We start from the raw sequence: 228,932 nt of genomic DNA on the forward strand, positions 1-228,932 counted from the left end.
GGGCGCTTTCGGAAGTGCAGCTCGAAATCCTGCGTATGGAAAACCAGGAAGCGATCATCGATGGTTTCGGCGTGCTATCAGGCCGCGTGAAGGGGGCCGCCGTCAGCCACGGCTAGCCCGCGACACCGTGAGGCTACGCTCTTGCCGAATAATCTGGGCGCTCTAATCTACGCCGGCGCGAATGAGGAGGAGATGGATGGCGATGCATATTTCGGGGAGCTGCCATTGCGGCGAACTTGCTTTCGAGGCGGAGGGCGAGTTCGACAAGGCATTGGAATGCAACTGTTCCATCTGTCGCCGCAAAGGCTCGCTGCTGGCTTTCGTGCCGCGAAGCCAGTTCGAATTGACGACACCTCGCGAAAACCTTTCGACCTACCAGTTCAACAAGCATGTGATTGCCCATTATTTCTGTGCCAATTGCGGCATTGCACCTTTCAGCGAGGCGACTATGCCGGATGGAACAGAAATGACGGCAATCAATTTAAGATGCGTCCCGGAGATCGACCTCAGGGCACTCACGATAACTCAGTATGACGGCGCTTCCCATTAAGTGATGCGGCGGGACTGAGGCTGCGTCCTTTGTGCAAGTGCAAACCCTTGTCTTTGAGGGCGTGCCGCCTACATATCGGGTAAATCTGGTGAGCGTCCCCCTATTAGGCCTGTCTTGGGCGGGTTTTTCCACTTTTCCTGGGCATGGGCTCTGGAAAGGCTTGACGGAACGTTAATTTGTGGGAATCACCATTTCAAGGCAGAACAGGCGGAGTGGGTCAATAGCACCGAACATGACCGGTGATCTTCTGACAGGACGGTCCTGCGTCAAAAGCGACCGCCGAATGGTAATCGGGAATTAAAGGTCATTCCGTTACGTGTTGAACAGTGATTCGCGGTGAAGGCGGTCAATTCCGTCTTGAGCCGATGGCCACGAAGCGCGGCAAAAGTGGCGTTCAGGGAAAGCGACGAAATACATGGCAACAAAAGTCAAAGAAACCGAAGAAGCAGATAACGAACGCGAAGGTACGCAAGATGGTCCGCTTCTCGACCTTTCTGACGACGCGGTCAAAAAGATGATCAAAGCCGCCAAGAAGCGCGGCTATGTCACCATGGACGAGTTGAATTCGGTCCTGCCTTCGGAGGAAGTCACCTCCGAGCAGATCGAGGATACGATGTCGATGCTCTCCGACATGGGCATCAACGTCGTCGAGGACGAGGAGGCGGAAGACGCCGCCGCCGGTGACGACGACGAAGGCGACAGCGACGGCGAGGAGAGCGAAGGCGGCGAACTCGCCACCACCTCCAGTACCGCGCTTGCGACCGCCAAGAAGAAGGAACCGACCGACCGCACCGACGATCCGGTGCGCATGTACCTGCGCGAGATGGGTTCCGTCGAGCTTCTGTCGCGCGAAGGCGAAATTGCGATCGCCAAGCGCATCGAAGCCGGCCGCGAGACGATGATCGCCGGTCTCTGCGAGAGCCCGCTGACCTTCCAGGCGTTGATCATCTGGCGCGACGAGCTCAATGAGGGCACGACGCTGCTGCGCGAAATCATCGACCTCGAAACGACCTATTCCGGTCCCGAGGCGAAGGCTGCGCCGCAGTTCCAGAGCCCGGAGAAGATCGAGGCCGACCGGAAGGCTGCGGAAGAGAAGGAAAAGAGCCGCAAGGCTCGCTTCTCCGCCGCCAATGACGACGACATCACCGCCGTCGGCGGAGAAGGCATGGCCCTCGAGGAAGAGGAAGAGGACGACGACGAGTCCAACCTGTCGCTTGCGGCGATGGAAGCGGAACTGCGTCCGCAGGTCATGGAAACCCTCGACCTGATCGCCGACACATACAAGAAGCTGCGCAAGCTGCAGGACCAGCAGGTCGAGCAGCGGCTTGCCGCTACCGGTACGCTGTCGTCCGCCCAGGAGCGCCGCTACAAGGAGCTCAAGGACGAGCTGATCACGGCGGTCAAGTCGCTGTCGCTCAACCAGAACCGCATCGACGCCCTCGTCGAGCAGCTCTACGACATCAACAAGCGCCTTGTGCAGAACGAAGGCCGCCTGTTGCGTCTTGCCGAGTCCTACGGTGTCAAGCGCGACTCGTTCCTGGAACAGTACCAGGGTGCCGAACTCGATCCCAACTGGATGAAGTCGATCGCCAATCTGGCGGCGCGCGGCTGGAAGGAATTCGCGCGCGCGGAGAACACGACGATCCGCGACATCCGCCAGGAGATCCAGAATCTGGCGACCGAAACCGGCATTTCGATCTCGGAATTCCGCCGCATCGTGCACATGGTGCAGAAGGGCGAGCGCGAAGCGCGCATCGCCAAGAAGGAGATGGTCGAAGCGAACCTTCGCCTCGTCATCTCCATCGCCAAGAAGTATACGAACCGCGGTTTGCAGTTCCTTGACCTCATCCAGGAAGGCAATATCGGCCTGATGAAGGCGGTCGACAAGTTCGAGTATCGCCGTGGCTACAAGTTCTCGACCTACGCCACCTGGTGGATCCGGCAGGCGATCACCCGTTCGATCGCCGACCAGGCCCGCACGATCCGCATTCCGGTGCACATGATCGAGACGATCAACAAGATCGTCCGCACCTCGCGCCAGATGCTGCATGAGATCGGCCGCGAGCCGACGCCGGAGGAACTGGCCGAAAAGCTCGCCATGCCGCTCGAAAAGGTCCGCAAGGTCCTGAAGATCGCCAAGGAACCGATCTCGCTCGAAACCCCGGTGGGTGACGAGGAGGATAGCCACCTCGGCGACTTCATCGAGGACAAGAACGCGCTTCTGCCGATTGATGCGGCGATCCAGGCGAACCTGCGCGAGACGACGACCCGCGTCCTCGCCTCGCTCACCCCGCGTGAAGAGCGCGTGCTGCGCATGCGTTTCGGCATCGGCATGAATACGGACCACACGCTCGAAGAGGTCGGTCAGCAGTTCTCGGTCACCCGCGAACGTATCCGTCAGATCGAGGCGAAGGCGCTCAGGAAGCTCAAGCATCCGAGCCGCTCCAGAAAGCTCCGCAGCTTCCTCGATAGCTGAGCGGGCTTTACGAGATGAAGATTGGAAACCCGGTTTGCGAAGGCAGGCCGGGTTTTTTGTTGCCGGTTTGCGCGCTTCTCCTTGGAGGAGTACCATCCTCACAGATGCGGAACTGGGGCGGCGCCCCGCAAGGAGGTGCCGCATGGGAGAATTTCAATGACCTACATCGTGATGCTGAATTGGACCGAGCAGGGCATCAAGAACGTGCGCGAGTCACCCAAACGGCTGGATGCCGCCAAGAAAGCGCTGGAAGCAATGGGAGGTTCTTTCAAGGATTTCTATCTGACCATGGGCGAATACGACATGGTTGCAGTGTGCGAGGCGCCCGACGATGCGGTCCTGGCCCATTTCATTCTGGCCCTCGGGATGGGTGGAAATGTCAGGACGCGCACCATGAAGGCGTTTCCCGAGAATGCGTATCGCGAGCTGATCGCCGGCCTCAGCTAAGGCGTGGTGAAGGTTCGATGTCCGGGAGGTTGGCTGGATCCAATACGGAGGCCTCATTGAAAAGACCTCCGTATGCCATGCGGGCTGCGACTGATCTCTCGAGTGACTGTCCATAGGCTGCGGGCAACATGGAATTTGTTCTGTTTTGATGGATCGGGACTCGATCCGGTCGACTTTCCATCTTACATCGGGTTCCATGACGGACGAACTCAGGAAGCGGCGCGGCGATATGGGATGGGGCATTCCGGCCTCCATCCTGCTGCATGCCGTTTTCGCGGCCGTGCTTTTCTTTCACCTGCCGCTCGATTTTTCGGAGCCGCAGGAAGAGGAGAGTGTGAACGTGGAGATCGTTCCTCCACCGGAAGAGCCCGAGCCGAAGGCGGAAGAGCAGCCCGTTCCGGAAGAACCGAAGCCGGAAGAGGCGAAGAAGGAAGAAGCTCCCCCGCCGCCCGAACCGCCGAAGCAGGAAGAGGCCAAGCAGGAGGAGCCGCCGCCTCCACCTGAGCCGCCGAAGCCGGAAGAGACCAAACAAGAAGAGCCGCCGCCGCCTTCCGAGCCGCCGCAGCAACAAGAGGCGAAGCCGGACGAGCAGCCTCCTGCGAACGAGCAGGCTGGGGGACAGCCTATCCCGGTACTGCGTCCGGTCTTCGAGTTTGGCGAAAAGGATAGCGGGCCGAAGAAATCCGAAACCGGAAATGCCTCCGAGGAGGCGGAGATACCCCCGGCCGAAACCCCACTGGATGCCGAAACCGCCGAGCCGGCGAAACCTTCGGAGGAGGAGCCGGTCGTCGCCGAAAAGCCTCCGGCAAATCCCGTGCCTGATGATGTCACTGTGCCTGAGGTCGATATTGCGGCTGCCGATCGGCGACAAAACGGTCCGGCTTCGGAGACTTCCCCGGACGCGACCAAAGCGGATATCGTCGCTCCCCCTCCCGCAGCGCAGCCCGAAGGCGAGCCGACTAAAACGCCACCGGCGGAAAAGCCCACCGAACTGACGGAGGCGAAAACACTGTTCTCGCAAAGAGAGACCAACGATCCCGTGGCCACGACGGCGATGGGCAATGTGCCGCGCGGCGTGCGGGCCGGCCAGCTTTGCGCTACGGAAATGCAGGAGCAGTTACGCCATGCCTCTCCGCAATATCGGCCCGAAATCGTACAGGTCTACCGTTTGCCGCGAGGAAACGTCCTGGAGGTCAGGAGCGGTGCTTTCCGGGCAAGCGCGCGTTGGTACAATCTCAGTTTCCGTTGCGAAATCGATGAAGATGCGACCAAGGTTGTCTCCTTCGCATTCGATGTCGGCGCACCGGTGCCGCAAAGCGAGTGGCGCAAGCGGGGCTTTCCGGAATTCTGATCGGCGCGTCGCCGGTGTCATAGTGCCGGCATTCATGTAAAAGCGATTCCATGCAGCAAACCGAAAATACGACCGATCTCCTGTTCGATCGCGACGGTGCGGGGAACCCGCTTGCCGTCCTGAAGCATGTCTATGGTTATTCCGCTTTCCGCGGCAAACAGGCCGCCGTCGTCGATCGGGTCGTGTCGGGCGGCGATGCAGTCGTGCTTTTTCCGACCGGGGCGGGTAAGTCGCTGTGTTTTCAAATCCCCGCGCTCTGCCGGGACGGCGTCGGCATCGTAATTTCGCCGCTGATCGCACTGATGCGGGACCAGGTGGAGGCGCTGAAGCAGCTCGGCATACGTGCCGCAGCACTCAATTCGTCGTTGACGCGCGAAGAGTTTATCGATGTCCGCCGTGCGATCGCCGCCGGCGATCTGAAGCTTCTCTATGTGACGCCCGAGCGTGTCGTCACGCCCGGCTTCCGGGAAATGATCGGCAACGTGCGGATCGCGCTGTTCGCAATCGACGAGGCGCATTGCGTCTCCCAGTGGGGACATGATTTCCGGCCGGAATATCGCGAACTCGGCCGGCTCGCCGAACAATATCCGGGCGTTCCGCGCATCGCGCTGACGGCGACCGCCGATCCGCATACCCGCGACGATATCGTCGACAAGCTTGCACTCCGTTCGGCGGAAGTCTTCACGACCTCGTTCGACCGCCCGAACATTTCCTATGAGATCGTCGAACGAGACCAGCCGCGCCAGCAGCTCTTGCGCTTCCTGTCGCGCCACAAGGGTTCGAGCGGCATCGTTTATTGCCTCTCGCGCGCCAAGGTCGAGGATACGGCCGAATGGCTGAACGGGCAGGGCATTCGTGCACTTTCCTATCATGCTGGGATGGAGCGGCAGGTCCGCGACGCCCACCAGGATGCATTTCTGAAGGAGGAGGACCTCTGCCTTGTCGCCACCGTCGCCTTCGGCATGGGAATCGACAAACCGAACGTGCGATATGTGGCGCATCTCGATCTGCCGGGTTCGGTCGAGGCCTATTATCAGGAAACCGGGCGCGCCGGCCGCGACGGCTTGCCGTCCGAGGTCTGGATGGCCTATGGCATGGCGGACGTCATCCAGCGCCGGCGGATGATCGACGAGGGCACGTCGGGTGACGACATCAAGCGCGTCGAGCGTGCCAAGCTCAATGCGCTTCTTGCGATATGCGAGACGCCGGGCTGCCGCCGGCAGGCGATCCTGGCGCATTTCGGCGAGATGCATCAAGGCGGATGTGGCAATTGCGATACATGCCTCAAGCCGGTCGAAACCTGGGACGGCACGGAGGCCGCGATCAAGGCGCTGGCTGCGGTCTATCGAACCGGGGAGCGCTTCGGAACCGGCCACCTCATCGATGTGCTGCTTGGAACAGTCAACGAAAAGACCATCCGTTTCGGCCATGTGGACATGCCGGTTTTCGGTGTCGGCAAGGATATCCCTTCGAAGACCTGGCAATCGGTCTACCGCCAGCTTCTTGCCGCGGGCTTCGTCAGCGTCGATCACAACGCCTTCGGCGCTCTGAGGTTGGAGCCGGAGGCCCGGGCCGTATTCAAGCGAGAGCGCGAAGTGCGCTTCCGCAAGGACCGTCCGACAACGGGCAAGGCAGCGAGAAGCGCTTCGCCCGGTTCGGCGAATGCCAAGTTGCAGCTGCAAGGCCACGATTTGGAACTCTTCGAGGCTCTCCGTGCCGCCCGCACCGCGATCGCCAGGGAACTGTCCGTGCCGCCCTATGTCGTCTTTCCGGACACGACGCTGGTCGCGTTCGCAACCGAACGCCCCAAGAGCCGCGATGCATTGCTCAGCATTTCCGGCGTCGGTCAGTCCAAGCTGGAACGCTACGGCGATGCTTTTCTTGAGGTCATCAGGGCGCATCAGCCGTCCGGGCGAACACCCGGTTGATCACACGGCGAAGCGGGTTATGTTGCCGCCACCAAAACAAGGAATGCCATCATGAAAGCCATGTTCTACGATGCCTTCGAAAAGGCGCCGGAAATCCGCAATCTTCCGGATCCTGAGCCGACGTTCGGCGGCGTGGTGATCAAGGTCGGCGCGACCGGGCTCTGCCGCAGCGACTGGCATGGCTGGATGGGGCACGACCCGGATATTCGCCTGCCGCATGTGCCAGGTCACGAGCTTGCCGGCAAGATCGTCGCGACGGGCAAGGGTGTGATGCGCTTCAATGTCGGCGACCGGGTGACGGTGCCTTTCGTTTCCGGCTGTGGCCACTGCTCCGAATGCCATTCCGGCAATCAGCAGGTCTGCCCAAACCAGTTCCAGCCGGGGTTCACCCACTGGGGCTCGTTCGCGGAATACGTGGCGATTGACTATGCCGATACGAACCTCGTGCATCTGCCGGACGAGATCGACGATGCGACGGCGGCAAGCCTCGGCTGCCGGTTTGCGACCTCCTTCCGCGCGGTCGCCGACCAGGCCCGCACCGGACCGGGCGACTGGGTGGCCGTGCATGGCTGCGGCGGGGTAGGGCTGTCGGCGATCATGATCGCCACGGCACTCGGGGCGAATGCGATCGGTATCGACCTTGCCGAGGACAAGCTGGCGCTTGCCCGTCAATGCGGCGCGGTGGCGACGATCAACGCGGGTTCGGTGGCGGATGTGGTCGAGGCTGTGCGCGAGATCACCAAGGGCGGCGCGCACGTTTCGATCGACGCGCTCGGCCATCCGGTCACCTGCTTCAATTCGATCAAGAACCTGCGCCGGCGCGGCCGCCATGTGCAGGTCGGCCTGATGCTCGGCGAAGATGCCACGCCAAAAATTCCGATGGCGCAGGTGATCGGCCACGAATTGGAGATCTACGGCAGCCACGGCATGCAGGCTTGGCGTTACGACGCCATGCTCGCCATGCTGACGACCGGCAGGATGAAGCCGCAGCAGCTCATCGCCAGGCGGATCAGCCTGGAAGATGCCGTGCCGGCGCTGATGACGCTCGACACATCCGAAACTCCCGGAATCAGCGTGATCACGACATTCTAGGCAGGCGATTGTCTGCCCCCGGCGACGGCACTGTTCCGCCATGGCCGCTTGGTGACGGCCCTCTGCGCCCTATATCCCGGTCTTGTGAGACCAAGCCGAAAGGGCGAAGCCATGAACACAAGAGCGCAGAAGATACCGGGGCCTGATCATCCAATCACCGTCAAGCCCAACCCGGCCCGAGTGAGAGTGACGCTCGGCGGCAAGGTGATCGCCGACAGCGTCAACTCGCTGACATTGCAGGAAGCATCCTATCCGGCGGTGCACTACATTCCCCGCACGGATGTCGACATGTCGCTTCTTCAGCGGACGGACCACGAGAGCTATTGCCCCTACAAGGGCGAGGCTTCCTATTTCAGCATCCGAATTGGCGGCGAGCGATCGAAAAATGCTGTCTGGTCTTACGAGAACCCCTATGAGGCGGTGGCAGGCATCAAGGAGCATGTCGCTTTCTACCCGGATCGCGTGGATTCGATCGAGGAACTTTCGTCTCCTGAACCCGGAAAGTTCTGAAGCGGAGAGGGCAACGGAGAAAAATCTCGGTATCATGTCGGATTTGCCGTTGTTTGAACGTCCTTGGATTGCTCAGCTCCAAAGGAGGACGACCATGCCCTATGTCGATGGATTCATTGTTGCCGTGCCCAAGGCCAATCTCGAACGTTACAAGAAGATAGCGCGCGTTGCCGGCGACGTCTGGAAGGAACATGGCGCGCTGACCTATGTGGAATGCGTGGGCGATGACGTGCCTTATGGCGAACTCACGTCATTTCCGCGCGCGGTGCAGGCGAAGGAGGACGAGATCGTCATCTTTTCCTGGATCACCTACGAAAGCCGCGCCCGTCGTGACGAGATCAACAAGAAGGTGATGGCCGATCCACGGCTTTCCGGCGATGAGTGGAAAGACGTTTTCGACGGTAAGCGGATGATCTACGGCGGCTTTGAGGGCTTTCTATCGCTCTAGCCCGCCTGGTGCTAAAGGTGCCGGCATCCGTCGGTACCGGATAAGGAAGCTCCATGCCCCAAACCGTGATCTCGATTTCCACCAGGGGCCAAGGGCTCTATGAATTCACCCGGCCAGTACAGGATTTCGTGCGCGGCCAGGGGGTGGGCGAGGGGCTGCTGACGGTCTTCGTGCGCCACACGTCCTGCTCCCTGATCATCCAGGAAAATGCCGATCCGGACGTGCGCCGCGATCTCAAGGCATTCTTCACGCGCCTCGTGCCACCGGCGAACGATCCGGAAATGCGGTGGGTGACGCACACGACCGAAGGCCCGGATGACATGCCCGCGCACATCAAGGCGGCGCTGACTACCGTTTCGCTCGGTATTCCCGTTCATGACGGGCAGCTGATGCTCGGCACCTGGCAGGGCATCTATCTCTTCGAGCATCGCGACCATCCGCATACCCGCCAAGTGGTACTGCATCTTTCCGCATGAAAAGCAGGTGAATGATGTCTGAATGACGGATTCGGACCTCGTTCAGGTGCGACGATCTAGGGTTGCGTCAATCGCCCGCAACGGCGAGAGAAACAACCTCGGGCCAGGGTCCACCGCCCGGATTTCGGAGAGAAACACCCATGACCAGCATGATCGTCAAAGCCGGTATAGCCGCTCTCGTCGCGCTCACTGGCCTTTCCGCAACCGTATCGACTGCCGCTGCCGGCGGCCCGGAATTCGGCATCCACGTGCAGTATCACGACCGCGACCGCGATCGTCATTGGCGTCCGGACCACCGGCCGCGTGGCTGCGCACCCTGGCTTGCCGAGCGGAAGGCCGATCGCATGGGCCTGCGCCGCACCCGTGTCGTCGACGTCTCGCGCCGCACCGTCTCCGTCATCGGTTTCGGACGACGCGGCCCGGATCGCGTGGTTTTCGCCAACGTGCGCGGCTGCCCCCTGATCCGCCGTTAGGAAGTAACGGATCCTTCCGTCTCCATCGCCCGCTGACGGAGGAAGCGCCCCCGCCGGTCCATCGACCGGCGGGGGCGTCTTTTTTGATCTCACTGCTCGAGGGCGAAGGTGACGTTGACGGTCACGGTGTAGGTGTTTTCGCCGGTTGCGACCGGTACGGCTTCGGCTGCCATATCCTTCGCCATCGCCATACGCATCATCGGCTGCGGCATCGGGCGGGCAGCATTCTCGCTGATTTCCAGGACACGTCCAAGCTTGACGCCTGCTGCTTCCGTCAGCGTCCTCGCCTTGGCGAGCGCCTTTGCGACGGCTGCCTTGCGTGCTTCGGTCATGGCCTCTTCAGGATCGTCGTTCGTGAAGACGATCTGGCCGCCCTGATTTACGCCGAGCTTAACCGAGCGGTCGATGAGGGCGCCGAGCTTATCGAGGTCGCGGACCTTCAGCGTCAGCGTGTTGGCGACCTCGTAGCCGACGACCTCCGGTGGATCAACGACGCCGTTCTTCGGCTCGGAATGGCGGTATTGGGGGTAGATTGAAAAGTTGCTCGTCTGGATATCGCGATCGGCGACGCCATCGGCCTTGATTGCAGTGAGCACTTCTTTCATGGCCGCGCTGTTGGCCGAAAGTGCGGCTTCGGCCGTTTGCCCGTTGCGCACGACGGAAAGTGTCAGGACCGCCATGTCAGGCGCGATCGAAGCTTCGCCTTCGCCCGAGATGCTGATAACCGGGTCGCGGGGGCGGAACTCCTGCGCCGATGCCGGGCACGCTGCGGCGGTAAGTGCGCCTGCCAAAAGGGTTGCCAGGACGAGACGCGACGACGAAAGCGCAAAGCGCATGGTATTCTCCCCGATCTGTTTGAGCGGCAAGGGATGTCGGTCCGCAAGCCTGCTACGATGATATCCTACCTTTAGCGCGCCTTGTCGAACCGGAATCGATTCCGCACATTCGCGCCTCGGCAGGTCTACGTGCCGGTTGATTGTGAAGCTATTGCGGCAACGACTTGTGGCCGTTGGTGATTTGCGGTAGAGCGACCCCTGAGGAGAGGCGAGCCATTGCGCCTCCCCTTTGCCTTACGGCGGGCCTGTAGCTCAATGGTTAGAGCCGGCGGCTCATAACCGCTTGGTTGGGGGTTCGAGTCCCTCCGGGCCCACCATCACAGTTTCCGGCGGTGTAGCCGGACGCCGATTTCCGGAATTTTGACACTTAATTCCGGAATTTTCATTTTCCCACCTCTCTGCGCTTAACCGATCGATCCGATGTCGAATCAGGGGCGACAATTTGGCGTGGACACCCTCGGACAATCCTCTCATAGATTTTCCCCTCACCGGAGGGAACTATGATGAAGATTATCATGACGCAAACGCTGAACGACAATGGAAGGCTGGGCGCGTGGCTGTTTATCGTTAGCCCAGTTGTCGGAGGGGCTTGCTACGCTTGGCTGGTTTCTGAATTGCAGCACCGGTTATCGAGCAATTTGTGGCTCGCGGCTGGCCTCGTATTTCTATCAGGTCTCGCGTTTTTGGTGGGCGCAGTGCTCGTGCTAATCGGGCGATCCTATACTGCAGCGGTCGTTCCCTCGGAACCTGCTGAAGAGACCAAGGGGCTCTGGAGCTGATAACATCATAAGCTATTGCGAAGGCGCCCCTTGGGGCGCTGTAAGCTGCCTCGACAATTGGCATACAAGATTGGGTTTTGTTGACGGTTCTGCGGCGGTCGAATTCATGCGGGCCTGTTCCAGGAAGGGCCGCCGCTTAACTCCCATTCACTTGGGTTTGGTACCTCGCCATTTAGAACAATCTCCTGGATCGCCAAAAGGCATAGTCGCAGGCCCTCACTTGCCACCGCGCAATCCTTGGCTGAATTTTTTTCTGTACCACCGTGGACCACTGCGCTCCGAAGCTCGTAGAATTTCTTTATACTCTTCACAATATTCCGTCGTTCATCCAACGTTTTGCCGAGCAATAGAGCTGTTCTCAAGGATACTCTATGCGTTAGGTCACCTCGTCCGTCTCCAGAAAGCAAGCTTTCGAGACAAATGCACCCGTCAAGTGCCTTGTCTCCGGCCGAGTGCCTGCGCCTCGCCATGTTTAGACGTGTTAGCGGGACCTCGCAGGGGGCGGACACTGATGTGGGAAGGGAAACAAAACGATTGACCCAAGCTACAGCCTCCTCCGTGAGATTTTTTCCGAAATCTGGAATTAGTCCCTCTGTTAGATTCTGATGCCAAATGCGCCCGATTTCCGAAGCTTGAAGATCTGGGTCAGCAAATTCTTGCCAGGTTTCTGTCACTATCGGCGAAGCGTTGTCGTCCGATAGGGTGACCGCAATAGCAAGTCGCCGCATTTCCCTGGCCACAGCCAAAAATTTCGCGTGCCCTTCCGCATGGGGCTCATCACAAACATCACTATGCTCCATCATAAGCGCCGAAGGAAATGCCATACCTGGTCCGAGGACGACCCCTTGCTTCAGAGATTCTGAATTGGGGCTGTCTGGGAGGTCGGATACGTTCAGCAAAGTCATTCCATTGCTGAACCGAACAGGCTCCCTTAGAAATAGTCCATATACCTTCCCAATGACCCTAATGTCTGTCTTTGTAACCCGCAGGATACGCCGAAGCCAGTCCACGGCTTTCAATGCGCCTTCGCGTACTGCGAACCGGAGTAAGTTGGGTGCTTGCTGTCGCGGCGAGTAGCACAACTGCTTTCCCATGAAGAAGCGATCAAACTGCTCCGAAAATTCGGGGTGTGCTTCAAGTGCGGTCACTAGAGGCTGAGCAAGCATCCAAATGTCCTTGATACCATCAGCCGCCTCGAGGCGACCGAGAATCGGAAGTCCAAGCGTCCGTGCCGCCTGAGGCAGAAGCTCCTCTATAACTTCAATGAGGCCTTTGTCGTCCATACGAAACTCCAATTCTATCGGCGACCATATAATCAACTCCTTCGGATGCTGGCTATGTCTGCTCTCAAGCGGCTAATCGCAAGAGAAGCATGGTACCTTCATTAGAGCCAACGTGATGCTTGACTCGATCCGAGGCGTGCTCCATTTGTTCTCGAGTTCGTCAGAGGCGGCGAATAAAAGAATATCAACACAAGACCGATGCGGCCGGTCTCGAACACGAGAGCGATTCCGCATGCCCGAAGACCTGCAAAAGAGACTAACCTCGGCGATCAAGGTCCAGATCGACTGCCTCAGCCAGCCCACCTTGAACGGCTTCGCCGGCACAGGCCGATCTCGCGAGCGCGAAAAAGGGTCGCTGCACGCGATCGCCACCAGGATCATGAACGAGGGATTGAGGCCTTACGCTTTCGAGTGCGGTGGCGAACCGGTCAACAGGCATGATGTCTACCTCACCGTCCTCACGGCTCTCTTTGATATCGATGATGAAGACGCAAGGCGGTGGACGTCCAAGAGCGAATGGGACGCCGCTCGTTTCGAGGCCGCCAAGGACATTGCCAGAGCCGTGAGGCGGAAGTTTACTGTCGTGGATCGTCCCCGGATCTATCGGGACATTCCAACGGACGGCCAGATGGGCGGAGCTCATAGCCATAGCAATTGGCGCTTTGAGGGAGAGTGATCATGTGCGGCAGGATCTTCATCGAGACGAACCTGAAGGAGATGATGTCCGGATTCGGCTTTGCGAAGCCGCTCGACGTCGGCGGGCTCGACAACCAGTTCCCGCGCTATGACGGACGGCCGAGCGAATATTATCCGATCATCATCCGCGACGCCGTGCGCGAAAGCGGGCAGATGGCACCTGTTTTCGTCGTCGGCCGCTGGGGTTTCATTGCGGGCTGGGACCGGGAGGCGAAGAAGCCGATGATCAACGCGCGAAGCGAAGGCATCGCCACCAACAATTCCTTTAAGAGTGCCTATGAGCGTCGGCGCTGTCTTGTGCCGATCGACGGCTTTTTCGAGTAGAAGGACATTCACGGCACGGGCAAGAACAAGCAGCCTTACGCGATCGCCATGAAGGACCGCAGCAAGTTCGCGCTGGCCGGCATCTATTCGTCACGCCGAACCGACAGCGCCCATGAAGAGCGGAGCTTCGCCATCCTCACCTGCGCGGCAAACGAAATGATGGAGACAATTCATAACCGAATGCCGGTCATCCTGCACCCGGCCGACTATGAGCGCTGGCTTTCCGAGGAGCCGGACCCGGCCGATCTCCTCGAGCCGTTCCCTTCGGAACTCATGACCATGTGGCCGATCAATCCGATCCGCAGCAAGGGGCCGGAGGTGCTGGATCCGCTCGCGGCGGAAGAGAATGAGGAGCCGCCGCTGTTCTAGGTCGCCACTCACAATTTCCGTATGATTGATATCGGCTTTGGAGGGGACTACGCATGCCGATCGACCTGCACGAAAAATTTCGCCTGAGCTTGCTCAACAAGCTCAGGCCATTGGCTGAGGCAATTCGATACAACAGCGGCACCTATATTGACCGCGTAACGATATATCCGCTCCACAATTTGGATCGTGACATCAAACGGCGCAAAGAGCTGGCGGAGCCTTTGAGTGAGTTTATTGGAGACACGCCGCTCTATCATTTTGTGAGCGAGCACTTAAGTCAGCTCCTGCGGGACAACTATGACTATTCGAATCAGAGCGGATTGGTCTCAGAGTTGCCGCTGTTCAGCGGTCTTGACCCTGCAGAATATCTTGTAACCGCCTTTGAAAGTCTCCCGTGGCATTACACGGTATCTTTCGTGCTTCCGGCCGCTTTTGACGTGCTGTTGCCCCAAAACACAGACGAGCGCGTCCTTTCCAATTCAATCAGATTGCTCCGTGTCACTGATAAAGTTCAGGACCTCTATCCTCTGGAATCGGGAATAGAGCGGCGCGACAAAAGCACGCCGTTGAGCCTCATGGGTCTCATGGGGCTCATGGATGCCCCAAAAGAATCGCTTCCATTGGGTCGCATTCTGTTTCAGACGCAGGTTAAAGGCTTCATTGGTGTTTTCGACAGAAGCACTCCTCTGCGTTTGGCGGAAGCAAGGCTCAAAGCTTTCCTTGGCTTCTTACTGGCGGACTATACCCTTGAGGTTAGCTTTCTCTATGTGCCCACTGTCCCGAAAAGCGAATTAGTAATCCACCAGGGGATCGATGCTGATTGGCAGTACCTGCGGCGTCACGAGCTTGATGAGGACTTCAAGCAATTGCTACCAAAGCTCGGCATCAATAAGACTATCACCAGAGAAGATAAGTCTTCGGAAGGCCTACTTGAGGAATGGGTCAACCTTGGATGTCAGAGGGCCTGCGCCGGTTTTCAGGATAATAAGGCAGCGCGGCGTCTCCAACTTGCGGCCACATGGTTGTTCGACAGCTACGCAAACAATCGCGATCTGCTCGCATTTGTACAGGCGATGGTAAGCATGGAGATACTCCTTGGCGAGAAGGAAGACGAGGAGGTCGGGATAGGTTCAATGCTCAGAAACCGCTGTGCATTCCTAATTGGACGCTCCCACAATGAGCGCGAGGAAATCATCGACCAGCTGAAGCAAATTTATCAAGTCCGGTCGAAGATTGTCCACACTGGAAAGGATCGGCTCACGCGAGATGAGGTGGGCATGTTGTTTCAATTGCGTCACTACTGCGGTCGCGTGATCGAACGAGAGCTGGAAATCGCTACCGAGACAAAATGATCAGCTCTTTAACCTCCTTGCTATGACCTCTGCCGGCAACGGAATAGGTGCAGTCGACCTCCTCAATAGCAAATTCAGAGAATGTCTCACGAACGCCCGAAACTGCATTTAGAGAGAGGATGAAACGCCCCCTCAGCCGGCCGAGCACGTCTGCCATTTCCGCGAACTCGTCCCGGCTGAAGGCCTCTTTGCCATAGTCGTCCTCGCTGCCCCAATAGGGTGGATCGAGGTAGAAGAGCATGCCCGGCCGATCGTAGCGCTCGATGAATGCCCGCGATGGCAGGTTCTCGATAACGACGCCGGCCATGCGTTCATGAATATCTTCGAGCTGTGGCGCCAGCTTGAGGAGATTGAATCGGCCGCCATTCATCGACACACCGAAATTCTGCCCTCGCACCTTGCCGCCGAAGGCGAGGCGCTGGAGATAGAGGAATCGAGCTGCCCGCTCCAGGTCGGTCAGCGTTGACGGATCGGTGCGGGACAGCCGATCGAACTCGTGCCTGGACGTGATCTGGAAACGCAGCGTTTCCATGAACTGCGGATAGTGCCGTTGCAGGATCCGGAAGAGGTTCGCGACATCGCCATTGATGTCGTTGATCACCTCCATCTTCGGTGCCTGATTGCGACGCAGGAAAACGCCGCCCATACCGACGAAGGGCTCCGCATAAGCATCATGGGGTGTGCGGTTGATCCTGTGGATAATTTCCTTGGAAAGAATGCGTTTGCCGCCAATGTAAGGGGCAGCGGGATTGGTGGGCTCGATCGGCCGCATATTCACCATTTCAAACAACTCACGACTCGGTCACACCTTATCTGCCCTGCAGGGCACGGGTGCGACGGTTGTGCATACTTGCTGTCGGACGGGTTCCTGTCCCAAACTAGAATCCCGTCGCTCGGGGCATCCCCATGCCCCGGCCGCCCGGTTTTCCCGAGCAGCGGTCAGTCCATAGGTACGCGCACGCGCGACATGCAAGAACCGTCTGATTTCGGACGAGTAGAGGGCGTGATATACAGCTCAGAGTCGGAACCTGGCTTCAAGGGAGGTGTCTCAATGGGTGAGGCAAAGCGACGTGCGGCGAGCGAGCCTTTCTTCGGCAGGGTTCCAAAGAAAGGGATGGGCCTGGTTATTTCGAACCCGATTGTCCTCTCGAAAGAGGGGGTGACCGCTACCGGTCGCCTCGATCCGGCCGAACTGCGTTTTTCCCTTTTATTCTGGGATCGCCTTATCTGGCCCACTAATCCCTTTATTGGCTTTGGGGATCCCCAAGCTGACGAACTCATCTCAGCGGGAGTGCTCACGAGACCGCGTTACCAACTTAGGAAGGCCGGTCCAGTTAGGGACGTGGACGCGATCGCCGACAGCCAGCTGGGTGCCTACCGAGAGATTTCGGATAGGGAGCCTGGGCTATGGTCGCTAGCGCAAGGTGAACGCTCTTTTCTCGATCTTCGTCGCGCATTCGATATGACGTCTGGTGCGGCTTATACGCTAATGCAGGCAATTCCGGTGCCAGATGAGGCTGTTCCACTCGCAGATATCCTTGAGTTTAAAGCCAAGCGGCGGGATGAACTTCTCGCTTTACGGATCGAACTTGAGCAGTTCTTTGCGACAGTCGAGAAAGCCGGAGACGATGAAACGACTATCCGCGCTGCGGTTGCGGCTATCGAGAAAGCTTGTCTCAATGCGATTGTCGTCAGTCGCGAGACAAAATTTCCGTTCCGCCTCGCTAGCCTGAAGACGTCATATAGCATCGATTGGAATAAGCTCATCGGACCGGTCCTTACAGCGATCGCCGCCAATGGACTTGGTATGCCGACGCTACACTCGGCATTGCTCGGAATTGGAGCCGCACTGACCAACGGTGATCTACTGCTCAAAACCGAGGGGGATGTAGGTCTCCGCGGCGACAGCACGAAGACCCACCCTTACCGCTATGTAAGTTCTTTCACCAATGAACTGTTCAACAAGGTGACTTAAGAGGCCTCGGGCCACCCGATTGGCGCTATCCCTGCGATGAACTCCTCGATCGATGGCGGCGCAGTTTCGCCGGCCTCGACGGCCGCGAGCTGGCCAATCATGTAGGAGAGCGCTGCATCCCGCCACGCAATATAGGCCTTGGCCTCCATTGCCCACTGGGGATTGGCGCTGGCGGTATAAAGCGGAACAGTCAGGCGGCTGTCGTACTGGCGCTCTCGGGCAACAGCATCGAGAAGAGCGTCAAACGCTGCCTTGTAGGCCGCGAGCTGCGCCGCTTTGGCTTCAGCTGCCTTCTGTTCGGCCGTGACGATCTTGGCAGGATCAACCGTCCACATTGGCGGGCTCCTCGTCTTGCATTTCGGGCATAGGCGCCGGCGGAGGATCGAAGGGGATCGCCAGTGGCCCGTCAGGCGGGTTGATCAGCGGCGCCGGAAAGGCGACGGCGGCGGAAGGATCAGCACCATGCGGCAGGATGAGCGTCAGGCGCAGATCGCCGCCGATCCGCTCCACCGGCCCGGTGATCCAGTCGCACGGTACGTCGCCGGCCGGGATCGTCGCCCCGACCGGCAGGCCGGAGAAATCGAAGGCCTCGCCGTTGACGGTGAGGACATCGCCGGCTTTGGTGACTGCAAGCGCGCCGTCGCGACGCTGGGGTGAAATGGAAATGTGCATCAGAACCACCTTCCGAATGCCAAGAGGCTACAGCCCGTTACCTGTGAGTTGGATGCGAAATTGGTGGCGCCAGCGTTGTTGATGCCGATTTGAGCCGAGTTCGAACCCCGACTGGACCAGCTGGCACCGCAGTTCTGAATGGCCACATTCTGAAAACTCGCACCGGACGCAGGCAGCATCACGCCGGCCCAAATGGTGGAGCCTGGAAAGCTCGCGGGAAAGGTCCATGGGAAAGCGAGACGGGATGTCGAGGAATATGTCAGCGTCGCGTCGGTCAACGTGCAAAACTGCGCTCCATCGGCAAACCGTACGTACTCGCCGTTGGCATTGCTGCCGCGCTCGATGATTGCGCCGGTCGGAGCTCCTGACGATTGGGAGACAGTGCCTAAAAGCTGATCAACGGTCATTACCCAAGACTGCCAGGTACCGGAGGCTTTGCGCCTCACATATCGTTGAGCCGTGGCGCCTCGAAAGTAGACCTGCACAGCGGTGTTGGCGTCGTAAGTGATGTGCTGGAGAAAGCCATATTGCGCGACCGGAATGCCAGGCGTCGAACTTGCTGCCCGGTACCATCCCGAATCGGTGATCGCATCGAGGTCGCTTGCAAATGGGGCGTTAGCCTTCAAAGATGCAGGGAGTTGAGCATCAGGAATAGTGCCGAGCGTACCATAAGCGGCGACGCCATTGGCGTCATCGAGAAGTGTCCGCATGAAGGCAGTCACCGTGTCCAGTGTCATCGTGCCAGCGCCAGTGAACCGCGGCACCTTGTCAGCTGCGCCGTTAAGCCCGGCAAACGCCTGAAAATTCCCCGTGCCGCCGAGCAGCTCGATCAGCTGCCGCGCCTGTGCCGTCAGCCGCGAGCCGTCGCCCTGGTAGCGCAGCCGGTAAGCCGCGCCAGCAAGTGCCGCGCCGCGAATGCCGGTCGGGTAAAGCGTGAGAGACGTGTTGGAATTGACGCTCTGGACGATGCCGTGCCAGCCGGGCGCGAAGAACTCGTCGCCCTCGGCAAACCCGGCCGTCAGCCAGGCCGTGCCGACGCCGGTCACAGCCGTGCCGCCGGCCGCGACGCTCACGGTACCGGCGGTATAATCACTCAGCAGAGCCATGGCGCTCCCCGTCGACATTGCGTTCCATCAGCAGCTCGTCGCGTTCAGCGCGGATCGCGTCGCGATCGGCGAGCGCCTGGTCGCGTTCGTTGGTCACGTCGGCGAGCTGCTGGGCAAGCTGCAGGCATCTGGTTTCAAGCAGCGAGCGCACGATCCGCTGCTCGGTGAGGGCGATTTCAGGCCTGATCTGCATGGGGTTCCTCATTGTGGGATGCCAAGGATGAAGTAACGGATGCCGGTGATGTTGAAGGAGCTGTAATCGAACTTCCAGCCGTCGCCCGAGACCCATCGTTCGGCAACAGGATTGCCGTTGTAGGTGTAGAAAGTCGCCTGATTGCCGGTGAGGATGCAGAAACTCGAACCGCCGGCATTGTACCGGGTTGAGTTGTTGTAGTTCTCGATCAGGCGCGCCGACGGCGCCTTTGCACCAGAACCCGCCATACTGTCATTCCCGACCGTCATGTACTTGACGAAGGGAAAGAACCCGGCCCCGTCGAAATTGACCGTGAAGCTTTGTCCCGGGTTATACGAGGCCGGAGGCGTATAATTGGGCTGAGAGGCGACGGCTTGATATCCTTCAGCAAGGATCTGGATTGCGGGCCATCGGCTGTCCAGCACGATATCTGCAAAGTTCGGTGGGTCGGCCGCACCCGGTCGAAGGAACTGGACGACGTCCAGCCCACCCTCCGAGAACTGCCGGAACACATCGTTGCTTCCGGTCGTCGGCCCCAGCTGATTGTTCGAGAGGACCAGATATCTGACGCGGCAGGCGGCGGTCAGATTGTTGATGTAGAGCTTCGTCCCGGCGAACCAGTATTCGCATCGGGTATCGGTAAAGTAGCCGCTGACGGGATATGAGATGACATTGTTCTCATACTGCAGCAGATCGCAGATCGTCGAATTATCGACAGGATAGCCGACCTCGATCTCGGTGATCCCGCTCGGGAGAGCGATATCGCCGGCCTTGATGACCGCGAGCGGTCGGCCGGATGAATCGAACGCCAACTGTGTCGGCGTGGCTGTCCGTACGTCATAGCCTGGCTTTGCCACACGGCAATGCTCCGACGTTATCTCAACCGTGCGAAGGCCAGGGACAAGCGACGGCGTGACGCTGTAGATCAGGGGCACATTGTTCGCGGGAAGACGCCAAACCACCAGATTGATGTCATAGGACGCACCATCGGTCGCATTGAAGGTGCTGTTATAGTAACGGATGCCTTTGCCGAGTGGCGGATTGCCATAGAAGGTTTGCTGGTCGTTGAGCCACCAGCCGTTATTCAGCCAGCCGATCATGGTTCGATAGCCCGCCTCACGGCCGGCGTTGTCTTCACCGCCTTGGGTGAAGACGCGGAAGTTCTCGACATATCGCCCGTCCGACAACCGCTTGTATTTGAGGTCATAGAGCGGCAGGTCATAGGGCAACGCCTCTCCAAAATAGGAGTTGCGGATCATGACGTAGTTGAAGCCGCCAGGCGGATAGGCCTGCTTCTTCTTCTGGTAACTCGAGTTGCCCGCCCCGGCCGGCCAATAGGTATCGGCGTTCGGCGAATACGGGGTCGTGTCGATCGCGGTGATCTTAACATCGGCCGCGAACTTCGAATTATAGAAGAACGAGCTTTTGTTGGCGTCCGGCTCGGTCCTTGGATCAATCGTTCCCTTGGTGATCTTGACGCAAGGGACGCCGACGCTATCGATGCCAATGAAGGTCTTGGTCATGACGACACCACGATCCCGTTCTCGTCAATGATCACCTTGCCGTTGCCGAAATCGATATCGCCTGCCTCGATATGACCGACGTCCAGAACGTTCAGCCGCCAGCGGCCACTGTCGTAAACCAGCGGGTTGATCGGCGCGGCACCAGAGGAAAGGTCACCGAAGAAGAGCTGCTGTGCATCGAGCAGAATGCGCGACGGAAGCGTTGCATGGGTTTCGAGATAAAGCCCGGCCTGCGCCGACCAATCTCCGGTGGAGGTTCTTACCAGCACGGCCCATCGGGAAAACCCGCCGGAGCCGCCGGCCACTGCCGTCGCCCGGACGTTCACCGACGACGACACGTCACCGACCTGAGTTTCAAGGCTGGCGATCTGATCGGCCATAGCTTCGATGTCGTCGCCCTGGCCGTTGACCTGCACCTGCAGGGCAGAGACGGCCGATGCGATCGAGGGCAGGCCGGATGCTGGATCGAAGAGTTCGGCTTCCAGTTCCTCAACACTCAGGGCCAGGGCCTGATCGGCGGACGACAGAGATGCCAGCGACTGCGTGACGCTCGACTGAAAACCGCCGAAGCTTGTCGTCAGGCTGGTGATCGAGCTGGCGAGCGCCGTATCGGCACCCACCAGGACCTGCACCTCACGCGTATATTCCGCAGTGATGTTGTCCCGCGTTGCCGTCAACTGCTCGCGGAGCTTCTGGCGCTCGGCCGCGTTTCCGAGGTCCTGATCGGCGACGATGAGGCCGATCTCCTCCAGCTTTTCGAGGATTTCCCGACGGCCGGAACCGAGCCAGTCCTGGTAATCCTTCAGATCGTCGGCGAGGTTGTCGAAGCCGATCGTGCCGTCATACGGATCGAAATCCAGCCCGGACGTCAGACGGACGTTCGGCGTCATCACGTCGATCCAGTCCGACCACTCAGTCTCCCGTCGGCTGTACGGCACGAACTTGCCGCGCGCCTGGTAGAGCGTCGCCGGCAGGAAGGTGCCGTTGAGGACCCATTCATGCGGGGCGGCATAGGGCGTGGAGTCGCTGTCGAATACCCCGGCGGCCGTCGATTTCAGGCGGACCTGCACCCAGACCTTGGCGACATCGTCCTGGTCCGGCGCGCAGATCACCTTGATCGAGGGACGGCGGGCGTTGCCGTCGGTGTCATAGATTGTCGCCGGGAGCGCCTGCCAGCCATAGAGTGGCTGCGCGGGGGGCGCGATCGGGCCGGTCGGGCCGACGACAGGCGGCAAGAGGATCTCCGGCGGATCGTAGTCGGTCGGGTCGATCTCCTTCAGGAGCAGGCGCTGCAGCAGGCCGGACAGCGAGATCGCCCGTACAACAAGGAATTTCTTGTTGGAATAGGCGTTGCGGTCGCTCGACCAGGAGACGACGTCATTGGGCTCCAGTGCTGACGCATCCGGCGGCAGCACGAATTCGTGGATACGCCAGCGTTGCTCCTCGTCGATCATCGTCGACATCAGGCACTGCACCTGGTCGACGATCGAGACGGCGTCGAAGCGCTCGGCCACAGGAAGCCGCTCGCCGCCGTCTCGGGCAATCAGCGCCTCTGAACTGCGCTCGGGCGCATCTTTGTCGGCCCAGCGCTGTTCCGGCTCCGGATAGACGGCGGTAATCGTGTTGTGGGTGGCGGAGACGGTCGGGAACGGCTCAAAATCCTGATCGCTGGTGACGACGATCTGGGCGTCGGTGAAGCTGTAGACAGCCGCGGCCGGCGCACCGACGAGGATCTTGAGAATGCCGCCCACTTCCGCCAGCCGGGCGGCGCAGCCGAGCCTCAGATCCTCGATCACCTCAAGCGGATCCTGGTCGACAAAGACTTCGAGACCGCCGCGGTATTGCTTACGGCCGGAGAGCAACCGATCGGCTTCATTGAGCGCGGCGATCCAAGATGATGCCGGCAGACGGTGCTGCGCAAAATTCCGCCCGCCATGCACCCAGCGACCGCCATAATAGATGCCGCGGCCGATATTGTAGATCTGCAGCGGCAGATTGTCGGAAGGTTCCCAGGTGGACGGGTCCGTCCAGCGATGTGTGCCGGTGCCGCCATTCGTGGAGTCCTTGCGGAGGTCATAAAGCCGCATCGGCTTTGGCTGGTAGATGCCCTGCGGAAGGCCGGACTTGAAAAGATCCTGGTTGATCCGCGCCGTCAGGATGACCGCCTGGCAACCGCGCCCGATCATCGTCGACTTGAACGGCCGCTCCGCGAGGTTCCCGAACTTGGCGACGAGGAACGGATCGGCGACAGTCTGCGATCCGTCCAGGAACTTGAGCCAGAGATAGTCCGTCCCGCCGGCCCGGTATTCCTGGACCGGATAGCCACGGCCGTCCGCGGCGGGCTGATCCCAAAGGATCGTCACCTCCTTGTCGCCGATCCACGCGCGATCGAGCCCTTGCGGGCCGGCATGGTTCGGCAGGCAGGACAGCTCGATCACGTCGGTGAGGTAGGCGTTCGGCGTCTTGTCGACCTCTCCCCAGGTGCCGGCATAGACACGCCTTCCGGCCGTGGCACGGGTGCCGATCAGGTAGGAGCGTGGCACGGTATCGCCCATCTGGACCGAGAGGGTCACTCCCGATGGACGCAGGTTCTTGCGCGCCTGGCGACGGGCCTGCGCCTGCTGGATCAGGCTCATCCCGAAATTTGCCGCCGCGACGATCGCGATCTTGACGATGCCGGCGACAATGCCGCCGCTCGACAGGAAGGCGCTGAAGGCCGCGATCGCGCCCGAGATCGGATCGGCGCTGGCGCCGGTAGCCGTCAAGAGCAGGAGTGAAAGAGCGACGAAGGCGGCCTTCAACATGGCTTCAACCCACCTTGAAGCACATGGCGGCATCGAGCAGGTCGACGGTGCCGATGCCGGTTTCCGTCAGCACGAATATCCGCTCGCCGTTGACGACGCCAAGCGCATGGCCGACCGGACTGTCGACGGCGATCGCGGCGATGTCGCCGATCTCGGCACGGCTCGGATGGATGACCGGCAGCAGCGTGGCAACCATCTCCCCGAGACTTTGGAACCCATAGGCGCGGAGGACGCGGGCGGCCCCCCGGGCGTCGTCATAACGATCGGGATAATGCCCGCCGAGATCGACGCCCGTCAGCGCGAAGACCAGGCGCACGGCAAGGCCGCGGCCGCAATCGTGGTCGTACCACTTGAACGGCTGCGACTTGATCTCGTCGATCGCCGCTTCATAGCGCCGGCGCCAGTCTGGAAGTCGGGTCAGCATGGCCCATCTAGGGCCGATCGCGCGCGCGTATCAGCCGTCCAGTTTCGGACGGTCAGTCAGTCGCATCGATGTGAAGGATGGCGGCAAGTTAGCGATCGGAACCTGCCGAGGCAAGGCCGCCGCTCAGGCTATTGTCCCCACGACAGCTCCCAGGTCTCCACCACGCCGGCATAGAGGTTCCACTCGTCGCCGTCGCGCAACAGCTGAGCCTCGTAGGATGCCTTTTCCGGATTGGTCCGCCGCAGCATCATCATCATTTCCGAGACGCATTTGAGCGTGGCGCGGCCCTGCTCGCCCACCCGCGGCGTCTTGATCGGCGCGCCATCGACCATGCCGAGGAAGACCGGAAGATCCGGAGCAACGGGCTGCCCGGTTTCCGGCGACAGCACGATTTCGTGGATCTCGACCTGCGCCCGGTGGACGTCATAGGTGCGCAGGAGCAGTTGCACCGCGTCTGCGATCTGCGACAGGTCGATTGTCACGGTCTGTGCCGTCAGATCCGAGACGCGCGGGATATCGCTGACCTTCAGCAGGTTCCCGCCGCCGAGATAGGGTCGCGTCACAGTGACATTGTCGGCGCCGCGGATGACGGTGAGGTTGGCATCGTCGTCGCCGGTCCACAGGCCGACTTCCTCCGGTGCGCCGGTTTCCCGGTTCTTGGCGACGATCCATACGGCCTTGCGGCTCGAAACTCCGGTTGCAGGTACGTTGGCAAGAGCGGCCGTCAGGGCAGAAGGCTGGTTGCGCATCAGCTCGTCCTCTTTTTTTGGAGCACTTTAAAGGCTGCGCCCTCGGTGACCGAGCTGCGGCCGGTGCCCGGATCGTGGCTGCCGGGGGCGACGATGACCGGGCATGCCGGCTTGATCAGCGTGACGACGGCGTTGACTGCAAGCGTCAGCGGCAGCCGCGGGAAAACTGACAGATCGAGATTGCCGAGCGCATTAGCAGCGGCATCGGCGCCGACCTCATGGAAGCGGATCATCGTGCCTTGCGTGATCTGCAGTTTATCGCCGGTGGTCAGCGCGTAATCGGCCGGCAGGCCGGAGACCTGCAGGATGCGGCGGTCGGGATTGACGAGGCGCACCTGGACGATCGACGCGCCGAGGATAGAGCCGTCCGGATCGGCCTGCGGATAGAGCGACAGCGGATCGCAGCACATGAAGGCCTGTCTTGAGCCATCCAGGGAACGGATCAATGCCGCCGCCTGCTTCAGCTCGTCGTGCAGGCCGCGGTCGAGCGTCACGTCGCCGGTCCAGAGCGGATCTGCCAGTTCGGCCGACCAAACGTCGCCGTCGCCATTGCCGGCAAGCTCGTCATTGCGCTGGATCGACCACCTGACCGACGAGATTGGCAGCTTGTCAAAGAGCGCGGCAAGCGAGAGCGGTGCGGCCATCAGCGCCTCCAGGGCTCGGACTGGATCGCGGCGACGCGATCGGGGAGCGCCTGGTCGTAATCGTCAAAAGCAAGCTGGACATATTCCGGCACGTTGTCGGCGATTGCCTTGCGGATGGCCGGCATAATCGTACCGTTCTCGTCGGCCGAGAGACCGAGCAACAGCTTGAGCGTACCCATCCCGCGATCGGCGGCCGCCGCCGACTGGCGCTCTGCCATTCGGGATGACATCAGCGGCGCAACGTCAACGACACCGCCGTCGGCATAGCCGCGGCGTCCGAGACGCATAGCCTCGACAGTTGCCACGCCGCCGGCACGGGCAACGTCACGCTGCGACCAGACGACCTCGCCGGCATGCACGACACCGCGCGGCTCATGGATGCCGCCAGGGCCGGTATAGCCGCCGCGCGCGAACTGCCAGTCATCAAGGCCGAGCGACCACGCGCTCGATGAGGCTGAACCTGACGAGCCGCCGAACAGACTGCTGATCCCGCCGGTAATAAGCCCCAACAATCCGCCACTCGAGCTGCCGCCGGCAGCCGCACTGTTGACCTGGAAAAGGCTGTTCAGCAGATCGTTCACTAGCGTGTCGGAGATCCGCTTCAGGGCGCTCACTCCTGCGTCGCCAAGTGCATCCCAGAAGTCCTTGCCCTGCTGAAGACTACTGGTGAGGGTGCTGGCGAAGTCGCCCGTCAGGTCACGAGCATATTGCAGCTGCAGGTTCGTCCGGATCAGCCCGGCCTCATAGCTGTCGAAATCGACCGGCAGGCCTGCGCCTTTCAGCCGGGCGGCAATCTGCTGGTCCATCGCCGATCGGCCGAGCTGCTCGCGCTCGAACAGCAGATCGGAGGCGAGCTGAGCCTTGGCTGCCTCTTCGGCATACTTCTTGAAGGCCTCGACGCGTGCATTGATCGCCTCAACCTGTTTCGGCGTCAGCGACCGGCCCTTATCCTCGGACTGCTGCAGAAGATCGAGCTTGAAGCGCAGCGCATCAGCAGCAACGCCGGTCTGCCCGGCGAGCTGCGCCTCAAGCTTCATCTGGCCGATGCGGTCGTCGGCCGACTTCAGCAGATCGCGGTAGGCGTTCGAGGCAGCTCGGATAGACTTGTCGGGAGTTTCTCCGAGAATACTCGGCTTGTTACCCGGTATCGGTACGTTCGTCAGATCGCCGTCCGAGTTGATGATGGTTTGGCCTTCGAGACGTGCAAGGGCATTGCGCCTGGCATCTTCGATTTGCCGAATGGCGGCCTCAGTGTTGATGCGAGGGTCATTGAGCGCGTTGTTGAAAGTCCGCTCGATAATCTCGCGATCGCTGAGGGCAGGGGCCGCAATGCCGTTCAGCGTATTGAGGGCATCGGAAAGAGCTTTGACTTGTCCGGCCTGCCTGGCAGCCGCGTTGCCGATCCCGTCGATCGCCCCTACGAGCGGCGTAAGTGCCTGTTGCGCCTCGATGCCGGACGCTGCCGAATTGCGGAGCTCCTTTATGATTTCACGGATGTTTTCAGGCGTGCCGGATTGGTTCTCTATCTGGATAAGCCGTTCCACAAATGCCTGGAGGTCCGGCTTGCCGCTCTTTAGTCCCTGATCGAGCAGGGCGAGAGCGCCGCGCATCTGATCGATCGTATAGGTCGCACCGCCGAAGTCGCGCGGATCGAGGCTCGCAAGATCTTCGCGAGCATCCTTGCCGACGCTCAGGATCGTCTCACGGTATGCCTTGATCCTGTCGAGCGTGTCCTGGCGGACGATCTGGTTGCTTTCGCGGGCATATTCCTGGAGACCTTCGGCAGCCTCACCATAGGCACCTTTGATGCGTCGGATCAGTTCCGCGTGGCCCTCGAGAACCGATTTAGCCTTTTCGGTGCTGCTGCTGAGATCCGCAAAATATTGAACCGCGAACGCTGTCGCACCGACTGCCGCGATCGATAGTAGAGACCAGGGAGAGACCAGCGACATAAAGGCGGCCGCAAGACCGGCAGACTTGTTTTCCAGGCTGTCCAAAACGGCCGCAACCTGCGGGCCTTGCTGCAAGGCGACCGTGTACCACGGCATGAATGGTGCGGTCGTGATCGTGTCCTGAAGCTGGAATGCAAGATTGGCCGACTGGAAACGCTGGTTGTTGCTGTTTGCCGCCGGTGTTTCCAGTAGCGCGCGGCTTCGGCCCTTGATCGCGTCGATCGAGGCAAGCGCTGCCTGGCGCTCGCGCGTCATGGCCGCCGAAAACTCCTCTGTCGAAAGAGCACCCATGGCATGCGCCGTGCGGATCTCGATCTGCGCCTGCTTGTACTGCTGGATGGTCGCGAACAGCGGATTGTATTTGGCCCGAAGCCGGTCGACCGACAAAGCCTCGTCTGCCAGGACGCCGGTCCATCGGCGCGCATTCTCATTGGCCGGTCCATCGTGGATCCCGAGGCTGGCATTGATCAGCTGCTGGATCTTGGTGCGGGTGCGTTCGGCTTCGCTGCCGATCGCGGCAATCCCGGTGACCGCCTTGTTCGAACCGCCCGCGTTGACAGTCTTCTCGACCGAAGTGGCGACGTTGTCGATCTTCGGCACGCCCTTTTCGGCTTCCGCGCCGATCGCCGCGACGGCCTGCCGGGCATCGGCGCTGCCGCTCTTGGCCCCGGAGGAATCGATGTTGACGCCGATCGAGATGCGATAGGGAGAGGCTGCCATCAGTCGGCCTCATTCAGGACCGGAAGCGCTGCGGCCTCCATGACGCGGAGGTCGGCGAAGACCTCTGTATCAGCGTCGATCGAATCGAGGACGAGCTTGCAGGCGACGTAATCAAGCCCGAACCACACCAGCCCTGCCATGCCGGCCGCGACGCGCCACTGGGTCTGGCATTCGAGGAAAGCCATCAGTGAATCCCAGTTTGCCGGCATGATCTCCATCTCATCGTCTTGCTTCGGGCGGGCGGCAAATTGAACGCCCATCCTTTGAAACTGCTCCCGAACCTTGTCGGGCACCCCCACGGGCTTCGTTCGATCGCGACGGCCGGAGCGGATCCGCGCCCAGCGCTCCGCCGCCGCTTTCAGTTTTTTAGGCGCGCCCGGTCCTGGCTGATCGCTTCTTCGTAGGCGTTCAGCAGCCCCATCTTCACTCGTTCGATCGCGTAGAGTGCTCGAAACGTGGCGTCCGTGAACGGGATCGGCTTGTCCCCGTCATCGGCGTCGACGATCTTGCTCCAGCCGCGGACCACATCCTGGACGGCGGCCTTGTCATGCTCCTCCAGTTCCGCCTGGATCAGCTTCAGCTCGTCGAGGCCGAGCGGCTCCTCGACACCATCTTCACCGACAGTCTTGCGGTCCATCTTCTTCAGTATGGCGAGGCGGGCATCGCGGGACGCCTGGATGCGTTCCGGCGGAAGGATTGCGAAGGTCACCTCGAATTCGCGCAGAATGTGCTTGCCGGGCTTTGCGGGGTCGGGCTCCATGACCTTGACGGGCCACGGAAAGGTCAGTTCGGAAAACAGCTTGAAGGTCATTTCACCGGGCTTTCAAAGAGGTTTGGAAATCAGCGGAAGGTGATGACGAATTCGTCGTTGCCGGCGTCGGGTCTGTACATCAGCGGCAAGGTGTTGTTTCGGATCCGCTGAGTGGCGCCGTATGTGAGCCGCCCGATCTGCACCTTCGGCGCATCGAACTCGACGATGTTGCCGGCCACGGTACCGTGCTGGGCGGCCATCACGCCGACTGTGTGCGACTGCATCGTCTGCAGCCAGTTCTTCTCAGTCAGCAGCGCCGCCTCGAAGATCGCCTGGCCGACCATCTGACGACCGGTCTGACGGATCGAGCGCTGGTTGATCAAGAGCCGCGGTTCGATCGCGTTGGCGAGGTCGAAGCTCCAGCCCTCGCAGGCGCCGGCAAACCCATGCAGCGAGACCGTCGTGTTCTCAAAATTGACCGGCACAGGATCGATGAACTTCGAATCGTCGATCGTCGGCAGGGCCGTGTCGGAAAAGGTACCGAGCAGGCCGGTCATGGTGAAGACGAAGCGCGGCATCTGGCCGGGGGTGAGCTGGCCGGTCACCGTGCCGCGGCAACCGGCCATGATGTGGTTCACGCCGTCGTCGTTGAAATAGATCGTGCAGCTCTCGAAGAGCTTCGAGACCGGGTGATACTGGACGTCGGTGTCGGCCGTGATGACCTCGGCAAGGCCGGAAGAACGCAGGAGCGGCGAGCAGCCCGGCGGCGTGCCGGGATCGCCGGAGCCGGCAATCTCGATTTCCATCGACAGGCGGCAATAGTTCCCGTCGAAGATCACGCCCTGGTGACCCATGTAGGGCTTGATCAGGTCGCGAGTGAGATCGTTGCCAACGAACGGTTCGTAGCTGACGTTGGTCCCGATCATCGCGTTGGCGGCGCCTGTTGGCGTCGGGTCCTCCGCGTAGACGGTTTCCGTTTTCGCCAGAATGGCGAGATTGTCGACGTAGCGCTCAGTCACCCTGGCTCTCCTTCTTCGATTTGCCTGCAGGCTTTGCTTCCGCAGCCGGCTCCACGGATGCGGCCGCTTCAATCTTCGGTTTCGCCTGTTCGGTGCGGCTGACCAGCTTGAGGGAACCGTCTGCCTGCCGGATGTAGGATCCGCCTTGACCCTTCATGTCAGTTTCCTTTTCTGATGAACCGGCTTGTCTGCCAGGTCTGGACGTAAACGGTGGCGCCGTTGCCGCGGCCGAGCGGCGCGGACTTGCCGGCCGCCAGCCAGAAGAGTTCGTTTCCGGGCTCGATTGCCCAGCCGGCAAGTGCGGCCTCGATCTCGCCGCTATAGGTGTCAAACTGCGAGACGCGCTTGGCGCCCTTGGAATCGTCGTGCCGGCGGACGACGAAGGCGACCAGGATCTGCACGCCGACCTCCTGGCGAAAGCCGCCGGAGGCCCGGCTGTTCGGGCTGCCGAGCTCGCGGTACGGAATGACGAAGGTCGCGCCGCTCTTCGGCGCGATGCCCTCCGCCAATGCGGCCAGGTCCTCGGCGGCCGAAACGTCCGAGAGCGATGGCGCCATGGCTTTCAGGCGGTCGATGACGTCCTGGATCATCAAAGCCACCCTTTGAGCTTGTCAGCGGTGAACATAGGTTCCGGCCCGACGATGCTGACGCGGCCGCTGTCGGATGGTGCCGGCTGCGGATCGTCGACGCCGATCGGCAAGTCCAGAACGCCGCGAGCCAGATCCTTCAAAGCCGTGAGCGCATCCTTGTAATCGCGCACGACGTAGTCCGGAGCGCCGTCGCGATGCAGCTGGTAGCGGGCGATCGAGACGCACCAGGTGCGCAGCAAATCGGGCACGGCTGTCAGCGGCAGCGCATAGCGAACGGCGACATAGCCGTTGGCGATATTGTCTGCGTGCACCAACGCAGCCTCGACGACGTCGGGATCGGGAATACCGTCTTCGTCTCGATCGGCGACCTGAAGGATTTCATCCTCGCCGGCACGCTCGATCAGATCTTCGAGGCTCGCGTAGGGCATGGGTCAGTCCACCACCTTGCCGGTTTCCCACGAGGTGACCAAGCGCATCTCGCGTAGCGGAGCGTGTTCTGCTTCGGTGAGGACAATGGGCTTGCCCAGCTTGAACTTGACGTTGTTGTGCCGGATCGGGCCGCCGATAACATGGACCTCGCGCCGTTCCACCCGGGCACCTTCGCCGAAGAGCAGGTTAACGAGGTGGCTGCGGTCCTCGGCCGACAGATCGGCCGGCTCTATGATTCCGCTTGCGGCCATGATGGTGGCCAGGTCGAATTTCTCACCCGTGGCGTCCCCGGAAGCCGATGCTTCCGCTTCCGGGGCCGGCTGTGCCTTTTCCGCCTCCGCCAGGATGGCTTCGGTCGGAGTAGCGTTCACCTGCGGTTTCACAAGCTCGGCCGAAGCTTCGCCAGCAGCATCGCCGCTATCGCTGGGGGTATTACTCCCGTCAGGCCCGTTCTCGCCTGACGGGGTGGATGCCGGATCACGCGGCTCCTCGGGCTTGACCCGAGGATCGGTGGCGGCATCCTGCCCCGGAGTGACCGTGGTCTCAGTGACCTCCTCGGCCGGGGCGTTGGATTTCATGGGCTTCTTGGCCATCTGGCCCTCCTTTCGGATCTTGCGAAAAGGATCGCGGTCGATCCCCTTCGAAAAATCCGCCCGGCATTCGCGCCGGGCGTAGTTCACACGGCAGTGGATCAGGTGATGTCGGAGATGAGGTAGCCCAGCTCGGGAGCGGAGATGACTTCCTTGACGCTCTCGCCCGAGCGGACGCGATCGGAGCCGCGCAGTCCGATCTTCGGTTCAGGAATGGAGCCGGAAACGCGGGTGCCAAACTGCGCCGTCCAGCCGAAGGTGGGTGTCGCCGAGACGCTGTCGGCGAGCTGCGCCTTATGGAAGAGCAGGCAGTTATCGCCCCAGGCGCGCTGGCGAGCGACTGGCTGGCCTGGCTTTGCGCTGTTGACCCAGCCTTCGCCGATATAGATGTCGTCCAGCTCCAGGAGGTCGGCGACCGCTCGCTTGTTGGCATAACCGTCGCCGGCGCCCGAAGGCGTCAGAGCACGCAGCACGCTCGGGTTGGTGCGCAGCGTCGTCCAGGCTGAGCGCCCCATGGCGGCATGGTTCGGACGCATGACCATGCTGTCGGCAGCTTCGGCGACCGCAACGATGGGTTTGCTGTCGGCGTCACTCCATTTCGAGGCACCGACCAGCGTCTCCTTGTTGTCCGCACCATAGGTGGCGGGATCGAACACGCGACTGGAGACGCGGACCTCGCGATCGAGCAGCACCAGATCGATGAGCTTCTGCGCCGCGAATGCACGCGGGTCGTAACCGGCCGGAGCATTTTGGCTGTCGGCGACGGGGACAACATCGTCGAGACCGTAATCGTCGGTGCGATCCTCGATCTCTTCGGCATTGAACTCGACAGTGTTCGGCTCGGATTTACGGCCGACCTTGGTGTCATGACGGGTGATGAACTGCCCGAAATCAAAGCGCCACCACTTGAACTGCTCGCGTGGCAGAAGCGGGTTGAGGCGCGGCAACACGAGATCGGCGATCAATGCGTTGTTGCGGTAGGCCTGGACGATGCCGACAAGCACCGGATCGACGGGAAAAGGCTGACCTGCCATGGAGGGCTCCTAAGGGGTTACGGGCGCGCTTTACGCGGCGCCCTGGATGCTGCCGCGCTGAATGAAGGCGCGCACGAAATCTCCGGCCACGGCGCCGGCAAGCACGAAACCGGCCGTGACGTTGTTAATGCCGGCCGCAGGCGCTGCCGCGACGGCAACACCAGCCGCGCCCGCCGTGATGGCCGCACCCGGCGCGATCGTGCCGCCGGCGACCACTTCGGCGGGACCGAAGAGAATGACGTCGATGCGCTCGCCGTCGGTCGCGCCGGAGGGGAAGTCGGTCACGCCGGCAATGATGTCCGTTGGGGCAGTTGCCAGTGCGACTTCACCGTCATTGGCAGTGAACTTCACAAGGCGACGGTGGCCGATGGCGCCCGACGCGACGAGGGTCTTGGTGAAGGGGTTCATGGGCGTTCCTTTACCGGCGGGACTGGAGGCGCATGGCGGCCTGGGCGGGCGAGATCGTCTCGCCTTTGTCCTTGGCCGTGCGGATTTCGGTTTCGATGGCGGCCTGGACATAGGCCGGGTCGGAGAAGTCATGACCATCGCCAGTGCCAAGCTCACCCTCGGTTACCGGCTTCGGCAGCTTGGAGAGGAGATCGCGGAGGGCAGCGCGGCCGGTGGTCTTCACGACCTGGTCGCCTTCGGAGAACTCCAGTGCGCCATCGTCGATTTCGGAGAAGAGCGCGGTGGCGGTCGCCTGAAGGCCGATCGGCAGGCGGCCGTCCTCGATGATCGCGGCAACGAAATCTGCATCTTCCTTGGCGCGTGCCTTCTTCTCATTTTCGGAGAAGGTGGTTTCCCGACCGGTGATCGCGGTCTCGCGGGAGTTAAGAGCGGCTTCGCGAGCTTCAAGCTCCGCCAGCCGCTCCTCGGCGGTCTTGGTCATGTCTGGTTCCTTCGGTGAGGTTTCGGAGAAAAGAGTGCGGTTATCTTCAGCGCGCGCTTCGATGCGGCTCTCGATCGCAGCCTGGGTGAGTTGCTCCAGGTCATAGACCGGGATCAGCCGGTCGGCCGTTTCAAGGTCATTTTCCTCGATCAGCCAGTCGCGCAGGCGACGGAACATCCGGGAGACGTTTTCAAAGGCCCAGGAATTTCGCCACTCGGAGAATTCGATCTCGACCAGCTCATCCCCATCCGAGAACTCGACCGGCTTTAAACCCTTCACCGCCGGCGGCTCGGCTCCGAGAAAACCAACGTGGCGGAGGTAATACTGGCCTGGGGTGGGATTGCCCTTATCGTTCGGTCCATAGAGCGCGGCGGACCGCTTCTTGAACCGGCCTTCGCGGACCAGCTCGGAGAAGGTCGGCTCGACCTGGTCGGCTTCGGCGATCAGATGGCCGTCCTTTACAGAAAGGCTCTTTACCCAGCCGTAGGCCGGCAGGTTCTGTTTGGGATGCCCTACAACGACTGGCGCCTCGTGCAGCGTCGGATCATAGGCCGAGGCGATTGCAGCAACGTCAGCCTCCGAAAAGCTGAGCGTCGCCCCCTTGGCGGTCGTGTGGGTTCCGGTGCGGAAAATCTCGAACGGTTTCATGCCCGCATCTAAGGCGGATGCGGCAGATTAATCCGCCGTCCGAAATCGGACGGTCACAGAACCAATTTGAGGGGGAGGGGCTGGTTGTGACCATAAACGCGGACGTGAGCGGGAGCAACCATGTCCGTCTTCAATTTTGAAGGGGTTTTGAAGCCCGCGGGCGCGCATTCCGGGTCTCGCCCGTGGGTCGGGGCGTCGGAACGTTTCCACAGCGCTCCTGAGGCGAATTTCATGGGGTTGGCTTTTGATGCTCCACCGCGTCGGCGAAATGGTCGAGGACGATGCCGAGGATCTCCTCGATGTCGTGTCCATTCGTACCGAGGAACTGGCGCCTCGGGATGGTGACGGATTTCACATGAAAGGTTTGGCCGCCCATCGAGAAGACGAGGGCGGCCGCGTTCTTCGGAACGATCGTGCCGCCCTCGTTGTGTATCCGCGCATAGACCTCGTTGGAGCCCCACTCGACGCCGCTATCCTCGACGAGCTGCCAGACGATCTGCGAGAGCGCACGCGTTTCGCCGCGAAGTTTGCCGGGGCCTTTCTTCGTCTTGGCATAGAGCGGGTTGAGGTCTGGCCAGGGATTGCCCTCAGGATCTGTCTCTGAAAGGAAACGGGCTCGGGTAGACTTGGCGCCGTATTCGCCGATGTTCTTTAGTGCCGGCGTCACATCGCCGGCGGCGTCATAAAGGCGGGCAAGCGCGGCGTCGACGTCTATGCTGTCGAGTGTGATGGATGCTGCCACAATGGTCTCTCCGTTGCCGCGTCAAGTGCGCGGTGTTATATTGCGTCTGTCACCGGTCGAGGCCCGTTCGCCCTCCGTAGGCCAGTGACATGGGCGCGTCGAACGGAGACGCGCCTTTGTCATTTTCGGAGTGAACTCTAGGCTCATTCGGCATTCTGCGATGTTTGATGCCGCTTGGGCCGAACTCGGCCGAACTCATCGCGCACCGTGACGCGTCTACCCGGTGTGCCAAGATATTCATCGGTCGAACTACGCCCATTGTGATCTACGACCGTCACAACAAAGCGGCAGCCGTGCCTGTCGACTGAGTAGCGTGCGGTCAATACGCGGAACGCGTCAGCTCTCACTCCATGTCGTTGACAGAGGTCATCCAACGCCTGCGCGTAAAGATCGATGGCTCGGGCCAGTGAAGCCGAGGGCTGCGCACCAGATGAAGTCCCAGCGATGAAGTCGACCAATATGTAATCTTCAGGGCTTTTTGCTGACTCGCCAAACACATCGGTCTCATAGACGCCGATCATCAACCCGATCCCGCTCGCGAGCGAGTCGGCGATGTTATGCCCGATAGATTTCAATTTGCCGAACTTCATTTTACCAACTTAACCGCATCAGGCTCGCAGGCAAAGGGCACTCCGATCCGGTGTGAACGGCACTGCGCTCGAACCAGGTGGTTTGAATTTCCCCTCAATTCGCATCACGTTGATAGAGCAATGCCCCGCGCCGAAACTTCTCCAGGTAGTTTTCCGTCGTGTCGAAGCCGGTGATCGCCGTCCAGCCTTTCGATGTCCATTCGAAGCGGATGAACAGACTGCGGCCGCCGGCAAGCGTGACGCGCTTCAGATAGGCCCTGCGCAATACCACGCCGCTCTTCACCTGCGCCCAGTCCGCCCAGATCTCGTCGGGCGCAATGATCGTGTTCGCCAGCAGTCGTGCATATTGGCCGCGGCCACGCTTGCCGCTCTTTAGGCCGATCACAGTGCCCTCGGCCGTGCGCTGCTCGAACAGCGCCTGGCTGACAGAGATGATCCCGCCGGAAACGTCGCGGAAATAGCCGTAGCCGCCGGGCTTGACGTCGAATGGCTTGAGGAAGGCCTCGACATATTGCTCCGACCTCAGCTCTTCTGAGAGAAGGTCGCTCGCCCTGGCGCGCGTCGCCGGCGGCATGGGCGGCAGATCCGCAACGGCCGGCATGTCGCCGAAGGCCGGCAATGGCTTGCGCAGCTCGGCCGGCACGATGCCGTGCATCCATTCGTGTCCGACGTTGTACTCCCACCCGCGATCGATCCCCGGAATGCGGATCTCGGCCTGACCAGTGCGAGGGTCAGTGTCCTCATAGGGCTTGAGGTCGGGCGTCGGATCGGGACCGGACTTGCCAAGCGCCCGCATCTCGCGTTCGGAAAGGGCTTCGACGTCGCAGCCGCAGCCCCAGCCGTTCGGCGGATAGATGCGCAGCCATACCGGATCGTCGGCCCGCCAAACCCTGCCGTTCCAGGACAGGTGCAGAAGCCGCGGGTGCTCCGCGCCGGAATGGATATATTGCCAGTACGGGCGATATTTCAGGACGTCGGGATCGGTCAGCTGCGCGTAGCGGCCGGCCATGTAGCTGGTCCGCATGTTGGTCGTGTAGACGATCCTGGCCCGCCAGGCGCGCCGCTCTTCCTCGGTCTTGCCGTGCGAAAAATGCTTCCAGCCCGTGCGCTCGACGATGGCGTTAAAGTCGCTTTGAAACTCCTTGAAACCGGTTCCGTCACGGCGGGCCTTCTCGATCGCGGCCCGGAAATCGGCAAGCATGTCCTCGCGGGTAACACCGGCAACCGAGAAGGCGCGCACATGCGCGGCATGCTTCAGATCGTCCCAGCGCCTGGTCGGCAGGTTCACCTTGCCGGCAAGGAAATCGATCGCCTCCTGGAATGGCAGTCCGTCAGCCATTGGCGCCCACGCTGTCATGGCCTTCGAGGCGGGCAAGGGTGATGCCCTGCTCGAAGATGCCGGCGAGGTCGTCGATCGCCAACTTCGCCGACAGGCCCGTGAGCCGGCGGATCAGATCGTCATAGTCGCGCGCCTCGGTGAATTCGGTGCGGATCTGCTCGATCATGGCGTCGATCGCCGGCTGCGCGAAACCTTCAAGCTGGTCGGAGAGATGCTTGACCGTCTCGGCATTCTTGTCGGCGGCCGTCGCAGGCGGATCGGCAAAGTCGAGATTGGCGGTCGCGGCCGGAGCGCCTGGCTGCGTTTCTTCCTCGGGCGCCTCAGGCTCCTTTTCCACCCAATCGCCGCCATAGGTCTCGTTGATGTAGTCGACGCTCTTCGGCTTGTAGCCCATGCCGTGGATCGTCTCGTCGCGCTTAACTTTCTGGTCGAGATCCTCGGCCTCGGAGAAGTCACGCCAGACGTCCGGCAGACCAGCGCCCGGATAATTCAGCTCGACGATCCAGCGGACCAGCGTGTTCTTGATCGTGGAACTGATCAGGTCCGAGGCCGCTTTTGCGATCGCGATGCGGATCTCGTTATGGATTTCGCCAAGCGATCGGGCGCCGCGTTCGCCGGAATTGGTGGTCAGCGTTTCGCCGGACACAGCCTCGCTCATCAGTTCGTCCAGGTAGCGGGCAAGCTTCTCGTAGATCTCGCCACCACCACCGTTCGCCGCTTCGAGCAGATCAGCCTCAACGCTTTTGGGGATGACGAGGCCGGTGTCATTGGCCATTTGCCGCAGCACACCGACCAGTTCCTCCTGGCGCTTCTTGTCGTAGGCACCATCATAGGAAAGGACGGTCGTCGGCGTGGCGTGCTTTTCCGAGCCACGCAGCCAATGCGCCAGCACCTGGCGCTTGAACCAGGCGGGCCAGAACAGGACCGAGCCAAGACCGACGCCATAGGGATCGTCGTCGTCATCGTCGATCGAATGACGGTGAACGATGAATTTTCGATCGGGAACCGGCTCGCCGTCGATCGTGTTCGAGCGGGTGAGAAGCCGCAGCTCGCCCTCGACGGTGAAGCGGAAGCGACGCTGCTTCTTGACCTTGACGGCCACGGCCTCCCAGCCAAGGGCCGTTGATGACCACAACACCTCGGCGACCGCGAAGCCCTTCAGGACGGCCCCGAGCAAGCCCTTGGTGAGCCGATCGAAGTTGATCGCCTTCAACTGGCGCTCGACTTCGGCGGCGGCCTTCTTGTCGAGACGGCTTTCAGATGCCGGCTGCACCAACCATTCGCGCGAGACGACCTCCAGCTTGAGCTTCTGCAGGATCGCGAAGGCATGCGGATCACGGCGAATCTCATCGTAGATTTTGATCGCCGAGGCACCTCCACGAGAAGCAAGCACGTCGTCGGTTGGCTGAAGCAAGCCGGTGAAGTTTGGGACGTAAGGGTCGCTGGAGGTGGTTGCGATTTCGGGAAGGGGCGGGGTGGCCATCTTACATCCTCAGAAAGCTGGAAAGATCAGAGCGGGCTTCGACCCCGCCGAAGTTGCCGCCGAACTCTTCCGCGACGCGGCTGCTCGATCGCGGCGTGCCTGTCGTGCCGGCGCCGACTTCGCCTGTGTCCTGTTCGCTGGCAAAAACTGCCAAGGCGCCGGCTATCGCCGAGTCACCGTGGCGCTCGAAACCATCCGCACCCATGGAGCGGGCATCGTCGGGCACTTTGGCGATGCCTTTGACCATCTTGAGCGCCCGATAGTCGGTAAGGACATCGTCATCGAGCGGAAGCTCGAATGAGCCGTCTTCAAAGCCGGCTTTAAGCTTCGGCATATTGAGCAGGTACCAGGTCGGGTTGAGTTTGATCTCGCTGATCAGCGAAACACCGAATTCCTGTCGGCAGACCTCCGCCAGGAAGGCACCGTTGCCGGTCGCGTCGAATGCGCCGTGACAGAAACGTGGTAGATGTTTGATGATGAAGAAGACGATCTGCTTCTGGCTCTCGAAGGGTACGTCTCGCAGCTCCAGCAGGAAAGGCGTGGCAAGGGACAGGTCGGAGCGGATTTGTAGTGGGTGGATGACCGAAAGGTCGCCCGAGCGGCCGAAATCCTGGCCGAGGCAAGACCGCAACGTCGGATCGAGCGCCTTCAGGAGGGGAAGGAGCTTTTCCTGACAGAACTCTTCTATCTCCGCGTCCCGCAGTTCGGCAGGCCAATCAACGAAACCGGGCGGCGCTATCCAGCGGATGACGGGAATATCCTTATGCATGCGCGCGACGATCAATGTCCGCGGCAGATACGCGCCGCCGCCCTGGGAGGGTATGCAGCGCAGCTCCTCGTCGGCGCCGGCGCCATAGGACTTGTAGATATCGGCGCGCCATGCGGCTTCGCCTTCCGGCGTCCAGGTCTCACCGGTTTTCAGGCAGACGCGCTGATAAAGACCGTACTCCAGTGCATCGTCGAAGGTGACGCGAACAACCTTGCCCGGCCGTTTGCCGCCCCGGATCTCCTGGATCAGCTCGTTGAACGGATTATCGACGCCGTTATGGGTGGAGATGACCAGCACCTTGCCGCCCCAGATCAGCAGCGCCATGGCCGCCTTCAGCAGTTCGGCCGGATCGTCATGGAAAGCGTACTCGTCGATGATTACATAGCCCTGGCGGCCGCGTAGCGAACGCGGCTTCGAGGATAGCGCGACGACTTCGAAGCCGCTGGCAAACGTGATGCGGAACGCCTTGATGGCCTTTTCCGCACCTTTCTCGCCTTCCTCGATGAACAGGAACTCGGCAACTTCAGAGCATGCCGGCATGAATGCCTTGGCCCACATCGCGCAGCAGTCGATGAACTCCCGCGCCATATCGAAATTGTAGCCGATATAAAGGACGTCCATGCCGCCTTCGGTGCGGGCGGATCCAGCCGTCAGGACCGCGTCGGCGCCGACGCCCCAGGTGGCACCGACGCGCCGGCTCTTGTCGGTGACGACCAGGCGATACATCGCGGTCGCCGCGAGCAGTTCCTTCTGATGCTCCAGGAGGACGTCCGGCAGTTCCTTGCCTTCCAGCTCCGGCGGGAGTGAAAGCTGCATCACACGACGGTGGCGCGCCCAATCCTCCTCGGTGACGAGCTGGCTGGTGTCGATCTCGGCAGGATTGACGTGCAGGCTCATCAGCTACGCACTCCGAGGATCTGCGCTTTGATCTCGGCGACGGTCTGCCGGGTGAGGCCTTTTGCTGTGGCGACAGTCTCGACCGCGCTTTCGACCTTTTCGGCGAATTCCTTCTCGACCTTCTGGCGGCGCGATGTAGAGACGCCTTGGGCCTGTGTCGCAGCCCGCAGCGCGTTTGCAAGGGACATCGCATCTTTGGGCACGAAGCCCGCTTCGCCGGCATTCGTGACTAGCTCGAACACCAATGTCTTAATGGCTTCGGCGGCGATCAGTGTGAGGTTGTCGGAATCACCGGCATCGAATTTCGCGGCAAGGGTCGAGGCGATCTCGCGGGTCTGGTTGAGCCGCTGGGTGAGCGTGGCAAGCTTGATCGAATAACGATTGAAGGCGGAAAAAGACGGTATCGCGAATTCCAGCTCGCCGCGATATTCTCGCTGAAGCGCTTCAAGCTTCGCATAAAACTCCTCGTATATTTCCGTCTGGGTTCGCTCGCGCTTCTGCAACTCAGCCGCAGCCCAATCGACGACATGGGCGCAGGCTTCCGGAAGAAGTTCGATGCCATTCAGGCGTCCGCGACCCTTCGCCATTCTAGTTCTCCGGCTCGGAGGGGCGCGTCACGCCTTCAATGGCGATGTCGCGGTCAAGATGCCGGCGCCCGACTTTGGTCAGGGTGGCAATCTTCACAGAGCCGGCGCTGGTGAGGTTCACGGCCTCACGGCGTTCCAGATATTCCATCTGCTCGTGGATCCAGACGCGCTCCTCGCGGATCGTGAAGATGGCAAGGATTTCCTCGATCATGCTGCTGTCGAGCGTACCGTTCGTCTGTTCGGCAAGCGCCTTTAGGATGATGAGGCGGGCGCGTTCGCGGCGGACCTTGGCCCAATCGATACCGAGATTGCTCATGACTTCCTCACCTGTTCGCGCAAAAGGTCGGCCAACAGTTCGCCATTCGCTCGGATCGGCTTAAGGCTCTCCGTCAGAACGGCGATCTCCTTTGACAGCTCGGCCATGTTCATCTCGATCCGGTGCTGGGATTCCTGTGTCGGCAGATGTTCCATTTCGCCTTCGATCCCGCCGATCCGCTTTTCATGGTCGGCGATCGAGGTCTCGGCCTTGTCGATCCGGGCAACGAGAGACTTTTCCCCGGACGAGAAGAAATTCTTGCCGTGCCCGAGCAGTGCAATGATCGAGAGGGCAAGCGTCAGGTACTGCAAGATTTCTGCAAGGCTCATCGGTGAAACTTTTCCTGCTCCAAGAAGGTCTGGCATTCGATGCAGCGGCGGGCGAACGGCGCTGCCGCCCGGCGCTCTTCCGGAATCGGAAAGCCGCAGCTGGTGCAATTCGCCGCGCCTTCCGTCGCGACGGCCGCTATCGCCTGGGCAATCATCGCATCGCGCTCCTGGCTTTCGCGCAGTGCGGCCAGATCGAGGCTGGCATTGCTCCCGAAATTCATGGGGCACCGCCAATCGCCTTGACGGCCGCGGCTCGGCGTTGCTCGCATACGCGCAGCGCACTCCGATCGGCGCCCCAAAGGGTGGTCGCCTCAGCGGCCGAGATCGCTCGGTCCGGCAACGCGGTGGGGTCGGCACAAGGCTTTTCGGCCTCCGCCGGAACCGTCTTTTTCGCATCGATCAACATCACGGTCGGCTTCTCCTCAACGACGGTTGAGGAGGCGCACCCGGCCAATGTCGAGGCCATTGCGATCGCCATCAGGCAAAGCCGCATTTGCTTTCTCCAGATCCTCTTGGGCTTGACGGGCATCCTCGCGTGCTGCCGCCAATTCGTTGTTGAGCCGCATCGCGGTATTGGCTTGGGCAGCTTCGGCCAGCGCCACTTTGACGTTCGCTTCGGCGATCTGGCCTTTCCAGTAGGTGTCCCGCTCGGTGACTGCTGCCTTGACCCGATCGACGATGATCTCGCCGAGCTTGTCGGCGGCACGGTATGCGAAATACGCAGCACCGAGAGCGAGTAGGGCGGCGACCGCAAAGACGATCCCGATCTTGATCAGCGGCGTGGCCGCCTTCGATAACCACCCCGAAATCATGGCGAGCCTTCCTCCGGCTGGTCGCGCGGCAGGTAAGGAGGAGGGGAAGGTGGGTCGAAGCTGCGATCGGTCATCGCCCTGAAATCCATCGCGCCGGAGAACCGATGGATGCCGAGCAACGCGGCAATCAGGACGATCATCGACGGGACGACGATATTGGCGAGCGCCACCGCCTGCTCGGAACCACGTACGCCGTGATAGACGATGGCGCCGATCGAACACCAGGCGAACAGAAAGGACAGCCAAAACGCTTGGCGGGTGAGCCTGTATCCGGGTTTGCGCATATCAGACCTCGTTTTTCGAGGTCGGCACGCCGGCGGCCGTAAGCTGTATCTTGCCACCCTTCGGAGGCTCGCCGGTTTTGGGCCAGCGGACAGCGGCCATGCGGTTCTTTTCGATGCGGGTGATCGATACGCTGTTCGACTGATTGCCGCCCAGGATGTGGTAATGCGTCCGATCCTCGCCGACATAGAGGCCGACATGCCCGCCGCCGGGGCGCACGAAGGTCATGATCGCGCCGCGGACCGGCGCGTCGAGCCGCTTGCCGAACTTACCCCATTCGAGCGCTCCCAGCGGGTTCTTGGGCAGCAACTCACGGGGCAGGGTGGTCGCGATGATGTTGCCGATGAAGAGGCCGCACCAGGGGATATCATCATCGGCATAGAAGGAGGCGATCCAACCGCCGAGCTTCTTCGCCCAGCTCATGATCGTGCTGTTCGACTTCGGGCCGACGATCTCCCTCAAGCCCATGAAGCGGCACGCCTCACGCATCCAGACGGGTTCTGCCGGGATCGGGACCTGCTTTTCGTAGATGGCAAGCGCGCCTGGCCGGACGCCGGGATCACGCCGCAACGCTGCGACCGTCGCCTCGTCGGCAACGCCGCTCACCGGCAGTTTTTCGGAGGCCTGAAAAAGGCGAAGCGCCTCGATCACGGCGCGGCCATGGACACCATCCATGGTGCCCGCATAACAGCCCCAGGCACGTAGCCGGCTGATCAGCCATTCTTCAAAGGTCATTAGCAACCCCACAAATCGGTAACCGTCTGCGGGCACAGTGGCTCGTGCTGAGCGAGCCGGGCAGCGTCCGAAATCGGACGGGGCTGAAACTGAGGTGGTCTTAGAAAAGGGAGCCTTGGGGATCGTCCTTGGGCGATGCCTTGCGCTTCGCCCTATGGTCATAAACCGTCGATCGAGCAACGCCGGTGGCGGCTGTGATCTTGTTGACCGTATGCCCCTTGTCGATCATTTCCGCCAGGATGCTGGCGCGTTTGCGCTTTTGGCCGCCGATCGAAGGGGGCAGGGTTATGTTCTGTCCCCCGAATACTTCTGCGATCGCTCGGGCCTCGTCAAGCCCCACCAGTCGCGCCAGCCAATGGTCCGGCTTCACCTTGGCGGGGACATAGAATTCCTGGCAGGCCTTCTCGGTGGCGAGGATCATCGCAGCTCTCTCACCGGCCGCGTCGGCGATCCGGTTGAGGAGCGGCGTGAACCAGGCGCGATCGGGAAGATCAGACATGCTTTTTCGCGGCGCGAATGCGCTTCCCGAGCTCATTCATGACGCGGATCCAGTCCTGCGGCGTCATGGCGCCAAGCCAATCGGTGCGGGCTGCGGCCGCAAGTGCCACCTGGTCAAATCCCAGTCTGACGACGAGGTTTGCTTCCGGGTGCAGGATCTTCCATTGCGCCCAAGCGATCTTGGCGCCGTCAGCTGCAAGCCAGTCGAGTGATGCCCGGCTCCATTCGACACCGGCCTCGCGTGCCATCCAGCTTTTGAGCGCCTCGATGACCCCTGCGGCATCGTCCGGGAACCGCAGGAACCGTTCTGCCGATAGACCGGTCTGGCGCCGGACGAATGCCTCCAGCGCCGCATCCTCCCGATCGCGAACAAGTCCAAGGTTCCAAGCCGCGATCCAGAGCGCCTGCAGCTTGGCGGCATATCGGCCGGAGAGTTTGCGTTTGCCGTTGCGGCGCTTTGAGGTGGGTTTGAAGCCGAGCCGGCGTAGCTCGTCGACTACCGCTTCTTTCTCAGCTGAAGACATGAGCGTGAGACGGTCTTTGCGGGCGACGCGGGCATAAAGCGCGCGGCGGCCGTCTTCGTCGATGCCGAGCTGTCGGCATCCAGCGTGAATGGTCGCAGCTGCCGAAGACATGTTAGCCCCCACTCGAACGAACAAGCGATGTTGTGAATTCACGCCCGCGACCTTTGAGGCAGCGTCCAGTCATGCAATTGTCAGGAAGCACAATCTGGAGTGGGGCATGACGGTGATCAGAATAATCGGATATGTGATCGGTGCCGTAGTGCTGCTTGGCTTGCTGGGCGGCATGCTGGCCCTGATTATGTTCGGTGGTGAGCCTGGCATTTTCGGTTTTGGCGGGAACTGGTGGAGAAAGCAGCTCTACGATTTCCAAACGTTGATTACTGGTATCCTTGCGGTGTCGGCCGCCGGCGCCACGGTATGGCAGATGCGCGCAACCGATAGAGAAAATGAGCGGCGTCATCGTCAGCTTGTGACGGTTTCGCTTCGTTCCGATCGGTTGAGTATCGAGCGCATGCTCATCCCTCAATTTGGAGAGCTGAAGATTCTCTACAAGGATCTTAAGAATGCTCCCGGCTTTGAAGGGCCGAGCGACGGAATAGAGGATATCGAGGCTGTTGTCGCCTATGCAAAAGAGGGCCGCCGGATGTTCAATGGAGTTGAAAAAGTCATTGACCGACCGCATTGGGCGGCCGCTGAAAAGCTCTTTGGAGGACTCCTTACATTCCGCTTGGTGGAGTTGAGGGAGCGTCTGGAGAGAGCGCAGACGGAAATGAGGCAACTGGGCGCTGCGGCTGCGCAGTTGAAGGGGTATCTGGAAGAGGCTCAGAGCAACGAATTGAAAATTCGAGTATCTCCGGGGCCTTCTAAGGAGTATTTGGAGCGGAAACTGAAGGATGTCATCGAGTCGATAGAGCGCGGTCGCCCCACAGACTCTGTGGCGCGCGGGATGGAACCCGTATTTCAGGAACTGTACAAATTGGCTGACGCCTACGAGATTAAACTGTAGAGTGAGCATCTTGTACCTCAAGCCTTAGCCAGATCGATCGTCACCGCCTGCCACTGGTCGGTGACGGCGGCCCGGCGATAGAACCGCAGGTACTCTTTCGAGCCTGTCACCCGCATCGCATCGCGGATCGCGTCCATGGCCCGTTGCCAGCGCTCGTCCTCGATCTGGTGGCGCAGCAGCATGAAGATCTCGGCGCGATTGATCTTACCTTCCTTGTCGGTGTTGAAGGCGCGGGTAACGATTGCCTGGATTTCCGGCCGGCTGTCGGCCGACCATTCGTTGAGGCACTCGTCGATCAGGCTTTTGGCGATCTGCAGCTCCGGCCCGAAATCGATCAACTCGGCGACCTGCACCTGGACCTTCATCAATCCGTCAACGGTCTGATAGGTGCGATTGCCCTTGGCGCCGCCGATCTTGGCGCCGTATTCCTGGGCCAGCAGGGCGTCCAGGTCACCGAGGTCGGTCATGGAATGTCCGCGAAAACGGGCAATCTGCGCATTGAGATCGAGCGCGAAGGCCATGATCTTGCGGACGGTTTCGTCCTGCAGCTTGTCCTGCGGCTTCACCATGGCGAGCGGCACGTAACCGCCCTTGGCGTCGGTCATGAATTCCTTGCCGTTGATGACGGTGATGCCGTCGAGGCGCTCTTCGAGAATGACTGCGTTCATTTGCTGAAATCCTAATATGTTAGCGGGAATGGTTCATCGCTGGTGTGAAGGCGTGGGGCGGGGAGGGAACCGCACGACATTGCTGTGCGGGCGGAAGGCATCGAGTACGATGACGCTTGCCGGAGCGACGAGCGTCTGGCGCTGTTCCGCCGCCTGGCTGTCAAAGGCGTGCCAATGGGCGATCGTTTCGAGATTGAGGGCGTCGGTGATGATCTCGTCGAGGCGATGCACCAGGCCTTCCGCGTCCTCGCTGGAGAGCACGATGCCGCCATGACGGAACTCCTGAAACTCCCGGCGGACGCGGCGGAGCTGTTCGGAAACGGTAACTGTTGTCTTGCTCATTTCTTCTTTCCAAAATCGGGGCGGATGACATTGCCTTCAGCGGCGAGGATGAGGTCGCCGGCTGCTTCCAGGGCGCAGTCGCCCATGGTGTTGAGTTGGACGCGGCCGGCTTCGATGAGGCGCTGGATCGCCAGCTCCGTTTCCTGGCTGCGGGCGAGTTTCGCGAGCAGCGACAGCCGGCGCCGGAGACGGGAGATTTCGTCGGCGGGCAGGAAGCCGCCTTCCTTTTCGTAAGGTTCGAACTCCAGGCGCAGGAGATCGAGTTCTTCACTGAGGGCGAGGTGGGACTTCACGCGATGTCCTCCACGTCGCGGTTCTTCCAGGCGGCCTCGATATCCTTGACCGTGACCTCGCGCTCCTCGCCGATCGCAATCATGCTGGCGAGCTTCATCGTCTTGTCGATCTGGCCGAGCGCACCGCCCTTCATGCCGATGCCGGTCAGCAACCGGACGCTGTCGGCCTCGGTCACGCCCCAGGCCGCAATGAAGGCGGCGATGTCCTCGGCGTAGGGCTTCTGCCGCTTCAAATGCTTGCCGACGCGGCGCTTAAGCTGCGCGTAGGACCGGCCCTTCACCTGCGCGACGAAGCGAGAATAGACTTCCTCGTTCCCGACGAGCGCGATGCCGCACTGATAGATGTCGGAGAAATGCCGCAACTGGTTGATCGCGTCGTCGACGAGATTCTGCGCCTCATCGACCACCAGCAACGTGCCGCCACCGCTGCGGGCAAGCTTGTTGCCAATGGCGCGGGTCAGCCGGGCAGGATTGGCCTCGAAGACGTCCAGCTCGGCGGCAAGCTCGACCAGCATGCCGTGGACGGTCCTCGTGTGCGGGCTGATCGTTGCGTGATAGACATGCGGATGGGTGGCCTTGTAATGGCGGCAGGCGATGGTCTTGCCGTTTCCTGCCGCGACTGTGATGATCACGAGATCGGCGGTCATCTGCGCCCATTGCAGCGTCTGGCCGATCTCGACCGCGATCCGGGTCCTCACGAATGACGGAGAGCTCGGGAGGGCCGGCATTGCGGCAGCTTCCAGGACGGCGTCGATCCAGACGCGCACCTGGCGGTTTACGTTGGCCAGGACACCGGGATAACTTCCCGAAAACCACTGGCTGAAGGTACCGTCCTTCATGCTGCTGCGGCGGGTGACCTCCGCCTTGGTCCAGGCGTTGGCGATGGCGATCTCGGCGGTCTGCTCCCGGAGCTGGCGCCATTCATCGAGATCGTCCGGATTGTGCTTCCTGACGAAAGCTTCATCAGGTTCTGGACGCTCCCAACCCGAATAGGGTCTTGTGTCGACATGCTTGTTCATGCAAAGGTTCCTTTATCGCAGGCTCCCTAGGGGAGCTTTTGTTGGGCGGGCTCTGGTCCCGCCCTCTTTTTTTGTTGGGAACCGGACTCGATACATTTCGGCTCTGCTATGCGGCTCCGACGCACTACTTGCGGAGCCGATCCCCTTGCGGGAATTGGATGACCGCGTGCCCGCCAGCGACTTTGGAAAGGGCGCGCGAAAAGCTGTCCTCGAAGTTCGCCTCGTCCACCGGTTCGGCTTTAACGGCGAGATTTCCCGTCGCAATTCGCGTGACCTTGCTGCGGACGGGAGCGCGCGCGCGTTTGGGGCGGTCCGCATTGGCGTAAAGATCGGCGAGCTGCTGGGCGGTCAGCTTGGTGTGAGCGGCACGCTCGGCGGCGACCGCCTTCTGGTAATCGCCTCTCGCCCTGGCGTGCTGCCGCGCAGCTTCCGCGTCGTGGAAACCAGCATCTTCGACACAGGGCGCGTCGCAGATGAGGACGTTGTCGAGGTCGTAGACCTTGATGTCCTTCTGCAGATGATCGGGGTCGAAGCGGATGATGACCTTGCGGCCGGCATAGCCGGTGAGGGCCGGGGACCAATAGCGATTGCCATGCAGATGGATTTCGCCGTTCGGCTTCCGCGCCCTAAAGGCCTCCGAGGCGAGCAACCAGAGCGAACGCTGCGCGGCGGTTGCCGTGCGAACGATCGTGCCGGGGTCCGCGATGCTCGCCTCGAAAGTCTCGTCGAAGCTGCGGCCATTGCAGTTGGCGGATTTGCGACCCGGCCGGGCGTTGTGCTCGGCCATCTGCTCGTCGACATGGGCGATGAAGGTTTCGAGCGGAATGGCCTTCGAACCGTAGTTTTCCGGCTTCGCGTCCGGTCGGTTACCGGTATAGGCGCCGGCACAAAGCGGATGCCGGGCGATATCGTCCGTCAGGTCTCGAAAGGCCCGTTCGATCGGCTTCGACTGACCGGAGAATGGCTTGGTGAACTGCAGCTCTACGCCGAGCGTCGTCAGCAGGCCGCGCGGGTCTTCCTCGCGGATCTTGAAGCGATACCGGGTGGCGGAACCGCCTGTAATCCATTTGCTGGTGAAGGCTCGACCATTGTCGAGCGTGATCATGTCCGGGATGCCGAACCGCTCGACCATGTCGCCGATCGCCAGCCGCACAGTCTCCTTGTTCTCGCTGTCGGAAATCCGCCAGGCAACGAACTTGCCGGAATAAAGATCCTGCAGCGCCACCATATAGACGCGGCCGATGCGCCCGTCGGGGAACTGGACGAACACGTCAAAGCGGTGACCGTCCATGTTGACCGCCTGCATGGCGTGGAGATGGGAACGGGTGCGGCGCTGCGGCGGAAAGAGCGCCTTCAGCTTTTGTCGGCCATCGCGTGCGGCAATCTGGACCGCCTCCGGGACCTCGTGGTCAAAACGGCGGCGCAAGGCCCGTTCGCTGGGAATGGGCAGCCATTTCCTTTTCTTGGCAAGCTTCGCGACACGGCGATAGCAGGCCGAAAATGTCGGCTTTTCCGGTCTCAGATAATCGCTCTTCAGCGCCTCCCAGGCATCCGCGTGGCATTCGGCCCAGGTGCCTTCCTTGCGATAGGTGGGAGCGAGCGCCGCAAGCCAATCTTCCCGATCGTGGCTCGCGACCATCTTCCGCCACTCGTAAACGGCGGACTTCTCGATACCGGCTCTCCGGCACGCCATTGCGACGGCTGCCCGTGCTGTAAGGCCATCGGCTTCAAAATCTTCGATCATTCGAAGCACCTTCAAACGCGCTTCGCAGATGGCTTTGTGCTCTTTCGAGAGCCTCTCGAACTGCCTCCAGACAGCGGCCTTCTCCTCCTTCCGGAGATTGCGATCGTCGTTTGCGGGAGCAGAATGCACCACCAGAAGCCGGTTTTGCGCCGTCTTCGGCAGCAGGGAGAGATGATAGACCCAGACCGGCTTGGTCTTGCCTGGCACCCGCTTCGCCAGGCGCTCGTCACCGCGCCAGCGGGCGCGGGCAAGCTTGTCGAGGCTGGAGGCGTCGCGCGGCAGGTCCGGCAGATTTGCGGATGCAAGTTCGGCGACTGTGAAAAACTCTTTCATGGCTTTCCACCTTGTCTTGCGGCCATGTAGGCGCGGAAGTCGGCCTCGTGGGCCTTGACGAACTTCAGCGTGTCCAGGGCTGCGCGCAGATGTTCCTGCTGCAGTTCACGCGCCGACCGGTTTGCCCAGGACGCGAAATTGTTGTCGGCAACGGTCTGCACCGCTGCGATCTGACTGAGGAGTGAGATTTTCCCCGCCATTTAAAGCCCCCGCCGTTTGATGTTGATCGGAGTGGATCGAAGGGTTTTGAGCTGCTGCTGCAGCTCGCGTTGCTGCTGCTGGAGACGGGCAATTTCCGCGAGACGGGCTTCGTCGCCTTCCAGGATCGTCAGGCCGTCCTCGGAGACGACGAAATCCCAAAGCCAGACAGCGCCGGTTGCGCGGACGAAAGCCTTGAAGCGCACGAGGCTGACGTCATGAGTGGTCTTGCTCTCGGCAGTGTAGGAATCGAGCGTCGTCTTGGAGAGGTTCGGCAGGCCGAGATATTGCGCCATGCGGGCGGCAACCACTTCGCGGCTGTGCGGGCATTCGCGGATCGCGCGGGCCATTTGGCGTTTCAGCTTCGCCCGAAACTGCTCGATATCGATCGTCGTGGTTGGCGAGCGGACGGGAAACAGCGGCTCGAGGAAGAAATCGAGTTGGGCAGGATGTGTCGTCATTCGGCGGCCTCCGCACGGATTTGCTGCATGAGCGGGTCGCCGCCTTCGCCAAGGCCGATATGGTCGAGGAACTGCCGGCGCGTTTCCTCGCTGGCATCCTCCCAGGCGGTGACGAGGCGCGACAGAAGCTCGGCCTGTTTTGCCTTGGCGTTGGGGAGGGGAGGCGGCGGCTCGACGAGGGCGAGCGCCTTCTTGAAATCCGGCTCGGCACGAAGCGCGACCGCTGCCCGCCGCTGCTTCTGCGGCTCCATTTTCGCGATCTTCAGAAGGGCGGATTGATTGTCCGCTACTGGAGTGCCGCGCACGGCGGCGCGGACATCGGGATGCAGGCTCTTGGCGATATTGCCAAGACGCTCGATCGCCCGACGCGATAGTCCCATGCGCTCGGCGACATGAAGCGAAAAACTTCCTGCCTCTGCCTCGTCGGCAAATAATTGCGACAAGTTGGCGCAATTTCCCGGACGGCCTGGCTCGACCTTTCCGTGCTTCTGCTCCCAGATTTCCCGGTACGACTGGACGAATATCGCCCTGTCGATGACCGACAGCTCGTTGCGAAAGAGGTTTTCGGTGATCTCGATCAGCTGCGCCTCGGCCTTGTCGCCTTCGACGATCATGGCCTCGATCTCGGTGTCTTCGTTGAGGATGCAGGCCCGCAGGCGATGTGCACCGGCAACCAACGTGAACCTGCCGCCCTTGGCGTTCGGCGTCAGCCGCACCGTGATCGGGTTGATCAGGCCATGCTCGACGATGCTTTGGGCGATCGCGAGCGCCTGATCTTCCTCGACCGCGCGCAGGCGTTCGGGAACCACGATGTCGGAAATGAGAATGCGCTTGAACTCGGCCATTATGCGACGTCTTTTTCTTGTTCGGTCTGAAACAGGATGAGGGAGTGGGCGCGCCTGGCGATCGTCGCGTAATGGGCGGCGAAACGCGGGCTTTCCTTGCGGCGCTCAATGGTCCGCAGCGCCCGGTTTATCGCTTCACGGGAACGGTCCTCGACTTCGACGACCCGGCGCTTCGGCCATTTGAACTCGCGCACCATCAGGTGCATGACGATCTGGCGGGCCAGTGCGGCGTCGAACCACTGATGTGGCGGGTCGACGATGTCGCGGATGGCGAGATGCGGGAAACCTTCGCGGGTCGCCGCAAAGCAGGCATGAAGATGCGCTTCATAGAGCGCCTTCTGATCGAACGTGTTGATCATGCCGACACCTGGACAAAAACGGCCGCGATCGCGGCCACCAGGCCGGCTACAGCAATGCCAAAAATCATGATGAGATCAGCCACGCGGCAGATCGGCGAATGCGAGGGGATGAAGGGGTTTTTCATGTCTAGGCCGCCTTGCGGTTTTGGCGTTGCGCCATGGTGGCGGGCCGGACATAGTTTTCAGCGGGTTGAGGCGATTTCCGCAGACCGGAGGCGTGGTAACGCGTCCGCCAGAGAAATTCTGGCCGTGTGCCGAGAGCTGCAGCGATCGCCCGCTCACCTTTCACGTTGGGCTCCCGGAGCGTCGTTCCGGACGTCCCGCGTGGAAGGCTGTAGTCACGATCGATCTTGAGGAGGGTGAGGCCCGCCGCAAAGAGCTTGCTCTTGATGGCGGTCATCTCGGCAATCTTGGGGTCAGATTTATGGGTCTGCTTGTCGGCCTGCTGGCGCCGGTGCATAGTGGGTCCTCGTGGTGATGAGGGAGGCCCTGGCCGGCCTCCCTTTTCATGGGGTGTTTGGTCCGTATTTATGGAGAGATTACGTAATTATTCAGTTTGGTCAACGTAAAAATTAATCACACTGAATTTTTGCGTCTTTGGCGATGCAGAACACGTTTGGGGAGCGCCTGAAGGAGCTTCAGGGGGATATGCGAGACGCTGATTTTTCACGCAAAGTTGGCGTGAAGGTTCAGACGCTCAAAATGTACGAGAGAGGTTCGCTTCCGAGCGTGGAGATCGCTGCGAGGATCGCGGACGCCTGTGACGTGTCGCTAGATTGGCTCACCGGTCGATCGCTCGAACGTAATTATTCATTGCCGCTTCCAGTGGATCCCGGCAACATCGTTCGCCTCCCGCGATTCGACGCACGGGCATCGGCAGGCAATGGTCTGGTCGCCGTCAACCAGATGCCAATCGGCGATGTCGCCTTCGCTCGTGAGTTTCTTCGCAACCTTGGCGCTAACCCCGAATACTGCTATATCCTTGAGGCGAGGGGGGATTCCATGTGGCCGACGATCCCGGATGGCGCGCTGTTGATAGCCGACGCTTCAAAAACAGAGGTCGACGACGGTCGCATCTATCATTTCAACGTCACGGATAAAGTGCTGGTAAAGCGCGCGCGTTGGGCCATGGACGGAAAGCTCTATCTGACCTCGGACAACCAGGCGGCCGGCTATCAGCCAGAGGTTTTCACCGCCGATCGCGTGCACGAACTGTCGGTTGGCGGTCGGATCATGTTCACCGGCCATGCACCGATGCCCGTTAGATAATGAAAACAAGCTTATCGAATACCGGATTGAGGCAAATATGGAATTTCACTCTGCAAGGATCGACAAGAAAATAATGGGCATTAACTGCCTGATCGAGATGTCCGTTAAGGAATATTATCAGTTTGCGCAGAACATTTTGGATAAAAATGAATATCAGCGCACAAAAGTAAAGTCTGCTGCCAAAACATATGAGCTTCTGGAGCGGGATATGATCGCAGGATGCGTCATCCCGCCAATCATTCTTTCCATAACGGGTGATATTTCTAAAAAATACGACGCGCTGGTGCGCAGTTGTTTGGAGAAGGACATTGATGAAGAACGGAAAGGGCAGTTGGAGCTTGCTGTCGATGAGGCGTTCGCTACGTCAAGTGTGATGATTTTGGATGGTCTTCAGCGGACCTACACAATTAAATCGATCATGGACGGAAATCTGGCTGACGGTAAGCTAGACGCCTTCCTTGCCACGATGATCCGCTTCGAGGTCTATCTTGGTCTGTCCAAGCAAGGCATCCTTTACAGGATGCTAACCCTCAACACTGGGCAAACCCCAATGTCCTTTCGACATCAACTCGAGATATTGTATAAAGATTACATCGATGCGGATGAGCTTCCCGATGGTATAAAGGTCTATCGTGAAGTTGATGAGGCTCGTGCGAGGGGTATTTCAAAATACAAATATTCGGATGTCGTGGACATGTTTTACGCCTTTTCAACCGCAAGCCCTATGCCGTATGACAAGCAGGCTCTTGTAGGGACGTTGAAAGAAATGGAGTTCCTGGAGAGTTACAAATTTGAGGAGAAGGGGGATGAAATGACCCGTCTTCTGGTATTGCACAACAAGTTTGTAATTAAGGTTTCAAAAATATCGAACGACTGGACCTATAATGCCGAGCGGTTTCCAGATGGGACCAAGCCGTTCGGCACGAATATCGAAGCAATATTTACCAAAGCTCAATCAATGGCTGGATTTGGGGCAGAATGTAAGCGGCTGATCGAACATGGCTTGATTAAGGACCTGGACGGAATCGCTCTCATCATCGATGGACTTCGCTTTTCCGAAGCGCCGGAAGAGTCGATGGATCTTCTAATCCTCTCGCTGGCAGAAGTTTCAGGCAAGGCGAAGAAGATTGGCGATGCCCAACGTCTATATTTTCAGCTTGGTTTCCGGGCGCTATTCACCGAGGCCTTTGAAACGGCCCAGGATATGAGCAAAGCGTGGGTTCGCGGACAGGAAGCTTACGGCATGATGTATGGAAGTTGAGCTGTTCCAATGCTTAGCAGCGGAAAAATTGAAGAAGTCGTGGGAGAGAGCATTTCTCTTCGCTTCAATATTCAAGATGTCGACTTTCAAGGCGAAAAGCTCTTTATTTTCACGCACAAACTTCCGCTAGCGGAGTTGCAGAAGGAGGGTAAAGGCGCGTTCCCGGATTCATCTTTCGTCATGTACCCGTGTTTCACAGGGCGTGACGAATCGGGAGCATTCCGGAAGATCATTACCAATAAGAAGCGAGTAGGTTGGCTCGTTCCCGTTAACTACTTTGCCGAGCCCGATCTGTATCTAGACGAGCCCTTTCTGTTGGACTTTGCTTATGCTGGAATGCGGCAAGCTCTAATTAATCCTTCACTCCTGTCGTTTTCTGAAGCCGAAGCACTGATACGAGGAGGCGTTAGCGAAGCTCCTTTAGAAAGCCTATTTTCCCCATTTTTGTCGTTTTGCGTGCTATCGCGTCAGGTTCTCGAGGAAGAGGGCCTTCAGTTTAATCACTGTTACTACAGCTTGAAGCGCCAAGGAGTGTTCATTCTTTCGAATAGAAGGGAACTCGAAGTTTGCTCCGGATTCATCAACGACGGGTCGCTTCTGACGCCTTACGATGATTTGTTTATGAGCGCCGAACCTACCTCGTTGAAGATTTGCGCTCCATCCTCCACCATCGCGGCTCATCTCAATGAATTTACGCGTATCGTTCAGCCGACGGCATTGAATCTCACATCTCCTTGGACTTACCTCAGCTACTACCAGGTGCTCGAAATGCTCATTGAGGATGTTCTGTCGAAAGAGGTTCGGCAGATTGCTCAAGAGCAATTGACCGCCTGGGAGCTACGAAAGCGGCTTGCCGAAATATCCGGAGAGAAAAAGCGGCTCCATATAGTGAACAGCGTTACCACCGGTAGACAGAGGGCCACATTCGATCGCCTTCATGCGCTTTGCGTGCAACTCTTGGATACCTGCGGGGAAACTACCGACGGAAAAGACGACTGGGTGGCCTCGATGTATGCTTGTCGGAATTTGATAGTGCATAATCAGCTTTCTGTGTATCGGTCCGGCGCCGAGGGTCAGATGCCGGCGATAAACATATTTATGATGAAGGCTGTCCTCGATATAATGTTCAATTACAAGTGACCTGGCTGAGATGGGCGAGCTTCCCGCCGAGGCGCCCTCGCGGACGCAAACATTGGTGGAATCTCTGGAGTCGTTGAATTCGTCTAAGCAATTGGTTCTGTATGGATATTCTCAGTTTTTATATTCCTCTTTAGGCGCGCAATTCTTTTTTGCTCTTGAGCGCCGGAAACGGATTCGAACCGCAGGGTAGGGGGCAATTCCCTGCTTTCAGGGAATCGCTTGATTTGAAACGGTTTTCGAAGGGCGCGAAGAAGCTTCATGGGCGATTTGAGGGCCTTTTGAAGTCACGCGGTGGTCTGGCCTAAACATTGGCACTGTTGTGACGATTTCCCGGATTTATGCTGGCGCGAACGGATCGCCGACCACCGTCGCAGCAGGTCCAGAGGCCTTCAATTTCAAGGCTTCCCGCTATTTCCCGCCTTTTCCCGGAGATTCCCGCCAATTCCGGAACTCACCGTCTTCCTACAGGCGGACCCGCGCCAGCATCGGCGCGTACTCAAGAACGAACAGGCCGAACGAGATCAACCAGGCCAAACCGGCCAGCGCGTAGACCGTGTTCAGGTGTTCCGGGAAAAACGCGGCGCTCGGTCTCAAAAGCGCGCTCAGCACGATTGCTCCATAGGATGCGACGGTCGCCCGCGAGGCGGTCAACACCCGTCCGGTATGGCCCCGGCTCGCCCTGGTCATGACGGCCAGCATCATGGTTGCCACGGTTCCGACGCTCAGCACGTGAATTGCGGAAGTCTCATCGAAGAGACCGAGGGCGGCGATCGCGATGGCGGCGAACCCCAGCGGCACGAAGAGATAGGCGATGTGAAGGATCGTCACCAGCATTTCCGCAGTCGTCGTCCAGCCCCGCCAGCGTCCAAGCCTTGCCGCGTGCATCACCGCCGCAAGCCCCGCGACTGCTGCCACAACCGGACCATCACCCAGAACCACCCAGCTCGCCAATGCGGCCACTCCGCACAAGATTGCAGCAGTATCGAAGTGATTGTAGGCGACGGGGAAATCCGTTCGACCCGTCTTGTTGATCCAGTTGCGGGTGAAACTGGGGATGATTCGCCCGCCCACGATGAGGATCATCGAGACATAGGCCGATAGTGCAAGCTTGATTCCGAGGGAAGGGTGCTGTCCGGCTATTGCGTCGAGATGGAACAGGATGTTTGCAGTGGAGAGTGCCAGCAAACCACCGATAACCTTCAGATCCTTCCATTTCTTCCCGGCGACCACTTCACGTACGCAGATGAAGAGGAGGAGGGGCAGGAAGGCACCATCGGCCAGGACGGCTGCCATAACGCCAATGGTGTCGGCGAGCAGGAAGCCCAACCTGCCGGCGACCCAGACGAGAAAGAGAAAGACAAGCGGCCAGCCGGAGACGGGCAGCCTGCCGGTCCAATTGGGAACCGCGGTCAACAGGAAACCGGCAAGCACGGCGCTTGCATAGCCGAACAGCATCTCATGCGCGTGCCAATGGACAGTGCCATAGGACGACGCCACCTCGATCATCCCGCCCAAGCTTGCTATCCATAAAGACATCGCCGCAACCGCCCAGAGCGCAGCCGAGAGGAAGAACGGCCTGAAGCCGTAGGAGAAGATCACGGGGGCGGTCGGCGACAGGCCGCGCGGGATACCTCCGCGGCGAGCTTGCTGGGAGGAAAGATCAGTCATGGCGAAATTCCTTCAATCGATGCCCGATCTATCTCCCGCCTTTGTTTTCCGGTCTTTGCTAAGACGCAAGCAAACAAGGGAAAGTTTGTTGCACATCAAAGAAGATACGCAGGACCCATCCTAGCCTCTCTTTCAACAGGACGGCGATCAACTCCGCCCTTTGCTTCAAAGGAGAGGCACCATGACTGACAAATTGCAGATGACCAGACGCTCGATTTTGGCAGGGGCCGCCTTCGTGGGGGCCATGACTCCGATCGTACAGGCTTCTTTCGCGAATGCGGATGAGACCCCGCCGGCCAAGATGAACCCGACCGACCTTTCGGCGCTGCGCCGGGTGAAGGTCGATCTCGTCAAGCCGCCGTTCGTGCACGCCCACACCCAGAAGGCAGATGGCCCGCCGAAGATCGTCGAATTCACCCTGACGATCCAGGAGAAGAAGATGGTGATCGACAAGGAAGGCACGGAGATCAATGCCATGACCTTCGACGGATCGGTTCCGGGACCGTTGATGGTGGTGCATCAGGGCGACTATGTCGAGCTGACGCTGATCAATCCTGAAACGAACGAACTGCAACACAACATCGACTTCCATTCGGCGACGGGTGCCTTGGGCGGCGGCGCGCTGACCATCGTCAACCCCGGTGAAAAGGCAGTCCTGCGTTTCAAGGCGACCAAGGCCGGCGTCTTCGTCTACCATTGCGCACCTCCCGGAATGGTGCCGTGGCATGTCACATCGGGCATGAACGGCGCGATCATGGTCCTGCCTCGTGAGGGCCTGAGCGACGGCCACGGCAAGGAGCTCGTCTACGACAAGGTCTACTATGTCGGCGAACAGGACTTCTACGTTCCGCGCGACGAAGCCGGTAACTTCAAGAAGTACGACAGCGCCGGCGAAGCCTTTGAGGATACGCTCAAGGTCATGCGGAGCCTCACACCGACCCATATCGTCTTCAACGGTGCGGTCGGCGCCCTGACCGGTGAAAACGCTCTGACCGCTGCGGTCGGGGAAAAAGTGCTGATCGTCCATTCGCAGGCCAATCGCGATACCCGCCCGCACCTCATCGGCGGACACGGCGACTATGTCTGGGCAACCGGCAAGTTCAACAATGTCCCCGATCGGGATCAGGAAACCTGGTTCATTCCGGGCGGCACGGCCGGTGCGGCGTTCTACACCTTCGAACAGCCCGGCATCTATGCCTATGTCAACCATAACCTGATCGAGGCCTTCGAGCTGGGCGCGGCGGCACACTTCAAGGTCACCGGCGACTGGAACGACGATCTGATGACTTCGGTCGTCGCTCCGACCGGAAGCTGATTTCGACATGCGGGGCGGGGTGATGCCTGCCCCGCATGTCCCTCGAACAGACGCGCTTCCTCCGGAAGCGACAGTTTCGCCCGAGGAGGCGAACATGTCATGCACGAACCAAAAGCCAAAAAACTCGCTCTTCCGTACCGCGCTTCCGATCACGCTGATCGCCGCTTTATCCGTGGGTATCTTCCAGCAGGCGGGCCTCTTCGAACCATCTCCCCCAACGAGCGTGGACTTTGAGCCGCAAACGGTTGTCGTGCCGTCGCGCGCCTATAAATACAGAAGCGACGGCGAATTCATGAAGGGTACGGCGCCGGTCGATGCGCCGATGAAGGCCGTGGTTGCCGCTGATAACCTCACCATCACGAAATATCAGGTCACAGCATCGCAGTATGCCGCCTGCGTGCTTGATGGCGGCTGTGCCCCAGCCGATGCGCCGCCGGTCACCGGTGTCGAGATCCCCGTGACCGGCGTCAGCTTCGACGATGCAGTGGCCTATGCCCGCTGGTTATCCGACAAGACCGGCGACTATTGGACGCTTCCCACCGATGAGCAGCTTGCGCAGGCCGCAGGCAAGCGCTTTCCCGATGATGCACTCGGGCTGGATCCCGACAACAAAAATCCAGCGATCCGCTGGATCGCCGACTACGAACGCGAGGCGCGGGAAAGATCCAAGCGCGATCCCGTGCCGCGACCGATCGGCAGTTTCGGGGAAAACGAATTCGGTCTGGCCGATTTCGGCGGGAATGTGTGGGAATGGACATCCACCTGCCACCGACGCGTCCATCTCTACAAAAACGGTTCGGTCCGCGCCTCGGAGGCGATATGCGGCGTGTATGTCACGGTCGCCGGCCATCGTTCACCGGTGAGTTCCTTCATCCGCGATCCGAAAGGCGGGGGGTGCTCGGTCGGAACTCCACCCGACAATCTCGGCTTCCGTCTTGTCAAATCGACTCGGTGGTATGCGCCTCTACTGCGGAAGCTGCGCGATACAGGTTGGATCGCCTGAATGCGCATGCGCGGCAATGCCGTGCCTTCGATCTCGCCGTGGGTTGTGCTAAGGTCGCTCCGAAACGAGTGGTCCGATTCCGATATTTGCATCCAGATGCCGCGGCTCCTCGGCAAATGTCGGAAACAAGGGTCCGCTGCAGGAGCGCACGCCGTTGAAGATCGACAAAAGCCTCGTCCGAACCTTCCCCCTATTCGAGAAGATGGAGGATGCCGACACGGAAGCCCTTCTGGCTCATGCGGTCCCCCGCCGGGTGCCGGCCGGTGAAGCCGTCTTCGAACAGGGCGCGGCTGCGATGCATTTCTATCTTCTTCTGCACGGTCGGCTGAAAGTCACGCAGGTCACCGAGGACGGCCAGCAGATCATCGTTCGGGTCGTCCATCCCGGCGACCTTTTCGGTTTTGCCAAAGCGCTCCTGCGCACCGATTATCCGGGTACCGCGACCGCCGTCGCTGAAAGTATTGCGCTTTCCTGGCCCACGGAGCTATGGCCCCAGTTCGTCGATCGGAATCCGCGCCTTGCCGTCACTGCGATGCAGACGATCGGGCAGCGCCTGGAGGAGGCCCATGCCCGCATTCGGGAGATATCCACCCAGGAGGTCGAACGGCGGGTGGCTCATGCAGTTCTGAGGCTCGTCAAGCAGGCAGGCAGGAAGGAAGGGGGCGCCGTGCGCATCGACTTTCCCATCTCCCGGCAGGATATCGCCGAGATGACGGGCACCACGCTCCACACCGTATCCCGGATCATGAGTGCATGGGAGGCGAAAGGCCTTGTCGAAGGCGGACGCCAGAAGCTTCTGGTAAAGGATGCCGAGGGTCTGCTCGCACTGGCAGAAAGCGCCAAAGAATAGGGGGAGGGAGTTGGTATGAAATTTGCGATGCGTCAAAGAACGCTTCCGTCTACGCGATAGAGTGGCTCCAACAGAGGCACGAGGCCTCTCGAAAGGAGCAAGACAATGAAGAATATTTTAGTTTCTCTGATCGGTGCGACAGTCATCGCCGCAGGGTGCGGAACCCTCGCTTCCGCCGCCGATTTTGAGGTCCACATGCTCAACAAGGGCAAGGACGGCGTGATGGTGTTCGAGCCGAGCTCGCTGAAGATTGCCAAGGGCGATACCGTGACCTTCGTCCCGACGGACAAATCCCATAACGCCGAGACCATCAATGGTCTCATTCCGGAAGGTGCAACGCCCTTCAAGGGCAAGATGAACGAGAGTGTCAAAGTCACCTTCGATGTCGAAGGCGCCTATGCCGTTAAATGCTCCCCGCATGTCGGCATGGGAATGATCGGTCTGATCGTCGTGGGCGACACACCGGCCAATCTGGATGCGATCAAGGCCGCCAAGCTGCCGAAAAAGGCACGTGAGCGCCTGGACGCGGACATCGCTGCAGCCGGCGTGTAAGCCGGCAGCGTACCGACGGCGGCTGCGCTCTCCTCCTCAGCCGTCGTCGGTGAAAGCTTGCAGTGCATGCTTGAAATGTCCGGGCCTGTCGGACACGCAGTCGGTAAGCTGAACCCGCCCTCACAGGTAATCAGGCGGGCTTTGAGCATCTCATGCTTAGCGAATTTTTCGGAGAGCTGGGTCGAACCCTGCATGCGTTCATCAAGCACCGCCTTCCGACCTGCGTGGCTATGCTCTGGCGGTCATGACGGTGTCCTCGGAATAGGTCTGTCGATATCCAGAAGGGCCATCGAGGCGCATGGTGGCGAGATATCGGTTGCGAGAAACGCCGCCGGAGGAGCAAGCTTCCGGTTCACTCTTCCCGTGTTTGCCGGCGAATATCACGATACGGACGGATGAAACACGATGTCCATGCGTCGGGCTCGGGAGCGTCATGGCGCCATCATCGAAGGATTCCACGGAGGATCGTAGGTCAATTCCACGTCGACGTTCGTCACGCCGATGACCGATCCGGCGCAAGCGCGAACGGCATCGGCCAAAAAGGCGGTGGCAGGGCAGCCTTTTGTCGTGGTGGTCATCATGATGTGAACATCGCCGGCAGGGCCTGCCTCAATCACGTAGATCAGGCCCATTTCGACGATACCGCGCCCTATCTCCGGATCGATGACCGATGAGAGCTGTTGCCTGATCCGCTCGATCACCTCTGCCTGCTGAAATGCCTCAGGCATTGGTCGCTCCAGGGCCTATGCGGATCATGATCCGGTAGGCGCTGCCGTCCCGATCGAAATTGCCCACCCATTGGTGGCCCCGGCGGGTAAGCTCCGGAAACAGGAAGACCGGCTCCCGCGAGAGCACGGCGAAGATGACTTCACCCGAGGTCAGCGCTTCGGCCTCCGAGAGAATCCGCTGCATCGGCTCGGGGGGATCGAGATCGGAAAGGTCCAGATCGACGGAAGGTTCCGCCCAGAGTTCCGGCGAGACCGCGTTTTCGGAGATTGCCACTTCCTCTTCCGTGCGTGGGACGAAGCGGACCTCAAAATCTCCATTGTCGAGCTCGACAACGTCATGGTCAAAACCCTTGCTGTCCATGACACGAAAGAGCGGCTGCGGTTCGAACGGCGCGAACAACCTGAGGCCTTCGCCTGGCTGCAATGCGCCGACCGCGCGCATGATTTCTTCGAACGGCTGGCCGCCGTTCTGCAGGATCGACCTCACATCGAGTTCCTTGAATTCCTGGGGCATTATGACCTCCCGTTGAAGCTTGGTAAAAACAGCCGAGATATGGCGTTACCTGTCGGCAGTTTGGTTGAGGCCGGGACCAAGGCAAGGCGTCGGGCCTGGATGAATTCAAATGCAAGAGCGCAGACGGCCATCAATTGGGCAATTGTAACCCATCTGAATACGTCCGGCACATCATGAATCAAAGCGATGGTCGCTATGCTTGTCGCGCCGAAGTAGAGCAGGAACCATACCGATGCGCGTCGTTCATTGACGAGGTCCTGTACGCGCGGCACGGGGGTCCGGCCGAGGACGGGGCCGTAGAACTCCAGCCAGGTCATGAACGCGACGATCTTGTAAAGCTGCCCAAGGCCCAGCCCCGTCAACCAGCCGAAGGTGAACAGATAGGCGATCGGGATCACCATATCCGCCACGTTGCCGATCGCAATCGAGACAGCGAAGAGAATGAAGGAAATAACCAGCATGGCGACGGCCACCAGGCTCGAAAGCACGTTCAGTTCCACGGACTTTCGCTTGCGTTCCTTGAAGATGGAATAGACATCTATCGCGTAGAGGAGGATGGCGGTTCCACCGATCGCCACGGCCACATCGAGCGGCCACTTTCGGCCCGTTCCGGCTCCGGCGAAGACGATATCGTACAGCACCGCCGCGAGAGCCGCGACCATCAACCAGCCGGCCGCGCGACTTGTGCTGCGGACTTTCTCCGGTGACAGCAGGAACATCGTCAGGAGACGATAGCTGACCCCGACAGCGGTGACGGTCATCCAGCCCACGAGGCCGAGATAGGCGTGTGCCGGTGCGGCTTCCAGCACCAGCCGGACGAGATATGAATTGTCGGTCAAGCCCGAAAGCGGAAGGGTGAAGAGCAATCCCATAACAGCGACGCCGATCAGCGGCGCGCAGCCAAGCGCGACGAACTTTGCCGGCAGGGAGAGCGGTCGGTTTGTGACGAGCGTGCCGATCACCATCCAGCAGAGGCTTGCGAAAGCAAACGTCAGAACGACGCCTCCAAACGGGAGCGTCCATGCCAGGAAGGGTAGGATGTCGGCCAGCCCGAGAAATCCGGTCAGCAGGAGAACAAGCCCGCCGATGGTCAGAAGCAGGGTGGGTAGGGCGAGATGGGGCGACTGCAATTGCCGGGAGGCAAGCACCGGCACGAATTGAAGCAGCGATCCGGCAAACAGGAGACCAAGCCAGCCAATCGCGATGAGGTGAATAATCACCAGTGATTCCGGAGCCTCGACAGGGACTGACGGATAACCGAAACCCGAAGCGGTCGAGGCCAGCCCGGCGGCCAGACAGATCAATGCCGCTGCGAAATAAGACATCGTCCAGCGGGAAATGGTGACGCCGGGCATGGCTTTGATCTTTCAATGACCACAGCAGCAGTCGCAGCCGGAACCCTTGGCTCTCTGGATCTCGACGCGCCAGACATCCGGCCCCTGTTCAAGGTATTGCCAGTCGAACTGTTCCGGATACCGGCTCTCGATTTGATAGTGCAACGGCCGCGGGTCATGATCGCTCGTGACATGCATGATGCAGCCAGGGGCGAGCGAGGTGAGCACGCCGAAGATTTTCGGGTGGCGTTCGGCAGGGGCGAGCGTCCTGACGTCGATGGAGGGTATCTCAATATCCGACATTGCGTTGTCCTTGGCCTTTTAAAACTGTCGCGGCGGCCTGGCCGATCCCGGCCGCGTTCAAGATTTAGCAGCGGTACAGACAGGGAAATTTGTGGCGGGACAAACATTTTGCAAAAATCAGAAAGAGCCTTGATTTCGCACAAAGAGCGAGCGGCACCGCTCCGTTAAACGCTTTCTAAAGTGACTTGGAAAGGTGCCAGACATGTCCGAAGCGATCATCGAAAAATATGGCGATGCGCGACTTCCGCGTTATACGAGCTATCCGACGGCTCCCAACTTCACTGCGGATTTCGACGCCGCCGTATATCCTTCCTGGCTCGAGGGGTTGCCCGAACGACAGTCTACGTCGCTTTACATCCACATCCCTTTCTGTCGGTCCATGTGCTGGTACTGCGGCTGTCATACTACGATCACCGAACGCGACGGGCCGATTCTCGACTATATCGAGACATTGCACCGGGAGATCGAACTTCTGGGATCCGCCAGAAACGGAAGCTTCAGCGTCGGGGAAATTCACTTTGGCGGCGGCACGCCTACCATTATCAAGCCGGACGAGTTCATCGCGCTGATGGATGCATTTCGCGACCGCCTTGGTTTTGCAGAAGCGGTCAATGCCGCCGTCGAAATCGATCCGCGAACCTTGACCGGTGAAATGGCGGTGGCGCTCGGAGAGTCTGGCGTCACCCGCGCGAGTCTTGGTGTGCAGAGCTTCGATCCGAGGGTCCAGAAGGCGATCAATCGTATTCAAAGCGTGGAAACGACGATGGCGACGGTGGAGCACCTTCGGCACAACGGCATCAATGCCATCAATTTCGACCTCATCTATGGTCTTCCCCACCAGACGGTCGAATCCTGCGTCAATACCGTCGAGGCAGCCATCCGCATGCGGCCGGATCGTCTTGCCGTTTTCGGATATGCACATATTCCAAGCTTCAAGAAGCATCAGCGTCTGATCGATGAGGCGACACTTCCCGACGTGCGGGAGCGAGCATTGCAGGCGGAAGCGATTGCCGAGGCTCTGGTAGCGGCGGGATATGTCCGAATCGGCCTCGACCATTTCGCGCTGCCGGGCGACGACCTCGCGCTGGCGCAGACCGAGGGGCGACTGCACAGGAACTTTCAAGGGTATACGACAGACGCTTGCGAGGCCCTGATAGGATTGGGGGCGTCTTCGATCGGCAAGCTGCCTCAGGGATATATTCAGAACGAGGTGCCGCCGGGCCTTTACGCGACCCGCGTGTCAAAGGGTGAATTGCCCGTCGCCAAGGGTTACCACCTCACGCCCGAGGACCGACTGCGCGGTGAAATCATCGAAAGACTGATGTGCGACTTTGCGGTGGACGTGGCTGCGCTCGCGACGGCGCAGGGCTTTGACGCGGATCTCCTCTTAAGCGGCAACGATCGGCTCGACAAACTGGAGCGAGACGGTTTGATCGAACGTGAAGGTGGATTTGTCAGGGTCTCGGAAGAGCATCGTTTCATCGTGAGGGCCGCGGCCTCCGCATTCGATGCCTATCTGAATAAAAGCGGTCGGTCGTTCAGCAAGGCGGCCTGAACTGCCCTCTTGTCGAGGCGGCACAGGCTCTCCCCTTGCTCGCCTGCAAAGTTGACGCACGGGATCATCTTAAACGCGGCATTTTACCACGGCATTGTTCGTCCCGTTGCGGTGTATCAAGGATGAGCCCGCCATCGGCCGGCAAACAGTTCATCGCCGACGGGATGGACAGAATTCTGATACGAGTTTCCTGATGCGTCATCCTCTTCTTCTTATGGCTGTTGTGGCAGGGCTCGGTTTGGTTTTGGCGCCTTCGGGAGGCTCTTTTGCGGATGGCGGCGAGGCTTATCCCAGCAAGATCGCGCTCGGCGAGGCCTTGTTCCACGACCCCAATCTCTCGAAAAACAGGAGCCAGTCGTGCTCTACATGCCATGCGCCGGGTGCGGGCTTTGTGGATGCGCGGCAGACGGATCTTGTCGGCAGCGATGTCTCGCTTGGGGATGACGGGCAGTCACTCGGAGGCCGCAACGCACCGACTGCCGGATATGCTGCGCTGACACCTCCATTCTCAAAGGGGAGCGACGGCGAATATCGCGGAGGATTCTTCTGGGATGGTCGCGCACGGACGCTCGAGGATCAGGCGGGCGGTCCGCCGTTGAATCCCGTCGAGATGGGAATGCCCGACAAGGCCGCCGTCATTTCGCGGCTTCGCGAGGACCCTTCATACGATCGGTCGTTTCGTGTCCTCTACGGCCAGAACGTGTTTCAGGATGACGAGACCGCCTATTCGGCGATGGTCAACGCGCTGGCCGAATATGAACGCGGGCCGGAGTTCAGCTCTTTCGATTCCAGATATGATCGTTATCTCGGAGGCGAAGAAAAACTGACAGACCAGGAGGAACTGGGGAGGGTCCTTTTCTTCTCGCAGCAGTTCACCAATTGCAGCATCTGCCATGAGGTGCGTGGGCCGAACGGCCTGAAGGACGCAGTCTTCACGAACCACAAGTATTTCAATATCGGCGTTCCCGCCAATCCTCGTCTTGCTGCCGGTACAGCTGGGGCGGCCAAACCCGACCTCGGTCTCGCCGAGAACCCGCTGGTTGCGGGAGAGCCGACCGCGCGCGGAAAATTCAAGGTCCCGAGCCTGCGGAACGTGGCGGTGACGGGACCCTATATGCACAATGGCGTCTTCAGGGATCTGCGGAGCGTCGTCCTCTTCTACGTAAAATACAACAGCATCAAGAAGAGCCGCCAGATCAATCCCGAGACGGGGCAGGAATGGGGTGCACCCGAAGTGCCGGACAATCTGGCCATGGAGCAATTGACGGCCGGTCCGGCGCTGGACGACAAGCGGGTCGATGCGATCGTCGCATTTCTGAAGACATTGACGGACCGGCGGTACGAGCCTCTCCTCACACAGGAGAAGCTTAAACAATGATCAGGCTTCCATGAGGCCACCATCAGCCAGGATCCGCTGAACGAGGCTGGCGACATTTTCCGATCGCGCGTTTTTCTTCCAGGCAAGCGAGAGCTGCATATCGTAGGTTTGGGGAAGGGGGATGGCTTCCATCTTTTCATCAACGCCGGAGATCGCCCATTGCGGCAGGAGCGCGATGTAACCGTGCTCGATCACGAGGTTTGCGATGACGGGGATGGAATCGATCTCCACGAAGGACAGGCGCGACCGTTCCTCGGGCCGCAGTATATCCTCGCTCAGCGATACGAATTTCTGGCGCAGACCGCTCTTGAGACTGGGAAGAGCAAGCGGCGTGTTGATCAGAAGACGTTTCAGATCGTGCCGCTGAGCCTCGATCGCCTTCGCCGAGCCAACGACGGAAAGACCTGAACGCGAGACCACGCGGTGGTCGATGCCTGCCGGCACATCGACAGTATCCAGAAAGACGATGTCGTATTGCCGACTGTTGAGGCCGGACAGAAGTTCCTCGGCGTTGGTGCTGGAGATATAGAGCGGATTATGCGGTTGGTGCAGCGGCCATCCGGCAGCGAGCAAAGCCAGGATTTTTGCGATCCGGCTTTCACGACCCAGCGGAGCGACGGAACCGAGATTGATCATCCGGCTCGTTCGGCGGAAACGCTCTCCGGCATGGTCGGAAATCCTCAGCCAGATCGTTTCCAACTCTTCGGCGAGGATCAGAAATCCTTTGCCTTCCTCCGTCGGTACGGCGCCCGACGCGGTGCGATCGAGGAGTGCGGCGCCTATATCCTGCTCAAGGCTCTTCAACTGACGCGTCAATTGCGGCTGGCCAATGCCGATCTCCATGGCGGCACTGCGGATGCTGCCTGTCCGGGCAACGACGAGGAGGCGCGACAGCGCCAACAGCGAGACCGACATGCGGGCAGCATGCTGCTCGACCGGCGCCTCGTCCGGCATCTTGGAAAGTGTTGCCAGATCCAGAATGAGATCGGCTGCGTGGCGGAGATCACGGGCAAGGCGGCGGCCTTCCAGTGTCGGCAGGATGCGGTTGCCGGTGGTCGTCGTCAGCGGCGTTGCTATATGTGACTGTAAACGGGCCAAGGCGGCAGAGACGCTGGCGACCGGTCGCCCCAAGGCGCGGGCAGCGCCCCTCAGGCTGCCCAACGAAAGCGCGTAGTGAGCCATCAGAAGAGTGGCGATGTCCATTGCTCAAACTTTCCGCAGCTACTCTGTGAGATGGGCAGGCTCGGTATAATTCGTTCACGATATGGGATATCCCTCGGCTCTGCAAATTCCCCTATCGTGACATCCGTCGCAGGCCGAGCGACGAGCAGTGCATCAACCGGGGAGGCATGATCCATGGCGGATTTCGATCTTGTTCTGAAGGGCACGCTGGTTTTGCCGGATCGTCTGGTTCCTGAGGGCTTCGTTGCCGTTCGCGACGGATTGGTGGCGGCCGTTGGGCAGGGTGATATGCCGGGTGCGAAAGAGCGCCACGATCTCGGTAAAGCGCTGATCCTGCCGGGCGCGATTGATGCGCAGGTCCATTCGCTTTCGCAGAAGAACCAGGAGGATTTCATCTGGTCGACGCGCGCGGCGGCGGCCGGCGGCGTGACGACCATCGTCGACATGCCATATGACGAGGGCAATCTCATCTGTTCTTCGGAGGCCGTGCGCGGCAAGGTAGCGCATGGGGAAAGCCTGGCACGCGTCGATTTCGCGCTCTACGGCACGATCGATCCGGAAGAGGGCGCCAGACGGATTCCCGAACAGGTGGAAGCCGGCGTTGCCGCCTTCAAGTTCTCCACCTTCGGAACCGATCCCAAGCGCTTTCCGCGCATTCCGGCGCCGCTGATGACGGAGTGCTTTGCCGCTATCGCACCGACTGGTTTGACGGCCGGCGTTCACAACGAGAGCGACGAATATGTGCGGGCGGCAATGGAGACAGTAAAGGCTTCCGGCATTACCGACTACAGGGCGCATGAAATATCCCGCCCGCCGCTCACCGAACTGCTCGCCATGGTGGAAATCTACGAGATCGGTGCCGCGACAGGCTGCCCGGCGCATGTGGTGCATTGTTCGCTCGGCCGCGGCTACGAGATCGCAGCGGCCTATCGCGCACAGGGTCATCGGGCGACGGTGGAATGCCTGATCCATTATCTGACACTCGACAGCGAGACGGATGCGAAACGGCTCGGCGGCCGATCCAAATGCAATCCGCCGATCCGGCCGCGAGCCGAGGTGGAAAAGCTCTGGCGGCATATCGCGGCCGGCAACGTGACGCTGCTTTCGACCGACCATGTGAGTTGGTCGCTCGACCGCAAGACCAATTCTGAGATGCTGGCGAATGCCTCCGGTCTGCCGGGGCTGGAAGCCATGGTGCCGCTCTTCATCAAGGGTGCGCTGGAGCGCGGTGTGACGCTCACCTGGGCAGCACGGCTGATGGCGCTGAACCCGGCGCGGCATTTCCGCATCGATCACATCAAGGGCGCTCTGGAAGTTGGCAAGCATGCGGATATCGCCGTTCTGACGCCGGAACGCCATGTCTTCGACGCCTCCAGGACCGGTAACAACGTGGTCGGCTGGTCGCCCTATGACGGCATGACGCTACCCTACAAGGTGGCGGCGACCTATTTGCGCGGCAAGCTTGCCTACGATGGTTCGCGGGTTCTCGCCGAGCCGGGCAATGGCGACTTCGTGCGGCCGCTGGCGAGTTTGCCGCTTCAGGGGCTTTCAGTATGACGCGCAATCTTCCTGTCAAGGCAGATCGGATTGCGGCGGATATCGATGCCTTGGCAGCGCTCACCGAGCCGGACCGGCCATGGACGCGGCGCGCGTTCACGCCGATGTTTTTGAAGGGCCGAGCCTATCTGGAGCGTCGCTTCAAGGAGGCCGGACTTGAGACGCGTATCGACGCTGCGGGCAATCTGATCGGCCTGCGCAAGGGAGCCGGTTCCAAGGGCACGATCATGCTGGGTTCGCACTCGGATACCGTGCCGAATGGCGGCTGCTTTGATGGGATTGCGGGTGTTGCCGCGGCTCTGGAAGTGGCCCGTTCTCTCGACGATGCAGGCATCGCGTTGGAACATGACCTGGAGATTATCGATTTTCTGGCTGAGGAGGTTTCGATCTTCGGTGTTTCCTGCATCGGCAGTCGCGGCATGCTGGGCTTGCGTCCGACGGAATGGCTTGAACGGGAAGCGGACGGCATGAGCCTTGCCGAAGGAATTCGCATGGTCGGCGGCGACCCGGCTGTTGACCTCAGGCGAGGGGACATCAGGGCTTTCCTCGAGCTGCATATCGAGCAGGGGCCGGTACTGGAGAAGGAAAGGATCGATATCGGCGTGGTGACCGTGATTGCCGGCATTACCCGCATCGAGATCGTCGTCGAGGGGCGGGCGGATCACGCCGGTACGACGCCGATGGGCGCGCGGCGCGACGCGCTGACGGCGGCTTCCCGCGTCGTGCTCGGCATCGAGCGGATTGCCTCTGAACTCGCCCAAGGACCGAGCCATTTCGCGGCCACGGTCGGCGAATTTTCGATGGAGCCGAATGCTGCCAATGTCGTTCCATCCCACGTCCGCATGCTGATCGACGCACGGGCGGAAGATCCGGCAGTGATGGAGAGCTTTTCGGAGGCGGTTTCCGCATTGACCGAGCAGACGGCGAAGAGGAGCGGGGTGACCATCACGCCGCCGCGGCGGATCTCGAACAACCCGGCGACGCCGATGGCGGCTTCGGTTGTTGCATTGCTGGAGGAAAGTGCAGCTGGCCTCGATGCGTCGAGCCGGCGCATGGTCTCCGGTGCGGGACATGACGCGGCATTCCTGGCCAAGGTGGCACCGGCGGCGATGGTCTTCATTGCCTGCCGCGACGGGCGCAGCCATACCCCGGAGGAATGGGCGGACAACGACGATATCGCGCTCGGCGCGGCGGTTCTCTACGAAACGGTCCTCAAGCTGGACAGGCGATAAAGGAGCAAAGGCATGGGGCGGATTCTGACAGAAAAGGATGTCGAGGCGGCGGTCCGTGGTGGCTCCGTTTATGCAGCCGGCGGCGGCGGCTGGGCCGATCATGGCCGAATGCTGGGGTACGCGGCAGTCAGCATCGGCAAGCCTGAACTCGTCACTATCGATGAGCTTGAGGACGAGGACTGGGTGGCGACGGCGGCTGCGATCGGCGCGCCGGCGTCCACCACCAATTGGGAGATGCAGGGCATCGACTATGTGAAGGCCGTAGAGCTCCTGCAGGAGGCGCTCGGCGAACCGATCAAGGCACTAATGATCGGCCAGAACGGTAAGTCCTCGACGCTGAACGGCTGGCTGCCATCGGCCATTCTCGGCACGAAGGTTCTGGATGCCGTCGGTGATGTCCGGGCGCATCCGACCGGTGACATGGGCTCGATCGGCATGGCGAATTCGCCGGAGCAGATGATCCAGACGGCAGTCGGCGGCAACCGCGCTGAAAACCGTTATATGGAGCTCGTGATCCGCGGGGCGACGGCAAAGGTTTCGCCGGTCCTTCGCACCGCCTCCGACCAATCGGGAGGCTTCATCGCCTCCTGCCGCAATCCCTTGCGCGCGTCCTATATCCGGAAGAATGCGGCGCTCGGCGGCATCAGCCTGGCGCTCACGCTCGGCGAGGCGATCATTGCTGCCGACGGCAAGGGCGGGCATGCGATCATCGATGCTATCGTCAAGACGACGGGCGGCTCCATCCTCACGCAGGCGGAAGTGACCGAAAAATCCGTCGTCTATACCAACGAGGCCTTCGATGTGGGGACGCTGACGCTCGGCGAGGGCGACAGGGCGATCACCATGCATGTGATGAACGAATACATGGCTGTCGAGGATGCCGGCGGTCACCGGCTGGCGACTTTCCCGGACATCATCAGCACCTTGTCACCGAACGGTGAGCCGATGAGCGTAGGGCAGCTTCAGCCCGGTATGCGGGTCTTCCTGCTGCACGTGCCGAAGACGATCATACCGCTTTCCTCCAGCGTGAAAGACCCATCGGTCTATCCGATTGTCGAAACGGCGCTGGGCATCAGCATAGCCGATTACGCGCTCGCCTGAGGAGGGAAACATGCCGAAGCCCAATCCGCGTCACCCGAAATTCCCGATCCCCGGCGGTCCCGAATTGCGCACCAAGGGCTGGCGGCAGGAGGCACTTCTGAGGCTCCTCGAAAACGTGCTCTCGGTTGGCGAAGACCCCGACAATCTCGTGGTCTATGCGGCGCTTGGCAAGGCGGCGCGCAACTGGCTGGCGCATGACGAGATCGTCCGGACGCTCAAGATCATGGAGGAAGATCAGACGCTGATCATCCAGTCAGGCAAGCCGGTGGGATTACTGAAGACCCATGACAAGGCGCCTCTGGTCATCATGGCGAACTGCAACATCGTCGGTCAGTGGGCGAAGGCCGAATATTTCTATGAGCTGCAGGAGAAGGGGCTGATCTGCTGGGGTGGGCTGACCGCCGGCGCGTGGCAGTATATCGGCAGTCAGGGCGTCATCCAGGGCACCTACGAGATCTTCATGCGGATCGCCGAGAAGCGGTTCGGATGTACGCTTGCCGGCCGGTTCGTGCTGACCGCCGGCCTCGGCGGCATGGGCGGTGCACAGCCGCTTGCCGGCCGCATGGCAGGTGCTGCGATCCTCGTCGTCGACATCGATCCGGAGCGGGTCGCCAAGCGCAAGTCGATCGGTTTCCTGGATGAGGTGGCGCCGGACCTCGATACGGCGCTTGCCATGGTCGGTGCTGCGGTAAAGGAAAAGCGCGCCGTCTCGATCGGCCTTGTCGGCAATGCGGCCGATATTTATCCGCAGATCGTCAGGCGCGGCGTCGTGCCGGATGTCGTTTCCGACCAGACCTCCGCTCATGATCTTGTCTACGGCTACGTGCCGAAAGGCATGAGCCTTGAAGAGGTGCGCCGGTTGCGGAAGGACGGGCAGGGGCAGTTGATGGCCGCAAGCCGCGCCTCGATCGCCGACCATGTCCGGGCCATGCTGGAATTTCAGAAACAAGGCTCGGAAGTCTTCGACAACGGCAACCTGATCCGTACCCAGGCAAAGCAGGGCGGCGTCGAAAACGCCTTCGATATTCCGATCTTCACCGAAGCGTATCTCAGACCGCTGTTCTGCAAGGCTATCGGGCCGTTCCGGTGGATGGCGCTGTCGGGAGAGGAGAGCGATATCGCCCGGATCGACGATCTCGTACTGGAGATCTTTCCCGAAAACCGGATTGTCACCAACTGGATACGGCTGGCGCGGGAGAATGTCCCGTTCGAGGGCCTGCCGGCGCGTATTGCCTGGCTCGGTCATGGGGAGCGCACGCAACTCGCGCTGGCGGTGAACGACCTCGTCCGGAAGGGCGAACTTGCCGGACCGATCGCGTTTTCGCGCGATCATCTCGATGCGGGCGCGATGGCGCATCCGAACATCATGACAGAGCGGATGAAGGACGGTTCGGATGCGATCGCTGACTGGCCGCTGATCAACGCGATGACGCTCTGCTCCTCCATGGCCGATCTCGTCGTCATCCATTCCGGCGGCGGCGGTTACGCCGGCTATATGACCAGCGCCGGCGTCACGATCGTTGCGGATGGGACCGACGCTGCTACGGAACGCATTTCGCATGCCATCACCAACGATACCTCGCTCGGGATCATCCGTTATGCCGATGCCGGTTACGAGGAGGCGATCAACGCGGCGGAAGCCGCAGGGCTTCTGCTCCAACCGGGCGCTACCTTGCGGGGCGGCACCTGATTGGAGTCGCGAACGCCTGCCTACCAGACCTTGCTGAGCTTGAAGGTGACGGTGCGGGCCTGGCCGTAGCCGCAGAACAAGTCGGTGTTGCAACCCGAGACATATTCCTTGTCGAACAGGTTGGTCACGTTGAGTGAGGCTTTCCAGTCGTTCTTTTCATAACGAATGCCGGCATCGAAGACGGTGGCGTCGGAAACGCGTAGCGTGTTTGCCTCGTCGGCCCAGGACTTGCCACGGTAGTGCACGCCCGCACCAAGGCTCAATCCTTCCAGCGGTCCTTGCGTGACGGTATAATCAAGCCATAGCGAGGCGAGGACATTCGGTACTACGTTAGGGGTGTTGCCAGTATAGATCCCGTTCTCGGTGAATTCGAGGTCGGTGTAAGAAGCTGCGGCGATCGCCTTCCAGTTCTCGTCCAGATTCACCTTGCCTTCAAACTCCACACCGCGGGAGCGAACTTCTCCGACCTGTCTGCTGGTGGTGCCTGGGGCGGTCAGAGTAAAGTTCTGTTTGTCGATCTGGAAGACCGACGCAGTGAGCACGCCGTCGAACCAAGTCGGCTCGTATTTGACGCCGGCCTCGTATTGTTCGCCTTCTTCCGGCTTGAGCGCGCCGTCGGCGCCGGCGCCGACGAGCGGGCTGAAGAAGGTCGAGACGCTGACATAGGGTGTCACGCCGTTGTCGAATTCATAGGCTAAACCCGCACGGCCGCTCCAGGCGGTATCAGACAGGCCGGACGTGGTGCCCGCGAGCCGGTCATCGACTTCGCTGTCCAGATAATCGAAGCGACCGTTCAGCGTGATGATCCACCCGTCGCCGAATTTTATCTGATCTTGCAGATATGCGCCGACCTGGTTGATCGTGTAGATTTGGTGCGTGGAGGGGACGAGCGTCGGGAACGGCAGGTCGTTGTCCATATCGTCCGGATTGACGGACTCTCCGAACGCAGCCAACTGATCATTGTCGAGGCGGTAATAGCGATAGTCGATACCGGCCATGACCTTGTGACTGGCTCCGCCGAGATCGAACTCGTTCTCCAGCCGATTATCGACGTTGAAGGAATCCGCCTTCGACCGGACGTCATCGGCGTAGAGCTGGATCACCTCATCGGTCTGCGATAGCCAGTCGAACGGATACATCTGGCGCTCGCGCTTGTCGAGATGCCCGTAACGCAGGTTCTGGGTGAACTTCCAGCCCCCTTCGAACTCGTGCTCGAATTCGTATCCGATCATCGCCTGTGTCGAGCGACCGATATCGAAGTCTGGATCGCTGAGGAAGCTGTCCCGGTCGATCTTGCCGAAGATCGGGTTGCTGACCACGGTGCCGCCGTACGGCAGCAGGCCGTTGGTCGTATGGGTCTGGTCAAGCCGGCTGACATAGGCATAGACGTTGAGGCTCGTCGCGTCGTCCGGCTGCCACGTCACCTGAGGCATGAAGACGCCGCGGATATCTTCCTGATAGTCCGCATAGCCATCGCCACCGGAAAGCTTGCCGGTCAAGCGATAGCTGACGACGCCGCTTTCGTCCAGCTTGCCGGAAATATCGAAGCCGCCGAAGCCGTTTCCGTTACTGTCGATGCCGAGTTCCGTGTAGAAATATTGCTCATCGGTTGGACGTTTGCGCACGAGATTCACGACACCGCCGGCGTTGGCGCCGCCGAGCAGGACGGAGGCCGGGCCTTTCAGGACTTCGACACGTTCCAGTATGAATGGATCGATCTGGAAGTTGCCGAAGGCGTGACTGGTCAGCGCCAGGTTGTCAAGGAAGAGGCCGGTTTGACTGGCGTTGAAGCCGCGGACATAGATCCAGTCGGTATCCGGATCGGAACCGTAAGGCTGCGAGAATACGCCAGGGGTGTAAAGCAGCGCCTGATCGACCTTGTCGACAACGCCCCGGTCGGCCATCTCTTCCGCCCCAACCACGGAGACTGACTGTGGGATCTCGTTGATCGGCGTATCGGTCTTGGAGCCCGTTGTGGACTGCTTCGCGACATAACCCTTGACCGGACCTGTCGCGCTTTCACCTTCGCCTTGAAGCACGATCGGGGCGAGGGTCGTATCGGCGTTCTGCGCCTCAGCCGCCCAACCCACGCAAATGCCGATCAGCGCGACGCTCGCGCCCAATCCCAACCGTATCTTAAAAGACCCTTTCCGCTTCCCCATCCGTCGACCCCACTTACATGTCCAAGCAGCCGCTCCCCCTTGGATGCGGCTCTGCGATAAGGTGAGTGATTAACTCAATTTAAACCGCTCGGCTTGGCCCGATCCGCGGCAATTGAATGATTTTGGGCAATTTTCACGGCTATGAGCAAATCTCTGCGACAGCTGTTAGGCTCGCCTGACCTTTTTCCAGCGTGCCGGAGTCGTGCCGACATGCTTGCGGAAAACCCGGGTGAAGTGTGCCTGGTCGGAAAAACCCGTCTCGGCGGCAATGGATGTCAGGGGCTGGTCGTCGGCCAGGAGCAATTCCTTGGCGCGGTCGAGGCGCGCGTTCATCTGCCATTCGTGCGGCGCCATGCCAGTGGACGCCTTGAAGGAATGGCTGAAATGTGATTGCGACAGACTTGTCAGGTCGGCGAGCTCCTGCAGGCGGATATTGCGCATGCAATTCTCAGCGATGAAATCGGTGGCGCGCCGGAGCTGCCAGGAGGCGAGGGAGCCGCGTTTGCGTGACGGCGTCTTCATCATCTTGAGCACGTCGATGACGAGTGCCAGTGCCAGCCCGTCCCCGTAAAGGTCGTGCAGCGGGTCAGGATTGGCAATCTCGGCGGCGATCAGCTCGGCAAGCGCCACAACGCGCTGGTCGAAGAAGAGGAGTTGCGGATCGCTGAGCTTCTTAGGATCGATCTCCTCCATCAGCCGCCGGCTGACGGCATCCGCATCGAAATGGATATCGAGATGGCGCACATACTGCACCTCGGTGATATCGACCCAGAGGTCCATGTCCGCGGGAATATAGGAAATCGGACTGTCACGCCTGTCCTGCGGCGCTCCGCGCCCCCTGGGAGAAAGCTTGACGTTCGGCCGGCCCCGACCGCGATGGTCGAGCAGGATGAAGAGGCGCGGATCGCGCGCTACATAATGTCCACCTGCATAGGTTGCGCATTCCACGTCCCAGAGATCGGCAGCGATACCGTTCCAGTTGCGGCGGCGAAGCCCTCCGATGACCGAGAAGCCCTCGATCTTATTCTGCATCCGCGGCTGAAACGTCATCCTGATTTCCCGCAAATATAAACTTGTATCTGTTTATCAAGTTTATGAAAGGCCATCAATCGCCATGTTTTGTCGGCTTTCGCCGATCTGCGCCTCGTGCAGCCTGTTATAGGCACCGCGCCGGGCGATCAGGTCCTGGTGCGTGCCCTGTTCAACGATGCCGTTGCCGTCGATGACCACGATCCGGTCGGCGCCCTGGATGGTGGCGAGCCGGTGGGCGATGATCAGCGTCGTGCGGCCTTCTGAAAGTTCCGCAAGAGAGCGCTGAATGGCGCGTTCGGTCTCCGTGTCGAGTGCCGAGGTGGCCTCATCAAGGATCAGGATCGGCGGATTCTTCAAAAACATCCGGGCAATCGCGACGCGCTGCTTCTGACCGCCGGAGAGTTTGACGCCGCGTTCTCCGATCATCGTATCGAGCCCGTCCGGCAGGTTCGCCAGCATTTCCTCAAGCCGCGCCCGCCGTGCCGCCTCGACGATTTCCTTCTCCCCGGCGCCGAGTCGTCCATAGGCGATGTTTTCACGAATCGTGCCGCCGAACAGGAAGACGTCCTGCTGCACGATGCCGATCTGCTGGCGCAGCGATACCCTCGTCATCCTGCGGATATCGATACCGTCGATGGTGATGCTGCCGCCGCCAATCTCGTAGAAACGCGGCAACAGCGAACAGATGGTCGTCTTGCCGGCGCCCGAGGGACCGACGAAGGCAATCGTCTCGCCGGCGTGGATCGTCAGGTTGACGTCCTTCAGCACCGGCTTTTCGAGGCTGTAGCCGAAGGAGACGTTCTCGTAGGCAATCTCGCCCCTGAGATGGCCGACGTCAACCGCATCCGACACATCCGCGATATCCGGTTCGGTGTCGATGAGTTCGGTGAAGCGGCGGAAGCCGGCGATACCCTTGGGATAGGTCTCGATGACCGAATTGATCTTCTCGACCGGACGGAAGAAGACGCCCACGAGCAACAGGAAGCCGATGAAGCCGCCGGCGGTGAGGTCGCCCGACAATACGAAGTAGGCACCGGCGATCATCACCACCATCTGGGTCAATCGCATGCTCATGTAGCTGAGCGAACTGCTGGCCGCCATCAGCTTGTAGGCTTCAAGCTTGACGCGCCGGTAGTTCTGGTTGTCCTCTTCGAAGAGTGCCCGCTCATGCTGTTCGTTGGCGAAAGCCTGAACCACGCGGATGCCGCCGACATTCTCTTCGATGCGGGTGTTGAAGTCGCCGACCCGATCGAACAGGCGACGGAAATTCTGGGTCATCCGGCTGCCGAAATGGCTGGTGACCCAGGCCGTCAGCGGTACGATGACTGCGGTGATCAGGGCGAGCTGCCAGTTGACCGAGAACATCAATGCCAACGCGCCGGCAAAGGTCATCAGCGCGATGAACAGATCCTCCGGCCCGTGATGGGCGACTTCGCCGATCTCTTCCAAATCCTTTGTCAGGCGACCGACGATATGACCGGTCTTCTGGCTGTCGAAATAGCTGAACGAAAGTTTCTGTAAATGGTTGAAGGCGGCGCGGCGCATATCCGTCTCGATATTGATGCCGAGCATGTGTCCCCAGTAGGTGACGATCGCCATCAGGCCGGTGTTGATTGCATAGACGATGAAAAGCGCTGCGGAGGCGGCGAGGATCAGCAGCCATTCCTGGCTGAGCAGCAGTCTGTCCACGAACAGTTTCACGGCCATGGGAAAGCCGAGCTCAAGGACCCCGGAGAGGATCGCACACGCGAAATCGAGGATGAAGAGGCCTCGATAAGGCCGATAGTAGGAGAAGAAGCGGCGTAACATTCAAATTCTCGGGGTGAAATCGATATCAGAGCGTGGCTGACCAGAAAAAACGAAACTGAAGAAACATGATCCGCTTACTCCATATTAGAAAACGAGGCCGGACGGATAGTGCTTTATACCGCTGAATGCAAACGAGCGAAAACGTACGGGTGGAATGTTCCGCTTCCGTTTTTTGCGACCGGTAGCCTCCGTTCTCCGCTTACTCTCGATCTTGTCCAAGGCCAATGCATCGCGCTGATCGGCTACGGCGTCGGGAGCTTTCCGGAATCGACTTTGCGCGGCGGTCTCCTATATCGGTCCAAGCCGGTGGCTGGATGCTAACAGGAGAGGAGTAAGACATGACAATGACTTCAGAGGATGTCGTCGCCGTGCTTGGGCCTATCGACGAGACGATGATCGCCGATGTCATCGCGACCGGCGCGACCGCGGGAGAACTCGCCGAAGCCTGGGCCTGGATCAACAGCGAAGAGGCACTGGTCAGCGAAGGCCGGCGGCCTCCGACCGGAAAAGTGGCTGAGCTTGTCGACCTCTTGTCTTCCCAGGAGGAAGATTGGGAAGAATAAAATCTTGCACGAAAGGCGAGCCCGATGCTGGTTGGACAGCTGCGGGAAATGCTCTCTTTTTCCTGCGTGTTAGCAGTCGCTTTGGCGGAGTGCCAATTTTTTGGCTTTTCCCCTTGAAACTGGAATTTCTCAAACCAAATCGATCTCGCCAATCATTCGTTTGAGAGGAGGTTGGCGCTTGTCCGGACTGGTCATCCGGTCCGGGAGGGAGCTTTGATCATCATCGTTTGTCCAGGAGGAAGACATGACGTTCCGACCGCTTCACGACCGCATTCTCGTCCGCCGGGTCGAATCCGAGGAGAAGACCAGAGGCGGCATTATCATTCCCGACACCGCTAGGGAAAAACCGCAGGAAGGCGAGGTCATTGCCGCCGGTCCCGGTGCGCGCAACGACCAGGGCCAGATCGAGCCGCTCGATGTCAAAGTGGGTGACCGCATCCTGTTCGGCAAGTGGTCGGGAACCGAGATCAAGATCGACGGCGAAGACCTTCTGATCATGAAGGAAAGCGACGTCATGGGCATTATCGAGGCTCCGGTTGCCGGCCAGAAGGCCGCCTGATCCGGTTCAAGTCAGTCAGTGGCTGCCTATTAGGAGTGAGGAAAATGGCTGCGAAGGAAGTCAAATTTCATACCGATGCCCGTGAACGCATGCTGCGCGGCGTCGATATTCTCGCCAATGCAGTAAAGGTCACACTGGGTCCGAAGGGGCGCAATGTCGTCATCGACAAGTCCTTCGGGGCGCCGCGCATCACCAAGGACGGCGTGTCCGTTGCCAAGGAAATCGAACTGGAGGACAAGTTCGAGAACATGGGTGCCCAGATGTTGCGCGAAGTCGCGTCGAAGACGAGCGACGTCGCCGGCGATGGTACCACGACCGCCACGGTTCTCGCCCAGGCGATCGTTCGGGAAGGTGCCAAGGCGGTGGCTTCGGGCATGAACCCGATGGACCTGAAACGCGGTATCGACCTTGCGGTGGAGGCGGTCGTCGCCGAGCTGAAGAACAATGCCCGCAAGATTTCCAACAATTCCGAAATTGCCCAGGTCGGCACCATTTCCGCCAATGGCGACACGGAGATCGGCCAGTATCTGGCGGAAGCCATGAACAGAGTCGGCAACGAGGGCGTCATCACGGTTGAAGAAGCCAAGACCGCCGAGACCGAACTCGAAGTGGTCGAAGGCATGCAGTTCGACCGCGGGTATCTTTCACCCTATTTCGTCACCAACCAGGACAAGATGCGGGTCGAGCTTGAGGACCCCTATATCCTGATCCACGAGAAGAAACTCTCGAACCTGCAAAGCATGCTTCCTGTTCTTGAGTCCGTGGTTCAGTCCGGCAAGCCGCTCCTCATCATCGCCGAGGACGTCGAAGGCGAAGCGCTTGCAACGCTTGTCGTCAACAAGCTGCGCGGCGGTCTCAAGATCGCTGCCGTCAAGGCTCCGGGCTTCGGCGACCGTCGCAAGGCCATGCTGGAAGACATCGCCATCCTGACCGGCGGTACCGTCATTTCCGAAGACCTCGGCATCAAGCTCGAGAACGTGACGCTCGACATGCTCGGCCGCGCCAAGAGAATTACGATCGAGAAGGAGAATACGACCATCATCGATGGCGCCGGCAAGAAGGCCGATATCGAAGGTCGTGTTGCCCAGATCCGTGCACAGATCGAAGAAACCACCTCCGACTACGACCGCGAGAAGCTGCAGGAACGTCTTGCCAAGCTCGCTGGCGGCGTTGCCGTCATCCGCGTCGGCGGCTCGACGGAAGTCGAGGTGAAGGAAAGGAAGGACCGCGTCGACGACGCGCTGCATGCAACTCGCGCCGCCGTCGAGGAAGGCATCCTGCCCGGCGGTGGTGTTGCCTTGCTGCGCGCGATCAAGTCTCTCGACAGTATCAAGACAGCTAATGACGATCAGCGGGTGGGCATCGATATTGTTCGCAGGGCGATCGAGTCTCCGGTTCGTCAGATCGCCGAAAACGCAGGCGCCGAAGGTTCCATCGTCGTCGGCAAGCTCAGGGAGAAGACCGAATTCTCCTATGGCTGGAATGCTCAGACCAACGAATATGGCGATCTCTATGCCATGGGGGTCATCGATCCTGTCAAGGTGGTGCGGGCCGCACTGCAGGACGCCGCGTCCGTGGCGGGCCTTCTGGTGACGACCGAAGCCATGGTCGCCGAGAAGCCGAGGAAGGAAACTGCCGCTCCTGCAATGCCCCCTGGCGGAATGGACTTCTAGGCCATTAGATCGAGGCCCGTCCTTTCCGGCGCCGCTCGCTCACTTGCGGACGGCGCCGAGCCGCGCCAGGACTTCATTCGGGATTCCGTACCTGGAGATGACATCCCTGCTGTTCCGCAGGCCGCAGATTTCCCGCTGGATGAAGAAGGCCCAGACCGCATCGGAGGCCTTGTCCACCAAGGCTTCCCGGTCGATACCTCCTGGCTGTTCGGATTTCCAGGCTGCCAGCGCCGCAAGCGCTGCCTCCACCTTGCGCCCGTGGCGGCCAAGCGCGTCGGCGCGTTCGGATGCCAACTCATATTCCAGCACGTTGAAACCGGTCTCGGGTGATGCTTTAAACGAGTGCGGCGGACGAAAACTCAAGATTGGCCCCCTTTTGGTTGGCGGACACTGTCAGCTTCCGGAGCGCGCCGTATCCCGTTTGGGCAGCCGCACCTCGGTTTCTGCCGTTCAGCGCATAGTGGAAAAAATCGCTTTTCCCCGTGATCCGAACTCGCAGATTGCCAAGTCGACCCTACATAGGGACGACTTGAACTCTTTTCTGTATCTAAATTCGATGCGAACATAGGCTCGCGATCTGGAGGAAATTTGTCATGTCCCTGAAAAAGCAACTGTTGGGTATTGCCCTTGCGCTTGGTGTTTCGGCCAGCCTGGCTCAGGCGCAGGTTGTCGTTTCCTCGAAGATCGATACGGAAGGCGGTGTGCTCGGCAATATCATCCTTGCCGTGCTGAAGGCCAACAACATCGAAACTACCGATCGTATCCAGCTTGGCGCCACGCCCGTCGTTCGCAAGGCGATTGCGGCTGGCGAGATCGATATCTATCCCGAATATACGGGCAATGGCGCCTTTTTCTTCGAAAAGAGTGACGATCCTGTCTGGAAAGATCCCCAGAAGGCTTATGAAGCGGTCAAGAAACTCGATTACGATGCCAACAAGATCGTCTGGCTGACGCCGTCTTCGGCCAACAACACCTGGGCGATCGCGATCCGTGAGGATGTCGCCGCGGCCAATAATCTGAAGACCCTCACGGATTTCGGCAAGTATGTCGCAGATGGCGGCAAGATCGTGCTCGCCGCCTCTTCCGAATTCGTCAATTCGGCCGCGGCGCTGCCGGCCTTTCAGACGACCTATGGATTCAAGCTGAAGCCGGAACAGCTCATCACCCTTTCGGGTGGTGATACGGCCGCGACGATCGCGGCGGCGGCGAACCAGACCAACGGCGCGAATGCCGCCATGGTCTACGGCACCGATGGCGGCATTGCGCCGTCCGGCCTTGTGGTCCTCGAAGACGACAAGGGTGTGCAGCCCGTTTACCAGCCAGCGCCGATCATCCGAGAAACGGTGCTGAAGCAGCATCCCGATATCGAGACCCTGCTGAAACCCGTCTTCGAAAAGCTCGACCTGGTCACCCTGCAGGACCTCAATGGCCGCGTGCAGGTGGGTGGCGAGCCCGCCAAGGCGGTTGCCGAGGACTTCCTGAAGAAGAACGGTTTCCTCAAGTAGTTCCTTTCCGGTCGGATTTCGCACCAACATGGGCCGGGCACGGCTTTTATCAATCGCGAGGCAGGGGAGCGGTTTGAGGATTCGGTTCGACAAGCTCGGCATCGTTATTGCTCTTCTTGTTGCCTATGGAGCATTGGGCGCATCCTTCGCGGTGCTCAAGCCTAACCGGATCGTGCAGGGGGAAGCAAAGATGATCCTTGCCGCTCTGCCGGCCTGGGCGGGATGGGGGTTGATCGTCGTATTGTTCCTTGCTGCGGCTGCTTCTCTGTTCCGGACGTCGTCGTGGCTCAAGCTGGTTGCCGCGTTTGCGGCGCTTGTGACCCTGGCGCTTGCGATCGGATCTGCTGCGAGTTTCCTCGCACCGGCCGGCAATACATATGCCCGCGTCTCGCCGGCCTCCGGCTTCTGGCTACTCCTTTTCGCCTTCATGCTTCTGGCGGCCGATGCGATCACGCGACTGAGGCCGCCGCCGTGGATGCGGGTCTTGTTCCTTGTCCTTACGGCCGGTGGCGTTGGCGCCATCCTGTTGTCAGGGAGCTGGAACGGACTATCGATCATGAAGGAGTATGCCGGCCGCGCCGATGTCTTCTGGAGCGAGGCTGGCCAGCATGTGAGGCTGGCGCTTGGTTCGCTCATCGTGGCCGCCGCGGCGGGCCTGCCGCTCGGCATCCTGTGTCACCGGGTGGCAGCTCTTCGGGCCGGCGTGCTCAACACCTTGAACCTCATCCAGACGATACCGTCGATTGCCCTGTTCGGCATCCTCATCGGCCCCCTGGCATGGATTGCAGCGACGGTGCCGGGTGCTGCGGAAATCGGCATTCGAGGCATAGGAACCGCGCCGGCCTTCGTCGCGCTCTTTCTCTATTCGCTGCTGCCGGCGGTTGCCAACACAGTCGTCGGGCTTGCCGGCGTGCCGCGCGAGGCCAATGAAGCGGCCCGCGGCATCGGCATGACGGATCGGCAGCGGCTCTTCCAGATCGAGTTTCCGATGGCGCTGCCGGTGATCCTGACCGGCATCCGCATCGTGCTTGTCCAGAATATCGGGCTTGCGACGATTGCGGCGCTGATCGGCGGGGGCGGTTTCGGCGTCTTCGTCTTCCAGGGCATCGGACAGACGGCCATGGACCTCGTGCTGCTCGGCGCCGTGCCGACCGTGGCGCTCGCCTTCGCCGCAGCCGTCATCCTCGATGCGCTGATTGAAATGAATTCCCGCGTTCTGATCGGAGCAAGGTCGGCATGATCGAGATCGAAGCCGTCACCAAGCTTTATGACGATGTTGCCGTGGTCGATAACGTCTCGATGGTGATCGAACCGCGCACCGTCACGGTCGTGGTGGGCACGTCCGGTTCCGGCAAGACGACGCTTCTGAGGATGATCAACCGCCTCGTCGAGCCGAGTTCAGGTGCGATCCGGCTGGATGGCGAGGACAATCGCTCGATCCCTGGCCATGAACTGCGTCGCCGGATCGGCTACGCCATCCAGGGCCACGGTCTTTTTCCCCATCGCACCGTGGCAGAGAACATCGCGACCGTGCCGGGCCTGCTTGGCTGGGAGAAATCGCGGATCGCTGCCAAGGTCGAGGAATTGCTGACGCTCTTCCAGCTTGACCCGAAAATGTTCGGGTCTCGCTATCCGCACGAGCTCTCCGGCGGCCAGCAGCAGCGCGTCGGGGTTGCCCGGGCGCTCGCGGCCGAACCAAATGTCCTCCTGATGGACGAACCCTTCGGAGCGCTGGATCCGATTATCCGCGCCAAGGCGCAGGACGACCTTCTGGCCATCCAGAAACATTTCGGGACGACCATCGTGCTCGTCACGCACGACATGGACGAAGCCTTTTATCTGGCGGATAAGATCGCCGTCATGGACAAGGGCAGGGTGCTGCAATACGGGCCGCCGGCGGAACTCGTGCGCGCGCCCGCGGCGCCCTTCGTGGAGACATTGATTGGTGATGCCGAGCGGCCGTTCCGCCTGCTGTCGGCCGCTAAGATCGGTGCGGCGGTGGAGCCGGGCGAGGCCGATGGCGAGCCGATTGGCGAGGACGGGACCCAGCAGGAAGCGCTTGCGGATCTGCTCTGGTCCGGCAGGAAGGCTCTGCCCGTCGTCTCCGCAAGCGGTGCACCGATGGGGCGGGTCACGCTTGACGCCCTTCTGAAGTGCGCCGCGAGGCCGCAATGAGAGCCTGGCTTCCCACGATCCTGAGGGGGCTGCTGCTTCTCGTTCTGATCGCCTTCCTGGTGACGCCGGGAAGTTTCGAACCGCTCTTGAGGCCGCTGGTGCAGCCGAACGCGCCAGCGATCTACAACCAGGGCAGCCTGCTCGCTCTCACGCTCCTGCACCTGAGGACCGTCTTCATCGCGACACTGGTTGCGACGGTCATTGCGGTTTTGCTTGCGATCCTCGTCACCCGGTCGTTCGGGGCGGAGTTCCTGCAACTTTCCCGCAGCCTCGTGAATATCGGTCAGACCTTTCCGCCGGTTGCGGTGCTGGCGCTCGCCGTGCCCGCGGTTGGATTCGGTGAAAAGCCGACACTGATCGCGCTCTTCCTCTATGGCCTGCTGCCGATCTTCGAGAACACGCTGACGGGGCTCACCAACCTGCCGCGTTCGGTGATGGAAGCGGCACGCGGCGCCGGCATGACCGATTTCCAGCGGCTTCTTCAGATCGAATTGCCGCTATCCTTGCCTGTCATCGTCGCAGGTATCCGGCTTTCGATGGTCATCAGCCTTTCCACCGCGACGATCGGTTCGACTGTGGCGGCAAAAACGCTCGGCGAAGTCATCATCGCCGGACTGCAGTCGAATAATCTTGCTTTCATATTGCAAGGGGGATTGATCGTCGGCGCCCTGGCGGTCCTGATCTACGACGGGCTTTCAGCGGCGGAGGCCATGCTGACGCGTCGGGCGGGCTCCACCTGATCTGCGCTCTCAGCCGTGGCTTGAATCCGTAGGGACGATCGCTTCCGCATCCTGTTTCAGGTTGCCGCGATGGAAGATGAACAGGCCGGCGAGCACAATGATGCCCGCGCCGATCCAGGTCTGTACGTCGGGCAGATCATCGAAGAACAGCCAGCCGAGCACCACCGCCCAAAGAAGCAGCGTATATTGCAGCGGTGCAAGCACTGAGGCTGGTGCAAGCTTCAGCGACCGGGTGATCAGCAGATGGGCGATGCAGGCAACGATACCGAGCAGCAATAGCGCGAGTAGTTGACCGAAGCCGAATGGGCTCCATTGGCCAATACTCAGAAAAATACCGGCGATCAGCGCCGCGATCGTTTGCCAGGTCACGAGCGTAGCATCCGAGGTCGCGCGCAGCCGGCGGTTCAAGACAAGCGTCAGGGCAAAGGAGAAACTGCCGATCAGTCCAAAGATCGACGGCCAAGACAGCATCGCCGAGGAGGGGCGCAAAGCGATGACAACGCCGACAAAGCCTATGAGAACAGCAAGCCAGCGCCGCCAGCCGATCCGCTCCCCGAGCAGGAAATGCGAAAGCGCGGCAACATAGATCGGCCCGGCCATATAGAAGGTCATGACATCGGCAAGCGGCAGATAGACGACAGCGGCATAAAAGAGCGCCAGATCGCCGGTAGCGAAGACGACGCGCATTATCTGGAGTGTTGGACGCTCCACACAATAAAGCGCCGATATCGGCTGGCGGGCGAACATCGGGCCGAGCACGAAGAACGCGCCGAGTGAACGGATGACCAGGACCTGGCCGACCGAGAAGCTTGCAACCAGCCACTTGCCCATGGCGTCGTTCAGCGAGAACATGAAGTCCCCAAGCAGCATCAGCAGCACGCCGACGAGCACCACATTGCCGCCCAAAGCAGAAGGAACTCTCTTTTCCATGATGTTCGAGCGCCCCTTCGATTCTAAGCTCTAATACTATTGTCGCTTATCCCCCGAGCCGGCCTCCCTGCAAGGGTCTTGGCGCGCCGGTCGTGGTTGGAAAGCTGATCGGCAGACCCCGCAGCACACGGACTGCAAGAAATGCGAAGCATTCCGCCTCGACTGCATCGCCGCGCCAGCCGTATTGATCGGCGGAAACGGCAGTCACACCCGCGCGATTTTCGAGCATCGCCATGATCGTCGGGTTGCGGCGGCCGCCGCCACTGACGATCAGCCGTTTCGGGCGGTGGGGCAGGAGGTCAAGGGCCTTGCCGACGGCGGATGCCGTAAAGGCGGAAAGTGTAGCGGCCCCCGTTGCGTCGTCGAGTCCGTCCGCCATGGTGGCCGTGAAATCGAACCGGTCGAGCGACTTCGGATAAGGTGCCGTGAGATACGGGTGCTCCAGCAGCCTTGTGAGGCGTTCTTCATCCACCTTGCCGGAAGCGCCCAGTGTGCCGTCGCGGTCCATCTCGCCCAAACCGCGCATCTTCATGAAATCGTTGAGCGGCGCGTTGGCCGGGCCGGTGTCGAAGGCAATCACCAGATCCTTGCCGTCCCACCAGGTGATGTTGGCGACACCGCCGAGATTGAGCACGGCCGTATCGCCGCTCGTGTCGAGGCCGCGCAGCAGGGCAGCGTGATAGGCGGCGGCGAGCGGCGCGCCCTGACCGCCGGCCCGCACATCCGCCGTGCGGAAATCATAGGCGACCTTGGTGCCGAGGATCGAGGCCATGAGTTCGCCATCGCCAAGTTGGCGGGTGGCGCCGATCCGCTCCCTGGTCGGCGCACGGTGCAGCACGCTCTGGCCATGGAACCCGACGATGCCGATATCCGCCATGGTCAGCCCGGCGCTCGTCACAAGGTCTTTGACGGCCTGCGACTGGGCTCGGGTCAGGGCCTCTTCGGCCTCGCTGAAGATCGCCGGCTCCGGACCTTCGAAATTCCAGGCACGAGCCTGTTGCAAGGTCTCTTCGAGCAGCGAACGGATTTCCGGCGGGTAGGGGGCGAGCGTGTAGGCGCCAAAGGTGTCGACCGTCTCGCCGTCGGTCTTTAAGAGTGCGACATCGATATTGCCATCGAGAACGGTTCCGGTCATCAGGCCTACAGCCCAGATTGGCTCCATGGCAGAAAATCCTCACGGTTGGTTGACGAGATCGCCGACAGTCTGGCGAAGCGCCAGTATGCCGCTATCGGAATGGCGGGTCGGGTGGACGCGATTGGTGAGCAGTGTCCAGGCGCGCCCCTTATCGAACTCGATCCAGAGGCCGGTGCCAGTGAAGCCTGTATGCCCGATCGCCGCGGGGCTGCAGGCATTGCCGCCCGACCAGTCGGGATAGGGGTGCTCCCAACCATGGGTGCGGCGATTGGAGAGAGGTGTGCGCATGAGCGCGATAGCGTTTGCGGAAGCGCCGGTTCCATTCAACAGGTTCTCGGCAAAATCGAGGACGGAAGAGACGGTGCCGAACAGGCCCGCATGGCCGGAGCCTTGCAGGGCAAAGCAGTTCTCGTCATGCACCTCGCCGCAGAGCACGCGATGCCGGAACTGGCAGTCTTCTGTCGCGGCTGTGTTCTCCGGGGCGCCGGACCACGCAAAGCCCGGACCGGGGTCGAGATCGCGGATCGTCTTGCCTGCCAGCCGCTCCAGCACGAAGCCGAGCAGGATGAAGTTAATGTCCGAATAGACCGGCGGACCGGGCCGCCACTCCCGCTGCAGGACGAAGGTACGGAGGAGATCGGGATCGCGGCCATAGGTGTAGATCGGCTCGACGCCGGGGAAGGGTGTCTGGTGGCCGAGGCATTGGCGGAAGGTCGCTTTCCGTTCCCAGGCATCGGCATTGTACTGGCGGAAATCCGGCAGCAGCGCGGTGAGCGGCGCGTCGAGATCGATCACGCCTTCATCGGCAAATTTCAGGATACGCGGCGTGGTGAAGATCACTTTGGTAAGCGAAGCAAGGTCGAACCAGGTGTCGAGCGTCATTGGCCGGACGGCCGGAACGATCTGCGCCGAGCCGACCGCGCGCGTCACGCGGCCGTGTTTCAGGTCAACGATGCCGAGCACACCGCCCGGGACGCGCTTCTGCGCGACCGACTTTTCCAGCGGCGCGAAGGCACGCTCGAAGGTGGCGATCAGCTTTGCATTGGCTGTTGTACGCATCCGGTTGTCCATGACCCTCTCCTCACGCTTCCGCCCGTGCGCTGTGGTCCGGTCCGAAACTGCGCCATTCGGCAGGCGGCGGCTCGAAGCCTGGCGGACGGACAAGCGAGGGGACCTGGCGCGTGTCGATCTCGAAATGCTGGTTGCGGTGATCGATGCTCGGCACGGCGGAAATCAGCCGCTTTGTATAGGAATGCTTGGGATTTGAAAGCACCGAAGCGGCATCGCCGATCTCGACGATCTCACCGGCATAGAGGACCGCAATCCGATGTGCGATGCGTTCCACCACCGCCATGTCGTGCGAGACGAAGAGATAGGCAAGCCCATATTCGCGCTGGAGATCGACCAGCAGTTCGAGAACCTTCGCCTGCACCGAAACGTCGAGCGCCGAGACAGCTTCATCCAGCACCACCACGGAGGGATTGAGCATCAGCGCGCGGGCGATGCAAAGCCGCTGCCGCTGGCCTCCGGAGAACTGGTGCGGATAGCGTTCCAGACTATCCTCCGGCAGGCCGACGCGCTTCAGCAGTGCCTTCATCTTGTCGCGTGTTTCGGCATTGACGCGGCCGCCGGCGGCAATCACCGGCTCGGCGAGGATGCTGTCGATCCGAAGTCGCGGATTGAGCGACGCATAGGGGTTCTGGAACACCATCTGGACGGATGGATCGGTCGCATCGGCGACGCTGCCCATATGGGTCGAAAAGCTGCCGCGGGTCGGCCTGACAAGTCCGAGAATGGCGCGGGCGGTGGTGGATTTGCCGGAGCCGCTCTCGCCGACGATCGCCAGCGTCTCGCCCGGCATCAGGTCGAAACCGACGTTCTCCACCGCGTGGACCGAGCCCGGCGAGCGACTGAGCAGGCCGCCCGTGACCTTGAAGCGCACCGTGAGGCCATCCACTGTCAGGGCCGGAGAACTGGTCTCCTCCCTGTGAAAATCGGACCGGACGGCCCGGCCGGATTCGAAATGCGGCACGGCACTCAAGAGATGCTGCGTATAGGGATGCTGTGGCCGATCGAGAACATCATTCAGAGAGCCTTGCTCAACCGCTTTGCCGGCCTGCATGACCATGACCTTGTCGGCAATGCCGGCAACGAGACCGATGTCGTGGGTGATGAAGATCATCGCCATGCCGGTCTCGCGCTTCAATTCGCCGAGCAGCGCCATGATCTGCGCCTGCACGGTCACGTCGAGCGCGGTGGTCGGTTCGTCGGCGATCAAGAGGCGCGGATTGCAGGCGAGCGCGGTCGCGATCATCACGCGCTGGAGCATGCCGCCGGAGAGCTGGTTAGGGCAATATTTCAGGCGCCGGGCCGCATCGGGAATGCGGACCCTGTCGAGCGCGTCCCTGGCGGCGGCCGTCGCCTGCCTACCGGTCAGGCCGTGGTGAAGGCGAAACGATTCCTCGATCTGCGTGCCGATGGTCAGCACCGGATTGAGCGAGGTCATCGGCTCCTGGAAGATCATTCCGATCTCGGAACCACGGATCTTTTCGAGTGAGGGTTCATTCGCCTGGGCGAGGTCGAAGACGCTGCCGTCACGCCGTCTGAGGCTGATCGAGCCGTCGATGATGCGGCCGCCTCCGAAATCGACGAGACGGTTGATGGAAAGGGCCGTCACCGATTTGCCCGAGCCGCTTTCGCCGACGATCGCCAGCGTTTCTCCGGCATCGAGGTTGAAGCTGACGCCCTTGACGATCTCGTTTTTCATCGGGTCCCGCCCGAAGCCGACGCGCAAGGCCGAGACGGAGAGAAGCGGTGTCATGCAGGCCTGCTCCGCGTCTTGGGGTCGAGGATATCGCGCAGCGCGTCGCCGAGCAGGTTGAAGCCAAGAATACTGATCATGATCGCCAGTGCCGGAAAGATCAGCAGCCAGGGGGCCGTCTCCATCAGGTTGCGGCTGTCGGCCAGCATCAGGCCGAGCGAGGAGGCGGGCGGCTGGGTGCCGAGACCGAGGAAGGAGAGGCCGGCTTCCGTCAGCAACGACCAGGCCAGGGCGAGGGTGACCTGTACCGTCAATGGCGCCACGAGGTTCAGGAGAAGGTGACGGGTCAGGATATAGTGTCGGCTCGAGCCGAAGGTGCGCGCGGCATCGACGAATTCGCGCGACTTGATGGAGAGCGCCGGGCCGCGCACCACGCGGGTAAAGATCGGCGTATAGACGATCGCGATCGCCGCGATGCTCGTCCAGGTGCCGGGGCCGACGATAGCGATGATCAGGAGCGCCAGCAGAATCGCCGGAAAGGCGAGCAGCACGTCCATGACGCGCATGACGAGAGCATCCCAGGCCTTGCCGAACCAGGCTGCGGTGAGGCCGAGCACGGTGCCGGCAAGCGTCGCAAGCGTCACCGAGCAGAAACCGACGAGGAAGGACTGGCCGACGCCTTTCATCAGCCGGCTCGCGACGTCGCGGCCGAAGAGGTCGGTACCCATCCAGTAGACCGCGTTCGGTGCATGCAGCCGGTCGATGCGGAATTGCTGCAGGGGATTATGCGGAGTGACATCAAACATGCCGAGCAGTGCGACGACGATGTAGATCACCACGATGGTGCCGCCGATCCTGCCGCTTGCATGAGAGAATATTGCACGCAGCATCGCCATCAGCCGCCTTCTCCGAGACGGATGCGGGGATCGAGCGTGGCATAAAGAAGATCGACGAGCAGGTTGATCACCATGAAATTGAAGGCAATGAAGAGCACGCAGCCCTGAACCAGCGCGTAGTCTCGCTGCAGAATCGCGTCGAGAACGAGGCGACCGAGGCCGGGTAGGGCATAGATCTGTTCGACAAGCACGGCGCCGCCGAGCAGGTAACCGAATTCCACGCCACTCAGCGTGACGACCGGGATCAGGGCGTTCGGCAGTGCATGCCGCCAGATCACGCTGCGCTTCGGTACGCCCTTGCTGCGGGCCGTGCGCACATAGTCGTCGCTCAACACATCCAGCATGGCTGAACGGGAAATGCGGGTGACGGAGGCCGCGAAGGCAAAACCGAGCGTCACGGCCGGCAGGATCATCTGGCCGAGATTGCGCAGCGGATTCGTGAAAAACGGCGTGAACTCTCCCATGGTCGGCAGGATGCCGAAGCCGGCCGACAGCGCATAGATGATCAAAAGGCCGACGACGAAATTGGGCGTCGACTGGCCGATCATAGCGAAGATACGAACGCCGAGGTCGGATAGCTTCTCATTGCGAGTGGCTGCGAACACGCCAGCCGGCAGGCCGACGGCCAACGCGACGCACATGGACATCAAGGCGAGTTGCAGCGTCAGCGGAAAACGCTCCAGGATGACGCCGAGCACCGGCTTGCCATAGGTGACGGAAATGCCGAGATCGCCCTGGAAAACGCCGAGCAGCCAGTGCCAATATTGCGCCAGGATCGGCTGATCGATGCCGAAATAGCTCGCCAGGGCGTCTCTTTGAGCCGGTGTGAGAAGGCCGGCCTCCGTGCCGAGCATGGCGGTAATCGCATCGCCCGGCACCAGACGGATCGCCACGAAGACGAGGATGGAGACCCCGAGCATGACGAGCGGAAAGGTAAGCAGCCGTCGCGTCAGATAGCTCATGGGTCAACCAACCTCGTATTCGTCGTTGCAGGCATCAGGGCTGGATGCTGACCTTGCTCAGGCCGAACAGCGAGCCCTCCGGTGTCGGAACGAAGCCCTGAACGTTCTTCTGTTGCGCCGTATAGCTGTAGGAGGTGTAGAGCCAGACCCAGGGCGAAACCTCAACGAGGTGCTTCTCAAATTCTGCGAAGATTGCCTTGCGCTTGGCGGGATCGGTTTCCTCGCGTCCTTTCTGCATCAGGCTGTCCAGCGTGTCATCGATATAGTTGGCGACTTTCTGCAGATTGCCGACCTTGGTCCAGTAGCGGTTGTACATGGAGTAGGGATCGGCACGCCCGCCGTTCAGAGCGACGGCCATATCGAAATCGCCCTTCAGCCAGGCGTCGACATAGACGTTCAGTTCCATCATCTTGATGTCGAGCTTGACGCCGATTTCTGCGAGCTGCGACTGGATGACCTGCGCTTCGGCAGCCGCTGTCGCGGGTTCGCCATTGGCGGCGATGACGGTCGCCGAGAAGCCCTCCGCAAAACCCGCGTCGGCCATCAGCTTCTTGGCCTTTTCAACGTCGCGCTTGTAGCAAAAAAGCTGGCTGGCGTCGGTCGTGTAGCCCGGCATAGTCAGCGGGCCGGTCACCTTGCCTTCGCCGACGGAGGCCGTGTCGAGGACGTCCTGGCGGTCGATCGCGCAGGAAATTGCCTGTCGGACGGCAAGTTCGTTCATCGGCTTGCGGGACGGGTTCAGTTGGAGAACGTGATAGGCCAGCACCGGGGTGCGGTTGAGCGTCAGGTTTGCTTCCTTCGGCACGAGGGTGGCGACAAGCGGATCGTTCAGAAGCGCGAAATCGATCTGCTTGGTGCGCAGGGAGGCGAGGATTGCCGTTTCGTCCGGCAGGACGTTGATGTCGATCCCGTCGACTGCCACCTTTCCGCCGGCCCAATCCTCGTTGGCGGTAAGCACTTCCTTGGAATTGGGGTCCCACTTTTCCAGCTTGAAGGGGCCGGAACCGAGCGCTTTCGTGCCGATCGAACCGGCAGCGATCTCGGCTGCGGGAACGATGGCCGCGTTGATGCTGGCCATTGCGGTCAAAAGCGGCACATCCGGCTGCGAGAGCTTGAAGACGACCGTCTTGTCATCGGGCGTCTCAATGCTGGCGATGGACCGGAAGTTGGCGCGGGCCGCGGCGGCCGTTTTCTCGTCGAGGACGCGCTCGAAAGAAGCCTTCACGTCCGCGGGGGCGACCGGTTTGCCGTCCTGGAATTTGGCATTCGGGTCCAGCTTGAACGTCAGTTCCTTGCCGTCGGCGGAAAACTGCCACGAGGCTGCAACCGCAGGAACGAGCTGCAGATCCTTGTCGAAGCGCACCAGCGGCTCGTAGATCAGCTCAAGCAGGCGGATCGAAGAAAATGCAGTCTGCTTGTGCGGATCGAGACCCGTTGCATCCTGCGACCAGGCCATGCGCAGCGTGGCCGCCGAAGCAGGAGTGGTTACGATCGCGGTCCCCAGTGCCACGGCGAGTGCCAGACCGGAAACCAGTCTTGTCGAAAAAATCCTTCCCATTTCAATTCTCCCTCTCGATATTGTTGCCTTCCGCCGACCCGCTGCAAGCGATCGCGGCCCTTCATTCAGCAGCTTTACGCTGTCTTCCCATTTATCGCCTTCCGAAGGAAGCCTCCGGCATTGTCAAGTGCTGTGCGAGCCGCATCGACATCCATTCCGGTAAGCTGGATCAGGATCGCCAGCTTGACGTCATTGCCGGTCAGGTCGAGGACGCGCCGTGCCTCTTCCGGCTCACAGCCGGTCGCCTGCATGACGATACGCGCGGCGCGCGCGACGAGCTTCTGGTTGCTCGCGGATACGTCAACCATCAGGTTCTGGTAGGTTTTGCCGATGCGGATCATGCTCGCCGTCGTCAGCATGTTGAGCACGAGCTTTTGCGCGGTACCGGACTTCAGCCGCGTGGAGCCGGTCAGGATTTCCGGCCCGACCACCGGCGAGATGGCGATATCGGCGATTGCCGCGATCACCGACACCGGATTGCAGGAAAGGGCGACGGTCTTGGCTCCAATTTCCCTGGCGTAGTTCAAGGCACCGATGACATAGGGGGTACGACCGCTCACAGCGATGCCGACCACGACGTCGTCCGCAGTCAGTCCGATGTCGACAAGGTCCCGCCGGCCTTGGTCGGGGTCATCTTCTGCTCCTTCGATGGCGTGCTGAAGGGCATGCGTGCCGCCGGCAATCAGGCCGACGACCATGCCCTCCGGCACGCTGAAAGTGGGCGGGCATTCCGATGCATCGAGGACGCCGAGACGTCCGCTGGTGCCCGCTCCGATATAGACGAGCCGCGCGCCTTTTTGGAACGCCTTGACGATCTCATCCACGGCCTCGGCAATCTCGGGGATTACCTTTTCGACCGCGGCAGGGACGCCCTTGTCCTCCTCGCTGATCTCCCGAAGCACATCGATCGTCGGAAGAAGATCTATATCCATGGAACGGGGGTTGCGGCCTTCCGAAACGAGTCTCTCCAGTTCGGATATCAGTCGTGCGTCCGTCATGACTCTGCTTTCGAGATCCGGCCGAGGTTTTGCATTCCGCAATATCTGCGTCCTGCCGTCTCCTCGTCGCCCTTCGTTGCGTTTCGTAAACGGTTAGGATTATCCATTCCTAGAGTCAATCGAAGAATGGAATATATTATTCCAATCTGGGCGATAAATTTCAGATCGACAATGGATCGCTCAGAGCGCTTCGGCGGCCTTGCGGGCGAGGATGATGGCGCCTGACACTGCATCGCCATCGGCAGGCTTCAGGCGGCGGCGGACGTCGGGCGCCAGCCAGGGTTCGAGCGGGGTGGAAAGACCGCCAAGCAAAGTCACGCGCGGGGCACCGAGATCGAAGAGGGTGCGGACCAGCGTGTCGATCTGTTCCGCCGCGCTCTGGACGATCCGGCGGCCGACGGAATCCCCCTGGTCCGCATGGCGCATGACCATGGGTGCGAATGCTGCATAATCCGTCGCGGTGGCGCGGTCCATCCAGGCAACGGCCTCCATGGGATCGTCGTGGAAGCGTTGCATGATCTCCGTCAGAAGGGCAGTCTTCTCGATCCGACCGTCATTGGCACGAAGCGCAAGCTGGATTGTCTTCAGCCCCAGATCCGCGCCACTACCCTCGTCGGAGATCGGAAAGCCGTAGCCGCCGATGCGCAGGTTCCGCCCTTCCACAAAGCCCAGGCCGATCGAGCCGGTACCGGCGATCACGATCGCGCCGTCGCGGCCCGAATGCGCACCGAGGCAGGCGCTCATGCCGTCGTTGACGAAATCCAGACTGGCGAACGGGTGAGGGATCGCCTTCAGGGCTTCGAATACATCCCTGCGGCTCGCTCCCGCCAGGCCTATGCCGACATGGGTATAGGCGATCTCATCCTGGCCAAACCCGGCCTCATCAAGAGCGGCGTTGAAGGCGCGAGATATCGATGCCCAGGCCTCCTCAATGCCGAGCCGCGTGGTGGCGGGGCCCGAGAGGCCTTGACCCAAAACCGCGCCGGAACCGTCCTCGACGCGGGCTCGGCAGCCGGTGCCGCCGCCGTCGACTCCTAGGAAATAGTGCGGAGTCCCCGTCATTCGCTCAACCGCTCGATGTCGGCGCCGCAAAGGCGGAGTTTGCGATCGAGCTGTTCGTAACCACGATCGAGATGGTAAACACGGTTGACGACGGTTTCCCCCCTGGATACGAGCCCAGCGAGAACGAGAGAAACGGAGGCGCGCAGGTCTGTCGCCATGACCTGGGCACCTTTCAGCGGTGCGCCGCCGCGCACCAGCGCCGTCGTGCCCTGCAGAGCGATATTGGCGCCAAGCCGCATCAACTCCGGCACGTGCATGAAGCGGCTTTCAAATACGGTTTCGCGGATCAGCGAAGCGCCTTCCGCGCAGGCAGCCAGTACCATGAATTGCGCCTGCAGGTCGGTAGGGAAGCCCGGATAGGGTTCCGTGGTGATGTCGGTCGCTCTCAAAGGTCCATCGCGCGAGACGACGAGACCGCGGTCGCTCGGCCAGACGCTGACACCCATAGCCTCCATCACCTGCACGACCGAGGCCATGTTCTCCAGCCGGGCGTTGATGAGCTCCAGCATGCCGCCGGTGATTGCCGCCGCCACCGCATAGGTGCCCGCTTCGATGCGATCGGGGATGCTGTGATGCTTGGCTGGCTGCCAGGTCGTCGAGCCTTCGACGAGTATGCGATGGGTGCCGGCACCCTCGATATGTGCACCCATGGCGGTGAGACAGGCGGCGAGGTCGGCGACTTCCGGCTCCCGTGCGGCATTCAGGATCTCTGTCTCACCCTTTGCAGAGGTCGCCGCCATCATTGCGGTTTCGGTGGCGCCGACGGAAGGCGAGGCGAGCACGATGCGCGCTCCCTTGAGCCCGCCTGGTGCCGAAGCGACGATCAAGCCGCTTTCTACGTCGATATCCGCACCGAGCGCTGCCAGTGCCTTGATATGCATGTCGACTGGCCGAGCACCGATGGCGCAGCCGCCCGGCATCGACACGCGAGCATGGCCGAAGCGGGCGAGCAACGGCGCAAGGACGAGCACAGTGGCGCGCATCTTGCGCACGGTATCGTAGGAGGTCTCCTTCGAGACAATTGCCTTGGGGTCGATGATAGTAGAATGGGTGGACCGAGTTATCTCGGCGCCATGCAGGCTGACGACACCCAGCATGTTTTCCACGTCGCTCACCAAAGGAAGGTTGGTAAGTTCAACGGGATAGGGGCTGAGCAACGTGGCCGCTATCTGCGGCAACGCGGCATTCTTGGCACCCGCAATGCTGACGGCGCCTTCCAATCGATGCCCCCCAACAATCCGCAATCTGTCCATGACGAAACCTGCCGAAAAGGCGCGTAGAGCCTGATTGATCCTATCCAGTTTCCAAAACTAAACCTCCGGGCGCTTCTGTCAATCATTTGGAATTTTTTATTCCCAAACATGATGTAATCTGTGGTAATTCATGATGCTGTCGGTGGCAGAAAGGGTGTTGCAGCGGGACGCTGCGATGTTATCTTTCGCGGCCTGATGGACAGGGTCGGTATCGCGAGGCTTCCGAAGAACGCATGTCAATCTTAAAGAAGATCAACGCGCAGCTTGATGCCATGGCGCCGGCAGACCGACAGATCGGCCAGTTCATTCTCGACAATCCGGACCAGATGCTGAGGCTCTCTTCCGCGGCACTTGCCGCCGAGACCGGCCGCAGCCAGTCGAGCGTGGTGAAGTTCAGCCAGAAGCTGGGTTTTGCCGGATATCAGGAACTGAAGCTCGCCGTCAGCGAGGCAAAGGCCCAGGAATGGCATGCGCCGCCCGGCATGATCCACGGCACGATCGAGGTCGGAGACAGCTATCTCACCATCCTGCAGAAATTGATTGGCAGCAAGATGCTGTCGATGCAGCAGACACTCGCGGTCAACAGCGAGCCAGAGATCGAGCGGGCACTGACGGCACTCGACAAGGCGCGCCGCATCCATATGGCTGGCGTTGGCGCATCCTCGCTGGTTGCGCGCGATTTTTCCTATAAGCTGATGAAGCTCGGCCGCAACGTGTTGCATGACAGCGATAGTCACGTGCAGATGGCGAATGTCTCGACGCTCGGCAAGGAAGATGTGCTTTTCGCGCTCTCCTATTCGGGCACCAGCATCGAGACGTTGCGGATCGCCGAACTGGCGAGAGAACGGGGAGCGACCGTCATGGCGGTCACCGGTCTCGACGGCGGCCCGCTCACGCAGGTGGCCAATATCCGGCTCTATACCGTCGCGGACGAGGAGCGTGTTCGTTCGTCATCGATTACAGTGCGCGACGCACAACTGATGCTGACGGATCTTCTCTTCATCCTGCTCGTCCAGCGTCAGCCGGATGCCAACGAATATGTCCACAACAGCGAACTCGCGGTCTCGGTTCTGAAAGCTCGCTAACGGTTCTTAAAGCGTGTCGCAATCTTTCAGATTCGCCTGACCCGCTTTAAGCTCTTGTTTTCACACATGTCGTTATCGCAAACCGCTGCACACTTTTGCGCGACATGCTTTAGGCGTTGAGTCGATGCTTCACGCGCATGACCTTGAAGAAGCCGTTCGGGAAGACACGACGGATTTCCGCCACTTCGAAATCGCCACGGCGTTCAGCCCATTCGCAAATCCGGCCAATGCGGAAGGCAGAGCTCCAGCCGACCCGGTGAACGAGCGGAGCAACCGCTTCCTCGATCGCTCCTTGAAGGCCACGTCCGTCGCCGAGCTTGCTGGCGATGATGATCTCTCCGCCGGGCCTCAGCACGCGGGCGCACTCATCGAGCGCCCGTTCCGGATCCGGGATCAGGGTGATGACGAAAGGCAGGCAGACGACATCGAAGGACTGGTCCGCAAACTGCAGCCGGTGTGCGTCCATCACATGCAAGGCGCGGACATGGAAAAGCCGGCGACGGGCAACCTTTTCGCGTGCCTTGGCGATCATGTGTTCGGACAGATCGATACCGGTGACGTTGCACTGTTGCGGATAGTAGGACAGGGCAAGTCCGGTGCCGACGCCTACTTCGAGAATATCGCGTCCGGCTTCGCCCGCAAGTTTTGCGACTGTTCGATGTCCGTCCCTCAATAGCCCTCGATAGACCCGGTCATAAACCGGAGCCCAACGTTCATACACTTTCTGCTGATGTTCGGCGCTGTTGCGGATTGCATCCAAGATTGTCCCCTCCCGGTAGCCCCGATTTCAGGTAAACTCAGGAGGAAGATAATAGTTCCGCTTCGCGGATGGGGCCTGCGCTAGCATCCGCGACTATCCGCATCATTCGGCGCGCATGGCTTCGATGAATTTCCTCGCCTTTTCTGCGACGGATGCGATGTCTGTACCGGGTTTGTAAAGGGACGATCCGATGCCGAAACCGGCCGCACCTGCCTGCGCGTAGGCGACCATGTTTTCCGGCGTCACGCCGCCGACGGCAAGCACCGGAATCTCTTTCGGCAGCACGGCCTTCCAGGCCTTGATGATCAGCGGCGGGATCGCTTCGGCCGGGAAGGCCTTGATGCCGGTGGCACCGGCTTCGATCGCAGCGAAGGCTTCGGTCGGCGTTGCGACTCCAGGGAGGCTTACCATGCCGGCCGCGCGCGATGCCTTGATAACGGCCGGGTTCGCGTTCGGGGAAATGATCACCTTCGCACCGGTTGCTGCAACATCGGCAACCTGAGCAGGGGTCAATACCGTGCCGGCGCCGATCAGCGCCGTGTCGCCGAAACGCTTGACGAGCCTTTCGATACTCTTCAGCGGTTCGGGAGAGTTGAGCGGCACTTCGATGATCCGCCAACCGGCCTCGATCAGGACTTCGCCGACGCTTTCAGCCTCTTCCGGCTTGATGCCGCGCAGGATGGCAACGAGATTGCAGGCCTTGAGCGCCTCTTCGAAGGTCATGTCGGGACTCCTTGTCACTTGGCGGCTTCGGCCGCAATCAGCAGGATACCGCGCTTGGCGGCATTATCGGGGCCAGGTTCGACGGTGAGATCGAAGAGCGGCGCGACACGACCGTAACGACTGTTCAGCAGATTGTTGCCGACAATCCCGATCGTCTCACCGGCCTTGAACCAGCCGGCGGCGCGGGCCTGGCGGAACTCCGAGCCGATGATAAGGCCGGAGACGTAATCGAGAATGTTTTCGGGCTTCAGCTTGCCGTCGAGGATGCCGGTGCGGGCGCTGAAGATTGCCGAGAGGAAGGCGTCGGCCGCAGCATTGTTGCTCGCCGCGAATTCTACGCCGCGACCGAAGCTCTGCCAGTCGGGCTCAGCGTCGGGCACGGGATCCTGCGCCTTGGCGATGAAGGAGTGCTTTGTCAGCAATGCGAAGACCTCACCGGTCGCATAGGTCTGGAAACCGTCGATACGGCCTGCCTTGATCCGCGCCCATTTGCTGTGAGTACCGGGAAGCACGAGCGTCCGGTCGCGATCTAGGCCGAAACCGACGATCTGGGTTTCCTCGCCGCGCATGACATCCGGAAAAGGCTTTGCCGCCGGATCGCGCATCCCCGGTAAAAAGGTGATGACAGCGCCAGTCTGCAATGTCAGCTTGCGCGTGCCAGCGGCGAGTTCGGCGACACCGCCCGGCGTGTCGACATACGGCACCTCGACCCAGCCGTTGCGGCTGGTGATCATGCCGGTTGCCATTACCGGCAACGGGCCATGGGCGGAGAACCATTCGCCGACTGCCTGCATCAGCGCCGCCTCGAATGCGCCGTCTTTGACGAACTGGATGCCGCCACTCGACGATTCCTGAGTATCGAGCGTTTCACCGGTTTCCGAGACCAGCATGGCGCGCAGCGAACTCGTTCCCCAATCGAGGATGATCGAGGTCGGTGTAGGCATATCAGATTCCTCCGGGAGCGATTTTCGCCTCCTCGATAGCCCGTGCCGCATCACCCTGTCGAGAGGCGACACGGCGAAAACCGGCAGCAATGTCGGGTGTTACGAGATTCGCTTCAGCACCGAAAAGTTCAAGCGCAGTCTTATAGCGTCCGGCGAGCGGCGTGTGGCCGACAATGCTGATCTTTCCGGATTTGCCTTCGCCCAGCGCTTCGGCGATTTCCGCGCCGATCATGAGGCCGGCGAGGTAGTCTGCGATCTCTTCAGGTCCAAGCTCGTCGAAGAGCACGAGGCTGCGGGCAGAGAAAATACGGGCGAGAATACGGCCGGGTAGGACGCCTTGTTCACAAGCAGTCAGAACGCCACGGCGGAAGGCGTCCGGCCGTTCCTCATAGGTCGCAGGGATGAGCCGCGAGACAAGCGAATCCTTTTTCAGCAGATCAAGGATTTCGCCGGACATATAGGTTGTAATTGCGCTGATATGGCCGCCTTCCATCGTCACCCATTTGGCATGTGGGCCTGGCAGCACGAAAAGGCCCTCCGTTTCCGTGAGCCCGAAGAGCGACATTTCCTCGCCGCGCATGACATCGGGCAGGGGGGTCGTCTGGGCGATGCCGGGCAGGAAGACGAGTGGTGGCAGGCCCTCCACGTGATGTGTGACGGCCTGATCGGCGAGATCGGCAGGCCCGGCTGGAACGGGTGCGAAAGGGCTTTCGATCCAGCCGTTGCGGCTGGTGATCATGCCGGAAAACAGGATCATTTCCGTCTTTTCGAGCCAGTCGCCAAGTTCTTCGCGGAGTGCCGCTTCGAAAGTGTCGTTCGTGACCCTGGTCGTGCCGCGCGCGCTCTTCTTTTCGCCGAGCACGGTCTTGTCGTTGAGAAGCAGCGCGCGAAAGGCGGCGGAAGTCCATTCGATGGCAATATACATGGAGGAATGATCCTATAGGCGAGCTTGAAGTCAGTATGCGGGTTTCACTGGGAACCAATCCTTGCGTTCCGTATCGAGGTAGGCGCCGGCAATGCAGGTGACACGGTATTTTTCGAGCTCACCGACATCCACTTCGACGCCGAGTCCCGGACCTTCCGGTACCTGAAAGCGACCCTTCTTCAAGGCCGGCGGGTTGGGGGAGATGTCTCCGCCGAGATAGGCGCGTTCCGTGTCGATGGCGATCGACATATTCGGCAGCGAGGCGGCTAGATGGATATAGGCCGATTGGGAGAGCGCGAGTTCGGCGCCGGAATGCAGCGTCACGGGAATGCCGACCGATTCGCAGATCGCCGCAGCCTTGATCGTCTGCCAGAGCCCGCCCGCCTCGTGTGGGTCGAGCAATACTACATCGGCTGCGTTCGCCCGGATGATGTTGCCGACGTCGGAGAGCGTATAGGCGCTCTCATCCAGCGCGATCGGAACCGCCGAACGGGCTACCAGTGCCGCATGGCCGGCGAGGTCGTCGAGCTCCAGCGGCTGTTCCACGTAGGCAGGGTCGAAGGCTTTGAGCTTTTCGAGCTGACGTTTGGCGGTCGCGGGATTCCAGGCGCCGTTGACGTCGAGTCGCAGCGGATGGTCGCCGATCACCCTTCGCGCTGTTTCCGCAAGCGTGATGTCGCTTTTCTCGTCGAAGCCAATCTTCACCTTGAACGTCGTATAGCCGAGATCGAGGAAGCGCTTCAGCCGTTCCGACAGGCCTTGCTGGTCCTTGGTGAACAGATAGGCCGCAGCCTCGACATCCTGGCGCCAGCGACCGCCCCATAGGGCATACAGGGGAAGACCGGCCTGTCTGCCGAGCGCATCCCACATGGCCATTTCCATGGCGCAGATCGCCATCACTGCCGCACGCTTGTGATGATAGAAGCCGGCACCCAGCACATGCCGGTGGAATAGCTCGGCATTGGCGACCGGATAGCCAATTGCCAAGGGCGCGACCATATCCGCGAAAACGGCTGGCACATTGGCTATCAGCGAAATCGTTTCACCCCAGCCGATGATAGCTGTGTCTGTCTCGATTCGGCAGATCAACCGGGTCGTGCCGATCCGCCGGCCCGAACCCCAAAGGATATCCTCGGTGAAAGGCATACGGACCAGCCAATGGTCCACTTTGGTAATACGCACAATATCCTCCCGTCCGGGCCTCTTCTGCGGCCGCTTCAGTTTCGTTATTGACATGGAACTTAGTTCCAAGATAACTCTCTTGGCAAGAGCGAGGCGGCATGCTGTGCGTACAGGCGAGAGACGGCGCCGCTTGGGAGAGGACATGGCCAAGGTACAATTGGAGACGATCGAGAAGGATGTTGCGAACGATGCGCAGGGCGTACCTGGCGTCCAGGCGTTGACGCGTGGCATCCAGATCGTCGATGCGGTGGCGGCTGAAACCCGCGGGCTGCGCTTCACCGAACTGCTCGATCAAACCCAGTTGCCGAAGGGCACTCTGCACCGGCTGCTTCAGGCGCTTGTCGATGAGCGGCTGCTCGCTTTCGACGCGCGCGACCAGGTCTACAGATTGGCCCCGCGGCTTTTTCAGTGGGCGCATAAGGTCTGGGACAATTTCGATCTGCGCGGCGCGGCCGAACCGGAGCTGGCGCGGCTTCGCGATCTTACTGGCGAGGCGATCCGCCTCGGGGTGCTGGATGGCGACAGCATTCTCTATATCGACCAGCGGGAGGTGCCGCAGCCGCTCCGCCTCAACAACGGCGTCGGTTCGCGTGCCGCGCCGCATGCGAGCGGCCTCGGCAAGGCGATCCTGGCACATTTGTCGCTTGAAAAGCGCCGGGCGCTGCTCGACGGTATTGAGCTCGAACGCTTGACGCCGAACACGATCGTCAATCCGGAGGAGCTCGGTCGACAGCTCGATCTCACCAAGGCGCGCGGCTACGCGGTTTCGGTGGACGAGCAGCATATCGGCATTTCCTCGGTCGCGGCTCCTGTTCTCAACCATCGCGGTGAGCCGATCGGCGCGATCGGCATCATCGGGCCATCGTTCCGCCTTCCCGTCGACCGACTGCACGCCTTCGGCCGCGACGTCATCGAGGCGGCACGCCGCACCTCGGGCAATTTTGGAGAATTCCCCATGTCGCTTGCGGTCAAGCCGCGCCCTCTCGGTCCCGATCGCGCCGATGTGCGCTGCGTCATTCCGGCAAGCACGTTCCTCGGCGAAGGTCCGCATTGGTCGCCGGAGCACAAGAAGCTCTATTTCGTCGATATCCTGGCGCCCGCGGTCCATATCGGCGATCCGGCTAAAGGCACTTATACCTCCATGCAGGTGCCGGAACTGATCGGCTTCGTGATCCCACGCTCGCGTGGCGGATTTGTCGCTGCGATGCATGGAGAGATCCGAGGTATCGATCTTTCAACCGGGGACATCACGACGATCGCGCGTCCGGAGGCGGATCGCCCCGGTAACCGGTTCAACGACGGGAAATGCGATCGTCGCGGGCGACTTTGGGCGGGCACCTTGGCGATCGATACGACGCCGGATCAGGGCCGGCTCTGGCGCGTCGATCCGGACGGCCGGGCGCGGGAGATGGATCGCGGTTTCCATGTCTCGAACGGGCTCGGGTGGAGCCCCGACGACCGCACCTTCTATTTCACGGACACCAATCGCCAGACCATCTATGCCTATGATTTCGATATCGAAAGCGGGGAAATCGCCAACCGGCGGGTGTTCATCACCGTGCCGGAAGCCGAAGGCAAGCCGGACGGCATGACCGTCGATGCGGAAGGTTTTCTCTGGATTGCGCATTGGGACGGATGGTGTGTCACCCGCTACGATCCCGAGGGCAAGGTGGAGCGGGTCGTCAACCTACCCGTGCCGCGCCCGACGAGCTGCGTTTTCGGCGGATCGGACATGCAAACCCTGTTCGTCACCTCCGCACGCATCCGGCTTTCGGCGGCACAGCTTGGCGAGGCGCCGCTTTCCGGCAGCGTGTTTGCCATCGATACCGGCATCAAGGGCCAGCCTGCGCAGATGTTTGCCGGCTGAACGAGACGACATGGGAAGAAATTGGGGAAGAGGAGCCCATGGCCAAGCTTGAATTGAAAAATATCCGTAAGTCCTTCGGCTCGGCCGAGGTCCTGAAGGGCATCGACCTGACGGTCGAGGATGGCGAATTCGTCGCCTTCGTTGGTCCATCTGGCTGTGGAAAATCGACGCTTTTGCGCCTCATCTGCGGCCTTGACGAGATCACGTCGGGCCAGATGGCGATCGACGGCGAGCTGGTAAACGATGTGCCGCCAGCCAAGCGCGGCATCGCCATGGTTTTCCAATCCTATGCGCTTTATCCGCACATGACGGTGGCGGAGAACATGGGGTATGCGCTGCGGCTTGCCGGCATTTCGAAAGAGGAGATTGCCGCCCGCGTCGCCAAGGCGGCTCAAAAGCTACGTATCGACCCTTATCTGGAGCGCAAGCCACGCCAGCTTTCCGGCGGTCAGCGCCAGCGCGTCGCGATCGGCCGCGCGATCGTACGCGAGCCGCGCATCTTCCTGTTCGACGAGCCGCTGTCGAACCTCGATGCGGCGCTGCGCGTCGAGATGCGCATTGAGATCGCCCGCATGAAGGAAACCCTCGGCACGACCATGGTTTACGTTACCCATGACCAGATCGAGGCGATGACGCTCGCCGACAAGATCGTCGTCCTGAATGCCGGACGTGTCGAGCAGATCGGTTCGCCGCTTAATCTCTACAACAAACCGATCAATCGCTTCGTGGCGGGCTTCATCGGCAGTCCGAAGATGAATTTTCTGAAACTCGAATCCAGAAAAGGCGAGGGCATCTTCAGCGTGCCAGGGGGCGACGTGCGTTTGCCGCGCAATCTCAATGCTGCGCCCACCGAAATCGGCATCCGGCCGGAGCATGTGGAACTCGTGAGCCGCGGTGCACCGGATTCGCTGGCCGGCACGGTCACCATCACCGAACATCTCGGCAGCGATACCTATGCCTACGTGGCGCTGGAAGGTTCGGAGGAAATGGTCGTGGTGCGGCTTTCCGGCGACCGGGCCGTCAACCGCAATGAGCCGATCGGCGTTCATGTCGATCCGGCGATGGTCCATGTCTTTTCCGCCGATGGCCTGTCGCTTGCGTCTGCACGTCCGGTCGCCCTGGAGGCCGCATGACCGTCCACCCCGAACTCATCGAAAAGGCTCATGTCGAGGTCGCGACCTATCCGAGCCTCAAGGGCAAGGGCGTGCTGATCACCGGCGGCGGCTCGGGCATCGGCGCCTCGCTGGTCGAACATTTCTGCGCCCAGGGCTGCAAGGTCGGCTTCCTCGAACTGAACGCCGATGTGGCAGCCGAGACGGCGGAAAAGATCGGCGGGAAGACCGGCAATGAACCGCGCTATCGTGCGGCGGATCTGCGCGACATCGATGCGCTGAAAGCGGGCGTCGAAGCGCTGCGGTCCGAGATCGGACCGATCCGTGTCCTGATCAACAATGCCGGCAACGATGACCGGAAGCCGCTGGAGGAAGTGACGCCGGAATATTGGGATGAGCGATTCCAGACCAATTTACGCCATCAGTTTTTTGCGGCGCAGGCCGTCGTGCCTGAGATGGCGGAAACCGGGGGTGGGGCGATCATCAACATGGGCTCGATCTCCTGGATGCGCGGTGCTGCAGGTTTGATCTTCTACACGACGGCCAAGTCCGCCGTCATGGGAATGACCAAATCGCTCGCCCGCGAACTCGGCACCCGCAACATCCGCGTCAATTCAATCGCCCCCGGCTGGGTGCTGACTGAGCGCCAGGTGGAGCGGGCGAAACGTATCTACCAAGGCAAATTTTCCGAATACCTTGAGGTCCAGTGCCTCAAGGAGCATCTGCTGCCGCCGGATATCGCCCGTATGGCGCTCTTTCTGGCGGCGGACGATTCCCGCCTCATCACAGGGCAGACATTCATTGTGGACGGGGGCGTCGTATAGGGGAGCCAAGCGGTTGCCGGCGCTCGCCGCTTGACCTTTTTAAGATTGAAACAGAGTTCCATCATCGTTTCATTGGGAGGATCTGATGAACAGCATAACCAGACTGATCGGTACCGCGGCGATCGCACTTGCGCTCGGTCCCGGTGCCGTCAAGGCAGCAGATTTGAGCTTCATGAGCTTTACCTATGCGGAGGAGGCCAACAAGGCGATCGTGCAGGGCGTCCTGGATGATTTCCAGAAGACGGACAAGCTGACGGTCGAGCCGCTCGGCTTCGCTTGGGGCGACATGCAGAAGAACATCTTTTTGCGCGCCCGCTCCAAGACGTTACCTGATATTGCCCAGCTCTCCGAACGTTGGCTGCCGACCTTCGCGAGCCTCGACAATCTGGTCGACCTGAACACGGTCTACGGCAAGGACAAGCTCGAAGCCGCCTTCGCACCGGATGCGCTCGCCATGGGCGATATTAACGGCAAGCAGTTGGCAGTGCCGCTTCTGTCCGGTTCGATCGGCATGGTCGCCAACAAGGAAGTGCTCGCCAAAGCCGGCATCAACGAAGCGCCGAAGACCGTAGATGACTTCAAAAAGGCGCTCGTTGCGGTGCGAGACAAGGTGCCGAACTCGGTCCCTTACACGATGGCGACCAAGAACAATGGTTCGATCCTGATCGACTTCATGGTCTGGAACTGGGTCCATGGTGGCCGTATTATCGATGACGCCGGCAAGGTCGTGGTCGACAGCCAGCAGAGCCGTGACGCGCTGAACTTCATGGTCAGCCTGATGAAGGATCGCCTGGCCGCTCCGGAAATCGATCGCCCGGATTCTCGCCGCCTGATGGGGCAGGGCGCCTCCGCCTTCTATCTCGACGCGCCGCAGACCCGCACCTTCCTTCGTGACTTCTCCGGTAAAGGGGAAGCATTCGACGCCAATGTCCTGCCTATGCCGACGCCGGTTCTGAAGGCGGGCGACAAGCCGGTGTCTGTTCAATGGGGGCATCTCCTGGTGCAGTTCGCGGCCGGTGGCAAGGCCAAGGCGGATGATCCGGCCGACAAGTTCCTGACGTACCTCCTTTCGGACAAGGTGCAGACCGACCTTCCGCTGAAGATGAGCGCGCTGCCGGTCACCAAGTCCGCACGCGAGGCGGTTGCCAGTGACGCCTATCTCAAGAACTGGTCGGCAGCGACGGGGGATGCCCGCCGCAACGAGGTCGGCATCTGGTCGAATGCGGCGGAGCTTACGCAGATCATCGGAGAGGAAGTGCAGGGCGCGCTGCTTGGCCAGAAGTCCACCGATGATGCCGTCAAGTCGATGCAGGCGCGTCTGACCACCAGCATGGAAAAGGCCAAGAAGTCGGAATAGTTGCCTGGAGTTTGCCCCTCACCCCCTCCCCGCTTACGGGGAGAGGGACGTGCTCCGAGCGGCGCTGGAGAACGATGGAAACAGTGCGGCATATGTCCTTCTCCCCGCGAGTGGGGAGATGGTGGCGGCAGCCGGATGAGGGGCGCTTCATGCGCAATCCGCTGGCAGCCAGATACAAGACCAACAGGAAATGACCTCATGGCCGTGATCGAAAACAATCTCGAAGCCTATCCGGTCTCGCCGCATGCGAACCGGGGCGGCTTGAAAGCCGGGCAGAGCCGCATGGGCCTTCTTCTGCTCCTGCCGGCCGCGATCGCCTTCTCTGCGGTCATTCTCTATCCGTTCCTTTCCGCGCTCGGCCTGTCGCTCTTCGAATTCACCGTCGAGATGATGGAGCCGCGCTATATCGGCTTCGAGAACTTCGCGAAAATCGCGAGCGATCCGGACGTATGGGCGGCCTTCTGGACGACGGCGATCTACGTGACGCTGACGACACTCGGCACGCTGGTTGCCGGACTCGGTTGGGCGCTGATCATGAACCAGCCCTTTGCCGGCCGTGGCGTGTTGCGGTCGCTGTCGCTGTTGCCCTGGGTTCTGCCCTCGACGGTCAGCGCCTTCGTCTGGGGCTGGATTTTCAACGCACGCTACGGTGTGCTGAACGCCTTCCTGATGGAACTCGGCCTCATCGATTTCCCGCAGGCCTGGCTCTCAACGCCGCAAGGCGCCATGCTCGCGGTGGTGCTGACCAAGGTCTGGCTCTCTATCCCCCTCTTCATGTCCTTCTTCCTTGCCGGGCTGCAGAATCTCGACAAGGAGCAGATCGATGCGGCCCGGGTTGACGGCGCCGGAAACTTTGCAGTTCTGCGCGACCATATCCTGCCGCATCTTCGCCCGGTGCTGATTATCGTCGTGGTGCTCGGGGTGATCGGCAATCTGCAGCAGTTCGACACCGTCTACGCACTGACCGGCGGCGGTCCCGTGCGGGCGACGACGGTGCTCTCCGTCGAGGTCTATCGCCGGGCTTTCGAGCAATGGGATATCGGTTATGCCTCTGCCGTCGGCGTGCTCTGGGTCGCTTCTCTGCTGCCGCCGGCCTTCCTCTATCTGCGCATGCTGGTGAAGGGAAACTGATATGTTCGACCTCTCCTCACGCTCCGCAAAGATCGTCTTCTTCGCTGCTCTCGCAGTGATCGGCTTCTTCCTGTTTTTCCCGCTCTATTGGCTGGTGATCTCGTCACTGAAGGCGAATGCCGAACTTTATCAGGTCGTGCCGACGCCGTTCCCGACCGTGCCAAGTCTCGAGCATTTCATCCGGGCGTTGACCACCGGCAAGCTGCCGATGTACCTGATGAACAGCCTGATCACCTCGACCTGCAGCGCCGCGTTGGTCACGCTTCTGGCGCTCTATGCCGGGTTCAGCTTTGCCAAATACCGCTATATCGGCCGGCAGCCGGTGATGCTGTTCATGCTGTCGGCGCAGATGTTTCCCTTCGGTCTGCTGCTGATCTCCATCTATCCGCTGATGAGCGAACTGAACCTGCTTGATACGCGACCGGGGCTGATCCTGAGCTACATCGTCTTTGCGCTGCCGGTCTCGACCTATATGCTCTACAGCTATTTTTCCCAGGTGCCGGACGAACTGATCGACGCCGCTCGGGCCGACGGCGCAAGCGATCTCCGTATCTTCCACACGATCGTCATTCCGATCTCGATCCCGCCGATCGTCACCGTTTTCCTCTATTCCTTCATGTGGTCCTGGAACGACCTTCTCTATTCGATGACGCTGATCGTCTCAGAGGACAAGCGCACGATCGGGCCGGGCCTGCTTCTCACCTATCTCAACGAGGTCAATTCCGACTGGGGCGGCGCCATGGCGGCATCGCTGATCGCATCCGCACCCATCGTTGCGGCCTTCATGTTCCTCCAACGTTACTTCATTCAAGGCGTCACCGCCGGAGCAGTCAAATGACCAAACCTTTAGCCGGAGCTTTCCCCGTTCTTCCCACGTTATTCCGCGATGACGGTTCGATCGATGAACGGGACTTTTTGTCGATCATCGACTTCGCGCTCGAAAGCGATGTCGACGGCGTTGTTTACCCGGGTGTTGCGAGCGAGGTGGATACGCTGACGCCGGAGGAACGCAAGCGGCAGGTAGAACTGCTGGCGGAACGGATCGGCGGGCGCATTCCGATCATTATCGGCGCCAGCGATCCGGATCCGAAGGCGGCGGCTAAGCATGTGGCGCAGGCGGGCGAGATCGGGGCAGCGGCAGCCATGGTTATGGCGCCCTTGTCGCTTGGCAACGATATTGCGGCACAGACGGCCTATTTCAGAGAGGTGACGGCCAATGCCGGCGTGCCGATCATGCTGCAGAACCAGCCAAAGCCGATCGGGGCGGGACTGACGCCGGAAGAGGTGGCGGCGCTCGCCAACGCCGTGCCGGAAATCCGCTACGTGAAGGAAGAGACCGCCCCTTGCGGCCAGCATCTCACCCGTATCAAGGCGGCCGCTAACGGTTCGCTGGATGCGATCTTCGGCGGGGCCGGCGGGCGTTACATTACCGATGAACTGGCGCGCGGTGCTGCCGGCACCATGCCGGCCGCCGAGCTTGCCGATATCCATGCCCAGATGATCCATGCCTGGCAGGAGGGCGATGTCGCGACGACGCGAAAACTCTACAACGTCTCGCTGCCGCTCCTTAACTTCCAGGCGATTTTTCGCATGCACATGACCAAGGAAGTGCTGCGTCGCCGAGGCGTCATCAGACATACGTTCGTGCGCGGCAAAGGACCGAAATTCGACGAGGGCGACAGAAAGGAACTGGCGCTTCTCCTCGGCGAGGCCGATCTTCCCTATACCAACCACAGGCCGCAGTGAGCACCATGCCCAAGAACGTCGTAGATGCGATCGTTTCGGTCGAGACCTTCATTATCTCCATTCCGCGCGAGGTGCCCTATCTCGGGCCGCTGAAGGAGGGCGAGGCGATCAACGAGCGCGGCTACCTGATCCGCAAGGGGAACCGCACCATCTACCCCTCGACCGATATGACGCTGCTGATCAAGGTCACCGGCGAAAGCGGCAAGGTCGGTTGGGGCGAGTGTTACGGCATTGTCGCACCCGAGGCGACCAAGGCGATCATCGACGACGTGCTCGGCCCCGTCATCATCGGCCGCGATCCAGGCGATGCCGCGGTCATCCACGAGGATCTCTACGACCTGATGCGGGTACGCGGGTTCTTCGGCGGTTATTATCTCGATGCGCTGGCGGGCGTCGATATCGCGCTCTGGGACCTCGCCGGCAAGAACCTCGGCGTGCCGGTTTCGACGCTGTTGGGCGGACGGCGGCACGATACGATCCGCGCCTATGTCTCCGGCTTGCCGAAGGCGACGCTGAAGGAGCGTTGCGATCTCGCCACCTATTGGGTCGGCAAGGGCTACAAGGGCATCAAGTTCGCGGCGGTGGTCGCCGAAGAGGATATCGTCAAGGAAATGGCGGCGCTGCGCGAGGCCGTTGGCCCGGATATCGACCTGATGGTAGACCTGCACTGGAAGTTCGAGGCCGGTGAGGCGATCCGCATCATCCGCCGTCTGGAGCCCTACAATCTCTATTTCGCGGAAGCGCCGGTGCAGCCGGAAAATCTAGAAGGCCAGGCGCGCGTGGCGGCCGGCATCGGCGTGCCGTTGGCACTCGGCGAGGAGCTGCGCACCGCTTATGAATACCGGCCGCGCTTCGAGGCGCGTGCCATGAGCATCGTGCAGCCGGAAATGGGCCATACGGGCATCACGGAATTCATCCGCATCGGCCAGATGGCGCAGGCTTTCCACATGAATATCATGCCGCATGCCTCGATCAGCGTCGGCATCTTCACGGCAGCCAGCCTGCAGGCATCGTCGGCGCTGCAGAGCGTGCCCTATCACGAATACCAGCACTCGATCTTCGACCGGAACCTCACCTACACGAGGGGCGACATGGCGTCAGGCGAGGGCACCTATGTCGTTCCAACCGGCGCCGGCCTCGGCGTCGAGCCGAAGGACGACGTGTTCGAGTTCGCCATCCGACGGTGACGGCCTCTCCACTGGCAAGACGACATTGAATTTCCGCCTGCGGAGCGCCATTTTAGGTGCAAATCCCAAACCGAAGGAGGAAAGCATGACGACGACTACCGAACGGGCCGTCCTGGCAGGCGGTTGTTTCTGGGGCATGCAGGACCTGATCCGACGTATGCCGGGCGTGATCTCGACGCGCGTCGGTTATAGCGGCGGCGACGTGCAGAACGCGACCTACCGCAATCACGGAACCCATGCCGAGGCGATCGAGATCATCTTCGATCCGGCCAAAACGAGCTATCGCGATCTCCTGGAGTTCTTCTTCCAGATCCATGATCCGACTACCAGGAACCGCCAGGGCAATGACATCGGAACGAGCTATCGTTCGGCAATCTTCTATGTCAGCGACGAACAGAAGCGTATCGCAGAAGACACGATCGCCGATGTGAACGCCTCCGGTCTGTGGCCGGGCAAGGTCGTGACGGAAGTCGAGCCGGTCGGCGATTTCTGGGAGGCGGAGCCCGAGCATCAGGACTATCTGGAGCGTTATCCGAACGGCTATACCTGCCATTTCCCGCGGCCGAACTGGAAGCTGCCGAAGCGCTCCAGCGTCGCTGCCGCTGAATAGCCGATCATATCCGAACAGGAAAAGGCGCTGCCATTTCGCGACGGCAGCGCCTTTTTGTTTGAGCTGATCCTATCAGGCGAGCGTGTATGCAGTCTTCACGACGGTGAAGAACTCGGCCGCATATTTGCCCTGCTCGCGCGGGCCGAAGGAGGAAGCCTTGCGGCCGCCGAACGGCACGTGGAAATCGACACCAGCCGTCGGCAGGTTGACCATCACCATGCCGGCTTCCGAATTACGCTTGAAATGGGTCGCGTATTTCAGGCTCGTCGTGGCGATGCCGGCCGAGAGGCCGAACGGCGTGTCGTTGGCGACGGCCAGGGCTTCCTCATAGTTTTTCACTCGGATGACCGATGCGACCGGTCCAAAAATCTCCTCGCGCGAGATGCGCATCTGATTGGTGGCCTCGGTAAATAGGGTCGGCTGCAGATAGAAGCCGGGCGTGTCGCGCTTGATGACTTCGCCGCCATAGGCGAGCCTGGCGCCTTCCTGCTTGCCGACCTCGATGTAGTCGGTGTCGGTCTTCAGCTGCTTTTCGTCGACGACCGGGCCGATATGGGTGCCGGCCTTCAAGGCGTTATCGACGTTCAGCGTCTTCAGTTTTTCCGTCAGAGCCGCCACGAACTTGTCGTGGATGCCTTCGGTGACGATCAACCGGGACGAGGCGGTGCAGCGCTGGCCCGTCGAGAAGAAGCCGGAATTGGCGGCGGCTTCGACGGCGACGTTCAAATCGGCGTCGTCGAGGACGACCATCGGGTTCTTGCCGCCCATTTCGAGCTGGAACTTGCGGTTATGCTCGATCGAGGTCATGGCGACGCGTTTGCCGGTGCCGATCGAGCCGGTGAAGGTGATGCCGGCCAGATCCGGGCTGTCGAGCATCGCCTGCCCGACGACAGAGCCGCGGCCCATGACAAGGTTCAGGACACCCTTCGGCAGGCCGGCGCGGTGCAGGATGTCGACGATCGCCCAGGCGCAGCCGGGTACGAGGTCGGCCGGCTTGAAGACGACGGTGTTGCCGTAGCAGAGCGCCGGCGCGATCTTCCAGGCGGGAATGGCGATCGGAAAATTCCAGGGCGTGATGATGCCGATGACACCGAGCGGTTCGCGGGTGATCTCAACGCCAATGTTCGGACGAGCGGAGGGAACCACTTCACCTGTCAGACGTAGCGTTTCGCCCGCGAAGAAATCGAAGATCTGGGCGGCGCGGGTAACTTCGCCGATTGCCTCGGGAAGAATCTTGCCTTCTTCGCGGGCGAGAAGCGCGCCGAGTTCTTCCTTGCGGGCGAGGATTTCATCGGAGGTTTTTCTGAGGATTGCATGGCGTTCGAGAATGCCGGAGCGCGACCAGGCGGGGAAGGCGGCTTTGGCGGCGGCGATCGCTTGCTTCGCGTCTTCCGCGCTGCCCTGGGCGTACATGCCCACCACGTCATTGGTGTCCGACGGGCTGATGTTCTTCGATGCCTCGGAACCGACCCATTCGCCGGCGATCAAGTTCTGGTAGATGGTCATGGACCTCTCCTTTCATGTGAAAGGTCCCGCTTGGGGCGGGACCGGCAGGAAATGATATGCTTCGCGTTTATCTGAACAGGCTCGGCAGCCAGAGCGAAAGAGCCGGGATGTAAGTCACCGCCATCAGTACAGCGATGCTGGCGCCGAAGAAAGGCCAGATCGTTCGCATTGCTTCACGGATCGTAATGCCGCCGACAGCGCAGCCGACGAACAGCACCGTTCCCACAGGCGGCGTATTCAGCCCGATACCAGCATTCAGGATCATGACGACGCCGAAATGCACCGGGTCCACGCCGAACGCCTTGACGACCGGCAACAGGACAGGTGTCGAGATGATGACCAGCGGCGCCATATCCATGAAGGTGCCGAGAATCAGAAGCACGATGTTGATGACGAGGAGCACGATGATGGGATTGTCCGATATGGCGCGGATCGTGCCGATCATCAGCGTCTGCACCTGCAGGAAGGCCATCAGCCAGGCGAAAGAGGCGGCGGTACCGATAACGAGCAGGACCATGGCAGTGGTGCGCACTGCGCCCATCACCGCTTCGATGAATCCTGCCCAATCGAGCTCCCGATAGACAAGCATGGCGACGAGAAAGGCGTAAAGGACCGCAATGCAGGAACTTTCCGTCGCCGTGAAGACGCCAGAGCGGACGCCTCCGAAGATGATGCCGATCAGGAGAATGCCGGGAAAGGACGCCAGGAGATAGTAGCCCAGGCGCGCGAAGCCCGGAAAGGGTTCGGATGGATACCCCTTGCGACGCGCCACGATATAGGCGGTCACCATCAGCGCGGCCGCAAGCAGCAGGCCCGGTACAATTCCGGCCGTGAAGAGATCGGCAACAGAAACATTGCCGCCTGCTGCGATGGAATAAAGGATCATGTTGTGGGATGGCGGGATCATCAGCGCGATAATCGCGGCATTCACCGTCACGTTCACCGCATAATCCCTGTCGTAGCCGCGTGCGGCCATCTGCGGAACCATCAGTCCGCCGACGGCGGAAGCATCCGCGACGGCGGAGCCGGAGATACCGCCGAACAGTGTTGAGGCGACGATGTTGACCTGGCCCAGGCCTCCTCGAAGGTGGCCGACGAGGCCTGCTGCAAAGCGGATAAGCCGGTTGGCGATGCCGCCGCGCACCATGAGGTCGCCGGCGAAGATGAAGAACGGGATCGCCATCATCGCAAAGACATTCATGCCGGAATTCAGTTGCTGAAAGACGACGACCGGCGGCAGACCCAGGTAGAGCACGGTTGCGAACGAAGCGATGCCGAGGCAAAAGGCGATCGGCATGCCGATCAGCATGAGGGCCGTGAAGGACCCAAAAAGAATAGCATAGGCCATCACACGGCCTCCTGAACAACGATACCAGCCGGGATTTCTTCGCCGATCGCGACGTCGACGAAACGTTCGAGGGAAAAGAGGGCGATCATCGCGCCGCCGACGATCATGGGGAAGAAATCGGTGCCACCCGGCCAGCCGAGGACCGGAATCGTGGCGGACCAGGTGCCGATTGCAAGAAGCGCCGAATAATAGGTCATGCCAATGCCAAACAACACGATCAGGCCGAGGCTTATGAGGTCCATGGCCTTCTGAATCGCCGGCGGCATGGCATAGCGCACGATATCGAGGCCAAGGTGCACGCTTTCCCGCACGCCGACCGCGGCACCCAGCATAATGAACCACGACATGAGGTAGAGCGAGAGTGGTTCGGACCAGCTTGGCGAGTCGTTCAGGACGTAGCGGCCAAAGACCTGCCAACCGACGATGAGAGTCATTGCGACGATGCCGAGACCGGCGATGTAAAGCGATAAACGGCTGAGTACGCCCAGAACGGGACGGATAGTCAGCATGAAATTCCTCATGGTCCTTCCTCCTCGCCAGCTGTCCGCTGACTTCCGGCATGCAAAAAGGCCGGCCCTCATGTTGAGAGCCGGCCTTCAGTTCTGGATTACTTCACGTCCTGGATGCGCTGCAGAAGATCCTTCATTTTCGGATCTGTCACGAAGCGATCGTAGACCGGCTTCATTGCCGCGGCGAACTCGTCCTTGTTCACCTTGATGACATTTGCGCCACCGGCGCGGACCTTTTCTTCGGACGACTTTTCGCGGGCCGTCCACAATTCACGCATCTTGCCGACCGAATCCTTGGCGGCCTGGCGGACAATCTGCTGATCTTCCGGCGAGAGCTTGTCCCAGGAGAGCTTCGAGATGACCAGGATTTCCGGGTTCAGCGAATGCTCGGTCAGCGTGTAATTCTTGGCCACCTCGTAGTGACGCGCCGATTCATAGGACGGCCAGTTATTTTCAGCGCCGTCGACAACTCCGGTTTCCAAAGAGGAGTAGACTTCGCCCATCGGCATCGGGGTCGGATTAGCGCCGAACGCCTCCATCATGGCGATCCAGAGATCGGACTGCTGGACGCGGATCTTCATGCCCTTGAGATCGGCAAGCTTCTCGATCGGCTTCTTGGTCGTGTAGAACGAACGCGCCCCGGAGTCGTAATAGGCAAGACCGATCAGGCCATGCGGCTCGAATGCCTTGAGGATTTCGTCGCCGATCGGGCCGTCCACGACATTGTGCATATGTTCGGTGGAGCGGAACAGGAAAGGAAGACCGAGGACGGTCGTTTCCGGTACGAGGTTGTTGAACGGCGCAGCGTTGACGCGGTTCATGTCGATGACGCCGAAGCGGGTCTGTTCGATCGTATCCTTTTCCTGACCGAGGACGGCGTTGTTCATGACCTGGATCTGGATGCGGCCGTTTGTGCGTTGAGAAACCAACTCGCCCATATATTTCACTGCATCCACGGTCGGATAGCCATCCGGATGGATATCGGCGGAGCGCAGTGTGATCTCCTGCGCCTGGACGGTGGTCGCAGCCAGCGCAAGGCCAAACGCCAAGCCCAGCATTTTGGTGAGTTTCATGTCTTCCTCCTCTGATGAAAGATTCCGAAGCGCGCTGCTCCGGTAAGGTCCGGCTATTCCGGCTTCCAGCCGGGAAGGCCGTAAAGCTCTTGCGGGTTTTCCACGAGGGCTCGATGGCGTGTTGCTTCGTCCGGAAGCCAGCCAAGCACCGTGTCGGTCAGTGCCGCGTCATCCGGGTAATCTGCCTGTTCGCGGGCAAGATTGTGCGGCCAGTTGGTGCCCCAGACGATGCGTTCCGGTGCGTATTTGGCGATTTCGCGAGCAACGGCTGCGACATCGGCATAATCCGGGCCGCCAGCCTTCGAGGATTCATAGACGCCGGCGAACTTGAACCAGCAGTTGCCGCCGTCGATCAGCCGCTTGACGGCGTCGATCTGCGGGCTGTCGGCCGTTACGCCGGAGAAGAACTTGCCGTGATGGTCGAAGACCCAGCGGGATTTCAGCCTCTTGAGGCGCTCTTCGTGATCGAGGATATGGCTGCCGTCGAACTGGACCGCTATCATCCAATTCCGCGAGGCGGCCTTCGCATCGACCGCTTCGAGCTCGCTCAAATCTACGGCGCCACCGGGCAAATCCATGATGCGCGCGCCGACATTGCCGGCGGCAGCGAGGCGGTCGAGTTCCTCTTCAGGCGTCGCGCCATCGATGACGCAAACGCCGCGGGCGATCGACCCGAATTCTGCAAGGCAGGCGTTGAGGTTGGAGTTATCACGCTGCTGGGCATTGCCCTGCGTAACGATCACCCGCTCGATGCCGATCCAGCGCATGAATTCAAGATACTGAGCAGGCGTCGGCAACTGGCCCGCTGGTAGACCTGGGCCGCCGGGCAGAGACGGAAAGCCCGGCAGATAGGCATGCATCTGCGTATCGACCGCGCCCTTCGGCAGTCTGGTCTTCGGAGGATTGCCGGAGAGGGTCCGGACGAGCATCAGATGTCTCCCATGCGGAATTCGGCGAGCGCGTCGCGATTGATCTCGATCCCGAGGCCTGGGCCGTTCGGAATGTCGACCACGCCGCGCTCGTGTTCGATCGGCGTTTTGATCACCGCCTGACGGAATGGATTATGGGTCCGGTCGAATTCGAGGATCGGTTCGATCGGGTTGACGCGAACCGGGCTCGGGATCATTGCCGCCATGAACTGCAGGGCGGCGGCGATATGGACGGCTGTACCCCAGACGTGCGGCACGACGCGAACGCCGTGGAGGGCCGCGAGATCGGCGACCCGCTTGGCCTCCGTAAAGCCACCAACGCCGGCGAGATCGGGCTGGAGGATGTCGACGGCACGGGTCTCCACCGGTTCGCGCATGCCCCAGCGGCTATGCCACGTTTCGCCGCCGGCAACCGGGATCGGCTGCCTGGCCCGGACTTCACGATAGGCGGCGAGCTGTTCCGGCACGACAGGTTCTTCAAACCAGTCGATGCCATATTCAGCGGCCGCGTTGCCAAGCTTGATCGCCTCGACTGCGTCATAGCCGTGGTTGGCGTCGATCATCAGCCGCATGTCGGACCCGGCCGCATCGCGCACGGCACGGATGACGCGCAAGTCTTCCTCGACACCGAAGCCGATCTTGATCTTGGTGGCGTGAAAACCCTCGTCCCGATAACGGGCGACGTCCGAGGCATTGTCCTCCACACGGTCGACGCCGTCACGCTTGAAGCTACCTGTCGCGTAAGCCCTGACGCTCTCGCGGAAACGACCGCCGAGCAGGATCGACACCGGCACGCCGAAATGCTTGCCCTTGATGTCCCAGAGCGCAATGTCGATGCCGGAAAGAGCGGTCACCGCAAGACCGCGCTGGCCCTGGTCGCGCAGTGCATTGTAAAGCCGCGCCCAGATCTTCTCTGTTTCGAGCGGATTCTCGCCGATCAACCAGTTTGCGTAGGTCGCAACAATCGCGGCATTCGGCCGGGCAGGCCCCAGGCATTCGCCCCAGCCGACCGTGCCGTCGTCGCACTCGACTTCGACGAGCACATGTGCGCGGCGATCAAAGCGCATGGAGGCGCTCTCGAAGGCGACATCGAGCTTATGTTCGAGAAGATGAGTGCGAACCGACGCGATCTTCATGGGGTCACCGCTTGTGAGAGCCGATGAGCTTCAGGAGCATCTGCTCCTCTTCAGCCGTCAGATCGTCGAGTGGCGGGCGGACCTTGCCGGCATCGAAACCCTGCAGGCGCACGCCGGCCTTGATGGCGGCGACCGCATAACCCTTGCGGCGGCTGCGCAGCGCCATGAAGGGATAGAAGAAGTCTATCAGAATTTCCTCGCAGCGTGTGCGGTTGCCGGCGCGCAAGGCCTTGTAGAACTCGACCGCAAGTCCTGGCACGAAGTTGAAGACGGCGGACGAATAGGTGGTGAAGCCGGCGCCGAGATAGGCTTCCGCGAAAAGTTCGGCGGTCGGCATGCCGCCGAGATACATCAGCCGGTCGCCCATGGTGGCGGTGATCTGCCGGACGAGCCCGATATCGCCGGTGCCGTCCTTGAAGCCGACGAGGTTGGGGCATTCGTCGCAGAGCCGCTTCAACGTGTCGACCTGAAGCACCGAATTGTCGCGGTTATAGACCATGACGCCGATGCCGATCGACTGGCAGATGCGCTTCACATGCTGATAGAGACCTTCCTGCGGCGCATCGATCAGATAGTGCGGCAGAAGCAGAATGCCATCCGCGCCGGCCTTTTCGACGGCCTTGGCAAGCTCGACACCCACATGCGTGCCGAAACCGCAGCCGGACACGATTGCCGTCCTGCCGGAGGCTTCCTTGGCCGCCTTGACGATACCCGGAATTTCGGTGGGAGAAAGCGAGAAGAATTCGCCCGTGCCGCCCGCGGCAAACAGGACCGGTGCTTCGAAGCCCGACAGCCATTCGATATGGCGTTGATAGCTTTCCGGCTGGAACTGGCCTTCCTTGTCGAAATGGGTCACGGGAAAGGACAGGAGGCCGGTGCCGAGCACCGTCTTGATTTCTTCGGGCGTCATAGTGCGGATTTCCTCTGTAAGTGTCTCCTCCAGACGAAATTGTCGTACAGATTGTGCGGACTTGTGTCAACAAGTCATCTTACAGATTCTCTGAGCTCTCTGAGGAGTGCCCGATAGCGCAGTTGCGAGCCGCGTAGGTGCCGCCGCATGGCCTCGCGCGCGCCTTCCTCGTCACCATTGGAAATCGCAGCAACGATGGCGTTGTGCTCGTCGTCGAGCAGCTTGATATAGGCGGCTTGATCGGTTTCCGAATCGTCGGTGCGAAGCGCTGCACGCGGAATGAGATTGCGACCGATCATGGTCAGAAATTCGCGGAAGCGGGGGTTGTTGGTCGCCTCGGCAATGGCAAGATGCAGCGCAAAATCGGCCTCGCTGGTTGGCATCGAGGCTTCAAGACAGGCTCGGACGGCGTAGTGACGGTCGAGGATGACCTCTTCTTGGGCTGGAGAGCGGCGAAGGGCTGCAAGCCCGGCGGCCTCGACCTCCACGGCTGTTCTCAATTCCAGAAGCTCGATCATGGAGGAAACGCGCGCAAGGTCGATGTTCGACAGCGACAGCATGGGTGCCTTGGCGGAGGTGGGCGGTTCCAGCACGAAGACGCCTGCGCCCTGACGGGCTTCGACGAGCCGGTCGGCGCGTAGCGCCGCGATTGCTTCGCGCACGACCGTGCGGCTGACGCCATGGGCTTCCGTCAATTGTGCTTCGCTTGGCAGGCGTGAGCCCGGTGGAAACTGGCCGGCGGTGATTGCCTGGCGCAACACATCCCCGAGCTTGGAAACCAGCGTCTTCGATCCCTTGCCGGTATCGGGTTTCGTTTCCACGCTCATCTGCCTTCTCCTTGCTCTGCGACGCATGACAAAATGGCATTGGCTCCTATGTCAAGTTGGGTCACGATGGCACCCTGTGTCGGACTTGTTGACCGGTGTTCATCAATATGTATGATAAGTTATGAGACTTGTCACGAATAAGTTGAATTGCAGCGGTCGCCCTGCTGCTTTCGGAGGATTGATTCTTGAAGAGACTTTTGATCACCGGTGCAGCCGGCGGACTCGGCCGCGCCATGCGCAGCCGTCTTGCCGGTTTCGCCGAAACGCTGCGCCTGTCGGATATCGCCGATCTCGGCACTGCGGCGCCGCATGAGGAGCTCGCCACCTGCGATCTCGGCGACGCGGCTGCGGTGATGAAGCTGGTCGAAGGCTGTGACGGCATCCTTCATCTCGGTGGTATTTCCGTCGAAGACAAGTTCTCAAAAATCCTCAATGCCAATCTGCTCGGGCTTTACAACCTCTACGAGGCCGCACGCGCTCACGGCCATCCGCGCATTCTGTTTGCGAGTTCCAATCACGTGGTCGGTTTCTACCGGCAGGACGAACATATCGATGTCAAGGCTCCGATGAAGCCGGACGGTCTCTACGGCGTCTCAAAATGCTTCGGGGAGGCGCTGGCCCGCATGTATTTCGAAAAATTCGGCCAGGAAACGGCACTTGTCAGGATCGGCAGCTGCTTCGAAAAGCCGGTCAACCACCGCATGCTGTCCGGCTGGATGTCCTATGACGATTTTGTGTTGTTGATCGGCTGCGTCTTCCGAGCCCCCATGCTCGGTTGCCCTGTCATCTGGGGCGTTTCGGACAACGACAGCAAGTGGTGGGATAATTCCCATGCGGCCTATCTCGGCTGGAAGCCGAAGGACAATGCCGAGATCTATCGCGCGGAACTCGAAGCGACCATAGAGCGGCCGGCGCCGACTTCCGCCATGGCGGTCTACCAGGGTGGCAAGTTCGTCGAGGATCCGATTTTTGCCGAGGACTGAGACGGTCTTGCCGGTTCTTGTTTCCGGCCTCTGAACCCACCACATCAGCTCCTTCTACGACCTTCTCCTTTCCGAGAGGGTGTTTTCCGGAGTTCTTGTCATGGGATTTATCGATATCAATCCTCCAGTCCCTGAGGATGGCGCCTTGCTCGACGTCTATTCCGAGACTGTCGCCGGTGCGGTTGACCGCGTCGGTCCCGCCGTCAGCCGCATCGAGCGGCTTGGCGATCAGGGACATGGATCGGGTTTCGCCATTTCGCCGGACGGCCTGATCATCACCAATCATCACGTCGTGGCCGATGCAAAGGCCGTGCGCATCCGCAGTGCGAACGGCGCAGTCGGGCAGGGCAGCGTACTCGGCCGCGATCCGGACACCGATATCGCGCTGGTGCGCGCCGACATGGACGTACAGGCTTGGGCACGGCTTGGCGATTCCAAGAAATTGCGACGCGGTCATATCGCGATCGCAATCGGCAACCCGCTCGGCTTCGACTGGTCGGTGACCAGCGGCGTGGTTTCTGCTCTCGGCCGGTCGATGCGTGCCTCGACCGGCAGGCTGATCGAAGACGTGGTGCAGACCGATGCGGCGCTCAACCCCGGCAATTCCGGCGGGCCGCTGGTTTCGGCTTCGGGCGAGGTCGTGGGCGTCAATACGGCGGTGATTCGCGGCGCGCAGGGCATCGCTTTTGCCGTCGCGTCCAACACCGCCAACTTCGTGGTGTCCGAAATCCTGCGTTTCGGCCATGTGCGGCGCGCTTTCATCGGCATCGTCGTTGATACGATCATGCTGCCGCGTCGGGTCGCTTTGAAGGCGGGCATGACGCAGGAAACGACGGTGCGCGTCCGGCGTATCGATCCTGGCAGTCCGGCCGATCGGGCGGGCCTGAAGGAGGGCGATTTCATCCTGGCAATCGACGGCCAACCCGTCGCGGGCGCAGACGACCTGATCCGTTTGCTCGACGGAACGCGGATTGGCCAGGAGATGCCGATCTCCGTCTATGATCTCGACTCGCAGATCGCCGGCAGGGTGCTGGTCCCCGCGGCGCGGCCCAAGAACTGATGCCTCCGGTTCAGGAGAGGCGATTCCTGAGCCGCCCCGTCATGGTCGGATCGAAGCCAAGTGCGCTCATGTAACCCTGGATGCCGCCATAGTTCTTGCGAATATGGTCGAGAGTCCGGCGCATGCTGCGTGGCTCCGAGGCCAGCACGATATCGAGCAGGGCAGGTGCCGCGCCGCGGCCGAGCGCCCGCTCCCGGAGCCGGCCAATGAGCGGGCCGGATATGGTCGCCGTCAATGCATAATCCTCGATGATGGTTGCCTCGTCGACCCCGGCATTTGCGAGCAGCAGGGCGGAGATAACGCCGGTGCGGTCCTTGCCGGCGCTGCAATGGAAAAGCACGATGCCTTCCGGCGCATTGGCGATCGTCCCGAGCACTTCGGCGATCGCCGGCCGGCATTCGTCGATGGCCTGGCAGTAACGGTCGCCCATGTCGAAGCCCGATGCGGCATCCACCATCATTTCCACCGGCGCCAGCGCGGAAAACAGCGGCGTGTTGTGGTAGCGCACTTTGGTATGTCGGGCGAAGGGATTGATCTCTGTTGCGAGTTCATGGGCATTGCGCAGATCGATGACCGTCGTCAGGCCGTGGTCCAGCAGAATTCCGATGTCCACAGGCCCCAGGCGATGCAGCGCGTCGCCGCGCAGGATGGAGCGCCAGCGGGTCAGGCTGCCGGTCACCGTCGGATAGCCGCCGAGGTCGCGGACATTGTGGGCGCCTTCCAGCGCGATCAGGCGTTCGCAAGCAAGCATATCAGCGGATTCCGGATTTCATGAAGGATTCGATGACGTGACGCTGCAGGATAAGGTAGATGACCAGGATTGGCAGGCTGGCGAGTGCTGCGGCCGCCATCAGCGGCCCCCAGAGATTGCCTTCCTGGGTCATGAACATCTGCAGGCCGATCTGGACGACCGAGTTTTCCGGTTTGCGCGACAGAAGCAGCGGCCAGAAGTATTCGTTCCAGGCGGAGATGAAGGCGATGATCGCAAGCGAGGCGATCGGTGCACCCATGTTCGGTGTGACGATCTGCCAGAGGATGCGCCAGCTCTTCGCCCCATCGATGCGCGCCGCCTCCAGGATCTCGGTCGGGAAGGAGCGCATGGAATGGTAGAGCAGAAGGATCGCGAAGGCCGCCACGGCGTTGGGCACGACGAGGCCCGTCAGCGTGTCGAGCAGTCCAAGCCGCGAGGCAAGCACGTAGTTCGGGATCATTGTCACCTGAAAGGGTACGAGCCAGGAGAGTGCGATGAGGCCATGCACGAGACCGGCAAGCCGCATGCGCCAGCGCACCAGGGCATAGGCCGTCAGCAGGCCGGTGAGCACCTGCAGCGCCGCCGTCGCCGTCGCGACAATGGTGGTGTTAACGAGCATCTGGAGCATCGGAATGCGGGTCAGCACGAAGACGTAGTTTTCGAGAGACGGGTTCGACGGCCAGGGCAGGGTTGAGAAAATCTCGTTCTCGGGCCGGAGCGAGGTGACGATCATCCAGTAGATCGGGAAGATCGACAGGGCCGACAACAGGATCATGATGCCATGCACGGCAATCCTGCGCGTGGTCCCTTCATTCGGCGAAAGAGGCATAGGAGGCTGGTTGTCGGGGACGTCAATTGTCATAGACCGCAAACCTCTTCATGAGCCACAGGCAGCCCGCCGCGATAACTGCGAAACCGGCAAAGGCGATCATGCCGGCCGCCGAACTCCAGCCGGCCGACAGGGTCTGGAAGCCATATTCCCAGAGCAGATAGAAGATGTTGGTAGTCGATTTGAGCGGGCCGCCATTGGTCAATACGTTGATATAGGCGAAGCTCCATTGCGCCCCGAAGAGGATTGTCATCATCGAGAGGAGCAGGATGGTCGGCGACAGGAGCGGCAGGCGGAGATCACGGATGATCCCCCAGCGGGTGGCGCCGTCGATACGGGCCGCCTCGATATAGGAGGGGTTAATTCCGGCATTCGCTGCGGAAAAGAGCAGCGTCGAGAACCCGATCAGCTTCCAGCCAGTAATCCAGGTGAGGGTCGCCAGCGCGTATTTCGGATCGGTCAGGAAGCCGATGCGGCCGAAACCGAGCTGTTCGAGACCAAGCGTGACGAGCCCCTGGTCCTCGTTGAGCAGCCAGCGCCAGAGCACGGCGGCGACCACCGGGGCTACGATCATCGGCACGAAGATCAATGCGCGGTAGACCGTCCGGGCGCGGCCGGTGAGATCCTGCGTCCAGATCGCCACAAAGAGCGGGATGACCACCGACATGGGGAAGAGGCCGAGGATATAGAAGAGCGTATTCCAGAGTGCGGCGCGCATTTCCGGAAGCGCCAGCAGGCGTTGATAGTTGGTGAGGCCGACATAACGTTGCGGCGCGGTCGGCAGCATGTTCCACTGGTAGAAGGAAAGCTGGAAGGCCTGGACCAGCGGCACATAGGTCCACATCATCAGGAGGATCAGCGCCGGCGCCAGGTAAAGCCAGGGTAGAACGGTGAAGACGTTTTGCTCGCGCTCCGTCGCGGGACTGCGCGCAAGGGCGAGCGGCCTTGCGAGATCGGCCTGGATATCGGTCATGGCACGTGTCCGTATGCGGTTGTCGTGCCGGGCAGGCGTGAGAGCCGCCCGGCATCTCCTGGGATTCGCCTGCCGTCAGGGCATCAGGCTCTGGCCTTCGTCCTGGGCTGCCGTAAGCACGGCTGAAGGATCGCCGGTGCCGAACACGGCTTCGCGCACCGAGTCCATCATCATCTTCTCGACCTGCCGGTAATTCGGGCCGGGGAAGGCGATATTCGGCGTCAGGTGATCGAGCTGTTTCAGGTTGGCGCGGAACATCGGGTTTTCCTTGACCCAGGAAGCGAGATAGTTCGGGTCGTCGACGATATCGAGGCGTAGCGGCAGATAGCCGATCTTGCTGGTGATGACCGTATAGGCCTCCTTGCTCGTCAGGAATTTCAGGAGTTCATAGGCAGCACGCTGTTTCTCCGGATCCTTGCTGAAGACGTAGAGAGCGCTGCCGGAATTGGTGGGAGCGGTCGGCTTTTCACCGAAGGACGGCATCGGCGCCATGCGCAGGTCGAACTTGTCCTTGGCCGCCTTCTTGTAGCTGCCGTACACCGCGCTGGTATAAAGGAACATGCCGAGATTGCCGGCGGCGAAGGTGTCGGAGGGGCTTGCGACGTCGATCTTGGCGTGCGCACCGCTTTCGACCATGCCACGCAGCATCTTCACGGCATCGGCAGCATTCGTATCCGCGAAGGTGAGCTTGTTGCCGTCGCGCACCTTGCCGCCGTTCGACATGACGATCGCTTGATAGACGAAAGTGCCGTCGACCGGGCCGTAGGCGCCCGGGAAGAAGCCGTTCTTGCCGGCCTTCTCCTTGATGGCACGCCCGGCCGCATCGACGTCGGTCCAGGTCTTCGGCGGATTATCCGGATCGAGGCCTGCTTGTTTGAAGAGGTCGGCATTGTAATAAAGGATCGGCGTCGAGAATGTGTAGGCGAGGCCGTAGGTCTTGCCGTCGACCTTGCCGAGTTCCAGGCCCTGCGGGATCATGCCGGTGAGGTGGGCCTTCAGTTCTTCAGGGTTCACCATGTCTTCGAGCGCATTGGCGCCGAGATCGCTGGCGATGTAGATCAGGTCGCGGAAAACGAGTTGGGCGACGTCCGGCTGGCGGCCGGCGACGATATCGGCCTGCACGCGGGACATGATCTCGTTCGAGGGGACGGCGATCGTTTCGACCTTGATGTTCGGGAACTTCTTCTCGAACATGGCAAGGAGCTCCCTGGTGGCATCGGCACCGGCGCTCGCCGAAGCAAGATTGTAGTTGTAGAAGCTGATCGTCACAGGCTTGTCGATCGCGGCCGGCATCTCGGCCAAGGCGCCGAGCGGCGTCATGGCAACGCTTGCGAGCGTCGCCATGAGCTTGAGTGTGGTTCTGCGCAACATTTGGGTTTCTCCCGGCTGAGGGTTATTCCGCGGCGACGGGTGTTGCCCGCGCCATCAGCATTTCGAGCGGATAGGTGTTGAGTTCGGCGCGGTCGGACGGCAGCGGCACGAAGGCCATGGTGAGGCCGGACGGCCGGATCGTGCCGATGCCGAAAGAGGCGCCGCGCACCATGCGCAGGATGTCCGTGCGCAGGATATCGGTTGCGGCATGCTGGCCGGTGCCCACCACGACCGGTATGCCATGCCAGAAGGAAACGCGGTCGTGATGGATATGGCCGCTCAGGATGCCGACGATATTGCGGCCTTGCAGCAGTTTCCGGAAGCGTTCAGATTGCGGGAAGTGTATTGTACGCCAATGCGTTGAATCTGATTCCTCACCCAGTGCAGGAGGATGGTGGACGACGATCAGTTTCGGCAGGTCAGGATGGCTGTCGAGCGTCGAGGCAAGCCAGTCGAACTGTTCCGGATCGATTGTGCCGCCGATGAGGCCGGGCGTGGACGAGTCGATCGTAACGATATGGATGCTATCGACGACGGCATCGTGATCGTAAGGTGCATCCGGATCGTCGATCTCGATGCCCATGCCTTCGTAGAAACCCGGTCGGGTATCGTGATTGCCGAGTGCATAGATGACCGGCATGTCGAGTTTGGCGCCGATGATCTCTTTCATCCGGCGGTAGCTTTCCGCATCGCCGCGATTGGTGAGGTCGCCGCTGGCGATCACGAATTGCGGTTTCGGCGTCACGGTCACGACGAGGTCGAGGACCTGGTTGAGCGTTTCGATCGTATCGCTGTGCAGGTGGTCGTCGTCGGCGGTGCCGATATGCAGGTCGGTCAGATGGATGAACGTGGTTTCGCGGCGCATCGGATGCCTCCATGGATGACGTCTCGGCAGCGGACGAGGGAATGCCTGATCGTTTCCGCCTGTGGGAGGATCGATAGAAGGGCTTTGTTTCGCAGGAGTGACGGAATTCGAATGCCGTTCGAAACCGGAACAGGAGGCGCGGCGATGATGGGCTCGAAACCTCAGGCTATCCGGCGAAACATCGGGGCGATCACCTCGACCATGCGGGTGATGACGATTTCGGGATCGTCGAGGTTCATCCGGTAGTTGGTCAGCACTTCGGTGCGCGACCGGCTTCGGGTGACCTGCGAACGAATTCCAAGGGCGCAATTGAGCCGCCAGCCGATATCGACCTCGTCGAGCCAGGGTGCTATCCGCTTCAGGTGCGGGATGAAAGCCCGATGATGCTCCACATTGTCGATGATACGGCGATAATGCGGAGCCTGCTCCCGGTGTGTCTTCGCCATTGAGGTGAAGTGGGACAGAACCGGGTAGCTGGAGGTCGGGTCGAGGCTCCAACGGATTGAGGGGCCGACGAGCGCTGCGATGACTTCTTCGAGATTAGGCGGATGGGGCGCCCTGCGGTCGACAGCCTTCTGAAGCAGGCGAAGCCGCTCGGCATTCAGCCGGCGATAAACTCGTTCCGCGACGGCGGCAACCAGTTCCTCCTGCGAGCCGAAATGATAGGCAATGGCGGAGGGCGTTGCGTTCGCCTCGATGGCAATGCGCCGCGCAGTCAGATCCTCCAGGGCTTCGGCTTCGCAAAGCAGATGCTCGCAGGCATCCATCAGCCTCATGGCGGTAAGATTGGCGCGGCCGTGCATGAACGATCACCCTCGACTGCGCCAGCTTAGGCATGGTTTGTGTAGGGTCGATGACAGCGAAGCGTCATGCTGGTATCTGAAGTGGAACTTTAGCTCTCCGCCGCTATTCATTCTGACAAGAGCTTTCGAGGATCTTGTGAAATCAAGCATTCGACTTCATTGGCTGGCCGGTTATCTGTTGTTGGCGCCGCTACCCGCTTTGGGGCAAGCCACCTGGCAACCGATCGAACAGATACAGACCTATCCGATCACCGGCGATTCCGGAATCGACCTTTATGCCTCGATCGGACAGCGGGGGCCCAAAGTGGGCAGAGAGGTTCGCGCCATCGCGCATACCAATTTCAAACTCACCTGGACGCGAAAATACGAACCGCAACCTGGCGGCGCCTGCACCCTGGTTTCAGCAAAGCCGAAGCTGATCATCATTTATCTGTTGCCGAGGCCTGCTTCGCCGCTTTTGCCGGATCTCAAGCGGAAATGGGATATCTTCATCGCCGGTGTCCGCAAACACGAACAGGTCCACGGTGTCATCATCGTCGACATGGTGAGGGAGATCGAGCGGGTTAGCGTCGGCCTGAGCGCCACCAATGATCCCAAATGTTCCAAGGTGAGGGCTGATTTGCAGGCGAAACTCGGCGAGATTTCCAAGGCGCAACGAAAGCGCAGCAGCGATTTCGACCGAATGGAGATGAGCGAGGGCGGCAATGTCCACCAACTTATCCTCAATCTGGTGAACGGGCGCTGAGGCAGTCGCGGCGGGCTCCTTCCGCATCGGGTTGGCGGCCTGTACGATTAGCCTCCAGCGTGCGGATCTTGCGATAGGCCCGTTCCAGCACCGTGAGATAGAGACCTTCCTTGCTGCCAAAATAGTAATAGATCATCCGCTTCGAGGTGCGCATCTTTTCCGCGATCGCGTCGACACGTCCGCCAGCGAGGCCGTTGGTTGAAAATTCCTCCGTCGCGACATCGCGGATATCTTCCTGCGGGGCAGGAGACTTTTGGCTCTAGCGATCCTTGTCCGGCTCACTATAGTGGCCGGGCCGCGCTTCAGCGGCATGATCCTCCGCCCGCCAGAAACGCCCAAGGTAATTTCCATGACGCTTGCCATTTCCGCCCAAGACATAGACGACAAGGCCCTGATCGAGGAGCTGAAACGCTGGGTCGAGATCGAGACCCCGACCTCCAATGCTGAGGCTGTCAATCGGCTTGTCGATCGCGTCGAGACCCTGGGAAGGGAAGCCGGTCTTGATACGGAACGGCTGCCGGGCACGCTCGGCTTCGGCGACATCCTCGCGGTGCGCTCGCCGCGTCCGGCCGGCAGCAACGAAAAGACGGTGCTCATTCTCGCGCATCTCGATACGGTTCATGCCGTCGGCGTCATCAACAATCAGCTTCCGCTGCGGCAGGATGGTGACAAGCTCTATGGCCCAGGCATCTATGATATGAAGTCGGGGGCGCTGATGGCGCTCGAAGCTATGAAACTTGCGGTCAGGAAGGGAAGCAAAATGCCGATCGACCTGATCTTCGTGCCGGACGAGGAAATGGGAAGCCTGTCTTCTCGTGCCTTCATGGAAACGGCGGCGAAGAATGCAGGCTATACTCTGGTGGTAGAGCCTGCGCGCGATGGCGGCAAGGTCGTTGTCGCCCGAAAGGGGGTCGCCATGTACGATATCACCGTGCAGGGACGGGCCGCGCATGCGGGCGCGAGGCCGCAGGATGGACGCAGCGCTATCCGCTCCGCTGCGCGGCTGGTGCTGGAACTCGAGGCGCTCAACGACACAGGCCGTGGCGTCACGGTCACGGTCGGCACGATCCAGGGCGGCACGGGCCGCAACACGGTGCCGGCCGAATGCCGGCTACAGGTCGACGTCCGTGTGCCGAACGATCAGGTCGCCGAGGAGATCACCGGCAGGATCGAAGCCATGAAACCTGTCGATCCGGACATCACCTTCGAGATTGCCGGCAAGATGAACCGGCCGCCCTTTGCTCAATCGGAGGAGGGGAAACGTTTGTTCGAAGCCGCGGCCAAGATTGCGAGCGACCTCGGCATTGCTCTGGAAGGCATGGCGACGGGTGGCGGGTCGGACGGCAATTTCACGGCGGCTCTCGGCGTGCCGACCCTCGACGGCCTGGGGGCGGATGGCGCCGGACCGCATACGTTCAACGAGCATATTTTCCTGAGCAGCGTTGCGCCGCGCACGGCGCTGCTTGCCAATCTGATGATCTCACTCGAAGCGAAGTAGATCTATGCCGGCAGCTTGATGTCAAGCGAGTTGCGAATGCGGCCTTTGCCGATCTCGATGACGTGCCGCATGGCGATGATTGCCTTTTGCGGGTCGCGTGAGGCAATGGCGTGCGCGATCCTGAGGTGATTGGAGGCGACTTCATCGATCATCTCGGGTGAGGATGCCGGTGATGAGAGCTGGAAGGATATTGCCAGCGCCGCCTCGATCAGCGCGCTTGCCGAGCGCATGAACGGATTGCCGGACATGCGGGCGATGGCGAGGTGGAATTCCAGGTCCACCTTGGCGATGGTTTCCGGCGTATGCGCGAGATTGTCGAATTTCGCTGCAATCGCATAAAGTGCGACGATATCGTCACTCGTGGCCCGTATTGCCGCTGCGGCGGCGGCTGCCGGCTCCAGAGCCATACGCATTTCCGCAAGATGTTCGATGAACTCGAAATCGAGGCCTGATTCGAAGCGCCAGCCGAGCACGTCCGAATCGAAGAAATTCCAGCTCGCCTTATCCAGCACGCGGGTGCCGACCTTGGCTTTGGGCTCTACCAGGCGTTTTGCGGCGAGCGTCTTCATGGATTCGCGCAACACCGTGCGGGAGACACCGAAGCGAGCGGAAAGTTCCGCATCACCTGGCAGCAATGAGCCTTCCGGTATCTTGCCGGATACGATGCCGCGGCCGAGTTCCGCCACCACATGTGCGTGGTTGCTGCGGCGCTTTCGCCCACTGATCGTGGTTTCCAGAAGACCCAATCAAACCCCCTTCAGCCGGCCCTCGGCCAGCTTCCTGTTTGAATACCAGATGATCGCACGCTGCAAGACGATGAAGACGAAGAGCAGGAAGCCGATAACGATTTTCGTCCACCAGGACGACAAGGTGCCATCAAAGACAATGTAGGTTTGGATCAGTCCCTGGATCAAGATCCCCACGAACGTGCCTGCGACGAGGCCGACGCCGCCCGTCAGCAGCGTACCGCCAATGACGACGGCTGCAATCGCATCGAGCTCGACGCCGACTGTCGCCAGGGAATAGCCGGACGAGGTGTAGAGCGTGTAGGCAATGCCGGCGAGGCCGGAAAGAAAGCCCGAAAGTGCATAGATGCCGACGGTCGTTGAACCCACCGACACACCCATCAGTTCCGCCGATTGCTGGTTCCCGCCGATCGCATAGACATTGGCGCCGAAACGGGTGCGTCCGGCGATTAAAGTGCCGATGATGAAAACCAGCAGCATCAGCATGGCAAGCGCGGTCAACCGGCCGCCTCCCGGAAACCGGTAATAGAAGCCCTGGATGGTGTCGATAAAGGGGTGCGAGATCGGCACGGATTCGGTCGAAATCAGATAGGCGGCACCGCGCGCGAGAAACATGCCGGCGAGTGTGACGACAAAGGGTGGTATGCCGAGATAACGGATCATGGCGCCCATCAGACTGCCGAAGAGTGTCGAGATGACCAGGACGGCCACGAAGGCGGTAAGCGGATGAACTCCCAGCGTGCCGACCATGACTGCCACGAATACGCTGGTGAAGGCGATCACCGAACCGATCGACAAGTCGATCCCTCCGGACAGGATTACGAAGGTCATACCGACAGCGGCGATCCCGAGAAAGGCGTTATCGGTAAGCAGATTGCCGATCACGCGTGTCGACAGCATGTTCGGGAATTGCAGGACGCAGAGCGCATAGGCGATGACGAAAATGCCGAGCGTGGCGACAAAAGGGAGGTTGCGGGTGTGGATCATCGCGCCGTTCCTTCGGCCTCCTTGGTTGCGGCCTCCGGTTGCCGTCTGGCAGGCTTCATGAAGTGAAGCAAACTCAGGATCGTCGGCGACTGCAACGTCAGCACGATGATGATGATGCCGGCCTTGATGATCAGGTTGAACTCCGGCGGGAAGCCAGAGACAAGGATGCCGGTATTGATCGACTGGATGATCAGCGCGCCGATCAGCGAAGCGGCGATCGAGAATCGCCCGCCGTTGAGCGAGGTGCCGCCGATGACGACGGCGAGAATGGCGTCGAGTTCCAGCCAGAGGCCGGCATTGTTGGCATCGGCACCCCGGATATCGGCAGTGACGATAAGGCCGGCAACGGCGGCGCAGATGCCCGAAACCGCGTAAACGAAGAAGAGCAGGAAGCGGGCGCGTACCCCGGCGAGAGTGGCTGCGCGGCGGTTGATGCCGGTCGCCTCTATCAGGAAGCCGAGTGCCGAGCGGCGCACCAGCAGGCCGATGAGCAGGCCCGCACCCACCCAGAGATAGATGGGGATCGGAATGCCTGCGAAGGAGCCGGATCCGAGGGCAGCAAAGGTATCGTTGTTGAAGGTGAGGATAACGCCTTCTGTAATGAGTTGAGCAACGCCGCGACCGGCGACCATCAGGATCAGGGTGGCAATGATCGGCTGGATATCGAGTATCGCCACCAGGACGCCATTCCAGAGCCCGCAAAGGAGACCGACACCCAGCGAGATCAGGATGACGGCCGGCAGCGGATAGTCCTTGCTGATGAGTGTCGCTGCGACCGCGCCGCAGATGGCGATGACCGCGCCGATCGAAAGGTCGATACCGCGTGTTGCGATAACGAGTGTCATGCCGATTGTCAGCAACGCGACTGGCGCGGCGCGCACGAGGATGTCGATCAGGCTGCCGTAAAGGCGGCCGTTCTGGACGGATATCGTCAGGAAGCCCGGCGCGATTGCGGTGATCAGAGCGAGGATGATGGCCAGCGCGATGAACTGAGGAGCGAGACGGCGCAGGCGGCGGGTTACGCGATACATCAGGCGGCCTCCGTGTGGGCGGATGCGGCGATCGCCTGCATGATGTTGTCGGCGGTCACCTGATCGCCGGCGAGTTCCGCGATGTGGCGCCGATCGGAGAGCACGATGACGCGATGGGCGACAGCCGTCAGTTCCTCCAACTCGGAGGAGATCACGACGAGCGACATGCCTTGGGCGCAGAGCCGCTCGATCATCTTCAGGATTTCCGCATGCGCTCCGATGTCGATGCCGCGTGTCGGCTCATCGAGAATCAGGAGTCGCGGTTCGGTCGCCAGCCAACGGGCAAGGATCGCCTTCTGCTGATTGCCGCCAGAGAGAAACTTGATCGGCCGTTCTGGATCGGCGGGACGAATGTCCAGCGACTTGATGAAGTTTTCGGCGATCGTCCGTTTTTCGCGGGACGATATTGGCCTGGCCCAGCCTTGGCGAGCCTGTATTGCGAGCGCGATATTATCGGCGACGGAGAAATCGCCGATAATGCCGTCCGTTTTGCGCTCCTCAGGACAAAAGCCGAAGCCGGCGGCAATTGCCGCCTCGGGGGAAGAGAGGGTGATCTTTTCCCGATCGATGATCGCCGTGCCGCTGTCGGCGCGGTCGATGCCGAAGAGCAGGAAGGCGGTTTCAGTGCGGCCGGATCCCAGCAGGCCGGCGATACCGACTACCTCTCCGGGACGGATATCGAGGTCGAATGGCGCGACACTGCCGCGCCTGCCGTAACCCTCAAAGCGGATCGTGGCCTCGGCAGCGTCCTTCACCGTTTCGTCCTGTGACTGATGATCACGGGTGATGTGCTGCAGTTCACGACCGAGCATCATGGAGATCAGCTCAAGTTGCGGCAGTTCCGCCAACTTGCGCGTACCGACGAGCCGGCCGTTGCGAAGCACGGTGACCCGATCGGCGACGGCATAAACCTGGTTGAGGAAGTGAGTAATGATGATGATGCCGAGGCCGTCTTCGCGAAGCTTGCGCAATACGGAAAACAGCATCTCGACCTCATGGGCATCGAGGCTGGCGGTCGGTTCGTCGAGCACCAGGACTTTGCCGGAAAGATCGACGGCGCGGGCGATCGCGACAATCTGGCGGACCGCAACGGAATAGGAGGAAAGCAGGGCATCGACGTCGATGTCGAGCCCGTAGCGGGCAAGCAGGGCCTTCGACCGGCGGCGCATCTTAGGACGGTCGATCAGTCCGAGCCGGCGGGGTTGGCGGCCGAGAAAGAGGTTTTCCGCCACGGTGAGATTTTCGAGAAGGTTGACTTCCTGGTAGACGGTGCCGATGCCGAGTGTCTGGGCTTCCGCCACATTGGCAGGTGAGACTTCAACGCCACCGAGATAGATAGTCCCGCGGTCACGGCTATAGACCCCGGTCAGAATCTTGATCAGTGTCGACTTGCCAGCGCCGTTTTCGCCGAGCAACGCATGGATCTCACCCTGTTCCAGCGTAAAATCGACGCTATCGAGCGCCACATTGCCGAGGAAGGCCTTGCCGATACTTCTGGCTTCCAGAAGTGTATTCGAATCCGACATATTCATGTCCCGGGTCTATCGAAGAACCGGAGCGGCAAGGGGGCTCCGCTCCGGTTGCTGTTGGCGCCCGCCCCTGAAGAAGGAGCGGGGCGGGCGGCGGGAGATCAGTAGCCGAGACCCTTCTTTGCTTCGTAGACCTTCATCGGATCGTCAGCCGCGGTGTAGAGCTTCGATTCCGTCTGGATCCACTTCGGCGGCTCCTTCTTGTCTTTGAGATAAGCCTCGAGCGCGTCGAAAGCGGGGCCGGCCATGTTCGGGGTCAGCTCAACTGTGGCATTAGCTTCACCCTTTGCCATGGCCTGAAAGATATCCGGCACGGCATCGATCGAAAGGACCTTGATATCGGTGCCGGGTTTCAGGCCTGCTTCCTTGATTGCCTGGATCGCGCCGACGGCCATGTCGTCGTTGTGGGCATAGACGGCGCAGATGTCCTTACCGCCGCCTTCGGCCTTGATGAAGCTTTCCATGACTTCCTTGCCCTTGGTGCGGGTGAAGTCTCCAGTCTGCGAGCGGGCGATCTTGATGTTCGAATGCGCCGCGATCGCCTGTTCAAAACCTTTCTTGCGGTTGATGGCGGGCGAGGAACCGGTGGTACCCTGGAGCTCCATCACCTTGCAGTCCTTGCTGCCGATTTCCTTCACCAACCAGTCGCCGGCGACCTTGCCTTCGAAGACGGTGTCAGACGTAACGGCAGTCAGGTAAAGGTCCTTCGGTGCATCGATCTCGCGATCGAGCAGGATCACCGGGATATTTTCCTCCTTGGCCTCCTTGAGAACCGCATCCCAGCCGGTGGCAACGACGGGAGCGATGAAGATGGCGTCAACACCTTGCGCGATGAAGCCACGGATCGCCTTGATCTGATTTTCCTGCTTCTGCTGAGCATCAGCAAATTTCAGGTTGACGCCACGCTTTTCCGCTTCCTGTTTGGTGACGGTGGTTTCGGCGGCGCGCCAGCCGGATTCGGAACCGATCTGCGAGAAGCCGACCGTAAGCGATTGAGCGGAAACGCCCGAAGCCAGGGACATGCTGAGGGCGACGGTGACCGCCGCAAGTGCTCTTTTCATCTTAAATCCTCCCAGAGATGAGAAAGCGAACTGACGGCGGCAAGGATTGGCATATAATATTACTTTTTCAAGCGATAATTTTGATGATTTTCAAAAATGCCCGATGTGTGCAGGGCTGCCTTGTGAATTTTCATAGGAAATCAATGCTTTATTTTCTATCGCAGAAGGCGGGTGCTCTTATCAGGTGCCTGCTTTCGCATTCTTGACAACCAGGAGCGCAATCCAATAGTCGTATTAATGACCGTATCGGAACTCAGGTATTCCGACGGGAGGAACCGCATGGCTTCTGGAAGCGACGTGCGGATTATGGAAGCATTTGGGTGACGAAATCGATGTTGCGTGTTCTTCAGGTTCGTAATGGCGCCGGCCAGTTGCAGGTTGTTGCATGGGAGGGCGAAGGTCCGGCCCGTGTCGTCACGGGCGTTTCGTCCACCTATGAGCTTGCCATGCAGGCGATCGCGTCCGGCCAGACGCTTTTGCAGCGAATCGAGACAGTCGGGCTTGGCGATACAATCGATCTCGAAAGAGCCGCGGACGAGGGGCGTCTCGCTTTGCCGATCACGCATCCGGATCCGGCGCATTTCGTCGTTGCAGGCACAGGTCTCACCCATCTCGGCTCTGCCGACGGTCGCGACAAGATGCACAAGGCGGCGCAATCGGCAGAGAAGCCAACCGATTCCATGCGCATGTTCCTGATGGGCGTCGAAGGCGGCAAGCCCGGGCCGGGCCAGGTCGGCGTCCAGCCGGAATGGTTCTATAAAGGTAACGGATCACAGCTTCGGGCGACTGGCGAGGAACTTGTTTCGCCGTCCTTCGCCCTCGACGGCGGCGAGGAGCCTGAGCTTGCGGCGATCTATTTGATTGGTCCGGACGGCACGCCCTTCCGGCTCGGTTTCTGTCTTGCCAATGAATTTTCCGACCACGTGACCGAGAAGGGCAACTATCTCTGGCTTGCCCATTCCAAGCTGCGCCAGGCTGCACTTGGGCCGGAACTTCTGGTCGGCGATCTGCCAGATCACGTGGAGGGGACCTCGCGGGTGCGCCGTGGTGATCGGGTGATCTTCGAAAAGCCGTTCCTCTCCGGCGAGGCTAACATGTCCCATACCATCGCCAATCTGGAGTATCATAACTTCAAATATGAGTTGTTCCGTCAACCTGGCGACCTGCATGTGCATTTCTTCGGCACGGCGACGCTCTCCTTCTCCGAAGGCGTCAAGACGGAAGCCGGCGACATATTCGAGATTTCGGCGGCCCCTTTCAAGCTGCCCCTCGTCAATCGGCTGACCGTCGCCGCGGATAAGCCCGTTACCGTCAAGAAGCTCTGAGAGGCGGCCATGGCTCCCATCCGTCTTGCTATTGTCGGGCTTGGAAAGATCGCCAGGGACCAGCATCTGGGCGCGATCGAGTCTACCAACGGCATCGAACTTGTGGCTGTCGCCAGCCGCCACGCCAAGCTCGATGGCGTTGCATGTTTTCACGAAATCGGCGATCTGCTTGATTCCGATATGGAAATCGACGCCGTTTCGCTCTGCACACCGCCACAGGGACGGTTCAGTCAGGCAAAGGCCGCGCTTGATGCCGGCAAACATGTAATGCTTGAAAAGCCGCCGGGTGCGACGCTCTCGGAGGTTTACGCGCTCGACGCTCTCGCCAGGAGGAAAGGTTTAACACTCTTCTCCACCTGGCATTCACGGGCTGCGGCTGCAGTCGAGCCAGCGCGAGCGCTGCTGGCGAAGCGGAAAATCCGCAGCGTAGCGGTCGAATGGAAGGAAGATGTCCGCCATTGGCATCCGGGGCAGGCGTGGATATGGGAGCCCGGCGGTCTCGGCGTTTTCGATCCCGGCATCAATGCACTGTCAATCGTCACCCGCATCATGCCGGAAGAATTCCATCTGACCCGCTCGGAGCTGACTTTCCCCGTCAATCGCGCTGCACCGATCGCCGCAAGCCTCGTTTTTGAGACGGATAGCGGCGTGCCCGTCTCGGCGGAATTCGACTGGCGTCAGACCGGTCCGCAGACCTGGGACATCCGCGTCGAGACCGACGAAGGTTCGGTGGTGCTGACCCATGGCGGCAGCAGGCTTTTCGTCAATGGCGAAAGCGTGATTGTTGAAGAGGACAAGGAATACCGCAATCTCTATCGCGATTTCGTTGCGCTTGTCATGAAAGGCGCAAGCGATACCGATTTCTCGCCGCTGGTGCATGTCGCCGATGCCTTTATGCTGGGCCGGCGTATCCAAACAGCCGCCTTTGAGGACTAATGATGAGCAACACCGAAAATACATCCTCCACCGAGATCGCCGAAACCGACCAACGCCGCCAGGGGGTGAACAAACTGCGTTCTCGCGCCTGGTTCGACAATCCGGCTAACGTGGACATGACGGCGCTTTATCTTGAGCGCTACATGAATTTCGGCCTGAGCCAGGCCGAATTGCAGTCGGATCGACCGATCATCGGCATCGCTCAGACCGGTTCCGATCTCTCTCCCTGCAACCGCCATCATCTGGAGCTTGCCCACCGTCTTCGCGAAGGCATCCGCGAGGCGGGCGGCATCGCCATCGAGTTCCCGGTCCATCCGATCCAGGAAACCGGCAAGCGCCCGACTGCCGGCCTCGACCGCAACCTCGCCTATCTTGGCCTCGTCGAAGTGCTCTATGGCTATCCGCTGGATGGTGTTGTGCTGACGATCGGCTGCGACAAGACGACGCCGGCCTGTCTCATGGCGGCGGCCACCGTCAACATTCCGGCGATCGCGCTGTCGGTCGGGCCGATGCTGAATGGCTGGTTCCGCGGGGAACGCACCGGGTCCGGCACGATTGTCTGGAAGGCGCGCGAGCTGCTCGCCAAAGGCGAGATCGATTACGCAGGTTTCGTGAAGCTCGTCGCATCCTCGGCGCCATCGACAGGCTATTGTAACACGATGGGAACGGCGACGACGATGAATTCGCTTGCCGAGGCGCTCGGCATGCAGCTTCCCGGTTCGGCTGCCATTCCGGCACCCTATCGCGACCGTCAGGAAGTCGCCTATCTCACCGGTCTTCGGATCGTCGAGATGGTCAAGGAGGATCTGAAGCCCTCCGACATTCTGACCAAGGAGGCCTTCATCAATGCAATCCGCGTCAATTCGGCGATCGGTGGTTCCACCAACGCACCGATCCATTTGAACGCGCTCGCGCGTCATATCGGCGTGGAACTCTCCGTCGATGACTGGCAGACTTATGGCGAAGAAGTGCCGCTGCTCGTCAACCTGCAGCCGGCCGGCGAATATCTCGGCGAAGACTATTATCATGCGGGTGGCGTGCCGGCGGTCGTCAACCAGCTCATGGAACAGGGCCTCATCCATGAGGACGCCATGACGGTGAACGGCAAGACCATCGGCGAGAATTGCCGCGGAGCGATCATCGAGGACGAGAAGGTCATCCGTCGCTATGAGGAGCCCTTGAAGGCAGCCGCCGGCTTCCGGGTCCTGCGCGGCAACCTGTTCTCGTCGGCGATCATGAAGACCAGCGTCATCTCCAAGGAGTTCCGCGACCGTTATCTGTCGAACCCCGATGATCCGGAAGCGTTCGAGGGCAAGGCAGTCGTTTTCGACGGCCCGGAAGACTATCATCACCGCATCGACGATCCGTCGCTCGAAATCGACGAACATACGATCCTCTTCATGCGCGGCGCCGGGCCGATCGGCTATCCGGGGGCTGCAGAAGTCGTCAACATGCGTGCGCCGGATTATCTGCTGAAGAAGGGCGTCACCTCGCTCGCCTGCATCGGTGACGGACGGCAGTCCGGTACTTCGGGTAGTCCGTCGATCCTCAATGCCTCGCCGGAAGCGGCGGCAGGCGGTGGTCTCGCACTTTTGAAGACGGGTGACCGGGTCCGGATCGATCTCGGCCGAGGTACAGCCGACATCCTTATTTCGGACGAGGAGCTCGCCGAGCGCCGCAAGGCCTTGGAAGCGAGCGGCGGCTATCATTATCCGAAGCACCAGACGCCCTGGCAGGAAATCCAGCGGGGCATCGTTGGGCAGATGGAAACCGGTGCGGTGCTCGAGCCGGCGGTCAAGTACCAGCGTATTGCCCAGACAGCCGGACTGCCGCGCGATAATCATTGATCGGTAACGATCCCCAGGGGCGGCGGGGGGCCGCCCTCATCCCGAACCAAGGCGGCTCAAGAGAGGCCGACCTCAAGGAGGAGTAGTACATGAGCATCCTAAAATATCTGACCACGGCAGCGATGCTGACGGGCCTGGCTTTCGCCGCACCGGCCGGAGCCCAGGACAAGGGCCTCGTCGGCGTCGCCATGCCGACCAAGTCTTCGGCCCGCTGGATCGCCGACGGCGACAACATGGTGAAGGTTCTCAAGGAGCGCGGCTATGACGTCGACCTGCAGTATGCGGAAGACGACATTCCGAACCAGCTCGCGCAGATCGAGAACATGGTCACCAAGGGCGCCAAGGTGCTCGTCGTTGCTTCGATCGATGGGACCACCCTGTCGGACGTACTGGCGCAGGCCCATGAGCAGGGCATCAAGGTCATCGCCTATGACCGCCTGATCCGCGACACGCCGAATGTCGACTACTACGCCACCTTCGACAATTTCCAGGTCGGCGTCCAGCAGGCGACGTCGCTGGTCAAGGGCCTCAAGGCCGACACCGAAAAGGGTCCGTTCAACATCGAGCTCTTCGGCGGTTCGCCGGACGACAACAACGCCTTCTTCTTCTACAATGGTGCGATGAGCGTGCTGCAGCCGCTGATCGACAAGGGCACGCTCGTGGTCGGCAGCGGCCAGACCGGCATGGACAAGGTTGCAACGTTGCGCTGGGACCCGGCAACGGCCCAGGCCCGCATGGACGCGATCCTTTCCTCCACCTATTCCGACAAGAAGCTGAACGGCGTGCTTTCCCCTTATGACGGCCTCTCGATCGGCATCCTTTCTTCCGTGAAGGGCGTGGGTTATGGCAGCGGCGACATGCCGATGCCGGTCGTCACCGGTCAGGACGCAGAAGTCCCGTCTGTCAAGTCGATCATCGCCGGCGAACAGTATTCGACGATCTTCAAGGACACCCGTGATCTCGCCAAGGTCACCGTCGATATGGTCGATGCGGTCATGAGCGGCAAGGAGCCGCAGGTCAACGACACCAAGACCTATGACAACGGTAAGAAGGTCGTTCCGTCCTATCTTCTGAAGCCTGTCGTCGTCGACAAGACGAACTGGAAGCAGGTTCTGGTTGACGGCGGTTACTACAAGGAATCGCAGCTCAAGTAGTAGGCTTTTTGCTCCGCGCGGTGATAATCTGCCGCGTGGACCCAAGCAAATCCGGGAAAAGTGCGCAGCGATTTTCCGTCCGGAATTTGCGCAAGACAAAGATATGGAGCGTTTCCCGCAGGAAGCGCTCTAATTTTCGGAGTGATCATGCTCGATCCCGTTCCGCTGGCCGAAAGGCCGCCCATTCTCGAAATGCGAGGCATTTCGAAAAGCTTTGGCGCCGTAAAGGCGCTTTCCGATGTAAGCTTCACCGTTCAGGAAGGCGAGATCCACGCGCTCGTGGGCGAAAACGGCGCTGGCAAGTCGACGCTGATGAAGGTGCTTTCCGGCGTCTATCCTCACGGTTCCTACGAAGGCTCGATTCTGTTCGCGGGCGAGGAGCGTCATTTCCGCGACATCAACGATTCCGAAAAGCTCGGCATCATTATCATTCATCAGGAACTTGCGCTCATTCCGCTGATGTCGATCGCGGAAAACATCTTCCTGACCAATCCGCCGGCGCGGCACGGCGTCATCGACCGCAGCGAGAGGCACAAGCGCACCCAGGCGTTGCTCGCCAAGGTGGGGCTCACCGAACAGCCGGACACGCTGATCACCAATATCGGTGTCGGCAAACAGCAGCTGGTCGAGATCGCCAAGGCGCTGTCGAAGGACGTGCGTCTCCTGATTCTCGACGAGCCGACTGCATCGCTCAACGAGACGGACAGCGCGGCTTTGCTGGAACTTCTCAAGGAATTCCGCCGCAACGGCATTACCTCGATCATGATCTCCCATAAGCTCAACGAGATCACGGAAGTCGCTGACCGTATCACGGTGCTTCGCGACGGCCGCACGGTCGGCACGATGGATTGCCATGCCGGCCCGGTCGATGAGGACGAGATTGTGCGGCGCATGGTCGACCGCGATCTCGAAAGCCGCTATCCGAAGCGCGATCCGAAGATCGGCGATGTCATCTTCGAGGTCGAGAACTGGTCCGCCTACCACCCGCAGCATTCCGACCGGCAGGTGGTCAAGAATGTTTCGCTGAAGGTCAGGGCCGGCGAGATCGTCGGCATTTCCGGGCTGATGGGCGCAGGGCGCACCGAATTTGCCATGAGCCTGTTCGGCCGTTCCTGGGGACGTCATATCACGGGCACCGCCAAGATGCACGGCAAGGAACTCGACCTTTCCGACGTCCACAAGGCCATCAAGGCGGGGCTCGCCTATGTGACCGAAGACCGCAAGCAGCTCGGCCTCATTCTGCCGGAGGATATCCGCAAGAACGTCTCTCTCGCCCATCTCGGCGGCGTGTCTTCGCGCGGTGTCATCGACGATATCGCCGAGATGAAGGTGGCGCAGGAATTCCGCGCTCGCATGCGCATCCGCAGCCACAACGTCTACCAGGAAACCGGCAAGCTCTCAGGCGGCAATCAGCAGAAGGTGGTATTGTCGAAATGGCTCTTCACGGGGCCTGAAGTGCTGATCCTGGACGAGCCGACACGCGGCATCGATGTCGGCGCGAAATATGAAATTTACACGATCATCAATGAGCTCGCCGATGCCGGCAAGGCAGTGGTCGTCATATCGTCGGAAATGCCCGAACTGATCGGCATTTGCGATCGTATCATGGTCATGCACGAAGGTGCGTTTGTCGGCGAAGTGTCCGGCGAGGAAGCCACGCAGGAAAATATTATGCGCGCCATCATGCGGCGCAAAGGGAGAGAATAATGAGTACGCCCCAGGAAGCAATCACGGCGCCGCCGAAGGCGACCAGTTTTCTGAAGGACAATCTCCGCGACTTCGGCATGCTGATCTCGCTGGTGGTGATCGTCATCTTCTTCCAGATCGCCACCGACGGCGTTCTCCTGAAGCCGCTCAACGTCACCAATATCGTGCTGCAAAATAGCTATATCGTCATCATGGCGCTCGGCATGCTGATGGTGATCGTCACCGGCCATATCGACCTGTCGGTCGGTTCGGTCGCAGGCTTTATCGGTGGCCTTGCCGGGCTCATGATGGTCTCGTGGGGGATCAATTTCGCTGTCGTGATCGTTGCCTGCCTTGCGGTCGGCGGCCTGATCGGCGCAGCCCAGGGCTATTTCGTCGCCTTTCTCAAGATACCGTCCTTCATCGTGACACTCGCGGGCATGCTGGTCTTCCGTGGTCTGATGATCGCCATTCTCGGCAGCCAGGCGATCGGGCCATTCCCGCCGATATTTCAGAAGCTTTCGTCCGGCTACGTCGTCGAGCTGATCTCCTCGGCTGGTGGCCTCTACATCACTTCGTTCGTGCTTGGCCTCATCCTTGCAATCATCCTCATCGTGCAGAATGTCGCGAGCCGCAAGCGGCGCATTTCGCATGGCGTCGAGACAGAGCCGTTTGGCTTCTTCGTCGCCAAGAACCTGCTGATCCTTGCCGGCGTCGGTTACATCGCCTTTTTGATCTCGTCGCATCGCGGGATGCCGAACGTGCTGATCATCATGGCGGTGCTGATTGCCGCCTATAGCTTCCTGACCACACGCACCGTGGTTGGCCGGCAGATCTATGCAGTCGGCGGCAATGCCCGCGCGGCCGAGCTTTCCGGTATCAAGACGACGCGGCTGGTTTTCCTTACCTTCGTCAACATGGGCATGCTTGCGGCTCTCGGCGGCCTCGTGGTCGCTGCGCGTCTCAACAGCGCCACACCGAAAGCCGGCACCGGCTTCGAGCTCGACGTCATCGCGGCATGTTTCATCGGTGGGGCATCTGCCTATGGCGGCGTCGGCAAGGTGACGGGCGCGGTGATCGGCGCATTCCTGATGGGCGTGATGAACAACGGCATGTCGATCCTCGGCATCGGCATCGACTATCAGCAGGTCATCAAGGGCCTCGTGCTTCTCGGCGCCGTCTGCGTCGACGTCTACAACCAGCGTCGATAAGGCTCCTGGGGAAACAATGTTTCCCTCCCGTGTGTTCGATTATCGCCTGGAAGCTGACCGCTTCCGGGCGATAGATCTTTCAGGTCGCCGAGTCCGTAACCGCTTCTTCGATGACGTCTTCCGGGATGTCGTCGAATGAGGAATAGTTGAGATTGTAGAGTTTCGAATAGAGCTTGCCGTTTTTCATCAGCTCGCGGTGATTGCCGCTTTCGATCAGCTCGCCGTTCTGTAGCACGATGATCCGGTCGGCCTCGCGGATCGTTGCAAGGCGATGGGCGATGACCAGGCCGGTGCGCCCTTCGAGCAGCTTTACCAGAGCCTTCTGGATCAGCATTTCCGTATAGCTGTCGATATTGGCAGTCGCCTCGTCGAGCACCAGAATCTTGGCATCTGCCACCAGGGCGCGGGCGAAGCTGATCAGCTGCCGCTGGCCGAGCGACAGATTGCCGCCACGCTGGCCGAGCAGGCTGTCATATCCATCGGGCAGGCGCATGATAAAGTCGTGGGCGCCAACGGCTTTGGCCGCCTCGATCACCTCTTCGCGTGTCGCATCCGTCTTGTGATAGCGGATGTTGTCGAAGACCGTGCCGGTGAACAGGAAAGGTTCCTGGAGGACCATGGCGATCTGCCGGCCGAGCGAGTCCTGCGTGAGCTCGCGCACGTCGTGGCCGCCCACCAGAACCTGGCCCCCCTGAACTTCGTAGAAGCGATGGATGAGCGACATGCAGCTCGACTTGCCGGAGCCCGTCGGGCCGACGAGCGCGACCGTTTCGCCCGGATTTACCTTGAAACTTACGTGTTTCAATACCGGATGTTTGGGGTTGTAACCGAAAACGACATCGCGGAATTCCACGGAGCCGTCCATATCCGGCGACAGAACCTTGGCGTTCGGCGCATCCTTGATGTCTACCGGCACGTCCAGCACGTCCGTCAGGCGCTGACCCGAAGCCATAGCGCGCTGCATGACCGAATACTGCAGGGTGAGTGAACGGATCGGGTCGAAGAAGCGCTGGATGTAGAACAGGAATGCGACCATCACGCCGACATCGAGCGCCTGGTTCAGCACGCGGGCGCCACCGACCACGACGACGAGCGCCATGGCGAGGCCGGTGAGTGAATCCACGATCGGCACCATGACCTGAGCATACTTCGCTGCCGTTAGATGGGTCTTGAGATTGGCGCGGGCCTTGTCGTCGTAAAGCATGAAATTGACCCGCTCCCGGTCCATGCTCTGTACGGCACGGACACCGTGGATCGCTTCGGCCAAGGCACCGTTCGCTACTGAATTCGTCTCATGCGCCGCCATGAAGGATTTCCGCGCGCGCGGCAGCCAGAAGATGCGGACAATGAAGAGGACGGGGAGGGCGGAGAGCGTGAGCAGGCCCAGCTTGAAATCGAGATAGAGCATGACGAAGATGATACCGAAGAGAAGGACGATATCGCCAACCGAAAGCACCGAGGTTTCGAGAAATTCCTGCATTGAGTTTACATCGCCCTGCAGGCGGGACATGAGCCGGCCGACCTCCGTCTTGTCCATCCAGGAGAGCGAAACGCGCTGCAGATGGGTGAACATAGCCTTGCGGATGTCGAAAAGCACATCTTCGGCCACATTGCCGACCAGCATTTCCTGTGCGTAGCTGGCGCCGAAATTGATCAGGATCGCTGCAAGAAACACGACAATCGACCAGATGAGCACGCTGTGGTCGACGCTGCCGGGATGCATGCCGTGGTCGATCGCATAGCGGATGATCAGCGGGATCAGGAGCTGCATCGCCGTGAACGTGAGGACGGCGGCAACGGCCCAATAGATCTTCACCTGATACGGGCGCACGAAGGCCCATATGCGCTTGATGATATTGCCGTCGAAGACCTTGCCGAAGATCTCCTCTTCGATGCGGTGCGAGCCGACAACCGCGCGGGGCGGGCGCCTGCCGTCGTCGCGAATGTCGGCGCGTTCAGTTTCCAGTTCCTCGGCCATCAATCCCTCCCTCAGGCCGTCAACGCTTCGTCGCCGGGACGCACCTGCAGATCGTAGAGCGCTTTGTAGCGTCCGCCCAAGGCGAGAAGTTCTTCGTGCGTGCCACTCTCGACAAGCCGGCCGTTTTCCATGAACAGGATGCGGTTGGCATGCATCAGCGAGCTTAGGCGATGCGCAACGATGATGGTCACCCGGTCGGCGGCATATCTGCGCATGGCGCTGCGGATGCGCTGTTCGGTCCCTGCGTCGATGGCGGCGGTGGAATCGTCGAAGACCATCACCGCCGGGCGCAACATCAGGGCACGGGCAATCGACAGGCGCTGCCGCTGACCGCCAGAGAGCGAGACGCCCCGTTCGCCGACGACGGTACCGTAGCCGGTCGGCAAGCCGAGCACGTAATTGTGGAGCTGGGCGCTCTCGCTGGCCCGTTCAATGCGGCTCTCTTTCGCCCAGGGATCGCCATAGGCGATGTTGTTTTCGATGGTCGTCGTGAACAGGAAACTATCCTGCTGCACGACCGCCACTGCGCGGCGCAGCGATTGCAGCGTAACCTTGCGGATATCCTGGCCGTCGATGGTGATCCGGCCGTCGGTGACGTCGTAGAAGCGCGGGATCAGATGGGCCAGGGTGGATTTGCCGCTGCCCGGTGGGCCAACGATGCCAATTGTTTCGCCGCGCTTTGCTTCAAAGGTTACATCGGTGAGAACCTGATGCTTTTCGGCACCGGGATAGGCAAAATTCACATGCTCGAAGCGGAGCGTCCCATCCGTGGTTTCAAGGTCCTTCGCGCCCATTTCGTCCTTGATGGCGATGTCGAGGTCGAGCAGTTCGAAAAGGCGGGCGCCGCAGGTGGAGGCACGGGCAAAGGCGTTGACCATCAGGCCGAGCTGACGCACCGGCATTTGCAGGATAGTCATGAAAGTCAGGAAAGAGGTGAGGGTGCCGACGCTCATCTCGCCGGCCATGACCTTGCTGCCGCCGACCCAGAGCACGAGGCCCATGGCTGCGAAGAAGGAGAACGTCATCGCGCTGGTATTCGCCACCCGAATGCCGACGCGTTGATGCGCCAGTGACACCGCGCTCTTCGACGCTGTCTCGAACTTGTCGATCTCATGCTGTTGGGCGGCGAAGGCACGAACGACGCGGATGCCGCCAAGGTTCTCCTCCATCACGCGGGTGAGCACTGAAAGCCGCTCCTGCAGGTCGAGCCAGGTGGCGCGCAGTCGAAGTTGCGTGACGGACGACCGCCAGCCGACGAAAGGCACGAAGCTCAAAGCCAGAAGGCCGAGCACCACATCGGTCGAGATAAGCAGGTAGGCGCCGATGCCGATCAACATTGTGAGCAGGACCATGCGTACGAAGGCTGTCGAGAAATACATGCGCACGCCTTCGAGATCGAGCAGCCCGACCGTGATCAGATCGCCTGAATGCATGCTGTCGTGGAAGCTGAAGGAAAGGCGCTGGATCTTTTCGTAACACGCAAGCCGCAGCCGATAGCCCATATGGTGCCCGACGGCTTCGCTATAATAATTCTGGATCAGCGTGAAGATGCCGCGAAGCACGCTCGCACCGAGCAGGAAGAGAGCGGTCGTCAGGAGCGCATCCTGTGCCTGTTGTCCGGCGTCGCCTCCCGTCAGCACCACCTGCGTGTGGTCTACGGCCTGTCCAAGAAGTTGCGGGATCATCAGCTGAAAGGTTGAAGCGATCAGAGTTGCGACGATCGCAAAACCCGCTTGCCAGGGATGGCGGAAGGCCATGACGGTGATGCGGGTGAGGATCGAGAGGCCTTTGCCCCAGCCTGCCGCCTTCACCAGCGCCAACGAAGCCGACGGCTTCGCAACGCGAACTGTTGCATCGCTGCTCACGGTATTATTCCAAAAATGAATCAATCGGCCGGACAAATACTCGAGACGGCCATTCTGAGATGGGGATTCTCCGATTATCTAGGCAGCATAACCACGATGATCAGTCAACAGATTTGCACCGAAAAGGGTGCTGCTGGTGAAGGATTTTCGGCCGATGTTGCGCATGAATTTTCCGGATCGAACGAGTTTCGACATATCGTTGCTTGAGAAGGAAAGCCGTATGCGCGAAAAGGCCCTGACAGCGTGCCATCCATCGCGTGATGCTGGCACATTTTCCGGTCTCGGTTGCCATGATCGGCATCAGGCCCTCTCGCTGGAATGGGAAAAGGTGACGACCAATCCGTCCGAAATCGCCGAACCGCTGCGACAGGCTGGTGTAGCCGCCCTGGTGCTGAAAGCGATCGAGGCCATTCTCGGTATGCTCGCCGCCATGGTCCTGGTAGGACTGCTTCTCATCGTGCTGACCAGCGTTTGCCTGCGCTATTTCTTCAATACAGGCCTTATCGGGGCAGAGGACGCGGGTATCTGGATGCATGTGGCGCTGATCTCGCTCGGCGCGCCGCTCAGTCTGAAAAGTGCACTTGCCATGCGGCTCGATGCCTTCGTCCGGCTACTGCCAGAGCGTCTGGCGCCGGTCGCCGAGGTGCTTGCAGACGTCTTCACCGTGCTGGCTGCGTTGAGCCTGATTTTCGGTGGTGCGGAGATCGTGGTCATGCTTGGCGGCGTTTCGCCGACCTTGGGCCTGCCTGAATGGATCCGGTTCGGTTTCCTGGGGGCGGGCGGCGGGCTGGTCCTGCTCATGCTTCTGCTTCAGAGGGCCACGGACGGCAAGGCGATTGCCGTATTGATTTCTCTCGCACTGGGTACGGCGCTCTATTTCGGTGTGCCGAAAGTTCTTTTCGATACGCATCTGCCGCCGAGCCTGTTCCTCGCGCTTATCGGCGGGCTTGGGCTGGTGCTGGCGACCCCGTTGGCGCACGCCTTTCTCGCGGCAGCTTATGTGGCGATCGCTTTCGGAAGCAGTTTGCCGGAGCCGGCTATCGTTTCGACGACCGTTACCGGCATTTCAAAATTTCTGCTGCTTGCCATCCCTTTCTTCCTGCTTGTGGGCGGGTTGCTGACCGCATCTGGCGTCGCCAATCAGCTTGTGCGTTTCGCTGCTTCAATGGTCGGGCATCGCCGGGCGGGACTGGCGCAGACGACGCTTTTGACCAGCGTGTTCCTTTCCGGTGCTTCGGGTTCTTCCGTTGCCAATGCTGCTTTCGGCGCTTCGATCTTCCAACCGGAATTGGTCAAGCACGGTTATCCAGCGGCGCAGGCGGGGGCGATCATCGCCGCGACCTCGGTGCTCGATAACATCATCCCGCCTTCGATCGCATTCCTCATCCTTGCTGCCGCTACCAATCTTTCGGTCGGTTCACTGCTGGTCGGCGGCTTTTTCGCAGGCGCGCTGATGGCGATTTGCCTTGCTGTTGCCATCCACCTGACGGTGCGCGAGCAGGTCACGCGGCCGCGCGCGACTGCCTCTGCGCGCTGGCAGGCAGCGGCTTCCGCCATTCCCGCCTTCGGGCTCGGTATCATCGTCGTGGTCGGCATCCGCGTCGGTATCGTGACGACGACGGAGGCCGCGGCCTTGGCTGCGTTCTACGCGCTCTTGCTGGGGCTCTGGGGACGGATCGGTTTCGGAGCGCTCTTCTCGGTTTTTCGTCAGTCTGCGACGGAAGCTGCAGCGATCGGCCTTCTGATAGGCACGGCCGGTCCTTGCGCCTTCCTGCTGGCGGTGGACGATATCTCCGGTCTGGTTTCGGAGTTTACGACCATGCTTGGCGGCAGCGCGCTGGCGGTCATTATCCTGTCGAACGTCATCCTGCTGGCGGTCGGGCTGGTGCTGGATATCGGTGCCGCTATTCTGCTTTTCGGCCCGATCCTGCTGCCTGCTGCCGTTTCTGCCGGTATCGATCCCATCCAATTCGGCGTCATTATCGTCGTGAATCTGATGATCCACGGCCTGACACCACCGCTCGGCATGCTGATCTTCGTGGTCAGCGGTGTCACGCGCGTTCCGGCATCCGCGCTGTTCCGCGCCGTGCTGCCTTATCTCGTCGCTCTGCTTACTTCCCTGGCGATCCTGTGCGCCTGGGCCACCATCTTCTAACTCGGGAATTCCTGGCATGGAAAAATTCAACCGCCGCACGCTTTTAAAGACCGCAGCCGCAACCGGTGCCGCGCTTGCCGCGCCTGTTTACGTTCGCACCGCGGCAGCCCGCACCACGACGATCACGGTCGCTTCGCTTCTCGGCGACGACAAGCCGGAAACCAAGATTTGGGTGAGGATCGGCGAGCTTGTGGAGGCCAAGCTGCCGGGACAATTCAAATTCAACGTCGTCAAGAACGGCGCGCTCGGTGGCGAGAAGGAAGTGGCCGAAGGTGCACGTCTCGGCTCGGTACAGGCCAGCCTTTCCACGATCTCGTCGCTCTCCGGCTGGGTCCCGGAGTTGCAGATCCTCGATCTGCCTTTTCTGTTCCGTGACAGCGACCACGTTCGCAGAACGGTGGATGGAAGGGTCGGCGCAGATTTGAAACAAAAGCTCGCCAGCCAGAATTTCGTGGTCGGTGGCTTCATAAACTACGGTGCCCGGCATCTGCTCACCAAGGAGCCCATCACGCGGCCTGAACAACTCAAGGGCAAGACGATTCGCGTCATCCAGAGCCCGCTCCACACCAGGCTTTGGAGCGCTTTCGGTACGACGCCAGTCGGCATTCCGATCACCGAGACCTACAACGCTCTGTCGACCGGGGTGGCCGATGCCATGGACTTGACCAAGTCCGCCTATGCCGGCTTCAAACTCTACGAGGTCGTGCCCTATATGACCGAGACCGGCCACATCTGGGCATCCGGTGTGATTTTCTATGCCGCGAGCTTCTGGAACCGTCTCGATGATGAACAGAAGGCGGTTTTTCTGGCCGCGTCGCAGGCAGGAGCAGCTTATTTCAACCAGCTCATTATCGAGGACGAGGCGGCTTCCGTCGAACAGTCGCTCAAGAACGGCGGGAAGCTCCTGAAGCCGGAAGCTTTCGAGGAATGGCAGAAGGGCGCTCAAGGGGTGTGGCAGGATTTTGCCGGCATCGTCGGCGGCCTGGATCGGATCAAGACGATCCAAGCCGCCTGAATGCAGTTCCTATATCGCCGGGAGAGGTTTAGCCTGCTAACGTCGCGCCATGAACGATACGAGGCTTGACCTATACCGCTCACCGATCGACATCCCCAAGCGTTTTTGGGATGTGCGATACAATCCCGATCACTCTCCCGGTGCGCCGGGCGTCATGGAGGTCGAAGGTGGCGCGAATTGCCAGCAATATGCCTATTCGGTTCTGCGGCATTACGGCTTCGTGATTCCGGATTTCCGATCGAGTGAGCTGTGGGAAGACACGGTCCATACGCGGGTTTCAGGTGGGATGCAGCCGTTCGACCTCGTTCTGGTGCACGACGAACTGAAGGCCTGGGGGGCGCATGTCGGGTTGTGCCTGGGGAAGGGTCTGGTGCTGCATCTTTCCCAAAAGATCGATGCGCCGGCAATTGAGGTGCTTGACGGATTGCTGGCGCGCGACGAGTACCGTTATCTGATCGGCATCAAAACGGTCCTCGTCCGTCAACAGAAGGATTCCACCAGCGTATGACCAGTGGCTTGCATCACATCACGGCCATCACCCGCAAGATCCAGGCGAATGTCGATTTCTACGTGGGCTTCCTGGGCCTCAGATTGGTAAAGCGCACGGCAGGCTTTGAGGACGCGCAACAGCTTCACCTGTTCTATGGTGACGGGGCGGCATCGCCGGGTTCGCTCGTAACATTCCTTGCCTGGGAAGATGGTTCGCTGGGACGCGTCGGCCATGGCGCGCCGAGCGAGATCAGTTTTGCGATCGCGCCGGAGGCAATCGGTTTCTGGCTGACGCGGGCGCTGCAGTTCAACGTTAAGCTCAGCGGGCCGGCACAGGAATTCAGTGAGCCGGTGCTGCGGTTGACCGATCCGGACGGCATCATCGTCAAGCTTGTGGGCGTGGAGAAAGCAGCGCCCTGGGTCTGGTGGCAAGACGGAGGCATTGACGAAGCCGACGCGATTCGAAGGCTGCACGGCGCGACAGTCCTGTCCGAAAAGCCGGAGGAGACCGCGGATTTCCTAACTCGGCATATGGGCCTTACGGTCGGACCGAAGGAGGGTACTATCCAGCGGCTGGTTTCGGATGCGCAGGATGTTGTCGATGTCCGGGATGCCGGTGGCTTTTGGACGGCTGCGCCGGGCACCGGCACGATCGACCATATCGCCTTCCGGACGCCTGACGGGGCGCATGTGGAGGCAGTGCATGCCGCCTTGCAGGCGGAAGATCGGGGCGAGATCAACATGCACGACCGACACTACTTCCATTCGCTCTATGTGCGTGAGCCGGGCGGCACTCTGATCGAGCTTGCAAGCGATGGACCCGGTTTTACGACCGACGAGACAGTCGAAACACTTGGAACGCGGCTCTTCATCCCGAAGCATTTCAAGGCGGATCACGATGCTCTTCGGGTTATGCTGCCGCAATTCGGCCTACCCGGGGAGGAGCGGGTTATCTATCGTGACCTGCCTTTCATGCACCGCATCCATATGCCGGAAGAATGGGATGGATCGACGCTGGTTCTGCTGCACGGAACCGGTGCCAACGAAACCAGCATGCTGCCCTTCGGACGCAAGGTTGCGCCGAATGCCATGCTGATCGGTATTCGTGGACGCTCGACGGACGAGGGCTATCCGCGCTTCTTCCGCCGTTTCGACCAGGTGACGTTCGACCAGAAGGAAATCGTTTCCGAAACGGAAGCCTTCGTCGCCTTCGTTGAGGAACTGGCTCCGGCTTACGGGGTGGATCCCTCCCGAACTGCTTTCGTCGGCTATTCCAATGGCGGCAATATGATCGGAGCAGTCATGCAGCTTTATCCGACCCTGATCCGCAAGGCGGTCTTGCTGCGGTCGATGAACGTGCTGGAGGAAAAGCCGGTGGTCGATCTCTCGGGGACACAGGTCCTTTCGCTCAGTGCGACCGACGATTTCTACGGCCCGCTTACGCCGGAGCTGGAAGACCGGCTTCGAGCGGCAGGGGCAGAGGTGGCGGCGAAAAAACTCGACGCAAATCACGGGCTCGGTCGCGAGGATGAGGAGATCGTCCGCAACTGGCTCACGGAAAAAGGCGTCTGATCAGTCGCCGTAGTGGAGAGCGATCGCCTCGACTGCTGCAGCGATATCCGCTTTGAATCCCAATCGCCTGAGGCCCATTCCATAGGCAGCGACATTGCCGAGCACAATGTCGAAACGGGCGCGCAAGCCGGTGTGGTTGAGCCGGATCAGGTGGTTTGCGCCCGGTCCGACGCCGATCGAGAACTCCATGCCGAGCGGAGCGGCAGCCGCAAGCAGCGCCTTGGGGTCGGCCGCCTCCGAAAGTTCGACCGCGGTGACGAGATGAGAGCCTTTTTCCGGCTTCACCCAAGGCTCGGCACCCAGCGCGATCAGTCCAGCATGCGTCGCCCTTGCAGCGCGGCCATGCCGGGCGATGACAGAAGCCAGACCTTCCGCCTCGAGCCGATCCAGAGCAGCTTCAAGCGCGAAAAATTCCAAAGGCGCCGTCGTGCCGGGAAGTGTGCCCCGGCCGGCGTCGAGCCAGGCCTTCTGGTCGAGAAGCGAAAGAATGGAGCCCGTCGGACCGCCGTCACGGGAGATCAGTTGCCAGGCGGCGGAACTGACGGAGAGTGCCGAAAGCCCGGCCGGGCCGGCCAGCGATTTCTGCGGACCGATGATGGCGATATCTATGCCCAGCTCATCGACATTCAGGGCGTGGCCGCCGACGGAGGCTACCGCATCCACGACCGTCACGATGCCGCGGACGCGGGCGAGAGCGACGATATCCTCCATCGGATTGAGGATGCAGCTTGCTGATTCAGCATGGCAGAGCGCAAGAACCTTCGTGTCCGAATGGGCATTCAAGGCCCGTTCCACGGCTTCCACGTCGATCGGACGGGCCGGCTCTGCCGTCAGCTCAATGACGTCGGCCCCGCCGCGTCTCAGCCAATTGCCGAACCAGAGGCCATAAGGACTGGTGACGATGTTGAGCACTTTCAAGCCGGGGCGTGCAAGGCTCGTCGCGACCGCTTCCAGTGCAACGACGGCTTCTGCCTGAATAAGGAGAATGTCGTTGCGCGCCCCTAGGACCTTTGCGATGCGATCGGCAATTGAGGCATAGCGAACGGCCGGGAATGGCGGTACATCGTTCAATGGATTCCAGGTGTCACGTGTCATGGACGGAGTCTCTCGTTGGTTTGATGACGAGGCGTGGCACTGCCGCAATCAAGGCTCTTGCCGCCTGAGATTGCGGATTCTCGATCACCTGGTCCGCCGGACCGCTTTCTATCAGCCGTCCGGCATCCATGACGGCGATCCGGTGGGAGACGGCGCGCAGCACGGCGAGATCGTGGGAAACGAAGAGATAAGCGATGCCCCGCTCTTCCTGCAACTCGACCAGCAATTCCAGAATCTTGCCGCGAATGGAAACGTCAAGCGCCGAGACCGCCTCGTCGAAAACGATCAGCGACGGTCGGGTGGCAATGGCGCGGGCAATCGCTATCCGCTGCCGCTGACCGCCGGACACTTCGCGGATCGAGCGCGCAACGTAACTTGCAGGCAGGCCGACGCGGTCGAGCAATGCAACGATCTCCTTCGGCCTTTCGGCTTTTGGCACGATGGCGTGGATACGCAGCGGATCGCCGAGCACCGAGGCCACCGTGGCGCGCGGATTGAACGCACCGAGCACATCCTGGAAGACCATCTGAATTTTCGCGCGGCGGCGGCGGAGTTCGGAGCCCGAAAGTGTCAACCAGTCCTCATCCTCGAAGCGGACCGTGCCCGCATCCGGTGGGATCAGACGCATGAGGATGCGCGCCAGTGTAGATTTCCCGCTGCCGGAAGCGCCAGCGAGGCCGAGCGTCTTTCCGTCGGCAATTGTCAACGACACGTCCTTGAGCGCCGCGATGTCGCGGCCGCCGGACGAAAAGTGTTTCGAGAGGTTTTCGATCGAGAGCAAGGTCATGAAGCAGGCTCTTTGATCAATGGTGATGTGGAGAGGTCGCGATGGCTGGCGATCAGCGTTTGCGTATAGATCTCCCGCGGGGAGGAGAGGACCGCAAGGGTCGGTCCGGCTTCGACCAGGCGGCCATCCTTGAAGATTGCGATGCGATCCGCGAAACCTGAAGCCAGAGCGATGTCATGGGTGATGAACAGGAGCGTCATATCGGCTTCTTTGACGAGATCGCCGAGCAGCGCCACGATCTCCGCCTGCACCACCATATCGAGCGCACTGGTCGCTTCGTCGGCAATGAGAAAGCTCGGCTTTGCAGCCAGCGCCGCAGCGATCGCGACACGCTGGCGTTGACCGCCGGAAAGTTGGTGCGGGAAAGCTCTTAACGCCTTTTCAGGTTGCGGGAAATGAACTTTTTCCAGAATCTTCTGCGCCTGGGCATAGGCGGCCGCCCACGGAAGGCCAAGATGCTGGCGAGCGCCCTCAGCCACCTGTTCGCCGATGGTCAGAACGGGGTTGAGACTGGAAGACGGGTCCTGGAAGACGAAGCCGAGCTCACGGCCCGGATGTGGTGGATGGCCGGCTGACCATTCCATTTCGCCAGTCACGCGTGCGCCGGACGGCAGGAGCCCGGCAATGGCGCGTGCCAGCGTGCTTTTGCCTGAGCCGCTTTCGCCGATGATCGCCAGCCGTTCGCCGGCAAGGATGTCGAGATCAACCGCGTCCAGGGCCGGCGCCGGCTGACCGGCATAGACAACCGAAAGGCCGCTGATCCTGCAAAGCACGGTCATGCTAGATCCTCCGCCCGGCAAGAGCCTTGGTCAGCCCTTCGCTGAAGAGGTAGACGCCGACGACCGTAATGACCAGCGCGATGCCGGGGAAGACCGACAGAAACGGCGAGGAGCGCAGGATATTGCGCCCCTCGGCAATCATGGATCCCCAGGTCACCGTGTTCGGGTCTCCAAGGCCGAGGAAGGAGAGGGCTGCTTCGGTCAAGATCGCCGCAGCGACGATGATGGCAGACAGTGCCAGAACCGGCGGCAGCGCATTCGGCAGAATTTCCTTCAATGCAATCTCTACCGGGTGCATGCCGATCACCCGTGCGGAGGCGACGTAATCCCGTTCCTTGATCGACAGAACCTGCACGCGCGTGAGCCGCGCCGGGTTTGGCCAGGCGCCAAGCGCAATCGCCAGCACGACAATGGGCACGGAGGCGCCGACAACGCTGACGAAAGCCAGTGCCAACAGGAAGCCCGGCACGATCTGGAAGGCATCGACTAGGCGCATCAGCGCTTCATCGATGAGGCCACCGGCAAACCCCGCTGTCAATCCGACGCAAAGGCCGATGGTAATGGCGGCTAACGCGGCGGCGATGCCGACCAGGAGCGAGGTGCGCGTGCCATGGATGATGCCGGCCATGACATCGCGGCCGAGCCGGTCGGTGCCGAGCGGGAAACTCGGGTCGCTAAAGGGGGGCAGAAGGGCGCGTCCGGCGATATGCAGCGGATCACCAGGAGACAGCACGGGGGCGAGAATTGCGATTAGAGCAAGGATAGCCAAAATGCACAGCCCAACTGTACCTTCCGGCGTTCTGATAAGATTTCGGATGAACTTCATGCGCGCGGCTCCGAGGCTCCAATCCGGGGGTCGAGCGCGGCATAGATGATGTCGATCACCAGGTTGACGCCGATAACCAGCACGGCACTGACGACGATGATGCCCATGAGCAGGGGTGCGTCGCGGCCGCTCACCGCTTCCTGAGCCAGTCGCCCAAAGCCCGGAATGGCAAAGATGCTCTCGATCACGACGCTACCGCCGAGCATGGCGGCCGATTGCAGACCGAGCATGGTGACGAGCGGCAGGAGCGCGTTGCGCGCCACATGGCGCAGCACGATGCGGGTGCGAGAAAGGCCCTTGGAGCGGGCGAAGAGCACGAAATCCATCGTCCAGGCCTCTGCCATGCCAGCCCGCATGACTCGCAAGAAAAGTGCCATGTAGATCAGCGTCAATGCGCTGACCGGCAGGACAAGATGCCAGGCGATATCGGTGACGCGGGCGAGGCCGGTTTTATCCGAAGCAATGGTCTCGATGCCGGAGGTCGGCAGCCAGCGAAGCTGCACGGCAAATATGATGCTCAGTACCAGGCCGAGCCAGAAGCTCGGGATTGCGTAAAGAACAAGAGAGACGGTCGAGAGTGCTCGGTCTCCGAGGCTTTCCGGCTTCGCGCCGGCGACGATGCCAAGTGTAGAACCTAACCCGAAGGAGAGCACCGTGGCACTGCCCATCAGGAGCAGCGTGTTCGGCAGGCGTTCGAGGATCAGGTCAAACACCGGCCGACCGAAGGCAACCGACCAGCCGAGATCGAGTCGCGCCAGCGACGAGGCATAGAGCCAGAGGCGGGCGAACATGGACTGGTCGAGACCATAGGCCTGGCGCAGCGCTTGCGCGACCGTGGCATCTCCGCCGCCGATCGACAGGAGATAGGCATCGACCGCATCTCCGGATGCGGATTCGAGCAGCAGGAAGGTCAATACGACGACGATCAGCAGCACGGGAATGCTGCTGATCGCGCGGCGCCTGATCAATCGAAGGACACGGTTCACGCTGCTTGAAGCCTCGGGACTCGGATTTCCAAGACCAAGCCTATCACGAATGCAGCGCCGTATCCGCCCAGTTCGATACTGCCCAGCGCGGATTGTTGGAGACGTTGAGCACCGTGTCGCGTGCGACTGTGATGAAGCCCCATTCGGCGACGTTGATCAGCGGCAGGTCGGCGGCGACGATCCTCTGGAACTGCTTGTAGAGTTCTGTCCGCGCCGGAGTGTCGACCGTCTCCGCGGCCTTGGCGATGATGCCGTCGAGCTCTTTGCTGCCATAGCCGCCCTGGTTGGAGAAGGGGACGCCGGCCGGAATGCCGGACTGAACGAGGATGGTGGTGGAAATCGCCGGATCGCCGCGAAAGACCGGCGGGGCGACGGCCAGGTCGAAATCGTGATCCGTATAGACAGCCTTCTGGTGGGCAGCGGAATCCGCATTGAAGAGTTGCGCATCGATACCGATCGCGGCGAGCGCCTGGCGCAGGTAATCGCCGAACTGCCTCGTCTCGTTGAAATAGGGAGCGGGCCGGAGTTTCAGCGAGAAGCGTGTGCCATTGGCGCCTTTCGAATACCCGGCCTCATCGAGCAGGGCATTGGCCTTGGCGACGTCGAAATCGTAGGTCGGCACGTCGGCGTCATAAAATTCCGGCGCGTTCTTCGGCACCGGCCCAGTCGAGGCGGCGGCATATCCGAGGAAGATCGTGTCGACGACGAATTTCCTGTTGATCGCATGCGCGATCGCCTGGCGCACCTTGATGTCGGAGAGTTCCTTGCGGCGATGGTTGATCTCCACCACGAGCTGATAGGTGAGCGCCTCATAGCCCTCGGAGATGATCTTGATGCCCGGTACCTTGGAAATGCGGTCGAGATCGGTCAGTGGAACGGCGGAGAAGGCGGCAAGTTGGATTTCCTCCGCCTCCAGCGCCGCGCCGGCGCCGGCGCGGTCCGGGAGCACGCGGAAGATCACTTCGTCGAGCTTGGGTTCTCCCTCCGACCAGTAGTTTTCGTTCTTCGTCAGGCGGTAGTATTCGCCGGGCTTGTATTCCGCAAACTTGAACGGACCAGTGCCGATGAGCTTCGTATTCGCCGGATTGGTCGCAATGTCCGTGCCTTCATAAACGTGCTTCGGCACGACGCTGCTGACGACCGGCAGCGCGTTGCGGATGAGCTGCACCGGCGTCGGCTTCGAAAACCGGAAGATGGCAGTCGCCTCGTCCGGCGTATCGACGGTCTCCAGATTGGCGAAGACGAGGCGACCGAGATTCTGTAGCGGCTTCCAGATGTTGAGCGCGGAGAAAGCGACATCGGCGGAGGTGAAAGGCTTGCCGTCGTGCCACTTGACGCCCTCGCGCAGCTTGAATGTGACCGATCTTCCGTCGGCGGAACCTTCCCAGGAGGTTGCGAGCCGGGGAGACAGCCCGTCCTTGCTCTCGAACGAGGCTTCCGCGAGCGGTTCGACCACTTTGCTGGCGATGAAGAAGACGCCGTTCGAGGCAACGATCGCAGGGTTCAGATTTTTGGGCTCCGAGTCGGCCGCGACGATCAGCCGACCACCGGACGGTGCGTTCTGTGCGCGTGCAAATCTCGGCAGGGCGGTCGAAGCGAGCAGCGCGGCGCCAGCCTGAAAAAGGGTTCGTCTTGAAAGGCTTGCGATCGACATTGCTCTCTCCTGCGTCCATCATTTTCGACGGATATTGCCAGCGAAATCGCCAGCCGCACAGGCAGGAAATTTCGCCGAGCCGCATTCGGGAACAAATTCCCGGTCGAAACCAGGTCGTATCGATAAAAAAGGGTCCGGCAGGACGCCCGCCAGACCCCTCAAGGCCGGGAGGACCTTTACGGATAGATTTTCTTGGCAAGGTCCATCATCGGACCATATTCGTCCAGTTCGCGGGTACCGAGCAGTTTGGCGCTGGCGAAACGCTTCGACTCCGGATCGAGCTGGTCTTCGACGCCTTTGATCACAGGCAGCATCCAGGCCTTCGCGTAGGTCACCTGCGATTCCATTTCGAGGAAATGGTTGATGAAGAGTTTTGCCGCGTTGGGATGCGGCGCGTTCTTCATGACGGCGAAATGGATCGACACATAGGGAACGCCTTCCGGCGGCACGATCACCTTGATCGGCAGACCCTGCAAGTCATTGGCGAAGGCGAACATCTGCGGGATGTAGAGCGGATATTCGCCGCGGGCGACGCGACGGGCATCGTTGCGGAGATCCCGGCTGAAGACAGGCTTGTTTTCGGCCAGCTTTTCGTTGAACTCCTGGCCGAAAGTCTTGTTGAAGACCACGAACATGGTGCCGCCGGAACCGAGCGGGCGCATGTCGTCGGAGAGGATCTTGCCCTTCCATTTCGGATCGGCGAGGTCCTTCCAGCTCTTCGGCTCATCCTCCGGTTTCACGAGGCCGGTGTTCACCAGGATGCCATAGGCCTGCAAAAAGCCCGGCACGTGATCGTCGGCGACTTCTTTTTTCATGTCGTCGCGAATATTGGCGACGTTCGGAATCTCACCGAGCGGCTCGATTTGGATGCCCTGGGTCTTTCCCGTTTCGATCGAGTTTGCCGAATGCATCTGGATATCGGCGATGTAGCGGCCGGCAGCCTGTTCGGAGCGCAGGCGTTCGGTCAGTTCGCTGGCGCGCACATCGAGCGATTCGACCTTGATGCCATATTTTTCCTGAAAGGAATCAATGACGGCGACGAAGTTCGGCACGCCGAGTTGCGAGTTATAGACGGTGACGGTGCCTTCTTTCTTAGCGGCTTCCACCACCTTGTCCCAGTCGGGATTCTGCGCCAGCGCAGGTCCTGCGAGTATTGCGCCGAGCGCCAATACAGTGAATTTCTTGATAAGCGACATTTCTTCTCCCTGGAATATTCGCTGTGATTTCAGGGGTCATCAGATCTCCACGACGACGTAGTCCTCGTCGATGGAGACCGGAAAGACCTCGGCTTGATAAGGGCCTTCCGTGAGCGCTCCGCCTTTTGTGACGGTGACGTCGAAACTTTTCACACGGGTGCGCGCCGGATCGCACCAGGATTTCCCGGTGCGGATGTCGAACTCCCAGCCGTGCCAGGGGCAGCGTACCAACTCGCCGTGCCGCGTCATCCGGTACTGGCCAGGCTCGTCGGATTCAGCCAGCCCCACCATCTGGCCGCGGCAGAGGTCGGCACCCTCGTGCGGGCAGCGATTGGCAATGGCGAAGAACTCGCCTTTGACGTTGAAGAGGGCGATGTCGCGGCCTGCGACCTTCACCAGTTTGGATTTGCCGATATCGAGTTCATCGACCCTTGCGACGACGTGACGAGCCATTCTCAGTTCAATCCATAGAAGTTGACAGCATTTCCGGCGAAGATCGCCGCTTTTTCGGCCGCGGTGAGCGGTATCTTGAAAGCGTAGCGAGGATCGTCGAAGTCCCAATGCGGATAGTCGGTCGAGAACATCAGCCGATCGGTCCCGATCCATTTCAGCGTGTCGGTGAGGTTTTTCGCCGGGTTCGGTTCTTCCATCGGCTGGGTAGTGAACCAGATATTGCGGCGCAGGTATTCAGACGGTGGCTGCGTCACATGCGGGACCTCGTCGCGCATCGTGCTCCAGGCCTTGTCCATGCGCCAACCGAAAGCGGGCACCCAGGAAAAGCCGCCTTCAACGAACGAGACTTTGAGTTCCGGAAAGCTCTCGAAGACCCCTTCAAAAATCAGGCTGGCAATCCCCGCCTGCATCGTCTGCACCTGGCTATGGTGTTCTTCGATATAGTAGGACGGCCAGCCGGCACCGGTCGCCGGATGCCCGCCGACGCCGCCGACATGCAGCGAGATCGGCAGTCCGTGGCCGACGGCGGCTTCGAAGATAGACCAGTGGCGGCGCTTTCCTAGCGGTTCGATGGAGCGCGGCGGCAGGAGAATCTGCGCGAACCGCTTGTCGTAAGCGCGGCGATTGATCTCCGCAACAGCGCTGGCCGGGTCTTCCTGAGTGACGATGATCGAGCCGCGCAGTCGCGGTTCCGGCTCCAGGAATTTGCCGAGTTGCCAGTCGTTCAGCGCGGTCGCGAGCGCCACGGCGAAGTCTGGATGGCGCTGGCCGCTGGCATTGAAGCGCAGCGGCACAAGCACGCCGATATCGATGCCCAGCCCGTCGAGATGCTGTTCACGCAGGAAGGGCAAATCGGAACCCGGCGGACCGCCGGTCGGTGGCCAGGAATCGACGCGCGAGACTTCCGGTACCATGCGCGGATGGGAGAGCGTTTCAGCAAGCCCCTGTCGGGTATGGCCACCATAGGTCACCAGGTGATTCTTCCACCGCTGCGAGAGATAGGGATGCAGTTCGGCCGGCGTCTTCATAGACGGATGAATGTCGCAGTCTATGAGGTTGTATTTGGCCTTTGCCTCGACCGGGCGCTCCAGCGTTTGGGTTTCCGTCATTTCGCGACCTCCTTTCCGAAATCCGCGGCGATCCGCGAATAGGTGGCGAGCGGATTGTCGATCAGAATTTTCCTCGCCAGCGTTTCGCCGAAATTTGCGGAAAGCGCGTTCAGGCCCTCGAATTGCGCATGCGGATAATCCGTCGAAAAGAGCAGGATGTCGTCGCAATCGATATGCTCGAGCGTGCGCGCGAGTGCGTCCGTTCCAATCGGGGCTTCGACAGGCTGCAGCGTGAAACGCACATGCCTTTTCACGATATCGCTCGGTTGTTCCGTCACCCAGGGCGTTTCGGCGCGCACGCCGCGCCAGGTCTTGTCGGCCCGCCAGAAGAAGGATGGCAGCCAGGTGAAACCGCTTTCAGCGAAGACCACCTTCAGGTCCGGAACCTTGTGGAAGACCCCTTCGGAAATGAGGCTCAGGAGCTGGCTTTCGAAGATCGATGCCTGAGCCACATAGGCCTCGACGAAATAACTTGGCCAGCCGGTGGCGGTTGGTGCATGGCGATTGCTTCCACCGGCATGAATACAGAGTGGTAGCCCGTTTCGCGCGGCGGCCTCATAGATCGGCCAGTATCGCCGGCGGCCGAGCGGCTCGTCGTTCTGGGCGAGGATTAGCACCTGAACAAAACGCTTGTCGGCGGCGCGTTTCTCGATTTCTGCGACGGCGAGTTCGGCATTCTGGGCGGAAACGATGATGGAACCCCGCAGGCGTTGCTCCTTGTCCAGCCATTCCCGTGCCAGCCATTCGTTGACCGCGCCGCAAAGCGCCGCTGCCATATCGTCGGAATGCATGATCATCGAGCCATGCAGCACATTGCAGATGGCGAACCGTGTGCCGAACGGATCGAGCGCCTGGGAGCGCACCGTCTCCAGGGTGTCTCCCGCAAAGCCGCTTGTCGCCTTCCACTCCGAACGGACATTGATTGGCGCACGTGCCGGTGAGGACGTCATGGCAAGGCTCAGCCGATCGACGCCGCGCATGACAAAGGTCTCGCGCCAGTAGTCGTCCAGATAGGGAAGCAGCGTCTTGGTCGCCGGTGAGGCTGGGTGGAGATCGCAATCGATCCCCCCGACCGTCGAGAGGCCCGTCTCCTTGCCCAATGATCTGACCATTTCATTCATGCGATTACTCCGGGTCAGGGCAAACGGTAGACGTGCTTTGCGTTGCCGCGGAATATCTGCGCGCGTTCCGTCGGCGACAGCGGCACCTTGAAGGCAAAACGCGGATCGTCGAAATCCCAATGCGGATAGTCGGTCGAGAACATCAGCCGGTCGGTGCCGACCCAGCGCAGCGTGTCGAGAAGGTGGCGGTTGTTTTCCGGCTCCTCGATCGGCTGGGTGGTGAACCAGACGTTCTCGCGGATATATTCGGACGGCGGCCGTTTCACATGCGAGACTTCGGAACGCATCCGCTCCCATTGCTTGTCGAGCCGCCAGGCAAGGGGTGCCGCCCAGGCGAATCCCCCCTCGACGACCACGAGCTTCAGCTTCGGGAATCGCTCGAAGACGCCTTCAAAGACCATGCTTGTGACGACGCTCTGCAGGCTGTGCGAGAAGGCGTAGTGTTCCTCGATATAGAACGAAAGCCATCCTGCGCCGCTGTTGGTGTGCCAGCCGTAGGCGGCCGAATGCATGCCGATCGGCATATTGTAGTGTTCGGCTGCTTCATAGATCGGCCAATAGCGGCGGCGTCCCGCCGGTTCGATGGTGCGCGGTGGGATGGCAATCTGCACGAAGCGGCTATCGCCGATCCGCGTGTCGATTTCGGCCAGCGCGGACGGAGTATCTTCCTGGGTGACGCAGATCGAGCCCTTCAGGCGCGGTTCGGGAGCCATCCATTTGTCGATCTGCCAGTCGTTGGCGGCAGCGCACATGGCTGCGCCGAGCTCCTGGTTCAGTGTCGAGGAACCGGCCGCGAGCGGCTGCAGGATGCCGTATTCGATGCCGAGCGGATCGAGGAGTTGTTCCTGCAGATAGGCGAGATCGGAGGCAGGCGGCCCGCCATTCGGTGGCCACGAGTCGCGCCGCATGCCGTTGCCGGGCGTCATGCGCGGGTAGGGTAGGGTGCCGACGACCGGATTGGCGCTGCGCGGTCCGTAGTCCGCCAGATGGTCGCGCCAGCGCGCGGGCAGGAATTTCGAAAGCTCGCTCGGCGTGCTGAGGGCCGGGTGGATATCGCAATCGATGACGCCGAGTTTGGCCTCGGCCGTGGCGTCTTTTTCCAGAACGGCTTGGTTCATGGGTTAACCCTCCAGTCGCGGGTAGGTGGCGAGCGCGTTTTCCCGGACCAGGCGGTCGATCAGGCGTTCCGGGAAGCCCGCGGGAATGGCGGCATCACCTTCGAACTGCGGATGCGGATAGTCGGTCGAAAAGAGCAGCATGTCGTCGGCGTCGAGATGTTCGATGATGCGCTCCAGCTCCTGTGGATCACGCGGCGCGTCGAAGGGTTGCGTCGTCATGCGAATCTGGCGGCGGACCATCGCGGCTGGCGGTTCCTTCACCCACGGTATCTCGATACGGGCGCCGCGCCAGTCCTTGCTCATGCGCCACATCTGGCCAGGCAGCCAGGAGACACCGGATTCGATCAGCACGATCTTCATGTCGGGAAATTTGCCGAGCACACCTTCGGCGACCAAACTGCCGACCTGGGCTGCAAAACCCTGGATCTGGTGGACGTAATCTTCGGCAAGATAGGAGAGGAAACCGCTTTGGCTGGGTGCATGGCGATAGGCGCTGCCGGCATGCACGCCCAGCGTGAAACCGTGGCGCTGGGCTGCCTCGTAGATCGGCCAATAGTAGCGACGGCCGAGCGGCATTTCGCCCTGGCAGAGCGCCAGCACCTGCACGAAACGCTTGTCGCCGGCAAAACGCTCGATCTCCTCGACGGCGGCTTCAGGATTCTGCATCGGCAGAACGAGCGAGGCGCGCAGCCGCGGATCCTTGTCCAACCATTCCGCCTTCAGCCAGTCGTTGGTGGCGCGGCAGATCGCGGTGGCGAGATAAGGGTCATAGATTGCGTGCACGCCGGTCACGCAGTTCAGGATCGCATATTTGAGGCCGAACGGATCGAGCAGGTTCTTGCGCAGTTTTTCGACGCCCTTGCCTTCGGCAGCCTTCCAGTCCTCGCGGAAAAATGGCTTGGTGCGTGTCGGGAAATTGGTGAGTTCGAGGCGATCGACATCGCGCGAAACCACGATCTCCTGCCAGTAATCGTCCAAATATGGCAGCAGATCGGCGCGCTGGGGCGCATCCGGGTGAACGTCACAGTCAATCGCGCCCAATTGCGACAAAACCGGGCTCCGCTGGACCACAGCAGTATCCACCGCGCAAACCTCCCTTTTTCTCGGCGGCCAGATCTCTGTCCGGTGGCCAGCCCGCATCTCACTCCCGGGACGGTGCGTTTGAACGCGCTACCGTCCATCGCATCCGTGATGCGTTTCCTCGATGTGAAAGGTAAGGGGCGCCGAAGCGCGTGAGAATACTCTTTTTTGTCGTAGCGGCTTTCGCAAAACGAGAAAGCCGAAAGGCATTCGGCTTTTCTTCTGCGGCAAAGGTGTGGCGGGTCATGCGGCTCTTTCGCCGTGTACCAGTGACGCATGCATATGGATCTTCAGCCAATCCATCAGCGCCTTCACACTTGGCTTTCGGGCCTGGGTCTGGGGGATCAGCGCCTTCAGCCAGAGTTCCGCAACGGGATAGTCCGGCAGAAGTTCGATGAGCTTGCCTGTCCTGATCGAGTCTTCGGCCACATAGCTCGCCACCATGGCAACGCCGCGACCCCGCAATGCCAGATCATGCAGGATCTGCGTGTCGTTGGCGCTGAAGGCGGATCGCACCTCCACATCGATGGGGCCGCCGGGGCTCATGAAGGACCATGTCGAACCCGTTGCGTGAAAGGTCAGACAGATGTGATTGACGAGATCGCGCGGATGTTTCGGAATACCTCTCGTTTCGAGATAGGAGGGGGCGGCGCACAGTTTTCTCGGGTAGGGACAAAGCGGCTCGTCGATAACGTTGGAATAGGAGGCAGGCAACGCCCCGAGCGCGATGTCATAGCCCTCCTCGGCCGGATTGACGGATCGATCAACCAGCGCAAGATCCATGGTGACATTTGGATTCTCCTGCTGGAAATCGCTGAGAATGCGGGCGAGGAAGGCGATCGTCACCGTCGTTGGCGCCTTGATCCGGAGGTGCCCTTCAATACGCTGAGCGACTGCGGCAGCACCGCTGATCGCATCATCGACTTCTTTCACCAGCGCCTGGTAGCGAGGCAGGTAACGCTCGCCGACCTCTGTCAGGATGAGCTGGCGTGTCGAACGGACGAAGAGTTTCACCCGCATCTGATCTTCCAGCCGACTGATGCGCTTCGTCACCACGGACGGGGCAACACCGAGATGACGGCCGGCGGCAGAGAAGCTGCCGGAGCGGGAGACTGCGATGAATGTACGGATATTTACGAGCGTATCCAATGCGTTAGCCTCCCAATCCGCCTTAGAAAGACGGTCCTCCGCTTGAACCTTAACACAGTTTATCTTTCTGTTTTCGAGAAAAGTGAATGTAAAAAAATGGTGCTTTTCGACTGCATGGGAAAAGGTCAATGTAACAGAAGAGGGAATTCCGGTTCTCCGTGGGATGCCGTTCTGGCCTCTTGCGAAGAGGAGATAATCGACCGGAATTCGAAAACAGGGAGTTTCAATTGATATCGGACGGCGTTGTCGGAAGGGAAGTTTCGTCGCGCCGTCGGGTGCATATCAGGGACCTTGTCAAAGGTGGAATAGGTGCCAGATCATTTCCAGCCGATATCGAGTTGAACGGCGAACTGAGGGTCTAGGCACTGCCGCGGCCATTCAGGCCGGGACGGGAGAAAGGTGGCGAAGCCGTCCGGGAAAACGGCTTCGTCGAAAGGAGATCGCGGCGGGACGGCCGCAGAGAGTTCGGTGTCGGATGCCGGGAAAGACCCGGACCAAGCACCAAATCGTCAAGTTCCAGGGAGGAGAGATACGTGACGAAAACGATATTCGTGACTTCGGCCATGAGGAAATGGTCGCGGCGATTGTTTCTGACAGTCGCAGGCGGCCTGATCATGGCGTCGGCGGTCGGCCTGCCGGTTCAGGCACAGGACGCCGAATGGCAGAAGGTGATCGAGGCGGGCAAGAAGGAGGGCACGCTCGTCCTCTATACAGCGCTGGTCGGTCAGCCGAGTACGAAGGCGATCGCGGAGGCCTTCACAGAAGAGTACGGCATCGAGGTCGAAATCCTCGAGGCCCGTGCCAGCGAGATTCGCGAGCGCGTTCGCGTCGAGCAGGCTGCAGGCCGTTTTGCTGCCGACGTGATGTTCACCAGCGAAGGGCAGACCATGCTCTACAATACGCAGGACAAGTCGGTCGATCCGCTGCCCGTTACGCCCAACTCCGGCAAGATCAACGACAGGTTCAAGCTCAAGGTTCCGATGGCTTCGGTCATGACCATTCCCTACGGCATCATGATCAATACCAGCCTCGTCAAGCCGGAGGATGAGCCGAAGAGCTGGAAAGACCTCGCTGATCCGAAATGGCAGGGCAAGATCCTTTCTGACGACCCGCGCGCCATCGGCGCCGGCTATCTCTGGTTCTTCTCGACCCATGACCGGATTGGAGAGGATTACGTGAGGAAGGTCGCCGAACAGAAGCTCGTCTTCACCCGCGACCAGCGCGAATCCCAACGCCGCACCGCGCGTGGCGAATATTCGATCTACATGCCGGTCATCCTGACCGACTTCTCGGATCTGAAGGGCCTGCCGGTCAAGTTCATCATTCCGGAGGAAGGCGTTCCCTACGTGCTTTACGGCAACGTCCTGCTCAAGAAGGCTCCGCACCCGAACGCCGCCAAGCTCTATCTCGACTTCATGCAGAGCCCCACCGTGCAGAAAATCTACGCGGGTCTCGGTTATGGTCCGGTGCTGGACGGCATGACAGAAGGCCTGCCGGCCGACGTCAAGGCGATTTCCGAAGCCAAGCTCTACGGTACGACGGATACGACGCGCCAGAACGAGATGCTCGCCAAGTCGAAGGAAATCTTCAAGTGACGTTGCCGCGCCGTCGCCGGTACGAGACCGGCGGCGGCGTGCTTTCCCATGACATCGGAGCAACGAGGATCCTATGACGATTATCCATAATCGCTCCCTGGACGATATCGACGATACCGCACCAGTTCTCGGCGGCAATGCCATCACACGCGCCTTTTCGGGCGGCTCGCTCATGCGGCTGATCGGCATGCTGGTGCTGATCCTCATACTCGGCTTCCTGACGATCTATCCGCTCTCCATGCTGCTTTACGGCAGCTTGCACTCAACACCTCCGGGCATGGCCGGCGAGTTCAATCTTGACGGCTATCGTTCGATCATGACCACCCAGAACCTCATGATTCTGGCCAATACCGTCGGCATTTCGCTCGCGAAAACCATACCGTCACTGACGATCGCGGTTTTTCTCGCCTGGATCGTCGCGCGCACCGACACGCCGTTCCGCGGCACGCTGGAAGTGCTGATCACGCTGCCGTTCTTCATTCCGCCGATCCTGACGGCCATGGCATGGGGCATGCTTGCCAATCCGCAGGTCGGTGTGATCAACATGGTGTGGCGCTGGCTCACCGGCGCGCAGGATCCGCTGATCAACATCTACTCCTATGGCGGTGTTATCTGGCACATGTGCCAGTATTCTATTCCGTTCCTCTTCCTCTTCATGGTCGATGCGTTTCGGGCGATGGATCCGTCGCTCGAGGAGTCGAGCCGCATGTGCGGCGCATCACGTTGGACGACCTTCCGCAAGATCACGCTGCTCCTGATGTTGCCGGTGCTGACAAGCTCCTTCATGCTGAGCTTCATCAAGGGTATCGAGACCTTCGAGTCGGCGCTGTTCTTCGGCCTTCCGGCCGGGATCAAGGTGATCACCACGGATATCTACGAGTCGATCAACCACCGCGCCACGCCGGATTACCAATACGCGACCTCGCTTTCCTTCGCGATCATGGGTCTGATGTTCCTGCTCGTCATCGCGCAATGGGCGGTCCTGCGCGGCAAGAGTTTTCAGACCGTTACAGGCAAGGGGTTCCGTCCCAACGTGATGGAGCTCGGTCCCTGGCGCTGGGTCACCTTTGCCTTCTGTGTCCTTTTCTTTGTCGTCACCGTCGTATTGCCGGTCGGCCAGCTCCTGCTCGGCTCCTTCTTCCGCTTCTTCGGTTTTTATACCTATGACATGCTGACACTGGAGCATTACAGGGCTGTCTTCTCCAATTCGGAATTCTGGAGGGCGGTGCGCAACACGATGATGCTCGGCCTGCTCGGCGCGACAGCCACCATGGCGCTCGGTGCCGTCGTCGCCTACATCTCGATACGCACCAAATGGCGCGGCCGCAGTCTGATCGACGGCATGGCATGGCTGCCCTGGATGATGCCCGGTATGGTTCTCGGCGTCGGCTTCCTATGGGCGTTCGCCATGCTGCCTGGGCCAATCCCGATCTATGGCACGGTCTGGGCGCTGCTGCTTGCCTATATCGCGCTTGGTACGCCGGTTGCCGTCCGCGTCATGACAGGCTCCTATCACCAGCTTTCCTATGACCTCGAAGAGTGTTCGCGCGTTCACGGGGCGAGCTGGTTCCAGACCATGTGGCGCATTCTCGTGGCGCTCGCCTGGCCCGCGTTTGCCGTCGGCTGGGTTCTCACCTTCTTCGGCATCATGCGCGAACTGTCCGCATCGATCCTTCTTTATTCGGTCGGTTCGGAAACGCTTGCCGTCGTGCTTCTGAAGCTCTGGGCCAACGGCAATGCCGAGCAGGTGAGTGTCATCGGCCTCATGATGATGTTGCTCGTCATCCTGTTCCGCTGGGTGCAGCTCCGCTTCATCAAGGCACGCATCAGCAAGCTCTGAATCTGGCGGACCTGTTCGCCGGCAGATGTCGATTTTTCAAAAGCGGATCCCGGGATCCGTGCGGAAAGGAAATGAAGTATGGCTTCGGTGACGCTCGAAAACGTGACGCGGATGTATGGTGCGATCACGGCCGTGGATCACGTGAACCTGAAGATCAAGAGCGGCGAGTTCGTGACGCTGCTCGGTCCCTCCGGCTGCGGCAAGACGACGACGCTGCGCATGGTGGCGGGACTTGAAAAGAATACCGGCGGCCGCATCTCGATCGGCGAGAATGTCGTGTCGGATTCGGACAAGGGCTATTTCGTGCCATCCGAACGGCGGCGTCTCGGCATGGTCTTCCAGTCCTACGCAATCTGGCCGCATATGACAGTGTTCGACAATGTCGCCTATCCGCTGCGTATACGCCGCAAGTCGGACAAGGAAATCCGCGATCGGGTGATGAACGCGTTACGTCTGGTCGAGATGGAGCAATATGCCGAGCGTCCGTCGCCGGCACTCTCGGGCGGTCAGCAACAGCGTGTCGCGATTGCCCGCGCGCTGGTGTTCGAGCCGGAAGTGTTGCTGCTCGACGAGCCGCTCTCAAATCTCGATGCGCGGTTGCGCACCCAGATGGGCGACGAGTTCCGGGCGCTACAGCAACGGCTGAAGATCACCGCGCTTTATGTCACCCACGACCAGTCGGAAGCCATGGCGCTTTCCGACCGCGTCGTCGTGATGCACGGCGGAAAGATCCTGCAGGTCGGCGCGCCTGAAGAGATCTATCGGCGACCGGAAAGCCGGCAGGTTGCCGCATTCTTCGGCACGCCCAACTTGCTGAATGCGAAGGTCAAGGATTGTCGCCCGAACGGTGGGCAGTATTACAAACTGGATGTCGAAGGACAGGGCTGGTCCGGCGAATGTCATGCGGCGACCGAAATGCCGAGGGGCACGGATGTCACCGTCATGGTGCGCCCCGAAAACCTGCAGATTCGCGAAGCAGGCGAGGCGAATGGCGGGCTTTCCTGGTCCGGGGAAATCTCCCAAGCGATCTTCCGCGGCCCGCACCGCTCGATCATGGTCAAGACGCCTGCGCAGACGCTGCATGTGGAAACGCCGTCGCTTGCAGAGATCGGCATCGGCCGTCCGGTGACGGTCGCGGCACCCTCGGACGCCGCCTGGGCCGTCCGGAATTAAAAGCCTCGCCGATGTGTACATGTCCGACGCGGATGCTTCTCGATTTCTTTCCTCATTGCAAGGAAGTTATGACCTGCATCCATTTCTAATTGGCTGTCAGTCAATTTATGTATACATAGATGGTCTCGATATAATGCTCCGGGCTTCGTTTAATATGGGCTCGGCAGCGCTGGTTCGATCGAGTGAGGAGGAGAAATGGCCAAGAATCTGACCCAGATCCTGAAGGAAAAGGGCAATACCGTCGAGATGCTGCGCAATTCGCGCATCGGCATGTACATCTATCCGGTCGTCGCCCCGGAGTTCTCGAACTGGCGCACCGAACAGGTCGCCTGGCGTGAATCGGCCGTTCTCTTCGACCAGTCGCACCATATGGACGAGCTGATCGTGGAGGGGCCGGATGCCGCCAAATTCCTCGAAGGCCTGGCGATCAACAGCTTTGCGAATTTCGACACCAACCGCGCGAAGCACTATGTTCCGGTAACGCCGGCCGGTCATGTCATCGGTGACATGATCATCTTCCGTGAGACGGAGCAGAAATTCGTGCTCGTCGGTCGCGCGCCCACCGCCAACTGGCTGCGCTACAACGCTACGCTCGGCAGGCATAACGTGAAGCTCACCCATGATCCACGCTCGCCCTCGCGCCCAGACGGGAAGCAGGTGACCCGTGTTCACTATCGCTTCCAGATCCAGGGGCCGGATGCTCCGAAAATCTTCGAAAAGATGAACGGCGGTCCGATCCCGGACATCAAGTTCTTCCATGTTGACTGGATCAATGTCGGCAACAAGAAAGTTCAGGCTTTGCGTCATGGCATGGCCGGCGCTCCCGGTCTCGAAATTTGGGGGCCTTATGCGGAGAAGGACGAGGTTCGCGACATCATCGTCAAGGCTGCGAAGGATGCGGGCGTCGATCTCTATCTCGTCGGGGCCCGCGCCTATTCGACCAATACGCTGGAATCAGGTTGGATTCCGTCACCTCTTCCGGCGATCTACACCGGTGAAGAGCTCAAGGGCTATCGCGACTGGCTTACGGAAGACAGCTATGAGGCGACCGGCTCGATCGGCGGCAGCCTCGTCTCCGATAATATCGAGGACTATTACGTCAATCCTTATGAACTCGGCTACGGCATCTATATCAAGTTTGACCATGATTTCGTGGGTCGTGCCGCCCTCGAAGCGATGAAGGGCAAGCCGCAGCGCAAGAAGGTCACTTTCGAGTGGAATGCGGAAGACGTGATGAAGGTCATCGCGTCGAACTTTGTGCCCGGTGGCGAGGCCTACAAGTGGATCGACCTGCCGCAGCCGAATTATGCGTCCTCCAGTGCCGACAGGATCATGCACGGCAACAAGGTTGTCGGCATGTCGATGTTCAATGGCTACAGCTACAATGAGCGTTGCATGCTGTCGCTCGGCGTCGTCGATCCGGATATCAAGGAAGGCGATGTGCTGACGCTGATCTGGGGTGAGCCGAATGGCGGTACCGACAAGACGTCGATCGAAAAGGGTCACAAGCAGGCCGAAATCCGCGTCCGTGTTTCACCGACGCCCTATGCCCGCGAAGCGCGCGAGAACTACGCTGAAAGCTGGCGCACCAAGCACGCCTGATTTCATTCCCAAGGTTTGAGACGAAAGCGGCGCTCGTGAGGGCGCCGTTTTGTTTTGGGGCGTTGGTCTGCGGCTGGGCCTTGCCCTTCCGATCTTACCCGGAGTCCCCCATCTTGCCGGGATTCATGATGCCCAGCGGATCGAGGGCGGCCTTGATGCGCTTCATCACATCAACAGCCTTGCCGTGCTCCCGGCGCATGAATTTCAGTTTCGCCATGCCGATGCCGTGCTCGCCGCTCGCCGTGCCACCGACCGCAAGCGCGCGTTCGACCAGGCGGTCGGCCAGTTCCTCAGCCTCCTTCAGGTGCTCTGGATTGTTCGGGTCGATCAGATAGGCGGTGTGGAAATTGCCGTCGCCGACATGGCCGATGATCTGGCCGGTCAGCGATGAGGCATCGATGTCGGCGCGTGCTTCGACGATGCTTTCCGCCAGCCGCGAGATCGGCACGCATATGTCACCGGTATAGAGATCGTAACCGGGAATGATCGCCTTGGTGGCCCAGAAGAGATCGTGGCGCGCCTGCCATAGCTTTGCCCGTTCGTCCGCGTCGGCCGTCCAGCGGAAGCCGATCGCTCCATGGCTCCTGGTAATGTCTTCAGCGAGACGAGCTTGCTCCTCCACCCAGGCGGGCGTCCCGTGGAATTCGAAGAAGAGGGTAGGTGCGACCGGCAGGTCGAGCTTGGAATAATTATTGACGCCAGCGATCGCCACTTCGTCCAGAAATTCGACGCGGGCAACCGGAACGCCGTATTGCACCGCTTCAATGACCGCTTCCACGGCTTCGGCAACCGTGGGAAAAGCGCAGATTGCTGAGGATACGGCCTCCGGGATGGGATGGAGGCGGACGGTAAGTTCGGTGATGACGCCGAGCGTGCCTTCCGCGCCGACGAAAAGATGCGTCAGATCGTAACCGGTCGATGATTTCCGTGCCCGCGAACCTGTCTGGATCGCGATACCGTCCGGTGTCACTACCCTCAGGGCCAGCACGTTTTCACGCATCGTGCCGTAACGCGCTGCAGTCGTGCCGCTGCCGCGGGTCGAGGCCATGCCGCCGAGCGAGGCATCGGCGCCTGGATCAACTGAGAACATCAATCCGGTCTCGCGCAGTTCCACATTGAGTTGCTTGCGGGTGACACCCGGCTGGACGACGGCGAGCAGGTCCTCCGGGCGGATTTCGAGGACCTTGTTCATCTCCCGGGTGTCGAGCGTGATGCCGCCGCGAACTGGGATGGTATGGCCCTCCATTGACGAGCCCGCGCCGAAGGGGATGACCGGTACGCCATGAGCCGCACAGGCCGAAATGATCGCCTGGACTTCCTCTTCGGTGCGCGGAAAGGCGACGGCATCGGGGAGATGAGGCTTCAGCCGCGACGTGTCGTGGCTGTGGTGATCCCGAACCGAGATTGATGTTGCCAGCCGGTGACCGAGAACGGTCTTGAGCTCCGCAATCGCCTTGCCGGCGGGTGTAGCGAGATCGTCCATATGTTCTGTTCCTCCCTGACGTCTGCAATGACGAAACAATCGTCCCGATACTCTGATCCGGGATGCTGATAGATATATCCAATCCAGTCGACTGCCGACTTTCCGCAGCCCGACCACCTCCACCCTTCAGACTGGTCTCGACCCGTCCCAACCGGCGTATTCTGCTGCACGTGTATGCAAGAACCGGTTGGCCTTATTCTAAGCTGTTTGAGATTCGGGTGAAGAGCCGGTCACAAGAATCTCAGGTTGCCTGATTTTTTTCTACGCAAATTGAAATGACAACTTGTCGTTTCTGCGTGGATGTGTTGAACTTCGCCTACTCGGGTAGACGATATTCAGGGCAGTGGGATTCGTCTTGGGAGACCGAGTTGGGAGGAAATCGGTGTATACACGGCTGTTCAAGACAGTTGCGTCTGCCTTTGACTTGGCGGATTCGATTTCGACTGCGGAGGCGGAGAACGCCTCCGTCTCCGCAGGTCCTATGGAGCATCGTTCCCCAGCCGCTCTTCGGCCGCCGGCAATAGCTCCCTGCTGCGACTTTTGCATTGGCTGACCGACGATGTTGCGGGGGCTGACCGCAATGCAGGTCTAGCAAAGACGTTCGGCCGGACGGGGAGGGAGCTTCGCCGGCCTTTCATTCAACGGGAGGAGGAAAGCATGAAACTGAAGGCATTGTTCGCTTCGGCCTGCCTTATGGTAGTGGGCGCATCGGCTCAGGCGGCCGAGGTGGAGTTGACCTTGTCGCACTGGGTTCCCGCGACCCATATGCTGCAGGCGGGTGGCATGGAGCCCTGGGCCAAATCGATAAACGAGGCGTCCGGCGGGCGCATCAACATCACGATTTATCCGGCCTCGCAGCTGGGCGCGGCGCCTGACCACTACGACATGGCGCGCGACGGTATCGTCGATATCGGTTTCATCAATCCAGGTTATCAGCCGGGCCGTTTCCCGATACTCGCAGCAGGCGAGATTCCGTTCCTGATTTCCGATGCCAAGAGCGGTTCGCGGGCGCTCGATGAGTGGTACCGCCAGTATTCGGCCAAGGAGATGAGCGACGTCTATGTCTGCATGGTGCATGTCCATGATCCGGGCACGCTGCATGGCACCAAGGGACCGATCCAGGTCCCGGCCGATCTCAAGGGCAAGAACATCCGGCCGGCACATGCGACCATGGCGCGGCTGGTGAGTTCGCTTGGTGCAGCCTCAGTGCAGGTGCCGGCCGGCGAGATGCGCGAGCTGATCTCAAAGGGGGCGGCCGACATGACCGCATCTCCCTGGAATTCGATCTACACATTCGGCCTTCAGGACGTAACGAAGCATCATCTCGACATGCCCTTTTACGTTACCACCTTCGCCTTCGTCATGAACAAGGCCAAGATCGATGGTCTGGAGCCGCAGGATCGCAAGGTGATCGACGATCATTGCACATCCGAATGGGCGGAGAAAATGGCAAGCAAGTGGGCGGATGCCGAAGCCGCAGGCCGCCAGAAGATGATCGATGCCGGGGGACATACCTTCTATAAGCCCACCCCCGACGAAGTGAACCTGTGGAAACAGGCGACTGCATCGCTGGAGGGCGAATGGGCGGCCGCTGCCACCAAGGCCGGTATCGAAGCCAAATCAGCCTGGGCAAGTCTGGCGGAGACGCTGAAGAAATATGACGCCAACGTAAAATGATCGGCAGCCTGATCGATGGGCAGGCGCCTTGCCTTCGCCTGCCTTCCTGTCATCCCTAGATCGAGTTACGCCATGCACCGATATCTCGAACGCTTCAGCGACGCTGTCGATGTGATCGCGGGCCTGTTGTTGGGCCTCTGCACGCTTCTGATCGTCGTCTCGACGGTCGGCCGTTACGTCTTCTCCTGGGCGATCCCGGATTCCTTCGACCTCTCCCGCTACCTGATCGGCGCCTGCATAATGTGGGGTTTCGCATCGCTCGGTTATCGCGGCGGCCATATCGCTGTGGATCTGCTCTACGAGCCATTGGGGCCTCGGGGCCGGCGCGTTCTCGATTTCATCGCCTGGGCACTACTGCTCGCCTTCACGGCAATGCTCGCGTACATGATGTTCTTTCGCCTGACAGGCGCATATCGCAGTAACGAAGCGACATTCGACTTGCGCATTCCGGTCTGGCCTCTCGTCGGCCTGATCTGGCTCGGTTGTGCCTCGGCCGTTGTTACTACAGCTGTGGTACCCTTCGTGCGCGGCAAGCACGAAGAAACCAATCCGCTTGAAGGCCACGGCGTATGAACACCGCTGATCTCGTTGCCATCGGCGGTTTCGTCGCCATGTTTGTGCTCATGGGCCTGCGCGTGCCGCTCGGTGTCGCCATGGGTCTTGTCGGGGTTTTTGGTTTTGCCGCTATGCGCGGCATTGCGCCGGCCCTTAACCTTTTGACCACGTCGCCGATTCGCGTCATCACCGATTTTAACCTGACACTGGTGCCGTTCTTCATCCTTATGGGCGTGTTTGCGACCAATTCCGGGATGTCACGGGAATTATTCCGAACCGGCAATGCCTGGCTCGGGCAATTTCGCGGCGGGCTGGCGCTGTCCACGATTGCTGCCTGCGCCGGGTTTGCGGCGATCTGCGGCAGTTCGATTGCGACAGCGGCGACCATGAGCCGCATCGCATTGCCCGAGATGCGCAAGGCGGGTTACGCCGACGCGACCTCAACCGGCGTTATTGCGGCAGGCGGCACACTGGGAATCCTGATCCCGCCCTCCGTCATGATGGTGGTCTACGCTTTCCTGACCGAAACCGATGTCGGGCAGCTCCTGATGGCGGGCGTGGTTCCTGGTATTCTTGCGACGCTCATGTATATGGCGACCGTGCTGATTGCCCACGGCAAGCACTTGCCGGCCGGCAAGACATTCGACTTCAAGGAAGCGATCACCTCGCTTCGCGATGTCTGGGCGGTGTTGCTTCTGTTCATTGCCGTGATAGGGGTCATCTATCTCGGAATTGCGACGGCGACCGAAGCTGCTGCAGTCGGTGCGCTGCTCACCATGGTCATCGGCATTCTGCGCGGCCGGCTGAACACCAAGCTCATCATGTCAAGTCTTGTGGAATCGCTCCGAACCTCGGTTTCGCTGTTCAGCGTACTGATCGGCGCGATCCTGTTTGGCTACTTCCTGGCGATCACCCAATCGCCGCAGAAGCTGACGGCGTTCCTGGTTGGTCTGGACTTCGGTCCTTACGGCACGCTCGCCCTCATTCTCATTATCTTCCTGGTAGCCGGCGCGTTGATGGATGAGATGGCGATGATCATCCTTCTGGTGCCGATCGTGTTTCCGGTCGTCATCCACCTCGGCTTCGATCCGATCTGGTTCGGTGTCATCATTGTCGTTGCCTGCGAGCTCGGCATGATCATGCCGCCGGTGGGAATCAACGTCTTCGTCATCAATTCCATCGCTAAAGACGTCAAGATAACGACGATCTACGGGGGCGTGATGCCGTTTATCCTGACAGATATCATCCGGCTGATCCTGCTCGTCGCATTCCCGATGATTGCGCTCTGGCTGCCGATGACGATGAGATAGGAGAGGTCATGAGGGCTCCTGCACTTCAACCGTTTTGCGAAATCCGCGCCGAGCTCGGTCCGCCGATCGAAAAGGGAGGTGGCCCGGGCGTCTGCTGGCGGATCATTCCGATCATCGGCGGCACCGTGGAGGGGGAGCGCTTCTCGGGACGCATCCTCAATCTCGGCGCGGATTGGCAGAGCATCTATGATACCGGCTATGCGGAGCTCGATACGCGTTACGTTATCGAGACCCATGACGGTGCGATGATCGATATCCGCAACTTCGGCTTCCGGCATGGTCCGCTGGAGGTTCTCGCAAGGCTTGCGGCGGGGGAGGCGGTCGATCCGGCGCTCTACTACATGCGCACCAATCCGCGTTTCCAGACGGGCGATCCACGTTACCAGTGGCTCAACCATACAGTGTTTATCGGCACGGGTGAACGTATGGCGAATTCCGTTCGGGTATCAGTTTTCGAAGTGCTCTGATCTACGATCCACCAGAGCGCGGAGAGAAAAAGGCCGCCGGGTTTTCACCCGGCGGCCTTTTTCGTGGCGATCAGACGGATGACGTCAGGCCATGTGGATCGTCTTGACCTCGAAATAGTTTTCAAGCCCTTCAGGACCGCCTTCGCGGCCGATGCCGGACTGTTTGAAGCCGCCGAACGGATGGTGGATGTCGACAATCATGCCGTTGACCGTCACGCTGCCGGTGCGCATGCGGCGCGCAAATGCGTAACCCCGTTCCGGATCGGAGGTGAAGACCGCGCCGGAAAGGCCGTACATGGTATCGTTGGCGATCTTCGCCGCTTCGTCCTCATCCTTGTAGCTGATGATCGACACGACCGGCCCGAAGATTTCCTCCTGGGCGATCTTCATATCCATCGTCACGTCGGTAAAGACCGTCGGCTCGATGAAGTAGCCCTTGCCGAGGCCTGCCGGACGGCCTCCGCCGCAGGCGATCTTGGCACCACCTTCCCGACCTGCGGCGATATAGCCTTCGACGCGTGCAAGCTGCCGGGCCATCGTGAGCGGTCCCATTTGCGTCGTCGGATCGGCCGGATCGCCGACCTTGATGTTCTTCACCGCCCCGACGAACATGTCAGTGAATTCCTGTTTGCGGGATTCCGGCACCAGGATGCGGGTGAGCGAGAAGCAGACCTGGCCGGTGATCGGCATGGAATAGACCATCAGGCTCGGTAAGGCCTTCCCGAAATCGGCGTCATCGAGAAGCACTGCCGCAGACTTGCCGCCGAGTTCCAGGCTGTAGCGGGCGAGGCGTTCGGAGCAGGCGGAGGCGATTGCCCGGCCGGCGATCGTCGAGCCGGTGAACGAGACCTTGTCGATGCCCTTGTGGCGAACGAGATAATCCCCGCCTTCGCGGCCGGCCGGCACGAGGTTGAAGACGCCTTTCGGCAAGCCCGCCTGTTCGATGCATTCGGCAAGGATATAAGCTTCCAGTGGCGTTTCCGGCGAGGGCTTGGCAACCACCGTGCAGCCCGCGGCAAGAGCGGCGGAGACCTTGTAGTTCAGCAGAACCATCGGCGCGTTCCATGGTGTGATCGCCGCGCAGACGCCGACCGGCTCGCGGACGACGCGGACTTCGCCGCCGTCCGTCCGCTTTCGATGGCTAACGAAATCGTCCTTTTCGATCAGGTCCGCATAGTAGGTGAAGAGGCCGGGATTCTGGCCGACGAGCTTCTTCGTCAGGAAGATGGGTGCGCCGACTTGGGTCGTCCATGCGTTGGCAATCTCATCAAGGCGGGCCGTCAGCAGTTCGGCCACCTTGCGCAAGTAGCCTGCGCGCTCCTTGAAGCCCATGCGCGGCCAGGGTCCGTTGTCGAAAGCGTCGCGGGCGGCGGTGACGGCCTTGTCGATATCGGCATTGCTGGCTTCCGGATAACTGAGCAGCAGTTCCTCGGTCACCGGCGAGATGACGTCGAGCTTTCCGGTGCCGGACGGGGTCACCCATTCGCCGTTGATGAAGAATTTCTCAGGCGTCTTCAGTATCGTCTCGTTTCTGACAGCGACATTCATTTCAGTCTCCTCCTCTGATAGAATGACTTCCAAAAGACGCGGCCCTTTCATGCTGAGAAGGTACCGCAGGCACGATGCCAGTTCTTCTCCCTTTTCGCAGCGCACCGCCTTGCAGCCCTGCGCTTCTGCGATCTTCACAAAATCCATGTGGCCGATGTCGACGCCGTCGATGCGGCCTGAACCGCTCCTTTCGGCGATCGCCTTCAGCACCTTGTAACCGCCGTTGTTCAGGATGACGATCAAGAGGTTCGCATCGTATTCCACGGCAGACCAGATCGACTGGATGGAATAGAGGCTCGATCCATCGCCGATGACGGCGATCACCGGCTGTTCCGGCTTCGTCAAGGCGGCGCCGACAGAGCCGGGCAGGGCGTAACCCAGGCCGCCGCTCGCCGTGGCAAAGAAGCCGCCCGGCCGTTCGATCGGAAAGAAGTCGTGCAGCGCGTCGCGGCCGCCCGGCGCTTCCTCGAAGACGATGCTGTCCGGCGAGCGGACCTCGGCGAGCGTCTGATAGAAGAATTCCTGCCCGATGCCTTTCGGCGTTTTGAACCGCGGAATGATGCGGGCGGGACCATCGGTACGCTGCGGCCGGCAGCGCAGGCGATAAACGAGGCCTTCGGTTGCTGCACGCAGATTGGAAATCATCGCATTGCCGGCGATCGCGCTTGCAGCCTGTGCCGGGTCATCGGTGATGAGCCGGAGTTCTGCGCCTTCCGGGATATCGGGACCGCACCCGGCGAAGTGATAGGTGAAGGCGGGCGCGCCGAGGACCAGCACGAGGTCCGTGTCGCTGAGGCATTGCGACAGTTTCGGTTGAAAAGCCGGCAAGAAACCCGCGAAGAGCGGATGCCGTTCCGGAAAGCTGCAGCGCGAGGAAAGCGGGCTCGCCCAGACCCTTGCCTGCAGGATTTCCGCCAGCCGTACGGTCGAATCCCAGGCATTGTCGATGTCGACCCCGGGGCCGACGACGAGCACGGGCTCCGTCGCATCATTGAGTTCGCGGGCAAGCGCATCCAGTGCTGCGGCAGGGGCGCTGATCACCGTCTCGACATCGCGGATGGCGATCGGTTTTGCTTCCGCCTGCCAATCGCTCAACGGTACGGAGACCATGACGGGGCCGCGCGGCGCCTGCATCGCCATGTAATAGGCCCGCGCAATCGCCGCAGGCACGTCCTCGGCACGGGCCGGCTCGCAGGCCCATTTCACGTAAGGTTTCGGGAATTCCGTCGGGCTTTCAGCGAAAAGGAACGGATCGTGTGGCAGGAGTTCACGGCTTTGCTGGCCTGTCGTGATGATCAGCGGCGCACGGTTGCGGTAGGCCGTATAGATGTTTCCGAGCGCATGGCCGAGTCCGGCGGCGGAATGCAGGTTGACGAAGGCGGGCTTGCGGCTCACCTGCGCATAAGCATCCGCCATGGCGACGACGATCGATTCCTGCAGGCCGAGCACATAGGAGAAGTCTTCCGGGATATTCATGAACATCGGCAGTTCGGTCGAGCCGGGATTGCCGAAAATCCGGTCAATGCCCTTTTGCCTGAGAAAATCAAAGACCGCTTCGCTGACCGTCTGGCCGCGCAATTTCGTGCTGCCGGATCGAAAATCCCGCGTCATCCTGTTCATGCGGAGCCTCCTCCCGGCCCGCGAGTCCATAGCCCGCGCGTGCACTATATCCCTATCAGTGTCGCAGATAGCGCCCTGTCTTGGAATTGAAGAATTTCCAAGAATCCATTACACGAGGGCATGACTTTGGATGTGCGTTCTGCCCAGATCATGCTGGAATGTGCCCGACGCGGGAGTCTGGGCGCGGCCGCGAATGCATTGAACATGACGCAGCCGGCCATCACCCGCATGCTGAAGCGCCTTGAAGACAGTTATGGTGTACCGCTGTTCGAGCGGACGACCCGCGGCGTGGTGCCTACCGTATTCGGAGATGCGCTGCTGCCTTATGCCAAGTTGGTCGTGTCGGAGATTGGCAATGCCTCCGATGTCATACAGCAGATGCAGGGAGCCAGCCGCGGCGTCGTGCGGATCGGCGGCGTGGCGAGCGTCGTCAGCGGTTTCATCATCACCGTCATCCGCGAGATGCGCAAACAGCATCCGGAAGTGCAATATCAGATCATCGAGGATCTCGAAGACCGGGTTCTGGAGGCGCTGAAGGGGGGAACGGTCGACATCGCGATTTCACCCGAACCCTACCTCGACGACGATATAGTCATCGCCACGCCGGACATCCTGCACGATACGGTGTCTGTCTTCGCTCGTTGCGACCATCCCATCGTCAGGCGGGACCATGTGACGCTTGAAGAGGCGGCGGATTTCGACTGGGCCCTGCCTCCGCCGGGCACTCCGACGGTGCGCGAGTGGCAGCGCCGATTCCACGACAACGCACTGGAGCCGAATGCCCCATCGATCATCTCGCGCTCCGTGCCGGTGCTGAAGGCGGCGGTTTTATCGGAGTCGCTGTTCTGCTGGATGCCGTTGCCGCTGGTGCGCGAGGAGGTTGAACGGGGCGAGATGGCGCGTGTCAACGTGCCCGAACTCGACTGGCAGCGGACGTTCCGCGTCTACCGCCGCAAGAAGGGTCTGATGACGCCGCCGACTGCCAATCTTCTGCAGGCCATCCGCCGCATCAGCGAGACGTGGAGAGGGCAGGTGGCCTGAGCGACCACTCGGATACTCGCGGCGGCGGTTCAGCGATCTTTCGATCGTGCCGAAAGGAAGACCTGCGGCTCGTAGGAGAAATCCTTGTCGAAAGGATAGATTGGCCGCTCTCTGCGGGCACATTCCAGCCGTTCGACGAACTGGTCGACCACGCCGGGCGACAGAGCCATGAGGTTCGGATTGGCGATCGGTGCCAGTTCCGGCGAGAGATAACCCGACTTGACGACGATGATCTTCGCTTTGTGCGGATCGAGGCCGAGTCGGGTGAAGTCGACGATGTTGTGGTAGGGCCGGCGCTTGGCCGAGAGTACGAGTTCGACGTCACCGATGACGACAACGGCCTGACGGTCGGCGAGGTCTGCCGTCTCGTGGAGGAACTTGACCTTTACCTTGGCTTCGATCGGTTTGCTGTTGATCGCATCGAGCGAAGCTCCGATCGAGAGGTCCAGTTCGGCACCAACGCCCGCAGCATAGCAGGCATCGGTTGCAGGCTTGTCGGCGATGCCGGCGAAGATGACGCCGGTGGCACCCCTGGCGATCAGTTGGGCCAGCACCTCGGCGCGGTCGCCAACGCCGCCGCCGGTCGGGTTGTCGCCGGATTCGGCGAGCACGACCGGGGCTGTCTTCGAAGCGATTGCCTTGTTGACGCATTCCTCGATCGAGCCTGTCTCGCAGCCGAATACAAATTGTTCACGCGCATCCCAATAGGCCTTTGCGACGCGTTTCGCCTCCCGCTCCAGCACGGCGCGATCGGTGCCGGTCATGATCGCCGCGGCGGTGGCGCGCGGTTCGTCGGCCCAGACATAACCCACCATCAATGAGGCATCCCAGACGCCTTCAATGGCGTCGATTTCCGGCATCAAGGCGTAGAGGCTCTTCGCCGGCTCGTCGACCGTCGATGTACGCTCTCCGGGCAATACGACCGGAATGGGTGCCCAGAGAAGCGTCGGCTTCACACCGGTCGTTAGGCTTTTGACCAGCATCGTCACCGCGCGGCGCATGGTTTCCTCGACATCGATATGCGGCGCGGTGCGATAGGTGGAATACATATCGAGCGCATCGATGATCCGCTGGGTGACGTTGCCGTGCAGGTCGTAGCTCGCCGAGACCGTGCAGTCCGGACCGACGAGCTCGCGGGCGGCGATGATCCAGTCACCCTCTGCATCTTCCATGCCCTCGACATACATGGCGCCATGCATGGCGAGGTAGAGGCCGTCAAGCGGCAAAAGCGGCTTCAGGCGCTCCAGGAATTCCGACTTGAACTTTTCGTAGGTTCCGCGGGCGACCGGGCCGCCGGCAATCGCACGGGCGTGGATAGTCGGCAGGAATTCGGCGTCATAATCCTTGAGGAAGGCGAAATAGGGCGCCGCCGTCAGCTCTCCGCCGCGCACGACGCGAAAATCCTTCTCCTCGTTCAGAACCGGATTGTAGGTGCTGCATTCGATATGGATGCCGCCGACAGCGATGCGCAAGGGCATGGAGGGAAACCTCAGTTGGAGTTGGGGCCGATCAGGAAATTATGGGCTGCGATGCTCGCAGCACCTCGCGCCCAGACGTCGCCATCAACGCGCTTGATGCGGATTGGCGTCTGGCCGGCGTAGCGGGGCAGCACGTTGGTTTCGACCGCCTGATTGAGCACCGTGCCGAACAGCCCGTCGAACGAGCCTTCGACATGGGTGATCAGGATGAGGCCGGGGTCGTTCATCTGGATGAGATTGGCGATGGCGAGTCCTAGCGCCGAACCGGCGCGATGCAGGATGCGGATCGCCGCGGCATTGCCGGTGGAGGCCTTCTCTTCGATGTCGGAGAGCGAGGTGCATTCGAGCCCTTCGGCGCGCGACATTTCCTTGATCGCCTTCATGGACGCGACGGTATCGAGGCAGCCACGCTTGCCGCAGCGACAAGGTACGCCGCCGGACTCGATGGTGCAGTGGGCGATTTCGCCGGCGCCGCCGTGATTGCCGCGATAGAGCTTGCCTTCGATGAAATGGGCGCAGCCAATGCCGTCGCCCAATGAGACGACGCTGAAATTCTGTATCTCTCGGGCGCTGCCGAACAGTTTTTCGCTCACGGCAACGGCCTTCGCGTCATTCTCGATGAAGGTCTCGACGCCGGATCGCTCGCGGATGATCCTGGCCAGCGGCACGTCTTGCCAGTTGAGCAGCGTGGATTGCACGCAGTTCGCCTGGGTCTCGTCGACGAAGCCGGAAAGCGCCACGCCGATGCCGGAGAGCTTTTCTCCGGCCTCCGGATGGGCTTCGAGAAGTCTTGGCAGGCCTTCGGTGATCGCTTCGGCGATGACCTTCGGATCGCGCGACAGAGGCATCGCCTGCCTTGCAATGATCCTGCCGTTCAGATCGCTCAGGATCATAGGCGCGGGATCTTCGAGCAACGATATGCCGACGAAGAAGGCGCATTCCGGATGCAGGTCGAGCAGGATCGACGGCCGGCCCTGGCCGTAGACCGTCTCCGTCTCATGGAGCACGCCGAGATCGATGAGGTCGCGGGCGATGCCGCTCATTGCCGCTTTGCTCAAGCCCAGCATGCTTGCCATCTCGGTGCGACTGAGCGGACCGGCTTCACTGATGACGCGCAGCAACTGGCGCTGGGACGAGGTGAGCATGGCGTTCAAGGGACTGTAGGCTCTCGGTGATAGTGGCTTGACACTAAGTTCAGAAAATGAACAAATCAACGCCAATAAATTATAAAAATGATCTAAGGGGGCAAAGTCCGCCCCATAAATCAACAAAACCAAGGGTGAACAATCATGACCATATTCCTGAAAAGCCGTCGTTTTGCGCTTGCTTCCGCAGTGGCGGCGGGCATCGTTTTCCCGATTGCGGCTAGTGCCGCCACGCTCAACGTGATGCAGACCGAAGCTCCGCGTTCCATGGATCCGGGCGACCAGACGGCGACCTATACGGCGGCGCTGCTCGATCCGATGTATGAAGGCCTCATCAAGCGCGATCCCGATCTGTCGTTGAAGCCGGCGCTTGCTACCGAATGGTCGGCCGATGCCTCAGGCCTTGTCTGGACGTTCAAGCTGCGCACTGGCGTCAAGTTCCATGACGGCACGCCCTTCGATGCCGATGCTGTGGTCAAGAACTTCGCTCGTCATCTCGACACCAAGCGCGGTCTCGCCGCCAGTGGCCGCCTGCGCACATTCCTCGAAGCCGTCACGGCGGTCGATTCGATGACGGTTCAGTTCAAGCTGAAGACCCAGTATCCGGCGTTTCTGGCGCTGTTGACCACCGGCCCTTGCCTGATGGTGAGCCCGACTGCTGACGCTGCCGGTACGATCGGCGCCAAGGCGGTTGGTACCGGCCCTTACAAGCTGCAGGAATATAAGTCCGGCGAATACGTCCTGGAAGTGAAGAATCCGGACTGGTGGGGTGGTGAGCCGAAGGGCGAGGACGAGATCAGGTGGACATGGACGCCCGAACCGTCCGTCATGAACATGGCGCTGCAGACGGGCGATGCCGATGTCATCAACCCGTTCCCTTCCGCCTTCGCCCAGCAGGTCAAGGCCAACCCGGAGATGCAGCTCAGCACAACGGACGGCTCGGCTGTTTTCTGGGTCTCGCTCAACACCAGGATGAAGCCGCTCGACGATGTGCGTGTCCGTCAGGCGTTGAATTATGCAACAGACCGTGAAGGCATCGTCAAGGCTTTCATGCAGGGCTATGCGACGCCGGCCAATTCGCCGCTGGCGCCGGTCACGCCCGGTTATGACAAGTCGCTCGCGCCTTATACCTACGATGTCGAGAAGGCAAAACAGCTTTTGAAGGAGGCCGGTTATCCGGACGGCTTCTCGATGACCACCATCGTGCAGGAGCAGGAGGCGCGTATCGGCGAACTCTTGCAGGCCATGTGGGCCAAGGCCGGCGTCAAGCTCGAAGTCCGCAAGATGGAAGGCGGCGTCTGGTCTAAGGCCGCGTTCCTCGATCCCGCGGGGAAGGAGAAAGAGAATATCGGTTCCTCGATCGCCTCCTGGTCGTCGGGCGTCAACGGTGCCGACCTGCAGTTCCGCCCGCTCTACTATTCGAAGAGCGCATCTCCGGCCGGCGCCAACCTTGGTTTCTTCAACGATCCGAAACTTGACGAACTGATCGACAAGGCTGCCTCGACGCTCGACGAGAAGGCCCGCAACGCGATCTATGTCGATGCCCAGAAGGTCGTGAACGAGCAGGCGCCCCATGTGCTGCTCTATACGAAGCAGGACCTTTTTGCGACGCGCGCCGGCGTCAAGGGCGCGTGGGTGATCCCGGGCGGCCTGATCGTCGTCAAGGACGCCAAGAAGCAGTAGGATCGTGAAACGACGGCGGGTGGAGAAATCCGCCCGCCGTTTCTTTTTCAGTGACCGAGGCCGCGAACTGGTCTCAAGAGATAGCGGTTGGATGAAAGCCTATATCGTCAAGAAACTGCTGGCCCTGCCGCTGATCCTGATCGGCGTGTCGCTTCTGGTCTTCATCGCGATCCGAGCACTGCCCGGCGATCCGGCGAGGCTGATGGCAGGCCCCGAAGCGACGCAGGAAGCGGTCGATAACATGACGGCACGGCTCGGCCTCGACCGCAGCCTGCCGGAGCAATATGCCGCTTTCGCCTACGACGCGGTGGGAGGGAACCTCGGTGTTTCCATCAAGTCCAAGCTGCCGGTCACCGACGAGATCGGCGAGCGCCTGCCGTTCACCATCGCACTGGCGATCACTGCCTATCTTCTCGCGATTGGTGCCGGCGTGCCAGCGGGCATGATCGCGGCCATCTACCGTCATGGCTGGCCGGACCAGATCGTCATGATCCTGGCGATCGCCGGCGCGTCGGTTGCCAATTTCTGGCTGGCACTGATGGCGATGAACACATTTTCCGTTCAGCTCGGTTGGTTGCCACTGCTCGGTGCTCAATCCTGGAAGAGCTTCATTCTTCCATCGATCACGCTTGCCGTATTGCCGACCGCCGTTATCGCCCGCATGACTCGGTCCAGCATGATCGAAGTGCTGTCGCAGGATTATATTCGCACGGCCTATGCAAAAGGGGTGGCGCCGCGGACGATCTACTGGAGCCATGCGCTGCGCAACGCGCTGATCCCGATCATCACTATCGTCGGCCTCAATTTCGGCAGCCTGATGGGCGGTGCAGTGGTCACCGAATCCGTCTTCAACTGGCCGGGCATCGGGCGGTTTCTTGTAGATGCGGTGCGTTATCGCGACTATCCGGTCATTCAGGGCGTGACGCTCGTCGCGGTCACCGGCGTGGTGGTGATGAATTTCCTGGCGGAATTGCTGATCGCCTTCCTCAACCCGAAGATAAGGTTCGACTGATGGCGACGATCGAAACCGATATCGCTCCGCGCCGGCCGGTTTTTCTTCGAGGGTTTCGGTGGGTGGTTACTCATCGCAGTATCGCGCTCGGCGGCTTCCTGATCGGCATCATCGTGCTGGCCGCGATCTTCGCGCCACTGATCGCGCCCGCCGATCCTTATGTGCAAGATCTGCTCGCGACCATGGAGCCGCCGTCCTGGGCGCATCCGTTCGGCACGGATGACAATGGCCGCGATATCCTTGCCCGCGTCATCTACGGCGCACGCATCTCGCTGATCGAAGTGGTCTTGAGCGTCGGGTTGGCGGTCGCCGTTGGTGTGCCGCTCGGCATCCTTTCCGGCATGAGCGGCCGTTACGTTGATCAGGCGATCATGTGGACGATGGACATTCTCTTCGCCTTTCCGGGCATTGTGCTCGCCATCCTGATCGTCAGCGTTCTCGGCACCAGCCTCGTCAATCTTCTGATCGCCATTGCCATTTTCTCGGTGCCGGTCTACGCGCGTCTCAGCCGAAACCTCACGCTTGGCCTGAAGAGCATGGACTATGTCGAAGCCGCAATCTCGCTCGGTGTCTCGCGCCGCCGCATCATGACGCACTATATCCTGCGCAATGCGATCGGGCCGATCATCGTGCAGTCGACGCTGACGGCAGGGACCGTCATTTTGTCCGCCGCAAGCCTGTCCTTCCTCGGTCTCGGCGCCCAGCCGCCGTTGCCGGAATGGGGCGCCATGATGAGCGACGGACGCAATTATCTCGGCCTGAATATCTGGATGTCCTTGTTTCCGGGCCTCGCAATCATGATCACCGTGCTCGGGTTCAACATCCTGGGTGACGGACTGCGCGACCTTCTGGATCCGCGTAAATGACGATCGCGACCGCCACATCTCACACCACAGGCCGGACCGGGCCGGCCAGGCCAGTCTTCTGCGTCGATATCGGCGGGTCTTTCATGAAGTTTGCCGTCTCGCCCGTGCCCGGTGCGCTGGTGCCGCTCGGAAAGGTGGCGACACCTGCCGCGGATTGGGGCCGGCTCTCGTCTTTGCTGGCGTCGCTGGTCGCGCGCAACGCCCATGCAGGCGATCCGGAATCTCCGCTGGCGCTGTCGATTGCAGGCCTCATCGATCCGCGCGACGGTGTCGCGACATCGGCCAACATTCCCTGCATTACGGGGCGGCGTATTGGCGACGAGCTTGCGGAAATTCTTGGCCGGCCCGTGCTTGCCGCCAATGATGCCGATTGCCTGACACTTGCAGAGGCGAACGAGGGCGTCGGCCGTGGCCATTCGGTCGTCTTCTGCGCCATCATGGGCACGGGCATTGGCGGAGGGTTGGCAATCGACGGGCGGCTGGTGCGCGGCGCCGGCGGCGTTACCGGCGAATGGGGGCATGGCCCGATCCTGAACACGACCGTCGAACTCAACGGTGAGACGCTGCATATCCCAAGGTTTTCCTGCGGCTGCGGCCAGTCTGGCTGCGTCGACACGATAGGCGGCGCACGTGGCATCGAGCGGCTGCACCACTTTCTGCACAGCCAGGAGGAGACAAGCTACCGCATCCTGGAGGACTGGCAGATCGGTGGGGCGAGGGCGGTGAAGACCGTTGCCGTCTGGCTTGAACTGATCGCCGACCCGTTGGCGCTCGCGGTCAATGTCACTGGCGCTTCGATTGTGCCGGTGGGGGGCGGGCTCGCTTCCGTGATGCCGCTGATCGATGCGCTCGACAAGGCGGTGCGCAAACGCATCCTCAACCGTTTCGATCACCCGCTGGTGACACCCGCGCTCCGCCAGGAAGACGGCGGATTGGTCGGTGCTGCCGTGCTCGGCCACCAGGGAGGCTGATTTGCCGGTGCTTCTCGAAGTCTGTGTCGATAGCCCTGAGGGGCTTGCCGCCGCCGTCGCCGGTGGAGCGAACCGTGTTGAACTCTGTGCTGCGCTCGATGTCGGAGGCCTGACTGCGCCGCCCGGGATAATGGCGCTTGCCGCAAGGGTACCGATCCCGGTCTATGCGATCATCCGACCGCGTGCGGGCAATTTCATTTTCGATGCCGACAACGAAGCGGCGATGATGACCGATATAGAGGCCGTGCGGGCGACGGGCCTGGCTGGCGTAGTGATCGGTGCGAGCCGCCCGGACATGGCCCTCGACCTGCCAATGCTCAAGCGTCTGATGGGATGCGCCGAAGGCTTGGGTGTGACGCTGCACCGGGCTTTCGACCTGGTTCCCGACCCTTTTGAAGCTTTGGAGCAGGCAATCGAGCTCGGGGCCGAGCGCGTCCTGACATCGGGTCTCAAGATGAGTGGTCCGGAGGGGATCGACCTTATCCGTCAGTTGATGGAGCAGGCAGGAGGGCGCATCTCGATCATGCCCGGCGGCGGTATCAACCTTTCCAATGTCGAGCGGGTCGTGCACGCCACCGGGGTGCACGAAATTCACAGCTCTTGCCGCCAGCCGGTCGAATGCAGGGACGAACGCGCGATTGCCTTCGGATTTCAGGCGCCTGTCTCCCACGAGACGAGTGGCGAGATTGTGCGCAAAATGCGGAGCCTGCTCGACAGGATGTGTTCAAAAGGAATGTGATCGGCGCGGGCGAGGTGATCCGCGGTGCTTTTTCCGCATGACCCGCCGGATTATTGCTACTTCAGTTCATGCACAGAGACTGCGGAGCGTTTCGAGCTTCTTAAGTTCGACGCAACGAATGCTGCGTAGTTTGATCAGACCGGACGAACGGAGTTTTGCCAAAACGCGCGACACCGTTTCGATTGTCAGGCCTAAATAGTCGGCGATATCCAAACGGCTCATCGGCAGGTCAAAATATTCGATCCCGCCCTGGCGATTCGCCATGTCGACCAGGAATCCGGAGATCCGCTCCACCGCCGTCTGGCGACCGATCATCATGATATGCTCGTGGGCGCGCAGCATGCCGCGCAGCGCCAGCGTGAGAAGCTCCGGAGAGGCTTCGCCGTTTGCGGGGCGGCTGATGGCACGCAGCCCTGTTTGGGTAATGGCTTCGGCGAAGAAACTATGGGTCCGGTCCGCCTCGAACCCAAAGGTCTCCCCGGCCAGATGGAAGGCAATGACCTGCCTCCTTCCATCCGACAGCAGGCGATGCACGCGCACCGCGCCGAATTCGACCTGGTAAAATGTGCCAGCCTTGTCGCCAGGAGCGTAGATTTCCGATCCTGCATCGAAGGTGACGATGGAATATGTCTGCGGAAAACCCGCTGTCGGAGATACGATCGACATCGGCCGGCCCAGTGCAAGTTCCCGTCGCATAGGATGAGCGGCTGCGGTCTGCATATCGTCGGTTCTCCCCTTGGTGTGATCTCAGGATGCCTCGCGACGGGGCAGGGATAAATTCGGTTGTATCACTAGGGGTATTTACGTAGTGGAGGGGGAGGAAGCGGTTCGGACAAATTGTCAGGTTGCTCGTGCGACGTGTTTCACGAGATCCACTAGATCGGCGCCATCAAAAGGCTTTGTGAGGGTGATCCAGGGATTGTTCTCCAAAGGCGGGGACATGCCATCGGTGAGCAGGATAACCGCATGGCCTGAGGCGAGGAGTTCTTGCCGGAGGTCGTGATGGCCACGCAGTATCTGATCATCGACGATCATACAACGCACTGGCGCGATGGGAACCCGTCCCTTGGCCCAGGAATCATAGGCTTCGACCTGATATCCCTCCACCTCGAGCGCGAACGTCAGTGATTGCCGGAGACCAAGATCCGGAGCGATAACGATGATTATCCCCGATGATGCCAGCACAGAACTTCCCGCGGATGGGACGGTCGAACTACCGCTTGCATCAGGCCTCTAGAGCCTATCGGAGTTGTGCGCTTTGCGTTAGATCAAGAAATCCAAAATAATTTACGGGCCTCATTGCCAGGAGAAGCCGACGGCCATCGCCATGCGGACGAGCTGAGGCAAGCTTCTCGCCTTCATCTTGGCCATGACGTTTGCTCGATGTACCTCGACCGTTCGAGGGCTGATATCGAGATCATAGGCAATGGATTTGTTCGGAAGGCCGGCAACGACAGCAGCCAGCACCTGCCGCTCCCGGTCGCTTAGGCTTTCAAGGCGCGTCAGCACTTCCGTTGTGCTGTCGACATCGAGCGGTTTGTCCGGGATCTGTCCGGCGGCACGCCGGATCGCTTCGATGATGATGATGTCTTCGAAGGGTTTCTCGATGAAATCGACAGCGCCGGCCTTCATCGCCTCTACTGCCATCGGAACATCGCCATGACCGGTGATAACGACTGCCGGGATCTTCGCACGGGTTGAAGTCAATCTGCGGATAAGCTCGACACCCGTCATGTCAGGCATGCGCAGGTCCGTCACCAGTATGCCATTGCGGATGTTGGGAGCGAATTGCAGGAAGGATGAGGCCGTTTCATGGACGCGCACGGCAAAGCCGTTCATGGTCAGCATGAAGGCAAGGGACTTCCTGACCGCCTCCTCGTCATCGACGATATGGACCGTATAGTCACCTGTCTGCATTCTCACGTTCCCCCATGTCGATCGGAAGCGTGAAACGGAACGTCGCCCCTCCAGCTGGATTGCGCGACACCGTCATCTCTCCGCCGTGAGCTTCAATGATGCGTTTGGAAATCGAAAGCCCTATCCCCATACCGCCTGCCTTGGTGGTGACGAAGGGTTTGAAAAGCTGGTCGGTGATCTCGCCAGAGATGCCCGGCCCGGTATCCTGGACGATCACGGCCATCATGTCATCGTTTTCCTGGACGGTCCGGATTGCGAGTTCACGCCGCGGGCTGTCTTGCATGGCTTCGATGGCGTTGCGCATCAGATTTGTCAGAACCTGCTGTATCTGTATGCGATCCGCAACGACTGTTTCCGTGCCAGGCGTGAACTCGAAAATCGTCTGGACGCCTTTCTCGCGCGAACCGACAAGCGCCAAAGCGCCGGCGTCTTCGATCAGCCGGCGAATGTTTTGAGGCGATTTTTCCGTTTCACCTTTGATGACGAATTCACGTAGCTGCTTGATGATCTGCCCGGCGCGCAGCGACTGATTGGCGGTCTCCTCCAAAGCCTCGCGCATACGAATCGCAACCGGTTCGTCCATGTCGCGCAAAAGACGCGCGCATCCGTGGACATAGTTGGCGATGGCGGAGAGCGGCTGGTTAAGCTCATGGGCAAGGGTGGACGCCATTTCGCCCATTTCATTGAGGCGCGCGAGCCGTGCCAGCTCTCCCTGCATCTCCTGCAGGCGCGCGGCCGATTCCTCCCGTTCCGTCAGGTCTCGGACGAAGCCTGTGAAGAAGATTTCTCCACCTGTATGAGTTTCGCCGACAGCGAGCTTCATAGGAAAAGTCGAGCCATCCTTGCGGCGTCCGAAGACGACGCGATCGATGCCGATGATCCGCTTTTCGCCAGTCCTCAGATATCTCTCCATGTAGCCGTCATGCTCCCGACGATAAGGCTCCGGCATCAGTATGCGGAGATTCTGCCCGATCACCTCGTCTTCCGTATATCCAAACTGACGGACCGCCGCCGCGTTGAAGGAGACGATCGTTCCGTCCTTGGTGGCGACGATGCTGGCATCGAGCACCGTGTCGAGCACGGAACGAAGCTGCGCCTCACGGGAATCCGCCTTGACCTGAGCTCTTTCGATTGCCTTGCGGGCGGAATGGAGCATTTGTCCGATCAGGGCTATGATCACGCCGACAATGCCGATGGATACCATTTCCGAAGATGTGGCACCTCGTGGCGAAAACTCCCTGATCGCATAGACTGACAGAAGCGAAAGGGCGACGGCGAAAAGAGAAAAGCGCATGCCGCCGATAACCGCGGCGATCAGAATTGGCGGGACGAAGAAGACGAATATCGGCCCCTCGACAGACACGCCGTAAAAGGCAAGGCGCAGCACAAAGGCGATCAGCACGCCCGCTGCCGCGATGAAGTAACCTTCGGCGGCAGAAAACCGACGACTTAAGAAAGATTGGATGAAATCATCCGTTCTATCGGCGACCGTGCGCATATCCATGATGCTCACCCGCCGCCGACTGCTCGAAGAAAAATCCCTTCCATCTGTGCATACGAAACCCAGCTGCCTCTCCCGGAACGACTTTTAGCATGATGTATGACACAACGTCCAATAGGGGGATGGTCACACTCTCGGCAGTGCATATGCTTTTTTCGTGTTTGCCCAAATAAAGAGAGATGGTCCGGTTCTGAAAAAGAAAAGCGGTGCTTACGCCGCTTTTCGCCGGTGACGGCCAGTCTTCTGAACTGATTGTGGCGAATTGGGCCACGTTATTGCTGCGGGATGTTGGCGATTTTGACGTAGTCTGCCCAGGCTGCGACTTCTTTCTTCAAGTATTCCTGGCCTTCGTCCGGCGTGCTGATGAAGACATCGCCGCCCTGATCGGTCACGAACTTCCTGACGTCGTCCTGGCTGAGGACTTCCTTGGTCCAGCCATTGATCTTGTCGACGATGTCCTTCGGCGTTTCAGAGGGAACCATCATGGCAAACCAGCCGACCTGATCCATCGGATATCCTTCCTCCGTCATGGTCGGAACGTCAGGTGCACCTGGAATGCGCTTGGCAGAGCTGACGGCCAACAGGCGGTAGCGGCCCTCGCGAAGCTGGGAGAGCGAGAAAACCGGATCCTGGGCTGCGAACGTCATCGCGCCGCTCATGATATCGTTCATCGAATCGGCGCTGCTCTTGTAGGAGACCTCAACCGTCTCCAGGCCGGCCTTCTCCTTGTAGATCGCGGCCAGAACCTTGCCGGAAGTGTTGTTGACGGCGTAGCTTGCGTTCGAACCTTCCTTCTTCAGGTATTCGGTGAGTTCCTTCATATTCTTGATCGGGCTGGAAACCGGTACGGCGATCATGTGCGGCTGCTTGTTGATCGTTGCGGCGATCTGAAGGTCCTTTACGACATCGATCGGCGGCTTCTTGAACATGTGCATATTGCCGGCGACGGCGCTGCCGGTGTGGAAGAAGATGGTATAGCCGTCCGGCTTTGCGCGGGCGACGTATTCGGCGGCGATATTGCCGCCGGCACCCGGTTTGTTCTCCACGATGATCGTCGCACCCGAGAGCTTTGCGATCTTTTCCGCGAAGTAGCGGACGATGACGTCTGCGCCGCTGCCGGCCGGAAACGCACAGATCATGCTGATAGTCTGGCTTGGAAAATCCGCCTGGGCAGCGGCTGGCGACAACCCGAGGAAGGAGCCTCCGAATGCGAGCGAGGCTGCAAGCATGAAACGACGAGTGATCTTCTGCATAAAGTTCCTCCCAATGAACGACCCGGCGTTGCATCAAAGCCGGTCAGTCGCGTCTCCCAATGCGACTTTATGCAACATTGTATAATTATATTTGATTTAATCAACTGTTGTGGATAGAAAACGACGCACGCAAAACTGCTTCCGGGAGAGGACAGAATGACCATCAACACGACAACCAGATCCGCTGCCGCGCTCGACCTTGACCGCTTTCGGCTCAGGAATTTTGTCGAGGGCTTGAATGCCGATGAGTTGGATGTCCGGGGGGAGAAAGTCGACCTCGCCGACGTCGCGGCCATCCTGCAGAACAATCCGAAGGCTGTCTGGTTCAGGAATGTCGGCCCGGAGGGGCAGGAACTGGTCGGCAACGTCGTCGGCAGCCGGTCGCGCCTTGCCAAGGCTTTCGGCGTACCGGCGGGCGAGGTGGCGCTCGAAATGCGCCGCCGCCTGTCGCTGAAACCCGAACTCGTCAAACTTTCGAAGGATGAGGCTCCGGTGCAGCAGGTCGTTTTGACCGGTGTGGATGCCGATCTTCTTAAATTGCCTGTCCACGTCCAGCACGCGCTCGACGGTGCGCCCTATATATCGGCAACGATCGATTACACGATCGACCCCAAGAACGGCCGCTACAATTGCGGCATGCGACGCCTGATGTTGCGTGGCCCGCAGGAAGCCGGTGTCGACCTGATCGCGCCCAGTGATCTTCGCGTCATGTATATGGCTTCTGCCGAACGCGGCGAGCGCCTTAACGTCGCCTATGTGGTTGGGTGCCATCCAATCGACATGGTTTCAGCGACGATGAAGGAGCCTGTCGATGAGCTCGAACTCATTTCCTCGCTGAGGGCCGCGCCGCTGCCGGTCGTCAAATGCGTTACGAACGACATCATGGTGCCGGCCGACGCCGAAATGGTCATTGAAGGCTATTTCGACGAGCGTGGCTATGTCGAAAAGGAAGGCCCCTATGGCGAGTATCTCGGCTATTACGGCGTCGTGAAGACCAATCCGGTTTTCCACGTCACTGCGATCACTCACCGCAAGGATGCGCTGTTCCAGACCGCCACCATCAGCGGCAATCGCATGGACTATACTGATACGTCCAATCTTGAGGCGCTCCGCATGGAGATGAACGTCTGGAAGATTCTTGGCGAGGTGGTGCGCCAGCCGGTTGCCGTCTATGCGCCGGTCGCCGCCGGGGGCTCGATGAGCATGCGCTTTTCCATCCGCCAGACCTATCCGGGCGAAGCGCGTTCTGCACTCTATGCGGTCCTTGGCGCGGTCGGCGTCAAGAACGTCTTCGTTGTCGATCCAGACATCGATATCTTCGACGACAGTCAGATGGAATGGGCGTTCGGCACGCGTTTCCAGGCGGACCGCGACCTCGTGGTTGCCACAGGCGTGCGGCTGTCGCCTCTCGATCCCTCGCTGCACGGCGCCCGTTCCGGCGCGAAAGCCGGTTACGATCTGACCTGGCCGGTGCAGCATGCGCAGAACTGGGAACTGGTGACGCCGCAGGCTCCTTCCTATCCCGGCGAGCGTTATCCTTCACTCGAGGCGGCGCTGAAAGCAGGCCCGAAACATTTCGAGGAATTGATGGCTGCCGTCGGCAGCCGTGATGGCCGGGAAGTGGTGCGCGAGCTCGACACCTTCCGGTCGAGTGGGCTGGAGCGCGACGAGCGCGGCCGTTATTACCTTCCGAAGTAAACTGGATTACATATCGGTACGTTGTGCCCAGCTGATGGGGCCTTCCGGCGAATGGTCCGGAAGGTTTCCATGTCGAGGTGATATCGGATCGTTCAATCCCTGAGGCTTTGTGCAGTTTCTCCACGACGTGGCGCAGGAGCGGCACGTGCAACTCCCGCGTACCAGAACTGGAACCAGGATTGCGACTTTAGGTATTTTTTAGTGTAGTGCGATGATGCTGTGGGAGTTTTTCAGCACTCGCTTGAATTCAATTGTCAATAGTCGCGGAAATTCTATAACCTGATATCGCATTGGCATCAGGGACGACGCATGTTCCGATTGACGGAGCTTTCCGACATCGACTTGGATCAGCTGTTCAATCTCCCGCCCAATTCCTATGTCCTTCTCGGCCGGGAATTGCGGCTCGTGGGGATCATCGATGCCTATCCCGCTGTTATCGGGCGCAGCTGCGAAGAGGCTCTCCTGGGAAATGTGTGCGATGCATTTTGCGAAGCGAGCCCGGTAACGGGACGATCGTTCACATCTGTCTGCCCCGCTCCATGGGCGAGGAGGGCGCCATAACCGAGAGCTCCGACGTGCCGATTACCGTGCTGCTGGTCGAAGACGAAGTCCTGATCCGCATATCGACGGCGGATCTTCTGCAGGATTCCGGCATGAGTGTCGTGGAAGCAGGCTCGGCCGATGAAGCGCTTGCCGCCATGGGAGACCATCCGGTCGACATCCTCGTCACCGATGTGAATTTGCCGGAGATGAGCGGTCCGCAACTCATCCTGAAGATAAGGGAAACGCTGCCGCACCTGCCGGTTATCTTCGCGACGGGCGACAATAACGTGCCCGGGATGGAGGAGCTCGAACATTCCGCGGTGATCGTCAAGCCGTACGAATACGAAATACTCGTCACCCATATCCGCGCCATGGTCCCGTGGCGAGCCGGCGCCTGAGTCGCTAATCCTCTTTCATGCCGGTAGCCACTTCGGTCTTGCGCAGCAGCCAGAGGATGATGATGCCGATCATCGTTGCCGCGAACGCGACGACCCACATGCCGAATCCCACGCAAAGCCCGATGGCACCCGATAGCCACATGCTGGCGCCGGTGGTCAACCCCTTCACGTCGCCGCGCGTGTAGATGATTACTCCGGCGGCCAGGAAAGCGATTCCGGCCGTGACCGCCTCGATAAGGCGGACGGGATCGATCCGGACGGTATTCGGTAGATCGCCGAATTCGTGCATGATTTGAAGGCCGACGAGTGTGAACACTGCGGCAGCAAGCCCGATCAGCATATTGGTGCGCAAACCGGCCGGGTTCCTGCGGAATTCCCGTTCGAGGCCGATGAGGCCGCAGAAAATTGTGGCGCCAATCAATCTTGTCAGCAGCACGCCGATCGTCACGGGCGCCTCGTGCGAAAATTCCTGAGCGAGACTGTTCAGCATGAGCGGTCGAGTTCCGATGTCACGTTTCAATGACACAGGAACTGGTCCAGGCTCTTATGGTTCCGTCGCTGTCGTTGATGCTTTCAGATATGCCCGCCGGCCTCAGCGATGACCTTGGTCAGGCTGCCGGCTGCCGGAAAGAGCGGGATGAGGCAGGCCTGCAGGGCGTGATAGATGTCCCCCTTACCAGGAAACAGGGTATGGGCCGGGACGAGGTCTTCGGTCAGTTCCTCGTGCCAGCCGCCGTTTCCATGATCGATGAACCGGTTCGCAATGGTTCCCCAGATCAGCCGGTAGCTGTCCTCATAGAAGCGATCCGCCGGCAGGAGCTCATTCAGAAAATGCGCCGCCCCCACCGCCTCGCACATTGGCCACCAGAGCTTGCTCACCTTGGCCGGCCTGTCCTGCCAGTCGAGCGTATAGAAGAAGCCGCCTTTTTGCTTGTCCCAACCGAGTGACATGGACTGTACGAAGAGCGATTTCGCGGCCTCGGGCATCCAGGCATGCTTCCTTTCGCCGAGGGTCCAGAGCTGCAATACGAGGCGAGCCCATTCCAGCCAGTGGCCGGGCGTCGTGCCGGCCGGACGGAACATCTCGTCGGGATGGTAATAGTCCTTGTCGATTGTCCATTCCGCATCGAAATGCTCGGCGACCCGGAAGCCGACACTGCCGGCACACCGGTGGATGACGAGATCGGCGATGCTTTCGGCCTTGTCGAGATAGGCTTTCTCGCCGGTCGCCTCGAAAGCGGCCATCAGCGCCTCTGTCAGGTGCATGTTGGAATTCTGGCCGCGATAGGTTCCGCCATCGACCGGCGTCCAGTCGCGATTGAATTCTTCCGCGATTGCGCCGTGGCGGGCTTCCCAGAATTTTGTCTCCAGGACTTCGGTGATGTCGGCCAACATCCGGTCGGCGATCGGGTGGCCGGCAACTTTGGCGGAGGCGGCGGCCAGCAATACGAAGGCATGGCCATAGCCCTGTTTGGCGGAATCGGCCGCGCCGTCGTCGTTCATCTGCCAGAAATAGCCGCCATGTTCCGTGTCGCGATGGCGTTCCCAGAGATAGCGCATGCCGTGGTCGATCACGTCACCGGAGCCGGGGCGGCCGAGCAGGTAGCCTATCGAGAAGCAGTGGACCATCCGCGCGGAAGCATGGATGCCCCGGGCCGGATTTGCGCCGCCGAGCGGCGCTCCCCGGTCATCGAGATCGAAGAAGCCACCTTTCGGGTTCATGGACCTGTATTGGAAGAAATCGAAGAGCCCGTCAGCCTGATCCAGCAGCCAGCGCCGATGATAGGGGAGGCTCGCCCAGTTGGCGGCTATCTGACTGTTGTCGCTCATGGGATACCTCGGAATCTCTGGTGGGATACGCAGCTCAACGCCTATAACCCCAGGTCGGTTTCCTGTCATCGCTGAATCATCGATCTGGTCATATCGACTCCGATTCAAGTTATATATTGACATAAAGATATGTTTATGCGGTTATTGAGCGATCCAAAGATGATAAGGATATGACATGTTCGATGAACTTTTCGGCCCCGAAGCCTCTCGGCGCGACGGCGCGGAAATTCTTGCCGCGCTTCAGGCCGCAGCGCGGGAGCGCATCCTGGTCATCGACGGCGCCATGGGCACTCAGATCCAGGGTCTCGGCCTCGACGAGCAACAGTTCCGAGGCGAGCGTTTCGCCGGCTGCGCCTGCCATCAGCAGGGCAACAACGATCTTCTGATCCTCTCGCAGCCGCAGGCGATCGAGGAAATCCATTATCGCTACGCGAAGGCGGGGGCGGATATCCTCGAGACCAACACCTTCTCGTCGACCCGCATCGCCCAGGCCGACTATCAGATGGAGAATGCGGTCTACGACCTGAACCGTGACGGTGCGCGCCTGGCGCGCCGTGCCGCACTCAGGGCCGAGAAGGAGGACGGGCGCCGCCGCTTCGTCGCCGGCGCCATCGGGCCGACCAATCGTACCGCCTCCATTTCCCCCGATGTCAACAATCCCGGTTACCGCGCGGTGACATTCGACGACCTGCGGCTTGCCTACGGCGAGCAGCTCGATGGCCTCATCGACGGCGGCGCCGACATCATCCTCATCGAGACGATCTTCGATACGCTGAACGCCAAGGCGGCGATCTTCGCCTGCGCCGAGCGTTTCGCCGAGAAGGGCATCCATCTGCCGGTAATGATCTCCGGCACGATCACCGACCTTTCCGGCCGCACGCTCTCCGGCCAGACGCCGTCCGCCTTCTGGTATTCCGTGCGCCATGCCAAGCCGTTCACGATCGGCCTCAACTGCGCGCTCGGCGCCGATGCCATGCGGCCGCATCTGCAGGAGCTTTCGTCAGTTGCCGATACCTTCATATCGGCCTATCCGAATGCCGGCCTGCCGAACGAATTCGGCCGTTACGACGAGACGCCGGACGATATGGCGCGGCAGATCCATGGCTTCGCCGAGGAAGGTCTGGTCAACGTCGTCGGCGGCTGCTGCGGCTCGACGCCGGAGCATATCCGGGCGATTGCCGATGCGGTCGCGTCGTTCGGGCCGCGCGAAGTGCCGGAGCACAAGCCGTTCATGGCACTCGCCGGCCTCGAACCCTTCGTGTTCACCAAGGACGTGCCTTTCGTCAATGTCGGCGAGCGCACCAATGTCACCGGTTCGGCCAAGTTCCGCAAGCTGATCACCGCCGGCGACTTTACCGCAGCGCTTGCGGTCGCCCGCGACCAGGTGGAGAACGGTGCCGCGGTCATCGACATCAACATGGACGAGGGCCTGATCGATTCCGAAAAGGCGATGGTCGAATTCGTCAACCTGATCGCCGCCGAGCCGGACATCGCCCGCGTGCCGCTGATGCTCGACTCCTCCAAGTTCGAGATCATGGAAGCCGGTCTCAAGTGCGTGCAGGGCAAGCCGGTCGTCAATTCGATCTCCATGAAGGAGGGCGAGGAGAAGTTTCTCGCCCAGGCGAAGCTGTTGCGCAACTATGGCGCGGCGGTCGTCGTCATGGCTTTCGACGAGCAGGGGCAGGCGGATACCTACGAGCGCAAGGTATCGATCGCTGAGCGGGCTTACAAGCTCCTGACCGAACAAGCGGATTTCCCGCCGGAAGACATCATCTTCGACCCGAACATCTTTGCCGTCGCCACGGGGATCGAGGAGCATAACAATTACGGCCTCACCTTTATCCAGGCGACGAAGGCTATTCGCGAGAAGATGCCGCTGGTGCATGTCTCGGGAGGTGTCTCGAACCTCTCCTTCTCCTTCCGCGGCAATGAGCCGGTGCGCGAGGCGATGCATGCAGTGTTCCTCTACCATGCCATCCAGGCAGGCATGGACATGGGCATCGTCAATGCCGGCCAGCTCGCGATCTACGAGAACATCGATCCGGAATTGCGCGAGGCCTGCGAGGACGTGGTGCTCAACCGCCGCGACGACGCGACCGAGCGAATGCTTGAAATCGCCGAGCGTTATCGCGGCGCCGGAACCAAGGAAGCAAAGGCTCAGGATCTCGCCTGGCGTGAATGGCCGGTCGAGAAGCGGCTTTCGCATGCGCTGGTCAACGGCATTACCGAGTATATCGAGGCGGATACCGAAGAGGCGCGCCAGTCGGCCGAGCGGCCGCTGCATGTGATCGAGGGGCCGCTGATGGCCGGCATGAACGTGGTCGGCGACCTGTTCGGTTCGGGAAAGATGTTCCTGCCGCAGGTCGTGAAATCCGCCCGCGTCATGAAGCAGGCGGTGGCGGTGCTCCTGCCCTATATGGAAGAGGAGAAGCGCCTCAACGGCGGCGACCAGAAGAAGTCCGCCGGCAAGGTGCTGATGGCGACCGTAAAGGGCGACGTCCACGACATCGGCAAGAACATCGTCGGCGTCGTGCTTGCCTGCAACAATTACGAGATCATCGACCTCGGCGTCATGGTGCCGGCCACGAAGATCCTCGAGACGGCCATCAACGAGAAGGTCGATATCATCGGGCTTTCCGGCCTCATCACGCCGTCGCTCGACGAGATGGTGCATGTCGCCTCCGAAATGGAGAGGCAGGGTTTCGATATTCCGCTGCTGATCGGCGGAGCCACCACGAGCCGCGTCCATACGGCCGTGAAAATCCACCCGCGCTACGATCGCGGCCAGGCGGTCTATGTCAACGATGCGAGCCGCGCGGTCGGCGTCGTCTCCTCGCTGCTTTCGCCCGAAGCGAAGCCCGGTTACGTCAGCACCGTGAAGGCGGAATATGCCAAGGTCGCCGCGGCCCATGCCCGTTCCGAGGCCGAGAAGACGCGCCTTTCGATCGCGCGTGCCCGCGACAATGCCGAAAAACTCAACTGGTCGGAGTACAGGCCGACGAAACCGCAGTTTACCGGCACGAAGGTTTTCGAGACCTATGATCTAGCGGAACTGGCGAAATACATCGACTGGACGCCGTTCTTCCAGACGTGGGAGCTCAAGGGTCGCTTTCCGGCGATCCTGGAGGACGAGAAACAGGGTGAGGCGGCCCGTCAGCTTTATGCCGATGCACAGGCGATGCTGGAGAAGATCATCGCCGAAAAGTGGTTCCGGCCGCGCGCAGTCATCGGTTTCTGGCCGGCCAATGCGGTTGGCGACGACATCCGCCTCTTCACGGACGAGAGCCGCAAGCGGGAACTGGCGACATTCTTCACGTTGCGTCAGCAGCTTTCGAAGCGGGACGGCCGGCCGAACGTGGCGCTTTCGGATTTCGTTGCGCCGGTTGCGACCGGCCTTCAGGACTACGTCGGCGGTTTCGTGGTGACGGCAGGCATCGAGGAAGTGGCGATTGCCGAGCGTTTCGAACGGGCGAACGACGATTATTCGTCGATCCTCGTCAAGGCGCTGGCAGACCGTTTTGCAGAAGCCTTTGCGGAATGCATGCATGCGCGTGTCCGCAAGGAATTCTGGGGCTATGCAGCGGACGAGACACTTTCTTCCGACGATCTGATCGCAGAAGCCTATGCCGGTATCCGGCCCGCCCCCGGTTATCCGGCCCAGCCTGACCATACCGAAAAGGCGACGCTGTTCCGGCTACTCGACGCGGAAAACGCGACCGGTGTCGAGCTCACGGAAAGCTACGCCATGTGGCCGGGCTCCTCCGTTTCCGGCCTCTATATCGGCCACCCCGCATCCTATTATTTCGGCGTCGCGAAGGTCGAACGGGACCAGGTCGAGGACTATGCCAGACGCAAGGGCATGGCGATCGAGGAGGTCGAGCGCTGGCTCGGCCCGGTCCTCAACTATGTGCCGTCATCCGCTCAGGATGCGGTGGACGACGCGGCTTGAGGCCAAGGTCATCATCCTTTGGCTTGTCCGGAGGATGATCTACTGAGTTCCGGGAGAAAACACGGCAGATGCTCGGGATAGACTCGAGCATGACTTTAAAAAACGTCGCCCCCATCACTCGCGGACGATCAGGAAGTCGCTGGCGTTGAAGCGCAGCGTCACGGTCTCACCCGCCTGCGGCATGACGGCGTCCGGTGCATTGAACATGTCGAAGGAAATCTGGTTGCCGCCGACGTCGATCTTGGTGCGTATCACCGAGCCGAGGAAATGCGAGGAGGTGACCTTGCCGGTCAGCGACGTATCGCCTTTGGCGTTGTCGGAAAGCGAACCGGCTTCCGGGCGAAGTGCGATGGACAGTTTGTCGCCGCCTTTCAGCGCACCTACGGGTTCCCGCAACTTCACCACATTCTCGCCGACCTTGATGGTGTTGGCCGCCGGATCGACGACGGCCGCTTCGATTATGTTGAGCGTGCCGACGAAGGAGGCAACGAAGCGGGTGGCAGGACGGTTGTAGATTTCCGATGGCGTGCCGATCTGGTCGGCCCGACCGGCATTCATGACGACGATGCGGTCGGAAATCGACAACGCCTCTTCCTGGTCGTGGGTTACGAAGACCGTAGTGATGCCGAGCCGGCTCTGGATCTGGCGAATTTCCTCGCGCAGCGATACGCGGATCTTGGCGTCGAGCGCCGAAAGCGGTTCGTCGAGCAGCAGGACTTGCGGTTTCGGGGCAAGCGCCCTCGCCAGTGCCACGCGCTGCTGCTGACCGCCGGACAACTGGTAGGGATAGCGGTCGGCGAGATGTTCCAGATGGATGAGTTCCAGCATCTCCTTCACGCGCGTCTCGATCTCGCTCTTCGGCTTGCCGGCAACCTTGAGGCCGAAGGCGACATTGTCGAAGACGTTCATATTCGGGAAAAGCGCATAGGCCTGGAAGACCATGCCGATGTTGCGCTGGTTGGTCTTGAGCCGGTTCTGGTTCTTGCCATTGATAACGACTGTTCCGTCGCTCGGGGCTTCGAAGCCGGCGATCATGCGCAGCACGGTGGTCTTGCCGCAGCCGGAGGGGCCGAGAAAGGAGACGAACTCTCCCTTTTCGATCGCCATATTGAAGTCCTTCACGACCTGAACCTGTCCGAAACTCTTCTTGATGTTTTCGAGTACCAAGAACGACATGCAGGAAATTCCTCAAGGACGCGAAGGCGCCAGTTTGCTGAAACGGGACACGAGCTGGATGAGCCCCATCGAAAGCCAGGTGACGGCAAACGCGATGATGGCGAGCGCGGACGGCTCGTAGGCCTTGTTGGCGCCGACGAGTTGCAGGTAAGGGCCGAAGGCAGGGCGATTGAGAAGCGCTGCCATGGTGAATTCGCCCATGACGATCGCAAAGGTGATGAAGGCGCCGGACAATACGCCCGACATGACGTTCGGAAAGATGCAGCGGAACATGATGGTCGGCCATTTGGCGCCCAGAATCTCGGCGGCCTCCGTCAGCGTTCTCACGTCGATCGCCCGCATCGCCGTATCGACGGAACGATACATGTAGGGCAGAGAAAGCGTGATGTATGAGAGCACGAGCAGGGCGTTCGTGCCCTGGGTGGAGCCGGTGAAGGGCAGCCAGGACGAGGAATTGTAGAGGCGCAGGTAGCCGAAGACGATGACGATGGCCGGGATGACGAGCGGCATCAGGGTGATGAATTCGACGACCGGGCGCATCTGCGGCAGGCGCAGCCGTACCCAGTAGGCAGTCGGCACGACCAGCAGCATACCGAAGATGATGGTGAAGAGCGCCATCAGCATGGAGAAGCCGAAGGTCTCGCGAAACTGCATATCCGAGAAGACGGATTGATAGGCGTCGAGGGAATATTCGCCGCGCCGCATGCGCAGCGAGAACTCGAAGGTGCCGATCAGCGGCACGAAAAAGTAGATCAGACCGATGGCGATGGCGATCCAGGCCAGGATCTTGCTCGTCTTCATTTCTGCCACCGTTCAGCGCGGGTGCGCAGCCAGATGTAGAGGATGTTGGAGATGCCGGTGATGACGATCATGCCGAGTGCCAGCGCATAGCCGAGATTGGCGTTGTGCAGCACATCGCCGCGAATCTGGGCGTAGAGCAGGATCGGCACGATGTTGAGCGAGGAGCCGGTCAGCGCATAGGCCGTCGCGATTGCGCCGAAGGCATTGGCGAAGAGAAGCAGCGTCGTGCCCATCAGGCTTGGCCAGAGGATCGGAAGCGCCACCATGCGCCAATATTGCCAGGTCGAAGCGCCGAGAATTTCCGAGGCCTCGCGCCATTCCCTCTTCATGCCGTCGAGTGCCGGCGTCAGGATCAGCACCATCAGCGGAATCTGGAAGAACATGTAGGTGATGGTCAGGCCGAAGAAGGAGAGGATGTTGAAGCCGGTCGAGTAGAGGTTGAAGCCAAGCCAGTCGCGCAGCAGAACGGTGACGAGACCCGTGCGGCCGAGCGTGGCGAGGAAGGCGAAGGCGAGCGGTACGCCGGCGAAGTTGGACGCGACTCCCGAAAACGTCAGCAGCCCCGAGCGGACCCAGGCGGGTACGCCGCCGAGCACGATCGCCCAGGCGAGAAAGAAGCCGATCACCGCGCCGCCGAGCGCCGAAGCCACCGAAACCCGGATCGAAATCCAGTAGGCGCTCATGATCGACGGCGTGAAGAGGTCGACGATGTTCTTGAAGGTGAACTCACCGTCCGGCGTGAAAAAAGCGCCCGTCACCAGATAAAGCGTCGGGATGATCAGGAACATCAGCGCGAAGATCATGAACGGCGCGATGCCGAGCCAGTCGACGACAATGCGGCGGTCGATGAAAGACGTGGTGGCGGTGCTCATGCGTTCCGGTTTCGCCCGAGGAAGGAGAAGGTCTCCCCGCATGTCACGGGGAGACCGATTACGTCACATTACTGCACGTTGGCGCCGACCGTCGCATCCCACTTGGTGGTGATCGCGGTCTTGCCGGTTGCCTGTTCTTCGAGAGTCGGGAAGGTGGCCTTTTCATAGGCTGCGGCCGGCGGCAGGGCGTCGAGCAGTTCCTTCGGGATCTTGTTGTTCTTGGCAAGATCGTTGAAGCGGATCGGGTGGCAATAGCCCTTCAGCCAGCCGAGCTGACCTTCGTCCGAATAGAGGAACTCCATCCAGAGCTTGGCGGCATTCGGATGCGGAGCGAAGGCGGAGATCGCCTGGACGTAGACGCCGGCGACGACGCCGGAAGCCGGGACGACGACTTCGACCGGCGGATTGCCCTTGAGCGAGTCGCGCCAGGAGAGGCCATTATAATCCCAGGCGATCACGATCGGGGTCGAGCCTTGCGCGAGGGAGGCGGACTTGCCGATGACCGGAACGAAATTGCCGGCCTTGTTGACCTCGGCGAAGAACGAAAGACCGGCTTCGCCGGCCTTGGCTGCATCCTTTTCACCGGCAGCCAGACCAGCGGCATAGACGGCCTGAACAGCCTGGTTCGACGCGCGCGGATCGCCGGCGAGAGCGACGGAGTTCGCGAGCTCCGGCTTCTTCAGGTCGGCCCAGTCCTTTGGCGCGTCCTTCACGATGTCGGTGTTCACGACGAAGGAGAGAACGCCGTAATAGTCGCCATACCAGTAGCCTTCGGCATCCTTGGCGCTATCCGGAATAGTATCCCAGGTTGAGACCTTGTACGGCATCAGCAGGCCCTCTGCCTTGGCGGAGGGGCCGAAGGAGAGGCCGACGTCGATCACGTCCGGAGCCTGTGGGCCCTTGTTGCCCTTGTTGGCCTTGATGGCTTCGATCTCGTCGCCCGAGCCGGCATCCGGGTTCAGTTCATTCACTTCGATGCCGTACTTGGCCTTGAAGGCTGCGATCACGTCGCCATAGCCGCACCAGTTATGGGGCAGGGCGATCGTGGTCAACGTGCCCTCCTTCTTGGCGGCAGCAATCAGCTCGGCGCTCGGCTCGGCGGCGGCGAGGCTCGCCGAAGCGATGACGATGGCAGTCGTCATCGAAAGAAGACGTTGGGTCCTGTTGAGCACGGTATCCTCCTAGGGTTCAGGTCGCGTCGGGCGCGACTCGTAGAGCCAGTTTATGTATCGTATATGACAGCCCGGAGTGTGAGCATTTGCTCATGAATCCCGGATTTGCCGGCATATTCCATTTGCCTCCGATGTCAGTCGGAGCGGGTCTGACGGTTGGGGCGGCGGAAAAGTCTTGACCGCTCGAACAGGCCTTCCAGAGAGTTCATGCGTTCGCGTGTCTCCTCCCATGTGGCGCTCTGTACCGCCTCGATCAGCGCCTCCACAACGAAGAGAGTGATAACGGAAGAATCCCAGGCGGACGGCGCTTCGATCCGTATTTTGAAGACGTGTTGCGCGTATTTCGCAACGGGGGACGACCAGACATCCGTGAACAAGATGATGACGACGCCGTTTGCCTTCGCGGCCTCCGCCAGCGTCGCCATCTCCTGCTCGTAGCGGCGGATATCGAAAATCACCAGCACATCGCCGGCGCTCATATTGAGCACGTGCTGCGGCCAGGAGCTGGAATTGTTGGAGATCAGTGTCGTCTTGGGACGGATGACCTGCATGTGGGTGAAGAAATATTCTGCCAGCGCACCGGTGATACGACCGCCGACGAAATAGATGCTGCGATCGCGGTCACGCAAAAGTGCAGCCGCGTGCTCGAAGGTCGTCGTGTCCAGATCAGACAAAGTATCGCGCAAGTTGGCAGTGATAGCATCGGCAAAACGGTTGAGGATATGTGTGCCGGGCGCGTTGGAGGCCCAGCGGTCGTGTTTCGCTATCGGGTTGGAGATCGTCGCTTCGAGCTCCTGGTGCAAATGCGATTGGAACTCTGGGTATCCCTTGTAGCCGAGCTTCTGCACCATGCGCGCGACCGTCGGCGTCGAAACGCCTGCATTGTCCGCGATCGTCGTGATGCTGCCAAGCCCCGACACGGGATAGTTCTCCAATAGGCTGTCCGCCAACTGCTTTTCCGCGCGCGTCAGGCTGTCGTAGCGAACACGAATGACATCCGATACGGTGCGTGCTGTTGGTGGCACGAAAGCTGTTCCCTCCGGTCTGCGCCGGTTTCCTGACGGAATTAACAATCGTTTCCGAGGAGAAGTCAACGGTGCTTTTGAAGAGAAATTTTCAGAATCTCATTGACGGCGACCAAAAAGTGAAGAATTCTCTTCTTATTCCCATTTTAATCAGATTGTGCGGGACGCATTGATGCTGGTGCAGTCGGAAGTTCTCGGCGAAATGGATGGCGAGCCCGTTGCCGTGGAAAATCCCGACGGCAGGGGAGAGGTGGTGCTGGTCTGCGAGCACGCCTCACAGCGCCTGCCGGAACGCTATGGCAATCTGGGGCTTTCCGACGAGGCCCTGTCGTCTCATATCGCCTGGGATCCGGGTGCGCTGGCGGTCGCGCGGCGCATGTCAAAAAGCCTTGATGCTACCCTCGTCTACCAGCGTTTTTCCCGCCTTATCTATGACTGCAACAGACCGCCGGAATCTCCCGCGGCGATGCCGAGCGTCTCGGAAGTCTTCCGGATCCCCGGCAATGAAAACCTGACGGAGGCCGAGCGCTCGCGCCGCACTGCCGCGCTTTATATGCCCTTCCACGGCCGTATCCGCGAGGAGATCGCAGCGCGACGGGAAAGAGGACAGCCGACGGTACTCGTCACCATCCACAGTTTCACCCCGGTCTATTTCGGCAGGGAGCGGCCGGTCGAGATCGGTATCCTTCACGATACCGATAGCCGGCTTGCCGACCGGATGCTGAAGGCGGCGTCAGACACGAATCTCTACCGTGTCGAGCGCAACGAACCTTACGGCCCTGCGGACGGCGTCACCCATACTCTGGAAATCCAGGCCTTGCCGGCGGGGCTTCTGAACGTGATGATCGAGATCAGGAACGACCTGATAGCAGACGAAATCGGCCAGGGGGTCGCGGCCGATTTTCTGACTGGATTGCTGCGGGAAAGCCTCGCAGACATCCAGGAATAAGGCCCCGGGGGAGCAGCGAGAGCTGCGGGCGCGCCGACACCGATAAAAGCGGGCGGCGCCATAGCATGTCGACTGGGGTGGGGCTGGCCATAACGGCCAGCCGCCCGTTTCTTTGATCAGGAGAGAAGGGCATGGAAAGTTCATCTGCAGGTGTCAGCTACAAGAAGGCCGACGCATCCTATTTCGAAAAACGCGGGCTTTCCCGTTATGCAGGGGTCTGGTCGCTTTGGGCGCTCGGCGTCGGAGCCGTCATTTCCGGTCACTTTTCCGGCTGGAATTTTGGCTTTTCGACCGGCGGCTGGGGCGGCATGCTGGTCGCCGGCATCATCATAGCCATCATGTATGTCGGTCTCACCTTCTCGATTGCCGAGATGAGCCCGGCCCTGCCGCATACGGGGGCGGCCTATTCCTTCGCTCGGACGGCCATGGGTCCCTGGGGTGGCTTTGTCACCGGACTTTGTGAAAACGTCGAATATGTTCTCACGCCGGCAGTCATCGTTACCTTTATCACCGCTTACGTGAACCAGATCTTCGGTTTCGATCCCGCCTATTCGCCGCTTATATGGATAGTCTTCTACGCGATTTTCTTGGCGCTGAACGTCTTCGGCCTGGAACTGTCCTTCAAGGTGACCTTGGTCATCACGATCCTGTCGCTGGCGGTACTGGTGTTCTTCTGGATCAGCGCAATCCCGAGCATGGATTTCTCCCGCTGGGCCCTGAACATCGGTGTCGGCCCGGATGGCGCCGCGGTCGAACTGCCTGAGGGTAACGGTTCCTGGTTCCCCTTCGGCTTTTCGGGCGTGCTTGCGACACTTCCTTTTGCCGTCTGGCTCTTCCTCGCCATCGAACAGCTTCCGCTGGCGGCGGAAGAATCCGTTGATCCGAAGCGCGACATGCCGAGAGGTATCATTCTCGGAATGATAACGCTGATGGTCTCGGCCTTCATGATTGTCCTGCTCAATCCGTCGGTACCGGGTGTTGGTTCCTTCCATCTTGGGTCGTCGCTTGAGCCGCTGCTCGACGGGTTCAAGGCGGTCTACGGCGATAGCGGCGTGGTGGTCCTCGGTCTCGTGGCGCTGACGGGCCTTATCGCCAGTTTCCACACGATCCTGTATGCGCAGGGGCGTCAGGTTTATTCCCTGTCTCGTGCCGGCTATTTCCCGACTGCGCTCTCGGTGACCCATCCGGTCTACAAGACGCCATACGTTGCGATGGTCGCCGGCTCGGTTATCGGTCTTGCTGTCATGCTGGTGATCTGGTTCTCGCTCGGCGCGGAGCAGGGCGGCAGCATCATCGGCAGCGTATTGCTCAACATGGCGGTCTTCGGCGCGATGTTCTCCTACATCATGCAGGCGATTTCCTTCATCATCCTGCGCAGGAAGTTGCCCAATATCGAGCGACCCTACCGCTCGCCGCTCGGCATTCCGGGGGCCGCGTTGACGATCATCATCGCCGTCGTCACGCTGCTCTACCAGGTCCAGGATCCGAACTTCACCAAGGGTGTGCTCTGGGTCGTGGTCTGGTTTGCCATCGCGATCGCCTATTTCGCGGCCGTCGGCAGGCATCGCTTGATCCTCTCGCCAGAAGAGGAATTCGCGATGGAGCACAAGGAGGCGGCTTCGCTCGCCTGATTGCATTGAATAGGCGCGGCCTCCGGGCCGCGCCTCCCATTTTTCAAGCAGTGGATGAAACGCATGGCCGCAAGTTATTCCTTCGATGATCTGAAGCTCGACGTCGCCGCGGGGCGCATCGACACCGTCATCGCCGCCCAGGTGGATATGCAGGGGCGACTGATGGGCAAGCGGTTCCAGGCGGAATATTTCGTCGAGGGCGCCTGGAAGGAAACCCATAGCTGCAACTATCTGCTGGCGACCGACATCGAGATGGAGACCGTCCCCGGTTACAAGGCGTCGAGCTGGGAGCAGGGCTACGGCGACTATACGATGAAGCCGGACCTTTCGACGCTGCGGAAACTTCCGTGGCTAGAGGGAACCGCCTTGGTCATCTGCGATGTGCTCGACCATCACACCCATGAGGAAGTGCCGCATTCACCTCGTGCGATCCTGAAGAAGCAGGTGAAGCGCCTGGAAGCGATGGGTATGGCCGCCTTCATGGCGACCGAGCTCGAATTCTTCCTGTTCGACCAACCCTATGACAGCGCCCGCGAAAGCGGCTATCGAAATCTGAAGCTCGCCAGCGCCTACAACGAGGACTACCACATCTTCCAGACGACCAAGGAAGAGGAGGTGATGCGGGCGATCCGCACCGGCCTGCAAGGGGCCGGCATTCCGGTCGAGAATTCCAAGGGAGAGGCGTCCGCCGGCCAGGAGGAGATCAATGTTCGTTACGCCGATGCGCTGACCATGGCCGATCGGCATGTGATCATCAAGAACGCCTGCAAGGAGATCGCCTGGTCGAAGGGGAAAGCCATCACCTTCCTTGCCAAGTGGAACTACGGTGCCGCCGGCAGCTCATCCCATATCCACCAGTCGCTCTGGAGTTCGGACGGCACCACGCCACTCTTTTTCGACAAGGATGGCGAGCATGGCATGTCGGATGCCATGAAGCACTACGTGGCCGGGTTGCTCGCGCATGCGAGCGAGATCACCTATTTCCTGGCGCCCTATATCAATTCCTACAAGCGTTTCATGGCCGGTACGTTCGCGCCGACCAAGGCCGTCTGGTCCAAGGATAACCGCACGGCCGGTTACCGCCTCTGTGGCGAGGAAACCAAGGCAATCCGCGTGGAATGCCGCGTCGGCGGCTCCGACCTCAATCCGTATCTCGCTATGGCTGCATTGATCGCGGCAGGCATTGACGGGATCGAAAGGAAGATGGAATTGGAACCCGCCTTTGTCGGCGACGCTTATCACGGCACGGATGTGCGGGAAATCCCGAAAACGTTGCGCGATGCAACCGAGCTGATGTCCTCGTCCGAACTCCTTCGAACCGCGTTTGGTCATGACGTCATCGACCACTATGTCCGGGCCGCTCGCTGGGAGCAGGAGGAATACGACCGCCGGGTTACGGACTGGGAAGTGGCACGCGGCTTCGAGAGAGCGTAAATCTCTCCACCACGAAATCAGAAACAGGAATGCTGATCATGACCATGATCCAATGTATCTCGCCGGTCGACGGCTCGGTTTATGCCGAACGTCCGGCGATGCCGCTCGAAGACGCGGTGGAGGCCGTCGGCCGTGCCCGAAAGGCACAGAAGAGCTGGGCGAAGCGGCCGCTCGAAGAGCGCGTGCAACTGGTGCTGAAGGGTGTCGCGCGGCTCAACGAGATGGCCGATGAAGTGGTGCCGGAACTGGCCTGGATGATGGGGCGCCCGGTCCGCTATGGCGGTGAGTTCAAGGGCTTCAACGAGCGTTCCAACTATGTCGCGTCCATTGCGGCCGACGCGCTGGCGCCAATGGTGGTCGAGAACAGCGCCAGCTTCGAACGCCGCATCGAGCGTGAACCGCATGGTGTCGTCTTCGTGATCGCGCCCTGGAACTATCCCTATATGACGGCGATCAACACGGTTGCGCCGGCGCTCATGGCTGGCAATACGGTGGTCCTGAAACACGCGGCCCAGACATTGCTGGTCGGCGAGCGCATGGTGCGCGCCTTCGTGGAGGCCGGCGTTCCGGAGGACGTCTTCCAGAACCTTTTCCTCGATCATGAGACGACGGCGAAGCTCATTTCCCAAGGGCTTTTCAATTTTGTCAATTTTACCGGTTCCGTCGAAGGCGGCCGTTCGATCGAGCGGTCGGCGGCTGGAACCTTCACGGGGATCGGCCTCGAACTCGGCGGCAAGGACCCGGGTTATGTGATGGAGGATGCCGATCTCGATGCGGCCGTCGATACGCTGATGGACGGCGCCACCTACAATTCCGGCCAGTGCTGCTGCGGCATCGAGCGCATCTACGTGCACGAATCGCTTTACGACCAGTTCGTCGAAAAGTCGGTTGCCTGGGTGTCTAACTACAAGCTCGGCAACCCGCTCGACAAGGAAACGACGCTCGGGCCGATGGCCAACAAGCGGTTTGCCAAGGTGGTGCGCGAGCAGGTCGCCGATGCGGTTTCGAAGGGGGCCAAGGCCCTGGTCGATCCGAAGCTTTTTCCGGCCGATGACGGCGGCGCCTATCTCGCACCGCAGGTGCTTATCGATGTCGACCATTCCATGGTCTTCATGCGCGAAGAGACCTTTGGTCCTGCCGTCGGCATCATGAAGGTGAAGACTGACGACGAAGCAATCGCCCTGATGAACGACAGTCGGTATGGCCTGACCGCTTCGCTCTGGACGGAAGATGCGGCCCGCGCCGGCAGGATCGGTCGCGAACTCGAGACCGGCACCGTGTTCATGAACCGCTGCGACTATCTCGATCCGGCACTCGTCTGGACCGGTGTCAAGGAGACGGGTCGGGGCGGCTCGCTTTCCGTGCTCGGCATCCACAACCTGACTCGCCCTAAATCCTATCACCTGAAAAAGGCCACGAAATGAATATCGTCGCGAACTGGAGCTATCCGACCGCCATTAAGCTGGGACGCGGGCGGATCAAGGAATTGGCGGAGGCCTGCAAGCTGCTGGGCTTGAAGAAACCGCTGCTTGTCACCGACCGGGGACTGGCGTCAATGGCGATCACCGCCCATGCGCTCGACGTGCTCCACGAAGCCGGCCTAGGGCGGGCGGTTTTCTCTGAGGTCGATCCCAACCCGAACGAGAAGAACCTCGAAGCAGGCATCAAGGCATACAAGGATGGCGGTCATGACGGTGTTGTCGCGTTTGGCGGCGGTTCGGGCCTCGACCTCGGTAAACTGATCGCCTTCATGGCCGGTCAGACGCGGCCGGTCTGGGATTTCGAGGACATCGGCGACTGGTGGACGCGCGCCGACGCTTCGAAGATCGCGCCGATCGTTGCCGTGCCGACCACGGCGGGCACGGGGTCCGAAGTCGGGCGGGCAGGGGTGCTCACCAACTCTGCGACGCATGTGAAGAAAATCATCTTCCATCCGAGGATGCTGCCGGGCGTGGTGATATGCGATCCGGAGTTGACGGTTGGCATGCCCAGGGTGATCACCGCGGGTACCGGCATGGACGCTTTCGCCCATTGCCTGGAAGCCTATTGCTCGCCCTTTTATCATCCCATGTCGGCTGGAATCGCGCTTGAAGGCATGCGGCTTGTGAAAGAGTTCCTGCCGCGCGCCTACAAGGATGGCTCCGATATCGAAGCCCGCACCAACATGATGTCCGCGGCGGCCATGGGAGCCGTCGCCTTCCAGAAAGGGCTTGGCGCAATCCACTCGCTCTCGCATCCAATCGGCGCGATCTACAACACCCATCACGGCATGACGAACGCTGTCGTCATGCCGCCGGTGTTGCGCTTCAATCGCACGGCGATCGAGGAGAAGATAGCTCGGGCCGCCGCCTATCTCGGCATTTCCGGCGGCTTTGACGGCTTCTACGACTATGTCCTATCCCTGCGTTCGGATCTCGGCGTGCCGGAAAATCTCACGGCCATGGGTATTGCGCCCGATCGGGTCGATGAACTCACGGCGATGGCGATCGAAGATCCGAGCTGCGGCGGCAATCCGGTGCCGATGACACTCGAGAATACCAAAGCTCTTTTCCTCGAGTGCTTTTGATCCGGCTGTCCACGGATGGTCGTTAACTGAACCCGGAGGCGTAAAACCTCCGGATTTTCCACATTTTAGGGCCGAAAGCTAAATTTCCTGAGTGATATTAATGATTGCTAAATTTACAATTCGTTAACCATGTTTCGCAAGGATGGTCCCCAAGACACCATGTTAGCCGGTGTCCTCGTGAGCGATGCGGCTCAAGACTTCTTCGAGGACCGAAAATGCCTGTAATTTCCTTTGCCAATGCCAAGGGCGGTGCCGGAAAGACGACTGCGGCGTTGCTGCTTGCCACCGAACTTGCCCATCAGGGGTTTCGCGTCACGGTTATCGATGGCGATCCGCAACGATGGATCAGCCAGTGGTTCGAGACTTCCGGCCATGTTCGCAACATCGAGGTTATATCCGAGGTCACCATCGCCTCTCTGCAGTGTCATCTGCGCGAGATGGGACCGCGGACCGACTATTTCATCATCGACCTTGCCGGCGCCCGTGACGCGCTGGTCACCACCGCGATCGGCCTTTCGGATCACGTGATGATCCCGGTCCAGGGCTCGGCCATGGATGCCAAGGGTGCGGCACAGATCCTCGATCTCCTGTCCTTCCTGAAGGACAAGGCCAATCTCGACATCGCCCATTCGGTCGTGCTCACCCGTGTGACCTCCATGGTCACCACCAAGGCGTTGCTGATGATCAAGGGCTTGCTGGCGGCCCGCGGCGTTCACGTTCTCGACACGCCGATCGGTGAGCGCATCGCGTTCAAGGAACTTTTCGAGATCGGCGGCACGCTCCATACGCTCGACCCTGCGAAGGTCAGCAATGTCGACAAGGCCAGAGAAAATGCAGCCGCCTTTGCGCAGGAAGTCTTGCGTCTGATGCCGATCAAGATCACCCGCTCGGCAGTCTCCCGCCTCTTCGGGCTCGGTCGCAACGCCGCTTGAATGGTGAAAGCGTATCTGGATTGAAGCAAGGCGCCGGAGAGCGCCTTGTTCGTATCTGCTTATTCGACAAACTCGACCACAGTGCCCGGTTTTACCATCTTGGCGAGTTCCGTCGCATCCCAGTTGGTCAGGCGCACGCAGCCGTGGCTGTTGGTCTTGCCGATCTTGGAGGGTTCCGGCGTGCCGTGAATGCCGTAGGTGGGCTTGGAGAGTGCAATCCAGACCTTGCCGACCGGGCCGTTCGGACCAGGTGGAATCTGCAGGATCTGGTCATTGTTGCCCTGCTTGAAGTTGATCTTGGGATTGTAGGTATAGCCCGGATCCAACGCGATACGCTGGACCGTGTGCGTGCCGGTCGGGGAGGGCGTATCGGTCGAGCCGATCGTGGCCGGATAGGCGGCAATGAGCTGGTTGTCGGCGCCGTAGGCGAAGACCTGTTTCCTGCCTTTGTCGGCGACGATGCGGGTTACCTGGCCGGCCTTCGGCTGGCCCGGATTGACGACCTTGATGATTGTGCCCGGAATTGTGAAGTCCACACCCGGATTCAATGCTTTCAAGTAGTTTTCGTCCATGTGGAACTGTTCGGCGAGCTTTTCGGTCACCGAGGTATAAGACATGGCGGGCAGTTGGGCCTTGTGGGCATAGTCTTCCGGGATTGCCGCAACATAGGGACCGGCCGCATCGGCGGCGGTAATCGTATAGTCGATGATAGGTAGACCGCCCGAATAGGTCAGGCGCTGCATGATGTCCTCGGAATTGTTCGGATCGAGCGTCTCGCCGGTCATTTCCTGCCAGGCGGCGATCGCCTTGTTGACATTCTCTCCGAGATGGCCGTCGATGACGCCGGGCGAAATGCCTTCCCGATCCAGGAAAACCTGAAGAGCAGCAACCTCTGCCTGCGGCTTTTTCGTCACTGCAATGATCGGCTTTTGCGGATGCAGGCTTTCTATGGCCTGCTGGTCCGGCTCGATCGACGCCTCCTGGGGATAGGTGTCGTCTGCGCCAGGCATCGGTTGCTCGTCCAGAGGCATGCGAGTAACAGAACCTGAGCCCGGTATTGCGCCGGTGACGCCGCCCGGCTCACCCGGACGGTAGTCGCGATAATCCTGATAACCATAACCGTCCCGGTAGCCGCCGAGATCGCGGAAGCGACGATAGCCACCGGGTGCTGGCGGATATTCTTCGGCGCGGGCGGGCCGATATGTCTCCTGACGGATCTCGGTCGCCAGAACATTGCCGTAGCGGTCGATGAAGACGCGACGGCCCATGCCATCGCGGCTGATGACGATGTCGCCGCGATCGGGCACGTAGTCGAGGATCGCACCATCAGGGGCGACCAGAATCGTATCGGCCGGATACCGATCGTACCGGCTTTGTGCCTCGGCCGAAGGCCCCCCCTGGATCACGGTCAAAACGACGAGGCTGGCGCTTGCGAAAAATAACCGCTTCACGATGTCACCGAGTTCCTGTTTGCTCTCTACACGTAATCGGGATATCGGCCGTTCGTTCCCGCTCCATACCCTATCGCCACAGACAAGGTAATTTTGACGGTAGTGTGAAAAAAGTGAATTCGTGATGAACGTGGCGTTAAATTCTCATCGCGATCGGCTAGAGGCCTTAACGAATCCGTGAAGGGGATGATTATGAAGGCGTTTTTTGCGACCAATGGCCCGAAGCTTTTCCTCGATGAAACCTCCATGCTCGATATCGGCGGCTGTTTCATCGGCGGAACCGACCTTTCGCCCGGACGAGCGATTCCCGATGACGGCGACCCACGAATCGATCACTCGCTCGAAGGTTTTCTCTTCACCTGTGGACCGGATCACATTCGTCACCCGGAGCCGATCGAAGGGAGGGATAACGGCAAAAAGTATCCGTTGCATGGTTCCTTCTCATCGCACGCTGCCGAAATCCTCTTCTGGGATACGCAAGGGGAGGATGCCGAGTGCCATGCGCGGGTTGCGGTGAAGATGGCGACGGGGGAACCGGCCCTCCTGGAGCGCCATTGGCGGATCGACGGGCAGACAGGCGAGGTGAGGCTCTCGGACAGGGTGACCAATACCGGCAGAAGACCGTTTGCACCGGTGCATATGTACCACATGAATATCGGTGCCTGGCTGTTTGACGAGCATGTGCGGCTTACCGGGAGGATGCTGGAGGGAGGCGGCTTTCCCTGGACGTTCGGCAACGATCCCGGTGGCGTCTTCTGTGTGCCGGCACTACAGCAAGGCGAGCAATGGGCGGAAATCGCACTCGGTCCGATTGCCGCCATCGACGGGTTGACGCTGAAGGTGAAATTCCGGACCGACACGCTGCCGTATCTGCAGATCTGGCGGAACCAGAAATTGCCCGCGCATGTTCTTGGAATAGAGCCGGTTTCGCATCGGCTGGCAAGCCGCCACGAACTCGCCGAAAAGGGGGAGCTGGAGATGCTGAAGCCGGGTGAAAGCATCGAATACGGGTTGCGGTTCAGCTTCGGTTGACAGGTGTTTCATCTGCGATTGACGCCCCCGCGGCACCGTCGTAATGCTTGCGCCGCGATAAAACGGAGATTGCGCCATGGATATCCGACAGATCAACGACGAGTATTCCGTCACGGGTCAGATCACCGTCGAAGACCTCGACCGGATCAAGGCGATGGGCTTCAAGTCGATCGTCTGCAACCGCCCCGACGACGAGGAGCCGGGCCAGCCGAAATTCGCCGACATTGCCGCACGCGCCAAGGAACTCGGTATCGATATCCGCCACATCCCGGTCGGTCGTATGGGCGTTGATGCGGAAGGCGTGAAGGCCATGGTCGACGCGCTCGATGAATTCCCGCGCCCGATGCTCGGCTTCTGCCGCTCCGGCGCGCGGTCGACGGCGATCTACGAGAAGAGCCAGCATATCCGCGGCTGAAATTCCGAACGTCTCGCCTTCCTGCGAGACTTCCTCCCGCAGCTCAAAATCCAGGAGCATTTTCATGAGCATCAAGCGCATCGAGCCCGGCGCCCGCATGAGCGGCGTCGTCATCCATGGCAACACAGCCTATCTGGCCGGCCAGGTGGGTGAGGGCGAAAGCGTCACCGATCAGTGCAAGTCGGCGCTCGCTGAAGTGGACCGCCTGCTCGCAGCAGCCGGCTCCGACAAGTCGAAAATCCTGCAGACGATTATCTATCTCTCCGACATCGCCTATTTCGGCGAGATGAACGCTGTCTGGGAAGCCTGGATCGACCCGGCAAACCCGCCGGCCCGCGCCACCAGCGAAGCCAAACTCGCTGCGCCGAAATACAAGGTCGAGTTTATCGTCACGGCTGCGATCTAACCCAACGTCAATTGCATGAAAAAGCCGGCCATCATTTTGATGGGCCGGCTTTTTTCTTTATCGAGAGTTTAAGTCTTTTCCCTTATCTGCGTGAGCGTTCGTGCAGGCGTGATCGCTTCCGGATCGAGCTTCACCTCGATGATCGCCGGCTTGCCGCTGGCGCGGGCGCGCAAATAGGCCGGCCCGAAATCTTCTGTCCTTTCGACCAGCTCGCCATATCCGCCGAAAGCTTTGGCATAGGCGACGAAATCCGGATTGACGAGGTCGGTGGCGCTGACGCGCCCCGGATATTCCCGCTCCTGGTGCATGCGGATTGTGCCGTAGATGCCGTTGTTGACGAGCACCGTGATGATGGGCAAGCCGTAACGCACGGCGGTTATGAATTCCTGCCCGTGCATCATGAAGCAACCGTCGCCGGCAAAGCAGACGACTTCGCGCTGGGGAAACAGCTGTTTTGCCGCGACGGCAGCCGGCAGGCCATAGCCCATCGAACCGGAGGTCGGGGCGGACTGGGTGTTATATTTGCGGAAGCGGTGGAACCGGTGCAGCCAGGTCGCATAGTTGCCGGCGCCGTTGGTGAAGATCGCGTCATCCGGCAAGTTCTCTTCAAGCCATTGCATGATCGGTCCCATCTTCACCGGTCCCGGTCCTGTTTCCGGCGGCGTCGACCATTTGAGATAGGATTCGTGCATGGACGCGGTGTGATCCGCCCATGCGGGCGAGGCGGGGGCTTCAAGCTCTTGCAGGGCGGCGACAAATTCCGCAGGTGCGGCGCAAATCGCCAGATCCGGGCGGTAAATGCGGCCGAGTTCTTCCGGATCGGGAAAGATGTGGACCAGCTTCTGCTTCGGATAGGGAATGTCGATCAGCGTATAGCTGGAGGAGGGCATTTCCGACATGCGGCTGCCGAGCAGGACAAGAAGATCGGCATCCTTGATTTCCCTGGCGAGTGCCGGGTTGATGCCGATGCCGGCATCACCTGCGTAGCAGGGATGAAGATGGTCGAAAAGCATCTGGCGCCGGAACGAACAGGAGACCGGCACCTTGAAGCGGGTGGCGAAGTGGGCGAAAGCGGCATGCGCCTCTTCGCTCCAGCGCGTGCCGCCGAGGATGAACAGCGGCCGCTTCGCTTCTTTCAGCGCCGTTTCGAATGCCGCGATCTGGCTTTTGCCCGGATGGCTTTCGACCGGCATGTAGGCGCGGGCTTGTGGGGCCTCGATCTCCTCGACCAGCATGTCTTCCGGCAGGGTCAGCACGACCGGGCCGGGGCGGCCGGAGGTTGCGACCGCGAAGGCGCGGGTCACAAATTCCGGAATGCGCCGGGCATCGTCGATCTCACCTACCCATTTGGCGAATTCCGTGAAGGCGCGGCGGTATTCGACCTCCTGAAAGGCCTCACGCTCCCGCATGTCACGGGCAACCTGGCCGATGAAGAGGATCATCGGGATCGAATCCTGCCTTGCGATGTGAAGGCCGGCCGAAGCGTTGGTGGCGCCTGGGCCGCGGGTCACCATGCAGATGCCCGGCTCGCCCGTCAGCCGGCCCCAGTTGTCGGCCATCATCGCCGCGCCGCCTTCCTGGCGGCAGACGATGACGTCGATGCCGCTTTCATAAAGCGCGTCGAGCACGGCGAGATAGCTCTCCCCGGGAACGCAGGAGATGCGCTTTACTCCGTTCGCCTTGAGGGCTTCGACGATGAGCTGGCCCCCGGTTTTCGTGGCGGTCTTCATTTCTGTTCCCCCCTCTTTTCCATGTCTTCCAGTTCGGCCAGCACGTCTGCGGTATGTTCGCCGAGCGCCGGGCTCGGCCGATGGTAGGCAAGTGGTGTCTCGGACAGCACGATCGGGTTGCGTACGCCGGCAATTACGGTACCGTCAGCCGCTTCGAGATCGATCCGAAGCCCGCGCGCCTTCACCTGCGGGTCGTCGAACATTTCCGCGATCGAGTTGATCGGGCCTGCCGGTACGGCATTCTCGCCACAGGCGGCAAGCAGGTACGCCTTCTTCCATTTCGCGGTCTCGGCAACGATCAGTCGTCTCACCTCGCCGCGATTGGCGACACGGGCCTTGTTGGTCGCAAAACGCTCGTCCTCGGCGACCTGTTCGATCCCCAGAAGGCGGCAGAAGCGGCGGAATTGGCCGTCATTGCCGACCGCAAGGATCAGGTGGCCATCTTCCGTCGGCACGACTTCGTAAGGCGAGATGTTCGGATGCGCATTGCCAAGCCGTACCGGTGCCTTGCCGGAGATGAGGTAGTTCATGTTTTGGTTGGCGAGCACACCCGCCTGGACGTCGAGCAGCGCCATGTCGATATGCTGACCTTCGCCGGTCCTGATGGCATGAATCAGCGCTGCCTGGATTGCCGTTACGGCATAGACGCCGGTGAAGATGTCGGCGATGGCGACGCCCGCCTTCATCGGTTCGCCGTCCGGCTCTCCGGTGATCGACATGAAGCCGGACATGCCCTGGACGATATAGTCGTAACCGGCGAGACTGGCATAGGGGCCGTTCTGGCCAAAGCCGGTGATGGAGCAGTAGATCAGTTTCGGGTTTATCTTCCTGAGGCTCTCGTAGTCGAGGCCGTATTTCGTCAGCCCGCCGAGCTTGAAATTCTCGATCAGCACGTCCGCCGTGGCAACAAGCCGGCGAACGATCTCCTGGCCTTCCTCCGTCTTGAAATCGACGGTGATGGATCGCTTGCCGCGGTTGGTCGCGTGATAATAGGCTGCCGAAAGATTTTCGCCGTTCTTCCCTTCGACGAAAGGCGGACCCCAGGCGCGTGTATCGTCGCCGCCGTCCGGATTTTCCACCTTGATCACGTCGGCGCCCATATCGGCCAGCACCTGTCCGGCCCAGGGACCGGCGAGAATGCGGGCAAGTTCGATAACGCGGATGCCCGAAAGTGGCGGTTTCTTGTTCGTCTGGTTCATATCATGGGGTCACGGTTAACTTGGCGGCGCCGGTGATGGGCTTCATGGAAGCCACGCGCCTTTCGCGCCAGATGATGTAAAGGCCGGAGCCGATGATGATCGATATGCCGAGCCATTTCATCGGATCGGGGAAATCGCCGAAGACCAGCCAACCGAGCAACGTCGCCGAGACGATCTCGAAATACTGAAGAGGGGCGATGACGGAGGCAGGCGCCGCCCGATAGGCATAGACGGCCAGGATGCCGGAAAGGGCGGCGAACGCGCCGACGCCGGCGAGCCAGGTGAAGGTCAACCAGTCCGGCAGAGACGGGTCGAGGAAGGCGATGCCGGTCCGGTCTCCGAGGAGAAGCAGCAGGCCGGAGATCGGAATGCCCCAGAGTGCCATCTGGAACTGCATCGACCATGGATTTTCGCGATGTGCCAGTGCCCGGGTCAGGAGCGCAAAGATCGCCACGCCGAGGGCGGTGACGATCGGCAGCAGAGCGACGAAGCCGATTTCCTGAAAGCTCGGACGGATTACGATCAAAGCCCCGAGAAAACCGATCCCGCAGGCTGTGTAGCGGCGCCAGCCGATGGTTTCCTTGAGAAAGATGCTGGAAAGCACCGTCAGGATGATCGGCTCGACAAAGAAAATGGCGACCGCGTCGGCAACTTCCATGACGGCAAGCGTCGCGACGAAGCAGATCATGGAGAGCGTAATCACCGTAGCGCGGATCGCATGGTAGATGCTGAGCTGCCATGAAAAGGTGCGCCACGAGCCGTTCCACAAAACGATTGGCAGCATGCAGAGCGCCTGGAAAAGGAAGCGGGCAGCGGTGATGAAAGTCGGCGAAGCTGCATCGGTGGCAAGCTTGGAGAATATGTCGATGAAGGGCGCCACCAGCATGGCAAGGATCATCAGTCCGAGACCATGGACAATTCGGGTCTCGGGTGTCGAGGCAGCAAGGCTTGCAGACGACGAACTCATGAACCTCCTATAGCCGCGCATGACAGCGGAAGCACTTGAATAAATGTCATGAACTCATTCCATTTTAGATGACGAGCCGATTTTGACGACAGGTGCTGCAGGCGGCAACGCGGCTTTCGCCCAGGATACGAATTCAGCAATGGCACGGGTGCGGACCGTGTCGTTCAGCGTTTCATGTCGCGTGCCCGGCCAGATCTTCGTGGTCACGTTCAAAAGACCATTCTTCTTGAGATGTTCGGAGAGCCAGAGAGTTTCGCGGCCCCCGTTGGTGGCCGGATCCTCCGCGCCGCCGACCAGATGGATGGGTAGATCCTTTTGCAGGCGGCCGATCAGTGCCGGCGCGCGGAACGTCATCTCGAAAAGATCGAGCCAGAGCGAAACGCTGGCACCGAAGCCGCAAAGCGGGTCTGAGATATAGGCATCGACGATATCCCGGTCGTGGCTCAGCCAGTCGAATTCGGTGCGGTGGCCGGGGATGGATCTGCCCCAGGCTCCGAAAGTGAGTTTCGGCAGGAGGCCGCTCGGCACGTCGGAGCCCTTCAAGGCTTTTTCGGTAAGGAGAATTGCCTGCGCCGCGCGGCCGGCCATGCCTGGGTGGAAGTTCGAATTCCAGACGGCGACAGCACCAAAACTTCCGGGAAAGTCAATGGCGGCGTTGAGCGCGATCAACCCTCCCATGGAGTGACCGAAGAGCAGGACCGGCAAGCCGGGATGGACATTTGCCGCCATGTCGCGCATGGCCTTCACGTCTTCCAGAACCAGCCGTGCGCCTTTGCGTCCCGCAAAACGACCGATTGGAGCATCGGACGCCGTCGTCTCGCCATGGCCGCGGTGATCGAAGGCATAGACGTGGAAGCCATGCGAAGCCATGATCTCGGCAAACGGTCGGTAGCGTTTGGAATGCTCAGCCAGGCCATGGGAGATCAGCAAGATGCCGCTGACCGGTCCTGCAGCCGGCTGATAGTGAAAGGCAAGACTTGCCCCCGTCGGGCTCGAAAGCCGCCTCGTTTCGTCGAACATCCCCGTCCTCCCATCGCTCTGCTCCGTTTATGCGTGATTTTCTTGCTTATGCATCGGTTTTTTCCGAAAAGCGCTTCACACTTTTCGGTCCGATGCACTACATAGCGGCAAACAAAATTCCCCCGTGGAGCAATTTATCCGATGGCACGTCAGTTCATTTATCACATGGCCGGCCTTAACAAGGCCTACGGCAACAAGAAGGTTTTGGAGAATATCCATCTGTCCTTCTATCCCGATGCGAAGATCGGCATCCTCGGCCCGAATGGCGCCGGCAAGTCGACGGTGCTCAAGATCATGGCCGGCCTCGATACGGAATATACCGGCGAGGCATGGCTCGCGGATGGCGCGACACTCGGCTATCTCGCCCAGGAGCCGCAGCTCGACGAGAGCCTGAACGTGCTCGGCAACGTGATGGAAGGCGTTGCCGACAAGAAGGCGATCCTCGACCGCTACAACGAACTGATGATGAACTATTCCGACGAGACGGCGGAAGAGGGCGCGAAGCTCCAGGACATCATCGACAGCCAGAACCTCTGGGATCTCGAAAGCCAGGTGGAGATGGCGATGGAGGCGCTCCGCTGCCCGCCGGGCGACGCGACCATCGACAATCTCTCCGGCGGTGAGAAGCGCCGCGTCGCGCTCTGCCAGCTGCTGCTGCGCCAGCCCGACCTGCTGCTGCTCGACGAGCCGACCAACCACCTCGACGCCGAGACCATCGCGTGGCTCGAAAAGCACCTGCGGGAGTATCCCGGCGCCATCCTGATGGTCACCCACGACCGCTACTTCCTCGACAACGTCACCGGCTGGATCCTCGAGCTCGACCGCGGCCGCGGCATTCCCTACGAGGGCAACTATTCCGCCTATCTGCAGGCCAAGGCGAAGCGCATGTCACAGGAAGAGCGCGAAGAGGGCGCCCGCCAGAAGGCGCTTGCCCGCGAGCAGGAGTGGATCGCCTCCAGCCCGAAGGCCCGCCAGGCAAAGTCCAAGGCCCGTATCCGCGCCTATGACGAACTGGTCAAGGCGGCGGAGGATCGTCGTCCCGGCGAAGCACAGATCATCATTCCGGTCGGCGAGCGGCTCGGACAGGTGGTCATCGAGGCAGAGAACATCTCCAAGTCCTATGGCGACCGCGTGCTCTTCGAAAATCTCTCCTTCAAGCTGCCGCCCGGCGGTATCGTCGGTGTCATCGGCCCGAACGGCGCCGGCAAGACCACGCTGTTCCGCCTGATCACCGGTCAGGAAAACCCGGACAGCGGCGATATCCGCGTCGGCGACACCGTTCATCTCGGTTACGTCGACCAGAGCCGCGATTCGCTCGACGGCAACAAGACCGTCTGGGAGGAGATTTCGGGCGGCAACGACATCATCAAGCTCGGCAAGCACGAGATGAACTCCCGTGCCTATTGCGGCGCCTTCAATTTCAAGGGCGGCGACCAGCAGCAGAAGGTCGGTACGCTTTCCGGCGGTCAGCGCAACCGCGTGCATCTCGCCAAGATGCTGAAAGCCGGCGGCAACGTGCTGCTGCTCGACGAGCCGACCAACGACCTCGATACGGAAACCCTCTCGGCCCTCGAAGATGCGCTCGAAAGTTTTGCCGGCTGCGCGGTCATCATCAGCCACGACCGCATGTTCCTCGACCGTCTGGCCACCCATATCCTTGCTTTTGAAGGCGACAGCCATGTCGAATGGTTCGAAGGCAATTTCGAGGATTACGAAGCCGACAAGATCCGTCGTCTCGGTGCCGATGCGGTCAATCCAAAACGCGTCACCTACAAGCGCCTGACGCGGTGAGCAAAAGGCACTTCGACGAACTGTTGAGCCCCGTTTCGGCGGGGCTTTTTTATGCTTCTCATTTAAGTAGAACCTCATAAATGCGAGAAATTACTCCAACTATTTGGTAGTGGGGCCGCAAGAAAGCGCAAAGACTCTGCTTCTAGGTTCTCAACAATAGCAGGACCATGTCCGTTCGGTCCTTGGCACCATCATGAGGATGGGAGACTGGGGAGTGATTGATCGCCATGGCCCGTTTCATTGAACGTCTGTCTTTCCGGACTTCTCTGGCACTTGTCGCTGTTATACCAACCGCTGCTGCGATCGTGCTCGGTGCGGCTTTGGGGCTGAGTGCCTATGAGAATTACAGGCAGTTCGACAGAGCGCGGACGCTTACCAAACTTGTAGGGCCGGCCGGAAGCATGATGAATGCGATCTCCGCTGAAAGCTATGCGGGACCTGCTGAGCGCGATGCAGCGCGCAAGAACGCGGATGCGATCGAGAAGGCTCTGGTCGACAACTATGCTCGCATCAAGTCGCAGGGCATGGCTGACCGCGGACTTGAAGAGACGATTACCGCCCTGCAGGACCGTTACGCCCGCATGGGCGAATTCCGCGCCAAAATCGATGCCGGCGACAAGAACCCGCTTCTTACGGCGCAATATCTCACGCCTTTGTCGCAGCAGACGCTCGATACTGTGGCTCGTGTTGCCAACCTGACCGAGGATCGCGCGCTGGCGCGCGCCATTGATGGCATTCATGCACTGGTGCAGGTCAATAATGGCTATGCGATTGTGACCCGGATGGGCCAGCAATTCGCCAAGAATGGGACGCTGACGTCCGAGGAAGTGGCCCGTTACGTTCAGGGTCGCCAGCAGGTGCGCATCTACGAAAAGCATATGCGTGCTGCCCTGGCGCGAACGGTGCTGGCCAAGCTTGACGCTTTCTGGAGCGCGCCCGACGGTGCGTTCGCAATTGATCTTCTGAAGACCTTCGATGCACTGAAACTTTATACGCCCGCTGCCACGGACTACGACCGATGGACTGCCGCGATGGAAAAGCGCAGGTTACTCTCGGCCGATCTGGTCGAGGAGGCTTCCGGGGAGCTGGTACGTCTCGCCGACGACCTGACGATGGGCGCTTCCAATAGGCTGCTGACGATCAGTGGAGTGCTCGTTGCCTTGATCGCCGTCGTCGCCTGCTTCAGTTTCCTTGTGGCCTCCAGCCTGTCCGGTTCGATACGCCGTATCAGTGGCCGGATGGCGAGCCTTGCTGCAGGCAATACCGAGGAAGCCATTCCCTATGCGGATCGCAAGGACGAGATCGGCGACATGGCTCGCTCGGTCGAGGTCTTCCGCGAAGCGGCCATCCGCAACAATGAACTCGAAGCAGAGGCCGATGCCAGCCGCCGCCGTTCGGAGGCCGAGCGTGTCGAAATGCAGCGGCAGACGGAGGCCGAAGCCGAAGCCCGTCTCAACCAGGCGACCGGTGCGCTTGCCGCGCACTTGCGACGCCTCGCCAACGGGGACATGCTTTGCGAGGTGAATGAAGCCTTTGCGCCGCAGTTCGAAGGTCTGCGGCACGACTTCAATACGTCGGTCCGCCAGCTCCGCGATGCACTTTTGAGTGTCGGCAACTCGGTTTCGACCGTTACCAGCGGCTCTAAGGAAATCTCGGATGCCTCGGATAACTTGTCCAAGCGTACCGAACAGCAGGCCGCCTCGCTGGAGGAGACAGCAGCAGCTCTTGAAGAGATCACCGCCAATGTGGTCGCGACGTCAAAACGTACGTCCGAGGCTCGTGATGTCGTCCGCGATGCCCGCGCCCGCGCCGACCAATCGGGGCACGTCGTTCGCAATGCGGTCGCAGCCATGGAGCGGATCGAGAAGTCGTCGCACCAGATCGGCCAGATCATCGGCGTAATTGATGAGATCGCCTTCCAGACCAATCTCCTGGCGCTCAATGCGGGTGTCGAGGCGGCGCGCGCCGGCGATGCCGGCAAGGGCTTTGCCGTCGTCGCTCAGGAAGTGCGCGAACTCGCGCAACGCTCCGCGAATGCCGCGAAAGAAATCAAGGCGCTTATCTCCAACTCGGCGGTTGCCGTGGGCGAGGGCGTCAAGCTGGTCAGCGATACGGGCGAAGGCCTTGGCGTAATCGAGCACCTGGTCCAGACCGTCACCGCCCATATGGATGCGATCGCGACTGCGGCCCAGGAGCAATCGGCAGGGCTGGCGCAGGTCAACACTGCCGTCAACCACATGGACCAGTCGACTCAGCAAAATGCGGCGATGGTGGAAGAGATGAATGCCGCTGGCGCTGGTCTCGCACAGGAGAGCGCCAAGCTTAGTGATCTGCTGTCGCACTTCCAGCTCGGGGGCAATAGCGCAACTTCTCCGCTTCGCGATGCCGCCGCTCGCATGCGTGCTCCGGCCGCGGCTGTATCTACTCCTCGGCCTGCCGCACCAACCCGCCAACCCTCTTCGCGCGCGCCAGTCTCTCACGGCAATGCCGCGGTGGCGCAGTCCGCGGATGAGTGGGAAGAGTTCTGATCGCGACAGAGATCATCGGAGATTGATCGGGCGGATGGGGAAGGGCGGTCTTCGGGCCGCCTTTCCTCGTTTTGCCGATCCTTTGCCGCATGGATCGTTTAATGCTTGCATAAAGTCGCAAAATCACATAAACATATCTTTATATGTTGATTGGCTGGAGGTGTGTCGGAATGGGTATGACGCTGGATACGCTGGTGGATGTCCTGAAGACCGCAGGCGAGCCTACACGCTTCCGCCTGCTGGCGTTGCTTGCGGCCGGAGACCTTACCGTTACCGATCTCACGGAAATCCTGGGACAATCGCAGCCCCGCATTTCGCGGCATCTGAAGCTTTTGGCCGAAGAGGCTTTGATCGACCGTTACCAGGAGGGGGCATGGGCCTATTTCCGGCTGAAGCAGGACGGGAAGGCGGCAACGCTCGTCAGGACCCTGCTGGCCGCCTCCTCTGAGGAGGACCCGGTGCTTCTGCGCGACAGCGAGCGGCTTGCGACCGTCAAACGCCTGAGATCAGAACATGCCCAGGCCTATTTCAGCCGCAATGCATCCGAATGGGATGAACTTCGCCGCCTGCATGTCAGCGACGCCGCCGTTGAAGCGACACTGCTAAAGCTTGTCGGCACGACGCCGGTTGACTCGCTTCTCGACCTCGGTACCGGCACGGGCTGGATCCTGCAGCTACTATCGAAGCTTTATCGCCGTGCCACCGGCATTGATGCGAGCCGCGATATGCTCGCAGTGGCGCGCGCCAATCTCGA

The 228,932-nt window shown here is 60.5% G+C and carries 218 protein-coding genes, 1 tRNA gene and 3 pseudogenes (2 of these 222 cut by a window edge); 92 read left to right on the forward strand and 130 right to left on the reverse strand.

Features of this window, described 5'->3' with window-relative positions:
* From dnaG to J2046_RS14700, 11 genes are all read left to right on the forward strand, one after another.
* A protein-coding gene (dnaG, locus tag J2046_RS14650; protein ID WP_210052927.1) for a DNA primase crosses the window boundary here: on the forward strand, positions 1-116 show its 3' portion. It extends 1,879 nt beyond the left edge of the window; only the last 116 of its 1,995 coding nucleotides appear in the window; the start codon falls outside the window, past its left edge; the stop codon is at positions 114-116.
* Between the two features lie 86 nt (positions 117-202).
* The gene (locus J2046_RS14655; protein ID WP_210053413.1) at positions 203-550 is read left to right on the forward strand and encodes a GFA family protein; all 348 of its coding nucleotides are present in this window, start codon (positions 203-205) and stop codon (positions 548-550) included.
* A gap of 415 nt (positions 551-965) precedes the next feature.
* On the forward strand, positions 966-3,026 hold the full coding sequence (gene rpoD, locus J2046_RS14660) for an RNA polymerase sigma factor RpoD (protein ID WP_210052929.1): 2,061 nt from the start codon (positions 966-968) through the stop codon (positions 3,024-3,026).
* 156 nt (positions 3,027-3,182) lie between these two features.
* Positions 3,183-3,473 (forward strand): GYD domain-containing protein, encoded by a 291-nt coding sequence (locus tag J2046_RS14665; RefSeq protein ID WP_037147922.1) that lies wholly within the window; start codon positions 3,183-3,185, stop codon positions 3,471-3,473.
* Positions 3,474-3,669: 196 nt separating this feature from the next.
* Positions 3,670-4,824, forward strand: a complete 1,155-nt coding sequence (locus tag J2046_RS14670; RefSeq protein ID WP_210052930.1) for a DUF930 domain-containing protein — start codon at positions 3,670-3,672, stop codon at positions 4,822-4,824.
* Positions 4,825-4,874: 50 nt separating this feature from the next.
* Positions 4,875-6,752 (forward strand): DNA helicase RecQ, encoded by a 1,878-nt coding sequence (gene recQ, locus J2046_RS14675; protein ID WP_210052932.1) that lies wholly within the window; start codon positions 4,875-4,877, stop codon positions 6,750-6,752.
* A gap of 51 nt (positions 6,753-6,803) precedes the next feature.
* The gene (locus tag J2046_RS14680) at positions 6,804-7,844 is read left to right on the forward strand and encodes a zinc-dependent alcohol dehydrogenase family protein (protein WP_210052934.1); all 1,041 of its coding nucleotides are present in this window, start codon (positions 6,804-6,806) and stop codon (positions 7,842-7,844) included.
* Between the two features lie 111 nt (positions 7,845-7,955).
* Positions 7,956-8,354, forward strand: coding sequence for a DUF427 domain-containing protein (locus J2046_RS14685; RefSeq protein ID WP_210052936.1), 399 nt, complete (start codon positions 7,956-7,958; stop codon positions 8,352-8,354).
* Between the two features lie 94 nt (positions 8,355-8,448).
* Positions 8,449-8,802, forward strand: coding sequence for a DUF1428 domain-containing protein (locus J2046_RS14690; RefSeq protein WP_210052938.1), 354 nt, complete (start codon positions 8,449-8,451; stop codon positions 8,800-8,802).
* A 53-nt stretch (positions 8,803-8,855) separates the two neighbouring features.
* Entirely contained in the window at positions 8,856-9,278 is a 423-nt protein-coding gene (locus J2046_RS14695) for a secondary thiamine-phosphate synthase enzyme YjbQ (RefSeq protein WP_210052941.1), read from the forward strand.
* Between the two features lie 140 nt (positions 9,279-9,418).
* A complete protein-coding gene (locus J2046_RS14700) occupies positions 9,419-9,751 on the forward strand; it encodes a hypothetical protein (RefSeq protein WP_210052943.1) in 333 nt (110 codons plus the stop codon).
* An 89-nt stretch (positions 9,752-9,840) separates the two neighbouring features.
* Here the strand turns inward: J2046_RS14700 and J2046_RS14705 are convergent, their stop codons facing one another.
* Positions 9,841-10,587 carry an SIMPL domain-containing protein gene (locus J2046_RS14705; RefSeq protein ID WP_210052945.1) on the reverse strand — a complete coding sequence of 249 codons (747 nt, stop codon included), beginning with the start codon at positions 10,585-10,587 and terminating at the stop codon, positions 9,841-9,843.
* Positions 10,588-10,828: 241 nt separating this feature from the next.
* Here J2046_RS14705 and J2046_RS14710 point away from each other — a divergent pair.
* Together J2046_RS14710 and J2046_RS14715 are read left to right on the forward strand one after the other, a co-directional pair.
* Positions 10,829-10,904, forward strand: a tRNA-Ile gene (locus J2046_RS14710).
* Positions 10,905-11,087: 183 nt separating this feature from the next.
* Positions 11,088-11,366, forward strand: a complete 279-nt coding sequence (locus J2046_RS14715; RefSeq protein ID WP_210052947.1) for a hypothetical protein — start codon at positions 11,088-11,090, stop codon at positions 11,364-11,366.
* 104 nt (positions 11,367-11,470) lie between these two features.
* Here the strand turns inward: J2046_RS14715 and J2046_RS14720 are convergent, their stop codons facing one another.
* The gene (locus J2046_RS14720) at positions 11,471-12,649 is read right to left on the reverse strand and encodes a HEPN domain-containing protein (protein WP_210052949.1); all 1,179 of its coding nucleotides are present in this window, start codon (positions 12,647-12,649) and stop codon (positions 11,471-11,473) included.
* 232 nt (positions 12,650-12,881) lie between these two features.
* Here J2046_RS14720 and J2046_RS14725 point away from each other — a divergent pair, with 232 nt between their 5' ends.
* The 3 genes and pseudogenes from J2046_RS14725 (at position 12,882) to J2046_RS14735 (ending at position 15,390) form a co-directional block, all read left to right on the forward strand.
* Positions 12,882-13,325, forward strand: a complete 444-nt coding sequence (locus J2046_RS14725; protein ID WP_210052951.1) for a hypothetical protein — start codon at positions 12,882-12,884, stop codon at positions 13,323-13,325.
* 2 nt (positions 13,326-13,327) lie between these two features.
* Positions 13,328-14,038: pseudogene (locus J2046_RS14730) on the forward strand (SOS response-associated peptidase).
* Positions 14,039-14,091: 53 nt separating this feature from the next.
* Positions 14,092-15,390 carry a HEPN domain-containing protein gene (locus tag J2046_RS14735; protein ID WP_210052952.1) on the forward strand — a complete coding sequence of 433 codons (1,299 nt, stop codon included), beginning with the start codon at positions 14,092-14,094 and terminating at the stop codon, positions 15,388-15,390.
* Here J2046_RS14735 and J2046_RS14740 read toward each other — a convergent pair.
* Positions 15,374-16,171, reverse strand: coding sequence for a DNA adenine methylase (locus tag J2046_RS14740; RefSeq protein ID WP_210052954.1), 798 nt, complete (start codon positions 16,169-16,171; stop codon positions 15,374-15,376). The two genes, J2046_RS14735 and J2046_RS14740, sit on opposite strands and share 17 nt — an antisense overlap.
* Before the next feature lie 270 nt (positions 16,172-16,441).
* On the opposite strand from J2046_RS14740, the gene J2046_RS14745 reads away from it, so the two are divergent.
* Positions 16,442-17,365: a DUF6236 family protein gene (locus J2046_RS14745; protein ID WP_210052956.1), complete on the forward strand. Its 924-nt coding sequence runs from the start codon at positions 16,442-16,444 to the stop codon at positions 17,363-17,365.
* On the opposite strand, the gene J2046_RS14750 is transcribed toward J2046_RS14745, so the two are convergent.
* The 35 genes from J2046_RS14750 to J2046_RS14920 all read right to left on the reverse strand — a co-directional run bounded on the left by J2046_RS14750 (position 17,362) and on the right by J2046_RS14920 (position 44,116).
* Positions 17,362-17,700 carry a hypothetical protein gene (locus tag J2046_RS14750; RefSeq protein WP_210052958.1) on the reverse strand — a complete coding sequence of 113 codons (339 nt, stop codon included), beginning with the start codon at positions 17,698-17,700 and terminating at the stop codon, positions 17,362-17,364. The two genes, J2046_RS14745 and J2046_RS14750, sit on opposite strands and share 4 nt — an antisense overlap.
* Positions 17,687-18,037, reverse strand: coding sequence for a hypothetical protein (locus J2046_RS14755; protein ID WP_210052960.1), 351 nt, complete (start codon positions 18,035-18,037; stop codon positions 17,687-17,689). The genes J2046_RS14750 and J2046_RS14755 overlap by 14 nt, the downstream gene beginning before the upstream one ends.
* Complete coding sequence (locus J2046_RS14760) at positions 18,037-19,143, reverse strand: pyocin knob domain-containing protein (protein ID WP_210052962.1); 1,107 nt, start codon at positions 19,141-19,143, stop codon at positions 18,037-18,039. Before J2046_RS14760 ends, J2046_RS14755 begins: the two co-directional genes overlap by 1 nt.
* A complete protein-coding gene (locus J2046_RS14765; RefSeq protein ID WP_210052964.1) occupies positions 19,127-19,336 on the reverse strand; it encodes a hypothetical protein in 210 nt (69 codons plus the stop codon). The genes J2046_RS14760 and J2046_RS14765 overlap by 17 nt, the downstream gene beginning before the upstream one ends.
* A gap of 8 nt (positions 19,337-19,344) precedes the next feature.
* Entirely contained in the window at positions 19,345-20,859 is a 1,515-nt protein-coding gene (locus J2046_RS14770; protein WP_210052966.1) for a hypothetical protein, read from the reverse strand.
* Positions 20,856-23,663, reverse strand: coding sequence for a phage tail protein (locus J2046_RS14775; RefSeq protein ID WP_210052968.1), 2,808 nt, complete (start codon positions 23,661-23,663; stop codon positions 20,856-20,858). Before J2046_RS14775 ends, J2046_RS14770 begins: the two co-directional genes overlap by 4 nt.
* Positions 23,664-23,667: 4 nt before the next feature.
* The gene (locus tag J2046_RS14780) at positions 23,668-24,087 is read right to left on the reverse strand and encodes a DUF6950 family protein (protein WP_210052970.1); all 420 of its coding nucleotides are present in this window, start codon (positions 24,085-24,087) and stop codon (positions 23,668-23,670) included.
* 128 nt (positions 24,088-24,215) lie between these two features.
* Positions 24,216-24,836: a hypothetical protein gene (locus J2046_RS14785; protein ID WP_210052972.1), complete on the reverse strand. Its 621-nt coding sequence runs from the start codon at positions 24,834-24,836 to the stop codon at positions 24,216-24,218.
* Positions 24,836-25,480, reverse strand: coding sequence for a hypothetical protein (locus J2046_RS14790; protein ID WP_210052974.1), 645 nt, complete (start codon positions 25,478-25,480; stop codon positions 24,836-24,838). Before J2046_RS14790 ends, J2046_RS14785 begins: the two co-directional genes overlap by 1 nt.
* Positions 25,480-28,152, reverse strand: a complete 2,673-nt coding sequence (locus J2046_RS14795) for a hypothetical protein (protein ID WP_210052976.1) — start codon at positions 28,150-28,152, stop codon at positions 25,480-25,482. The genes J2046_RS14790 and J2046_RS14795 overlap by 1 nt, the downstream gene beginning before the upstream one ends.
* The gene (locus J2046_RS14800) at positions 28,152-28,412 is read right to left on the reverse strand and encodes a DUF1799 domain-containing protein (protein ID WP_210052978.1); all 261 of its coding nucleotides are present in this window, start codon (positions 28,410-28,412) and stop codon (positions 28,152-28,154) included. Before J2046_RS14800 ends, J2046_RS14795 begins: the two co-directional genes overlap by 1 nt.
* 98 nt (positions 28,413-28,510) lie before the next feature.
* Positions 28,511-28,963 carry a hypothetical protein gene (locus tag J2046_RS14805; protein ID WP_210052979.1) on the reverse strand — a complete coding sequence of 151 codons (453 nt, stop codon included), beginning with the start codon at positions 28,961-28,963 and terminating at the stop codon, positions 28,511-28,513.
* 29 nt (positions 28,964-28,992) lie between these two features.
* Positions 28,993-29,922, reverse strand: coding sequence for a phage tail tube protein (locus J2046_RS14810; protein WP_210052981.1), 930 nt, complete (start codon positions 29,920-29,922; stop codon positions 28,993-28,995).
* A complete protein-coding gene (locus J2046_RS14815) occupies positions 29,915-30,079 on the reverse strand; it encodes a hypothetical protein (protein WP_210052983.1) in 165 nt (54 codons plus the stop codon). The genes J2046_RS14810 and J2046_RS14815 overlap by 8 nt, the downstream gene beginning before the upstream one ends.
* 1 nt (position 30,080) lies before the next feature.
* Positions 30,081-30,512, reverse strand: coding sequence for a phage tail terminator protein (locus J2046_RS14820; RefSeq protein ID WP_210052985.1), 432 nt, complete (start codon positions 30,510-30,512; stop codon positions 30,081-30,083).
* The gene (locus J2046_RS14825) at positions 30,512-30,940 is read right to left on the reverse strand and encodes a gp436 family protein (RefSeq protein WP_210052987.1); all 429 of its coding nucleotides are present in this window, start codon (positions 30,938-30,940) and stop codon (positions 30,512-30,514) included. The genes J2046_RS14820 and J2046_RS14825 overlap by 1 nt, the downstream gene beginning before the upstream one ends.
* A gap of 3 nt (positions 30,941-30,943) precedes the next feature.
* Positions 30,944-31,534 (reverse strand): hypothetical protein, encoded by a 591-nt coding sequence (locus J2046_RS14830; RefSeq protein WP_210052989.1) that lies wholly within the window; start codon positions 31,532-31,534, stop codon positions 30,944-30,946.
* Positions 31,535-31,632: 98 nt separating this feature from the next.
* Positions 31,633-32,565 (reverse strand): major capsid protein, encoded by a 933-nt coding sequence (locus J2046_RS14835; RefSeq protein WP_210052991.1) that lies wholly within the window; start codon positions 32,563-32,565, stop codon positions 31,633-31,635.
* 30 nt (positions 32,566-32,595) lie between these two features.
* Positions 32,596-32,973, reverse strand: coding sequence for a hypothetical protein (locus J2046_RS14840; RefSeq protein ID WP_210052993.1), 378 nt, complete (start codon positions 32,971-32,973; stop codon positions 32,596-32,598).
* 10 nt (positions 32,974-32,983) lie between these two features.
* Positions 32,984-34,102 (reverse strand): peptidase, encoded by a 1,119-nt coding sequence (locus tag J2046_RS14845; protein WP_210052994.1) that lies wholly within the window; start codon positions 34,100-34,102, stop codon positions 32,984-32,986.
* Between the two features lie 229 nt (positions 34,103-34,331).
* Complete coding sequence (locus J2046_RS14850; protein ID WP_244446843.1) at positions 34,332-34,844, reverse strand: phage virion morphogenesis protein; 513 nt, start codon at positions 34,842-34,844, stop codon at positions 34,332-34,334.
* A gap of 143 nt (positions 34,845-34,987) precedes the next feature.
* Entirely contained in the window at positions 34,988-35,434 is a 447-nt protein-coding gene (locus tag J2046_RS14855) for a hypothetical protein (protein ID WP_210052996.1), read from the reverse strand.
* Positions 35,435-35,528: 94 nt separating this feature from the next.
* Positions 35,529-36,773: a PBECR2 nuclease fold domain-containing protein gene (locus tag J2046_RS14860; protein ID WP_210052998.1), complete on the reverse strand. Its 1,245-nt coding sequence runs from the start codon at positions 36,771-36,773 to the stop codon at positions 35,529-35,531.
* Positions 36,766-38,256 (reverse strand): DUF935 domain-containing protein, encoded by a 1,491-nt coding sequence (locus J2046_RS14865; protein ID WP_210052999.1) that lies wholly within the window; start codon positions 38,254-38,256, stop codon positions 36,766-36,768. Before J2046_RS14865 ends, J2046_RS14860 begins: the two co-directional genes overlap by 8 nt.
* A 1-nt stretch (position 38,257) precedes the next feature.
* Positions 38,258-39,922: a hypothetical protein gene (locus tag J2046_RS14870; RefSeq protein ID WP_210053000.1), complete on the reverse strand. Its 1,665-nt coding sequence runs from the start codon at positions 39,920-39,922 to the stop codon at positions 38,258-38,260.
* Entirely contained in the window at positions 39,922-40,509 is a 588-nt protein-coding gene (locus tag J2046_RS14875) for a DUF3486 family protein (protein ID WP_210053002.1), read from the reverse strand. The genes J2046_RS14870 and J2046_RS14875 overlap by 1 nt, the downstream gene beginning before the upstream one ends.
* Before the next feature lies 1 nt (position 40,510).
* Entirely contained in the window at positions 40,511-40,825 is a 315-nt protein-coding gene (locus tag J2046_RS14880) for a VpaChn25_0724 family phage protein (protein ID WP_210053004.1), read from the reverse strand.
* On the reverse strand, positions 40,822-41,154 hold the full coding sequence (locus J2046_RS14885; protein WP_210053005.1) for a DUF2730 family protein: 333 nt from the start codon (positions 41,152-41,154) through the stop codon (positions 40,822-40,824). The genes J2046_RS14880 and J2046_RS14885 overlap by 4 nt, the downstream gene beginning before the upstream one ends.
* Complete coding sequence (locus J2046_RS14890) at positions 41,151-41,375, reverse strand: TraR/DksA C4-type zinc finger protein (RefSeq protein WP_210053007.1); 225 nt, start codon at positions 41,373-41,375, stop codon at positions 41,151-41,153. The genes J2046_RS14885 and J2046_RS14890 overlap by 4 nt, the downstream gene beginning before the upstream one ends.
* Complete coding sequence (locus tag J2046_RS14895; RefSeq protein ID WP_411828505.1) at positions 41,372-41,563, reverse strand: hypothetical protein; 192 nt, start codon at positions 41,561-41,563, stop codon at positions 41,372-41,374. The genes J2046_RS14890 and J2046_RS14895 overlap by 4 nt, the downstream gene beginning before the upstream one ends.
* A gap of 13 nt (positions 41,564-41,576) precedes the next feature.
* The gene (locus tag J2046_RS14900; protein WP_210053008.1) at positions 41,577-41,966 is read right to left on the reverse strand and encodes a hypothetical protein; all 390 of its coding nucleotides are present in this window, start codon (positions 41,964-41,966) and stop codon (positions 41,577-41,579) included.
* On the reverse strand, positions 41,963-42,250 hold the full coding sequence (locus J2046_RS14905; protein WP_233469783.1) for an NAD(P)+ transhydrogenase beta chain: 288 nt from the start codon (positions 42,248-42,250) through the stop codon (positions 41,963-41,965). The genes J2046_RS14900 and J2046_RS14905 overlap by 4 nt, the downstream gene beginning before the upstream one ends.
* 1 nt (position 42,251) lies before the next feature.
* Positions 42,252-42,983, reverse strand: a complete 732-nt coding sequence (locus J2046_RS14910) for an NlpC/P60 family protein (RefSeq protein ID WP_210053012.1) — start codon at positions 42,981-42,983, stop codon at positions 42,252-42,254.
* Between the two features lie 100 nt (positions 42,984-43,083).
* A complete protein-coding gene (locus J2046_RS14915) occupies positions 43,084-43,482 on the reverse strand; it encodes a hypothetical protein (RefSeq protein ID WP_210053014.1) in 399 nt (132 codons plus the stop codon).
* On the reverse strand, positions 43,475-44,116 hold the full coding sequence (locus tag J2046_RS14920; RefSeq protein WP_210053016.1) for a regulatory protein GemA: 642 nt from the start codon (positions 44,114-44,116) through the stop codon (positions 43,475-43,477). Before J2046_RS14920 ends, J2046_RS14915 begins: the two co-directional genes overlap by 8 nt.
* A 106-nt stretch (positions 44,117-44,222) precedes the next feature.
* On the opposite strand from J2046_RS14920, the gene J2046_RS14925 reads away from it, so the two are divergent.
* Entirely contained in the window at positions 44,223-45,011 is a 789-nt protein-coding gene (locus tag J2046_RS14925; protein WP_210053018.1) for a hypothetical protein, read from the forward strand.
* Positions 45,012-45,028: 17 nt separating this feature from the next.
* Here the strand turns inward: J2046_RS14925 and J2046_RS14930 are convergent, their stop codons facing one another.
* From J2046_RS14930 to J2046_RS14975, 11 genes are all read right to left on the reverse strand, one after another.
* Complete coding sequence (locus J2046_RS14930; protein WP_210053020.1) at positions 45,029-45,679, reverse strand: DUF3164 family protein; 651 nt, start codon at positions 45,677-45,679, stop codon at positions 45,029-45,031.
* 33 nt (positions 45,680-45,712) lie between these two features.
* The gene (locus J2046_RS14935; RefSeq protein ID WP_210053022.1) at positions 45,713-46,021 is read right to left on the reverse strand and encodes a hypothetical protein; all 309 of its coding nucleotides are present in this window, start codon (positions 46,019-46,021) and stop codon (positions 45,713-45,715) included.
* A complete protein-coding gene (locus J2046_RS14940; RefSeq protein WP_210053024.1) occupies positions 46,018-46,314 on the reverse strand; it encodes a hypothetical protein in 297 nt (98 codons plus the stop codon). The genes J2046_RS14935 and J2046_RS14940 overlap by 4 nt, the downstream gene beginning before the upstream one ends.
* A complete protein-coding gene (locus tag J2046_RS14945; protein ID WP_210053025.1) occupies positions 46,311-47,333 on the reverse strand; it encodes an AAA family ATPase in 1,023 nt (340 codons plus the stop codon). Before J2046_RS14945 ends, J2046_RS14940 begins: the two co-directional genes overlap by 4 nt.
* A gap of 124 nt (positions 47,334-47,457) precedes the next feature.
* On the reverse strand, positions 47,458-49,410 hold the full coding sequence (locus tag J2046_RS14950; RefSeq protein ID WP_210053027.1) for a transposase domain-containing protein: 1,953 nt from the start codon (positions 49,408-49,410) through the stop codon (positions 47,458-47,460).
* On the reverse strand, positions 49,407-49,610 hold the full coding sequence (locus J2046_RS14955; protein WP_210053029.1) for a hypothetical protein: 204 nt from the start codon (positions 49,608-49,610) through the stop codon (positions 49,407-49,409). Before J2046_RS14955 ends, J2046_RS14950 begins: the two co-directional genes overlap by 4 nt.
* On the reverse strand, positions 49,611-50,069 hold the full coding sequence (locus tag J2046_RS14960) for a hypothetical protein (RefSeq protein ID WP_210053031.1): 459 nt from the start codon (positions 50,067-50,069) through the stop codon (positions 49,611-49,613). It abuts the gene before it with no gap.
* Positions 50,066-50,914 carry a ParB/RepB/Spo0J family partition protein gene (locus J2046_RS14965; protein ID WP_210053033.1) on the reverse strand — a complete coding sequence of 283 codons (849 nt, stop codon included), beginning with the start codon at positions 50,912-50,914 and terminating at the stop codon, positions 50,066-50,068. The genes J2046_RS14960 and J2046_RS14965 overlap by 4 nt, the downstream gene beginning before the upstream one ends.
* Complete coding sequence (locus J2046_RS14970) at positions 50,914-51,273, reverse strand: hypothetical protein (RefSeq protein ID WP_210053035.1); 360 nt, start codon at positions 51,271-51,273, stop codon at positions 50,914-50,916. Before J2046_RS14970 ends, J2046_RS14965 begins: the two co-directional genes overlap by 1 nt.
* Complete coding sequence (locus J2046_RS34140; protein ID WP_267950842.1) at positions 51,270-51,398, reverse strand: hypothetical protein; 129 nt, start codon at positions 51,396-51,398, stop codon at positions 51,270-51,272. The genes J2046_RS14970 and J2046_RS34140 overlap by 4 nt, the downstream gene beginning before the upstream one ends.
* A 2-nt stretch (positions 51,399-51,400) precedes the next feature.
* Positions 51,401-51,733, reverse strand: coding sequence for a helix-turn-helix domain-containing protein (locus J2046_RS14975; protein WP_210053038.1), 333 nt, complete (start codon positions 51,731-51,733; stop codon positions 51,401-51,403).
* Positions 51,734-51,876: 143 nt separating this feature from the next.
* Between J2046_RS14975 and J2046_RS14980 the strand changes: the two genes are divergently transcribed.
* Genes J2046_RS14980 through J2046_RS14990 form a run of 3 tightly spaced genes read left to right on the forward strand, consistent with a single transcriptional unit; the run spans position 51,877 to position 54,943 of the window.
* Positions 51,877-52,542 carry a S24 family peptidase gene (locus J2046_RS14980; RefSeq protein ID WP_233469793.1) on the forward strand — a complete coding sequence of 222 codons (666 nt, stop codon included), beginning with the start codon at positions 51,877-51,879 and terminating at the stop codon, positions 52,540-52,542.
* Between the two features lie 37 nt (positions 52,543-52,579).
* Complete coding sequence (locus J2046_RS14985) at positions 52,580-53,803, forward strand: hypothetical protein (protein ID WP_210053039.1); 1,224 nt, start codon at positions 52,580-52,582, stop codon at positions 53,801-53,803.
* A 9-nt stretch (positions 53,804-53,812) separates the two neighbouring features.
* Complete coding sequence (locus J2046_RS14990; RefSeq protein WP_210053041.1) at positions 53,813-54,943, forward strand: hypothetical protein; 1,131 nt, start codon at positions 53,813-53,815, stop codon at positions 54,941-54,943.
* A 462-nt stretch (positions 54,944-55,405) separates the two neighbouring features.
* Here the strand turns inward: J2046_RS14990 and J2046_RS14995 are convergent, their stop codons facing one another.
* The gene (locus tag J2046_RS14995; protein ID WP_210053043.1) at positions 55,406-56,611 is read right to left on the reverse strand and encodes an NnrS family protein; all 1,206 of its coding nucleotides are present in this window, start codon (positions 56,609-56,611) and stop codon (positions 55,406-55,408) included.
* A gap of 181 nt (positions 56,612-56,792) precedes the next feature.
* On the opposite strand from J2046_RS14995, the gene nirK reads away from it, so the two are divergent.
* From nirK to J2046_RS34240, 5 genes and pseudogenes are all read left to right on the forward strand, one after another.
* The gene (gene nirK / locus J2046_RS15000; protein WP_210053045.1) at positions 56,793-57,926 is read left to right on the forward strand and encodes a copper-containing nitrite reductase; all 1,134 of its coding nucleotides are present in this window, start codon (positions 56,793-56,795) and stop codon (positions 57,924-57,926) included.
* Positions 57,927-58,020: 94 nt separating this feature from the next.
* Positions 58,021-58,929 carry an SUMF1/EgtB/PvdO family nonheme iron enzyme gene (locus J2046_RS15005; protein ID WP_210053047.1) on the forward strand — a complete coding sequence of 303 codons (909 nt, stop codon included), beginning with the start codon at positions 58,021-58,023 and terminating at the stop codon, positions 58,927-58,929.
* Positions 58,930-59,083: 154 nt separating this feature from the next.
* Positions 59,084-59,779, forward strand: coding sequence for a Crp/Fnr family transcriptional regulator (locus J2046_RS15010; RefSeq protein ID WP_037147826.1), 696 nt, complete (start codon positions 59,084-59,086; stop codon positions 59,777-59,779).
* Positions 59,780-59,884: 105 nt separating this feature from the next.
* Positions 59,885-60,331 (forward strand): pseudoazurin, encoded by a 447-nt coding sequence (locus J2046_RS15015; protein ID WP_210053049.1) that lies wholly within the window; start codon positions 59,885-59,887, stop codon positions 60,329-60,331.
* Positions 60,332-60,586: 255 nt separating this feature from the next.
* A pseudogene (locus J2046_RS34240) lies at positions 60,587-60,730 on the forward strand (ATP-binding protein); the annotation flags it as partial.
* Between the two features lie 32 nt (positions 60,731-60,762).
* On the opposite strand, the gene J2046_RS15020 reads toward J2046_RS34240, so the two are convergent.
* Genes J2046_RS15020 through J2046_RS15035 form a run of 4 tightly spaced genes read right to left on the reverse strand, consistent with a single transcriptional unit; the run spans position 60,763 to position 63,210 of the window.
* On the reverse strand, positions 60,763-61,059 hold the full coding sequence (locus J2046_RS15020; protein WP_210053051.1) for a metal-sulfur cluster assembly factor: 297 nt from the start codon (positions 61,057-61,059) through the stop codon (positions 60,763-60,765).
* A complete protein-coding gene (locus tag J2046_RS15025) occupies positions 61,052-61,573 on the reverse strand; it encodes a DUF2249 domain-containing protein (protein WP_210053052.1) in 522 nt (173 codons plus the stop codon). The genes J2046_RS15020 and J2046_RS15025 overlap by 8 nt, the downstream gene beginning before the upstream one ends.
* Positions 61,573-62,928 carry a hypothetical protein gene (locus J2046_RS15030; protein ID WP_210053054.1) on the reverse strand — a complete coding sequence of 452 codons (1,356 nt, stop codon included), beginning with the start codon at positions 62,926-62,928 and terminating at the stop codon, positions 61,573-61,575. Before J2046_RS15030 ends, J2046_RS15025 begins: the two co-directional genes overlap by 1 nt.
* A 12-nt stretch (positions 62,929-62,940) precedes the next feature.
* Positions 62,941-63,210, reverse strand: a complete 270-nt coding sequence (locus tag J2046_RS15035) for a DUF2249 domain-containing protein (RefSeq protein ID WP_210053056.1) — start codon at positions 63,208-63,210, stop codon at positions 62,941-62,943.
* A gap of 202 nt (positions 63,211-63,412) precedes the next feature.
* Here J2046_RS15035 and hemN point away from each other — a divergent pair, with 202 nt between their 5' ends.
* Both hemN and J2046_RS15045 read left to right on the forward strand, forming a co-directional pair.
* Positions 63,413-64,765, forward strand: a complete 1,353-nt coding sequence (gene hemN, locus J2046_RS15040) for an oxygen-independent coproporphyrinogen III oxidase (RefSeq protein WP_210053058.1) — start codon at positions 63,413-63,415, stop codon at positions 64,763-64,765.
* Between the two features lie 193 nt (positions 64,766-64,958).
* A complete protein-coding gene (locus J2046_RS15045) occupies positions 64,959-66,143 on the forward strand; it encodes a cytochrome-c peroxidase (RefSeq protein WP_210053059.1) in 1,185 nt (394 codons plus the stop codon).
* Here the strand turns inward: J2046_RS15045 and J2046_RS15050 are convergent, their stop codons facing one another.
* Positions 66,144-67,346: a LysR family transcriptional regulator gene (locus J2046_RS15050; protein WP_210053061.1), complete on the reverse strand. Its 1,203-nt coding sequence runs from the start codon at positions 67,344-67,346 to the stop codon at positions 66,144-66,146. It abuts the gene before it with no gap.
* A gap of 153 nt (positions 67,347-67,499) precedes the next feature.
* On the opposite strand from J2046_RS15050, the gene J2046_RS15055 reads away from it, so the two are divergent.
* From J2046_RS15055 to J2046_RS15070, 4 genes are read left to right on the forward strand one after another with little or no spacing between them, the layout of a single operon-like run.
* Positions 67,500-68,882 carry a dihydroorotase gene (locus J2046_RS15055; RefSeq protein WP_210053063.1) on the forward strand — a complete coding sequence of 461 codons (1,383 nt, stop codon included), beginning with the start codon at positions 67,500-67,502 and terminating at the stop codon, positions 68,880-68,882.
* Positions 68,879-70,114 carry a Zn-dependent hydrolase gene (locus tag J2046_RS15060; RefSeq protein ID WP_210053065.1) on the forward strand — a complete coding sequence of 412 codons (1,236 nt, stop codon included), beginning with the start codon at positions 68,879-68,881 and terminating at the stop codon, positions 70,112-70,114. Before J2046_RS15055 ends, J2046_RS15060 begins: the two co-directional genes overlap by 4 nt.
* Before the next feature lie 12 nt (positions 70,115-70,126).
* Complete coding sequence (locus J2046_RS15065; RefSeq protein ID WP_210053067.1) at positions 70,127-71,215, forward strand: DUF917 domain-containing protein; 1,089 nt, start codon at positions 70,127-70,129, stop codon at positions 71,213-71,215.
* Between the two features lie 10 nt (positions 71,216-71,225).
* The gene (locus tag J2046_RS15070) at positions 71,226-72,905 is read left to right on the forward strand and encodes a urocanate hydratase (RefSeq protein WP_210053069.1); all 1,680 of its coding nucleotides are present in this window, start codon (positions 71,226-71,228) and stop codon (positions 72,903-72,905) included.
* Between the two features lie 20 nt (positions 72,906-72,925).
* Here the strand turns inward: J2046_RS15070 and J2046_RS15075 are convergent, their stop codons facing one another.
* The 3 genes from J2046_RS15075 to J2046_RS15085 form a co-directional block, all read right to left on the reverse strand.
* Positions 72,926-75,067, reverse strand: a complete 2,142-nt coding sequence (locus J2046_RS15075; protein WP_210053071.1) for a TonB-dependent siderophore receptor — start codon at positions 75,065-75,067, stop codon at positions 72,926-72,928.
* A 165-nt stretch (positions 75,068-75,232) separates the two neighbouring features.
* Complete coding sequence (locus tag J2046_RS15080) at positions 75,233-76,117, reverse strand: AraC family transcriptional regulator (RefSeq protein ID WP_210053074.1); 885 nt, start codon at positions 76,115-76,117, stop codon at positions 75,233-75,235.
* Positions 76,118-76,159: 42 nt separating this feature from the next.
* Positions 76,160-77,908 (reverse strand): ABC transporter ATP-binding protein, encoded by a 1,749-nt coding sequence (locus J2046_RS15085; RefSeq protein WP_210053075.1) that lies wholly within the window; start codon positions 77,906-77,908, stop codon positions 76,160-76,162.
* A gap of 338 nt (positions 77,909-78,246) precedes the next feature.
* On the opposite strand from J2046_RS15085, the gene J2046_RS15090 reads away from it, so the two are divergent.
* The 3 genes from J2046_RS15090 to groL all read left to right on the forward strand — a co-directional run bounded on the left by J2046_RS15090 (position 78,247) and on the right by groL (position 80,703).
* Positions 78,247-78,471: a hypothetical protein gene (locus J2046_RS15090; protein WP_037147796.1), complete on the forward strand. Its 225-nt coding sequence runs from the start codon at positions 78,247-78,249 to the stop codon at positions 78,469-78,471.
* A 244-nt stretch (positions 78,472-78,715) separates the two neighbouring features.
* Positions 78,716-79,030, forward strand: a complete 315-nt coding sequence (locus tag J2046_RS15095; RefSeq protein WP_210053077.1) for a co-chaperone GroES — start codon at positions 78,716-78,718, stop codon at positions 79,028-79,030.
* A gap of 44 nt (positions 79,031-79,074) precedes the next feature.
* A complete protein-coding gene (gene groL, locus J2046_RS15100) occupies positions 79,075-80,703 on the forward strand; it encodes a chaperonin GroEL (RefSeq protein ID WP_210053079.1) in 1,629 nt (542 codons plus the stop codon).
* Between the two features lie 39 nt (positions 80,704-80,742).
* Here the strand turns inward: groL and J2046_RS15105 are convergent, their stop codons facing one another.
* Positions 80,743-81,066 carry a DUF6665 family protein gene (locus J2046_RS15105; protein WP_210053080.1) on the reverse strand — a complete coding sequence of 108 codons (324 nt, stop codon included), beginning with the start codon at positions 81,064-81,066 and terminating at the stop codon, positions 80,743-80,745.
* 230 nt (positions 81,067-81,296) lie between these two features.
* On the opposite strand from J2046_RS15105, the gene osmF reads away from it, so the two are divergent.
* From osmF to J2046_RS15125, 4 genes are read left to right on the forward strand one after another with little or no spacing between them, the layout of a single operon-like run.
* On the forward strand, positions 81,297-82,208 hold the full coding sequence (osmF, locus tag J2046_RS15110; RefSeq protein ID WP_210053082.1) for a glycine betaine ABC transporter substrate-binding protein OsmF: 912 nt from the start codon (positions 81,297-81,299) through the stop codon (positions 82,206-82,208).
* Positions 82,209-82,236: 28 nt separating this feature from the next.
* Positions 82,237-83,448, forward strand: a complete 1,212-nt coding sequence (locus J2046_RS15115) for an ABC transporter permease (protein ID WP_210053083.1) — start codon at positions 82,237-82,239, stop codon at positions 83,446-83,448.
* The gene (locus J2046_RS15120; RefSeq protein ID WP_210053085.1) at positions 83,445-84,383 is read left to right on the forward strand and encodes an ABC transporter ATP-binding protein; all 939 of its coding nucleotides are present in this window, start codon (positions 83,445-83,447) and stop codon (positions 84,381-84,383) included. Before J2046_RS15115 ends, J2046_RS15120 begins: the two co-directional genes overlap by 4 nt.
* Positions 84,380-85,123, forward strand: a complete 744-nt coding sequence (locus tag J2046_RS15125; RefSeq protein WP_210053087.1) for an ABC transporter permease — start codon at positions 84,380-84,382, stop codon at positions 85,121-85,123. The genes J2046_RS15120 and J2046_RS15125 overlap by 4 nt, the downstream gene beginning before the upstream one ends.
* A gap of 9 nt (positions 85,124-85,132) precedes the next feature.
* Here J2046_RS15125 and J2046_RS15130 read toward each other — a convergent pair whose 3' ends face one another.
* From J2046_RS15130 to murA, 10 genes are all read right to left on the reverse strand, one after another.
* The gene (locus J2046_RS15130) at positions 85,133-86,053 is read right to left on the reverse strand and encodes a DMT family transporter (RefSeq protein WP_210053090.1); all 921 of its coding nucleotides are present in this window, start codon (positions 86,051-86,053) and stop codon (positions 85,133-85,135) included.
* 46 nt (positions 86,054-86,099) lie between these two features.
* The gene (locus J2046_RS15135) at positions 86,100-87,215 is read right to left on the reverse strand and encodes an anhydro-N-acetylmuramic acid kinase (protein WP_210053092.1); all 1,116 of its coding nucleotides are present in this window, start codon (positions 87,213-87,215) and stop codon (positions 86,100-86,102) included.
* Positions 87,216-87,227: 12 nt separating this feature from the next.
* On the reverse strand, positions 87,228-88,259 hold the full coding sequence (locus tag J2046_RS15140; RefSeq protein ID WP_233469784.1) for a serine hydrolase domain-containing protein: 1,032 nt from the start codon (positions 88,257-88,259) through the stop codon (positions 87,228-87,230).
* 10 nt (positions 88,260-88,269) lie between these two features.
* The gene (locus J2046_RS15145) at positions 88,270-90,009 is read right to left on the reverse strand and encodes an ABC transporter ATP-binding protein (protein WP_210053094.1); all 1,740 of its coding nucleotides are present in this window, start codon (positions 90,007-90,009) and stop codon (positions 88,270-88,272) included.
* Positions 90,006-90,845 carry an ABC transporter permease gene (locus J2046_RS15150; protein WP_210053096.1) on the reverse strand — a complete coding sequence of 280 codons (840 nt, stop codon included), beginning with the start codon at positions 90,843-90,845 and terminating at the stop codon, positions 90,006-90,008. The genes J2046_RS15145 and J2046_RS15150 overlap by 4 nt, the downstream gene beginning before the upstream one ends.
* Positions 90,845-91,807 (reverse strand): ABC transporter permease, encoded by a 963-nt coding sequence (locus J2046_RS15155; protein ID WP_210053098.1) that lies wholly within the window; start codon positions 91,805-91,807, stop codon positions 90,845-90,847. The genes J2046_RS15150 and J2046_RS15155 overlap by 1 nt, the downstream gene beginning before the upstream one ends.
* Before the next feature lie 34 nt (positions 91,808-91,841).
* On the reverse strand, positions 91,842-93,365 hold the full coding sequence (locus J2046_RS15160; protein ID WP_210053100.1) for an ABC transporter substrate-binding protein: 1,524 nt from the start codon (positions 93,363-93,365) through the stop codon (positions 91,842-91,844).
* A 74-nt stretch (positions 93,366-93,439) separates the two neighbouring features.
* Positions 93,440-94,363 (reverse strand): N-acetylmuramic acid 6-phosphate etherase, encoded by a 924-nt coding sequence (gene murQ, locus J2046_RS15165; protein WP_210053102.1) that lies wholly within the window; start codon positions 94,361-94,363, stop codon positions 93,440-93,442.
* A 180-nt stretch (positions 94,364-94,543) separates the two neighbouring features.
* Positions 94,544-95,425, reverse strand: coding sequence for a glucosamine kinase nucleotide-binding domain-containing protein (locus tag J2046_RS15170; protein ID WP_210053104.1), 882 nt, complete (start codon positions 95,423-95,425; stop codon positions 94,544-94,546).
* Positions 95,422-96,678, reverse strand: coding sequence for a UDP-N-acetylglucosamine 1-carboxyvinyltransferase (gene murA / locus J2046_RS15175; RefSeq protein ID WP_210053106.1), 1,257 nt, complete (start codon positions 96,676-96,678; stop codon positions 95,422-95,424). Before murA ends, J2046_RS15170 begins: the two co-directional genes overlap by 4 nt.
* A 233-nt stretch (positions 96,679-96,911) precedes the next feature.
* Here murA and J2046_RS15180 point away from each other — a divergent pair, with 233 nt between their 5' ends.
* Positions 96,912-97,763: a MurR/RpiR family transcriptional regulator gene (locus J2046_RS15180; RefSeq protein WP_210053108.1), complete on the forward strand. Its 852-nt coding sequence runs from the start codon at positions 96,912-96,914 to the stop codon at positions 97,761-97,763.
* A 109-nt stretch (positions 97,764-97,872) separates the two neighbouring features.
* Here the strand turns inward: J2046_RS15180 and J2046_RS15185 are convergent, their stop codons facing one another.
* The 5 genes from J2046_RS15185 to J2046_RS15205 form a co-directional block, all read right to left on the reverse strand.
* A complete protein-coding gene (locus tag J2046_RS15185; RefSeq protein ID WP_210053110.1) occupies positions 97,873-98,523 on the reverse strand; it encodes a class I SAM-dependent methyltransferase in 651 nt (216 codons plus the stop codon).
* Positions 98,524-98,625: 102 nt separating this feature from the next.
* Entirely contained in the window at positions 98,626-99,246 is a 621-nt protein-coding gene (locus tag J2046_RS15190; protein ID WP_210053112.1) for a 2-dehydro-3-deoxy-6-phosphogalactonate aldolase, read from the reverse strand.
* 14 nt (positions 99,247-99,260) lie between these two features.
* Positions 99,261-100,190, reverse strand: coding sequence for a 2-dehydro-3-deoxygalactonokinase (locus J2046_RS15195; protein WP_210053114.1), 930 nt, complete (start codon positions 100,188-100,190; stop codon positions 99,261-99,263).
* Position 100,191: 1 nt separating this feature from the next.
* The gene (locus tag J2046_RS15200; protein WP_210053116.1) at positions 100,192-101,115 is read right to left on the reverse strand and encodes a 2-dehydro-3-deoxygalactonokinase; all 924 of its coding nucleotides are present in this window, start codon (positions 101,113-101,115) and stop codon (positions 100,192-100,194) included.
* Positions 101,116-101,145: 30 nt separating this feature from the next.
* Positions 101,146-102,297, reverse strand: coding sequence for a mandelate racemase/muconate lactonizing enzyme family protein (locus J2046_RS15205; protein WP_210053118.1), 1,152 nt, complete (start codon positions 102,295-102,297; stop codon positions 101,146-101,148).
* 142 nt (positions 102,298-102,439) lie between these two features.
* Between J2046_RS15205 and J2046_RS15210 the strand changes: the two genes are divergently transcribed.
* The 9 genes from J2046_RS15210 (at position 102,440) to msrA (ending at position 112,131) form a co-directional block, all read left to right on the forward strand.
* Entirely contained in the window at positions 102,440-104,164 is a 1,725-nt protein-coding gene (locus J2046_RS15210) for an SMP-30/gluconolactonase/LRE family protein (RefSeq protein ID WP_210053120.1), read from the forward strand.
* A 38-nt stretch (positions 104,165-104,202) separates the two neighbouring features.
* On the forward strand, positions 104,203-105,297 hold the full coding sequence (locus J2046_RS15215) for an ABC transporter ATP-binding protein (RefSeq protein ID WP_210053122.1): 1,095 nt from the start codon (positions 104,203-104,205) through the stop codon (positions 105,295-105,297).
* Positions 105,294-106,100 (forward strand): SDR family NAD(P)-dependent oxidoreductase, encoded by an 807-nt coding sequence (locus J2046_RS15220; RefSeq protein ID WP_210053125.1) that lies wholly within the window; start codon positions 105,294-105,296, stop codon positions 106,098-106,100. The genes J2046_RS15215 and J2046_RS15220 overlap by 4 nt, the downstream gene beginning before the upstream one ends.
* A gap of 85 nt (positions 106,101-106,185) precedes the next feature.
* Entirely contained in the window at positions 106,186-107,457 is a 1,272-nt protein-coding gene (locus J2046_RS15225) for an ABC transporter substrate-binding protein (protein ID WP_210053127.1), read from the forward strand.
* A gap of 198 nt (positions 107,458-107,655) precedes the next feature.
* On the forward strand, positions 107,656-108,588 hold the full coding sequence (locus J2046_RS15230; protein WP_210053129.1) for a carbohydrate ABC transporter permease: 933 nt from the start codon (positions 107,656-107,658) through the stop codon (positions 108,586-108,588).
* A gap of 1 nt (position 108,589) precedes the next feature.
* Positions 108,590-109,426: a carbohydrate ABC transporter permease gene (locus J2046_RS15235; RefSeq protein ID WP_210053131.1), complete on the forward strand. Its 837-nt coding sequence runs from the start codon at positions 108,590-108,592 to the stop codon at positions 109,424-109,426.
* A complete protein-coding gene (locus J2046_RS15240; RefSeq protein WP_210053134.1) occupies positions 109,423-110,334 on the forward strand; it encodes a dihydrodipicolinate synthase family protein in 912 nt (303 codons plus the stop codon). The genes J2046_RS15235 and J2046_RS15240 overlap by 4 nt, the downstream gene beginning before the upstream one ends.
* 5 nt (positions 110,335-110,339) lie before the next feature.
* A complete protein-coding gene (locus tag J2046_RS15245; RefSeq protein WP_210053136.1) occupies positions 110,340-111,521 on the forward strand; it encodes a mandelate racemase/muconate lactonizing enzyme family protein in 1,182 nt (393 codons plus the stop codon).
* Positions 111,522-111,606: 85 nt separating this feature from the next.
* On the forward strand, positions 111,607-112,131 hold the full coding sequence (gene msrA / locus J2046_RS15250; RefSeq protein WP_210053138.1) for a peptide-methionine (S)-S-oxide reductase MsrA: 525 nt from the start codon (positions 111,607-111,609) through the stop codon (positions 112,129-112,131).
* Positions 112,132-112,203: 72 nt separating this feature from the next.
* On the opposite strand, the gene J2046_RS15255 is transcribed toward msrA, so the two are convergent.
* The 8 genes from J2046_RS15255 to J2046_RS15290 all read right to left on the reverse strand — a co-directional run bounded on the left by J2046_RS15255 (position 112,204) and on the right by J2046_RS15290 (position 120,369).
* Positions 112,204-113,637: an aldehyde dehydrogenase family protein gene (locus tag J2046_RS15255; protein ID WP_210053140.1), complete on the reverse strand. Its 1,434-nt coding sequence runs from the start codon at positions 113,635-113,637 to the stop codon at positions 112,204-112,206.
* A 67-nt stretch (positions 113,638-113,704) separates the two neighbouring features.
* On the reverse strand, positions 113,705-114,985 hold the full coding sequence (locus J2046_RS15260; protein ID WP_210053142.1) for a TRAP transporter large permease: 1,281 nt from the start codon (positions 114,983-114,985) through the stop codon (positions 113,705-113,707).
* Positions 114,985-115,506 carry a TRAP transporter small permease gene (locus J2046_RS15265; protein ID WP_210053144.1) on the reverse strand — a complete coding sequence of 174 codons (522 nt, stop codon included), beginning with the start codon at positions 115,504-115,506 and terminating at the stop codon, positions 114,985-114,987. Before J2046_RS15265 ends, J2046_RS15260 begins: the two co-directional genes overlap by 1 nt.
* Before the next feature lie 86 nt (positions 115,507-115,592).
* On the reverse strand, positions 115,593-116,567 hold the full coding sequence (locus J2046_RS15270; RefSeq protein WP_210053145.1) for a TRAP transporter substrate-binding protein: 975 nt from the start codon (positions 116,565-116,567) through the stop codon (positions 115,593-115,595).
* Positions 116,568-116,620: 53 nt separating this feature from the next.
* A complete protein-coding gene (locus tag J2046_RS15275) occupies positions 116,621-117,496 on the reverse strand; it encodes an amidohydrolase family protein (protein ID WP_210053147.1) in 876 nt (291 codons plus the stop codon).
* Complete coding sequence (locus tag J2046_RS15280) at positions 117,496-118,632, reverse strand: mandelate racemase/muconate lactonizing enzyme family protein (RefSeq protein ID WP_210053149.1); 1,137 nt, start codon at positions 118,630-118,632, stop codon at positions 117,496-117,498. Before J2046_RS15280 ends, J2046_RS15275 begins: the two co-directional genes overlap by 1 nt.
* Positions 118,633-118,636: 4 nt before the next feature.
* Positions 118,637-119,542, reverse strand: a complete 906-nt coding sequence (kdgD, locus tag J2046_RS15285) for a 5-dehydro-4-deoxyglucarate dehydratase (protein ID WP_210053151.1) — start codon at positions 119,540-119,542, stop codon at positions 118,637-118,639.
* A gap of 74 nt (positions 119,543-119,616) precedes the next feature.
* Complete coding sequence (locus J2046_RS15290; protein ID WP_210053153.1) at positions 119,617-120,369, reverse strand: FadR/GntR family transcriptional regulator; 753 nt, start codon at positions 120,367-120,369, stop codon at positions 119,617-119,619.
* 185 nt (positions 120,370-120,554) lie between these two features.
* On the opposite strand from J2046_RS15290, the gene J2046_RS15295 reads away from it, so the two are divergent.
* A complete protein-coding gene (locus tag J2046_RS15295) occupies positions 120,555-121,352 on the forward strand; it encodes an NAD-dependent epimerase/dehydratase family protein (RefSeq protein WP_210053156.1) in 798 nt (265 codons plus the stop codon).
* A gap of 100 nt (positions 121,353-121,452) precedes the next feature.
* Positions 121,453-122,412, forward strand: coding sequence for a S1C family serine protease (locus J2046_RS15300; RefSeq protein WP_210053158.1), 960 nt, complete (start codon positions 121,453-121,455; stop codon positions 122,410-122,412).
* 10 nt (positions 122,413-122,422) lie between these two features.
* On the opposite strand, the gene J2046_RS15305 is transcribed toward J2046_RS15300, so the two are convergent.
* The 6 genes from J2046_RS15305 to J2046_RS15330 all read right to left on the reverse strand — a co-directional run bounded on the left by J2046_RS15305 (position 122,423) and on the right by J2046_RS15330 (position 128,004).
* On the reverse strand, positions 122,423-123,163 hold the full coding sequence (locus J2046_RS15305; protein ID WP_210053160.1) for a tyrosine-protein phosphatase: 741 nt from the start codon (positions 123,161-123,163) through the stop codon (positions 122,423-122,425).
* 1 nt (position 123,164) lies between these two features.
* Positions 123,165-124,025, reverse strand: coding sequence for a carbohydrate ABC transporter permease (locus J2046_RS15310; RefSeq protein ID WP_210053162.1), 861 nt, complete (start codon positions 124,023-124,025; stop codon positions 123,165-123,167).
* Positions 124,015-124,965: a carbohydrate ABC transporter permease gene (locus J2046_RS15315; RefSeq protein WP_210053165.1), complete on the reverse strand. Its 951-nt coding sequence runs from the start codon at positions 124,963-124,965 to the stop codon at positions 124,015-124,017. Before J2046_RS15315 ends, J2046_RS15310 begins: the two co-directional genes overlap by 11 nt.
* A gap of 75 nt (positions 124,966-125,040) precedes the next feature.
* Positions 125,041-126,336: an ABC transporter substrate-binding protein gene (locus J2046_RS15320; RefSeq protein ID WP_210053167.1), complete on the reverse strand. Its 1,296-nt coding sequence runs from the start codon at positions 126,334-126,336 to the stop codon at positions 125,041-125,043.
* A gap of 22 nt (positions 126,337-126,358) precedes the next feature.
* Complete coding sequence (locus J2046_RS15325; protein ID WP_210053169.1) at positions 126,359-127,201, reverse strand: metallophosphoesterase family protein; 843 nt, start codon at positions 127,199-127,201, stop codon at positions 126,359-126,361.
* A gap of 161 nt (positions 127,202-127,362) precedes the next feature.
* The gene (locus tag J2046_RS15330; protein WP_210053171.1) at positions 127,363-128,004 is read right to left on the reverse strand and encodes a TetR family transcriptional regulator; all 642 of its coding nucleotides are present in this window, start codon (positions 128,002-128,004) and stop codon (positions 127,363-127,365) included.
* A 136-nt stretch (positions 128,005-128,140) separates the two neighbouring features.
* On the opposite strand from J2046_RS15330, the gene J2046_RS15335 reads away from it, so the two are divergent.
* Positions 128,141-128,749 carry a DUF922 domain-containing Zn-dependent protease gene (locus J2046_RS15335; RefSeq protein ID WP_325169759.1) on the forward strand — a complete coding sequence of 203 codons (609 nt, stop codon included), beginning with the start codon at positions 128,141-128,143 and terminating at the stop codon, positions 128,747-128,749.
* Positions 128,750-128,788: 39 nt separating this feature from the next.
* Here the strand turns inward: J2046_RS15335 and J2046_RS15340 are convergent.
* Positions 128,789-128,978 (reverse strand): annotated as a pseudogene (locus J2046_RS15340) (TetR/AcrR family transcriptional regulator); the annotation flags it as partial.
* 120 nt (positions 128,979-129,098) lie between these two features.
* Between J2046_RS15340 and J2046_RS15345 the strand changes: the two are divergent.
* Entirely contained in the window at positions 129,099-130,247 is a 1,149-nt protein-coding gene (locus tag J2046_RS15345; protein ID WP_210053175.1) for a M20 family metallopeptidase, read from the forward strand.
* Between the two features lie 2 nt (positions 130,248-130,249).
* Here the strand turns inward: J2046_RS15345 and J2046_RS15350 are convergent, their stop codons facing one another.
* The 5 genes from J2046_RS15350 to ytfQ all read right to left on the reverse strand — a co-directional run bounded on the left by J2046_RS15350 (position 130,250) and on the right by ytfQ (position 135,601).
* Positions 130,250-130,993, reverse strand: coding sequence for a FadR/GntR family transcriptional regulator (locus J2046_RS15350; protein WP_210053177.1), 744 nt, complete (start codon positions 130,991-130,993; stop codon positions 130,250-130,252).
* Positions 130,994-131,980, reverse strand: coding sequence for a galactofuranose ABC transporter, permease protein YjfF (gene yjfF / locus J2046_RS15355; RefSeq protein WP_210053179.1), 987 nt, complete (start codon positions 131,978-131,980; stop codon positions 130,994-130,996).
* Entirely contained in the window at positions 131,977-133,011 is a 1,035-nt protein-coding gene (locus J2046_RS15360; RefSeq protein ID WP_210053181.1) for an ABC transporter permease, read from the reverse strand. Before J2046_RS15360 ends, yjfF begins: the two co-directional genes overlap by 4 nt.
* Complete coding sequence (locus J2046_RS15365; RefSeq protein WP_210053183.1) at positions 133,011-134,537, reverse strand: sugar ABC transporter ATP-binding protein; 1,527 nt, start codon at positions 134,535-134,537, stop codon at positions 133,011-133,013. Before J2046_RS15365 ends, J2046_RS15360 begins: the two co-directional genes overlap by 1 nt.
* A 104-nt stretch (positions 134,538-134,641) precedes the next feature.
* A complete protein-coding gene (ytfQ, locus tag J2046_RS15370; RefSeq protein ID WP_210053186.1) occupies positions 134,642-135,601 on the reverse strand; it encodes a galactofuranose ABC transporter, galactofuranose-binding protein YtfQ in 960 nt (319 codons plus the stop codon).
* Positions 135,602-135,933: 332 nt separating this feature from the next.
* On the opposite strand from ytfQ, the gene araD1 reads away from it, so the two are divergent.
* The 6 genes from araD1 (at position 135,934) to mmsB (ending at position 143,760) form a co-directional block, all read left to right on the forward strand.
* Positions 135,934-136,926: an AraD1 family protein gene (gene araD1, locus J2046_RS15375; protein ID WP_210053188.1), complete on the forward strand. Its 993-nt coding sequence runs from the start codon at positions 135,934-135,936 to the stop codon at positions 136,924-136,926.
* Between the two features lie 9 nt (positions 136,927-136,935).
* The gene (locus J2046_RS15380; protein WP_210053190.1) at positions 136,936-137,862 is read left to right on the forward strand and encodes a Gfo/Idh/MocA family protein; all 927 of its coding nucleotides are present in this window, start codon (positions 136,936-136,938) and stop codon (positions 137,860-137,862) included.
* A gap of 2 nt (positions 137,863-137,864) precedes the next feature.
* A complete protein-coding gene (locus tag J2046_RS15385) occupies positions 137,865-139,709 on the forward strand; it encodes an IlvD/Edd family dehydratase (RefSeq protein ID WP_233469785.1) in 1,845 nt (614 codons plus the stop codon).
* Between the two features lie 89 nt (positions 139,710-139,798).
* On the forward strand, positions 139,799-140,863 hold the full coding sequence (chvE, locus tag J2046_RS15390) for a multiple monosaccharide ABC transporter substrate-binding protein (protein WP_210053193.1): 1,065 nt from the start codon (positions 139,799-139,801) through the stop codon (positions 140,861-140,863).
* Positions 140,864-141,010: 147 nt separating this feature from the next.
* Positions 141,011-142,570, forward strand: coding sequence for a multiple monosaccharide ABC transporter ATP-binding protein (gene mmsA / locus J2046_RS15395; protein WP_210053194.1), 1,560 nt, complete (start codon positions 141,011-141,013; stop codon positions 142,568-142,570).
* Positions 142,570-143,760, forward strand: coding sequence for a multiple monosaccharide ABC transporter permease (gene mmsB, locus J2046_RS15400; protein ID WP_210053196.1), 1,191 nt, complete (start codon positions 142,570-142,572; stop codon positions 143,758-143,760). Before mmsA ends, mmsB begins: the two co-directional genes overlap by 1 nt.
* Positions 143,761-143,839: 79 nt before the next feature.
* Here mmsB and J2046_RS15405 read toward each other — a convergent pair whose 3' ends face one another.
* A complete protein-coding gene (locus tag J2046_RS15405; RefSeq protein ID WP_210053197.1) occupies positions 143,840-145,738 on the reverse strand; it encodes an ABC transporter ATP-binding protein in 1,899 nt (632 codons plus the stop codon).
* Positions 145,739-145,749: 11 nt separating this feature from the next.
* A complete protein-coding gene (locus J2046_RS15410; RefSeq protein ID WP_210053199.1) occupies positions 145,750-147,603 on the reverse strand; it encodes an ABC transporter ATP-binding protein in 1,854 nt (617 codons plus the stop codon).
* A 220-nt stretch (positions 147,604-147,823) separates the two neighbouring features.
* Here J2046_RS15410 and J2046_RS15415 point away from each other — a divergent pair, with 220 nt between their 5' ends.
* From J2046_RS15415 to J2046_RS15430, 4 genes are read left to right on the forward strand one after another with little or no spacing between them, the layout of a single operon-like run.
* Positions 147,824-149,758, forward strand: coding sequence for a TRAP transporter large permease (locus J2046_RS15415; protein ID WP_210053201.1), 1,935 nt, complete (start codon positions 147,824-147,826; stop codon positions 149,756-149,758).
* Between the two features lie 16 nt (positions 149,759-149,774).
* Positions 149,775-150,773, forward strand: coding sequence for a TRAP transporter substrate-binding protein (locus J2046_RS15420; protein ID WP_210053203.1), 999 nt, complete (start codon positions 149,775-149,777; stop codon positions 150,771-150,773).
* A gap of 49 nt (positions 150,774-150,822) precedes the next feature.
* Positions 150,823-151,281 carry a hypothetical protein gene (locus tag J2046_RS15425; protein ID WP_210053205.1) on the forward strand — a complete coding sequence of 153 codons (459 nt, stop codon included), beginning with the start codon at positions 150,823-150,825 and terminating at the stop codon, positions 151,279-151,281.
* The gene (locus tag J2046_RS15430) at positions 151,278-152,834 is read left to right on the forward strand and encodes a VOC family protein (RefSeq protein ID WP_210053207.1); all 1,557 of its coding nucleotides are present in this window, start codon (positions 151,278-151,280) and stop codon (positions 152,832-152,834) included. Before J2046_RS15425 ends, J2046_RS15430 begins: the two co-directional genes overlap by 4 nt.
* Here J2046_RS15430 and J2046_RS15435 read toward each other — a convergent pair whose 3' ends face one another.
* From J2046_RS15435 to J2046_RS15495, 13 genes are all read right to left on the reverse strand, one after another.
* Positions 152,835-153,929 (reverse strand): pyridoxal-phosphate-dependent aminotransferase family protein, encoded by a 1,095-nt coding sequence (locus tag J2046_RS15435; RefSeq protein WP_210053209.1) that lies wholly within the window; start codon positions 153,927-153,929, stop codon positions 152,835-152,837.
* The gene (locus J2046_RS15440; protein WP_210053211.1) at positions 153,919-154,716 is read right to left on the reverse strand and encodes an ABC transporter ATP-binding protein; all 798 of its coding nucleotides are present in this window, start codon (positions 154,714-154,716) and stop codon (positions 153,919-153,921) included. The genes J2046_RS15435 and J2046_RS15440 overlap by 11 nt, the downstream gene beginning before the upstream one ends.
* Positions 154,713-155,495, reverse strand: a complete 783-nt coding sequence (locus J2046_RS15445) for an ABC transporter ATP-binding protein (RefSeq protein ID WP_210053213.1) — start codon at positions 155,493-155,495, stop codon at positions 154,713-154,715. Before J2046_RS15445 ends, J2046_RS15440 begins: the two co-directional genes overlap by 4 nt.
* A 1-nt stretch (position 155,496) precedes the next feature.
* Positions 155,497-156,321, reverse strand: a complete 825-nt coding sequence (locus tag J2046_RS15450) for an ABC transporter permease (RefSeq protein WP_210053214.1) — start codon at positions 156,319-156,321, stop codon at positions 155,497-155,499.
* On the reverse strand, positions 156,318-157,307 hold the full coding sequence (locus J2046_RS15455) for an ABC transporter permease (RefSeq protein WP_210053216.1): 990 nt from the start codon (positions 157,305-157,307) through the stop codon (positions 156,318-156,320). Before J2046_RS15455 ends, J2046_RS15450 begins: the two co-directional genes overlap by 4 nt.
* 43 nt (positions 157,308-157,350) lie before the next feature.
* Positions 157,351-158,961, reverse strand: a complete 1,611-nt coding sequence (locus J2046_RS15460; RefSeq protein ID WP_210053218.1) for an ABC transporter substrate-binding protein — start codon at positions 158,959-158,961, stop codon at positions 157,351-157,353.
* Between the two features lie 176 nt (positions 158,962-159,137).
* A complete protein-coding gene (locus J2046_RS15465; RefSeq protein ID WP_210053220.1) occupies positions 159,138-160,157 on the reverse strand; it encodes an ABC transporter substrate-binding protein in 1,020 nt (339 codons plus the stop codon).
* A 39-nt stretch (positions 160,158-160,196) separates the two neighbouring features.
* Positions 160,197-160,610, reverse strand: a complete 414-nt coding sequence (locus tag J2046_RS15470; protein WP_210053222.1) for a Rieske (2Fe-2S) protein — start codon at positions 160,608-160,610, stop codon at positions 160,197-160,199.
* 2 nt (positions 160,611-160,612) lie between these two features.
* A complete protein-coding gene (locus J2046_RS15475) occupies positions 160,613-161,719 on the reverse strand; it encodes an amidohydrolase family protein (protein WP_210053224.1) in 1,107 nt (368 codons plus the stop codon).
* A complete protein-coding gene (locus tag J2046_RS15480; RefSeq protein WP_210053226.1) occupies positions 161,716-162,840 on the reverse strand; it encodes an amidohydrolase family protein in 1,125 nt (374 codons plus the stop codon). Before J2046_RS15480 ends, J2046_RS15475 begins: the two co-directional genes overlap by 4 nt.
* Before the next feature lie 14 nt (positions 162,841-162,854).
* The gene (locus J2046_RS15485; RefSeq protein ID WP_210053228.1) at positions 162,855-163,958 is read right to left on the reverse strand and encodes an amidohydrolase family protein; all 1,104 of its coding nucleotides are present in this window, start codon (positions 163,956-163,958) and stop codon (positions 162,855-162,857) included.
* 3 nt (positions 163,959-163,961) lie between these two features.
* Positions 163,962-165,041 (reverse strand): amidohydrolase family protein, encoded by a 1,080-nt coding sequence (locus tag J2046_RS15490; RefSeq protein ID WP_210053230.1) that lies wholly within the window; start codon positions 165,039-165,041, stop codon positions 163,962-163,964.
* 240 nt (positions 165,042-165,281) lie between these two features.
* On the reverse strand, positions 165,282-166,187 hold the full coding sequence (locus tag J2046_RS15495; RefSeq protein WP_210053231.1) for a LysR family transcriptional regulator: 906 nt from the start codon (positions 166,185-166,187) through the stop codon (positions 165,282-165,284).
* Between the two features lie 533 nt (positions 166,188-166,720).
* On the opposite strand from J2046_RS15495, the gene J2046_RS15500 reads away from it, so the two are divergent.
* From J2046_RS15500 to ligM, 4 genes are all read left to right on the forward strand, one after another.
* On the forward strand, positions 166,721-167,782 hold the full coding sequence (locus J2046_RS15500) for an ABC transporter substrate-binding protein (RefSeq protein ID WP_210053233.1): 1,062 nt from the start codon (positions 166,721-166,723) through the stop codon (positions 167,780-167,782).
* A 73-nt stretch (positions 167,783-167,855) separates the two neighbouring features.
* A complete protein-coding gene (locus tag J2046_RS15505; RefSeq protein WP_233469786.1) occupies positions 167,856-169,622 on the forward strand; it encodes an ABC transporter permease in 1,767 nt (588 codons plus the stop codon).
* A gap of 78 nt (positions 169,623-169,700) precedes the next feature.
* A complete protein-coding gene (locus J2046_RS15510) occupies positions 169,701-170,795 on the forward strand; it encodes an ABC transporter ATP-binding protein (protein WP_210053235.1) in 1,095 nt (364 codons plus the stop codon).
* A 195-nt stretch (positions 170,796-170,990) separates the two neighbouring features.
* A complete protein-coding gene (ligM, locus tag J2046_RS15515) occupies positions 170,991-172,397 on the forward strand; it encodes a vanillate/3-O-methylgallate O-demethylase (RefSeq protein WP_210053237.1) in 1,407 nt (468 codons plus the stop codon).
* Positions 172,398-172,491: 94 nt separating this feature from the next.
* On the opposite strand, the gene J2046_RS15520 is transcribed toward ligM, so the two are convergent.
* Complete coding sequence (locus J2046_RS15520; protein ID WP_210053239.1) at positions 172,492-173,880, reverse strand: FAD-binding oxidoreductase; 1,389 nt, start codon at positions 173,878-173,880, stop codon at positions 172,492-172,494.
* A 657-nt stretch (positions 173,881-174,537) separates the two neighbouring features.
* Between J2046_RS15520 and J2046_RS15525 the strand changes: the two genes are divergently transcribed.
* The 4 genes from J2046_RS15525 to J2046_RS15540 all read left to right on the forward strand — a co-directional run bounded on the left by J2046_RS15525 (position 174,538) and on the right by J2046_RS15540 (position 177,889).
* Positions 174,538-175,557: a TRAP transporter substrate-binding protein gene (locus tag J2046_RS15525; RefSeq protein ID WP_210053241.1), complete on the forward strand. Its 1,020-nt coding sequence runs from the start codon at positions 174,538-174,540 to the stop codon at positions 175,555-175,557.
* Positions 175,558-175,629: 72 nt separating this feature from the next.
* Complete coding sequence (locus J2046_RS15530) at positions 175,630-176,130, forward strand: TRAP transporter small permease (protein ID WP_210053242.1); 501 nt, start codon at positions 175,630-175,632, stop codon at positions 176,128-176,130.
* Positions 176,127-177,422: a TRAP transporter large permease gene (locus J2046_RS15535; RefSeq protein WP_210053243.1), complete on the forward strand. Its 1,296-nt coding sequence runs from the start codon at positions 176,127-176,129 to the stop codon at positions 177,420-177,422. Before J2046_RS15530 ends, J2046_RS15535 begins: the two co-directional genes overlap by 4 nt.
* An 8-nt stretch (positions 177,423-177,430) precedes the next feature.
* Complete coding sequence (locus tag J2046_RS15540; protein WP_210053244.1) at positions 177,431-177,889, forward strand: DUF3237 domain-containing protein; 459 nt, start codon at positions 177,431-177,433, stop codon at positions 177,887-177,889.
* Between the two features lie 84 nt (positions 177,890-177,973).
* On the opposite strand, the gene mdlC is transcribed toward J2046_RS15540, so the two are convergent.
* Positions 177,974-181,057 carry a benzoylformate decarboxylase gene (gene mdlC, locus J2046_RS34245; RefSeq protein ID WP_210053245.1) on the reverse strand — a complete coding sequence of 1,028 codons (3,084 nt, stop codon included), beginning with the start codon at positions 181,055-181,057 and terminating at the stop codon, positions 177,974-177,976.
* A gap of 120 nt (positions 181,058-181,177) precedes the next feature.
* Here mdlC and J2046_RS15550 point away from each other — a divergent pair, with 120 nt between their 5' ends.
* The gene (locus J2046_RS15550; RefSeq protein ID WP_210053246.1) at positions 181,178-182,098 is read left to right on the forward strand and encodes a LysR family transcriptional regulator; all 921 of its coding nucleotides are present in this window, start codon (positions 181,178-181,180) and stop codon (positions 182,096-182,098) included.
* A 29-nt stretch (positions 182,099-182,127) separates the two neighbouring features.
* On the opposite strand, the gene J2046_RS15555 is transcribed toward J2046_RS15550, so the two are convergent.
* Both J2046_RS15555 and J2046_RS15560 read right to left on the reverse strand, forming a co-directional pair.
* Positions 182,128-183,570: a M81 family metallopeptidase gene (locus tag J2046_RS15555; RefSeq protein ID WP_210053425.1), complete on the reverse strand. Its 1,443-nt coding sequence runs from the start codon at positions 183,568-183,570 to the stop codon at positions 182,128-182,130.
* Between the two features lie 17 nt (positions 183,571-183,587).
* The gene (locus tag J2046_RS15560) at positions 183,588-184,721 is read right to left on the reverse strand and encodes an ROK family transcriptional regulator (protein WP_210053427.1); all 1,134 of its coding nucleotides are present in this window, start codon (positions 184,719-184,721) and stop codon (positions 183,588-183,590) included.
* 144 nt (positions 184,722-184,865) lie between these two features.
* On the opposite strand from J2046_RS15560, the gene J2046_RS15565 reads away from it, so the two are divergent.
* From J2046_RS15565 to J2046_RS15585, 5 genes are all read left to right on the forward strand, one after another.
* Positions 184,866-186,404 carry an ABC transporter substrate-binding protein gene (locus J2046_RS15565; protein WP_210053247.1) on the forward strand — a complete coding sequence of 513 codons (1,539 nt, stop codon included), beginning with the start codon at positions 184,866-184,868 and terminating at the stop codon, positions 186,402-186,404.
* Between the two features lie 91 nt (positions 186,405-186,495).
* Positions 186,496-187,416: an ABC transporter permease gene (locus tag J2046_RS15570; RefSeq protein WP_210053248.1), complete on the forward strand. Its 921-nt coding sequence runs from the start codon at positions 186,496-186,498 to the stop codon at positions 187,414-187,416.
* Positions 187,416-188,282, forward strand: coding sequence for an ABC transporter permease (locus tag J2046_RS15575; protein WP_210053249.1), 867 nt, complete (start codon positions 187,416-187,418; stop codon positions 188,280-188,282). Before J2046_RS15570 ends, J2046_RS15575 begins: the two co-directional genes overlap by 1 nt.
* The gene (locus tag J2046_RS15580) at positions 188,279-189,253 is read left to right on the forward strand and encodes an ROK family protein (RefSeq protein WP_210053250.1); all 975 of its coding nucleotides are present in this window, start codon (positions 188,279-188,281) and stop codon (positions 189,251-189,253) included. The genes J2046_RS15575 and J2046_RS15580 overlap by 4 nt, the downstream gene beginning before the upstream one ends.
* A gap of 1 nt (position 189,254) precedes the next feature.
* Positions 189,255-189,992, forward strand: coding sequence for a copper homeostasis protein CutC (locus J2046_RS15585; protein WP_210053251.1), 738 nt, complete (start codon positions 189,255-189,257; stop codon positions 189,990-189,992).
* A 66-nt stretch (positions 189,993-190,058) separates the two neighbouring features.
* Here the strand turns inward: J2046_RS15585 and J2046_RS15590 are convergent, their stop codons facing one another.
* The 5 genes from J2046_RS15590 to J2046_RS15610 all read right to left on the reverse strand — a co-directional run bounded on the left by J2046_RS15590 (position 190,059) and on the right by J2046_RS15610 (position 194,663).
* Positions 190,059-190,712: a helix-turn-helix domain-containing protein gene (locus J2046_RS15590; protein WP_210053252.1), complete on the reverse strand. Its 654-nt coding sequence runs from the start codon at positions 190,710-190,712 to the stop codon at positions 190,059-190,061.
* 120 nt (positions 190,713-190,832) lie between these two features.
* On the reverse strand, positions 190,833-191,177 hold the full coding sequence (locus J2046_RS15595) for a response regulator transcription factor (RefSeq protein WP_325169760.1): 345 nt from the start codon (positions 191,175-191,177) through the stop codon (positions 190,833-190,835).
* Between the two features lie 111 nt (positions 191,178-191,288).
* The gene (gene fixJ, locus J2046_RS15600; RefSeq protein WP_210053253.1) at positions 191,289-191,909 is read right to left on the reverse strand and encodes a response regulator FixJ; all 621 of its coding nucleotides are present in this window, start codon (positions 191,907-191,909) and stop codon (positions 191,289-191,291) included.
* Positions 191,896-193,413, reverse strand: coding sequence for a PAS domain-containing sensor histidine kinase (locus J2046_RS15605; RefSeq protein ID WP_325169761.1), 1,518 nt, complete (start codon positions 193,411-193,413; stop codon positions 191,896-191,898). The genes fixJ and J2046_RS15605 overlap by 14 nt, the downstream gene beginning before the upstream one ends.
* A gap of 269 nt (positions 193,414-193,682) precedes the next feature.
* Complete coding sequence (locus J2046_RS15610) at positions 193,683-194,663, reverse strand: Bug family tripartite tricarboxylate transporter substrate binding protein (RefSeq protein WP_210053254.1); 981 nt, start codon at positions 194,661-194,663, stop codon at positions 193,683-193,685.
* A gap of 156 nt (positions 194,664-194,819) precedes the next feature.
* Between J2046_RS15610 and J2046_RS15615 the strand changes: the two genes are divergently transcribed.
* Together J2046_RS15615 and J2046_RS15620 are read left to right on the forward strand one after the other, a co-directional pair.
* The gene (locus J2046_RS15615) at positions 194,820-196,361 is read left to right on the forward strand and encodes a UbiD family decarboxylase (RefSeq protein ID WP_210053255.1); all 1,542 of its coding nucleotides are present in this window, start codon (positions 194,820-194,822) and stop codon (positions 196,359-196,361) included.
* A 485-nt stretch (positions 196,362-196,846) separates the two neighbouring features.
* Positions 196,847-197,302 (forward strand): response regulator, encoded by a 456-nt coding sequence (locus J2046_RS15620; protein ID WP_210053256.1) that lies wholly within the window; start codon positions 196,847-196,849, stop codon positions 197,300-197,302.
* A gap of 4 nt (positions 197,303-197,306) precedes the next feature.
* On the opposite strand, the gene J2046_RS15625 is transcribed toward J2046_RS15620, so the two are convergent.
* Together J2046_RS15625 and J2046_RS15630 are read right to left on the reverse strand one after the other, a co-directional pair.
* Positions 197,307-197,792 carry an MgtC/SapB family protein gene (locus J2046_RS15625; RefSeq protein WP_210053257.1) on the reverse strand — a complete coding sequence of 162 codons (486 nt, stop codon included), beginning with the start codon at positions 197,790-197,792 and terminating at the stop codon, positions 197,307-197,309.
* 83 nt (positions 197,793-197,875) lie between these two features.
* A complete protein-coding gene (locus J2046_RS15630; RefSeq protein WP_210053258.1) occupies positions 197,876-199,132 on the reverse strand; it encodes an AGE family epimerase/isomerase in 1,257 nt (418 codons plus the stop codon).
* A gap of 175 nt (positions 199,133-199,307) precedes the next feature.
* Here J2046_RS15630 and metH point away from each other — a divergent pair, with 175 nt between their 5' ends.
* Positions 199,308-203,081: a methionine synthase gene (gene metH / locus J2046_RS15635; RefSeq protein WP_210053259.1), complete on the forward strand. Its 3,774-nt coding sequence runs from the start codon at positions 199,308-199,310 to the stop codon at positions 203,079-203,081.
* Positions 203,082-203,195: 114 nt separating this feature from the next.
* Here the strand turns inward: metH and J2046_RS15640 are convergent, their stop codons facing one another.
* The 5 genes from J2046_RS15640 to J2046_RS15660 form a co-directional block, all read right to left on the reverse strand.
* Positions 203,196-204,257, reverse strand: coding sequence for an ABC transporter ATP-binding protein (locus J2046_RS15640; RefSeq protein ID WP_210053260.1), 1,062 nt, complete (start codon positions 204,255-204,257; stop codon positions 203,196-203,198).
* 12 nt (positions 204,258-204,269) lie between these two features.
* Positions 204,270-205,058: an ABC transporter permease gene (locus J2046_RS15645; protein ID WP_210053261.1), complete on the reverse strand. Its 789-nt coding sequence runs from the start codon at positions 205,056-205,058 to the stop codon at positions 204,270-204,272.
* Positions 205,055-205,930, reverse strand: coding sequence for an ABC transporter permease (locus tag J2046_RS15650; protein ID WP_210053263.1), 876 nt, complete (start codon positions 205,928-205,930; stop codon positions 205,055-205,057). The genes J2046_RS15645 and J2046_RS15650 overlap by 4 nt, the downstream gene beginning before the upstream one ends.
* A 68-nt stretch (positions 205,931-205,998) precedes the next feature.
* Positions 205,999-207,102, reverse strand: a complete 1,104-nt coding sequence (locus J2046_RS15655; RefSeq protein ID WP_210053265.1) for an ABC transporter substrate-binding protein — start codon at positions 207,100-207,102, stop codon at positions 205,999-206,001.
* A 134-nt stretch (positions 207,103-207,236) separates the two neighbouring features.
* Positions 207,237-208,127 (reverse strand): MurR/RpiR family transcriptional regulator, encoded by an 891-nt coding sequence (locus J2046_RS15660; protein WP_210053267.1) that lies wholly within the window; start codon positions 208,125-208,127, stop codon positions 207,237-207,239.
* Positions 208,128-208,299: 172 nt separating this feature from the next.
* Here J2046_RS15660 and J2046_RS15665 point away from each other — a divergent pair, with 172 nt between their 5' ends.
* From J2046_RS15665 to J2046_RS15690, 6 genes are all read left to right on the forward strand, one after another.
* Positions 208,300-209,076, forward strand: coding sequence for an N-formylglutamate amidohydrolase (locus J2046_RS15665; protein WP_210053269.1), 777 nt, complete (start codon positions 208,300-208,302; stop codon positions 209,074-209,076).
* Between the two features lie 131 nt (positions 209,077-209,207).
* Positions 209,208-210,707 carry an amino acid permease gene (locus tag J2046_RS15670; RefSeq protein WP_210053271.1) on the forward strand — a complete coding sequence of 500 codons (1,500 nt, stop codon included), beginning with the start codon at positions 209,208-209,210 and terminating at the stop codon, positions 210,705-210,707.
* Between the two features lie 63 nt (positions 210,708-210,770).
* Positions 210,771-212,141 (forward strand): glutamine synthetase family protein, encoded by a 1,371-nt coding sequence (locus J2046_RS15675; RefSeq protein ID WP_210053273.1) that lies wholly within the window; start codon positions 210,771-210,773, stop codon positions 212,139-212,141.
* A 38-nt stretch (positions 212,142-212,179) separates the two neighbouring features.
* Positions 212,180-213,565 (forward strand): aldehyde dehydrogenase family protein, encoded by a 1,386-nt coding sequence (locus J2046_RS15680; protein WP_210053275.1) that lies wholly within the window; start codon positions 212,180-212,182, stop codon positions 213,563-213,565.
* On the forward strand, positions 213,562-214,707 hold the full coding sequence (locus tag J2046_RS15685; protein WP_210053277.1) for an iron-containing alcohol dehydrogenase: 1,146 nt from the start codon (positions 213,562-213,564) through the stop codon (positions 214,705-214,707). The genes J2046_RS15680 and J2046_RS15685 overlap by 4 nt, the downstream gene beginning before the upstream one ends.
* A 215-nt stretch (positions 214,708-214,922) precedes the next feature.
* Entirely contained in the window at positions 214,923-215,639 is a 717-nt protein-coding gene (locus J2046_RS15690) for a ParA family protein (protein ID WP_210053280.1), read from the forward strand.
* Positions 215,640-215,698: 59 nt separating this feature from the next.
* On the opposite strand, the gene J2046_RS15695 is transcribed toward J2046_RS15690, so the two are convergent.
* Positions 215,699-217,090 (reverse strand): L,D-transpeptidase family protein, encoded by a 1,392-nt coding sequence (locus J2046_RS15695; protein WP_411828506.1) that lies wholly within the window; start codon positions 217,088-217,090, stop codon positions 215,699-215,701.
* 192 nt (positions 217,091-217,282) lie between these two features.
* On the opposite strand from J2046_RS15695, the gene J2046_RS15700 reads away from it, so the two are divergent.
* The 3 genes from J2046_RS15700 (at position 217,283) to J2046_RS15710 (ending at position 218,943) form a co-directional block, all read left to right on the forward strand.
* Entirely contained in the window at positions 217,283-218,122 is an 840-nt protein-coding gene (locus J2046_RS15700) for a DUF4432 family protein (RefSeq protein WP_210053282.1), read from the forward strand.
* A gap of 76 nt (positions 218,123-218,198) precedes the next feature.
* Positions 218,199-218,537: a protein tyrosine phosphatase family protein gene (locus J2046_RS15705; RefSeq protein WP_210053283.1), complete on the forward strand. Its 339-nt coding sequence runs from the start codon at positions 218,199-218,201 to the stop codon at positions 218,535-218,537.
* Positions 218,538-218,601: 64 nt separating this feature from the next.
* Complete coding sequence (locus J2046_RS15710) at positions 218,602-218,943, forward strand: RidA family protein (protein WP_037147585.1); 342 nt, start codon at positions 218,602-218,604, stop codon at positions 218,941-218,943.
* A gap of 68 nt (positions 218,944-219,011) precedes the next feature.
* Here the strand turns inward: J2046_RS15710 and J2046_RS15715 are convergent, their stop codons facing one another.
* The 4 genes from J2046_RS15715 to J2046_RS15730 are packed head-to-tail and all read right to left on the reverse strand — an operon-like array spanning position 219,012 to position 223,859.
* The gene (locus J2046_RS15715) at positions 219,012-220,673 is read right to left on the reverse strand and encodes a thiamine pyrophosphate-binding protein (protein WP_210053285.1); all 1,662 of its coding nucleotides are present in this window, start codon (positions 220,671-220,673) and stop codon (positions 219,012-219,014) included.
* Positions 220,670-221,872 carry a succinate--glutarate CoA-transferase gene (caiB, locus tag J2046_RS15720; RefSeq protein WP_210053287.1) on the reverse strand — a complete coding sequence of 401 codons (1,203 nt, stop codon included), beginning with the start codon at positions 221,870-221,872 and terminating at the stop codon, positions 220,670-220,672. Before caiB ends, J2046_RS15715 begins: the two co-directional genes overlap by 4 nt.
* A gap of 1 nt (position 221,873) precedes the next feature.
* Positions 221,874-222,839, reverse strand: coding sequence for a DMT family transporter (locus J2046_RS15725; protein ID WP_210053289.1), 966 nt, complete (start codon positions 222,837-222,839; stop codon positions 221,874-221,876).
* 54 nt (positions 222,840-222,893) lie between these two features.
* On the reverse strand, positions 222,894-223,859 hold the full coding sequence (locus J2046_RS15730) for an alpha/beta fold hydrolase (RefSeq protein ID WP_210053291.1): 966 nt from the start codon (positions 223,857-223,859) through the stop codon (positions 222,894-222,896).
* A gap of 141 nt (positions 223,860-224,000) precedes the next feature.
* Here J2046_RS15730 and ettA point away from each other — a divergent pair, with 141 nt between their 5' ends.
* The 3 genes from ettA to J2046_RS15745 form a co-directional block, all read left to right on the forward strand.
* Positions 224,001-225,650, forward strand: a complete 1,650-nt coding sequence (gene ettA, locus J2046_RS15735) for an energy-dependent translational throttle protein EttA (protein WP_210053293.1) — start codon at positions 224,001-224,003, stop codon at positions 225,648-225,650.
* A 227-nt stretch (positions 225,651-225,877) separates the two neighbouring features.
* Positions 225,878-228,178, forward strand: coding sequence for a methyl-accepting chemotaxis protein (locus J2046_RS15740; protein ID WP_210053295.1), 2,301 nt, complete (start codon positions 225,878-225,880; stop codon positions 228,176-228,178).
* Between the two features lie 170 nt (positions 228,179-228,348).
* A protein-coding gene (locus J2046_RS15745; RefSeq protein ID WP_210053297.1) for an ArsR/SmtB family transcription factor crosses the window boundary here: on the forward strand, positions 228,349-228,932 show its 5' portion. The gene runs 412 nt beyond the window's last position; the window shows 584 of its 996 coding nt (coding positions 1-584); the start codon lies at positions 228,349-228,351; the stop codon falls past the right edge of the window.

Origin of the sequence: Neorhizobium petrolearium (assembly GCF_017873175.1) — a bacterium.
Classification (GTDB): Bacteria; Pseudomonadota; Alphaproteobacteria; order Rhizobiales; family Rhizobiaceae; genus Neorhizobium; species Neorhizobium petrolearium.

Bases quoted from the DNA above. Each gene is read 5' to 3' on its own strand.
- J2046_RS14655 (WP_210053413.1), top strand. From the start codon at position 203: ATGCATATTTCGGGGAGCTGCCATTGCGGCGAACTTGCTTTCGAGGCG.
- rpoD (WP_210052929.1), top strand. From the start codon at position 966: ATGGCAACAAAAGTCAAAGAAACCGAAGAAGCAGATAACGAACGCGAA.
- J2046_RS14665 (WP_037147922.1), top strand. From the start codon at position 3,183: ATGACCTACATCGTGATGCTGAATTGGACCGAGCAGGGCATCAAGAAC.
- J2046_RS14670 (WP_210052930.1), top strand. From the start codon at position 3,670: ATGACGGACGAACTCAGGAAGCGGCGCGGCGATATGGGATGGGGCATT.
- recQ (WP_210052932.1), top strand. From the start codon at position 4,875: ATGCAGCAAACCGAAAATACGACCGATCTCCTGTTCGATCGCGACGGT.
- J2046_RS14680 (WP_210052934.1), top strand. From the start codon at position 6,804: ATGAAAGCCATGTTCTACGATGCCTTCGAAAAGGCGCCGGAAATCCGC.
- J2046_RS14685 (WP_210052936.1), top strand. From the start codon at position 7,956: ATGAACACAAGAGCGCAGAAGATACCGGGGCCTGATCATCCAATCACC.
- J2046_RS14690 (WP_210052938.1), top strand. From the start codon at position 8,449: ATGCCCTATGTCGATGGATTCATTGTTGCCGTGCCCAAGGCCAATCTC.
- J2046_RS14695 (WP_210052941.1), top strand. From the start codon at position 8,856: ATGCCCCAAACCGTGATCTCGATTTCCACCAGGGGCCAAGGGCTCTAT.
- J2046_RS14700 (WP_210052943.1), top strand. From the start codon at position 9,419: ATGACCAGCATGATCGTCAAAGCCGGTATAGCCGCTCTCGTCGCGCTC.
- J2046_RS14705 (WP_210052945.1), bottom strand. From the start codon at position 10,587: ATGCGCTTTGCGCTTTCGTCGTCGCGTCTCGTCCTGGCAACCCTTTTG.
- J2046_RS14715 (WP_210052947.1), top strand. From the start codon at position 11,088: ATGATGAAGATTATCATGACGCAAACGCTGAACGACAATGGAAGGCTG.
- J2046_RS14720 (WP_210052949.1), bottom strand. From the start codon at position 12,649: ATGGACGACAAAGGCCTCATTGAAGTTATAGAGGAGCTTCTGCCTCAG.
- J2046_RS14725 (WP_210052951.1), top strand. From the start codon at position 12,882: ATGCCCGAAGACCTGCAAAAGAGACTAACCTCGGCGATCAAGGTCCAG.
- J2046_RS14735 (WP_210052952.1), top strand. From the start codon at position 14,092: ATGCCGATCGACCTGCACGAAAAATTTCGCCTGAGCTTGCTCAACAAG.
- J2046_RS14740 (WP_210052954.1), bottom strand. From the start codon at position 16,171: ATGGTGAATATGCGGCCGATCGAGCCCACCAATCCCGCTGCCCCTTAC.
- J2046_RS14745 (WP_210052956.1), top strand. From the start codon at position 16,442: ATGGGTGAGGCAAAGCGACGTGCGGCGAGCGAGCCTTTCTTCGGCAGG.
- J2046_RS14750 (WP_210052958.1), bottom strand. From the start codon at position 17,700: ATGTGGACGGTTGATCCTGCCAAGATCGTCACGGCCGAACAGAAGGCA.
- J2046_RS14755 (WP_210052960.1), bottom strand. From the start codon at position 18,037: ATGCACATTTCCATTTCACCCCAGCGTCGCGACGGCGCGCTTGCAGTC.
- J2046_RS14760 (WP_210052962.1), bottom strand. From the start codon at position 19,143: ATGGCTCTGCTGAGTGATTATACCGCCGGTACCGTGAGCGTCGCGGCC.
- J2046_RS14765 (WP_210052964.1), bottom strand. From the start codon at position 19,336: ATGCAGATCAGGCCTGAAATCGCCCTCACCGAGCAGCGGATCGTGCGC.
- J2046_RS14770 (WP_210052966.1), bottom strand. From the start codon at position 20,859: ATGACCAAGACCTTCATTGGCATCGATAGCGTCGGCGTCCCTTGCGTC.
- J2046_RS14775 (WP_210052968.1), bottom strand. From the start codon at position 23,663: ATGTTGAAGGCCGCCTTCGTCGCTCTTTCACTCCTGCTCTTGACGGCT.
- J2046_RS14780 (WP_210052970.1), bottom strand. From the start codon at position 24,087: ATGCTGACCCGACTTCCAGACTGGCGCCGGCGCTATGAAGCGGCGATC.
- J2046_RS14785 (WP_210052972.1), bottom strand. From the start codon at position 24,836: ATGCGCAACCAGCCTTCTGCCCTGACGGCCGCTCTTGCCAACGTACCT.
- J2046_RS14790 (WP_210052974.1), bottom strand. From the start codon at position 25,480: ATGGCCGCACCGCTCTCGCTTGCCGCGCTCTTTGACAAGCTGCCAATC.
- J2046_RS14795 (WP_210052976.1), bottom strand. From the start codon at position 28,152: ATGGCAGCCTCTCCCTATCGCATCTCGATCGGCGTCAACATCGATTCC.
- J2046_RS14800 (WP_210052978.1), bottom strand. From the start codon at position 28,412: ATGGGCGTTCAATTTGCCGCCCGCCCGAAGCAAGACGATGAGATGGAG.
- J2046_RS14805 (WP_210052979.1), bottom strand. From the start codon at position 28,963: ATGACCTTCAAGCTGTTTTCCGAACTGACCTTTCCGTGGCCCGTCAAG.
- J2046_RS14815 (WP_210052983.1), bottom strand. From the start codon at position 30,079: ATGAAGGGTCAAGGCGGATCCTACATCCGGCAGGCAGACGGTTCCCTC.
- J2046_RS14820 (WP_210052985.1), bottom strand. From the start codon at position 30,512: ATGATCCAGGACGTCATCGACCGCCTGAAAGCCATGGCGCCATCGCTC.
- J2046_RS14825 (WP_210052987.1), bottom strand. From the start codon at position 30,940: ATGCCCTACGCGAGCCTCGAAGATCTGATCGAGCGTGCCGGCGAGGAT.
- J2046_RS14830 (WP_210052989.1), bottom strand. From the start codon at position 31,534: ATGGCCAAGAAGCCCATGAAATCCAACGCCCCGGCCGAGGAGGTCACT.
- J2046_RS14835 (WP_210052991.1), bottom strand. From the start codon at position 32,565: ATGGCAGGTCAGCCTTTTCCCGTCGATCCGGTGCTTGTCGGCATCGTC.
- J2046_RS14840 (WP_210052993.1), bottom strand. From the start codon at position 32,973: ATGAACCCCTTCACCAAGACCCTCGTCGCGTCGGGCGCCATCGGCCAC.
- J2046_RS14845 (WP_210052994.1), bottom strand. From the start codon at position 34,102: ATGAAACCGTTCGAGATTTTCCGCACCGGAACCCACACGACCGCCAAG.
- J2046_RS14855 (WP_210052996.1), bottom strand. From the start codon at position 35,434: ATGAAGTTCGGCAAATTGAAATCTATCGGGCATAACATCGCCGACTCG.
- J2046_RS14860 (WP_210052998.1), bottom strand. From the start codon at position 36,773: ATGGCTGACGGACTGCCATTCCAGGAGGCGATCGATTTCCTTGCCGGC.
- J2046_RS14865 (WP_210052999.1), bottom strand. From the start codon at position 38,256: ATGGCCACCCCGCCCCTTCCCGAAATCGCAACCACCTCCAGCGACCCT.
- J2046_RS14870 (WP_210053000.1), bottom strand. From the start codon at position 39,922: ATGAGCCTGCACGTCAATCCTGCCGAGATCGACACCAGCCAGCTCGTC.
- J2046_RS14875 (WP_210053002.1), bottom strand. From the start codon at position 40,509: ATGGCGAAGGGTCGCGGACGCCTGAATGGCATCGAACTTCTTCCGGAA.
- J2046_RS14880 (WP_210053004.1), bottom strand. From the start codon at position 40,825: ATGAGCAATCTCGGTATCGATTGGGCCAAGGTCCGCCGCGAACGCGCC.
- J2046_RS14885 (WP_210053005.1), bottom strand. From the start codon at position 41,154: ATGAGCCTTGCAGAAATCTTGCAGTACCTGACGCTTGCCCTCTCGATC.
- J2046_RS14890 (WP_210053007.1), bottom strand. From the start codon at position 41,375: ATGAATTTCGGGAGCAATGCCAGCCTCGATCTGGCCGCACTGCGCGAA.
- J2046_RS14900 (WP_210053008.1), bottom strand. From the start codon at position 41,966: ATGATTTCGGGGTGGTTATCGAAGGCGGCCACGCCGCTGATCAAGATC.
- J2046_RS14905 (WP_233469783.1), bottom strand. From the start codon at position 42,250: ATGCGCAAACCCGGATACAGGCTCACCCGCCAAGCGTTTTGGCTGTCC.
- J2046_RS14910 (WP_210053012.1), bottom strand. From the start codon at position 42,983: ATGACCTTTGAAGAATGGCTGATCAGCCGGCTACGTGCCTGGGGCTGT.
- J2046_RS14915 (WP_210053014.1), bottom strand. From the start codon at position 43,482: ATGTCTGATCTTCCCGATCGCGCCTGGTTCACGCCGCTCCTCAACCGG.
- J2046_RS14920 (WP_210053016.1), bottom strand. From the start codon at position 44,116: ATGTCTTCGGCAGCTGCGACCATTCACGCTGGATGCCGACAGCTCGGC.
- J2046_RS14925 (WP_210053018.1), top strand. From the start codon at position 44,223: ATGACGGTGATCAGAATAATCGGATATGTGATCGGTGCCGTAGTGCTG.
- J2046_RS14930 (WP_210053020.1), bottom strand. From the start codon at position 45,679: ATGAACGCAGTCATTCTCGAAGAGCGCCTCGACGGCATCACCGTCATC.
- J2046_RS14935 (WP_210053022.1), bottom strand. From the start codon at position 46,021: ATGAGCAAGACAACAGTTACCGTTTCCGAACAGCTCCGCCGCGTCCGC.
- J2046_RS14945 (WP_210053025.1), bottom strand. From the start codon at position 47,333: ATGAACAAGCATGTCGACACAAGACCCTATTCGGGTTGGGAGCGTCCA.
- J2046_RS14950 (WP_210053027.1), bottom strand. From the start codon at position 49,410: ATGAAAGAGTTTTTCACAGTCGCCGAACTTGCATCCGCAAATCTGCCG.
- J2046_RS14955 (WP_210053029.1), bottom strand. From the start codon at position 49,610: ATGGCGGGGAAAATCTCACTCCTCAGTCAGATCGCAGCGGTGCAGACC.
- J2046_RS14960 (WP_210053031.1), bottom strand. From the start codon at position 50,069: ATGACGACACATCCTGCCCAACTCGATTTCTTCCTCGAGCCGCTGTTT.
- J2046_RS14965 (WP_210053033.1), bottom strand. From the start codon at position 50,914: ATGGCCGAGTTCAAGCGCATTCTCATTTCCGACATCGTGGTTCCCGAA.
- J2046_RS14970 (WP_210053035.1), bottom strand. From the start codon at position 51,273: ATGATCAACACGTTCGATCAGAAGGCGCTCTATGAAGCGCATCTTCAT.
- J2046_RS34140 (WP_267950842.1), bottom strand. From the start codon at position 51,398: ATGAAAAACCCCTTCATCCCCTCGCATTCGCCGATCTGCCGCGTGGCT.
- J2046_RS14975 (WP_210053038.1), bottom strand. From the start codon at position 51,733: ATGCACCGGCGCCAGCAGGCCGACAAGCAGACCCATAAATCTGACCCC.
- J2046_RS14980 (WP_233469793.1), top strand. From the start codon at position 51,877: ATGCAGAACACGTTTGGGGAGCGCCTGAAGGAGCTTCAGGGGGATATG.
- J2046_RS14985 (WP_210053039.1), top strand. From the start codon at position 52,580: ATGGAATTTCACTCTGCAAGGATCGACAAGAAAATAATGGGCATTAAC.
- J2046_RS14990 (WP_210053041.1), top strand. From the start codon at position 53,813: ATGCTTAGCAGCGGAAAAATTGAAGAAGTCGTGGGAGAGAGCATTTCT.
- J2046_RS14995 (WP_210053043.1), bottom strand. From the start codon at position 56,611: ATGACTGATCTTTCCTCCCAGCAAGCTCGCCGCGGAGGTATCCCGCGC.
- nirK (WP_210053045.1), top strand. From the start codon at position 56,793: ATGACTGACAAATTGCAGATGACCAGACGCTCGATTTTGGCAGGGGCC.
- J2046_RS15005 (WP_210053047.1), top strand. From the start codon at position 58,021: ATGTCATGCACGAACCAAAAGCCAAAAAACTCGCTCTTCCGTACCGCG.
- J2046_RS15015 (WP_210053049.1), top strand. From the start codon at position 59,885: ATGAAGAATATTTTAGTTTCTCTGATCGGTGCGACAGTCATCGCCGCA.
- J2046_RS15020 (WP_210053051.1), bottom strand. From the start codon at position 61,059: ATGCCTGAGGCATTTCAGCAGGCAGAGGTGATCGAGCGGATCAGGCAA.
- J2046_RS15025 (WP_210053052.1), bottom strand. From the start codon at position 61,573: ATGCCCCAGGAATTCAAGGAACTCGATGTGAGGTCGATCCTGCAGAAC.
- J2046_RS15030 (WP_210053054.1), bottom strand. From the start codon at position 62,928: ATGCCCGGCGTCACCATTTCCCGCTGGACGATGTCTTATTTCGCAGCG.
- J2046_RS15035 (WP_210053056.1), bottom strand. From the start codon at position 63,210: ATGTCGGATATTGAGATACCCTCCATCGACGTCAGGACGCTCGCCCCT.
- hemN (WP_210053058.1), top strand. From the start codon at position 63,413: ATGTCCGAAGCGATCATCGAAAAATATGGCGATGCGCGACTTCCGCGT.
- J2046_RS15045 (WP_210053059.1), top strand. From the start codon at position 64,959: ATGCGTCATCCTCTTCTTCTTATGGCTGTTGTGGCAGGGCTCGGTTTG.
- J2046_RS15050 (WP_210053061.1), bottom strand. From the start codon at position 67,346: ATGGACATCGCCACTCTTCTGATGGCTCACTACGCGCTTTCGTTGGGC.
- J2046_RS15055 (WP_210053063.1), top strand. From the start codon at position 67,500: ATGGCGGATTTCGATCTTGTTCTGAAGGGCACGCTGGTTTTGCCGGAT.
- J2046_RS15060 (WP_210053065.1), top strand. From the start codon at position 68,879: ATGACGCGCAATCTTCCTGTCAAGGCAGATCGGATTGCGGCGGATATC.
- J2046_RS15065 (WP_210053067.1), top strand. From the start codon at position 70,127: ATGGGGCGGATTCTGACAGAAAAGGATGTCGAGGCGGCGGTCCGTGGT.
- J2046_RS15070 (WP_210053069.1), top strand. From the start codon at position 71,226: ATGCCGAAGCCCAATCCGCGTCACCCGAAATTCCCGATCCCCGGCGGT.
- J2046_RS15075 (WP_210053071.1), bottom strand. From the start codon at position 75,067: ATGGGGAAGCGGAAAGGGTCTTTTAAGATACGGTTGGGATTGGGCGCG.
- J2046_RS15080 (WP_210053074.1), bottom strand. From the start codon at position 76,117: ATGACGTTTCAGCCGCGGATGCAGAATAAGATCGAGGGCTTCTCGGTC.
- J2046_RS15085 (WP_210053075.1), bottom strand. From the start codon at position 77,908: ATGTTACGCCGCTTCTTCTCCTACTATCGGCCTTATCGAGGCCTCTTC.
- J2046_RS15090 (WP_037147796.1), top strand. From the start codon at position 78,247: ATGACAATGACTTCAGAGGATGTCGTCGCCGTGCTTGGGCCTATCGAC.
- J2046_RS15095 (WP_210053077.1), top strand. From the start codon at position 78,716: ATGACGTTCCGACCGCTTCACGACCGCATTCTCGTCCGCCGGGTCGAA.
- groL (WP_210053079.1), top strand. From the start codon at position 79,075: ATGGCTGCGAAGGAAGTCAAATTTCATACCGATGCCCGTGAACGCATG.
- osmF (WP_210053082.1), top strand. From the start codon at position 81,297: ATGTCCCTGAAAAAGCAACTGTTGGGTATTGCCCTTGCGCTTGGTGTT.
- J2046_RS15115 (WP_210053083.1), top strand. From the start codon at position 82,237: ATGGGCCGGGCACGGCTTTTATCAATCGCGAGGCAGGGGAGCGGTTTG.
- J2046_RS15120 (WP_210053085.1), top strand. From the start codon at position 83,445: ATGATCGAGATCGAAGCCGTCACCAAGCTTTATGACGATGTTGCCGTG.
- J2046_RS15125 (WP_210053087.1), top strand. From the start codon at position 84,380: ATGAGAGCCTGGCTTCCCACGATCCTGAGGGGGCTGCTGCTTCTCGTT.
- J2046_RS15130 (WP_210053090.1), bottom strand. From the start codon at position 86,053: ATGGAAAAGAGAGTTCCTTCTGCTTTGGGCGGCAATGTGGTGCTCGTC.
- J2046_RS15135 (WP_210053092.1), bottom strand. From the start codon at position 87,215: ATGGAGCCAATCTGGGCTGTAGGCCTGATGACCGGAACCGTTCTCGAT.
- J2046_RS15140 (WP_233469784.1), bottom strand. From the start codon at position 88,259: ATGGACAACCGGATGCGTACAACAGCCAATGCAAAGCTGATCGCCACC.
- J2046_RS15145 (WP_210053094.1), bottom strand. From the start codon at position 90,009: ATGACACCGCTTCTCTCCGTCTCGGCCTTGCGCGTCGGCTTCGGGCGG.
- J2046_RS15150 (WP_210053096.1), bottom strand. From the start codon at position 90,845: ATGGCGATGCTGCGTGCAATATTCTCTCATGCAAGCGGCAGGATCGGC.
- J2046_RS15155 (WP_210053098.1), bottom strand. From the start codon at position 91,807: ATGAGCTATCTGACGCGACGGCTGCTTACCTTTCCGCTCGTCATGCTC.
- J2046_RS15160 (WP_210053100.1), bottom strand. From the start codon at position 93,365: ATGGGAAGGATTTTTTCGACAAGACTGGTTTCCGGTCTGGCACTCGCC.
- murQ (WP_210053102.1), bottom strand. From the start codon at position 94,363: ATGACGGACGCACGACTGATATCCGAACTGGAGAGACTCGTTTCGGAA.
- J2046_RS15170 (WP_210053104.1), bottom strand. From the start codon at position 95,425: ATGACGGGGACTCCGCACTATTTCCTAGGAGTCGACGGCGGCGGCACC.
- murA (WP_210053106.1), bottom strand. From the start codon at position 96,678: ATGGACAGATTGCGGATTGTTGGGGGGCATCGATTGGAAGGCGCCGTC.
- J2046_RS15180 (WP_210053108.1), top strand. From the start codon at position 96,912: ATGTCAATCTTAAAGAAGATCAACGCGCAGCTTGATGCCATGGCGCCG.
- J2046_RS15190 (WP_210053112.1), bottom strand. From the start codon at position 99,246: ATGACCTTCGAAGAGGCGCTCAAGGCCTGCAATCTCGTTGCCATCCTG.
- J2046_RS15195 (WP_210053114.1), bottom strand. From the start codon at position 100,190: ATGCCTACACCGACCTCGATCATCCTCGATTGGGGAACGAGTTCGCTG.
- J2046_RS15200 (WP_210053116.1), bottom strand. From the start codon at position 101,115: ATGTATATTGCCATCGAATGGACTTCCGCCGCCTTTCGCGCGCTGCTT.
- J2046_RS15210 (WP_210053120.1), top strand. From the start codon at position 102,440: ATGGCCAAGGTACAATTGGAGACGATCGAGAAGGATGTTGCGAACGAT.
- J2046_RS15215 (WP_210053122.1), top strand. From the start codon at position 104,203: ATGGCCAAGCTTGAATTGAAAAATATCCGTAAGTCCTTCGGCTCGGCC.
- J2046_RS15220 (WP_210053125.1), top strand. From the start codon at position 105,294: ATGACCGTCCACCCCGAACTCATCGAAAAGGCTCATGTCGAGGTCGCG.
- J2046_RS15225 (WP_210053127.1), top strand. From the start codon at position 106,186: ATGAACAGCATAACCAGACTGATCGGTACCGCGGCGATCGCACTTGCG.
- J2046_RS15230 (WP_210053129.1), top strand. From the start codon at position 107,656: ATGGCCGTGATCGAAAACAATCTCGAAGCCTATCCGGTCTCGCCGCAT.
- J2046_RS15235 (WP_210053131.1), top strand. From the start codon at position 108,590: ATGTTCGACCTCTCCTCACGCTCCGCAAAGATCGTCTTCTTCGCTGCT.
- J2046_RS15240 (WP_210053134.1), top strand. From the start codon at position 109,423: ATGACCAAACCTTTAGCCGGAGCTTTCCCCGTTCTTCCCACGTTATTC.
- J2046_RS15245 (WP_210053136.1), top strand. From the start codon at position 110,340: ATGCCCAAGAACGTCGTAGATGCGATCGTTTCGGTCGAGACCTTCATT.
- msrA (WP_210053138.1), top strand. From the start codon at position 111,607: ATGACGACGACTACCGAACGGGCCGTCCTGGCAGGCGGTTGTTTCTGG.
- J2046_RS15255 (WP_210053140.1), bottom strand. From the start codon at position 113,637: ATGACCATCTACCAGAACTTGATCGCCGGCGAATGGGTCGGTTCCGAG.
- J2046_RS15260 (WP_210053142.1), bottom strand. From the start codon at position 114,985: ATGGCCTATGCTATTCTTTTTGGGTCCTTCACGGCCCTCATGCTGATC.
- J2046_RS15265 (WP_210053144.1), bottom strand. From the start codon at position 115,506: ATGAGGAATTTCATGCTGACTATCCGTCCCGTTCTGGGCGTACTCAGC.
- J2046_RS15270 (WP_210053145.1), bottom strand. From the start codon at position 116,567: ATGAAACTCACCAAAATGCTGGGCTTGGCGTTTGGCCTTGCGCTGGCT.
- J2046_RS15275 (WP_210053147.1), bottom strand. From the start codon at position 117,496: ATGCTCGTCCGGACCCTCTCCGGCAATCCTCCGAAGACCAGACTGCCG.
- J2046_RS15280 (WP_210053149.1), bottom strand. From the start codon at position 118,632: ATGAAGATCGCGTCGGTTCGCACTCATCTTCTCGAACATAAGCTCGAT.
- kdgD (WP_210053151.1), bottom strand. From the start codon at position 119,542: ATGACGCCCGAAGAAATCAAGACGGTGCTCGGCACCGGCCTCCTGTCC.
- J2046_RS15290 (WP_210053153.1), bottom strand. From the start codon at position 120,369: ATGAGCGTGGAAACGAAACCCGATACCGGCAAGGGATCGAAGACGCTG.
- J2046_RS15300 (WP_210053158.1), top strand. From the start codon at position 121,453: ATGGGATTTATCGATATCAATCCTCCAGTCCCTGAGGATGGCGCCTTG.
- J2046_RS15305 (WP_210053160.1), bottom strand. From the start codon at position 123,163: ATGCTTGCTTGCGAACGCCTGATCGCGCTGGAAGGCGCCCACAATGTC.
- J2046_RS15310 (WP_210053162.1), bottom strand. From the start codon at position 124,025: ATGACAATTGACGTCCCCGACAACCAGCCTCCTATGCCTCTTTCGCCG.
- J2046_RS15315 (WP_210053165.1), bottom strand. From the start codon at position 124,965: ATGACCGATATCCAGGCCGATCTCGCAAGGCCGCTCGCCCTTGCGCGC.
- J2046_RS15320 (WP_210053167.1), bottom strand. From the start codon at position 126,336: ATGTTGCGCAGAACCACACTCAAGCTCATGGCGACGCTCGCAAGCGTT.
- J2046_RS15325 (WP_210053169.1), bottom strand. From the start codon at position 127,201: ATGCGCCGCGAAACCACGTTCATCCATCTGACCGACCTGCATATCGGC.
- J2046_RS15330 (WP_210053171.1), bottom strand. From the start codon at position 128,004: ATGCACGGCCGCGCCAATCTTACCGCCATGAGGCTGATGGATGCCTGC.
- J2046_RS15345 (WP_210053175.1), top strand. From the start codon at position 129,099: ATGACGCTTGCCATTTCCGCCCAAGACATAGACGACAAGGCCCTGATC.
- yjfF (WP_210053179.1), bottom strand. From the start codon at position 131,980: ATGATCCACACCCGCAACCTCCCTTTTGTCGCCACGCTCGGCATTTTC.
- J2046_RS15360 (WP_210053181.1), bottom strand. From the start codon at position 133,011: ATGTATCGCGTAACCCGCCGCCTGCGCCGTCTCGCTCCTCAGTTCATC.
- J2046_RS15365 (WP_210053183.1), bottom strand. From the start codon at position 134,537: ATGTCGGATTCGAATACACTTCTGGAAGCCAGAAGTATCGGCAAGGCC.
- ytfQ (WP_210053186.1), bottom strand. From the start codon at position 135,601: ATGAAAAGAGCACTTGCGGCGGTCACCGTCGCCCTCAGCATGTCCCTG.
- araD1 (WP_210053188.1), top strand. From the start codon at position 135,934: ATGTTGCGTGTTCTTCAGGTTCGTAATGGCGCCGGCCAGTTGCAGGTT.
- J2046_RS15380 (WP_210053190.1), top strand. From the start codon at position 136,936: ATGGCTCCCATCCGTCTTGCTATTGTCGGGCTTGGAAAGATCGCCAGG.
- J2046_RS15385 (WP_233469785.1), top strand. From the start codon at position 137,865: ATGAGCAACACCGAAAATACATCCTCCACCGAGATCGCCGAAACCGAC.
- chvE (WP_210053193.1), top strand. From the start codon at position 139,799: ATGAGCATCCTAAAATATCTGACCACGGCAGCGATGCTGACGGGCCTG.
- mmsA (WP_210053194.1), top strand. From the start codon at position 141,011: ATGCTCGATCCCGTTCCGCTGGCCGAAAGGCCGCCCATTCTCGAAATG.
- mmsB (WP_210053196.1), top strand. From the start codon at position 142,570: ATGAGTACGCCCCAGGAAGCAATCACGGCGCCGCCGAAGGCGACCAGT.
- J2046_RS15405 (WP_210053197.1), bottom strand. From the start codon at position 145,738: ATGGCCGAGGAACTGGAAACTGAACGCGCCGACATTCGCGACGACGGC.
- J2046_RS15415 (WP_210053201.1), top strand. From the start codon at position 147,824: ATGCGCGAAAAGGCCCTGACAGCGTGCCATCCATCGCGTGATGCTGGC.
- J2046_RS15420 (WP_210053203.1), top strand. From the start codon at position 149,775: ATGGAAAAATTCAACCGCCGCACGCTTTTAAAGACCGCAGCCGCAACC.
- J2046_RS15425 (WP_210053205.1), top strand. From the start codon at position 150,823: ATGAACGATACGAGGCTTGACCTATACCGCTCACCGATCGACATCCCC.
- J2046_RS15430 (WP_210053207.1), top strand. From the start codon at position 151,278: ATGACCAGTGGCTTGCATCACATCACGGCCATCACCCGCAAGATCCAG.
- J2046_RS15435 (WP_210053209.1), bottom strand. From the start codon at position 153,929: ATGACACGTGACACCTGGAATCCATTGAACGATGTACCGCCATTCCCG.
- J2046_RS15440 (WP_210053211.1), bottom strand. From the start codon at position 154,716: ATGACCTTGCTCTCGATCGAAAACCTCTCGAAACACTTTTCGTCCGGC.
- J2046_RS15445 (WP_210053213.1), bottom strand. From the start codon at position 155,495: ATGACCGTGCTTTGCAGGATCAGCGGCCTTTCGGTTGTCTATGCCGGT.
- J2046_RS15450 (WP_210053214.1), bottom strand. From the start codon at position 156,321: ATGAAGTTCATCCGAAATCTTATCAGAACGCCGGAAGGTACAGTTGGG.
- J2046_RS15460 (WP_210053218.1), bottom strand. From the start codon at position 158,961: ATGTCGATCGCAAGCCTTTCAAGACGAACCCTTTTTCAGGCTGGCGCC.
- J2046_RS15465 (WP_210053220.1), bottom strand. From the start codon at position 160,157: ATGTCGCTTATCAAGAAATTCACTGTATTGGCGCTCGGCGCAATACTC.
- J2046_RS15470 (WP_210053222.1), bottom strand. From the start codon at position 160,610: ATGGCTCGTCACGTCGTCGCAAGGGTCGATGAACTCGATATCGGCAAA.
- J2046_RS15475 (WP_210053224.1), bottom strand. From the start codon at position 161,719: ATGACGGAAACCCAAACGCTGGAGCGCCCGGTCGAGGCAAAGGCCAAA.
- J2046_RS15480 (WP_210053226.1), bottom strand. From the start codon at position 162,840: ATGAATGAAATGGTCAGATCATTGGGCAAGGAGACGGGCCTCTCGACG.
- J2046_RS15485 (WP_210053228.1), bottom strand. From the start codon at position 163,958: ATGAACCAAGCCGTTCTGGAAAAAGACGCCACGGCCGAGGCCAAACTC.
- J2046_RS15505 (WP_233469786.1), top strand. From the start codon at position 167,856: ATGACGATTATCCATAATCGCTCCCTGGACGATATCGACGATACCGCA.
- J2046_RS15510 (WP_210053235.1), top strand. From the start codon at position 169,701: ATGGCTTCGGTGACGCTCGAAAACGTGACGCGGATGTATGGTGCGATC.
- ligM (WP_210053237.1), top strand. From the start codon at position 170,991: ATGGCCAAGAATCTGACCCAGATCCTGAAGGAAAAGGGCAATACCGTC.
- J2046_RS15520 (WP_210053239.1), bottom strand. From the start codon at position 173,880: ATGGACGATCTCGCTACACCCGCCGGCAAGGCGATTGCGGAGCTCAAG.
- J2046_RS15525 (WP_210053241.1), top strand. From the start codon at position 174,538: ATGAAACTGAAGGCATTGTTCGCTTCGGCCTGCCTTATGGTAGTGGGC.
- J2046_RS15530 (WP_210053242.1), top strand. From the start codon at position 175,630: ATGCACCGATATCTCGAACGCTTCAGCGACGCTGTCGATGTGATCGCG.
- J2046_RS15535 (WP_210053243.1), top strand. From the start codon at position 176,127: ATGAACACCGCTGATCTCGTTGCCATCGGCGGTTTCGTCGCCATGTTT.
- J2046_RS15540 (WP_210053244.1), top strand. From the start codon at position 177,431: ATGAGGGCTCCTGCACTTCAACCGTTTTGCGAAATCCGCGCCGAGCTC.
- mdlC (WP_210053245.1), bottom strand. From the start codon at position 181,057: ATGAACAGGATGACGCGGGATTTTCGATCCGGCAGCACGAAATTGCGC.
- J2046_RS15550 (WP_210053246.1), top strand. From the start codon at position 181,178: ATGACTTTGGATGTGCGTTCTGCCCAGATCATGCTGGAATGTGCCCGA.
- J2046_RS15560 (WP_210053427.1), bottom strand. From the start codon at position 184,721: ATGCTCACCTCGTCCCAGCGCCAGTTGCTGCGCGTCATCAGTGAAGCC.
- J2046_RS15565 (WP_210053247.1), top strand. From the start codon at position 184,866: ATGACCATATTCCTGAAAAGCCGTCGTTTTGCGCTTGCTTCCGCAGTG.
- J2046_RS15570 (WP_210053248.1), top strand. From the start codon at position 186,496: ATGAAAGCCTATATCGTCAAGAAACTGCTGGCCCTGCCGCTGATCCTG.
- J2046_RS15575 (WP_210053249.1), top strand. From the start codon at position 187,416: ATGGCGACGATCGAAACCGATATCGCTCCGCGCCGGCCGGTTTTTCTT.
- J2046_RS15580 (WP_210053250.1), top strand. From the start codon at position 188,279: ATGACGATCGCGACCGCCACATCTCACACCACAGGCCGGACCGGGCCG.
- J2046_RS15590 (WP_210053252.1), bottom strand. From the start codon at position 190,712: ATGCAGACCGCAGCCGCTCATCCTATGCGACGGGAACTTGCACTGGGC.
- fixJ (WP_210053253.1), bottom strand. From the start codon at position 191,909: ATGCAGACAGGTGACTATACGGTCCATATCGTCGATGACGAGGAGGCG.
- J2046_RS15605 (WP_325169761.1), bottom strand. From the start codon at position 193,413: ATGGATATGCGCACGGTCGCCGATAGAACGGATGATTTCATCCAATCT.
- J2046_RS15610 (WP_210053254.1), bottom strand. From the start codon at position 194,663: ATGCAGAAGATCACTCGTCGTTTCATGCTTGCAGCCTCGCTCGCATTC.
- J2046_RS15615 (WP_210053255.1), top strand. From the start codon at position 194,820: ATGACCATCAACACGACAACCAGATCCGCTGCCGCGCTCGACCTTGAC.
- J2046_RS15625 (WP_210053257.1), bottom strand. From the start codon at position 197,792: ATGCTGAACAGTCTCGCTCAGGAATTTTCGCACGAGGCGCCCGTGACG.
- J2046_RS15630 (WP_210053258.1), bottom strand. From the start codon at position 199,132: ATGAGCGACAACAGTCAGATAGCCGCCAACTGGGCGAGCCTCCCCTAT.
- metH (WP_210053259.1), top strand. From the start codon at position 199,308: ATGTTCGATGAACTTTTCGGCCCCGAAGCCTCTCGGCGCGACGGCGCG.
- J2046_RS15640 (WP_210053260.1), bottom strand. From the start codon at position 204,257: ATGTCGTTCTTGGTACTCGAAAACATCAAGAAGAGTTTCGGACAGGTT.
- J2046_RS15645 (WP_210053261.1), bottom strand. From the start codon at position 205,058: ATGAAGACGAGCAAGATCCTGGCCTGGATCGCCATCGCCATCGGTCTG.
- J2046_RS15650 (WP_210053263.1), bottom strand. From the start codon at position 205,930: ATGAGCACCGCCACCACGTCTTTCATCGACCGCCGCATTGTCGTCGAC.
- J2046_RS15665 (WP_210053269.1), top strand. From the start codon at position 208,300: ATGCTGGTGCAGTCGGAAGTTCTCGGCGAAATGGATGGCGAGCCCGTT.
- J2046_RS15670 (WP_210053271.1), top strand. From the start codon at position 209,208: ATGGAAAGTTCATCTGCAGGTGTCAGCTACAAGAAGGCCGACGCATCC.
- J2046_RS15675 (WP_210053273.1), top strand. From the start codon at position 210,771: ATGGCCGCAAGTTATTCCTTCGATGATCTGAAGCTCGACGTCGCCGCG.
- J2046_RS15680 (WP_210053275.1), top strand. From the start codon at position 212,180: ATGACCATGATCCAATGTATCTCGCCGGTCGACGGCTCGGTTTATGCC.
- J2046_RS15685 (WP_210053277.1), top strand. From the start codon at position 213,562: ATGAATATCGTCGCGAACTGGAGCTATCCGACCGCCATTAAGCTGGGA.
- J2046_RS15690 (WP_210053280.1), top strand. From the start codon at position 214,923: ATGCCTGTAATTTCCTTTGCCAATGCCAAGGGCGGTGCCGGAAAGACG.
- J2046_RS15700 (WP_210053282.1), top strand. From the start codon at position 217,283: ATGAAGGCGTTTTTTGCGACCAATGGCCCGAAGCTTTTCCTCGATGAA.
- J2046_RS15705 (WP_210053283.1), top strand. From the start codon at position 218,199: ATGGATATCCGACAGATCAACGACGAGTATTCCGTCACGGGTCAGATC.
- J2046_RS15710 (WP_037147585.1), top strand. From the start codon at position 218,602: ATGAGCATCAAGCGCATCGAGCCCGGCGCCCGCATGAGCGGCGTCGTC.
- J2046_RS15715 (WP_210053285.1), bottom strand. From the start codon at position 220,673: ATGAAGACCGCCACGAAAACCGGGGGCCAGCTCATCGTCGAAGCCCTC.
- caiB (WP_210053287.1), bottom strand. From the start codon at position 221,872: ATGAACCAGACGAACAAGAAACCGCCACTTTCGGGCATCCGCGTTATC.
- J2046_RS15725 (WP_210053289.1), bottom strand. From the start codon at position 222,839: ATGAGTTCGTCGTCTGCAAGCCTTGCTGCCTCGACACCCGAGACCCGA.
- J2046_RS15730 (WP_210053291.1), bottom strand. From the start codon at position 223,859: ATGTTCGACGAAACGAGGCGGCTTTCGAGCCCGACGGGGGCAAGTCTT.
- ettA (WP_210053293.1), top strand. From the start codon at position 224,001: ATGGCACGTCAGTTCATTTATCACATGGCCGGCCTTAACAAGGCCTAC.
- J2046_RS15740 (WP_210053295.1), top strand. From the start codon at position 225,878: ATGGCCCGTTTCATTGAACGTCTGTCTTTCCGGACTTCTCTGGCACTT.